The following is a 228,057-nucleotide window of genomic DNA, read 5'->3' as shown; positions in this document are numbered from 1 at the left end:
GGTCCGCTGGCTCGCCGACCCCGAGACGCAGCAGGAGTGGTACGCCGCGACGAACGACCTCCCCGCCGTCACCAGCGCGTGGGACGACGAGGCCCTGACGTCCAACCCGCGCACCCAGGTGCTCCAGCAGCAGCTCGAGAACACGATCGCCCCGCCGACCGTGCCCAGCTGGGACGAGCTCTCCGCCACGATCGAGACCGAGGCCGAGAAGGTCGCCAACGGCAAGGTCACGGCCGAGGACGCGGCGAAGACGATCCAGGCCAAGGCCGACGCTCTCGGGCTCGGCTGGTAAGTCTCCGCCATGACAACGACCACCGAGGGACGGCGCCGACGTTCGGTCGGCGCCGTCCACCGGCGACGTCAAGCCGTCGTCGCCTGGCTGTTCGCACTGCCGTTCGTCGCGGTCTTCTCGGTCTTCATGCTGGGACCGCTGCTCGCGTCGTTCGGCATGTCGTTCTCGGACCTCACGGTCCGTGACATCAAGACGCCCTTCGCGGTGAACTTCGTCGGGCTGGACAACTTCGCCCAGGTCTTCCAGGACGAGCTCTTCCGCAAGGCGCTCGTCAACACGTTCTTCTTCGTGGTCGTCGGCATCCCGCTGACGATGGCGCTGGGCCTCGCCCTGGCCGTCGCCCTCAACTCGGGCATCGAGAAGTTCCGCAGCGTCTTCCGCGTCGGCTTCTACACCCCCGTCGTGACCTCGATCGTCGCCGTGGCAGTCGTCTGGCGGTTCATCCTCCAGGACTCCGGCCTCGTCAACACCGTGCTCGGCTGGGTCGGCATCAACGGCCCCGACTGGCTGAACGACAGCACCTGGGCCATGCCCTCGATCATCGTCATGGCCGCCTGGCGCAACATGGGCACGCTCATGATCATCTTCCTCGCCGGACTCCAGGCCATCCCGCGGGACGTCTACGAGGCGGCCGAGGTCGACGGTGCCGGCGCCTGGCGCCGCTTCCGTTCCATGACGGTGCCCCTCATGCGTCCGACCCTGCTGCTCGGTGCGGTCCTCCTGTCCGTCGGCTTCCTCCAGGTCTTCGAGGAGCCGTTCGTCATGACCAAGGGCGGGCCGGTCAACTCCACGCTGACCATCAGCTACTACGTCTACAACCAGTTCGGCTACGGCAACTACGCGTTCGCGTCCGCAGCTGCGTACGTGCTCTTCGCCCTGATCGCCGCCCTCGCGGCCGTCCAGTTCCGCCTGCTGCGGTCGAAGGAGGATTGACATGGCCCTCACGTCCTCGAAGGTCGCACCGGCACCGACGGGAACCAGCCCCGCACCGCGCCGCGCCCGCCGCCCGATCCGCTGGTCGCGCGGCGCCACGTACACCGCGCTCGTCGTCGGGCTCCTGCTCACGCTGATGCCGTTCATCTGGATGCTGCTCGGCAGCTTCAAGACGCAGGGCGAGCTCCTCCAGCGGCCCATCACGTGGTGGCCGGAGAACCCGACGCTCGAGAACTACGAGAAGTGGCTGTCGCAGCTCAACTACGGCCAGTTCTTCACCAACTCGATCGTCGTCGCCGTCGCCGTCGTGCTCGGCAACATCGTCTTCTGCTCGATGGTCGGGTACGCGCTCGCGAAGATGCGGTTCCCGGGCAAGAAGGTGCTGTTCGCGCTCGTCATGCTGACCCTCATGGTCCCGGGCGTCGTCACGCTGGTGCCGATGTTCGTCCTGGTGTCGAACATGGGGCTGGTCAACACCTATCCAGCGCTCGTCCTGCCGTTCCTCGCGGGACCGCTCGGCGTGTTCCTCATGCGCCAGTTCATCCTCGGGATCCCCGACGCGCTCATCGAGGCCGCCCGGATCGACGGCGCGGGCGAGTTCCGCATCTTCTTCAAGATCGTCCTGCCCCAGTGCGGGCCGCCGCTCGCGACGCTGAGCATCCTCACGTTCCTCGGCTCGTGGAACAACTTCCTGTGGCCGCTCGTCGTCGCGCAGACCGAGAACATGTACACCCTCCCGGTGGCGCTCTCGCTCTACTCGGTCGGGTCCAACGGCACCTACTACGGCCTGCTGATGGCGGGCTCGGTGCTCGTCGTGACCCCGATCCTGATCCTCTTCCTGTTCCTGCAGCGCTACTTCGTGCAGGGCATCGCCATGACCGGCATCAAGTAGGAGATTCCCCATGCCCCTCACCTTCCCCGACCCCTTCGTCTGGGGCGCCGCGACGGCCGCCCACCAGATCGAGGGCAACAACGTCAACAGCGACTGGTGGGCACGCGAGGTCGCGGCCGACTCGACCCTCTCCGAGCCGTCGCGAGACGCCGCGGACAGCTACCACCGCTACGCCGAGGACATCCGGCTCCTGGCCGAGTCGGGCCTGACGTCCTACCGCTTCTCGCTCGAGTGGGCACGCATCGAGCCCGCCGAGGGCCTGTTCTCCCGGGCCGAGCTCGACCACTACCGCCGCATGATCCAGTGCTGCCTCGACCACGGTGTCACGCCGCTCATCACGCTGCACCACTTCACGTCCCCCCGGTGGTTCGCCGAGGACGGCGGATGGACCGACCCGCGGTCCGTCGAGCGCTTCGCCCGCTACGTGGAGCGCGTGCTCCCGCTGCTGGACGCCGCCTCGCACGTCTTCACGATCAACGAGCCCAACATCCTCGCCATGATGATCACGGCGGCCAAGGGCGCCGAGCAGCTCCAGGCGGGCACCATGCACGCGCCCGACCCGGTCGCGACCGAGAACCTCATCGCGGCGCACCGCCGAGCGGTCGAGCTCGTCCGCACCGTGGGCGTCCCCGTGGGCTGGCCCGTCGCCCCGCAGCAGTTCTTCGCGGACCCCGGTGCCGAGGAGGTCCTGCGGGAGTACGCGTACCCGCGCGAGACCGTCTTCCTCGAAGCCGCGCGGGGGGACGACTTCATCGGCGTCCAGGCCTACACCCGCACCCGCATCACGGTCGACGGACCGCTCCCCGCACCCGAGGACGCAGAGAAGACCCTCACGGGCTGGGAGTACTACCCGCCCGCCATCGCCGAGGCGGCGCGGCTCGGCCACGAGATCACGGGCCTGCCCGTGCTGGTGTCGGAGAACGGCATCGCGACGGCCGACGACTCGCGACGCATCGACTACACCCGTGACGCCCTGCGGGCCTTGCGTGCCGAGGTCGACGCAGGCCTGCCCCTGATCGGCTACCTCCACTGGTCGCTGCTCGACAACTACGAGTGGGGCTCCTTCGCGCCGACCTTCGGTCTCATCGGCTGGGACCCGGAGACGTTCGAGCGCCTCCCCAAGCCGAGCCTCGGCTGGCTCGGGTCCGTCGCCCGCGGCGAGGTCTCGCTCGACGACTGAGCCGAGCACCCGCCTGCCCGACCGGCAGGCCACCGCCCGCCGAGCACGAGGTCGAGGTCGTCCTGTTCCCCAGGACGACCTCGACCTCGTCCTCGTTCCCGGTCCCGGTCACGGTCACGGTCACGGTCCCGGCCTGGGCCTCGGCCTCAAACTCGGACTCGGCCTCGCCGGGATCCCACCGGGTGCAGCACCGCTGAACGGGTGCATCCTGGAGGAAGGGCTCCGCCCCGGAGCTCCCCCGGTCAGCGAGGAGTCGACATGTCCGGTCTCATGCTCGCCAGCAGCGTCGATGCTGCGGTCTACGTCCCCACGGGGTCCGGCCCCGCGAACTGGTTCCTGCTCTTCGGCATCGTGCTCGTCGCGTCGATCATCGTGTTCATGGTCGTCGAGCTCGTCCGTGCCGCGCACGACCGGCGCCTGCCGCCGCACCGGCGCATGTCGCACTGACCACGAGGTCGGGTCGCAGACCGGTCGGCGCCCCGCCGAGGTAGAACGTGCCGCGCGAGGTAGGACGCGACGCGCACTACCTCGCCCAGCACGTTCTACCTCGCGAGCCCGCAGGTACCCGCGGCCGTCAGCCCAGCGTCGTCGGGAGCTGTGCCGCACCCTCGCCCGGGGCCTCACCCAGCACGCGCTCGGCGAGGAACGCCTGCACCACCTGGTACCAGACGATCGCGTGCTGCGGCTGGAGCACCCAGTGGTTCTCGTCGGGGAAGTACAGGAACCGGTGGTCGGTGCTCCCGTCGGCCGCGGCAGGCAGGCCCGACGCCGACAGCAGCTCGTACCAGAGGCGAAGGCCCTCGCCGATCGGGACGCGGTAGTCCTTGTCGCCGTGGATCACGAGCATGGGCGTCACGATGTCGGCCACGAACCGGTGCGGGGAGTGCTCGGCCGACATCTCTGGCGTCATCTCGCGCTGCCAGTAGTAGGACGCGTCGGTCGTGGGGCCGAACTGGTCGAGGGCCCACAGGCTCGCGTGCGTCACGACAGCCTTGAACCGGTCGGTGTGTCCAGCGACCCAGTTCGCCATGTACCCGCCGAACGAGCCGCCCATCGCGGCCGTGCGGGTCTCGTCGACCTCGGGCAGCGCCTCGGCCGCGTCGGTGATCGCGAGCAGGTCCGTGTACGGGGCCGCGCCCCACGCCCCCCAGCCGCGCTGCACGAAGTCCTGCCCGTAGCCCGTCGACAGCGCGGGGTCCGGCAGCAGCACCGCGTAGCCCTGCGCCACGAGGATCCAGGGGTTCCAGCGCCAGCTCCACGCGTTCCACGAGCCGAGCGGCCCGCCGTGGATCCAGAGCAGCAGCGGCGCGGGGTTCTCGGCGCTCGCGCCGTGCGGCAGGGCCAGCCAGCCGCGGACGCGCACGTCGTCCGACGCCGCGGTCTCGATCTCGGTGAGCGTGCCCGGCAGGTCGGGGCTCTCGACGGGGCCGCGCAGCGCGGTCGCCGCGACGGGCGCGCGCTCGCCGGCAGGGGCCGCGAGGAAGTCCGCGAGGTCGATCCGCACGGGGTGCGAGGGCTCGAGGTAGCTCGTGCGCTGGGCGTACGCGGCCGAGGCGTCGGGGGCGACGCGGACGTCGGTGAACGTCGCGTCGTCCGAGGTCAGGCGCGACACCGCGCCGTCGGCTCCCGACCCGTCGGGCGTGAACGCGACGTGGAAGACCGGGCCGCGTCCGTCGTCGTCGGCCGTCACGAGCAGGCCCGAGCCGTCCGGCAGCCACGCGGCCGACGTGGGCCAGCGGTCCCAGCTCGCGGCGAGCGAGCGCAGGCCGTGGTTCGCGCCGCCGTCGTCGGGGTCGCCGTCCGAGCCGTCGCCCGCGCGCAGCGGGACGACCGCGAGGCCCTGCTCGGGCGCGGCCTGCGGGGTCGTGATGGTCTCGCGCACGAACACGACCCACGCACCGTCGGGCGAGATCACCGGCGACGAGGCTTCGGCGCCGGGCTCGTCGACGAGCGTGCGGCGCTCGCCGGTCGAGGTGTCGATCGCGACGAGGATCGAGCGCTGGGACGCGCCCGGCCCGGCGACGGACCAGGACGTGACGAGCGTGGTCCCGTCCGCGGAGAGGTCCGCGGAGTGCTCGCGCAGCGCCGGTCCGACGGCGGAGGTCACGTCGCGCAGCTCGACGCGCCCCGCGGGGAGGTCGAGGTCGTCCGCGTCGGAGTCGGCGGGCGCTGCCGGGAGCGGGCGAGCCGGCTCGTCGGTCAGGTGCGAGAGGTCGGCGACGAAGCGGTGGGGCTCGGACGGGCCCAGGTCGTGGTCCCAGTACCGCACGGGGTAGCCCGTGTGGAGGATCGCGGCGACCTTCTTGTCCTTGCGGGCCGTGCGCAGCTCGGCGTCGTGAGCCAGGTCGCGCGCGCTGGGCAGGACGTCGGCCGCGAGAGAGAGGACGGGCGCGCTGCGCGCGACGAGCGGGGCCGAGACCCCTGCCGGTGCCGACGCGACGATGCGCGCCTCGCCGCCGGCGGCCGGCAGGAGCCACAGGGCCGAGGTCGGGTCGCCCTCGGCCGATGCCGAGGCGTCGCTGTCGGGGCGGGCCGAGGTGAAGAGCAGGTCGCCCTCGGCCGTGAACGCGGCTCCCGCCTCTCCCTTGGTGCTCCGGGTCAGGCGGCGGGCCGGGGCCTCGCCGGTCGGGTCGACCTCCCACAGTGCCGAGACGTACGCCGTGCGCTTGGCGTCGAGCGTCGACACGCTCGTCACGAGGCGGCGCCCGTCCGGGGACATCACGAGGCCGCCCGTGCGGGGGATCGCGACGTACTGGTCGAGGTCGTGGAAGGGGGTCGGCGCGCTGGCGGCGGGGTCTACGTTGTCGGTGGTCACTGCACCGTCCTATCACGACGCCCCGCCCCCGGCGCCGTACCACGGCCCGCATCCCTCGCGGTGCCGAGCATGCGGTGGGCGTCGCTGCCGGCCCGATTCTCGACGGCAACCGCATGCTCGACTCGCGACAACCGCATGCTCGGCAGCCGGGAGCTCGGCGAGCGCATACTGGACCCGTGCCCAAGGTTCCCTTCCTCGCCCTGACCGTGAGCGCCGCCGTCGGGCTGCTCCTGACCGGGTGCGGGTCCGAGCCCGCGCAGGACCTCGACGACACCGTGCTCGCCGGGATCGTCGCCGCCGGTCGCTCGGACGGCGACCTCGACCTCATCTCGACGACCCACTTCGACTGGCAGAAGGCCGTGATCGTGTGCCCCGGCGACGACCCGACCGAGGTCGCGGAGGCCGCCGGGACCGACGGCCCCGTCCAGGGCGAGCTCCCGAGCACGGTCGACGTCGGCACGGGACACCTCGTGTTCGTCAACGACGACGAGGTCGTGCAGGTCGCGGACCTGCGCCTCGCCCAGGCCGACGTGTGCTCCGAGGACCTCTCGCTCACCAACCGGGTCCTGAGCCCGGGCGCCACGCTGACCGTCACGCACGGCACGGGTGACGGCTGGGTCGTGACGCGGGGCTGAGCCGCCGCGCTCCGGGGTGCCGAGAACGGGATCAGGGTCGTTCTGAGCCCGAGGACGACCGATACCTCGTTCTCGGCACCGGCGACACCGGGGGGTTGAGGCGTGCGACGAGCTCCGGCAGGTCGGCGACCGAGTCGAGCAGGAAGTCGTGGCGCTCGCGCCCGAGGTCCGCCGCACCGAGCTTGCCCGTGAGCACCCCGACGACCGCCCCGGCCCGCGCGTTGACCCCCGACCGCAGGTCGAGCACCGTGTCACCCGCGACGAGCACGCGCGCGACGTCGAGCACACCCGTGCGCTCCATGTCGCGGTGGACCATGTAGGGCGCCGGGCGGCCCAGCGGCACCTCGTCGGCGCACGTCACGGCGTCGAGCGTGACCTCGGGCGAGAGCCACTGCTCGGGGCCGGACGCGACGGTCCAGCCGAGCACGTCGAGGATCCCCCGGGTCACGTCGCGCGTGAAACCCGTGGTCAGTGCGACCTTGACGCCCGCGGCGCGCAGGGCTGCGAAGGCCTCGGGGGCGCCGGGGATCGCGGTCGGCGGGTTCAGCCGGTACGCCTCGTGGAGCAGCGCGGTGAAGCGCACGAACGCGGCGTCGACCGTCCCCTCGTCGGGAGCATCCCCCGACGCGCCGGAGCCGATCGCGAGCAGGGCGGTGATCGCCGCGCGCTTCTCGGCCCCCATCCAGTGCTGGACGTCCGACGACGTCGCACTGCTCCCGTGCTCGAGGACCGCCGTGTGCAGCGCGTCGTAGACCGCGCCGCCCTCCTCGACGGTCGTGCCCGCGACGTCGAGCGCGACGAGCTCGATCGCGAGGGGCGGTCGCGCGGCGGGCGGTGCGGGCGCGGTGGTCGAGGTGATGCTGCCGGTCATGCGGAGGGCTCCAGGTTCGGGTCGGTGATGGTGGCGACGTCGGTGAGGTCGGAGAAGGGGGCCGTGTCTGCCCGGCCGGCCGTCGGCGACACGAGGGACGCCGCGGCGGCCGACGCCGTCGGGAAGCGGACCATCGAGAGCGACGTGTCCTGGGTGTTGTCGATCGTGAAGGCCGCGAGCTCGGGCAGGTAGCGGTCGTCGGCGTACTCGACGGGGACGCCCGCCGCGTTGCGCGTGGTGCGGCGCTCGCGCAGCAGCGGGGCGCCCGTGGGCACCTCGAGCAGGTCGGCGTCGGTCTCGTCGGCCGCGACCGCGTCGATCACGTGGCGGGCCGCGTGCAGGTCCGCGCCGCGCGAGATGAGGTGGTCGTAGATCGAGCCGGTGTCCGGGTCGAACTCGAAGATGAGGCGCCCGACCGGCTCGATGAAGGTGTCGCGCTCCACCATCGCCGGGACCCCGTCGAGCAGGCGCAGGCGCAGGACCTCGACCACGGGCGTGCCTTCCTCGAGGCCCAGGGCGTCGGCCGCGACGCCGTGCACGCCGCGACGCGCGACCTCGACGGTCCGCTGACCGGGCACGCGCCCCACCCCTGCGGCCCACCGGCTGAACGACAGGAAGGTCTCGAACGGCTGCGGGACCGCGCGCGAGCGCACGACCGGCGGGCGCCCCTGGCCCCCGCCGATGAGTCCTTCGCTGCGCAGCGTCCCGAGCGCCTGGCGGACCGTGCCGCGCGAGATCGAGAACTCGGCGCACAGCGAGGACTCCGACGGGAGCGAGTCGCCGATCGCGTACGTGCCGGACACGATCCGACGGCGCAGCTCGCCCAGCACGTACTGGTGCAGCGGGCCATGTGAGGGCTGTGGCGGCTGGGCTGCCGACGCCGGCTGGGCCGGCTGGGCCGCCGGGGACGGCACGATGCGGGAAGACGAGGACTGAGCCATGACTTGACCATACAGGCCGCCCACCCACCGAGAACGGCGTCCCGATGACGGCCGCATGAACCCCGCGGACGGAGCGCCAACGCCAGGTGAACACTCCGGAAACTTGTCTGGACAAGTCTCGGAATCGCTTGATCCGTGCTCGTTCCGCACGGCAGTGTCCGTGTCGTGAGCAGCACAGCACCTCGACGCCCGGCCCCGTCCGGCCGCACACCCAGCCTCCCCGCCGGCCACCCTGGCACGCACCGCCCGTCCGCCGGGAACGGCCTCCCCGCCCGCGTCGACCTCGTGGTCGTCGGAGCCGGGATCGTCGGCCTCGCGCACGCCGTCGAGGCCGTCGGCCGAGGGCTGTCCGTCCTCGTGGTCGAGCGCGACGACCGCGCCGTCGGCGCCTCGGTCCGCAACTTCGGGCACGGCTGCTTCACCGCGCAGGACGGCACGGCCCTCACCTACGCCTTCGCGGCCCGCGAGCGCTGGATCCAGCTCGCCAAGGAGGCCGACTTCTGGCTGCGCGAGTCCGGCACCGTCGTCGTGGCCCGCGCCGACGACGAGCGGCAGGTCCTCGAGGACTTCGCCCACGGCCGCGACGGCCACGTCCTGCTGCTCGACCGCGACCAGGTCCTCGACCGCGTCCCGGGCGACCCCGACGAGGTCGTCGGCGGCGCGTTCCTGTCCCAGGACATCCGCGTCGACCCCCGCGAGGCGGTCCCCGCGATCGCCCGCTGGTACGCCGAGCAGCGCGGGGCGCACCTCGCCTGGTCCACGACCGTCCAGGGCTTCGAGGCTGGCAGCGGCGTGACCCTCGTGCGCACCTCCCGTGGCGACGTCGTCGCGACCAAGGTGATCCTCGCCGTCGGGCACGACGTGGACCGGTTCTTCCCCGACACCGCCACCGCCGCGGGCATCCAGCGGTGCACTCTCCAGATGCTGCGCGTCGACGCCCCTGAGGGCGCAGGCGGCGGCCCCCGCGAGATCGACCCCGCGATCTTCACCGGCACCTCGTTGCTGCGCTACGACGGCTTCCGCCACTCCCCCGCGACCGCCGCCGTCCGCGAGCGCCTGAGGGCCCAGCACCCCGCCCTGGTCGACGCAGCGGTGAACCTCATGGTCACCCAACGCCCTGACGGGACCCTCACGCTCGGCGACACGCACGCCTATGCGACCACGCCCGGGCCGTTCCACCCCGAGGCCCTCGACGCGCTCCTGCTCACCGAGGCCGCGCGGCTCCTCGGCACGGGCCCCCTCACGGTCCGCGAGCGGTGGCAGGGCGTCTACGCCTCCGCGCCCGCACCGTTCCTCGACGTCACGCCCATGCCGGGCGTGCGCGCGGTGTCGGTCACGTCCGGCATCGGCATGACCACCGCGCTCGGGCTCGCCCCGCGCGTGCTCGACAGCTTCCTCTGACGGACGACCCTCTCTCGTCCCTCCGACCCAGACCAGCCTCTCTCGCGAAACCCCCACCCCAGGAGAAGACATGCACCGCAGCCGCACCGGCCAGGCCACCTCGGTCCTCGCCACCGCACTGCTCCTCGGCGCGCTCAGCGCCTGCTCGACCGGCACGGCCGACGCGGGGACCAGCACCGACGGTGCCGAGTCCGCGACGTGCCCGAACGGCGCGATCCGCTTCGGTATCGAGCCCTACGAGGACCCCGCCAAGCTCGAGCCCGCCTACCAGCACCTCGCCGACGCCCTGTCGGAGAAGCTCGACTGCCCCGTCGAGCTGACGATCGTCGAGGACTACTCGGCCGAGGTCCTCGCCATGGAGAACGGCAAGCTCGAGCTCGCGCAGTTCGGCCCGCTCGGTTTCGTGTTCGCGAGCGAGCGTGCCGACGCCGAGCCCCTCGCCTCGTTCGGCCTCGCCGACGGCTCGCTGTCGAGCTACACGGCCGGGATCTGGGTCCCCGTCGACTCCCCGATCCAGAGCATCGAGGACCTTCCGGGTCACTCGCTCGCGCTCGGCTCGACGGGCTCGACGTCGGGCGACGCCCTGCCGCGCTTCGCGATCCTCGACGCGGGTCTCGCCGAGACCGACGTCGAGATCACCTACGCGGGCGGCCACCCCGAGGCGCTGCTCGCCCTGACCAACGGTCAGGTCGACGCCGCACAGATCAACTCCCAGACGCTCGCGACCGCCGAGCGCGAGGGCACGTTCGACTCCTCGACGTTCCGCCAGGTCTGGGAGTCCGACCCCATCCCCAACGACCCCATCACGGTCGCCGGGTCGCAGAGCCAGGAGTTCAAGGACGCCGTGCGCGAGGCCCTCCTCACGCTCGACACGGCCGACGTCGAGGCCATCGGCGCGTTCCTCGACGTCGACCCGGCGGGCCCGCTCGTCGAGGTCGACGTCGACACGTACCAGCCGCTGTTCGACCTCGCGAAGACGCTGAAGCTGACCGCCGACGACGTCTGACCCTCCTCGAGGAGCGGTCGGGGGGCGCCCCGGGGCGGGGCGCCCCGGCGGCACTCCACCGCACCTTCGTCTGGTCGGCCGCGATCCCGGTCGACCGTCCTGTTCCCCGCGGGCTCGCGTCCCGCTCCAGCAAGGAGTTGTTCGAGATGGCTTCACACCACGGCGCGCTCGCGCCGGGCTCGCCGGGGCTGCCCGGCGGGCCGGGCGGCTCGGCCGGGCCCGGCGCGGCCGAGGGCGTGCTGCACCTGCCCGACGGCGTCCGCTCGCCCGGTCTGCACGTCCGCGGCCTGCGGGTCCAGTTCAGCACACGCTCCGAGGCCGGCGACGCCGTGCTGCGCAGCGCGGTCGACGGCATGGACCTCGACGTCGCGGCGGGCGAGCTCGTCGCGATCCTCGGCGCCAACGGCTGCGGCAAGTCGACCACGCTCAAGTCCGTGATCGGGCTCGCGCCCGTGACGTCGGGCGAGGTGTGGGTCGACGGCGAGCAGGTCCTCCCCCACCACCGGACCTCGGCGGCGGAGCAGCACGAGGCCAGGCGCCGGGTCGCGATGATCTTCCAGCAGGTCAACCTCGTGCGACGACGTACCGTGCTCGACAACGTGTGCGCCGGGGCGCTCGGGCGGCTGCCGCTGCGCCGGTCCCTCGTCGCGTCGCTGTTCCCCCACGACCTGCGCGCCGAGGCCATGCTCTGCCTCGACCGCGTCGGCCTCGCCGACCGCGCGCTCGACCGCGTCGGCCAGCTCTCGGGCGGGCAGCAGCAGCGCGTCGCCGTCGCGCGCGCCCTGTGCCAGCGGGCGAGCGTCCTGCTGGCCGACGAACCCACGTCGGCGCTCGACCCCGCAGCCTCGACCCAGGTCATGGAGCTGCTCGCGACGCTCGCGCACGACGAGGGCCTCGCGGTCGTCGCCGTGCTCCACGACCCCGAGCTCGCGCGCGAGCACGCCGATCGCCTCGTCGGGATGGTCGCGGGCCGCGAGCGCCTCAACGGTGCGCCGGACGCGGTGACGCGCGACGCCGTCGAGCACCTGTACTCGGCCGAGACGGCGACCGTGACCGTGACCCGGACGACCGTCGGAACGAGGATCTCCGCATGACCGCCACCGCCCCCACCCGCTCGCCCCGCTCCCCGCGCGGCGGTTCGCCCGCCCGGGCCGAGGTGCCGTCGCCCGAGAGGCTCGCGCACGTCGTCGTGCCGACGGCGCACCGCTCGGGCCGGCAGGTCACGACCTGGGTCACCGCGGGCGCGGTCCTGCTCGGTCTGCACGTCCTCGCCTGGCAGGGCACGGGGTTCTCGATCAGCGCGCTCGTGGGCGGCTGGGAGGGCATGGCCCGGTTCGTCGGCGAGGCGTTCCCGCCCGACCTCGACTGGTCGACCGTCGTGGCCCCCGGGCTCCAGGCCACGCTCGTGACGCTGTGGATCGGGCTGCTCGGGACCACGCTGTCCATCCCGCTCTCGCTCCTGCTCGCGGTGCTCGCCGCACGCGGCAGCACGCCGGGATCGGTCTGGTACCAGGGGTCGCGCGCGATCCTGTCGTTCTTCCGCGCCGTGCCCGACGTCGTGTTCGCCCTCATCTTCGTGACCGCCGTGGGGCTCGGACCGTTCGCCGGGGTGCTCGCGCTCGTCGTCCACAACACGGGCGTCATGGGCAAGCTGTGGGCCGAGGCCATGGAGGAGATCGACCCCGGGCCTGCCGACGCGCTGCGCACCAACGGTGCAGGCCGCGCCCAGGTCGTCACGCACGCCGTGCTGCCCGCGGTCGTGCCGCAGTTCCTGGGGCTGCTGCTCTACCGGTTCGACGTCAACGTGCGCTCCTCGCTCGTGCTCGGTCTCGTGGGCGCGGGCGGGATCGGGTTCCTCATCAACAAGTCGATCAAGCTGTTCCGGTTCGACGAGATGCTGACCTACATCCTCATGGTGCTCGTGCTGGTGTGGGTAGTGGACCGCTTCTCGTCATGGGCGAGGGCGCGAATCGCGGTCTGAGCTCTCCCGCCCGTCGGTGCCGAGAACGGGGTTGAGGTCGTTATCCGACGGATGGCGGCCTCAATCCCGTTCTCGACCGCGCGGAACCTCGTGCTCCGTCCAGGAAGGTGCGGATCTCCGCTCCGACCCGTCCCACGACCGCAAGGTCCCGGGCCGTGAAACGGAGCAGCGCGACGCCTCGCGACGCGACGAGCAGGTTCTGACGCCGCCGGTCTGCGAACAAGGCATGGGGAGACCCGTGCACCTCGGCCCCGTCGATCTCGGCGATCAGCCACCTCCCGTCCGGGGTGCGCCAGCCCAGGTCACCGCGGGCCAGGAACTGACCCCTGTCGCCCGAGATCACCACCTGGAGATCGTCGGGCGGGACACCGGCGTCGAGGCAGTCGAGCCGGGCGAAGGTCTCGAGCGGCGACTCGGAGCGCCGGTCGCTGAGCTCCCACCACGAGTGTGTCCTGGCGACCCCGCGTCGCCCCCGCGCCATGTCGTGCGCACGGTCGAGGCCACGGGCGTCGAGCAGGCCCCGGTGCCGTGCGCTGTCCATCAGAGCGACCGCGTAGCGGCGGGCAACCTCCGGGACGGTCTGGGCGAGCGCCCAGTCCGGCGTGGCCACGTACCGGTCGGCGACTCGCGTGACGGTCATCCCGTCGTCGAACTGCCTCAGCAGGATGCCGTCCCGTGAACCCGTCGCGCGCCCGCCGGGCAGCGCCGCCTGCGCGGTGATCTGCAGCGGGAGTCCCTGGACGCCGAGCAGGGCCAGTGCGCACGGGCCGACCGCGATCGCCTCCGGCCCGAAGGCGAGGAGACCGACCCAGGCGGCGCGTCGACGGCGATGGTCCGAGACCGCCGGTCCTTCCCGACGGTCCGGCGGCACCGGGTCTGTGTCGTAGACGCCACGTGTCACCTGCGTCCAGCGCCGTTGCTCGACGAGCCGAGAACGTCGGTGCGAACGAAGTCCGTGCTCGTCGCACTGCGCCGCCGACACCAGTCCCTCCTGGCGGCGCGCGACGACGAGGAGCTCTTCGGGTACCGGCGACAGGTGGCGCATCGAGGCATCCCAGCAGGTGACGCCGAGCACGTGCCGCCGCCCGACGACGCCCTGTGGACGACCCCGTAGCCGGGGCCCCCGGTGGACGACGTCGACAACGGGAAACCCCGCGGTTCAGAACGAGGTTGAGGTCGTCATCCAACGAATGACGACCTCAACCCCGTTCTCGGCACCCAGGGAGCGCCGCTCAGTCCTTGTCCTGCTCCGCCATCTTCGCGAGCATCTTGTTGTACTCGTCCATCTCGACGTCGCCGACCTGGTCGACGCGGCGGTCGCGGCGCTTGGCGTCCTTCTCGTCGGACCGCGCCCACATGACCGCGACGACGATCGCGAGCGACAGCGTCGGCAGCTCCCCGATGCCCCACGCGACGCCGCCGCCGCGCTGCTGGTCGGCGATCGCGGTGATGCCCCAGTCATGCCCCATGAGCCCGAACCACTCGGGCACGAGCAGCTGGGTCCCGGTCGTGAGGGACACCCCGAAGAACGCGTGGAACGCCATCGTGACGAGCAGGAGCAGGAGCCGCTGCGGCCAGCCGGGCCGGTGAGGACCGGGGTCGATCCCGACGAGCGCGTTCGCGAACAGGTACCCGGCGAGCGTGAAGTGCAGGAGCATCACGAGGTGCCCGACGTACGTCGTCATCGCGAGCTCGAACGCCGGCGTGTAGTAGAACACGATCATCGACCCGGCGAAGTTGACCGCCGCGACGATCGGGTTGGCGAAGAACTGCCCCCACTTCGAGGTCACGAGGGCGAGCACCCACTCGCGCGGCCCGCGCGAGCCGTCCTTGCGCACGGGCACGGCCCGCAGGAGCAGGGTCACGGGCGCTGCCAGCACGAGGAAGATGGGCACGACCATCGCGAGCACCATGTGCTGGACCATGTGCGCGCTGAACAGCACGTGGCCGTACACCGCGGGCCCGCCGTTCGTCACCCAGAACAGGACGACGATCCCGGCGCACCACGAGACGGTCCGCCCCAGGGGCCACCTGTCGCCGCGCTGCGCGAGCCGCCGGACCCAGCGCAGGTAGACGACGAGGGCCGCGACGCACGCGAACGCGGGCAGCAGGTCCCAGCGCCACTCGGAGAACCAGCGTCCGAGGTCGGGCTCGGGGGGCAGCGGGTGACCGGTCACGATCTCGGCCGGGGTCGGGAGCGCGATCGGCTCGTCGGGCACGGGAGGCGCCGTCGACCCGAGCGCGACGGCCACGCCGGACACCGCGCCCATGACGAGCAGCTCGACCGCGACGAGCCGCCAGAACAGCCACGTCGCGGCCTTCTCTGCGGCGGCCTGCGGTCCGCCCTTCCCGTTCTTCTGCCCGACGGCGGAGCCTCCCGCCGCGCCCGGCTCACCCACGGCGGTGGTCGTCCCGGGGGACGTGGCGGTCGTGCGCGGGCCGCGGATGGGCCCGCCGACGCCCTGGAGCCGGCGCACGACGAGCTCGCGGTGCGCGAACCCGATCGCGCCGAGCACGACGATGAGGCCGATCTTGGTGAGGATGAGCACGCCGTAGTCGGTGCTGAGCCCGGCGACACCGCCGAGCCGGATCCAGGCGTTGGCGACGCCCGAGACGGCGACCGCGACGAAGGACCACCCGGCGATCGAGGAGTAGCGCGAGACCGAGGACGCGAAGGCCGTGCGGTCGAGGCCGCCGCGCAGCCGGACGATCGCGAGGACCCCGAGCCCGCCGATCCACAGGGCCGCACCGCCGAGGTGGAGGAACATCGAGGAGATCGCGAGCTCGTGGCTCGCGGCGCCGGCGGTGTGACCGGTGTTGGCCTGGAACGCGAGGGCCGAGAGGGCGAGCAGCGCCGTCCACAGGGCGCCGGTCGCGGTGCGGACCGCGAACGCGCACGCCGAGGTCAGCGCCGCGACGACGATGACGCCGAGGAGGCTGCGGCCGAGCGAGATCTGCGTGACGAAAGCCGCGAGCTGCTCGCCGAACCCGACGCTCGTGACGGGCATGCTCGACAGGACCGAGTAGCGCAGGATCGTCTGGACCACGGTGAGCACGGCCCACACGGCCGAGGCTGCTCCGGCGACCCCGAGGGCCTTGCGCAGCGGCGGCCCGGCGGGCAGCACGCAGGCCGCGAGCACGAGGGAACCGATGGCCAGGGCGATCGCGAGCTCGGTCAGCGTGGTCGAGATCGGCAGCCCCCAGCGGGCGACCGCACCGGGGTCGGCGAACCCTGCGAGGGGCTGGAAAGCCCCGGAGAAGGCTCCCGCGGCGACCACCGAGAGGATCGCGACGACCACGGCCGCGGGTCCGGAGAGCACGAGCCACCAGGGGTTGCGGGGTGCGTCGACGACGCCCCGGCCGGGGGCCTGCGCGGCCCGGTCGGGCGCGGTTCCTGAGGTGCTGCGGGGGGCGGTGGCGGTCACCCGACCAGGGTAGGCGGCATGCGGGTCATCGCGGTATTCCCCTCGGGTCGTGGACTCCCGACGCACGGCCGTCAGGGCGGCACCGGGCGCCTCGACGGGGACCTCTCCCCGCGCCTCGCCTGTGGACCAGGCACCGCGCCGCGAGGCACCCGCTGGCATACTGGGCCGGGTTCGCACGGCGTCCTCCTCGTGAGGGACGGCCTCGACGACTTCCCGAGCAGAACCCGAGCACACGCGAAGGACCTCACCATGGCCACAGGTCACGGCAGCATCTCCACGACGGACCTGGACCGCGCGGGCCACCTGCTCAAGCGCGTCGAGCAGGTGTTCGACCAGCGCGTCGTCGGGCAGGAGGCCCTGCGCACGGCCCTGGTCAGCTCGCTCCTCGCGGGCGGCCACATCCTGCTGGAGTCCGTCCCGGGCCTCGCCAAGACCACGGCCGCGCAGACGCTGGCCGCGGCGATCAACGGGTCGTTCCGCCGCATCCAGTGCACGCCGGACCTCATGCCGAACGACATCGTGGGCACGCAGATCTACAACTACGCGACCGGCTCCTTCACGACGCAGCTCGGGCCCGTGCACGCGAACCTCGTCCTGCTCGACGAGATCAACCGGTCGAGCGCCAAGACGCAGTCGGCGATGCTCGAGGCCATGCAGGAGAAGCAGACGTCGATCGGCGGCGAGAACTTCCCGCTGCCCTCGCCGTTCATGGTCCTGGCGACGCAGAACCCCATCGAGGAGGAGGGCACGTACGTGCTGCCCGAGGCCCAGATGGACCGCTTCCTCATGAAGGAGGTGCTGACGTACCCGGCCCCGCAGCAGGAGCTCGAGATCCTCGACCGCATCTCGACGGGCCGCATGTCGGCGCCCATCACGGCCGAGCCGATCAGCATCGACGACGTGGTCTTTCTCCAGCGCCTGGTCGACGACGTGTACGTGGACGAGTCGATCAAGCGGTACATCGTCGACCTCATCAACACGACGCGCCTGTCGGGTCCGCGGCCGGTCCCGGGCCTCGACCGGCATGTACGGGTCGGCGCGAGCCCGCGTGGCGGGATCGCGCTCATGCGCGTGGGCCAGGCCCTCGCGATCCAGGCCGGTCGCGCGTACGTCGTCCCGGACGACATCAAGGCGGTCCGCTACTCGGTCCTGCGTCACCGCCTGGTCCGCACGTTCGACGCGCTCGCGACCGACGTCGCGCCCGAGCAGCTCATCGACGCCGTGTTCGACGCGGTCCCGACCCCGTAGGGCACGGTCCCCATGACAGACGTGTCGCGACTGGCCCAGGTGCGGGCCAGGCTCGAGCTCCCGCTGGCCCGGCGGGCCTCAGGGCTGCTCGAGGGGCGGCACCGCTCGATCCTCAAGGGGCACGGGCAGGACTTCGACGACCTCCACCTGTACGCACCGGGCGAGGACGTGGGCGACATCGACTGGAAGTCGAGCGCCCGCGCGGGCATCCCCGTGGTCCGCCGGTTCGTGCGCGAGTCCAACGTCAACCTCGTCCTGGTCGTGGACACGGGCCGCAACATGGGGGCGACGGCTGCGAGCGGGGAGCCCAAGGCCGACGTCGTGAGCTTCTGCTGCGCGCTCGTCGCGTACCTCGCGCGCGATCGCGGAGACCGGGTCGCGCTCGTCGCGGCAGATGCGGAGCGCGTGGTCCAGCTTCCCCCTCGGGCCAGCACGCGGGACCTCGAGGTCCTGCTCCGCACGGTCGAGGGCCGGCTGGGCGTCGACGCGCCCGCGAGCGACCTGAACCGCGCTCTCGACCGTGCCCTGAGCGCCTTCCGACGCCGGTCGCTCATGGTCGTCGTGACCGACGAGGCGCGCCCGGGTCCGGAGCACGAACCTCTGCTGCGGCGTCTGCGCGTGCGCCACGAGGTCATGGTCGTCGCGGTCGCGGACCTGTCGCCCGTCGCGGGCGGCCTCGTACCGGCGGGTGCGGACCGTGCGATCGCAGCCGCTCCGACCGGCGGGACCTCCCGGCGGACGACGCAGGTCGTCGACGTCGACGGCACGCTCGACCTGCCGCCGTTCCTGCGTGGTCGCGCAGACGTCGCAGCGGGCGCGGCGCAGGCCGCGCGCGCCCGGCGCGAGTCGGTCGTGGCCCTGCTGCGTTCGCTCGAGACGGAGGCCGTGAGCGTGACCGGGACGCACGACGTCGTGCCGCGCTTCGTCGAGCTGCTGGGGAGGGCCAAGCGTGCCCGACGATGAGCTCTACGCCCCCGCGCTCTACAGCGGCTGGTGGGCGGCCCTCGGGGTGGTCCTCGTGCTGCTGGTCGTGGGCTGGGTCGTGTTCGCGCTGGTGTCCACGCGCGCGTCGGCCCAGGAGAAGGCCTCACGGTTCGCGCCACCTTGGGCGTCCCCGGGCCTCTACGACCCGTTCGCGGGGCTGCGCCTCGAGTTCGAGTCGCGCCTCGACGCGGTCGAGGCGACCTATCTCGCGGGCGGGCTCGACGAGCGCGGTCTGCACCTGGCGCTGTCCAAGGAGGTCCGCGGGTTCGCGTCGGGACGCCTGGGCGTCGACGCCTCGGTGCTGACCCTCTCGGAGATCGAGCACATGACGGGCACGCAGCACCTGACCCGCCTGATCGCCCGGTACTACCACCCGTCGTTCGCGGAGGACGTCGTGCAGGCCGTCGGGCCGCCGACCGGGCAGGAGCAGGGCGGCACGCCCACGGGCAAGGAGTCGATCGACCGCGCCCGTTCGGTGGTGAGGACGTGGTGACGCCGGGGCCGCAGGGCGCCTCGATCCTGTGGCCGTGGCTCCTGGCTGCGGTCGTGGTCCTCGTCCTGGCCGCGGGTGCGACGGCGTGGTGGCTCGCGCGCCGGCGTCGGGCGCGGGCGGAGAAGGCACGGCCCGACGACGTCACGTGGGTCGCGAACTCGTCGTACCTCGCACAGGTCCCGGCCTTCGCGGCATGGGTGCGCCGTTACCGGACGCTCCAGGTCGCGGGCCTCGTGGGGCTGCTCGTCGCGCTGGTGGGTGTCGGCGCGGTGGCTGCCCGGCCGGTCGAGACGGACCTGGTCGTGGACCGTCTGGGGACCCGGGACATCGTCCTGTGCCTCGACGTGTCGGGCTCCATGACGGCGTACGACGGAGAGATCCTCAAGGTCTACTCGGAGCTCGTGGACAACTTCGAGGGCGAGCGCATCGCGCTGTCGATCTTCAACTCGACGTCGCGCACCGTGTTCCCGCTGACGGACGACTACACCCTGGTCCAGGAGGAGCTCGCGGCAGGCGTCGCGGCGTTCGACAAGGACCCCAGCACGCTCGACTTCAGCAGCGAGCGCGACGAGAAGGACATCCTGGAGTTCCTCACGTACACCGCGGGGACCCTCGCGAACGAGTCCGCGGCGAGCCTCATCGGTGACGGGCTGGCGAACTGCGCGCTGCAGTTCGACGAGGAGGCCACCGACCGGTCGCGCTCGATCATCCTCGCGACCGACAACTACGTCGCGGGCGAGCCCATCTACACCCTCGAGGAGGCCGCGGCGCTCGTCGCCTCGCGCGACATCACGCTGCACGGCATCTACGGCGGTTCCGACCTCTACGCGGGCACCCCCGAGGAGACGGGGTACCGCGAGGTCGTCGAGGCCGGCGGCGGGCTGTACTTCCTCGCGGGCGACCCGCAGGCCGTCGAGGGCATGGTCGAGGACGTGGTCGCGCAGCAGGCCGTCGAGCTCGACGCGAGCCCCGAGGTCGTCGTGACGGACCTGCCCACGATCTGGTTCCTCGTCGCGACCGCCGGAGCCGCCCTGCTCGTCGTCGTCGCCTGGAGGTTGCGCGAATGACCATCCAGCCGTTGATCCCCCTGTGGGCGTGGGCCGCCGTGTTCGTCCCGCTGCTCGGCCTCGCCGGGTGGCAGCTCGTCGTCGCGCTCCGTGGTCCCTCGCGCAGCGCCACCGAGCAGAGCACGCCCGCCGGACCGCGCGGCGCGTGGGTCCGGCGCACCGCGCTCGTCGCGGTCCTCGCCGTGGTCGGGCTCGGTCCGTCGGTCCCCGTGACGGACCGCGACACGTCGGTCGCGAACGTGGACATGTTCTTCGTGGTCGACCGCACCGGCTCCATGGCGGCCGAGGACTTCGACGGCACGAACGAGCGCCTCGTGGGCGTGCGGCACGACATCGCGGGACTCACGGCCGACATCCCGGGGGCGCGCTACTCGATCATCTCGTTCGACTCCCAGGCCAGCCGCCAGGTCCCGCTCACGACCGACGCCCGGGCCATCACGTCCTGGGCCGACACGTTCAAGCGCGAGATCACGCTCTACTCCAAGGGGTCCCTCACCGACCGACCCCTCGACGCGCTCCGGTCCGCGCTCGAGGGGGCCGCGACGGACCGCCCGGCCAACCTCCGCCTGGTGTTCTTCCTGTCGGACGGCGAGCAGACCGCGGACGGCGAGCCCCGCTCGTTCGAGGACCTCGCACCCTTCGTCGACGGCGGCGCCGTCCTCGGCTACGGCACCCCGGAGGGCGGGCGCATGAAGGAGTACATGCCGGGCGAGGACCCGGCGACGGCCGAGTACCTGCGGGACCCGTCGCGCGCGACCCTCGACGACCCCGACTCGCCCGACGCGCTCTCGGTGATCGACGAGGACAACCTGCGGGCGATCGCCACCCAGCTGGGCGTGCCGTACGTGCACCGCGAGACCACCGCCCCGACGGCGGAGCTCGTCGCGGGTGTCGATCCTCAGCAGGTCGCGGCGGACGGCAGGCGCCTCGTCACGGCCTACCGTCCGGTCGTGTGGCCGTTCGCCCTCGTGGGCGCCGTGCTGCTCGGCTTCGAGGCGTGGGCAGCGGGCCGCTCGGCCTCGCGTCGGGTGGGGGTGCGCGCATGAGCGGCGACGGCCGGCCGCCGCAGGCTCCTCAGCCGCCGCCGTCGTGGGGCGGTCCCGACGCGCCCGGCGACCGGCGACCCGTGCACGGCGGCTCGCCGTTCCCGGCCCCCCGGCCCGGCACGCTCTCCCCCCAGGGTGCGGCGATGCGCACGAGGCGGCTGCGCCGTCGGGCGCTGCTGCTCCTCCTGCCTCTCCCGTTGCTGGTCGCCGCGCTCGTGCTCGGCGCCAAGCTGGTCTCCCTCCCGGTGGTCGCGTCCTACGCGTCCGGGCGCTACGACGCGGGCGACTACACCGACGCCGCGGCGAGCTTCGGCCTCCAGAAGACGATGAACCTCGTCGACCCGTGGAAGGCGTGGTTCAACACTGGTACCGCGGCCCACCGTGCGGGCGACGACACGGCCGCCATCTCCGACCTGCACCGCGCCTACGACCTCGCCGAGGACGAGGAACCCATGGTTCGCTGCCGGATCCAGGTCAACCTGTCGATCTCCTACGAGACCTCGGGCGACTACGAGACCATCATGGGCGAGGACCTCCTGGCACAGAAGGCCGCGCTCGAGCACGCGCTCGCGGCACGGGACGCGGGCGAGGACTACGACCAGTACGTCGTCGACCCCTACGGCACGGGCGAGGAGCTCGATCCCCAGGACCTCCAGGACGAGGCCGCCCAGTGGTTCTCGTTCGCCGAACGGTCCTTCGCGACGGCCGAGCAGGTCCGCGGCTGGCCGGGCTGCGAGGAGCAGACGCCCGAGGAGAAGGAGCAGAACGAGGCGTCCGTCCAACGTCTGCAGGACAAGCAGCAGCGGGCGAAGGACGCGCAGCCGCAGGAGCCCCAGGTCCCGCAGGGCGATTCGCAGGGCGAGGAGCCGCCGCCCGAGAACGACCAGAGCGAGCAGGAGCGGGCCGAGGCCGAGCGGCAGGAGAAGCTGCAGCAGCAGAACTCCGAGGCCCGCGACGACGAGGACCAGAGCCGGCAGGAGTACCAGGAGTACTTCGGTGGCGAGGACCCCGCGGACGGGTCGGGAGACGGCGGAGGGTCCTCGAAGAACTGGTGAGCCGCCGCGCTCGCGGCGTCCCCTCGGTCGACCTCAGTCGTCGAGACCCTCGACGAGCAGGGTCCGTGGTCCGGGGCCTTCCTCGGCGAGCACGTCGTGCGGGTTGGCCAGGACGCACTTGCGCAGGGAGAGGCACCCGCACCCGATGCAGTCGGTGAGGTGGTCACGCAGGCGCACGAGCTGTTCGATCCGGGCGTCGAGGTCGGCATGCCACATCCGGGACAGCCGCCGCCAGTCCTTGGCCGTCGGGGTCCGGTTCTGCGGGAGCGTCGCGAGCGCCTCGCGGACCAGCGCGAGCGGGATCCCGACGCGCTGCGAGACCCGGATGAACGAGACGCGTCGCAGGGTCTCGCGCGGGAAACGGCGCTGGTTGCCCGGGGTGCGGCGTGCCGTGAGCAGACCCTCGCGCTCGTAGAAGTGCAGGGCTGACACCGAGACGCCGCTGCGGCGAGCGAGCTCGCCGACCGTGAGCTCGTCGTCCGGGTGGGGCCCGTCGTCAGGCATGATTGCTCCAGGCATTCGTCGCTCCGTCCATCGTCGGGACGAATCCACTTGACCTCGACAATGGTTGAGGTTCGAGACTAGTCGAAGCGCTCGATCGGGCGCACACCTTCCGCGCAGCCCCACGGGCCCGCGCCCACCCCTGCGAGGAATCATGGAACCGCCACGCCCCGAGGCTCCCGACGCCGCGGTCGCCGCCGCGATCGGCGACTCCCCCGATACCTCGACCACGCGCACGACGACCACGGCCACCACGGCCGTCGAGGCTTCCGACGCGCCGCCCGCGGCTCCCGCCGGCGCGGGCCTGTCCCCCGCGACCCAGCGCACCGTGCTCGTCGGCATGGTGGCCCTGGTCCTGCTCGGTGCCTTCGAAGCCCTCGCCGTGGCGACCGCGATGCACACGGTCGCGACGGCGCTCGACGGCATGGCGCTCTACGCCGTCGCGTTCGCGGGCTCGATCGCCGCGAGCGTCGTCGGCATGGTCGCCGCAGGCCGGTGGTGCGACCGGTTCGGGCCGAGCCCGTCGCTGTGGGGCGGCGTGGGCATGTTCCTCGCGGGACTGGTCGTCTCGGGGCTCGCCCCGACCATGGGGGTCTTCGTCGCGGGACGCGTGGTGCAGGGGCTCGGCACGGGGATGTACATCGTGGCGCTGTACGTGCTCGTCGCGCGCGTCTTTCCCGAGGCACGGCGACCTGCGGTGTTCGCGGCGTTCGCCGCGGCGTGGGTCGTGCCGTCGCTCGTCGGTCCCGTGATCTCGGGACTCATGGTCCAGCACCTCGGGTGGCGCTGGGTCTTCCTCGCGGTGCCCGTGCTCGCCGTCCCGGCCGTGCTCATGATGCGCCCGGGCCTACGGGCCGTCGACCGTGACCGCCGCGAGGTCACCCCCGACGCGGCCGGGAACGCGGCCCTGTGGTGGGCCGTGGCCGCCGCGGTGGGGATCGGGCTGCTGCACTTCGCCGGGCAGCAGGAGGGAGCGCGGCTGTACCTCCCGCTCGTCGTGGCGCTCGCACTCGTCGTCGTCGCCGTCCCGCGCCTGCTCCCGCGCGGCACGGCGCGCGCCGCCCGTGGCCTGCCGTCGGTCATCGCGATCCGCGGCCTCGTCGCAGCGGCCTTCACCGGGACCGAGGTCCTGCTCCCCCTGCTCCTCCAGTCCGAGCGGGCCCTGTCCCCGACCCTGGCCGGTGGCATCCTCACCTTCGGGGCGATCGGCTGGTCGGTCGGCGCATGGCTGCGCGGCAAGGCGCACTGGGGCTGGTCGCACGCGCAGTTCGTGCTCGTCGGGTCGCTGTTCGTCGCGGGCGGGATCTCCGGCACCGTGCTGCTCGCCTGGGCCGCGGTGCCGCCGATCGTCGGCATGCTCGCCTGGACGTTCGCGGGCCTGGGCATGGGCCTGGTCCACCCGACGCTCTCGGTGCTCACGCTCGCGCTGTCCCCCGAGGACCAGCAGGGCGCGAACAGCTCGGCGCTCCAGGTGTCCGACGCCCTGTCCGCGGCCATCGCGCTCGCCGTGACGGGCTCGATGCTCGTGGTGCTGCGGGCGCCCCTGGGGCTCTGGGCGTACGTCGTGTGCTTCGGTGTGATGGTCTCGATCGCGCTGCTCGCGGCGTTCGTCTCGCCGCGGACCCGGGTCCCTGCCTGAGGGGTCGCGTCAGCTGCCCGCGAGCGCCTTGACGCCCTCGGCGTAGCGGTCGAGCACGATCGCCGTCAGGCGGGCGTCGGGCGCGAGCGGGGCGGTGACGAGGTCGGCGCCCGTCTCGAGCAGCCGGTCGTGGAAGAAGCCGGGAGCGAGCAGATAGGCGGCGACGACCACGCGCGGAGCGGGTGTGCCCGTCCGGCCCGGGACCGTCGCGGCGAGCGTCTCGCGGGCGGCCCCGACGGCGTCGCGCACCGTCGGGGTCGCCATGGCGCCGAACCCGACCGTGACGGGGCCGTCGTGGTGCGCGCGCAGGAACTCGGCGACCGCCTCGACGTCGCGCGCGGCGCCCGCCTTGCTCGACCCGGCCGCGGCCAGGACCACGGCGTCGTGCGGACGGACCCCGGCCTCGGCCAGGCGGTCGGCGAGGATCTCGGCGAGGCGCGGGTCGGGGCCGAGCGCGCGGGCCGCGGTCGCCGCTCCGTGCTGAGGGCCGCGGCCCTCGTGCTCGGGCGAGACGGCCTCGGTGATGTCGACGTTCACGTGGAATCCCGTGGACAGCAGGAGCGGCACGACGACGGCCGCGCCGCCGGGGCCCTCGCCCGCGGCGGGCGGCGCGACGGCCTGCGTGACGACGTCGGCGACCTCGGGCTGCTGGACGTCGACGAACGCCTCACGCACGTCGAGCTCGGGGCGGGTCGCGCGGACGTCGTCGAGGATCGCACGGATCGCGGCCTGGCCGTCCGGGTTGTTGGTGCCGTGCGAGCAGCCCACGAGAACGGGTCCGCCCACGCCGCTCGGGGTGCGGGCCGACGGCGCGCTCCCCTCGGTCGCGTCAGAGGGGAACCCCAGGATCTCCGTGCTCATGCCAGCTCCAGTCGATAGCCACGTTTGACGACGGTCTTGACGAGGGTGCGGTCGCCGACCGCCTCGCGCAACCGGGCGACCGCGACCTCGGCGGCGTGCGGGTCGCGCGAGTCGCCGGGCAGCGCCGCGAGGACCTGGTCCCGCGTCACGACGTCCCCCGCCCGGTTCCCGGCGCGCGCGGCCAGCAGCCGCAGGACCTCGAGGCCCGACGGCGAGAGCGGCAGGACGCGGCCGTCGAGCACCGCGACGCGCGAGCGGATCTGCAGGTTGCCCGCGACGGTCACGAGCGCGAGCGTCTCGGCGTGCTCGTAGTGCCCGACGAGCGTGCGGACCAGCGCGCCGAGGCGGCCGCGGTCCGGCTGGAGCGTCGGGATGCCGCGGTGCGCGAGCGGTCGGGCCGTGATGGGGCCGACCGCCGCGGCGATCATGGCGCCGCCGGCGAAGCGTGCGACGACGGCGTCCCCGACGCCCTCCGACTCGGCCGCCGCGAGCCAGGCCTCGGCACCCGGGGCCGACGTGAAGACGACCGCGTCGATCTCCCCGGCCGCGGCGGCGTGGACCGACGCGCGCAGCGCCCCCTCGTCGGGCGGCGGCCCCCAGCGGTACACGATGAGGCTCGCGACGTCGGCCCCCGCCTGCGCGAAGACCACGTCCAGGCCGTCCGCCCCCGCGCCGTGGTGCTGGACCGCGATCCGCAGCCCGTCGACCCCCTCGCCGAGCAGGACGTCCGCGATCTCGCCCGACGTCTCGGACTCGGCGACCCAGTCGGCCTGGAGGCCCGCGGCCTGGATCGCGCCGCGCGCCTTGGGGCCGCGCGCGACCAGGCGGGCCCGGCTCATGACGTCCAGCAGCTCGTCGGCCAGGCCGTGCGCGTCGGCGGCCTCGATCCAGCCGCGGAACCCGATGCCCGTCGTGACGACCACGACGTCGGGCGGGTGCGCGACCAGGTCCCGCGTACCCGCGAGCAGTGCCTCGTCGTCCTCGTTGGGCACCATGCTCAGGGCGGGCGCGTGCCGCACCTCTGCGCCCCGTCGGGACAGCGCCGCGGCGAGCTCGGCCGACCGGCGGTCGGCCGTGACGAGGACCGTGCAGCCGGCCATGACCTGGCCCAGCGCGGGGCGGTGTCCGCCGGTGGGCTCGCCCGTGACGTCCGCGACGTCCGTGACCTGATCCGTCACAGGGCGGGCTCCGGCACGAGGGTGGACAGGACGGGCAGCGATACCGAGGCGTCCGGGACGAGCAGGCCCTCGGCCGCGACGTCCCCCACGACGACGACCGCGGGCGCGCGGACCCCGACCTCGGCCGCACGACGGACGAGCGTCCCGAGCGTGGCGCGCGTGACCCGTTGGTGCTGCGTGGAACCGGACTCGACCACGGCGACGGGCGTGGCGGCGTCGGCCCCGGCGGTGACCGCCTGGTCCGTGATCTCGCTCAGCATCGACACTCCCATGAGGATCACCAGGGTAGCCGTGCGGTCGCGCACCGCGGCCAGCGCGACCACGCCCAAGGGCTCGTGACCGTTCACGACCAGGAACGCGCCGACCGTACCGCGGTGCGTGAGGGGGATGCCCGCGAGCGCCGGGACGGACAGGGCGCTGCTCACGCCGGGCACGACCTCGACCGGGACGCCCGCGGCCCGGCACGCGAGGACCTCCTCTCCGCCCCGCCCGTAGACGAACGGGTCGCCGCCCTTGAGCCGCACGACCCGTCGCCCGCGGCGGGCCTGCTCGACGAGGATCGCGTTGATCTCGTGCTGCGGGACGGGGTGGTGGCCCGGGGACTTGCCGACGTCGACGACCTCGACGCCCGCGGGCAGGTCGGCGAGGACCTCGGCGGGTCCCAGGCGGTCGGTCACGACGACGTCGGCGCCCGCGAGCGCACGCCAGGCGCGCAGCGTGAGGAGGTCGGCGGCACCGGGTCCGCCGCCCACGAGCACGACCGAGCCGCCGGGGACGGTGCCGCTGTTCCCGCCGGTCCCGCCGGTCCCGTCGGTGCCGCCGGTGCCGCGCATGCGGTTGCTGTCCGCCGGGCATGCGGTGGGCGTCCGGTCCGGGCCGGATCCCGACGACGACCGCATGCTCGGCACCGAGGGGGGCGTCACGGTGTGGGGCCCGTCGGGACGGCGACGTGCACGACACCGTCGCGCACCTCGACCGGCCACGTCGCCAGGTCCGGGCCCGCCGCGAGCACCGGGAGGAACCCGACGGGGTCGAGGCACTCCCCCGTCTCGAGCGCGAAGACCTGCTTGTACATCGGGGACGCGACGGTCGGCACCCCGCGGCGCGTTCCGACGATGCCGCGCGACATGACGTTCGCGCCGCTGAACGGGTCGAGCTGCTGGACCGCGAGCACGCGGTCGTCGGTCAGGCGGAAGAGCGCGACCTGGTTCCCGCCGACGAGCGCCGCGGCTCCGCGCTCGACCGCGAGGTCCGCGACCCCGCACACGGGCTGCCACACCGGCGCAGCCGTCGTCCCCGTCGTGCCCGTCGTGCCCATGGCCTGCGCGCTCATGCCCGTACCTCCAACGTCGTCCCGGCGATCAGTACCGCGCCCGCGGCACCCGCACGCTCCGCGGTCGTCGCCGGGCGAGGCTGCCCGCGCTCGGCCACGTAGGCGAGGTCCGGGTCCGCCGTCGTCGGCGCGTTGACGAACGACCCGAACCGCCTGAGCTTCTCGGGGTCCTCCAGGACCGCGCGCCACTCGTCCTCGTACGCGTCCACGTGGAGCGCCATCGCCGCGTCGAGGTCCGCCGCGATGCCCAGCGAGTCGTCGAGGATCACCGCGCGGATCCCGTCGAGGCCGCCCTCGACCTCGTCGACCCACACCGACGTGCGCTGGAGCCGGTCGGCGGTGCGGACGTAGTACAGGAGGAAGCGGTCGATCGTCCTGATCAGCGTCTCGTCGTCGAGGTCCTCCGCGAGGAGCCGCGCGTGCCGGGGCGTGAAGCCGCCGTTGCCGCCCACGTACACGTTCCAGCCCTTGTCGGTCGCGATCACCCCGACGTCCTTGCCGCGCGCCTCGGCGCACTCGCGCGCGCACCCCGAGACGCCGAGCTTGATCTTGTGCGGCGACCGCAGGCCGCGGTACCGCAGCTCGAGGCGCACGGCCATGCCCACCGAGTCCTGCACACCGAACCGGCACCACGTCGACCCGACGCACGACTTCACGGTCCGCAGCGACTTCCCGTACGCCTGCCCCGACTCCATCCCCGCGTCGACCAGGCGGCGCCAGATCAGCGGGAGCTGCTCGATCCGCGCCCCGAACATGTCGATCCGTTGGCCGCCCGTGATCTTGGTGTAGAGCCCGAAGTCCTTCGCGACCTGCCCGATCACGAGCAGCCCCTCGGGCGTGATCTCCCCGCCCGGGATACGCGGGACCACCGAGTACGTACCGTCCTTCTGCATGTTCGCCATGACGTGGTCGTTGGTGTCCTGGAGCGCGGCCTGCTCGCCCGTCAGGATGTGACCGTTGCCCAACGAGGCCAGGACCGACGCCACGACCGGCTTGCAGATGTCGCACCCACGACCAGGACCCGCGCCCGGGAGCCCGGCCGGGGCGACGCCGTCGGGCATCGCTGCGACCGGGGCCGGGACGCGACCGAACCGCGCGATGATCTCGCTGAACGTGTGCAGGTCCGCGACGCGGACCGCGTCGAAGAGCTGCGCCCGCGAGAGCTCGAAGTGCTCGCACAGCGCGTTCGAGACCTCGATGCCGGCCCTCTCGAGCTCGGTCGTCGTGAGCTTCTTGACGAGCGGGAGGCACGAGCCGCAGCTCGTGCCCGCCCGGGTGCAGGCCTTGACCGCGGCGACGTCTGTGCACGCGTGCTCGGTCACGGCCCCGCGGACCGTCCCCGCGGTGACGTTGTTGCACGAGCAGACCGTGGCGTCGTCGGGCAGCTCGAGCCCTGCCGCGCCGCCGCCCGCGGCGCCCTCGGGCAGGAGGAACGAGCCGGGGTCGCCCGGCAGCTCGCGCCCCAGCATGGGCCGCAGGGCCGCGTACGGCGACGCGTCGCCCACGAACACGCCGCCCAGGAGCGTGCGCGCGTCGTCGGACAGGACGAGCTTCTTGTAGACGCCCGCGACGGGGTCCGCCCAGACGAGCTCCATGGCGCCCTCGGTGCGCGCGAACGCGTCGCCGAAGCTCGCGACGTCCACGCCGCGCAGCTTGAGCCTGGTCGCGGTGTCCGCGCCCGGGAACGTCGCCGCGCCGCCCAGCAACCGGTCCACGACGACCTCGGCCATCGCGTAGCCCGGGGCCACGAGGCCCAGGCACCGGCCCTCGATGCACGCGACCTCGCCGACCGCCCACACGTGCGGGTCCGGCGTACGGCACGACAGGTCGACGACCGCTCCCCCGCGCTCGCCGACCGGCAGGCCCGCGCCCCGGGCCAGCTCGTCGCGCGGCCGGACGCCCGTCGCCAGGACGACGACGTCGACGTCGAGCCGCCCGCCGTCCACGAAGTCGAGGCGGCCCACGTGACCCGTGGCGCGCGCGGGCCGCATCTGCTGGGTCGCGGTGCTCACGCGCACCGCGATGCCCCTGTCGTTGATGAGGCGACCGAGCGCCTGCCCGCCGCCCAGGTCGACCTGCGCGTCCATGAGGTGCGTCCCGAACTGGATGACGGTCGCCTGGGCGCCGAGCGCCTCGAGCGCTCCCGCGGCCTCGAGCCCCAGGAGCCCGCCGCCGATGACGGCGCCGCGCACCGGGCGGTCGTACGACACCCCCGAGCGTTCCGCGCGCTTGGCCTCGACCCACCCACGCAGGGCCGCGACGTCGTCGATCGTGCGGTACACGAACACGCCCGGCAGGTCGTTGCCCGGGATCGGGGGCCGCGCCGCGTCCGAGCCCGTCGCGAGCACGAGCTCGTCGTAGTCGTGGACCCGGCCCAGGCGGTCCGTGACCTGGCGGGCCTCACGGTCGATCGAGTCGACACGGCAGTCGCGCACCAGGCACACGAGCGGGTCGTCCCACAGCGCCGGGTCGCCGAGGTTGAGCTCCTCGGGGTCGCGCGCCGAGAAGTACGAGGTCAGCGCCACCCGGTCGTACGGGTAGCGGGGTTCCTCGGCGAAGACGGTGACCCGCCACTCGCCGGCGGTGTCACGGGCGCGCAACGCCTCGACGAGACGCTGGGCGACCATGCCGCCGCCGACGACCACGAGGTGGCGGGGAGAGCTCGATGATGCGGTCACGGGGGCTCCTGGGGGGTGCGGTCCGGGTGTCCGGGAAACGGCTGCTGCTCCGGACACTAGGGATGCGCGGTTTCCGCGCCGCTCCCGCCCCTTTGCCCCTCCGTAACGTTCTTCTCACGCCCGCCGGGGCCCGCACGTGAGAACGTGCCGCGCGCCCGCGAGCGCCGCCCCGGGAGCCCTGTCAGCGGGGGGCGCCGGCGGGTTCGGGGGCCGTGGGATGCGCGGGCGCGGGGCCCTCCTGCTCCGGGTCCGCTCGCCGCAACCAGTCGGCGAGCCCGCACACGACGTCCTTGCACCCGCCGCAGCCGGTCGTCGCGCGCGTCGCACGGGCGATGTCCGTGGTGCTGCGCGCCCCCTCGCGCCAGCTCGCGACGATGTCGCCCTTGCTCACGCCGTTGCAGCTGCACACCGTGGTCCGGTCGGGCATGCGCGTGGGGTCCGACGCCGGGGCCGCGGCCTGCGCGACGGGTCGCAGCAGGAGGTGGGCCGGGTCCGCGGGCACGGGGACCCGCCGCGTGTAGGTCGCGGCGAGGTCGGCGCCGACCTGCGCGGCGCCGACGACGGTCGCCCCGACGAGGAACCCGCCCGCGACGACGACCTCGACGTGGCGTCCCGCGTCGGGGTCGGTGAGGCGGAGCGTGCGGTGGGTGGGGTCGTGGGGACGCCGCGAGCCGCAGACTCCCATCGCGACGACGTCGAGGCCCGCGGCCTTGAGCCGCACGACGTCGGTGGGTGGCGCGGGTGGCAACTCTCCAGCCGGACCCTCTCCGGCCGACGACCGCGCCCCACCGCCGCGAGGGGCGTCCCGAGCTGCGGCCACCTGGGGTTCCTGGGAGCCGTGGACCCCCGTTGGCCTCATCTCGCGAGGGCCGCGACCCGGCGGACCCCACGCGCTCCGCTCCACGCCGAGCGCGATCCGCAGCGCCATGCTGGGCCGGTCCTCGTCGACGAACCGGACACGGGGGCGCGTCCTCGGCCCCTCGGGGTCGTGCGCAGGACGCCCCGGCGCGTCCCCAGGTCCCGCCAGGGACACCCGGAGGGCGAGCCGCGCCGCGAGCCGCCGCGACTGCTCCCACCCCTGAGCGATCAGCCCCGTCCCGCCCTCGGGCGGCTGCGCGCAGTCACCGATCGCGTACACGTCGGGGTCGTCGGGGCTCGCCAGCCCCTGCCCGACGACGACGCCCCGGTCCACCGTCAGGCCGGCGGTCCGGGCGAGGGTCGCCTCGGGCACCGTCCCGCACGCGAGCACGAGCAGGTCGGCCGGGATCTCGTCGGCCGGGCCGGTCGGGTCCGCGGCAGGTGGCCCTCCCGTGCCGCCCGCCCCGGGCGCGCCGGGCGCGCGTCCGCCGTCGGCCACGAGGACGAGGCCCGAGACCACCGCACCCCCGTCGCCGACGCCCCGCACCACGACCTCGCGCGTGCGCGTCCCGGTCCGCACCGTGATCCCGAGCCCGGCGAGCGTACGCAGGGCTGCGAGGCCCGCGTCCGGGCCGAGCTGACGGTCCATGGGGCTCGCGCCACCGTGCACCACGGTCACCGCGAGGCCGCGCCGGGCCAGGCCGCACGCGACCTCGAGCCCCAGGACCCCCGCACCGATCACGACGGCGCGGCGGGCGTTGGCGGTCGCGGCGACGATCTCGCGCGCGTCGTCGAGCGTGCGCAGGGCGTGCACCCCGGCGGGCAGCGACCCACCGGGCCCCGCACGCAGGCCCGGGAGGTCCGGGATGCGCGCGGCCGAGCCGGTCGCGAGCACCACGGCGTCGTACGGGAAGGCCCCGTCGCTCGTGAGCACGGTGCGCGAGGCGCGGTCGATCGCGATCGCGGGCGCACCGCGGTGGACCTCGACGCGCTCGTCGTCGGCCGAGGGCAGGGTCAGCGCACCGATGTCGGCCCGGCCCGCGACGACCTCGCTCAGCAGCACACGGTTGTACGGCTCGTATCCCTCGTCGCCGAGCACGGTGACGTGCACGGCCCGGGCGCGGCAATCCCGACCCGGTCCGACGCTCGCGAGCAGGTCGGCCACGAACCGCGACCCGACCATGCCGTCGCCCACGACGACGACCCGGAACATGGCGTCGGTCATGCGACCACCTCCTCGGAGCGCTCAGACATCCTGTCGACGAACGGGCCCGCGTCGACGCCCGTGTCCGGCTCGACCGCGACCGCGCAGACCTTGAACTCGGGCATCCCGGAGACCGGGTCGGTCGCGTCGGTCGTGATGCGGTTGACGCTCCCGGCACCGCTCCAGTGGAAGGGCATGAACACCGTGTCGGCGCGGATGTCGTCGCTCCACCGCGCGGGGGCCCGGACGTCGCCCCGGGCCGACGTGAGCCGCACCGGGTCGCCGTCGCGGATGCCCAGACGGAACCCGAGGATCGGGTGCATCTCGACGAACGGACCGGGCACGATCCGGTCGAGGTCGGCGACGCGGCGCGTCTGCGCGCCCGACTGGTAGTGCTGCAGGACGCGGCCCGTCACGAGGTAGACCGGGGCGTCGGGCCGCAGGTCGTCGCTGGGGCCGACGTGGTCGACCGCGACCATGCGCGCGCGCCCGTCAGGGGTGTGGAAGCGGTCGAGGAACAGTCGCGGGGTGCCGGGGTGCGCCTCTCCCCCGGGCCTCGTCGACGGCACCGGCCAGTACAGCCCCGGCCCGCCCGCGGCCTCGTCGGCGTCGAGCCGGGCGTGGCTGAGCCCCGAGTAGTCCGCGACGCCGCCCGCCGAGGCCCGCGCGAGCTCGTCGAAGACCTCGGCCGGGTCGAGGGGGAAGGGCACGGTCGAGCCCAGCCTGCGCGCGAGCTCCGCGAAGACCCACAGCTCGGACCGCACGTCTGCCGGCGGCGTCACGGCCTGCCGTCGGCGGATCACGCGCCCCTCGAGCGACGTCATGGTCCCCTCCTCCTCGGCCCACTGCGTCACGGGCAGCACGACGTCGGCGCGCAGCGCGGTCTCGGACGGCACCAGGTCGCACACCACGAGCAGGTCGAGGGCGTCGAGCCGCTCCGCGACGCGCGTCGCGTCCGGGGCGCTGACCAGCACGTTCGAGCCGTGCACGAGCAGCGCCCGCGGTCCGCCCGGCGTCCCGAGCGAGCGCAGCAGCTCGACGGCCGGCCTCCCCTGCCCGGGCAGCGAGGCCGGGTCGACGCCCCACACCGCGGCGACGTGGGCGCGCGCGGCGGGGTCGTCGATCTTGCGGTAGCCGGGGAGCTGGTCGGCCTTCTGCCCGTGCTCGCGCCCGCCCTGCCCGTTGCCCTGCCCGGTGATCGCGCCGTACCCGGACCCGGTCCGGCCGGGCAGGCCCAGCGCGAGCGCGAGGTTGATCGCCGCAGTGACGGTCGCGGTCCCCTGGGTCGACTGCTCGACGCCCCGGCCCGTGAGGACGTACGCCCCGCGCCCGCCGCGCGCGGGCGAGGCCGCGGCGAGGAGCCGAGCGACCCGGCGGAGGTCGTCGGCCGGGACGCCGCACACGGTCTCGGCCCGCTCGGGCCACCAGGCCGCGACCGCTCGCCGCGCGTCCTCGACACCGGACGCCCGCGCCGCGAGGTACTCGTCGTCGGCGAGGCCCTCGGCCCACACGACGTGCAGGAGCGCGAGCAGCACCACGAGGTCGGTACCCGGTACGGGCTGCAGGTGGACGCCCTGGGGCGGACCCTCGCGCGGTCCCGTGAGCGCGGCGGTCGCCGAGCGTCGTGGGTCCACGACCACGAGGCCGCCGCGCTCGCGCACGCCCGCGAGGTGCTGGACCGAGGGCGGCATGGTCTCGGCGAGGTTCGAGCCGAGCAGCAGCACGGCGCCGGCCCCCGCGAGGTCGGCGAGCGGGAACGGCAGGCCGCGGTCCGCACCGAACGCCCGGTTCGCCCCTGCGGCCGCGCTCGCCATGCAGAAGCGCCCGTTGTAGTCGATGTTCGCGGTGCGCAGCACGGTCCGCGCGAGCTTGCCCAGCGCGTACGCCTTCTCGTTGGTGAGTCCCCCACCGCCGAAGACCGCGACCGCGTCGCGCCCCGACTCGGCCTGGATCGCCGTGATCGAGGCGGCGACCCGGCCGAGCGCCTCGTCCCACGTCGCGGGCCGCAGCTCGCCGCGCGTCACGACGCCCCCGGCGTCGACCGTGCGGTCGCGCACCAGCGGGACCGTGAGCCGGTCGCTCGCCGTGAGCAGGCTCGCGCTGGTCCAGCCCTTCTGGCACAGCCCGCCCTTGTTGGTGGGGAACTCGCGCGGTGCGACGACCACGGGGGGCGAGGCTCCGTCGTCGGGCACCCGGTCCTGCGCGGGCGTGAGCGTCATGCCGCACTGCAGCGCGCAGTAGGGGCAGTGCGTGTCCCGGCCCGACGGCGCCGCTCGCCCGGTGCGGACAGCGTCCCCCGGGGCGTGGGCCGGCCGGGCGACGGGCTCCATGCTCAGACCCCCGCCGCGGCCAGCGACGCACCTCGGCGCTGGTAGACGGCCCACGTCACGACAGCCATGACGGCGTACACGCCGATGAAGATCCACAGCGCCGGGACGAGCGACCCCGCGAGGTCGTTCGAGACCGCGAAGCCGCGCGGGATGAGGAACCCGCCGAACGCCCCCACGGCCCCTGCGATCCCGATGCACCCCGCGGCCGCCTTGCGCACCCGGAGGCGGTGGGCGGCGCGCTCGTCGTCGGGCAGTCCCTTCGCGGCCGCCTCCCCCGACGCCGCGAAGACCGCGGGGATCATGCGGTAGGTCGCGCCGTTTCCGATGCCCGTCGCGACGAACAGCAGCAGGAACGAGCCGAAGAACGGCCCGAACGAGTGCGACCCGAGCGCCTGGATCGCGCCGAACGCGCCGACGGCCATGACGGCGAACGCCGCGATCGTCACGCGCGCACCGCCGACCCTGTCGGCGACGATCCCGCCGAGCGGTCGGGACACCGAGCCGACGAGCGCACCGAGGAACGCGATCGAGAGCGTGACCTCGGGGAACTGGTTCTTGAGCAGCGTCGGGAACGCGCCCGAGTAGCCGATGAACGACCCGAACGTCCCGATGTAGAGGAACGAGATGATCCACGTGTGCCGGTTGCGGGCCGCCGCGGCGAACGACCGCACGTCCGCCCTGGCGTGCGACAGGTTGTCCATGAAGCGCCACGCGAGGAACGCCGCGAGCAGCACGAACGGGATCATCATGAGCCCCGCCCGCTCCAGGGCGATGCCCGCCCCCGTCACGATCACGAGCGGCACCGCGAGCTGGACCGCGGCCGTCCCGAGGTTGCCGCCCGCGGCGTTGAGCCCGAGCGCCTTGCCCTTCTCCTTCTCGGGGTAGAAGAACGAGATGTTGGCCATGGAGGACGCGAAGTTGCCGCCCCCGACCCCGGCGAGCGCCGCGACGAGCAGCATCACGCCGAACGGCGTCTCCGGGTCCTGCACCACGACCGCGAGCGAGACCGTGGGCACCAGGAGCAGCAGCGCGGACACGATCGTCCAGTTGCGTCCCCCGAACAACGGGACCGCGAACGTGTACGGGATGCGCAGGGTAGCGCCCACGAGGCTGGGGACGGCGATGAGCCAGAACTGCTGGTCCACGGTGAAGGTGAAGCCGGCCGCGCCGAGCTGCGGCACGACGATCGACCACAGGGCCCACACCGCGAACCCGAGGAACTCGGCGAACACCGAGATCCACAGGTTGCGGGTAGCGACCTGGTGGCCGCCGTCGCGCCAGAACGTGGGGTCCTCGGGGTCCCAGTGCTCGATCCAGCGCCCGCGGCGTCGGGACGGGGCCGCTCCGGGCTCCGGGGCCTGCGTCGACCCCGACGACGGCGCGAGGGTGGTGGTCGTGACCTGCGGGGTGGGACCTGCGGGGACGGGCATGGCGCCTCCTGGTGGGACCTGGGTGAGACCTGGGCGGGACCGGGGCCGGCGGGGTCGGCGAGTGACGCCCGACCGGTACCCGTGACCGTAGGAAGCGCGTGTTTCTGCCGGGCACGGTGCCCGTTTCCCGTCCGTAAGGGTTTGCGCACACCGCGGCCGGCCGGGCTGTGAGCCGCTCCTGCACCGTCCGCGAGGAGCGCAGTGACCAAACCGTCAGGTGATTTCCGGGCGGTGCGGCGTTTCATCCTGCCCGAGTCTCACGAAGCCGGTTTAGACTCGCGCCAGTCCCTTCGACGGCGGCCGGGCTGGGCGCGCTCCGACCGCTGCACGACGGGGCGCACCGCCGGACCCACGTCCAGGGGTTGAGATTCGAGAAAAGGATCCACGCATGCCGCGACAGAGCACCGCTGCATCCGGAGCGGTCAACCCGCTGCGCGCGCTCGCCGCGCTCGTCCGTCTGACGAACGCGCCCGCACCCCGGGACGTCGACCACAGCGCGGCCCTGTGCCGGGTGTGCGCCTGGTACCTCGACGAGGCGGGCTGGACGCTCGACGGCCCCACCCACACGATCTGCGACTGCTGCGGCGCGGAGAGCGGGATCGACGACACGACCCCCGAGCGCATCATCGCCTACCGCCGCCGCTGGACCCGCGGCGGCCACGTCTGGTTCGACCCGACGCGCAGGCCTGCGGGCTGGTCCTATGACGACGGCCTGCCGTCGGACACGCAGGACCGCTGGAGCGCCGCGCGTCACTGACCGTCGACGTCGTCGGGGCCGGGCAGGACCCGGTCGGCCGACAGGAGGAGGGGGTGGGGGGGCGGGGCCCCCCGGGGGGGGGCCGGGCGGGGGGGGGGGGGGGCCGCGGCCCCCCCCCCCCCCCCCCTCCTCGTTCGCCCTCGGCCCGCGCCTCCTCAGCGGGCCGGCGCGGCCGCACGAGCTACTTCGTGCCCGACGTCCAGCGTCGGCGGGCGCCGACCGCCGCGAGGCCGACCGCGACGAACAGCACCGACAGTCCCGCGATCATCGCGATGTCCGCGCCCGTCGTGGCGAGGTCGCCGTCGGGGGCCGTCGGGACGGACGGCGTCGGCGTCGGCGTGGGGGTCGGCACGGCGTCGGCCGCGTTGGTCACGACGACCTCGGCCGAGGAGCCACCGCCCACCACGAGCCGGTTCGTGGCCTGACCGTCGACCGTGATGGTCGGCGTCCCCCAGGTGATCCCGGGGACCCCCGGCAGCGCGATCTCCTCGAACGTGACGACCGTGCCCTCGGGCAGGTCCTGCGGCCCGGCCACGGGGGTCCCGTCCGCGGGCACCTGGACGTCCTGGCTGACGGTCGTGCCGTTGAGCGCGTAGGAGTAGCGCACGGTGAACACGGTGTCCGCAGGCACCTGGGCGGCGGCGCCGCCGTCGAGCGCCTTCGCGATCTCGAACCCGCCCACGGTGCTGCGGAACGTGTTGGTCACGGTGACCGCGACGATCCCCGTCTCACCCGTGCCGATCACGACGTCCGTGGGGTCGACGTCGGAGCCTGTCCACTCGTAGGTGTCTGCGGCGAAGTCCCCCGGCTCCTCGGCGAGCGGCGCCTCCGTGAAGGTGCACGTGGTCCCGACCGGGAACCACGCCTCGTCACCGCCGACGTCGGGGCGGACCGTCGCGCCTGCCGCAAGGCTCACGGTCCCGGACGTCACGACCGGCGCGACGGCGACGCCGCCCACGAAGGCCCCGGCCGAGCACTGCCAGTCGACGTCGAACGTCCGGTCACCGACGTACCCACCCTCGGGTCCGGACACGGCCTTCGTCAGGTCGACCGTACCGAGCAGGGTGTTGACCAGGCCGATCGTGATGTTCTGGCCGACCGTCTCGATCGTGAACGTGTCGGTCGCCTCGCCGTCGATCGTGAACACCGGGTCGGCCCACTGCCTGTCCCCCACGTCCACGGGGACGAGCACCCCGTCGACCTCCTCGTAGATGCCGTCGAGGTCCTCGAGGATCTCGCACGTCACGCCCACCGGGAGGTTGCCGAAGACCGTGACCTCGTCGGCCTTGACCGACCAGCCGGTGATGAAGACCGACCCGTCCTCGAGGGTGCAGCGCGCCGACCCCGTGAAGACGAGGTTCGTCAGCCCGGATCCCGGGGCCACGGACTTGGTCACGGTCACCGACCCGACCTCGGTCGGGAGGGGCGGGACGTCGTCGTCGCACGGGAACGCGTAGTTCCAGGGGTAGTTGTGGTGCTCGGTACCCGCGCCACCCATCGTGTAGTCGCCTCCGACGAGGATGCGGCCGTTGGTGCTGGTCGTCGCCGTGAGGTTGATACCAGGGCCCATGATCGACCCCATGAACTGGCCGTTCTGCCCGATCGACACGTCGGTGTCCCCCGTGAAGTTCCACATCAGGCTCGACGCGAAGGCACTGAAGCCGGGGAAGCCGAACGCGTCGACCCGCACGCCGTCGGCCGTGAAGTCCTGCGGCGAGAAGGTCACGGGTCCGCCGGTCACGTTGACCACGATCGAGTCGCCGTCCGGGATGCCGTTGAACTGGAGGGCGGTCGCCCCGTTCAGGCTCGCGGCGTCGATCGCGAAGACCTGGAGCCCGGAGTGCGACGGGTCGTCGGGGCCCGCGGTGAAGATCACCGTGCCGCCCGACGCCGCGGTCGCCCCGTTCACCGAGAGCGCGGCCAGCTCACCCGAGACCGTGACCATCTCCCCGGGGAAGACGTCAGGGTCGTACGGGGCCAGCGCCGGCCCCTGCCCCATGTTCTCGATGGCCCCCGCGCCGTTCGTCACGAGCCGTGACTCGTCCTCGATGTCTCCCCCGGTGTGCACGGCGCCACCGCCCGTGGCCCCCGCGCCGACGTCGACCGTCGACGAGGGACCGATCGTCAGGTTCCCGCCCACGGCCAGCATGGTCGAGCCGGGCGTGGGCGCCGCGCCCGAGCCGGCCCCTACGATCCCGACGTTGAAGATCCCGTTCCGCTCGAAGCTCGCGTCCCCGTGGACGACGAGCAGCCCCTCGCTCTCGGCCGCGTTCTCGTTCGCCGTGAAGTCCCCGCCGACGTACACCGAGACGGCGTTGTCGGTGAAGAGGGGCGGCCCCACGGTCCCGTCGTTGTCCTCGTCGGGGCACGTCGGGAGCTGGTCGGCGGCGGCCGGCGCGACGAACGGCCCGACCGCCGCGGCCCCGAGGGTCAGGGCGGCCGTCAGGGCGAGGACCGACGTCGAGGCGACCAGCCGTCGACGCGAGGTCAAGCCTTCGGGGGAGCGGGTGTTCGTCATCGGGCACGCCCTTCCTCGTCGAGTCCTGACAGTCTCTGGTCAAGCGGGAGACCGGGCAACCGGTAGGGATTCGTCCCGGTGAACCGCGAGGTGCCCGACCTGGACCGGACGTCAGGACTGCGCCGGACCCGCCACCTGGGCGGCGAGGTGCCGCTGTTCCGGGGTGCTCGTGGCGTGCGCGGCGGCCCGGCGGTAGTGCTCGAGCGCTGCCGTCCGGTGCCCGGCCTGCTCGCTCACCGGGGGCACGAGGAGAGGGAGCGCGCAGGTCGCCCTGCGCGCTCCCTCCCGGTGGTCCGCGGAGCCGTCAGCCCCAGACGAGCGCCTGGGCCGGGTCCTCGAGGATCTTCGCGACGTCGGCGAGGACGTACGCACCGAGCGCGCCGTCGACCAGGCGGTGGTCGAAGCTCAGCGCGAGCTGCGTGACCCAGCGCTTCTTGATCTTGCCCTTGTGGACCCAGGGCTGCTCGCGGATCGCGCCGAACGCGAGGATCGCGGCCTCGCCCGGGTTGAGGATCGGGGTGCCGGTGTCGATCCCGAACACGCCCACGTTGGTGATCGTGATGGTCCCGTCCGACATGTCGGCGGGCGACGTGCGGCCGGCCCGGGCCGTGGCCGTGAGGTCGGCGAGCCCCTGCGCGAGGCCCTTGAGGTCGAGGCGGTGCGCGTCCTTGATGTTGGGCACGACGAGCCCGCGCGGCGTCGCGGCCGCGATCCCCAGGTTCACGTAGTGCTTGTAGACGATCTCCTGCGCGGCCTCGTCCCAGCTCGCGTTGATGTCGGGGTGGCGGCGCACCGCGAGCAGCAGCGCGCGGGCCGTGATGAGCAGGGGCGTGACGCGGACGTCCTTGAACTCGCGGTCCTCACGGAGCTTCGCGACGAGCTTCATGGTCTTGGTGACGTCGACCGTGTGGAACTCGGTCACGTGCGGGGCCGTGAAAGCGCTCTGGACCATGGCCTCGGCCGTGCGCTTGCGGACGGACTTCACGGGTACGCGCGTCTGGCGTCCGTCGGGGGTCACGGACGAGCCCGTACCTGCGTCGTTGAGCCAGGGCGAGTCGTCGCCCGCGTAGGTGGCGAGCGTGCGCGGCTCGGAGCGTGCGTTGTAGGCGAGGACGTCCTCGCGCGTGATGATCCCGCCGGGGCCGGTCGCGGGCACGGACGCGAGCTCGACGCCCAGGTCGCGCGCGAGCTTGCGCACGGGGGGCTTGGCGAGGACGGTCCGGCCGGCGGTCGCGGCGGAGACCAGGGCACGGATGGGGCCCGACGGCGCCGGTCGCGCAGGCTCGACGGCGGGTGCCGGGGTCGCCCGAGCGGGAGGCGCGGCGACGGGAGCGGGGCGCTCCGCCGTCGGGCCGGCGGACGCAGCGGCGGCCCGGCGCGGGCGACGCGCGCTCGCCTGCTCGGCGACGCCGTAGCCGACGAGCACGGCGCCGCCACCCTCGGCAGCAGGTGCCTCGGCCGCAGGGGCGGCGGGAGCGGACGCCGACGGCTCGCCCGTCGGGTCCGTGTCGACCACGATGATCGGCACGCCGACCTCGACCGTGTCGCCCTCGGCGACGAGCAGCTCGGTGACGACGCCCGTGTAGGGGGACGGGAGCTCGACGAGCGACTTGGCCGTCTCGATCTCCACGATCGTCTGGTTGACCGTGACCTCGTCACCGACGGCGACGTGCCACTGCACGATCTCCGCCTCGGTGAGTCCTTCGCCGGCGTCAGGGAGCTTGAACTGCTCGAAGGTGGGCACTGCCTGCTCCTCGGGTGGTCGTGCTGCTGTGGTCAGGGGGTGGTGCGACGGGCCGAGCGGGCCGAGCGGGCCGAGGCTAGAACGCCATGGCGCGGTCGACCGCGTCCAGGACCCGGTCGAGGCTCGGCAGGTACTCGTGCTCGAGCTTCGCGACCGGGTACGGCGTGTGGAAGCCGCCCACGCGCAGCACGGGGGACTCGAGCTCGTAGAAGCACTCCTCGGTCACGCGTGCGGCGATCTCGGCGCCCGAGCCGAGGAACGTGGCGGCCTCGTGCACCACGACGCAGCGCCCGGTCCTGCGGACCGACGCGACGACCGTCGCGGTGTCGAGCGGCGAGATGTTGCGCAGGTCGACGACCTCGATGCTCGTGCCCTCGGCGGCGGCCGCGACCGCGGCCTTGAGCGCGGTCGGGACCGTGGGGCCGTACGCGACGAGCGTCAGGTCCGTGCCCTCGCGCACCACGACCGCGGAGTTGAGCGTCGAGTCGCCCACGGGGCCGTCGAGCACGACGTCGCCCTTGTCCCAGTAACGTCCCTTGGGCTCGAAGAACAGCACGGGGTCCGGGGACGCGATGGCCTCGCGGATCATCGTGTACGCGTCCTGCGGCGTCGACGGCGAGACGACGCGCAGCCCGGGGGTGTGCGCGAACAGCGCCTCGGGGCTCTCGCTGTGGTGCTCGACCGCGCCGATACCGCCGCCGAACGGCACGCGGATCACCACGGGAAGGTTGAGACGCCCGCGCGAGCGGTAGTGCATCTTGGCGAGCTGCGTCGTGATCTGGTCGTAGGCCGGGAAGATGAAGCCGTCGAACTGGATCTCGCACACGGGCCGGTAGCCGCGCAGCGCGAGGCCGATCGCGGTCCCGACGATGCCGGACTCGGCGAGCGGGGTGTCGACCACGCGGTCCTCGCCGAAGCTCGCCTGGAGCCCGTCGGTCACGCGGAAGACGCCGCCGAGCCTGCCGATGTCCTCGCCCATGAGCAGGACCTTGGGGTCGCCCGCGAGCGAGGCGCGCATGCCCTCGTTGATGGCCTTGCCCAGCGTGAGGCGGGCCGTGCCGGTCGCCGTGGCCGGTGCGGTGGTGGTCGGCGCGCTCATCGTGCTCCTCCGTGCTGGTCGTGCGTCCTCGAGGCTCCCTCGTCCGTGAAGGACGCCTCGTACTCCTCGAACCACCGGCGCTCGGCCGTGACGACCGCGTGCTCGGTCGCGTACACGTGCTCGAACATCGACTCGGTCGACGGGCGGCCCAGGCCGCGGACGAACGTCCGCAGGCGCTCGCCGAGCGCGTCACCCTCGGCCTCGAGGTCCGCGGCCCACTGCTCGTCCCAGGCGCCCTCGGCCTCCAGGAGGAGGCGCAGACGGTCGATGGGGTCCCGACGGCGCCACAGCTCCTCCTGCTCGGAGGTGCGGTAGCGCGTGGGGTCGTCCGAGGTCGTGTGGGCACCCATGCGGTACGTGTAGGCCTCGATGAACGTGGGGCCCCCGCCCGAGTGCGCGCGCTCGAGGGCCTCGGCCGTCGCGGCGTAGCACGCCAGGACGTCGTTGCCGTCGACCCGCAGGCTCGGGATGCCGAAGCCGTGGGCGCGCTGGTGGATCGGCACGCGCGACTGCTTGGTCGTCGGCTCGGAGATGGCCCACTGGTTGTTCTGGCAGAAGAACACGACCGGGGACTCGTTGACCGCGGCGAAGACGAGGGCCTCGCTCACGTCGCCCTGGGACGTGGCGCCGTCGCCGAAGTACGTCACGACCGCGGTGTCCTTGGTCGCGTCGCCCGTGCCGACGAGCCCGTCGCGCTGGACGCCCATCGCGTAGCCCGTCGCGTGCAGCGTGTGCGAGCCGATCACGAGCGTGTAGAGGTGGAAGTTGTGCTCGTCCGGGTCCCAGCCGCCGTGGTCGATGCCGCGGAACTGGCGCAGGATGTCCGCGACGTCGACGCCGCGCGTGTACGCGACCCCGTGCTCGCGGTAGGACGGGAAGACGTAGTCCTGCGGGGCGAGCGCCCGGCCCGAGCCGATCTGCGCGGCCTCCTGGCCGAGCGCCTGCGGGAAGAGTCCGAGCTCGCCCTGACGCTGCAGCGAGGTCGACTCGTCGTCGAAGCGGCGGGTCAGGACCATGTCGCGGTACAGGCCGCGCAGGGCGTCGGCGTCCAGGTGGGCGACGCGCTCGCGATAGGCCGCGTTCTCCGGGGTCTCGACCCGCACGCCGGTCGGGGTCAGGAGCTGGAGGAGGTCAGCGTCGACGGGGAGCGTCGCCCCGGTGTCCGTCGTGCCGGAGTCCGTCGAGGCCGCCAGGGGACCGCCGGCAGGCTCGGCTGCGAGGTCGGCCGCGGGGGCCGTGTGCTGCTGGTTCACGCGTTCTCCTTCGGTGCGGCCCGAGGCGTGAGCCCGGGTCGCTCGGGGGCGGTCCTCGGCCGTTCCCGACCGAACCTACGACACCGTAGCTTACGCAAGCGTAGGCTACGAGCCCGTAGCCTCCTCCGCCATTGGAGGACAAACCTTCCCCGCTCGTCTTTGGAGGTTCCCTCCAACCCGACGTCCACGTCACGCCGCGAACCAGGGCGTCACGGGCAGAACGGTTGGCGCTACCCCTCAGAAGCCCGGGGTGCCCCGCCTCCCCCAGGCCCCTCGCCCCGTACGTCGGTGCCTGTCCGCACGACGAGACTCGGGGGTCAGCCCTGCGGATACTGGCCGGTGTACCCCGCCCTCGCGCGGAGGGCGTCCCGCTCCCGGACGACCGGCCACGTCGAGAACGCGAACACCAGGAACATCACGACGTTCAGCAGCGGCACGATCCCCACGAGGACCCACCACCCCGAGTAGCCGGCCTTGCGGATGATCTGGATGTAGGCGATCAGGAAGATGATCGCGACGGCCGCCCAGACGATCAGCGCGGCCGTGCCGAAGAGCCAGCCGTAGTCGTCCTGGAGCTGGTCGTACGAGGGAGTGTCCATACCGGGAGTCTTCTCCCGGTGGACCCCTCCGGCAACAGGTACCGGTGCCGCTACCTCCAGCTTGCCGCGACCCTCAGGAACGCCTCGGTCGCCTCCTCCTCGCCCACGCTCACCCGGATGCCCTCGCCCGCGAACGGGCGCACCAGGAGACCCGCGGCCGACGCACCCGCGGCGAGCTCCGCCGTCGGGCCACCGAGCGGGAACCACACGAAGTTCGCCTGCGTCTCCGGCAGGTCCCAGCCCTGGTCCCGCAGCCCCTCGACCAGGCGCTCGCGCCGCGAGACCAGGTGCTCGACGCGCTCGAGCAGCTCGTCCTTGACCGACAGGGCCGCGAGCGCCGCTCGCTGGGCCACGTGCGAGACACCGAACGGCGTAGAGACCGCGCGGACGCCCGCCGCCAGCGCGGGCTCGGCGACCGCGTAGCCGACGCGCAGCCCGGCCAGGCCGTACGCCTTGGACAGCGTGCGCAGCAGGACCACGTTGGGGTGCGCCGCGAGGACCGCGAGGCCGTCGGGCGCCTGCGGGTCGCGCACGAACTCCAGGTAGGCCTCGTCGAGGACCACCAGGACGTCGGACGGGACCGCCGCGAGGAACGCGTCGAGCTCGCCCGCGTGCACCACGGGGCCCGTCGGGTTGTTGGGCGTGCAGACCAGGACGACGCGCGTGCGGTCGCTGATCGCCGCGGCCATCGCGGGCAGGTCGAGCCGACCGTCCCGGGTCACCGGGACGCGCACCGAGGTGCCGCCCGCGACCGCGACCGCGATCGGGTACGCCTCGAACGAGCGCCACGGGTAGACGACCTCGTCGCCCGCGTCCACGACGGCCGAGAGGATGTGCGCGAGCACGGCCACCGAGCCGTTGCCCACGACGACCTGCGCCGCGTCCACGCCCAGGTCGGTCGCGAGCGCCTCGGTCAGGTCCGTCGCGTACATGTCCGGGTAGCGGTTGGTGTCCGCGGCCGCGTCGACGATCGCCGCGACGACCGCGGCGGGCGGCGGGTACGGGTTCTCGTTGGACGACAGCTTGAACGCGCTCGACCCGGGGGCGAGCCGCGCGCCCGGCACGTAGGCAGGCAGCGCGGCGACGGCCGCACGGAGGGGGACGCCTGCGGCGGGGGGCGTGGGCACGGAGGGCGCTGGGCTGGTCACGCCCTCCAGGATGCCACCGTCCCCCGCTGCCCGACGGCGTCGCTCACCTCGTGAGCCGGGTGCGGGCTTCGGGCGCGAGACCGCGTGTGTGGACGCCGACTCCCGGCGGCCGGTGGCAGGATGGCACGCATGAGCTTCGTCATCCGCGTCATCGTCACCGGCATCGCGATCTGGCTCACGAGCCTGTTCATCGACGACCACTTCTCGATCGTCGGCTCCGACTCCGTCGGCGGCCAGATCGTGATCGTCCTCGCCGTGGCCCTCATCTACTCGCTGGTCAACGCAATCATCAAGCCGATCGTGCAGATCATCTCGATCCCGCTCTACATCCTCACGCTGGGCCTGTTCACGCTCGTCGTGAACGCCCTCATGCTGATGCTCACGGCGTGGATCACCGAGCAGACCAACTGGGGCATCCGGATCGAGGGCGGGTTCTGGTGGGCGCTGCTCGCCGCGCTCATCATCGGCGTCCTGAACTTCCTCATCTCCGCGGTGGTCGCACCCAAGTCGCGGGACTGAACCTGCCGGGCCCGACCTCGACCACGGGCGACCATGAGCCTCTGGAGCAGCACCACGGCCGGACTCGTCGTCCTGCCCGACGGACGCCGCGTCCGCGGCCGTGGCCTGGCCGCCGGGCCTCCCGACGACACCGAGCTCCCTGAGGTCGGGCTCTACCTCACGGCACGCCCGCACGCGGAGGCCTGGGAGTCCCGGTGGGTCTCCTGGCCAGACTTCGGCCTGCCCCGTTCGACGTCGGACGCGGTCGAGGCGCTCCGCGACGTGTACGAACGCTCGGCCCTGTCCCGCGTCGAGATCGCGTGCGACGGCGGCACCGGGCGCACGGGCACAGCGATCGCGCTCCTCGCACGGTGGGCAGGGGTGCCCGCCAACGACGCCGTGGCGTGGGTGCGCGCCGGCTACCGTCCGCGCGCCGTCGAGACCGCGGCGCAGGAGCGTCTCGTCGCCCGCCTCGACCTGGACCGGGACCCCTCCCACTCCCCCCGGGGTCATGGCGGCGCGACCGGCAGCGGGTCGAGCGCCCCACGGAAGTAGCGCGCCTCGACGCGGTCACCCGAGACGGCCTTCTCGAGCGCGTCGAGGTTGTCCATGAGACCTGGGTGGCCGATCCCCCGGGCTCGGCTCAGGACGTCGACGTGATGCGGCACGCCGTGCGGGATGCGGCTCTCTCTCCTGGGCGCCCCCGGGGCGTCGAGGTCCGCGCGGACCGTGACCTGGTGCGGACCGACCGGGTTGTCGGTGCCGTCGAACTGCGAGATCACCTCCTGCTCGTTCTCGACGTGCGTGGCGCGGACGCCTGAGGGCAAGGCCGCCAGCCCGACCGGCGCCCCGGCCGTCAAGACCTGACGGACGTCGTAGCGGGGCACGGCTCCTGCCGAGCCCGCAGCCCCCCTCGCACCGGTCGCTGCCGCCGCGACGGCCATCGCGACCATGCCGCCCTGCGAGTGGCCCACGAGGACGACCTCCTCCCCCTCGGGGATCTCCGCCTGGCGCATCGCGTCGAGGACGTGCGCGGTGCTGTCAGCGGGCTCCCCCTGCACCAGGTCGAAGTTCGACGTCATGCTGAACGGTGTCGTCAGCCTGCCGAGCTGCGTCCCGGGCACCGTCACCACCCACGTCGCCCGGTGGTCGTCGCCGACGTACTTCTCGACCGAGACGACCGAGTCCGGGAGGTCGTTGCCCTTGCCGTAGACCACGTCGATCCCGGACAGGAGATCCTCCGCGCTGCGCGCGGCGGGCTTGCTGAAACCGTCGGGCAGGGTGTCGTCCGTCAGCTCGGTCGTGACGACCTCCGGGGCGAAGTTCCGCCGGTAGGAGTCGGACACACCACGCAGCATGCCCGCGGCCTCTCCCACGTCCGAGCGCCCCTCGAGGTCCGGCACAGGACTCAGGACCGTGAGGACGGTGCCCAGGTCACGGACGGCCTCGTCGTGATACGCCCCGGATCCGCTGACGAACCGGTCCCAGCGGACGCCGCGCCCCGCGGCCGCCCACACCGCGACGTTCGCGAGCCCTGCTCCCACCGTCAGCCCGACCCCGGTCCCGGGGATGCCCGCGAGCCACGAGAGGAAGCGCTCCGCGCCCGACTCGCCCTCCTCGTAGATCCCGGCGGCCTTCCGGAGCCGGTCGAACAGCCCCAGGAGCACCTCCCGCGCCCGGATCAGCGCGTCGGTGTAGGCCACGGTCTCGTCGAGCAGCGCGGAGCGGGCGGCGACGACCTCGGGCGGGACGGGCACCCACGCCGACGAGGCCCCGGGACCGAGCGTGCTGTAGCACGCCGCGGTCCCGCCGACCCACCGCACCGACGACGACGGGCCGTCCACGGGCCCGCTGACGAGCCCGTACGCACGCCGGCTCTCGTCGACGGCCGCCTCGACGTGCAGGGCGGCCTCGAGGACGGTGGCAGCGGCCGCGACCAGGTCGGCCGTCTCGACCCTGGTCGTTCCTCCGGAGACGACGATCCCCGCGGTCGGGTCCGGTGCCCTGCTCATCGCCGGCTCGCCTCGGCGTTGGCTGCCTCGACCGTCCTGACGTAGCACGCCGCGGCCCCCACGGCCCGGTCGGCGGCGAGGTCCGTCCGGTACAGCTCGTGGACCGCGTCGACGACGAGGTCTCGGTACCCGTCCGACGCCTGCCCCTCCCACGCGACGTCCGCGGTCCGGCGGACGATCGCGATCGCCTCCGCGGCGAGGTCGGCGGCGCGGCGCAGCTCGGGGCGTGGATCGACCACGTCGAGGGCAGGGGACCAGCCGGACGTGACGCCGGGGAGGGAGAAGATGGTCGACATGCGCACGACCGTAGGGACGCTCCCCGGCGCCCGCTGGGCCGACCCTCACTCCTGTGGGCAGGAGCTCCGCATGCCGGGCCTGTGCACGGCCCGGTCTGCTCGGCAGCGACGCACGCCCGGCGCAGGACGACCGCGAGACGCCCGCTCCGCCGTCGGGCGCCCGTGGGAGAATGGCGCCATGCCTACGGACTCCGCCGACTCCGCCGCGCCCGCCGTGACCACGCCCCCGCGCGCCACGCTCGCCGACATCACCCCGCCCATCGCCCTGGGCCCGCTCGACGGCCGCTACCGCGGCGCCGTCGCGCCCCTGGTCGACCACCTGAGCGAGGCCGCGCTGAACCGCGAGCGCCTCCACGTCGAGGTCGAGTGGCTCATCGCCCTCACCGAGGGCCCCGTGGTCCCGGGCGCGCCCGCGCTGAGCGACGCCGAGAAGGCGTACCTGCGCGCGATCGTCACGGACTTCGACGCCGCGGGCATCGCCGAGCTGGGCGAGATCGAGCGCGTCACGGTGCACGACGTCAAGGCGATCGAGTACTACATCAAGCGTCGCCTCGAGGCCGCTCCTGGTGTGCTGGGCGAGGGCACGGTCCTGCCGTCGGCGGGCGAGCTGGTGCACTTCGCGTGCACGAGCGAGGACATCAACAACCTGTCGTACGCGCTCATGGTGCAGGGCGCGGTGCGCGGCGTGTGGCTGCCCGCCGCGACGGCCCTCGCGGACCAGCTCGCCGAGATGGCCCGCGAGCACGCGGCCGTCCCGCTGCTGAGCCGCACCCACGGCCAGCCCGCGACGCCGTCGACGCTCGGCAAGGAACTTGCCGTGCTCGCGCACCGCCTGCGCCGACAGCTGCGCCGCGTCGAGGGCGCCGAGTACCTCGGCAAGCTCAACGGCGCGACGGGCACCTACGGGGCGCACACGGTCGCCGTCCCCGGCGTCGACTGGCCCGCGGTCTCGAGGTCCTTCGTCGAGAGCCTGGGCCTCACGTGGAACCCGCTGACGACGCAGATCGAGTCGCACGACTGGCAGGCCGAGCTCTACAGCGACATGGCCCGCTTCAACCGCGTCCTCCACAACCTCAGCACCGACGTGTGGACGTACATCTCGCTCGGCTTCTTCAAGCAGATCCCGGTGCCGGGCGCGACGGGGTCCTCGACCATGCCGCACAAGGTCAACCCGATCCGCTTCGAGAACGCCGAGGCGAACCTCGAGATCTCCTGCGCGCTGCTCGACACGCTCGCCTCGACGCTCGTGACCTCGCGCCTGCAGCGCGACCTCACGGACTCGACGACGCAGCGCAACATCGGCCCGGCGTTCGGCCACTCGCTGCTCGCGGTGGACAACGTCTCGCGCGGTCTGCGCGCGCTCGCGGTCAACGCGGACCTGCTCGCCGCGGACCTCGACGCCAACTGGGAGGTGCTCGGCGAGCCCATCCAGTCGGCCATGCGCGCGGCCTCGGTCGCGGGCGTCCCCGGCATGGAGAACCCGTACGAGCGCCTCAAGGACCTCACGCGCGGGCACCGGCTCACGGGTGAGGAGATGCGGGAGTTCGTCCAGGGCCTCGGCCTGCCCGACGACGTCACGCGACGCCTCACCGACCTCACCCCGGGCACGTACACCGGCATCGCGGAGCAGCTGGTGGGCGACTACCTGGACTGACCCAGGTTCTCCTGAGCCCGCCGAGAACGGGGTTGAGGTCGCCATCCGCCGGATGACGACCTCAACCCCGTTCTCGTCCGCAGGGCCCCGGTCAGGTCGGCGCGCCGAGCCGCTCACGGTGCGCGGCGCGCGCCTCGGCGAGCTCGTCGAGACGGTTCACGCACCAGCGAGCGGCGATCGTCGCAGCGAGGGCACACGCGAGCAGCGCCAGGACGTTGCCGAGGTCCTCCGTCCCGACGGTCCTGTTCCCCGACCAGAAGAGGTCCGACCGCCCCAGGGCGATACCGACGACGACCCCCAGCAGGACCGGGGCACCTTGCCGGGTCCGTGCCCAGAGCAGCATGACGCCCAGGGCGGCGACGATCGGCACGGCAGCCGCCCCGACGGACACGAGGTGGCCTCCCGCGGGGGCCCACCACGATGCCCCTCCCCGGACGCCGTGCACCGCCGCGACGTACGCGCCGAGGGCCGCGAGCGCGGTGCCGAGCGCCCCGACCACACGGCGCCGTCCGGGCCCCGAGAGTCGACAACGGTCGTGCTCCAGGACGACCAGTGCGTGCGCGGCCAGCCCGATCACCCATCCGCTCTCGAAGTACGCGGTGCGCTCGTCCCCCGTCGCGACGAGCACGGCGAGCGTCACCGTCCCGACAGCGGCCGCAGCCGCGATCAGGAGGCGCCCCGTACGAGCCGGTCCGGCGAGCAGCGCGACAGCACCGGCACCCCACACCACCCATGTCCCGAGCATCGGCACGCTCGACAGGACGGGCGGGCCGAGCTCGCTGCCGGCGAGCCACGAGGCGTAGGCCACGGACCTCGCCGCGGGCACCACCAGGACCGCAGGGAGCAGCACGAACAGCAGGCCTGTCGCGGCACGCCGCTCCCGAGCGGTCGATCCCAGCGGCGCAAGCAGCCACTCGCGCACAGCGGCCAGCACCAGGTCGCGGCGCTCGGCCCCCGACGGACGCGACTGCTCAGGACGGGCACCGTCGAGGAGATGGCCGAGCATCTCGGCCTCGTGCTCACGCCGGTACGAGTACGGGAAGAGACGTACCAGCCGGCGGTAGTCGCGGACGAGCACGGGCGCGACGGGCAACGCCTCGTCGGCGTGGACTCCGCTCGCGGGACCGGCGGCGCTCACGCGGGCACCGGCCCAGCACCCCGGCCCGACGGCGCCGCACCCCTCGCGCGTCCAGGCGCGCTCGCGCGGGGCTCGCCGCGGGCGCCCAGCCGTTCCAGGGCACGGCGGGCCTGGGCCTCGGCCCGGCGCGCCTCGGCCTCCAACCGCTCCCCGCCGTCCGCGGTGAGCCGGTAGTACCGGCGCAGGCGCGAGTCGACGACCTCCTCGTGGTCGACCTCGACGAGCCCTGCGGCGGCGAGCCGGTCGATCGCACCGTAGAGCGTCCCGACGCGCAGCGTGATGCGGCCGCCCGAGCTGACCTCGACGTCCTTGGCGATGCCGTAGCCGTGCAGCGGGCCGGCCGCGAGCGCCGACAGGATGAGGAACGCCGGTTCCTGGAGCGGTTTGGATGCCATGTCGAGGAACATACTCTTGTCACGAATCCATAGAGGGCGACACTCCGGCGAGCCGGGCCTCGAGAACGAGGTTGAGGTCGCCATCCGCCGGATGACGACCTCAACCCCGTTCTCGTCCGCGGGGAATCGGCCAGAGGTGGCGGCGGCAGATTCCTTCACAATTGATCAGAACTGTGAAATTCTCTTCCATGCATCGGACCCGTACCAACGGAGGCATGGACATGACGCACCACCCGAGCGACCCCACCGCGGTCGCCCCCGTTCCCACTACCCCCTCGCCCGAGACCCCAGGCCTCGGCCGCCGCGGCTTCCTCACCCTCGCGACCGCGGGCATCGCGGCCAGCACGCTGAGCGTGACGATCGGCTCCTTCTCCCCCGCCGCGGCCGCGACCGCACCCGCCCCGGCGACGGGAGCGACGCCGTCGGGCCCCGTGCCCCGCAAGCGTGAGCTGCGCGCCATGTGGATCTCGAGCGTCGTCAACATCGACTGGCCCTCGGCCGCCGGGCTGAGCGCCGAGCAGCAGAAGGCCGAGTACCTGCACTGGCTCGACGTGGCCGAGCAGTACCGGCTCAACGCCGTGTTCGTGCAGGTCAGGCCCACGGCCGACGCGTTCTGGCCCAGCCCCTACGAGCCGTGGTCGCAGTACCTCACGGGTACCCAGGGCAAGGACCCCGGCTACGACCCGCTCGCATTCGTCGTCGAGGAGTCGCACAAGCGCAACATCGAGATCCACGCCTGGTACAACCCGTACCGCGTCTCGATGCAGGCCGACCCCGCCCAGCTCGTGCCCGAGCACCCGGCCCGCCAGCACCCCGAGTGGGTGTGGGCCTACGGCGGCAAGCTCTACTTCGATCCCGGCCTGCCCGAGGCGCAGGAGCACATCCAGCGCGCGATCCTGCACTCGGTCGAGAACTACGACCTCGACGGCGTGCACTTCGACGACTACTTCTACCCCTACGCGGTCGCGGGCCAGACCATCCCCGACGCGCACACCTACGCGACGCACGGCGCGGGCTTCGCGACGGTCGAGGAGTGGCGCCGCCACAACGTCGACACGTTCGTGCAGTCCATCTCGCAGCGCATCAAGCAGGTCAAGCCGTGGGTCAAGTTCGGGATCAGCCCGTTCGGGATCTGGCGCAACGCCTCGACCGACCCGCGTGGCTCGGCGACCAACGGCTCGCAGTCCTACGACATGCAGTTCGCCGACACGCGCAAGTGGGTCACCGAGGGGTGGCTCGACTACATCAACCCGCAGATCTACTGGCAGATCGGGCTCGCCGTCGCGGACTACTCGAAGCTCGTGCCGTGGTGGGCAGAGGTCGCGGCCCAGTCCGGCACTCAGCTCTTCGTCGGCGAGGCGCTCTACAAGGTCACGTCGGGCGTCTTCACCGACCCCGCCGAGATGTCGAACCACCTGACGTTCAGCCAGCAGGTCGACGCCGAGGTCGGGCCCGTGCTCGGCAACGTCTACTTCTCGGCCAAGCACGTCCCCGCCGACCCACAGGGGTCCATGAGCCGTGTGCTCGAGGACCACTACCGGCACCCGGCGCTCGTGCCGGCCTCCCCGAAGCTGCCCGCGCAGCCGCTGCGCACCCCGGTCCTCGCGTGGGCCGGGTGGCGCGACGACGGCGTCCGCGTCCACTGGACCGACGCCGGCGGACGCCGCTTCCCGGCGACGTCGTTCGCGATCTACCGCGTCGACGGATGGGTCAAGAAGGTCGACGTCGAGAACCCCGCACACCTCGTCGCGACGCAGCGCGCCGAGGCGCGGGTCCTGCAGGACTACCTCGACGAGACCGCGCTGCGCGGCAAGAAGTACACCTACGTCGTCACCGCGCTCGACCGCCTGTGGAACGAGTCGCGGCCGAGCGAGGTCCGCTGGTCGGTCTGACCCTGCGGAGGTAGCCGGGTCTACCTCGGTGGCGGCAGCAGTTCACACCGGCAGCGCGAACCTCCCGTCGGGGTCGATCTCGCGACGCACGGTCGCGAGGTGCGCCTGGTCGGCGGGGGACCACAGGTCGATCGGCGCCGCCTGGCTGATCGAGCCGGCGAAGTTGGCCTGGGTGCGACCGAGCGACCAGGGCTGCGTCGCCTCGAGCAGGCCGTTGATCGCCGCGGGCACGGCCGTCTCGAACAGCTCGGGGACGGGCAGACCGATCGTGAAGAGCGCGAACGCGGCGTCGCGTCCCGTCACGGAGTCGGGGCCGTGCGTGCCGTCGGCGAGCGCCCCGCCGAGGTGGCGGATCTCGGTCATCATGAGCGGGGCCTGCGACTGCGGTCCTGCGACCGCGAGCACGGCCTCGGCGGTCTGCGGCTCGAACGTGTGGAGCAGCGTCGACCCGTCGATGAACGGCATGGGCTCGGTCGGGTCGGCGTGCACTCCCCCGATCGCCGCGTAGGGGATCTCGGCGATCGTGTCCATGAGGATCGGGACCGTGGTCCGCAGGGGGGCGATGGCGCTCTCGACCTCGGCCAGCGGTCGGGTCGAGGCCACGCGGACGTTCGCGACGTACTGGCCGCGCAGCGGCTCGGGCAGGAACTCGAGCGGCGGCAGGCGCAGCAGCGCGATCGAGGTCGTGATGTCGGACGGCGCGCTCGGGACCCACTCCGCGTACGCCCGGAAGAGCGTCGCGGCGTCGTCCCCGAGGGCGAAGAAGTTCCCGCCCGTCACCTTCTCGAGGTTCAGCAGCCGGACGGTCACCGAGGTGACGATGCCGAGGCCCCACTTGCCGCCACGCAGCGCGCGCAGGATCTCCGGGTGGTGCTCGTCGTCGACGTGGAGCAGTGTGCCGTCGCCCGTGACGACGTCGGCGGCGACGAGGTAGCTCGACCCGAAGCCGACCTCGCGTGCGAGGGGGCCGATCCCGCCGCCGAGGAGGAAGCCGACGGCTCCCACGTCGGGCGAGGACCCGGTGACGGCCGCGAGCCCGAGGGGCGTGACGACGTCGAGCACGTCCCTCCACCGGGAGCCGGCCGCGATGCGGGCCGTACGGGCGGGCTGGTCGACCTCGACGCCGGTCAGACCGGCGGTGCTCAGGGCGATGCCGCCGTCGATCCCGCGCGCGAACCCGTGCCCCGTGCTGAACACGGTGACGGGCAGCCCGAAGCGCTGGGCGGTGCGGACGGTCGCCTGGACGTCGTCGGCGGACGTGGCGTGGACGACGTAGTCGGGACGGTGCTCGACGGCGACGTTCATGCCGGAGAGCCTGGCGTCGGGGTCGGTGCCGGCGAGGACCCGGCCGGTCACGCCCTGTGCGAGCGCGGCGAGCACGACGTCCTGCGTGGTCTCGTGGGCAGTCATGGAAGTCCCTCTCGGACGGTGGGGAGCGCGGAGCAGCGCTACCACAGAGAGAGGGTTGGGAGCGCTCCCGGTGACACGTCCGCCGAGGGTGACGGAATTGTCCGCCGAGGGCGACGCCCGCGACCGCCCACGGTGACCGAGATGTCCGCCGAGGGCGACGCTCCACCGCGCCCACGGTGACCGCGCGCGCCATGATGAGCAAGGGCGTCCCGCACGCCCCGACCCGAGGAGCGACGATGCCCCAGCACGCGACGGACCCGGCCCCGGCCCAGCCCCCCACCCGGCCCGACGGCCGCCCGCCCCTGCGGGGCACGCCGTCCCCCGAGCAGCGCAAGGAGGAGGGCCGCGCCGCACGCGCGCTGCTGCACCGCCGCGGGACCGCCTCCTGGGAGCCCGCCGCCGACCGCCGCGACCCCGTCGCGATCCTCCAGGCCCAGAACGCCAGCCGCGTCCCCGAGCTGGTCCCGCTGCGCATGGGCCGCATGGCCGCGACGCCGTTCTCGTTCTACCGCGGGGCCGCGGCGGTCATGGCGGCCGACCTCGGGGTCGGGCCCAGGACGGGCCTGACCGTCCAGCTCTGCGGCGACGCGCACCTCGCGAACTTCGGGGGCTTCGCGTCCCCTGAGCGCTCGCTCGTGTTCGACGTCAACGACTTCGACGAGACGCACCGCGGCCCCTTCGAGTGGGACGTGCAACGGCTCGTCGCGAGCCTCGAGATCGCGGGCCGTCACCGCGGCATGTCGCACCACGAGCGCGAGCGGATCGTGCTGGGGGCAGGGCGCGCCTACCGAGAGACCTTGCGGTCCTTCGCGGACCTGGGCCACCTCGACCTGTGGCACGTGCAGCTCCGCGGCGACGAGATCGTCGAGAGGTGGCGCGGCTCGGTCCCGCCGGCCGTCATGGAGAGCCTCCGCAAGGCCCTGCGGAAGGCGCGCACGAAGGACCGGCAGAAGGCACGCCGTCGGCTCACGGTCCTCCACGACGACGGCGAGCTGCGCTTCCAGAGCAACCCGCCCCTGCTCGTGCCCGTCCGTGAGCTCTTCGACGCCGAGGAGCAGGCCCGTCTCCTCGGCGTCGTGACCACGGCCCTCGCGACGTACGGCGAGTCGCTCACGGGAGCCCGCCGCATCCTGCTCGAGCGCTACCGCCTGGTCGACCTGGCGCGGCGCGTGGTCGGGGTCGGGAGCGTCGGGACGCGGTGCTGGGTCGCGCTGCTCGTCGGCCGGGACAACGACGACCCGCTGTTCCTGCAGGTCAAGGAGGCCGAGCCATCGGTGCTCGAGCCGTACACCTCGGCGAGCCCCTACCCCGAGAACGGGCGGCGCGTGGTCGAGGGCCAGCGGCTCCTGCAGGCGACGAGCGACGCCCTGCTCGGCTGGAACACCGTGCACGGCGCCGACGACCGCCGCCACGACTACTACTTCCGCCAGCTCTGGGACTGGAAGGTCTCGGCCGACCTCGAGACCATGCTCCCGGTCGCCATGGCCGCGTACGCGCAGATGTGCGCGTGGGTCCTCGCGCGCGGCCACGCCCGCTCGGGCGACGCGCTCGCGATCAGCGCCTACCTCGGCAAGGGCGACGTCGCCGACCGCTCGTTCGCCGAGTTCGCGAAGCGCTACGCGGACCAGAACGCACTGGACCACCGGGCGCTCGTGGACGCGATCGCCGCGGGGGACGTGGAGGCGGTCCTGGGCGTCTGACCCCCAGGCCCGACGGCGCCGCCCACCTCGCGCGGACGCGTCCCGTCCCGCCGTGGCGGGGTGCGTCGCGCGAGGTGGGAACCGGCTCAGGCGCCCGGGGTCCGACCTGCTGTCGACCGCGCGAGCCCGCGGCGAAGAAGGACCACCTGGAGCACGAGACCGACCAGGATGACGGCCCCGAGCAGGACGGTCATGACGATCCCCCCGACGTTCGCTCCCCCGGCGTCGCACGCGGTCGTGAAGTCCCCGGTCGTCGGCGCGTGGAAGCCGCCCTCGCCGCCGTCCGCAGACAGGGAGCTGACCGACGTGCAGGACGTGGACGGCAGCAGGATCATGCCCGTGACCCCGAGCCAGGCAGCTCCTGCGGCGAAGCCCGAGACGATCCCCCAGATCTTCTCGTTCCCGGTCCACAGGGGCGAGGCTCCCACCAGGACCGCGGCGACCAGCCACAGGACGCCCGGGAGGAGCAGCGGCGCACCGACGATGCCTACGATCGCGAGGGCGAACACGACCGGGGCGACCCACGCGGCGGTGAGGGACGGACGAGGGGCGGCTCCGCCGTCGGGCGGCAAGACCCGGGGGCTCCCGGACGCGACCCGCGCGACGTCCTCGGGAGCGCCCAGCGACGCCAGGACCGCCGCGACCTCCTGGTCGCTGGGCGCGTGCCCCAGCTCGGCCAGGCTCGCGTCGACGTGCTCGCGCACACCGCCCAGGACGTCGGCCCGCTCGGCCGGGTCGAGGTGCGCGAGCATCCGACCGAGGTCGTCGAGGTAGGTGGTGATCGCGTCGGTCGTGTCGTTCATCGGTGGCTCCCCAGGGTCGAGTCGACGGCATCGCGGAAGGGCGCCCAGGTGCGGGCGAAGGTCTCGAGGGCCGCGCGTCCCTCCGGGGTCAGCGCGTAGTAGCGGCGGGGCGGCCCGGCGTCGGACTCCCGCCAGTGCGTCTCCACGAGCCCGCCCTTGCGCAGCCGCGCGAGGAGCGGGTAGAGCGTGCCCTCGCCGCTCAGGAGGACGCCGTCGACGGACAGGCGGCGGGCGATGTCCAGCCCGTACCACTCGTCGTCGGCCAGGAGGGCGAGCACGCAGTACTCGATCGCCCCCCGCCGGAGGTGGGTGAGGATCATGTCCTCGGTAGGTACCATGCGACACAAGGTAGCAGCGGAGGGACGGGCTGGGAAGGGGCTCTTCGGGTGGTGTCGTGTTCCGCTGCGCGAGCCGGGCAGGGTCAGATCTGGTCGAGGCGGCGAAGGATCGCGCCCTCGCGCAGGGCCCACGGGCAGATCTCGACCTCGGCGACCTTGAGCGCCTTCATGGTCTCCTCCGCGACGACCCCTCCGGCCACGATCTGGTACGTCCGCTCGGCCGTGATGCCCGGCAGCTCCGTGCGGCCCGTCGCCGGGATCCGCGCGAGGCGCGGAACCCAGTCGGAGAGCTGCGAGCGCTCCATGCGCCACCGCTCCTCGGGCCCGACGACCGCGACCTTCATGCCCGCGAGCCGTGCGAGCGACCGGAACGTCTTGGACGTCGCAACCACGTGGTCCGCCCGCGGCAGCCGCTTGACCTCGCCGAGCGCCCCGGCCAGCACCTCCCTGACATGGGCCCGGAGCGCCGCGACCTGCTTGGCCGAGGGCGGGTCGTCCGGCAGGAACTCGATCGTCATCCGGCCGGCGCCGAGCGGCACCGAGACCGCGACGTCCGGCTCCTCGTCGAGACCCGACGCGATCTCGAGCGAGCCCCCACCGATGTCGAGCACCATGAGCCGACCCGACGCCCAGCCGTGCCAGCGCCGCGCGGCGAGGAACGTCAGACGCGCCTCCTCTGGCCCCGAGAGGACCTCGATGGGGACGCCCACGCGCTCCTCGATCGCAGCCAGCACCTCGGCGCCGTTGCTCGCCTCGCGCAGGGCCGAGGTCGCGAGCGCCAACGACTCCTCGACCTCGTACTCGCGGGCCAGGGCGGCGGCCTTGTCCGCGGCCTCCAGGAGGGCGGCCACCCCCTCGGCCGAGATCGAACCGTCGGGCTGGAGGTACCGCATGAGGCGGACCACGGACCTGCCCGACGCCGCAGGGTCCGGACGCGCGCCCCGCTCGGCGTCCACGACGAGCATGTGGACCGTGTTGGAACCGATGTCGAGCACTCCCAGTCTCATCGCCCCACGGTAGCGGGCGCAGGCAGGGTGGGCCCGGTGCTGCGCACCGGCCGTCGCCCATGGGGAGGTCTCCCCATCCTCGACGACGCACTTCTCCGATATCGTCCACCTGGAACCTGCACCGAGGAGAGACACGTGCCTGACCTGAAGCTCGACCTCGATGCGATGGCCGACGCCGCAACCGGCCTGCGCGCCCTGCGCACCGAGTTCCTCGCTGCCGAGGAGTTCAACCGCGGGCTCGCCGACGCCGCCGGCCACCGACGCCTCGGCAGCGCGATCGACGACTTCGCGAGCGCGTGGAACATCCGGCGCGAGAGGCTCAGCGAGGAGATCCAGGCCGTCGCGGATGCCACACAAGCCATCTGCGACACGTTCCGCGAGCTCGACGAAGCCACCGCGGCACAGCTCCGGACAGTGGAGTTCTGACATGGTGCACGCCTCTGCGGTCCCGTACCTCGAGCCGCTCAGCGGAGAGCCCGGACAGCTCGAGCAGGCCGGCACCCGCTATCTGTCCGTGGCCGAACAGATCAGAGAGGTCAGCCGCGGCCTCGCGGACCTCTCGAACCGCACCGAGTCCTTCGGCAGGGCGGCCGACGCCCTGCACGAACGCACGCTCGACGTGTCCGGCGCCGTCGAGGACGTGATCCCCCGCTACGAGACGACCGCTCACGCGATCAAGGTGTACGCCGTCGCGCTGGCTGACGCCCAGGCCGAGGCGCGGACCGCGCTCGCCGTGGTCGACGACGAGCGCAACCAGCTCTGGTCCCTGTACACCCGGCAGGACCAGGCCGAGCAGGACGTCTACCTGGCCGCGGCCTCCGGAGCCTCGGGCAACGCCATGGACGACGCCCACGACGAGGTGCGCCGAGCCGGTGCCCTGGTGAGGGATCGCGAGGAGGCGCTCGACGTCGCCGTGCGGAGGTTCCAGGACGCCGAGGACGCGAAGGACGAGGCCGCCCGCCGCGCGGCCGACGCGATCCGACCGGTGCTGGACCAGCTCAACGACAGCTTCGGGGACAAGGTCGGAGCGTTCTTCGCCCCCGTCGGGGACTTCCTCGCGATGGTCGACCAGTGGCTCGCGGACGTCCTGGAGCAGGTGCTCCAGTGGCTCTCCGACGTCGTGGTCATCGTCCTCGCGTTCGCGCTCGTCGTCCTCGCGTTCGTGGTGTACTCGATCCCCGCGCTCCTGGGGTGGGTCACCTGGGACCAGGTCCTCGACGCCGGGATCGGCGCCACGATGATCCTGCTCCAGGGGCTCGCGCCGATCCTCGTGCCGGCGCTGTGGGCCGAGGTCGCCAGCGAGACGCCCGAGATGCGGTTCACGGGCGTCACGGTCGAGTCCCCCACGGACGACCCGTACGCCCAGGCCCTCAAGGATGCCCAGGACGTGGACCTGCTCGGCGGAGCCGACAGCACGGTCGTCCGGATCGTCCGCGTCGGCACCGGCCCCGACGGGTTGCCCGTCTGGCGTGTGATCCCGCCGAGCACGCAGGACTGGGAGCTCGGCAGCGACACCGGTGCCGCCAACGACCTGGGTTCCAACCTGGCCCTCATGCTCACCCCCGACCAGCAGGCCGCGTACGAGCGGATGGTGCTGCAGGCCATGGAGAAGGCGGGCATCGGCCCCGAGGACCACGTGATGATGGTCGGTTTCAGCCAGGGAGGGATCCTCGCGGGCAAGTTCGCCGCCGACCCGGACCTCCCGTACAACATCGAGGCGATCGTCGTGGCCGGTGCACCGGTCGACGCGATGGACATCCCGTCGGGCGTCTCGGTCGTCTCGTACCAGCACCGGGGCGACCCGGTCCACCGACTGGACGGAGAAGCGCCGACCGCACCGCACGACCGCTGGGTCACCGTCGAGACGGACACGTGGGACGGTCCCTCCGCACCCTCGTCCAGTCCGTTCTTCGACGCAGGGCGCCACGACGCCGGGGAGTACTCCACCACGGCCCAGCACCTCTCCGACGGTTCGCTGCACGACGGCGGCTACGTCTCGGACTCGACCCAGGACGCCTTCGAGCAGATTCGCGCGGACCAGTCGATCTTCTTCGGCGACAGCGAGACCTACTACACCTACGAAGGAAGCGAATAGTGCGCCCTCACCCTCGACGTCGCACCACGATCGGCATCGTGCTCGCCCCGCTCCTGCTCCTGACCGCGTGCTCGGGCTCCTCGGAGAAGGACGCCGAGGACGTCCGCGAGGCGATCGTCGCCAACGCCCCCGGCGTCGAGGATGCCATGGTGCGCTACCGCACGGACGTCCTCGCGAACGACCTCGACATCCGGCTCTCCATGCCCACGACCAGCGAGGAGGACGACGCGGCACTCCTGGCAGCCATCGACGTGGCCCTCGACCAGGCCTGGAACACCTCCCCGTCCGCACCGTCGAACATCAACCTCGACGTGGTCGTCGCTCCGCTCGTCGACGGGGACCGCATCGGCGACTCCCGCGCCATCGCGATGACGGACAGGGGGATCGACGTCGCCCTCGGCCTGGAGAACGGCACCAACCGGTCCTCGGTGGCGGTCCCCTCGGACGTCCTGGCCGAACGCTACGGCCAGCGGTCCGACACATGAACGTCGATGCACGAGCACTTCTCACGCTCCTCGGCGGCGCGCGGCGCCGGCCCGCGGCCCACGCGGACGACGCCCTCGCCGTCTCCGTCTGCGCCGCGAACCCCCACGTCGACGAGGCCATGGCCCGGACCCGCGTCTCCCCGTTCACCACGGAGGTCGACCTGCGCATCTACGTGCCAGGGCTCAGCGCCGAACGACCCGACACGATCGTCGAGGTCGTCGAGGCATCCGTCCTGGAGGTCTGGCGAGCACGCGCAGGTGGGGTCGACGCCGTCAACATCGACGTCGTCCTCGGGCATCGGGACGCCGAGGACCGCCTCGGCGACGACCGTGCGATGCGTGTCGCGCCACTGGGGTCTGCGCTGGGCCCCGGCGTTCAAGCCTCCTGGAGAAGGCTGACCTTCCCCGAGCACGAGCTGGTGCGGCGCTTCGGTGCCACCCCGCCAGAGGCTGGTCGGTGACGTACCTCGTGGCCCGCCGCCGTCGACGACTCCCCTCCGGCGAGCGGGCCGACGCCTGAACGGCCCTGAACGAGGCCCTCTCGCCCACCGCACCCGGCCCTGAGAACAGAGGCAGACCGACGATGAACACCACCCCGGCACCCCCGGCCGCTCCGCAGGAGCCCACGCCTCCTGCTCCCCTCCCGCAGCTTCGCCTGCGACTGCCGGGGAACTGGTGGCAGGTCCCGTTGCACGACCGCGCCGAGGCACGCGCCTCGGTCCGACGGCTCGTGGCGGCGCAGGTGGGCCCGGCCGACGACCGTGCGAACGTGCGGATCGAGCTCGAACGCCGCGTCCTCGGTGCGCTCGACGACGCCATCGGTGGTGACGGCCAGGCGTTCCACGTGGCCCTGTCGATCGTCCCGGGCGTGCCGCTGCCGGTCACGGCGATGGTCTCGCTCCCCGCGCAGCAGCTCACTCCCGCGATCGGCACCAGTGCCTCCGCGACCATGGCGATCCTCGAACGCGGACTCGCGGACCTCACCGAGGGCGGCGCCGACTCCCTGCACCGCTTCACGTCGGGAGCCTCGGAGGTCGCCCGACGCACACGCAGGCACGTCGTCGCCGACCCGGACAGCGACGAGAACCTCCCGACCGTGGCGGTCGAGTACTGGATGACCGTCCCGGGGACCAAGCGGTTCATCCTCGTGGCCTTCAGTGCACCGGCGGGCGAGCTCGAGGAGCCGTTGACCGGGCTCTTCGACCAGATCGTCCGCGTCAGCTCGTGGGGCTGAGGGCCGCGCCCGACGAGCATCGGCCCGGCACGCCCGCCTAGGACATGTGGTTGGCGTCGTTCATCGAGCTGTTCGACCGCCCGGTGACGCGCCTGACGTGCGTGTCCGACCCGCTCTCGTCGAGCGTGACGGACTTGGTGTCCCGTCGGTGGTCGTGCCGCTTGCCCGTGTTGCGGTACCTCGCCCACGTGAACCAGTAGAACAGCGGCCCTGCGAGCAGCAGAACCACCACGACGACGACCTTCACGGCCTCCTCCTCCCCGGAGGAGGAGGCGACGACGGTGAGCGCGTCCAGGGCGAGCGCGTGCATCAGAACCCGATCATGACGAAGAGTGCCGCGACGGCCGCCACGGCCTCGACGACGACGGACACCGCGAGCAGGCGGCGGTGGTTGACCGGGACAGACCCCATGGTCTCGCCCGTGCGGCCGTTGACCGCGACGTAGTGCAGCAGCGACGACCCGTTCTTGCGGACCTCGTGGTACGAGTACAGCCACACGGGCAGGTACGCGGCGACCCACCGCTGCCCGACGACGTCGAGCCGTTCGCGGTCCCACCGGACGCCGCGGTCGTAGTACTCGATCATGTCGCGCGCCCGGAACCGGGCGATCTCCTTCGCCTGCGCGAACGCGGGATCACGCAGGTCGTCGACGTCGCTGTCGCGGCGCTCGGCCGTGAACCCCGACAGGTAGTTCGAGTCGTAACGCACCGCGTTCTCGACGTCGAACGGCAGGATCGTGTTGATGACGTTGTTCGTCCGGGCCTTGCCACCGTGGTCCCGCCGGTCGGCCGAGGACTCGATGGTGAGGTCGTCGACGTGCAGGTCGAAGTCGCGCACGACGTCGTACAGGTCGTAGTCGTAGCGCGTCTCCGTCGTGTCCTTGCCGTCGGAACCCCGGACGGTCACGGTGTACCTGCGCACGAGGTGCTCACCCTGCCCTTCGAGGCGCGCCTTCGCATTGAAGTCCGCGACGAGGTACGGAAGGTAGACGCCGACGACGTTCTCCGGGCTGAACTCCGCCCGGAACCGGGGGTGCGCGTAGAACTTGCGTCGGCCGACGAACTGCCGGATGCCCGCGACCGCGTCCTCCTTGGGGAGGCGGAACGGCAGCAGGACGTCGGGCACGGCCCCGTTGGGGACCTGCTGGTTCACCGACAGGACGTTGCGGCACCAGTGGCAGCGGGCCTGTGTGCCGTGCGCGGTGTCGACGACGACGTCGGCCCCGCAGCCCGCGCAGCGGAACGTCAGGATCTCCTCGGCAGACGGCACGATGTCGGCGCTGCCCGAGCCCAGGACGACGCCCTCGAGCCCGCCGATGTTCCCGTCGAGCCCGAGGTCGGCGAGCGTCACCGTGCTCACCCACTCGTAGCGGCAGAACCCGCACCGCAGCGTCGCCTTGGCGACGTCGTAGGCGATCTCGGTCGCGCCGCACCGGATGCACTTGACGAGACCGTCGGTCGCGCCGGTGTCGGTCCGCACGACGGTCGGGCCGCCCGCCGGGCTCCCCGCGGGCGGAGGTCCGGCGGTCGTCGTCGGGCCGGCTCCCGGCTGGGGCGGGCCCTCGGGGACGGGAGCCGACTCCGGCTCGTGAACGGTCATGGCCTCAGAACCCGAGGACCTTGGCCTTGGCGGCGTCGTAGTCGGCCTGGGTGATGAGGCCCTGGTCGAGCAACGACTTGAACTGGGTGAGCTTCGCGACCGGGTCCTCGGCGGCCGGGGCGGGCGCGGCCGGCGCCGCCGCCTGCTGGACCGGGACCTGCTGCACCGGCACGACGGGCTGCTGCAGCCCGGACATGGCGCCGCCCGCGGCGTTCATCCCCATGCCGAGGATCGCCATGTTCGCGGCGCCGCCCGGGTTCTCCCCCGCGGCCTGGATGCCTCGCGCGGCGGCCTGCTGGAGGAACGAGTTCCCCCGCGCCCCTGCGAGGGCGTCGGCCTTCTTGACGTCGCTGAGCAGCGCACGCGTGTCCTCGTCGTACTCGATCGCGGCGAGCGCGACCTTGACGATCGAGAGGCCGCGGTAGGAGGTCCACTGGTAGCCCTCCTCGACCGCGCCCGCCAAGGACAGCGCAAAGCCGACCGAGTCGCTCTGGATCCGGGTGATCCGGTTCCCCTTGTCGGGGTCGTTGGTGTAGCTCGAGAAGGCCGCCGCGAGCGAGCCGACGACCTCGGTGAAGAGCTGGCTCGCGGCGTCGTTGTCGAGGTCGGAGAAGTCGAAGACCTTCGCGCTCGCCCCGAGGTACGTGAGCGGCACGAACTGCTTGACGAAGAGGATCGGGTCGACGATGCGCAGGGAGTAGGTGCCGCGCGTGATCGCCCCGACCTGGGCGCCGAGGTAGGCGTCGTCCCAGTAGATCTCCGACTGCGTGCCGAACCGGTTGTTCGGCAGCTCCTTGAGGTTCACGTAGAAGCCGAGCTGCTGCGACCCGGGCTGCCCGCCGAACTTGAACCGCTCCCACGACGTCGTGATCAGGGGGCTCAGGAAGCCGTTGTCGGCGAAGATCGACTGGGAGTTCTGGTCGTCGGACGTGTACAGGTACCCGCCCGGCTCGGCCACGAAGCCCGTGAGGGCACCGTCCTGGAAGGTCAGGAGCCCGTATCCCTCGGGGACGACGAACCGGCTCCCGTTGGTGATGATGTTCGCCGAGCCCTTGGTGTTCGCCCCGCGCCCGGCGTTCTGCCCCTGGGCGACGGCCGGGAAGAGCGCGGCGGTCGGTGCGAGGTTCGTCGGCGGCGTCAGGAAGTCCTTCCACTGGTCCGCGAGCGTGCCTCCGAGGGCACCAGCAAAGGCCTTGATGAATCCCATCGAGCTCTCCGTCCGATCGGGCGGACGGCGCCGCGCGTGACCTGTGTTCGTCGCGTCGGGCCGTGGGCCCGTCCGCGATCGGCACAGTATCGACTTTCGTTCCGGAACGGAACTATCGGCGAGCTTCCGGCGCATCGGCTCTCACGGACCGGACCGCCGAGGGCGACGGCCCCGCCCGCCGACGGTGACCAACCGGCCGCCGACGGTGACGCGCCCACCCGCCGACGGTGACGCGCCGGATGACAGGATGTTCCCCGTGACCTCCCCCTCCCCCCTCACGGAACCCCTGAAGACCGTCGGCTGGATCCACGTCGTGGACGGGCGGCTGCTCGTCGTCCGCAGCCGGGACAACGACCTGTTCTTCATGCCGGGCGGCAAGCTCGATCCCGGCGAGAGCGACGAGCAGGCCCTGGTCCGGGAGATCGAGGAGGAGCTCGGCGTGCTGCTCGACCCGGCCACGGTGAGGTCCGGGTTCGTCGCCGAGGCGCCCGGTCACGGCCTGGGCGGGCGGCTCGTGCGCATGCACTGCCTCTACGCCGAGCCGCTGCTCGGGTCCCCCGAGCCTGCTCCCCGTGCCGAGGTCGGCGAGCTCACCTGGGTCGGTGCGCAGGACGCGCACCGGGTGCCGCCCGCGGGCCGGATCGTCCTGGAGCGTCTGGCTGCGTCCGGCGAGCTCGCGGCCTGACCCTGCGGGCCGAGAGGTCGGCTCAACGGCCGGCGCACACCTCGTCGCGGCCCGACACGTCGGCACCCAGGATCGCCGCCTCGGCGTCGGCCACCACGGCCGAGGCCTCCTCGCGGGCCGCGGCCAGCGCCGACGCCCGTGCCGCGACGATCGCGTCGTGCAGCTCGGCGTGCACGCGTCGCCGGACGGAGCGGGCGAGCGCCTCGGTGTCGGCATCGTCGACCTCGCCGCCCGCGGTCCGACGCTCGGCCACACGTTCGGCGACCTCGGCCGCGATGCGCCGGTCGGCGTCGTCGAGCAGCGCGACGACGGCCGTGTCGGCCGCACGCCCCAGGCGGGACTCCTCGAAGTCCTGCGTCGCACGGTCCACGATCGTCCGTGCCTGCCCGACGACGAGCGACCCCAGGGCGGGTGAGTGCGCCTTGAGGGAGGCCAGGTCGTAGAGCAGGACGCCGTCGAGGTCGGCGACCCGTGGGTCCACGTCGCGGTGAAGGGCGAGGTCGAGGACGACCATCGGCCGGTGCGGCGCCTCGTCGCCGGCGGCCTCCGCGGCGCGGGACCGGGCGCGGACGACCGCGGCGGCGTCGAGCACGTGCCCCAGCGCGTCACCACCACCCACGAAGAAGTCACCGTCGACCGGGGCGTCGTCACCCTCGGCGGTCAGGGCGTCACCGTCGGCGAGCCGCTGGTCACCCTCGGCGCCGGCACCGGCATTCACACGAGCACGAGCACCACCAGCACCAGCACCAGCACCACCAGCCAGCGCCCGCCCTCGCGCACCGCTGCACGACACGACGAGGTCGGCGTCCTCGAGGGCCTCCACGAGGTCGGTCACGGCGACGACGCCGCGGTCGGCCGCGAACTGCTCGGCACGCCCGGACCCCGAGTACACGCGCACGTCGTCGCAGCCGCGGGCCCGCAGCGCCGCGAGCGACGCCCCGGCGTACGACCCGGTGCCGATGAGCACGGCGCGGACCTGGCGCCACGGCGGCAGCTCGGCGCTCGCGAGGTCGAGCCCGAGGGACACGACGGACCGGCCGTTGCCCCCGAGCGTCGTCTCGTTGCTGATCTTCTTGGAGGTCCGCGACGCGGTCTGGAAGAGGAGCTCGAGCGTGGACGACGTCACGCCGCCCTCGCGTGCCTCCTCGAGGGCGCGCTTGACCTGCCCGGCGATCTCCCGCTCGCCCACGACCATCGAGTCGAGGCCGGCGGCGACCTCGAAGAGGTGGGCGGCGACGTCGGGCCCGGTGCGGGTCGAGAACGCCCGGACGGCGACGTCCTCCGCGACGCCCGACGCGGCGGCCACGAGGCGCGCGACCTCCCGCGACGCGTGCTGCACGCCCCAGCCGTCGACGGGCGACTCGACGTCCAGGTACACCTCGAACCGGTTGCACGTCGAGACGACGACGGCACCGGTGATCGCTTCGCAGGTCGCGACGGCTGCCCGTCCGACCGACCCGGCTCCGGTGGACAGGAGCTCGAGGGTGGACATGTCCAGCTCGTGGTGACTTGCAGTCATCGACAGGAGAACCACAGTGCTCCGATTCAATCACCGCGTCGGGCACAAGGCAGAATCGGTTCTTGTGACGTTCACCGCGCTTTCCGACAACCACCCTCTCGTCGACGGTCGGACGACGAATTCCTCGCTCGTGCGTGCATTGCGCGGCGAGCGCCCGGAGACCACCCCCGTGTGGTTCATGCGACAGGCCGGGAGGTCGCTGCCCGAGTACCGCGAGCTGCGCCAGGGCGTCGGCATGCTGGACTCGTGCCTGCGCCCGGACATGGCGAGCGAGATCACGCTCCAGCCGGTGCGCCGGCACGGCGTGGACGCGGGGATCTTCTTCTCGGACATCGTGATCCCGCTCAAGCTCGCGGGGGTCGAGGTCGACATCGTCCCCGGGGTGGGCCCGGTCATGGGCCAGGCGTACCGCACGCCCGACGACGTCGCGCGCCTCGTCGAGCACGAGCTCACCCCGGAGTCGCTCGCCCCGGTGACGGAGGCGGTCGCGCTCACGGTCGCGGCGCTCGGGTCGACTCCTCTCATCGGTTTCGCGGGGGCGCCGTTCACGCTCGCGGCGTACCTGGTCGAGGGTCGGCCGTCGCGCGACCACCTCGCGGCGCGCACCCTCATGCACGCGGACCCCGAGTCGTGGGCGCGGCTCACGGCGTGGACGGCGCAGATCACGGGTGCGTTCCTGCGCGCTCAGGTCCTGGCGGGGGCCAGCGCGGCCCAGCTGTTCGACTCGTGGGCCGGGAGCCTGTCCCTGGAGGACTACCTGGCGGGCGCCAAGCCGGGCAGCACGGTCGCGTTGTCGCAGGTCAGCGACCTGGGTGTGCCCGCGATCCACTTCGGGACGGGCACGGGGCACCTGCTGGGCGCCATGCGCGACGCGCTCACGGAGGCCGGCGTGACGCACCCGACCGTGGGTGTCGACTACCGCACGCCGCTCGACGAGGCCGCGGCGGTGCTCGGCGGGTACGTGCCGGTCCAGGGCAACATCGACCCGGCGCTGCTCGCCGCGCCGTGGCCGGTGCTCGAGGCGCACGTGCGCGACGTGCTGCGTCGTGGGGGCGCCGCCCCGGGGCACGTCGTGAACCTCGGCCACGGGGTGCCGCCCGAGACGGACCCGACGGTCCTGACCCGGGTGGTCGACCTGGTCCATTCCGTCCGGAACGTGTCAGAACCTGCGTGACCTCTGCGTCACGCACGGTCTGACACACCCTCGTGGCGGGGGCACACTTGACGTGTGCACCCCGTTGCTGATGGATCGTCCGGCCCTTCCTCGTCGTCCGACGCCACGTCCGACGCCTCCTCTCACGGCTCGTTCGACGCCGTGGTCGTCGGCGCCGGCATCGCCGGTCTGACTGCCGCGCGCACGCTGCGCCGTCGCGGTCTGCGGGTCCTCGTCCTGGAGGCGGCCGACCGCCCGGGCGGGCCCGTGCACGGTGACAAGCTGGGCTCGACGGGGCTGTCCGTCGACGTGGGTGCCGAGTCGTTCGCGGCGCGCGGTTCCGCCGTGGGCGACCTGGTCACCGAGCTGGGCCTGACGGTCGTCGAGCCCGCGCCGCTCAGCGCGTGGGGCTATGCCGCGAGCCGCGCGTTCCCGCTGCCGAAGGCCGGGATCATGGGCATCCCGTCCCATCCGTTCGCGGCCGACGTGCGGCGCGCGGTCGGCTGGCCCGGCGCGCTGCGGGCCGGGTTGGACCGGGTCAAGCCGCGCCGTTGGGTCGACGAGGAGAACCTCGAGACCTTCGCGCGCTCGCGCCTGGGGCGCCGTGTCGCGGAGCGCCTCGTGGCACCGGTCGCCGCGGGGGTGCACTCGGCGCCGCTCGAGCGGCTCGACGTCGACGCGGTCGCCCCGGGCCTGCGCGAGGCCTACGCCCGGGAGGGTTCGCTGACGCGCGCGGTCGCGGCGATGCGCGCGCAGGCGCCGGCGGGCTCCGCGGTGCGCGGCATCGAGGGCGGCATGCACCGCCTGGTCGAGGAGCTCACGCTCGCCGTGACGAGCGAGGAGCCCGACGGCGCCGCTCCGGCCGGGAGCACCGGGCCGGCAGGGGTGCTGCTCACGCGCCACGAGGTGGTGGACCTGGGCAGGTCCGCGGACGGGGGCTGGACGGTCCAGGTCGAGACCCTGGGGGGCCCGGCGACGTTCCGGGCGCCGCGCCTGCTCGTGACGACCCCCGCGGTCGTCGACCTGGTGTCGCCGCTCGCAGGCCGCACGGCCGACCCGGTCCCGGACCCCGAGCCGGGTGCCGACATCCGGCTCATGACGTTGCTGCTCGAGGCCCCTGCGCTCGACGCGGCCCCGCGCGGGAGCGGCCTGCTGGTCGCCCCGAGGCCGCGCACGTGGTCGACGCGCGACGAGAACCACCGGGCGGGAGCGCACGACCCGGTCCAGGCCAAGGCCTTGACCCACTCGACCGCGAAGTGGCCGTGGCTGGCCGCCCGGGTGACGGACGCCGTCGGGCCGGGGAACCACGTGGTGCGCCTGAGCTACGGGCGCATCGGGGAGACGGTCGAGCCGACCGTCGACCAGGTGGTCCGCGACGCCTCGGTGCTGCTGGGCGTGGACCTGGAGGGCAAGGTGCGTGAGCACCTGTCGACGCGGTGGAACGGGTCGCTCCCGCCGCCCACGCCCGTGTACCGGCGTGAGGTCGCGGCGTTCGTGGAGCGGGTGTCGCACGTCGACGGCCTGGGGGTCACGGGCGGGTGGATCGCGGGCACGGGTCTCGCGGCGATCGTGGGGCACGCACAGGAGTCCGCCGAGCAGCTCTGAGCATTTCTCGCGTCGGCGGCAATTCCCGACGTGCTGACAATTCGTCTCTTTGTCATGACTTCATGTCAGGTCGATGTCACTCGGTGGACAATTCCCCGGAAATCCGCTCCGGACGGGTCCGAGCGCATTTCGACTTCACCGCCCGGCAGAGGACACTGGAAGCGTGAGCATTCGTGTCGGAACCCGTGGCAGCGCCCTCGCGACGACCCAGACGGGTCTCGTCGCCAGGCGCATCGAGACCCTGACCGGGCAGCCGGTCGAGATCGTGCGCATCCGCACCGAGGGCGACGTCCGCACCGGCTCGCTCGCCCAGATGGGCGGTACCGGGGTGTTCGTGACCGCGCTGCGCGAGGCGCTGCTCGACGGCCGCTGCGACGTCGCCGTCCACTCCCTCAAGGACCTCCCGACCGGCGCGGCCGAGGGCCTGACCCTCGTGACGCCCGAGCGGGAGAACCCGCGCGACGTCCTGTGCGCACGCAACGGCTGGACCCTGGAGACCCTGCCGCGCGGCGCCAAGGTCGGCACGGGCTCGCCCCGCCGCGCGGCCCAGCTCCTCGCGGTGCGCCCCGACCTCGACGTGCTCGACATCCGCGGCAACGTCGACACCCGCCTCGCACGGGCGCTCGGCCCCGACGCCGACCTCGACGCGGTCGTCCTCGCCTACGCCGGGCTCTCGCGGCTCGGGCGCCTCGACGCGGTCTCCGAGGTCATCGACGTGCGCGTCATGGCGCCGGCCCCCGGGCAGGGGGCGCTGGGCGTCGAGGTCCGGACCGCGGACCTCTCGCCGCTGTCCTCGTTCGACCTCCGGCCCGACGGCGCCACGGACCGCCCGCTCGACCTCGCCGACGTCGTCGCAGGCCTCGACCACCTTCCGACCCGCCTCGCGGTCCTCGCCGAGCGCGCCCTCCTCGCACGTCTCGAAGCAGGCTGCGCGGCGCCCGTCGGCGCGCACGCCGTGGTCGAGGAGGACGAGATCCGGCTCTCGGCGGTCGTCGCCCGGCTCGACGGCGGGCAGGTCCTCACGCACTCGGCACGGGTCGCGCTGCCGTCGCCTGCGGGCGCCGCGGGCAGGGCCGGTGGCGCTGGGGGCCCGTCCGTCGAGGGGCGCGACGTCACCGACGTGCTCGCGAGGGGGCTCGGGATCCAGGTCGCCGACGCGCTGCTGGCCGCCGGTGCCGCCGAGCTCGCGCCGCTGCGTGCGACCGGGCCGGGGGCCGCGACCGACTCGTTGTGGGCCCCGGGCACCGCGCCCGCGGGCGACACCCGCTCGGACGACGAGGCCCCGGTCGGCGGCACCGACGCCCCCGTGGGCCCGGAGCAGCGCTGATGCCAGGCCGACTGCGCGACCCGCAGCGCGGTCGCGACCTGCCGCCAGCAGGCCCGGCCCCGGCCGCCGCGAACGCCACGGACTCCGGGCCGCTGACCGGGACCACCGTCCTCCTCCCGCGCTCCCCCGAGCGTGCCGCTCCCCTCGCGGCGAGGCTGCGCGCCCAGGGCGCGACCGTCCTCGTGAGCCCAGCGATCGAGCGCGTCCCCATCGAGGACACCGCGGTGATGGACGCCGCCGTGGCGGACCTCGCCGGCTTCGCGTGGGTCGTGGTCACGAGCGTCAACGCCATCGACGAGCTGACCGCGAGCGCCGCACGCCGGGGCGTCTCGCTCGCCGAGCTGTCAGAACGAGCGAGGACTGGAGCGCACGCTGGTTCTGGCACGAGGTGGGCCGCGGTCGGGCCGGCGACTCGCCGAGCGCTCGAGGCCGCGGGGGTCCACGTGGATCTCGAGGCGGCCGTGAACTCGGCGCGCGGGCTGCTCGCAGCGTTCGACGCGCTCGCCGAGGCTCCCGACCACGGGTCCGAGGCCCGGGCCGCGTCCGACGAGAGGGCCGCCGACGCGACGCGGCGCGTCCTGCTCCCGCAAGGCGACCTCGCGAAGCCCACCATGGCCGACGGTCTGCGTGACCGGAACTGGGACCCGCACGTCGTGACCGCGTACCGGACCGTCTCGCACACGCTCTCCCCGGAGGTCGTGGACGCGTGGCGCACGGGCGAGGTCGACGTGGTCGTGCTGACCTCGGGCAGCGTCGCGCGCGAGGTCGCGACCCAGCTCGGCGCGGACCCGCACGTCGCGGGCGTCGCGATCGGCGAGCCGACGGCGGAGGCCGCGCACGCCGTCGGGCTGCGGATCGACGCCGTGGCCACCCAGGCGACCGACGACGCCCTGGCGGAGGCCGTGCTGCGCGTCGCCGCCCACCCGTCAGCACCTCGTCCTGACGACTCATCCCCGACAGAAGGCAGGAACCACCCGTGATCCGTCCCCGCCGCCTGCGCTCGACCCCGCAGATGCGCCGGCTCGTCGCCGAGACCCGGCTGCACGCCGCCGACCTGGTCCTCCCGCTGTTCATCAAGGAGGGCCTGACCGAGCCCAAGCCGCTCGGGTCCATGCCCGGCATCGTGCAGCACACCGAGGAGAGCCTCGCAGGCGCCGTCGCGCAGGCGACCGCGGCCGGGCTGGGCGGCATCATGCTGTTCGGCATCCCCGCGCACCGTGACGCGGTCGGCTCGCAGGCCGACGCCCCCGACGGCATCCTCAACCGCGCGATCCGCATCGCGCGCGACTCGGCCCGGGACGCCGCTGCGGGCACGGGCCGTCCCGCCCCCGTCGTCATGGCCGACCTGTGCCTCGACGAGTTCACCGACCACGGGCACTGCGGCGTCCTCACCGCCGGCCCGGACGGCGACCTGGTCGTCGACAACGACGCGACCCTCGTCCGCTACGCCTCGATGGCACTCACCCAGGCCGAGGCGGGCGCGGAGGTCGTGGCGCCGTCGGGCATGATGGACGGCCAGGTCGCCGTGATCCGCGAGGCCCTCGACGGCGCGGGGCACACGGGCGTGAGCATCCTGGCGTACAGCGCCAAGTACGCGAGCGCGTTCTACGGGCCGTTCCGCGAGGCCGTCGACTCGACGCTCCAGGGCGACCGCCGCACCTACCAGATGGACTCCGCGAACTTCCGGGAGGGCCTGCGGGAGGCGGACGTGGACCTGGCCGAGGGCGCCGACATGGTCATGGTCAAGCCCGCGGGCTCCTACCTCGACGTGCTCGCGGCCGTGGCCGAGCGCAGCGACGTCCCCGTGGCGGCGTACCAGGTCTCGGGCGAGTACGCGATGATCGAGGCGGCGGCCGCGAACGGCTGGATCGACCGGCGCGGCGCCGTCCTGGAGTCCGTGCTCGGCATCAAGCGCGCGGGCGCCGACATCGTCCTGACCTACTGGGCCCTCGAGATCGCAGAATGGATTCGGTGACACCGATGACCATCCACCCGACCGGTTCGCCGCTGCGCGCGACCACCCTCCACGACAACCACGAGGCGTTCGTGCGCGCCCAGGGCGCGATCCCGGGCGGCGTGAACTCGCCCGTGCGGGCCTACGGCTCGGTCGGCGGCGACCCGCGGTTCATCGCGAGCGCGCGTGGCGCGTACGTCACGGACGTGACGGGCCGCGAGTACGTGGACCTCGTGTGCTCGTGGGGCCCCGCGCTCCTGGGGCACGCGCACCCCGCGGTCGTCGCCGCGGTGCAGGACGCCGCCGCACGCGGCCTGTCGTTCGGCGCCCCGACGCTGGGCGAGGTGGACCTCGCGGAGGAGGTGCGCCGCCGGGTCCCCGCGGCCGAGCGCGTGCGCCTCGTCTCGACGGGCACCGAGGCGACCATGACCGCGGTGCGCCTCGCGCGCGGCGTCACGGGCCGCAACCTGCTGGTCAAGTTCGCGGGCTGCTACCACGGGCACGTCGACGCCCTGCTCGCCGAGGCGGGCTCGGGCGTCGCGACGCTCGCCCTGCCCGGGTCGGCCGGCGTGACCGAGGCCAGCGCGGCCGAGACCCTGGTCCTGCCGTACAACGACCTCGAGGCCGTCGAGCGTGCGTTCACCGAGCGCGGCTCGGAGATCGCCGCGGTCATCACCGAGGCGGCGCCCGCGAACATGGGCATCGTGCCGCCCGGCCCGGGCTTCAACGAGGGCCTGCGCCGCATCACGGCCGAGCACGGCGCGCTGCTGATCCTCGACGAGGTCCTCACGGGCTTCCGCGTGGGGCCGAGCGGCTGGTGGGGCCTGGAGTCAGGTGCCGCGGCGGGCGTGACCGCGGGCGAGCAGCCCTCGTACACGCCCGACCTGTTCACGTTCGGCAAGGTCATCGGCGGCGGCATGCCCGTCGCGGCCCTGGGTGGCCCGGCCGTGATCATGGACCAGCTCGCGCCGCTCGGCCCGGTGTACCAGGCGGGCACCCTGTCCGGGAACCCGGTCGCGGTCGCGGCGGGCCTCGCGACGCTGCGCCTGGCCGACGACGCCGTGTACGCCCGCGTCGACCACGTCGCCCAGGTCGTGGGTGACGCCGCGAGCGCGGCCCTCGCTGCCGAGGGTGTCCCGCACGCCCTGCAGCGCTCGGGGAACCTGTTCTCGATCATGTTCGGCGACTTCGCCGCCGCGGCCGGGGTGCGCACGTACGCGCAGGCCCAGGCGCAGGACGTGTTCCGGTACAAGGCGTTCTTCCACGCGATGCTCGACGCGGGGGTCAACCTGCCGCCGTCGGTCTTCGAGGCGTGGTTCGTGTCGTCCGCGCACGACGACGCCGCGGTCGAGCGTGTCCTCTCCGCGCTCCCGGCCGGGGCGAGGGCCGCAGCGCGCGCCCAGCGCTAGACCCCTGCACGAGGTGAGGGGTGCCCGGCGGGGTGAGCGGCGCCGTCGGGCACCTTCCTCCGTGCCCGACGGCGCCGCTCACCTCACGCCCGACCGTGCCGTCGTGAACGGCTCGGCAGGCGGCTCCGGCGCGGTCAGTAGCTGATCTGACCGACCTTCTTGCCCAGGCTGCGGATCTGGAAGCCGAACGCGATGAGCGCGACGCCCCAGACGAGGGCGACGATCGCGAGGATCCACACGATCGACACGACGCCCGCGCCCACGTTGAACAGGACCAGGGCACCGAAGACGAGCGACAGCAGACCCGCGAAGACTCCCCAGCCCCAGCCGCTGCCCGGGACCTTGCGGAGCTCGACGCTGGCGATCGTCTGGAAGATGCCCAGGACCACGGCCCACAGACCGATGATCCACACGAGGACCTCGGCAGTCTTGCCGGGCCACACGAGCAGCACGATGCCGACGGCGACGCTCACGAGCCCGACCGTGACGAGGGCCGCCGTGCCGCCCGTGCCTCGGCGGCGGATGCCCTCGACGATCTCGAACAGGCCGTCGACGAGCGTGAAGATCGCGACGATCCAGATGAAGACGACGGCCGTGATCTCGGGCCACACGAGCGCGACGATGCCGAAGAGGATCGCGACGACGCCGCGGATCACTGGCCAGTACCAGACCTGCTTGGCGGTGGTGGAGAAGGCGGTGAGGATCGGGTCCTGCGTGGTCATGGTGGGCTCCTGACGTCGGATCGTGTCCCGCCAGGAACGCTGGAGCACCGTCCGTGCGGGCTGTTCGACTCTCATCGAACACCCGAAACGGCCGCATGTCGTGGCGAACCGCGCATTCGTCGCGGAGGGACCTTCGCCCCCTTGACAAGGCGATACCCCGCGGGGGTACCTTTGAGGGTTGGTACCCAGTAGGGGTATCCGAGCGAGTGATCACGGAGGCCCAGCATGAGCGACACGACCACCCAGCGCCCGGTCGAGCCGGGCGCTGCCCCCGCCCACACCGGCCCCCACGGGTACGCCTCCGACAAGGAGGCCTACCTCAAGCGCATGCGCCGCATCGAGGGCCAGGTCCGTGGCATCGCCCGCATGATCGACGAGGACGTCTACTGCATCGACATCCTCACCCAGGTCTCCGCGGTGACCAAGGCCCTCCAGGCGGTGTCCATCGGACTCGTCGAGGACCACCTCGGCCACTGCGTCGTCGACGCCGCCCGGTCCTCCGAGGCCGAGGGCGCCGCCAAGGTCCGCGAGGCGTCCGACGCCATCGCCCGTCTCGTCCGCAGCTGACACCCCACCCCTCCCAAGGAGCACCATGAGCACCGTCACCACCCTCGGCGTCACCGGCATGACCTGTGGCAACTGCGTCTCGCACGTCACCAAGGACGTGGGCGCCGTCCCCGGAGTGGAGAACATCAGCGTCGACCTGAACGTCGGCGGCACCTCCGAGGTCACCGTCTTCTCGGACGACCCGCTCGACGAGGCCGCGCTGCGCGAGGCCGTCGACGAGGCCGGCTACGAGGTCGTGAGCTACGAGGTCCAGCTCGACGCCCAGGCCGCGCAGTCGGCCGAGCAGGCCGCCGACCGCAAGGCCCACAACTGCGGCTGCGGCTGCGGCACGGACTCCGCCGCGGACGCCGCGCCCGCCCAGAAGACGTACGACCTCCAGGTCCCGCAGGCCTGACCGCTCGACCCGCCCGACGACGGAGCACCGGCCGGTCTCCCGGCCCCCGCTCCGTCGTCGGGCACCGCTCGGACTGCCCCCACCGCCCCCGCCCGCCGACCGCGGGCCGCGACGGAGCACCCCACCCGGCGGGACCCGCCGGACGCACCACACAGTCGAGGAGCACCGATGACCACCCCCACCGGCCTGACCTCCGGGCCGACCCTCGTCGAGGTCGACCTCGCGATCGAGGGCATGACGTGCGCCTCGTGCGTCGCGCGCGTCAAGAAGCGGCTCAACCGCGTCGACGGCGTCGAGGCCACCGTCAACCTGCCCCTCGAGAGCGCGCACGTCGTGCTGCCCGAGGGCGTCACCGACGCCGAGCTCGTCGAGGCCGTCGAGAAGGCGGGCTACCAGGCGCGGGTCACGGGGCGTCGCGCGGCGAGCCCCGCCGTCTCGGCGAGGGTGGCGGCCCCTGGGGCCGCCGTCGTGTCAGAACCGGCGAGCACCCCGGACCACGCTGGTTCTGACACACCGGCCGAGCCGGCACCGGCCCCTGCTCGGGCCCCGGCCCCCGCTCCGGCCCCGGCGTCGACCGACACCTCGGCCCCCACGCGCGACCGGGGTGCCGACCTCGGGCGCCGCCTCAAGGTCGCCGCGGTCCTCACGCTGCCCGTCGTGCTGCTGTCGATGGTCCCGGCCCTGCAGTTCCCGGGCTGGCAGTGGGTCGTCACGGCCCTCGCGCTGCCGGTCGTGACGTGGGGCGCGTGGCCCTTCCACACCGCCGCGTTCCGCGCGGCCCGCCACGGCGCGTCGACCATGGACACCCTCGTGTCGATCGGCGTGATCGCCGCGACCCTGTGGTCCCTGTGGGCGCTCCTGCTGGGCGGCGCGGGCGAGATCGGCATGCGGATGACGGTGTCGCTCGTACCGGAGCGCTCACACGGTGCCCTCGGTGCGATGCCCGAGCTCTACTTCGAGGTCGCGGCCGTCGTCACGACGTTCCTCCTCGCGGGCCGCTGGTCCGAGCACCGCTCGCGCCGCAAGGCCGGCGACGCGCTGCGCTCCCTGCTCGCGATGGGCGCCAAGGACGCAGAGCGCGTCACGACCGGCCCCGACGGCCACCGCACGACCGAGCGCGTCCCCGTCTCGGCCCTGCGAGAGGGCGACCTGTTCACGGTCCGCCCGGGAGAGAAGGTCGCGACCGACGGCGTCGTCGTCGAGGGCGCGTCCGCCGTCGACACCTCGCTCCTGACGGGTGAGCCCGTCCCCGTCGACGTGACGCCCGGCGACGACGTCACGGGCGCGACCGTCAACACCTCGGGCCACCTGCTCGTGCGTGCGACGCGCGTAGGCGAGGAGACGACGCTCGCGCAGATCGGTCGCCTCGTGAGCCAGGCACAGACGGGCAAGGCTCCCGTGCAGCGCCTCGCGGACCGGATCTCGGCCGTGTTCGTGCCGATCGTCCTGGTCCTGGCCGTGCTCACGCTGGGCGGCTGGCTGCTCGCAGGGGCGAGCACGCAGTTCGCGTTCACGGCCGCCGTGGCCGTGCTGATCATCGCGTGCCCGTGCGCCCTGGGTCTCGCGACGCCGACCGCCCTGCTCGTCGGCACGGGACGCGGCGCCCAGCTCGGCATCCTCATCAAGGGCCCCGAGGTCCTGGAGTCCACGCGCCGGGTCGAGGTGATCGTCCTCGACAAGACCGGCACCGTCACGCAGGGCCGCATGGCCCTCGAGCGCGTGGTCACGCGCGAGGGCACGCTCGACCTGTCCTCGGCCGCGGCGCGGTCTGCCGGCTCGTCGAGCGAGACGCCCGACGGCGCCGCCCGCCACGCCCTGCGCCTCGCCGGCGCGGTGGAGGGGCTGAGCGAGCACCCGATCGCGCAGGCGATCGCGTCGGCAGCGACGCGGGTCTCGGGCGAGGTCGACGACCGCGAGTCAGAGCCGGCGAGCGCTGGAGGTCACGCTGGTGCTGACACCTCGGCCGGGGCGGTCCTCGAGACCGGCGCCGACGGCGTCGTCGTCGGTTCCCCGCAGGTCTTCGACTTCGTGAGCTCCCCGGGCGGCGGTGTGAGCGGCCTGGTCCGCACCGCGCACTCGGGCCTGTCCCCCGCGGGCGCCCTCAACGCGCAGCGGGTCCTGGTCGGGCGCCCGGCATGGCTCGCCGAGCAGGGCGTCGCGTTCGACGTGTCAGCACCAGCGGGGGCTGCGGGTCACGCTCGTTCTGACAACGGTGGGACCGACCTGCGCCGAGCGTTCGACAAGGCCGAGTCCACGGGCGCGACCGCCGTCGTCGTTGCCTGGAACGGCGCCGCCCAGGGCGTCCTCGTCCTGCGCGACCCCGTCAAGGAGACCTCGGCCCAGGCCGTGGCCGAGCTCCGCGAGCTGGGCCTGCGCCCCCTCCTCCTCACGGGCGACAACGCGGGCGCGGCCAAGGTCGCCGCCCGGCAGGTCGGTATCGCCGAGGAGGACGTGATCGCGCAGGTCCTGCCGCAGGACAAGGTCGACGTCGTCGCGCGCCTGCGCGCGGAGGGCCGCGTCGTGGCGATGGTCGGGGACGGCGTGAACGACGCCGCCGCGCTCGCCGGGGCCGACCTCGGCCTGGCCATGGGCACGGGCACCGACGTCGCGATCGAGGCGAGCGACATCACGCTGGTCCGCGGCGACCTGCGCTCGAGCGCGACCGCGATCCGGCTCTCGCGCCAGACGCTGCGCGTCATCAAGCAGAACCTGTTCTGGGCCTTCGCCTACAACGTGGCCGCGATCCCGCTCGCCGCCGCCGGGCTGCTCAACCCGATGATCGCAGGGGCCGCGATGGCGATGAGCTCGGTCCTGGTCGTCGCCAACTCGCTCCGCCTGCGCCGAGCGGGCTGAACCTGGCTGCCCCTGGCTGCCCCTGGCTGCCGAGAACGAGGTTGAGGTCGTCATCGTGACGATGGCGACCTCAACCTCGTTCTCGGCACCGGGGTGACCAGCGAGCGCAGGTCACTGCGCGGGCGGGCGGCCCGGGCGGCGCGGCGGGCGTACGTCCCGAGGCAGCCGGCCCTCGGCGTCGAGGGCCCGGCGCAGCACCATGTCGATCTGCGCGTTGACGCTCCGCAGCTCGTCCGACGCCCAGCGCGCGAGCGCGTCGTGCACCGCCGGGTCGAGACGCAGCAGGACCTGCTTCCGTTCGGTCCGGGGCCGTCGAGGCGCACCCTCGCGCCCGACGTCCGCTCCGCCGTCGGGCCCACCTACGACGGGCGCACCCTCGCGCCCGACGTCCGCTCCGCCGTCGGGCCCCGGAGCACCCTCACCCGGCGACCCGCCGGGGGCGGGCGCCGGGACCTCGGGGGTCACGAGTAGAGCGACCCGGCGTTGACGACGGGGGTCGCGCGGCTGTCGCTGCACAGCACGACGAGGAGGTTCGACACCATGGCGGCGCGGCGCTCGTCGTCGAGCGTGACGATCGACTCGGCCTCGAGGCGCTGGAGGGCGTCCTCGACCATGGACACGGCGCCCTCGACGATCCTCGAGCGGGCCGCGATGATCGCCCCGGCCTGCTGGCGCTGCAGCATGGCCTGCGCGATCTCGGGGGCGTACGCGAGGTTGGAGATGCGGGCCTCGACGACCTCGACGCCCGCCACCACGACGCGCGCGGCGACCTCCGCGGCGATCTCCGCCGACACGACCTCCGTCGCGCCGCGCAGCGACTGCTCGCCGGCCTCGGCGTCGTCGTACGGGTGGGACATGGCCACGTGGCGCAGCGCCGACTCGGCCTGGACGCGGACGAAGTCGGTGTAGTCCTCGACGGCGAAGCTCGCCTTCGCGGTGTCGGCCACCTGCCACACGATGATCGCCGCGATGTTGATCGGGTTGCCGTCGGCGTCGTTGACCTTGAGCTCGCTCGTCTCGAAGTTGCGGACGCGGACGGACACGCGCTTGCGCGTCGAGAGCGGCACGGTGGCGACGAGCCCGGTGCGGCGGATCGTCCCGAGGTACCGGCCGAAGAACTGGACGACGAGCGTCTGGCCCGGGTTGATGACCTTGACGGCGGTGAGCGCGAGGAGGCCGAGCACGATCGCGACCACGCCGAGCAGGGTGCCGACCGGGGTGCTGGTCATGAACAGGGGGACCGACCCGCCGAGAAGGACGAGGACGAGGAGGATCGCGAGGCCACCTCCGCCGGCGCCGAGCGACCACGCGGGCTGCTCGGTGACGTCCACGCGGGTGCCGTCGTGGCCCACGGGGCGTCCGCTCGGCTCGCCGCCCACGGACTCCTGCGGGGGGACGGTGGTGTCGCTCATGGCTGTTCCTCTCGTCGTTCACGGGTGCCGGGCGCCCCGCATCTATCAAAGTGATATCACATTACGTTCCGCGCCGTCGAGAACGAGGTTGTGGTCGCCATCCACAGGGATAGCGACCGCAACCTCGTTCTCGGCACCTGGAGAGGGGCAGGGGCTATCTGAAGCGGCGGCCCTCGTCGCGGCGGTACGCCCACACCGCGAGGACCGCGAACACCACGGTCCACCCCAGCAGCACGACCCACGCGAGCGCGTACGCCGGCTCGCCCGTGAGCGCCTGGACCAGCAGGTCGCGACCGGCGCGCGTCGGGGTGGTCATCGAGATCGCGTCGAGCCACGGCGGGAACAGGAACGGCGGCAGGAACAGCCCGCCCGCGAACGCGAGGGGGAACAGGATGACCTGCACCACGGGCAGCGCCGCCTTGGCGGACAACGAGTACCCGATCGCGATGCCCAGCAGCACGAACGGCACCGACACGAGCAGCACGGTCCCCACCCCCGCGAGGAGCTGCGGCCACGTCACGGAGGCCGCCGTCAGGAGCCACCCGATGAGGATGAGCGGCACGAGCCCGAACAGCGAGAAGATCCCGCCGTTGAGGATGCGCGCGATCATGCGGGGCGCGGGCCCCGCGGGCAGCGAGCGCAGGAACGGGTCGAACGGCAGCGCCCGGTCCTCCGCGACACCGAGCCCGTAGGTGAACAGGCTCGCGGAGCAGATCGCGAACAGCCCGAGCGACGCGACGGCCGTGGTCGCCGCGACGGGGTCGCCCGCGACCTCCTTCTGCGGCACGACGAAGAAGAACATCGCGAGCGCGGGGAACAGCAGGTTCCCGAGGACCGCGATGGGCACGCGCACGGTCTCCAGGAACTGGTACTTGAGGTGGATCCAGGTGAGGGTCGCGGCGCTGGGCGGGCGCCCGCTCACGCCGGAGGTCGTGGTGGCTGCGTGGGTGCTCATCGCGCGCTCTCCTCCTCGGAGGTCTGGCGGTCCGGGGCGCCCGACGGCGTCGCGCCCGTCGGGCTCCCGGCCTCGTCGTGGTCGGTGGTCGCGGCGTGCGAGACCATCTGCTCGAACGCCTCCTCGAGGCTCGCGCCCCGGATCTCGAGCCCGTGGAACGGCAGGCCCGACGTCACGAGCGTGCGGACCAGCTCGTCGGCGTCGGCCGTGAACAGCTCGTACCGCCAGGCGCCGGACTCCCCCGCGGCCTTGTCGGCCGCGCGCTCGGACCGCACCACGCCCGGCAGGTCGGCCCCCAGGTCGGCGGTGCTGCGCACGACCACGCGGCGCAGCCCGACGCGGCGCAGGATCGCGTCGAGCGTGTCGTCGGCCTTGACCACGCCCTGGTCGATCACGACGACGCGCTGCGCGAGCGCCTGCACCTCCTCGAGGTAGTGGCTCGTGAGGAGCACGGTCCCGCCGGCCGCGTGGTACTCGCGGATCGCGGTCCACAGCGCCTGGCGCGCGCTCACGTCGAGGCCCGTGGTGGGCTCGTCGAGCAGCACGACCCGTGGGCGCCCGACGAGCGAGAGCGCGACCGCGAGGCGTCGCTTCTGCCCGCCGGACATGGCCCCGGTCTGGCGCCCGGCGAGGTCGGACAGCCCGAACTGCTCGAGCAGCTCGCCCGTGGGCACGGGGTTCGCGTAGTGCTTGCCGACGAAGTCGACGACCTCGCGCACCTTGAGGGTCGCGGGCAGGCCCGTCTCCTGAGGCGTGAGGCCCAGGCCCTGGCGGGACGAGGCGTCGCGCGGGTCGCCGCCGAAGAGGCGTACGACGCCCGTGTCGGGCTTGCGCTGCCCGCTCACGAGCGAGAGCAGCGTCGACTTCCCGGCGCCGTTGGGGCCCAGGAGCCCGACGAGCTCGCCGGCCCCGACCTCGAGGGTCACGTCGTCGAGCGCGACGACCTCGCCGAAGCGGCGGGTCACGTGCTGCGCCGACACGAGGGACCCGTGCGGCACGGCCGGGCCTCCTCGCGTCGCGGCGGCAGCCCGCCACGGACTGACGGCTGAGTGCTGGCTGGTCACGATCCGGCTCCTCTCAGGAGCATGCTCAGGGACTCGGTGTAGACCTCGAAGGCGCGGCGCCCGCGAGGGGTGAGGCTGATGTAGGTGGCCGGGGTGCGGCCCTCGTGGGTCTTGGTGACGGTCACGTACTCGGCGTCCTCGAGCTTGCGCAGGTGCGTCGAGAGGTTGCCCGCGGTCATCTCGAGGAGCTTCTGGAGCCTGGGGAACGCGATCTGGTCGCCCGCGCCCAGCGCCGAGAGCGTCGCCACGACGCGCAGCCGCGCCTGAGCGTGGATGACCGGGTCGAGCTCGACGTCAGGCACGGGCACCTCCCGCGAGCCGGCGACGGGTCCGCACGCGCAGGACCTGCTCGACGAACGCCATGAGCAGGAACCCGCCCCCGCCCGCGACGGCCATGACGAGGTAGAGGTCGGGCAGGCCCACGATCGTCGCGGCCCCGGCGACGAGCAGGATCCACACGCCCAGGACGTACAGGCGGGTCTCCTGCCACATGGCGCCGCCCGCGAGGTACATGATCCCGACGACCAGGCACGACAGGGAGTTGCTCGCGAGGGACATGACCTCGGGGTTCGCCCCGGCACGGGCGAGCCCGCCCAGGACCATGCTCATTGCTGCGAACGAGATGAACCAGGCCCAGCCGTAGAGCGCGCCCGAGCGGGCGCTCGCGCCGCGCACCCCGCTCACGCGCGTCATGATGTGCACGATCGTGATGGCCACGGCGCCCACGACGAGGAAGGTGAAGGCGAGGAAGGCCCAGGGCTCGGGCTGCCCGACGACGTCGCTCGCCCCGATCTCCAGGGTCGCCGTGGCGGGAGGGGCGCCCGAGCGCAGCGAGCTGACGTAGAGCGTCGTGTAGCCCAGGAGCCAGGCCAGCCCCCAGACGCCGTAGAGGACCCGGCCGTCGGGTTCGACGTCCTTGACCTTCTCCTGCTGGGCCGCGATGAGGCGCAGGCTCTCGGCGGGGTCGAGCGGCTGGTCGTCGTCGGGCCCCTGTGCGGGTCCGGCGGGCCGGTCGGGCGTGTGGTCGGGCACGAGCGCTCCATCTCCACCACGACGCATCGTGGTTTGTGCTGCAAACTACTTTGTAGCCTGCCAGGAGGAGCGGTCGAACGCAAGAGCCTCCGATGCCGAGAAGTGAGCAGATGCCCCTGATCCGCGTGGATCAGGGGCATCTAGGCACTTCTCGGCGTCCGAAGATCCGGGCCTGCTGCGCGTCAGGACGTCGCGGAGCCCGAATTCCCGGTCCCCGGAACGTTCTCGGCACCGCTCCCGGACCCGCTACCGGTTCCCGTTCCGGGCTGCTGTTCGAGGTCGGTACCTCCCGAGCCCGAGCCGCCGGTCCCGCCCGTGTCCCCGCCGGTCCCGGGCGTCGGGTCCGGTGCCGGGGTGACCGGCGTGGTCGGCTCGGGCTCGGGGACCGTGGTCGGCGGGTCGGTCGGCGCCGGGGTCGGGACCTCGCTCGGGGCCGGGCTGGGCGTGGTGCCCGTCGCCGGGGAGTCGGTCGTCGTGTCGCCGGTCGTGCCGGTCGTGTCGCCCGGGTCCCCGGTCGACGCGGGCTCACGAGAGACGACGTGGCTGATCGACGTGCCCGAGCCTTCCTCGCCGCGCAGGATCTCGCTCAGCGGGCGACCGGCGACGACCTCGACGAGCGTCACGCCCACGATCAGCACCAGGAACACCCCGACGGCCGAGAGGATCAGCGTCTTGCGGCTCGGGCGGCGGGACGTCGTGCCGTCGCCGTCCGGGGTGTCGCCCGAGGTGCCGTCGTCCTGCGGACCGTCCGTGCCGTCGTCGGGCCCGTCCATGGCCGAGGTGCGCAGGTCGTCGAGGCGCGTGCCGCCCAGGTCGTCGGCCGAGAGGACCGCGGTGTCCGCAGCCTGCCCGTCCGCGCCGGCCGCGGGCAGCACCGCTGTGCTCGCCGTGGTGTCGCCGGAGCTCTCGCCGCTCGCCGAGTGCGACCCCGCGAGCGTCGGCAGCAGGACCTTGCGGCCGTTCTTGCCCACGGGCAGCACCACGCCGGCCTTCATCGCGGCCTTCATCTGGCGGCGCGTCTTGAGGATCGAGCGCGTGTAGAGGTTGTTACCGACGACCGTCAGGATCGACGCCACGCCCGCACCGATGATCGTCCCGGCCACACCCAGGTACGACAGCAGGACCGTCGAGCTCACGGCAGCGAGCGCGCTCGCGACGACCTGCGTGACGGAGAGACCTGGCGGCTTCTCGTCGAGGTCGTCGTCGGCGGCGCCCGGTGCGGGGGCGTCTCGGGCGGTCGGGCTGATGGAGGGGGGTCTGTTCGAAGTCACGGTCCTTCCAGGGTAGGAAGCCCGTCTGCACGCCCCCCGGACACCTGTTGACCAACCGACGAGGATTGTGTGAAGACCGCGCAGCGCTCCCTCTCGGTGGGTGCTATAACGGCCAGGTGACCACTCCTCCCGGCACTCACTCCGAGACCGGCAAGCGCTCCCGCTGGGCGCCGACGACGGCCGACCACCCCGAGACCCGCCGCCGCATCGGGGCCGAGATCTGGATCCTGCTGGGCCTGAGCCTCGGCCGGTCGGGGGTGTACGCGATCGTCAACATCGTCGCGCGCCTGACCGAGGGCACCCCGCTCGCGGAGCAGAGCACGAGCCTCAACAACAGTCAGTCGCCCCGCCCGTACCTCGACCTGACCTATCAGATCCTCAGCATCGGGTTCGCTCTCATCCCGGTCGCGCTCGCGCTGTACCTGCTCTCGGCGCGCGGGCGGTCGGTCACGAAGGCGATCGGGCTCGACGGCAGCCGCCCGTGGCGCGACACCGGGTGGGGGTTCGCGCTCGCCGCGGTCATCGGCATCCCTGGCCTGGGACTGTACGTCGCCGGGCGTGCCCTGGGGATCACGGTCGAGGTCAACCCCGCCAACCTCGCGGACTACTGGTGGACCGTGCCGATCCTGATCCTCGCGGCCCTCCAGAACGGCCTGCTCGAGGAGGTCGTCGCGGTCTCCTACCTGTTCGAGCGCACCAAGGACCTGGGCTGGGGACGCGTGAAGTTCGTCGTGTGGAGCTCGCTGCTCCGCGGCTCGTACCACCTGTACCAGGGCATCGGCCCGTTCGTCGGGAACGTGGTCATGGGCGTCGTCTTCTCGTGGTTCTACACGAGCAGATGGGGGCGGCACCGGGTCGTGCCGCTCGTGATCGCCCACACGATCCTCGACGTGGTCGCGTTCGTGGGCTACGCGCTGCTGCCGCGCGAGTGGCTCGAGGCGCTCGGCGTCGGCTAGCCGAAACTCAGTCCCCGCCGCACGTCGCTGAGAGCGGAGCAGCTGTCGTCAGAACCGCCGTTCGGCAGCAGCTGCTCCGCACTCAGCGGCCCGGCACGGGCAGGCCGGACCCTCAGACCCGCAACGCCCGGAGCTCCTCCCGGCGCGCGGCCTGGAGCACCGGGTCCGGCACGGGCAGCGACGCCAGGAGCTGCTTGGTGTACGTGTGCTGCGGCGCGCCCAGCACCTGGGCCGACGTGCCCTCCTCGACGAGCCTGCCCCGGTAGAGCACCGCGATCCGGTCGGCGAGCAGGTCCACGACCGCGAGGTCGTGGCTGATGAACAGGCACGCGAACCCGAGGTCTCGCTGGAGCTCGGCGAACAGGTCGAGCACGCGCGCCTGGACGGACACGTCGAGCGCCGACGTGGGCTCGTCCGCGACCAGGAGCTCGGGGTCGAGGGCGAGCGCCCGTGCGAGGCTCGCACGCTGACGCTGCCCGCCGCTCAGCTCGTGCGGGTACCGGTCACCGTACGAGCGCGGGAGCTGGACCGACTCGAGCAGCTCGTCGACCCGATCGCGCGCGTCGCCCGCGTCCGCCGCCCGCCCGTGCACCACGAGGGGCTCGGCCACGCACTCGGCGATCGTGAGCAGCGGGTTGAAGCTCGACGCGGGGTCCTGGAACACGAACCCGATGCGCGGCCGCACGGGCCGCACGTCGCGCTCGCGTGCGCCCAGCATCTCGACGCCCAGCACCGACAGCGACCCTCCTGTCACGGGCGTGAGCCCGCCGATCGCGCGGCCGATGGTCGTCTTGCCCGAGCCCGACTCCCCCACGAGCCCCAGCACCTCGCCGGGTCGGATCGACAAGTCCACCCCGTCGACGGCCACGAAGGCGGGCTTGCGGAAGCGGCCCGGGTACTCGATCCGCAGCCCTTCGGCCACGACCACGGGCGCACCCTCGGCCCAGCCGTCGGCGCGGGCCTCGACCCGCGCGGCCGCGTTGACCACCCCGCCGCCGACGCGCGGCACGGCCTCGAGCAGCGTCCGCGTGTACTCGGCCTGCGGGTCCTCGAACAGCGACCGGACGTCCGCCTGCTCGACGACCTTGCCCTGGTACATCACGGCCACGCGGTCCGCGAGGTCCGCGACCACACCCATGTTGTGCGTGATGAGCACGATCGCGGTCCCGAACTCGTCGCGGCAGCGCCGCAGCAGGTCCAGGATCTCGGCCTGCACGGTCACGTCGAGCGCGGTCGTCGGCTCGTCGGCGACGATCAGCCCGGGGTCGAGGGCGAGCGCCATCGCGATGACGACGCGCTGCTTCTGCCCGCCCGAGAACTGGTGCGGGTACTTGTCCACAGCCGTCTCGGGGTCGGGGATGCCGACCCGACGCAGCACGTCGATCGCCTGCCTGCGCCCTTCCGCGCGTCCTACGCGCCGGTGCGCGCGCAGCCCCTCGACGATCTGCCACCCCACGGTGAAGACCGGGTTGAGCGCGGCCGACGGCTCCTGGAAGACCATCGCGACGTCCGTGCCGCGCACGGCCCGCAGCTGGGACCGGCTCAGCGCGACGACGTCGGACTCGCTCGTCCCCGCCTTGTTCGCCAGCACGACGGCGCCCCTCGCCGTCGCGGTCTCCGGCAGCAGGCCGAGGATCGTCTTGGCGGTCACGGTCTTCCCGCTGCCGCTCTCGCCCACGACCGCGAGCACCTCGCCCGGGGCGACCTCGAGGTCCACCCCGTCGACCGCGAGGATCGGCCCGGCGTCGGTCGCGAACGAGACCGTGAGATCCCGGACGGTGACGACCGCACCCGAGGCGCGCGACGCCGTCGGGCCGGTGGTTGTTGCCTGCGCGCTCACGGGCGCACCTCGATTCCCTCGTCGCCCAGCGTCCCCGAACCTTCCAACCCGCCCAGCCCCGCGGGGCCGGCGCCGAGCGTGCCGCCCGGCACGACCGACGTCTCCGCGACCTCGCCCGCCCCGACCGCGGCCGCCCGACGGCTGCGCAGGCGGGGGTCGGCCAGGTCGTTGAGGCTCTCGCCCACGAGCGTGATGCCCAGGACCGCGAGCACGATCGCGAGACCCGGGAACAGCGCGGTCCACCAGATGCCGCTCGTGACGTCGGACAGCGACTTGTTGAGGTCGTAGCCCCACTCGGCCGCGGCCGTCGGCTCGATGCCGAAGCCCAGGAACCCGAGCCCCGCGAGCGTGAGGATCGCCTCGGACGCGTTGAGCGTCACGATGAGCGGGAGCGTGCGCGTCGCGTTGCGCAGCACGTGCCGCCCCATGATGCGGCGGTGCGACGTGCCGATGACGCGTGCCGAGTCGATGAACGCCTCGGCCTTGATCCGCACGGTCTCCGCGCGGATCACGCGGAAGTACTGCGGGATGAAGACCACGGTGATCGAGAACGCGGCCGCGAGGATGCCGCCCCACAGGTCGGACTGCCCGCCGCTGATGACGATCGCGAGGAGGATCGCGAGGAGCAGCGACGGGAATGCGTAGACGGCGTCGCACAGGACCACGAGCACGCGGTCGAGCCAGCCCCCGAAGTACCCCGAGACCAGGCCCAGCAGGACGCCGATCACGATCGACGCCGCGATCGCGACCACGATCACGAGGGCCGCGGTGCGCGCTCCCCAGATCACGCGGGACAGGACGTCGTACCCGCCGACGGTCGTGCCGAGCAGGTGCTCGGCCGACGGCGGCTGCTGCGCCCCGAACAGCACGTCGCCGCTGCGCAGCTGGCTGAACCCGTACGGTGCGAGCCAGGGCGCGGCCAGCGCCGTGAGCAGGAAGAGCGCCGTGATGACGAGGCCCGCGACGAGCATGCCGCGCTGGAGGCCCACGCTCTGACGGAGCTGGTGGACCACGGGCAGACGGCCCCAGGAGAGTCGGCGTGCCATGTCAGTACCTCACCCTCGGGTCGATGAGCGCCGCGAGGACGTCCACGAGGAAGTTCGTGACCGCGACGATCACGGCCAGCAGGACGACGATCCCCTGGACCGCGACGAAGTCCCGGGCCTGCAGGTACTGCGCGAGCATGAACCCGAGGCCCTTCCACTCGAACGTCGTCTCGGTCAGGACCGCCCCGGCCAGGAGCAGCGCGATCTGCATGCCCATGACCGTGATGATCGGGATCAGCGCGGGCCGCCACGCGTGCGTGCGCACCAGCCGGTGCTCGGACACTCCGCGTGAGCGGGCCGCGTCGACGTAGTCGGTCGCGAGGGTCCCGATGACGTTGGTGCGCACGAGCCGCAGGAACACCCCCGCGGTCAGCAGGCCCAGGGCCACCCCCGGCAGGACCGCGTGCATCAGCACGTCGCCCAGGACCGCGGGGTCGCCCGTGCGGATCGCGTCGACGACGTAGAAGCCCGACGGGTCGGGCAGGGCCATCATCTGCAGCTCGGCCCCCGTGGACGCGCGCCCCGCGACGGGGAACCATCCGAGGCCGACCGAGAAGACCAGCTTGAGCAGGAGGCCCGCGAAGAACACGGGCGTCGCGTAGCAGAGGATCGCGAAGACCCGCAGGAACGCGTCGGGGATCCGGTCGCGGTGGTGCGCGGCGAGGAGCCCGAGGGGCACGCCGACCAGGAACGCGATGATCAGGGCGTAGACCGCGAGCTCGAGCGTCGCGGCGCCGTAGGTCGTCAGGACCTCGGACACCGGGCGGTTGTCGCTGATCGTGGTGCCGAAGTCGCCGCGCACGATCCCGCCCAGGTACTCGAGGTACTGGACGATGATCGGGCGGTCGTAGCCGGCCTCGTGGATGCGCTCGGCGAGCTGGTCCGCTCGCAGGCGCCCGCCGAGCGCCGCCGTGATGGGGTCGCCGGTCGAGCGCATGACGACGAACACGGTCGTCACGAGGATGAAGACGGTCGGGATGATGAGGAGGAACCGGACCAGGACGTACCGTCCCAGCCCACCTCCTCCGGACGTCTTCTTCCGCGGGGGTGTGGAGCGGGAGGTCCCGGTGCCCGGCGGGTCGGCCGTGGTCACCTGGTCGGTCGTCGTGGTCATGTCGTCCGTTCGTCGTGGTCCGAGCCGCGCTGCTCGGTGGCCTGCGGTGCTGCTGCGCGGGCTCGGGCGACCCGAGCCGGCGGGGCTCGGGGTGGTCAGGACGTCATCGGCCGGACCACCCCGAGCGCCTGTGGGGTCAGCCCTTCGAGAGCGCTCCGTAGCGGAACTTGAAGGACGCGTCGAGCGTCTTCTCGGTCCCCTCGACGCCGGTGCCCACGACCGCGACCTGCGCGCCCTGGAGGTACGGGACGGTCGAGAGGTCCTCGGCGACCTTGGCCTGGATCTCCTCGATGAGGGACGTGCGGGCCGCCGGGTCGGGCGTGGCGGCCTGCTGGAGGATCAGGTCGTTGACCTCCTGGTCGTCGTAGTGGTTCGCGAGGAAGTTCTCCTGGAGGAAGAACGGCGTGAGGTAGTTGTCGGCGTCGGAGTAGTCCGGGAACCAGCCGAGCTGGTACGCGGGGTAGACGTCGGCGGTGCGGTCCTTGGCGTACTGGACCCACTCGGTCGTCTGCAGGTTGACCGTGAACAGGCCGCTCTCCTCGAGCTGGTCCTTGATGAGCGCGTACTCCTCACCCGAGGACGGGCCGTAGTGGTCGTTGCTGTACTGCAGGTCGAGCACGACGGGGACCGTGACCCCGGCGGCCTCGAGGGCTGCCTTGGCCTTGTCGGCGTCGGGTCCGCCCTGGCCGTCGCCGTAGAGCTCCTTGAGCGGCTCGACCGCTCCGGTCAGGCCCGCGGGGACGTACGAGTACAGCGGCGTGTAGGTGCCCTTGTAGACCTGGCTCGCGATGGCCTCGCGGTCGATCAGGTCGGCGACGGCCTGGCGCACGGCGAGGGCCTTGGCCGGGTCGGCGCCCTCGGCCTTGGCGCCGTAGGGCTGGGAGTCGAAGTTGAACGTGATGTAGCGGATCTCGCCGCCCGGGCCGTCGACGACCTTGACCTTGTCGTTGCCCCGCAGGTCGTCGATGTCGGTCGCGGACAGGCTGCGGAAGGCGACGTCGATGTTGCCCTCCTGGATGTCCAGCTTCAGGTTCGACGCGTCGGCGTAGTACTTGGTGTTCACCTTGGCGGTCGCGGCCTTGCCGAGCACGCCCTGGTAGTCGGGGTTGGCCTCGTAGGAGATGAGGTTGTTGAAGTCGTACTTCGCGATCGAGTACTGACCGGCGAACGCCTTGCCCGCGACGATGTCGGCGTCCGGCGTCAACGCGTCGGCCGCGAACACCTCCTCGTCGACGATGGGGCCGGCCGGGCTCGACAGGATCTGCGGGAAGACCTGGTCGTCGGGCGACGTGAGCGTGAAGACGACGGTCGTGTCGTCGGGCGCGGCGACGCCGGCCAGGTTGTAGAGCAGCGAGGCGGGGCCGTTCTCGTCGTTGATCGCGACCTGCCGGTCGAACGTGAACTTCACGTCGGAGGACGTGAGGTCGTTGCCGTTGGCGAACTTGAGTCCCGGCTTGAGCTTCACGGTGTACTCGGTGGGACCGGTGAACTCGGCGGACTCCGCGATGTCGGGCTCGACGTCGGGGCTGCCGTAGGGGGTGTTCAGGAGGAACGGGAACACCTGGTTCATGACCGCGAAGGACCCGTTGTCGTAGGAGCCCGCCGGGTCGAGGGTCGTGACCTTGTCGGTCGTGCCGATGGTCAGCGCGCCACCGGCGCTCGCGCCGCCGCCGCCGTCGTCGTTCCCGCCGCTGCCGCACGCCGTGAGCGTGAGCGTCACGACGGCGATGCCCGCCGTTGCGGCGAGGAGCCGCTTCCTGGAAACGGTCGTCATCCGTCACACCTCTTCTTCGGGGTCGTCAGGTGGGTGCGCGGTGGCGCTCCCACGACCTGGCGCTGTGACCAAGGTGCGTGATGTCTAACACACAGTTGTTTCGGTCAAGCACCCCGAAAGGGCGAGACGGCGCGGTTCCGGTCATGTTGTTACCCGGTCGTAACCCCGCCCTCCACATGGTGAGACAGATCACACGGGTGAAGTTACCCAGGAGTACGTTCCGGTGCGTCACGGCCGTTTCGCAGCGCGGCGCGTCGTGGTGGCAGCGCTGTCATCCCCATCCGCTCAGCGGTCGGCCGTCCCCCGCCCGACGCCGGAGCCCGGCTCGCGCGGCCAGGTCCCCTCGTCCGGGTCGCCCGCCGGGAGCGGGTCGCCGGTCGGCGCGTCGCCCGCCCCGGCCACCTCGCCCGCGACGTCCCCGCCCGGGGCGAGCTCCGCCGTCGGGCCGGAGGGCGCACCCGGGACCGGGGCAGGCGCTGCTGCCGCCTCCGCGACCACCGGGGCCGACGGCCCGGCCCCCAGGACCGACCCGCCCGTGACCACCACCCCGGCCGCGACCGCCCGCGCACGCAGCTCCGCGAGCTCGCGCGCGACCGAACGGACCCCGAAGCCCGAGACCACGTGGATCGCCCCCGCGACGAACGCGTACAACCCGAACACGACGACCGTGAGGCTCAGGACGTCGCCCGAGTCCACCGGACGCGTGACGAGGAGCAGGCCGAACAGTGCCGACACGATGCCCACCGTGAGCATCCACGGCCACCCCAGGTCGCGGTTGCGCACCAGCCCCGCCGCCCCCACGACCGCCGTGATCCCCAGGACCAGGACCCATACGACCAGGACGTAGTAGAGCGCGGTCGAGCTGAGGTCGGGCCAGAACATGATCGCGACCCCGAAGAGCACGTCGACGACCGCCTGCGCGAGCCACCACCGCCAGCCCACCTGCTTGCGGTGGGCCAGCCCCTGGGCCGCGACGAGGGCCGCGTCCGCGACGAGGAAGATCCCGAACACCCAGCGCAGCGTCTCGAGCGCCTCGAGCGGCTGGATCATGAGCAGCAGCCCCAGGACCACCAGGAGCACGCCGCGCACCACCGGGAGCCACCAGACGTTCTTGAACGCGTTGGGCGGCTCGTGCACGTCGCTGCCGCTCACCCTGCCCCTGCTGCGGACCACGAGCCCACCACCGTTCGCGTCGTGCGCCGTCCACCTGAGCGCGGACGTCCGCGAGCGTCGTCGTCGCAGGTCACGTGGGAGCGCTGCCTTCCTTCATCGTGCTGGACGTTGGTCACACTCGCGCGTCGAAGCCGCCTGGACACCGGGAGCAAGCGGGCAAATCACCCGACCGAAAGTGGCGTAATGCCGCGCCTCCCGGGACCCTCAGCCCTAGACTCGCAAGCATGTCTGCGCGCGCTCACGACCCGGCCGGTCCTCCGGCGACGGCCGAGCCGCGCCCGCGGGTGCACGAGGTCGGGTCACGCTCCGGCGAGCCCCCCGCCCCGGACCCCCGCTCGTTCCGCTCGTTCCTCGCGACCCCTCGCCCGGTGGGCGACGGCACCGACCCGACCGTCATGGTCGTCGACACCCCCGAGGCTCGCGTCCGCCATCCCAGCGACCTCGTGGGGATCGTGCTGTGCGCGCTGGGCGTCGCGCTCGTCCTGTTCATGTCCGTGTACGCGCACGGCACCACCGCGGGCGTCGCCGAGGACGTCCAGGGATTCTCCGACCTCCTCGCGAGGATCCTCTTCATCCCCGTCGCGGTCCTCGAAGGTCTCGTGACGCTCGCGATCCCCACGGCGGTCCTGATCGAGCTGGGGATCCGCAAGCTCGGGCGGCAGGTCGTCGAGTCGATCGCCGCGGCCGCGCTGGGCATGATCCTGGGCATCGCCGTCACGTTCTCGGTCATGACGTTCGGCTCCGACGACCTCATCCAAGGCCTCTCGGTCCGGATCCGGGGCGAGTGGCACCTCAGCATCCCCGGCTACGTCGCCGCGATCAGCGGGCTGCTCACCGCAGCAGGCCCGCGCACCCGGCGCCGGACGGTCGCCTGGTCCTGGAACCTGCTGTTCATCGCGCTCGGCGTCGTCCTCATCACGGCCCAGGTCTCGCTCCCCGGGGCGATCATCACGCTCCTGCTCGGCCGCATCGCCGGCAACACGGTCCGCTGGGTCTCGGGCGTCCGCAGCGAGCGCGCCTACGGGCCGCACCTCGTCGACGGCGTCCGCCGGGCCGGCTACTCGCCCACCGCCCTCGTCCGCGTCCGCGACGTGTCCCAGCCCGCCGAGCTCGCCGAGGCGGCCGACGACCCCATCACCGAGGTCAACGCCGACGGCGAGATCACGGCCGAGGTGCACGTCGGCGTGGTCCGCGTCGCCGGGTCCGACGAGGACTCCGCGCTGACCGCCGACGCACGGATCACGGGCGACCACCTCTCGGGCGCCCTCGGCGAAGGAGTCCGGGAGCCGGCCGAGGCTCCCTCCGACCCCGCCGCGATCGCCCTCACCCGCTCGGGGGACAACCGCGTCTACGCGATGTTCACCGAGGACGGGGTGCGCCGCGACGTCGTCGTGCTCGACGGCGACCGGCAGGTCGTCGGCTTCCTCACCCGGCTCTGGCGCTCCCTCCGGCTGCGCGGCATCGAGGGCCGCGCCGCGATCTCGCTCAAGGCCGTCGCGGAGCGCACCGCGCTCCTCGCCTACGCGGCCCGCGCCGCGGGCGTCCGCACGCCGCGCCTGCTCGGCGTGGCCGAGTCCGACGACTCGATGATCCTGGTCCAGGAGCACGCGGTGGGTGCGGTCTCGCTGCGCGACCTGCCCGACGACGAGGTCACCGACGCCGTCCTCACCGAGGCCTGGCACCAGATCCAGCTCGCGCACGACGCCGGGCTCTCGCACCGCGCCCTGACCTCGGACGTCATGCTCGTGAGCCGTGGCGAACCGGGCGGGGCCGCGACGCACCCTGCCGGGACGGGCCCGGGCACCGGGTCCGCGACCGTCGACCTGAGCCCCCGGAGCGGCCCGGACGACTCCGAGGTCAAGGTCTGGCTGACCGGCTGGGAGCAGGGAGACATCGCGTCGTCCGAGCTGTCGCGCCGCATGGACCTCACGCAGATGGTCGCCCTCCTCGCGCTGCGCGTAGGTGCCGAACGGGCCGTGGCCTCCGCCGTGAGCGTGCTGCCCAACGAGGACATCGCGGCGATCGGGCCGCTGCTCCAGTCGATCGCGCTGCCCGTGAGCACGCGCGAGGAGATGCGCGCCAACAAGGCGCTCTTCAAGGACCTGCGCGCGGCGCTCGTCGAGCGCCTGCCCGAGACCGACGTCGAGCCCCAGCGCATCACGCGCTTCGGGGCCCGGACGATCATCACGCTGACCCTGACGATCGTCGCGGTGACCGTGGTCGTCACGACCATGAACTTCCAGCAGATCACCGAGGCCGTCTCCCAGGCGAACCCGTGGTGGGCGGTCATCTCGTTCGCGCTGGGCATCCTCACCTGGTTCGGCGCGGCCCTGACGTTCGTGGCGTTCTCGCCCGTGAAGCTGCCCATGATCCGGGCGACCCTGACCCAGATGGCCGGGTCGTTCGTGGCCCTCGCGGCCCCCGCCGGGATCGGGCCCGCGGCGCTCAACCTGCGCATGCTGACCAAGCGCGGTGTCTCGGCCCCCATGGCCGTCGCGACGGTCGCCCTCGTGCAGGTCTCCCAGTTCGTCATCACGATCCTGCTGCTCGTCGTCCTGTCGATGACGACCCGCTCGGGCGGGCTCATCAGCCTGCCGTCGACGACCGTCCTGCTCGCCATCACCGGGGTGGCCCTCGCGGTGATCGCGACGCTGCTCGTCCCCGCCGTGCGGCGCTGGGTGCTCGCGAAGATCCGGCCGACCGTGCAGCAGGTGTGGCCGCGCCTGTCCGAGATGCTGAGCCAGCCGGGCCGGCTGGCCCTCGGCTTCGGCGGGAACATCGTCATGACGCTCGGCTACGTGCTCGCGTTCGACGCGGCCCTCGCGGCGTTCGGCCAGGAGCTCGCGCTCGTCGACGTGGCCGTGATCTACCTCGTCGGCAACGCGGCAGGCGCGGCGGTCCCGACTCCCGGCGGCCTGGGCACGATCGAGATCGCCCTGACCGCCGGCCTGACCGCCGCGGGGATCCCGCCCGCGATCGCCACCTCGGCCACGATCCTGTTCCGTGTCGCGACCTACTGGGCCCGCATCCCGATCGGCTGGGGTGCCATGCGCTACCTGCAGCGCAAGGGCGACCTGTAGCGCTCGTTCCCGCAGCGGGCGCGCGTTCGTCGAGCGTGCACTTCGGGTCGCTCGGGACGGCTGCTGAGGACCCGAGCTGCACGCTCGACGCGGTAGGCACCCGCTCCGGGGTCGCCCACCGCCGCAGTCGTCGGCCCTACCCCTGCAGCACCACCGCCGACCCCTGCCCTCCACCGCCGCACAACGCCGCCGCGCCCACGGCGTCGCCGCCCAGCGCCGCGAGCCGCCGCGCCAGGTGCCCGACGATCCGCGCGCCGGACGCCCCGATCGGGTGCCCGAGCGCGATGGCGCCGCCGTTGGCGTCGACGATCGCAGGGTCGACGCCCAGCAGGTCCGTCGACGCGAGGGCCACCGCGGCGAAGGCCTCGTTGATCTCGATCGCGGACAGCTCGTCGACCGCGAGCCCGGCGCGCCCGCACGCGGCGAGGATCGCGTTCGCGGGCTGCGCGTGCAGCGAGACGTCGGGCCCGGCGACGAGCGCGTGCCCGAGGAGGCGTGCGCCGGTCAGCCCGCGTCGCGCGGCCTCCTCGTCGCTCACGAGGACGAGGGCAGCGGCGCCGTCGGAGATCTGCGACGCGTTCCCCGCCGTGATGGTGCCGTCCTCGCGGAAGGCAGGGCGGAGCCGCGCGAGGACCTCGACCGTGGTGTCGGCGCGCACGCCGTCGTCCGCGTCGACGAGCCGGCCGCCGCGCCCCGGCGTCTGGAAGGGCGCGATCTCTCCGCGCAGGAAGTCGGCGGCCGCGGCGGCCCGCGCGTGCGACGACGCCGCGAACGCGTCCTGCGCCTCCCGGCTGATCGCGAGCCCCTCGCCGTGCCGCTCGGTGCTGAGCCCCATCGAGTCCCGCTCGAACGCGTCGCGCAGCCCGTCGTGCGCGAGCGTGTCCACGAGGGTCACGTCGCCGAACCTCTGGCCCGCGCGCGACCCGACCCACGCGTGCGGCGCGAGGCTCATCGACTCCTGCCCCACGGCCACGACGACCTGCGCCTCGCCCGCGGCGATCAGCCGGTGCGCCTGCACCACGGCCTCCATGCCCGACAGGCACACCGCGTTGAGCGTCATCGCGGGCACCGAGAAGGGCACGCCCGCACCGACGGCGGCCTGCCGCGCGGGGTTCTGCCCGGCCCCGCCCTGGAGCACCTGGCCGGCGAGGACGAGCTCGACGTCGTCGGGCGTGATGCCGGCGTCCGCGAGCGCCGCGCCCAGCGCGTGGGCCCCGAGGACGGCGGCAGGCACGGTCGCGAAGGCGCCGTTGAAACGCACGAACGGGGTGCGCGCGTACCCCACGACGACGGTCATGACTCCTCCTGGTGTCCGGTACGGGACTGCGGGGGAACGGGCACCCCGGCAGGGGCGCCCGGTTCTTCCAGCCCGACGTCGTAGCTCGCCTCGGTCGCGGCCCGCACCTCGTCGAGGGTCACGCCGGGCGCGACGGCGCGCAGCACGAGACGCCGCCGCGGGTAGCCGGGACCAGCGTGACCTCGGGTCCCCGCTGGTGCTGGCGCGACGCCGGGCAGGACGTCGAACACCGCGCGGTCCGTGATGATCCGGTCCACCACGCCCTCTCCCGTGAGCGGCAGCGCGCACTCGTGCCGGAGCTTGGGCGACCCGTCGCGCGCCACGTGGTCCATGAGCACGACGATCCGGGGCGTGCCTGCGACGAGGTCCATGGCACCGCCCATGCCCTTGACGAGCCTGCCGGGCACGGTCCAGTTCGCCAGGTCCCCGGTCTCGGAGACCTCCAGGGCCCCGAGGATGGCGATGTCGACGTGACCGCCGCGGATCATGGCGAACGACGTCGCGGAGTCGAAGTAGCTCGCGCCCGGCAGGGCAGTGACGGTCTGCTTGCCCGCGTTGACGAGGTCGGCGTCCTCGTCACCCTCGACCGGGAACGGCCCGATGCCCAGCATCCCGTTCTCGCTCTGCAGCGTGATCGACACGCCGCGGGGCAGGTGGTTCGCGACGAGCGTGGGGATGCCGATCCCGAGGTTCACGTAGTCGCCGTCGTGCAGCTCGGCCGCGGCGATCGCGGCCATCTCGTCCCGGTCCCAGGGCATGTCAGGCGTCCTTTCCTGCGGGGGTCGGCGCGCCCACCCCGACCGCGCGCGGCCGCACCGTGCGCTGCTCGATGTCCTTGACCCGTGGCCGCGCGGGCACGAGCCGGTCGACGAAGATCCCGGGAGTGACGACGACGTCGGGGTCGAGGGGGTCGTCCTGAAGGCTCTCGGCCTCGACCACCGTGACGCGCCCGGCGGTCGCGACGAGCGGGTTGAAGTTGCGCGCCGTGAACCGGTAGGTGAGGTTGCCGTAGGGGTCGGCGCGGTGCGCGTGCACCAGGGCGAGGTCCGCGACGATGCCGCGTTCGAGGACGTAGCGGCGCCCGTCGAACTCCTCGACGGGCTTGCCCTCGGCGACCGGCGTCCCGACGCCCGTGGCGGTGTAGAACGCGGGGATGCCGGCACCGCCTGCGCGCAGCCGCTCGGCGAGCGTGCCCTGCGGCACGAACTCGACCTCGAGGTCGCCGTCGAGGTACCGCTGCGCGAACAGCTTGTTCTCGCCCACGTAGGACGACAGGACCTTGTCGACCTGGTCGCTCTCGAGCAGCAGCCCGAGCCCCTTGCCGTCGACGCCCATGTTGTTGGACACCACGGTGAGCCCGCGCACGCCCGAGTCGCGCACGGCCTCGATGAGGTCGGCCGGGATGCCGCACAGGCCGAACCCGCCGACCGCGATCGTCATGCCGTCGCGCAGCAGGCCGTCGAGGGCGGTGGCCGCGTCGGGGTGGTGCCTGACACCGGGCGCGCGCGGGGTCGTCCCGGGGGCCGGGGCGCGGTCGCTCGCCGGCCGGGTTCCGTCGGTCGTCATGTCGGTCTGCTTCCTGTGCGGAGGGCTTCGGGGGCGGTGCGGTCGGCTGCTGCGTCGGCCACGGTGGCCGCGGTGGCCGCGGTGGTGGCGCCGTCGGCGGCGCCTGCCGCCCGTGCCCGTCGCAGCACGGCCTCGGCGTGCCGCAGCGAGGGGCCGTCGATCATCACGCCGTCGTGCACGAACACGCCGTCGTGTCCGGTGGCCGCGGCGAGCAGCGAACGGGCGGCCGCGACGGCACCCGGCGGTGGCGCGTACGCGGCCCGGACGACGGGGACGTGCGAGGGGTGGATGCACGCGGTCGCGGCGAAGCCGACGGCCGCGGCGTCGAGCGCCTCGTCGCGCAGGCCGTCGAGGTCCTCGATCGCGAGGTGCACCGCGTCGATCGCGGCGACGCCCGCGGCCCCCGCAGAGAGCAGCACCGCGGAGCGGGCGGCGCGGGCGACGTCCCGGTAGGTCCCGTCGGGGAACCGGCTCGACGTCCCGCCGAGCGACGCGACCAGGTCGTCGGCACCCCACATGAGGGCGACGACGCCGGGCCGACGGGCGAGCTCGGGGGCGGCCAGCACGCCCGCGGCCGTCTCGCACAGCGCGACGACGCGCAGCCCGCCGAGGTCGAGCGGCAGCCGCTCGTCGGCCTTGGGGACCATGACGGTCCGGTAGGGGGTGCGGGCCAGCGCGGCCAGGTCGGCCACGTGGTCCGGGGTCCCGACCGCGTTGACCCGCACGATGGTCCGCGCCGGGTCGAGGGGTTCGGCGAGGAGCGCGTCGCGCGCCGCGGCCTTGCGGTCCGGCGCGACGGCGTCCTCGAGGTCGAGGATCACGGCGTCGGCACGGTCCGCGGCCTTGCGGTAGCGGTCGGGGCGGTCGGCGGGGCAGAAGAGGAGCGCGGGCCCCAGGTCGAAGGTCGTCACGGTGCGCCGCCCTCCTGCCCGACGGCGTCGCGCACCACCGTGTCCGGATCCCCTTGTGCGGTGGTCGCGGCCCGGGCCGCCTCGTGCGCCGCGCGGGTCCACACGAGCGTCGACCGCACGGCCCGCGCGACGAGCACGCCGTCCTGGTTGTGCCCGCGGTGCTCGAACGTCACGACGCCCTGACCGGGCCGCGAGGCCGAGGGCCGCTTCTCCACCACGACGGTCGAGGAGTACAGGGTGTCGCCGTGGAACACCGGGTGCGGGAACGCGACCTCGGCGAACCCGAGGTTGGCGACGATCGTGCCCTGCGTGAGCTGCGCGACCGACGCCCCGACGAGCGTCGAGAGCGTGAGCATCGAGTTCACGAGCCGCTGCCCGAAGGGCTGGTCGGCGGCCCACGCCGCGTCGAGGTGGAGCGACTGCGTGTTCATGGTCAGCGTCGTGAACAGCACGTTGTCGGCCTCGGTCAGCGTGCGGCCCGGGCTGTGGACGTAGCGGACCTCGGTCTCGAGCTCGTCGTAGTAGAGCCCGCGCTGCGCGATCTCCCGCATCCTGCGTTCCTTCCTGCTGGTAATCGTCGTCGGGCGTCCGGTCGAGAACGGGGTTGCGGTCGTTCTGGCCGGCATATCGACCTCGACCTCGTTCTCGACCGCGGGGAACCTCGTTCTCGACCTCCGGCCTAGGCCGTGAGGCCCAGCCCGCGCGCGATGATCATGAGCTGCACCTCGGACGTCCCCTCCCCGATCTCGAGCACCTTGGAGTCCCGGTAGTGGCGGGCCACGGGGTTCTCGTTGAGGAACCCGTAGCCGCCGAAGATCTGCGACGCGTCGCGCGCGTTGGCCATGGCCGCCTCGCTGCCCACGAGCTTCGCGATCGAGGCCTCGACCTTGAACGGGACGTCGTTCGCGAGCTTCGACGCCGCGTCGTAGTAGCAGAGCCGTGCCTGGTGGACGCGGGCCGCCATGCGCGAGAGCGTGAACGCGATGTGCTGGTTCGAGCCGATGTCGCGACCGAAGACGTTGCGGGTCCGCGCGTACCGCAGCGCCTCCTCCAAGCACCCTTGGGCGGCGCCCGTGGCGAGCGCCGCGAACGCGATGCGCCCCTCGTCGAGGGCGTGCAGGAAGTTCGCGTACCCGCGGCCCTGCTCGCCCAGGAGGTTCGCCGTGGGGACCCGGACGTCCTCGAACGTCAGGGGGTGCGTGTCGGACGTGTGCCACCCGACCTTGTCGTAGGCCGGCCCGACCGTGACCCCCTTCGTCCCCGAGGGCACGAGGATGCTCGACAGCTCCTTCTTCACGGTCCCGTCGGCCCGGGGCTCCTCGCCCGTGACCGCGGTGACCGTGACGACGCTCGTGATGGGCGTCCCGGAGTTGGTGATGAACTGCTTGCTGCCGTCGATGACCCACACCCCGCCGCCGCCGTCCGGGCCGGGCTCGTGCCGCGCCGTCGTGCGCGTGGCGCCCGCGTCGGAACCCGCCTCGGCCTCGGTCAGCCCGAACGCCGCCAGGGCCCGCCCCGTGACGAGGTCCGGCAGCCACCGCTCGCGCTGCTCCGCGGTCCCGTGCCGCACGATCGGCATGATCCCGAGCCCCACACCGGCCTCCAGGGTCACCGCGATGCTCTGGTCGACGCGCGCGAGGGCCTCGACCGCGAGGCACAGCGACAGGTAGTCCTTGCCCTGGCCGCCGTGCTCGACGGGGAACGGCAGACCGAAGAGCCCCAGGTCGCCCATCTCGCGGATGATGTCGAGCGGCAGGCGGCGCTCGGTGTCGTACGTGTACGCGGCGGGCGCGACGACGGTGTCCGCGAACTCTCGTACGGTGTCGCTGAGCTTGCGCTGCTCGTCGGTGAGCTCGGTGTTCATGGCGCTCCTGGGGTGTGGGAGGGGACGGGGACGGCCGGGATGTCGGCCTGGGGCTGCTGCAGGATCGCGCGCTCGTCCGCCGGGGCGGGAGCGGCGTCGTCGGGCGATGGTTCGACGCGGGCGACCACCTCGTCGCGCCGCACCAGGTCGCCCGGGCGGGCCGTGAGCCGCACGACGCCCGCGTGCGGCGCCGTGAGCGGGTGCTCCATCTTCATGGCCTCGACCACGACGAGGACCGCGCCCGCGGCGACGGTCTCGCCGTCGGTGACGGCGACCGCGACGACCGTGCCGGGCATGCCCGCGCGGACGTCGGGGCTGGTCAGGCCGTCGGTGCGCTCGGAGCCATCGCGGCGGGCGGCCGCGCGCCGCGCGAGGCGCTCGGCGCGCGTCGGGACGGCGACCTGTACGACCCGGCCGTCGCGAGCGAGCCAGACGCTCCCGTCGGCGCCGGTCGCGAGGTGCACGGTCTCTCCCACGCCGTCCACGACCAGCCGCCACGCGTGCCCCCCGACCGGTGTCAGCGAGGCACGCCGGGACTCGCCGTCGTCCACGTGCACGACGGCGTCGCTCACGTCTCCGGTCACGGTCACCTCGTGCGGCTCGTCGGCCGGGGCGAGCAGCACGACCCGGCGCGGGCGGGGCGCGGCGTTGAGCCGCCAGCCGTCGCCCGCGCCCCACGGCCCGGTCGCGTGCGGCGCGGCGCGGTGAGCGTCCGACCCCGCGAGCGAGCACAGCGCGACCGCCACGAGGTCGTCCTCGGTCGCGGTCCCGGGGGGCACTCCCCCGGTCGCCACGAACCGCTCGATCAACCCCGTGTCGAGGTCCCCGGACCGGACGTCCGGGGCCGCGAGCAGGGCTCGCAGGAAGCCGACGTTGGTGTCGACGCCGAGCACGACCGTCTCCGCGAGCAGGCGATCGAGCCGGTCGAGCGCCTGGGCGCGGTCGGCGCCGTGCGCGACGGCCTTCGCGAGCAGCGGGTCGTAGTCGCCCCCGACACGCAGGCCCTCGGTGAGGCTGCTGTCCAGACGCCACCCGGCGCCGTCGGGCTCGACGAGCGCGATCACCTCGCCCGTCGCGGGCAGGAACCCGCGCGCCGGCGACTCGGCGTAGAGGCGGGCCTCGATCGCGTGGCCCCGCAGCACGACGTCCCGCTGCGCGAACCCCAGCGCCTCTCCCGCCGCGACGCGCAGCTGGGCCTCGACCAGGTCCAGGCCCGTGACCATCTCCGTCACGGGGTGCTCGACCTGCAGCCGCGTGTTCATCTCGATGAAGAAGAACGTCGCCGGGTCGTCCGCGGGCACGAGGAACTCGACCGTCCCGGCCCCCTCGTAGTCGACGCCGCGCGCGACCTCGCACGCGGCCTCCCCGATGCGGGCGCGGGTCGCGGCGTCCAGCAACGGCGACGGCGCCTCCTCGACGACCTTCTGGTGACGGCGCTGGAGCGAGCACTCGCGCTCCCCCAGGTGCACGACGGCGCCGTGCGAGTCCGCGAGGACCTGTACCTCGATGTGGCGCGGCCGGGCGACGAGGCGCTCGACGAGCAGCGTGCCGTCGCCGAACGACCGGGTCGCGACGCGGCGGGCGCTCGCGAGGGCGGCCGGCAGGTCGTCGGCCGAGGTCACGACCTGCATGCCCTTGCCGCCGCCGCCCGCCGAGGGCTTGACGAGCAGCGGGAAGCCGACGGCGCGCGCGGCCCGGGCGAGGGCCTCGTCGTCGAGCGCCCGGCCGGACACGGGGTCGCGCCCCGTGCTGCCCGGCACGACCGGGACGCCCCGCGCCGCGACGATCTCCTTGGCGGTGATCTTGTCGGCCATGGCCTCGAGCGCCGCGACGCCCGGCCCGACGAACACGATGCCCGCGTCCGCGCAGGCCCGCGCGAGCTCGGGGTTCTCGGACAGGAAGCCGTAGCCGGGGTGGATCGCGTCGGCGCCCGTCGCGCGGGCCGCGTCGATGATCGCGGGCACGCTCAGGTACGACGCGGTCGCGGCGGCCGGGCCGATGCGTACCGCGACGTCGGCGAGGGACACGTGGCGCGCGCCGACGTCGGCGTCGCTGTGGACCGCGACCGAGCGGATGCCGAGGCGGCGCAGCGTGGCGATGATGCGGCACGCGATCTCGCCACGGTTGGCGACGAGCACCGTACCGAAGGGACGCGTGCTCGTGCTGTCAGAACCAGCGTGACCTGGGGTGCTCGCTGGTTCTGACAACCCGGGGACGCCGGGCGGGGCGGGGGTGCGCAGCGGGAGCACGGCCCTCACATCCTGAAGAGCCCGAAGCGCGGGCCCTCGGTCGGGGCCAACGGCGTGCGGGCGCACACGTCGAGCGCGAGTCCCAGCACGCGGCGCGTGTCGGCCGGGTCGATGACGCCGTCGTCCCAGAGCCGGGCCGTGGCGTAGTACGGGTCGCCCTGCTCCTCGTAGCGTGAGCGGATGTCCTCGCGGAAGGCGGCCTCGTCGTCGGGCGCCCACTGCTCGCCGCGCGCCGCGAGCTGGTCGGCCTTGACCGTCGCGAGCACCGACGCGGCCTGCGGGCCGCCCATGACCGAGATCCGGCTCGCGGGCCACGACCACAGGAAGCGCGGCGAGTACGCGCGCCCGCACATCGAGTAGTTTCCCGCCCCGAACGACCCGCCGACCACGACCGTCAGCTTGGGCACGCGCGTCGTCGCGACCGCCGTGACCATCTTGGCGCCGTCCTTGGCGATGCCGCCGGCCTCGGCGTCGGTGCCGACCATGAACCCCGAGATGTTCTGCAGGAACACGAGCGGGATGCCGCGCTGGTCGCACAGCTCGACGAAGTGCGCCCCCTTGAGCGCCGACGGGCTGAACAGGACCCCGTTGTTCGCCACGATCCCCACGGGGTGCCCGTGCAGGTGCGCGAACCCCGTGACCAGGGTGTCGCCGTACTCGCGCTTGAACTCGTGGAACACGCTGCCGTCGACCAGCCGCGCGACGATCTCGCGCGCGTCGTAGGGCGCCTGGACGTCGACCGGCACCGCGCCGTACAGGCTCTCGCCCGGTCCGCCGGGCTCGTCCTTCCCGACGACGGGCGGGGCGCTCGGTTCCACGGCCCATGCAGGCGCCGGGTCCGGCGGGAGCGTCGAGACGATGCGGCGCACGATCGCGAGCGCGTGCTCGTCGTCCTCCGCCAGGTGGTCCGTGACGCCCGAGCGGCGCGCGTGCAGGTCGCCGCCGCCCAGCTCCTCGGCCGTGACGACCTCGCCGATCGCGGCCTTCACGAGCGGCGGGCCACCCAGGAAGATCGTGCCCTGGTTCCGCACGATCACGGTCTCGTCGCTCATCGCGGGCACGTACGCACCACCCGCGGTGCAGGAGCCCAGGACCGCCGCGATCTGCGGGACGCCCGCGGCCGAGAGCCGGGCCTGGTGGTAGAAGATCCGGCCGAAGTGGTCCCGGTCGGGGAACACCTCGGCCTGGAGCGGCAGGAACGCGCCGCCCGAGTCGACCAGGTAGATGCACGGCAGCCGGTTCTCGAGCGCGATCTCCTGGGCCCGCAGGTGCTTCTTGACCGTGAGCGGGTGGTACGTGCCGCCCTTGACGGTCGCGTCGTTGCACACGACCAGGACCCGGCGGCCCTCCACGATCCCGATCCCCGCGACCACACCCGCACCGGGCCACTCCCCGCCCAGCATCCCCTCGGCCGCGAGCGGCGCGATCTCCAGGAACGGGCTGCCCTCGTCGAGCAGGTGCTCGACGCGCTCGCGCGGCAGCAGCTTGCCGCGCGCGACGTGCCGGGCGCGGGACGGCTCGGGACCGCCGAGCGCGGCACGGGCCGTGCGCTCGCGCAGCCCGGCGACGAGCGAGCGCTGCGCCGCACCGTTGGCGCGGGCGCCTGCCGAGGACGGGTCGAGCGTCGTCCCCAGGACGTCGCCGACGCCCGGCGGACGCGTGGTCGGCAGGGTCGCGGTCACGAGGCCGCCCCCGTCCGGGACGCGCCCTGGTCACCGGGGTCGCCGGGGCCGCCCGGGTCACCCGGGTCACCCGCGAGGAGCAGCGCGAGCGCCGGGTCGGCGAGCAGCGCCCCGAGCTCGGCGAGGAACCGGGCGCCCTGCTCGCCGTCGACCACGCGGTGGTCGAACGACAGGCTCAGCGTCAGGACGTCACGCAGCGCGACCTGTCCCTCGTGCTCCCAGGGACGCTTGCGCACGGCCCCGACGCCCAGGATCGCGGCCTCGCCCGGCACCAGGATCGGCGTCCCGGCGTCGACGCCGAACACCCCGACGTTGGTGATCGTGACGGTCCCGCCGGTGAGCCGCTCGGGCGCGGTACGACCGCTGCGGGCCGTCACGGTGAGGTCCGTGAGCGCCTGCGCCAGACCCGTGAGCCCGAGCGTGTGCGCGTCGGGCACGTGCGGCACGACGAGCCCGCGCTCGGTCGCGACCGCTATCCCCAGGTGGACGCGCGGGCTGTGGACGATCTCCGCGCTCCCGTCCGGCAGGTCCTCCCAGCGGCTGTTGAGCGAGGGGTGCCGTGGCAGGACGACGCACAGCGCCCGCGCGACGAGCGCCAGGACCGTGACCTTGGTCCCCCGGGCGAGCGGGTGGGTCCGGAGGCGGTCGAGAAGGTCGGTCGAGCGCGTGACGTCGAGCGTGAGGAACACGGTCGCGTGGGGTGCGGTGAACGCGCTCGCGACCATCGCGGCGGCGGTGTGCTTGCGCACGCCGCGCACGGGCGTGCGGGTCTCACCGCTGCTCACCCTGCCCGACGACGCCGCTCCCCTCCCACGGTCGGCCTCTGCCGGTGCGGTGGGAGCCTCCGGCAGCGGGAACCCTCCGGCGCGCCGGGAGGCCGCGCGGGCCAGTCCGGACTGACCGAGGATGTCGCGCAGCGAGGTCGGCGCGTTGCGCCCCGTCGTGCGGGGAGCGGGCTCGTCGGCGTCGGCCGCGTCTTCGTCGTCCCAGTCGTCGGCCAGGTTCGCGGTGCCGAAGCCCCGGGACGCCGGTCCCCTCGACGCGTCGCTGGGAAGGCCATGGACGCCGTTGCGCTCCCGACCCGTGCCCGCGCGTCGACCGGGCGCCGCGTCCTGGGCCGCGCCGGTCACCGTCCCCTCCCGGGACCCGGCCTGTGCACAGCTCACCGCCGCGAGGACGTCCTCGCGGGTCACGAGCCCGCGAGCGCCGGTCCCGACGATCCGTTCGAGGTGGACCCCGAGCTGCTTGGCCAGCCGGCGCACGGGCGGGGTCGAGCGGGGTCGCTCGGTCGGGGCCGCGTGGGTGGTCCCGTCCGTCGAGATGCGGCCATCTGGGGTGGCTCCCCTGTCCTCGACCCCACGTGGCCGCATCTCGCCCGTGGAGCTCGCCGGCGATCGGCGTGCTCGCCGCGTGGGGCGGCCCGATCGCTCGGGCCGCGCGCCGTACCCGACGAGGTTCGGCTGGGGCACGTCCTCGGCCGCGTCCTGCCCGCCGCCGGCCGATCGAGCGTCCGACGCGGCGCCGTCGGGCACCCCGGCTGGTGCGTCCCCGTCCGCCGGACGCCCGGCTGACGTGGTGCCGCCGGGCGTGACGCCCCCCGACGCTCCCGCCTCGTCCGGGACCTCGAACGTGACGAGCGGCTCGCCGACGTTGACCGTCTGCCCCGGCTCGGCGTGCAGGACCGTGACGACGCCCGCGTAGGGCGACGGGAGGTCGACCAGGGCCTTGGCCGTCTCGACCTCCGCGATGACCTGGTTGAGCTCGACCCGGTCGCCCGCAGCGACGTGCCAGCTCACGAGGTCGGACTCGGTGAGGCCCTCGCCGAGGTCGGGCAGGAGGAACTCTCGCGTGGCCATCACCGTGCCACCCCCTCGAACGGGGCGTACTCCGACGCCCCGTACGCCCCGCGCCCCAGGACACGGTCCACGCCGTCGAGGATCCGGTCCAGGTCCGGGACCTGGTGCTGCTCGGCCTTGGCGGGCGGGTACGGGACGTCGTGCCCCGTGACGCGCACCGGTGCGGCCTCGAGGTGGTCGAAGCAGCGCTCGGTCGCGGCGGCAGCGACCTCCGCCCCCAGACCCGCCTGGTGCGGGGCCTCGTGCGCGACGACCAGCCGACCCGTCTTGCGGACCGACGCCGCGACCGTCGCGTGGTCGATCGGCGAGAGCGAGCGCAGGTCCACGACCTCGATCGAGACGCCCTCGTCGGCGGCCGCGACCGCGGCGTCCCGGGCCGTCGTGACGAGCGACCCGAACGTCACCAGCGTGACGTCCGTGCCCGGCACGACGACGCGCGCCGCGTCCATGGGGTCGGCCGAGCGCAGGTCAGCCGCCTCGTTGACCTCGCCCTTGAGGTGGTAGCGGCGCTTGGGCTCGAAGAACACGACCGGGTCGTCGCACGCGATGGCCTGCTGGAGCACGGTGTACGCGTCCTGCGGGTCGGAGACCGTCACGACGCGCAGGCCCGCGGTGTGCGCGAAGTACGCCTCGGGCGACTCCGAGTGGTGCTCGGCCGCCCCCAGGCCACCACCCACGGGGATGCGGATCGTGATCGGCAGGCGCACCGCGCCGCCCGTGCGGGCGTGCATCTTGGCGAGCTGGGACACGATCTGGTCGAACGCGACGTACACGAACCCGTCGAACTGGATCTCGCACACGGGACGGTAGCCGCGGTACGCGAGCCCCACGGCCGTGCCGAGGATGCCCGACTCCGCGAGCGGCGTGTCGAGCACGCGACGCGGGCCGAACTCGGTCTGGAGGCCGTCCGTCACGCGGTACACACCGCCGAGGCGGCCGACGTCCTCGCCCATGACGACGACCTTGTCGTCGTTCGCGAGCGAGCGGCGCAGGCCCGCGTTGAGGGCCTTGGCGAGCGTCAGGGTGGTCATCGGGCACCGTCCTTCGCGTCGGAGGGGCTGGGGGCGCCGGTGCCTGGGGTGCTCGTGCCGGCGTCGGGCCCCGAGGAGTCGGCGAACCCCTCCAGGTACTGCGCGTATGCGGCACGCTCGGCCGCGAGCGCCGCGTGCGGCTCGGCGTACACGTGGTCGAAGATCGAGAGCGCGGACGGGTCCTCGAGCCCGATGCACCCGGCACGCAGCTCGGCCGCTGCCTGGTCGGCGACACCCTGGACCCGCGTCTCCTCGGCCTCGGTCAGCAGGCCGCGGTCGGTCAGGTAGGCCCGGTACCGGGAGATCGGGTCGCGTCCGGCCCACGTCTCGAGCTCGGCGGGGTCGCGGTAGCGCGTGGGGTCGTCGGCCGTGGTGTGCGGGCCCATGCGGTAGGTCACGGCCTCGATGAACGTGGAGCCGCCACCCGTGCGGGCCCGGTCGAGGGCCTCGTGCGTCACGGCGTGCACCGCGAGGACGTCGTTGCCGTCGACGCGCACGCCCGGCAGGCCGAAGCCCGCGGCACGGTCCACGAGCGGCACGGGCGACTGGAGCGTCACGGGCTCGGAGATCGCCCACTGGTTGTTCTGGCACAGGAACACCACGGGCGCCCGGTAGGTCGCAGCGAACACGAACGCCTCGTTGACGTCGCCCTGGCTCATGGCGCCGTCGCCCAGGTAGGCGACCGCGACGGCGTCGGCCCCGTCGTTCTGGATGCCCATCGCGTAGCCCGTCGCGTGCAGCGTCTGCGCGCCGATGATGACCTGCGGCGTCGCCATGTTCACGGCGTACGGGTCCCAGCCCGACGCCGTCACACCTCGCCACACCCGCACGAGATCGACGAGCGCGACCCCCCGCGTGTACGCCACGGCGTGCTCGCGATAGCTGGAGAACACGAAGTCGTCGGCGCGCAGCGCCCGGCCCGAGCCGATCTGCGCGGCCTCCTGCCCCAGGAGCGGGGGCCACAGCGCGAGCTCGCCCTGTCGCTGGAGAGCCGTGGCCTCGGCGTCGATCCGACGCACCACGACCATGTCCTCGTACAGTCGAAGGGCCGCCGCGGGGTCTGCGTCGAGTCCTTCCAGCCACCGGTCCTGCTCCGCCGATCCGTGGCGTGCACCGGCCTCGTCGAGCACCTGGACGACGTCCTGTGTCGTCCGCGGCTCGACACGGCTGTCCACCTTGCTGGGCGTCATCGCGTCACCTCGCGTCTGCTCCCGTGCTCGTCGTCGAGCACCCCGCCGCTCACCGTCGAGCACCGGATACCGCGAACGTAGCCCCGCCCCGCACATAGCTCCAGTCATCGCGAAAAGGCTGCGCGTTCTGCTCCCGGATGTCGGGCTAGGCTGAACACTGTGCGCAGCTACGATGCCGTCGACCTCGATCTCCTCGTCGCGCTCGCGAAGGACCCGCGCGGCACGATCGTCGCGCTGGCCGAGCGCCTGCGGCTCTCACGGAACACGGTGCACGCGCGCATGGCCCACCTCGAGGAGGCCGGGGCGTTCCTCGACTTCGACCGGCGCATCAGCCCGGAGTTCCTGGGCCACCCCCTGACCGCGTTCATCGAGGTCGAGGTCAAGCAGAAGGAGCTCAGCCGCATCGTGGCGACGCTCGCGGAGATCCCCGAGGTGCTCCAGGCGCACGGGCGCAGCGGTACCTCCGACCTGCGGGTCCTGGTCGCGTGCCGCACCACGGACCACCTGTTCCGCATCGACGCGGCGATCCTCGCGATCGACGGGGTCGAGCGCACCGAGACGTCGCTCTCGATGGGTGAGCTCATCCCGTACCGGGTGCGCCCGCTGATCGAGCGGGCGCGCAAGACCCTCTAGGACGGGCGCCCGCCGGCCGGGCGGTCCGGCCGCCGGGCAGTGCCGCCGGGCGGTGCCACCGGGCCGCCCCTACCGCAGGTCGCGCAGGTACGCCGCGGCGCCGTCGAACGCGGCCATGCGCCGCTCGTAGTACACCGCGATGATGAGCAGCAGCCCGCCCGCGGCCGTCAGCGTGAGCATCCACGGCCCGGCCGAGATGGCCGTGCCGAGCTGGCTCACGAACACCACGAGGATCTCGATCGGCAGCACCACGACGCCCAGCACGAACGGCGCGGCGAGGTGGAACCTGGTCCCGATCAGCACGGCCGCGAGCGCGAGCCCGACGACGAGCACGGCCCGCCACGTGCGGGCGTCGGTGTAGGTCGCGAGGACCGACGGGCCGAGCGTCGCCGCGATCCCCAGCGCGAGGGTGCGCCACGACCCGGCGTACCCGACGGGCCAGTCGGCGAGCCGGGGCCGCGCCACGACCGGCACGCCGACCGGCCCGCCGCCCGTCGTCGCGCCGCCCGACCCGCCAACCCCGGTCCCCGTCGACCCACCAGCGCCGGAGCCCCCGTCCCCCGCCCGGGCGACCGCCCGCGTCGTCGCCGCGAACGCCAGGTACCCCGCGACGAGCAGGCCCGCACCGAGCGGCAGCGAGAAGACCTCGACGCGCAGCTCGCGCGGGCTCCACGCCCCGATCGCGGCGGTGAGCGCGAGCGCCCACACGAACCACGTGGGCGGCCACCGCAGGTCCTCGCGGCGCGTGGTCGCCACGGCCCGGCGCACGGTGTGCACGACGAGCACGAGCAGCGCGACCTCGACGAGCCACGCGAGGGCGATCACGGTCCAGCTCTCCCCCACGGCCCCGACCGGCCCGACGACGGCGAGCACCAGCGCGGGTGCGGCCCACCACCGGCGAAGGGTCGGGTCGAGCGGGTAGGGAGCGGCGCCGTCGGGCACCTCGGTCCCCCGGCCGGCGCCACCCCAGGGCGCGACCGCGGCGACGAGGCGGTCGCCCGCGAGCGCCGCGAGCGCGGCCCCCGCCGCGGACCAGGCGAGCGCGACGAGGTAGACGCGGGTCGGGTCTGCGGCCCCGGCCTCCTGGGTCGACTGGAGCGCCGCGACGAGCCCCGCGACCGACGCGAGGATCGCGGCGAGCGCGAGACGCGACGCGGCGTCGGCCGCCCAGGTCGCGTTCACGCGGGTGCCCCGCGTCGCGAGGCGGCGGGCCGTCTCACCGGCCGCGACGAGGACCAGGCCGAGGGCGAGGACCGTGGGGTTGCGCCACGTGTCCCCCTCGGGCACGAGGATCGACACGAGCAGCGAGGGCAGGACCAGCAGCCCGAGCCCGCACGCCGCCAGGTGCCGGCCCGTGGGCGAGCGCCGGGCCAGGAGCCCGCCGACGACCACGGCCGCGAGCGCGGGCGGCGCCGTGTACGCCTCGACGAGCCCCACGTCGAGCAGGGCGAGCAACGACCACAGGGCGCCGACCCACAGCCCGCCCGCGACCCACCACGCCCAGCGGCGGTCCGGGCGGCCGGCGACGACCGCGGCCCCCGCACCGAGGACGAGGAGCACGACGGCAGTGGTCTCGGGGCCCGCCGCGACGCGCACCAGGGCGAGCACGACCGTGAGGAACGCGGTCACGAGCACGCTGACCTCGACCGCACGTCCCGCGTCGAGCACGTGCCGGCCCGGGAGCCCGCGCGCGGTCAGGTACGCCTGGGCGGACGGTACCCCGACCACGGCCGCGGCGGTCAGGATCGCGACGAGCGGCAGCACCACGGGCGACGCGCTGCCGGGCACGAGCTCGGCGCCGAGGCAGACCAGGACGACCGACGCCGTCGGGAGCAGGAGGCCTGCCGCGGCCACGCGGACCGCGCGCGCCATCTCGGCCCGTCGGGTCAGGACGAGCACGCCCTCGAGCGCGAGCATGGTCGCCGCCGCGGCGGCGGACCACCAGCTGCGCTCGTCGAGCACGGTCGCGACGCCCAGCAGGAAGGGCACCGACGTCGTGACGAGCACGGCCCACCACGACGGCTGCCCCACCGCACGGACCCGCGTGACGACGATCGCGACGACCGACGCCGTGACCGACACGACCGCGACGGCCTCGGTCGTGCCGAGGCCCGCCCAGCCGAGCGTCGTCCCGAGGACCAGCAGCGCGTACGCGTAGCCGACCCCCACGAGGAACGGGTGCACCAGGGCGGGCACCGTGCGGCGGGCGAACAGCAGCAGCGCGAGCACGACGGCGCCGCTCAGCACCACGGTCGGGCGCGCCGCCCAGGCCACGAGGGCAGTGAGCCCCGTCGCGACGAAGCCGCCCGTGAGCGCAGCGACGGCCCAGGCACCCAGGTGCCACGGGGCGCTGGGCGCCGGGGCGGGGGCCCCCGGGGTCGTCGACGTCGCGGCGGCCGCGGCGGCCGACGCCCGGCGTGCCTGCGCGAACCGGCCCGCGACCACGAACAGTGCGAACGCCACGACCGCGAGGGCCGCGAAGCTCGTGACCGCGGCCCAGGCCGGGTGCAGCGCGACCCCGAGGGCGAGCACGAGCGCGGCCCACGGCGCGGAGTCGCCCGCGGCGCGCGCGAGCCCGGTCCGAGCGGGGACCGCCTGTGCGGTCGCCGCCGACGCGGCCTCGCGCGCCGCCTGGTGGGCGGTCTCCGGCCCGGACGCCTTCGGTGCCGCCGGTCCCAGGTCCAGGCGGCCGACCGCGAGCATCGCGAGCAGGAGGGCCGTGATGCCGACGAGCGCGGCCGTGGTCGCGGCGTCGTCGAGCGTCCCGACCTCGGCGAGGCGGTCCGTGGTGAACGACCACGAGGTGCCGGTCGGCCGGATCGTCGAGGCCGACACGAGCAGGCCGGTCAGCCCGTGCGCCGCCGCGGGCAGCGCGGCGAGGCCGAGCACGGCCGACCCGCCGGCCACGAGCGCGGCGCGGGTCCGACGGTCGGCCCGGGCCCACGTCGCGACGCCGACCAGGACGGCTCCTGCGAGCAGCCCCGCGACGGGCACGCTCGCCAGCCACGTGGGGTGGGAGCCGACGCCGAGGAGCGCCCCCGCGAGGACCGTCGCCCCGCCCGTCGCGCTCCACCACGCACGCTGCCCCGTGAACCTTGCCAGCAGGAAGGCCGTGCCCGCGGCGAGCAGCACGAGCAGGGCGGCACCGCTCCAGCCCGGGACCCCGGGAAGCGGGGGCACGAGCAGCGCCAGCACGACAGCGGTGGGGAACGTGAGGAACCGCACGACGTCGAGCACGGTCTGCTCGAGGGTCAGGGGCGACCCGAGCCGCTCGCGCGAGCGGCGCAGGAGAGGCAGGTCGAGCACGGTCACGAGCGAGGAGGCCAGGAGGGCGACCGAGAAGGCGGCGAAGGTCGACGCGGTCAGTCCGTCGAACGCTCCGGCGAGGACCACGGGCACGACCGGGCTGAGGATCAGGCCGGCCGCGACCCAGCTCCGCATGCGGACCGTGTTCCCGGCAGCCAGGAGCCCGACGACCACCAGGAGCAGCAGGGAGCCGCGTACGAGCGCCGGGTCGGCCCCGCCGAGCATGCGCGCGCTCACGACGAGCTCGACGTCGACGAGCAGCAGCACGACGGCGAGCGCACCGATCGACTCGGCCGACGCGCCCATCCCACGCGTCCGCAGGAACGCGGCCGTCGCGAGCGCGAGGAGCGTCACGACGTCGGTGACGAGGGTGCGGACCGCAAGGTCGTCGGCGAGCGTGAAGAAGACGAACACGATCGTGGCGACCGCGAGCAGGCCCGCCCCGGCGCTCGCGAGGATGGGCTGGAGCCCGAGGCTCGACCGGGCGGGGGACGCCGGGGCCGGGGAACCAGTGGCTGCCGTGCCCGAGACGGCGACGGTCGTCGTCGGGCCGCCGGTGCGCACGGGCGACAGGGGACGCGAGGCGGCGGGGCGCGGGCGACCGTCGGCCCTCGGTGCAGGAACGGCCGCCGGAGCGAGCCCGACGCTGTTCGCGACCGGACGGGTGCCTCGTTCCGGCGCGAGCCCGCGCTCGTCGGCCGTGCGGAGCGCACGCAGCGCCGAGGCCCGCCGTTCGAGCGCGAAGGCCGCCTCGCGCGACGCCCGCAGGACCTCGACGGCCCAGGGGCCGGTCAGGACCAGGCCGCAGTCACCGCAGCGGGTCGACGTCAGGACGGCTCCGCAGCCCGGGCAGGCGTGCTGGTCGCGAAGCCGCGACGTCGCGACCTCGACCCACTGTTCACTCATGCGCACATCATGGCGAACTCCCAGGGTCGCTCACCGGACCGTCCCGTGGGGTGTCGGTGCGGATCAGGTGAAGGGCGTGCTCCGGGCGAGGTCGTCGGCCGGTCCGACCGGTCCGACGGCCCCGTCCGGCGCGGTACGTCCGGCAGGTTCCGTCCGCCCGGCAGGCTCCGTCGGTCCGGTCGGCTCGACGGGCACCCTGGACGCGGCCGGCTCGCTCGGTACCGTCACGGCCGCGATGGCCGTGGTGAGCGGGATCGCGAGCACGAGCCCGATCGACCCGACGAGCGTCCGCACCACCTCCTCGGCGATCTCCCCCGACGTGAGGCTCGTGCCGAGCGCCTGGTCGGACAGCCAGACCGCCATGAGCAGGGGCAGGGCCGCACCGACGTAGGCGAACGCGATGGTGTAGACGGTCGAGGCGATGTGGTCCCGGCCGATGCGCATGGCCCGCGTGAAGAGCTCGCGCCGCGACGCCCAGGGCGCGAGGGCGCGCAGCTCCCACACGGTCGAGGCCTGGGTGATGGTCACGTCGTTGAGCACGCCCATGCCCGCGAGGACGATGCCGCAGACCGCGATGCCCTGCAGGTCGATCCCGGGGGCGTAGGACGGGAGCCACAGCGCCTCCTCGGACGTGAGCCCGGTGATGTGCGAGGTCGAGGCGCCCCACCATGCGAGGACAGCGGTGAGGACGAGGCCCACGAGGGTCCCGACCATCGCGGTCGAGGTGCGGACCGTGAACCCGTGCGCGACGTAGAGCACCACGAACATGACGGCCGACGACGTCACGAGCGCCACGTAGAGGACGTTCTGCCCGGCGAGGAGCGCGGGCAGCGTGAACTGCCCGATCGTCACGAGCGCGACCACGAGTCCTGCGAGCGCGGCCAGGCCGCGCAGCCTGGCGACCGCGAGCACGAGCGCCGCGTACGCGATCGCGAGCACGGCGATCGGTATCCCGCGCTCGAAGTCGAGGAACGCGTAGGGGGTGCTGCCGTCGCCCTCGGCCTGGGAGATGTAGAGCATCCGGAGGCGGTCGCCGACGTCGAAGCCGTGGTGAACGTACTCGGGCGGGGCCACGACCTCGGTCTCGGTGCCGTCGTCGAGACGGACGGGCACGAGCCCGGTCTCGACCTCGGCCTCGCCCGTGACGACACCGTGCACCACGTGGGTTCCCTGGGCTGTGAACGGGATCTGGTCGGGCAGGTCGGCGGCGCGGGGCCAGAGCGCGACGAGCCCGACGATCGTCAGGAGCAGCGCCGGCACGAGGATCGCCGCGAGGACGATCCTGACCCGCCGCGTCGCGGGCAGCGCCGGGCCGCTTCCGTGGGAGTGCCCGTGGGAGTGGTGGCTCATGACGCCCTTCGGATCAGCCGGTCGGGCGCACGCCCAGGAACTCACCCACCCTAGAGAATGAGAACGGTTATCGCTGCAAGCGACGCGCCGGGCCCCACCCCTTCGGCACGGGCCTCTGCACGGGATGCGGGGCGTGGCCCCGCGGTGCGGCACGCCTCAGCGCGCCGCGAAGATCACTTGGTGACGGCCTTCTTCAGGAGGCTGCCGGCGCTGATCTTGACACCGAAGCCAGCGGGGATCTGGATCTCCTCGCCGGTGCGGGGGTTGCGGCCCGTGCGAGCGGCACGCTCGACACGCTCGACGGAGAGGAGGCCGGTGACCTTGACGGCCTCGCCCTTGCCGAGCGACTCGACGAGGACTTCCTGGAACGCGTTGAGGGCGTTCTCGGCCTGAGCCTTGGTGAGGTCGGACTTTGCGGCGATGGCCGAGACGAGCTCAGACTTGTTGAGCGACATGCGGATCCCTTCATCGGTTCACGCCCCGCGGTGGGCACCGCGAGACGTTGAGGTCTCAGTTTGCCAGCCCTGAGGCGGGACTTCGTGGACAACACTAAGGAATCTACGGGGTTCTGCGCGCGTTTCCGCGCCGAAACGGTTCCTCTGAGCGCAGAATCTTGTCCGATCCGCGCCGAATGTGACCTACTGGGCGCCTCCGGACCCCCTACCGGGCGTGCGACGAGCCGCCCACCCCGCAGGGTGGACGGCTCGTCGAGGGCGCCGGCTCGTCGGCCGAGCGAGGGCCGTTCAGCGACCGTCGCTCTTCGCCGCGCCTCCCGTGGCGCCCTTGCCGTAGCGCTGACGGAACTTCTCGACGCGTCCGGCGGTGTCCACGACGCGCGCGGTGCCCGTGTAGAACGGGTGGCTCGCGCTCGAGATGTCGACGTCGACCACCGGGTAGGTGTTGCCGTCCGTCCACACGATCGTCTTGTCCGGGCGCCCGGGACCGGACGCCGAGCTCCCGGCGAGCGTGGACCTGGTCAGGAAGGCGAAGTCGGCCGAGATGTCGCGGAACACGACCGGCCCGTACTCGGGGTGGATGTCCTTCTTCATGGGTGCTCCTCTACGTGTCTCGACTACCAGCTGGACTTGGTGACGCCCGGGAGCTCGCCGCGGTGCGCCATGTCGCGCAGCCTGATGCGGGAGAGCCCGAAGCGCCGGTTGTACGCGCGCGGACGACCGTCGACGACGTCGCGGTTGCGCAGGCGGGTCGCGCTCGCGTCGCGGGGCTGCTTGCGCAGCTCGGTCGAGGCGGCCTCCTTCTCGGCGTCCGAGGCGCTCGGCGACGCGATGATCTTCTTGAGCTCGGCGCGCCGCTCGGCGTACCGGGCGACGATCACCTCGCGCTGCTCGTTGCGCGCGATCTTGGACTTCTTGGCCATGCGGCTCCCCTTACCGTTCCTCGCGGAACGCGACGTGCCGTCGCGCCACCGGGTCGTACTTGAGCAGGGTCAGCCGGTCCGGGTCGTTGCGGCGGTTCTTGCGGGTCACGTAGGTGTACCCGGTCCCTGCGGTCGAACGCATCCTGACCACGGGGCGCAGCTCGGTGCGTGCTGCCATCAGACCTTCTCCCCTCGAGCGATGATTCCGGCGACGACCACGTCGATCCCTCGACGGTCGATCGTCCTGATCCCCTGGGCGCTCACTCTCAGCCTGACATGCCGGCCCAGGGACGGCACCCAGTAGCGCTTGTGCTGGATGTTGGGGTCGAAGCGACGCTTGGTCCGCACGTGCGAGTGCGAGATCGAACGGCCGAACCCCGGCGAGGTGCCGAGCACCTGGCAGACGGCGGACATGACGGACTTCCCTTCGGTGGGTCGTGGAGACCCGACACTAGTTATTGAGAACCGTTCTCGTCAAGAGGTATGCTCCCGACTGATGAGAACCGTTCTCTGTAGAGGTGGAGCGTCCGCATGCCCGCAGATATTCCCGGGAACCCCCGCACGTCCGGGACCGGCGTCCCGCTCAGCGTGCTCGCCACGATCGATCCCGTGCTGCGCGACACCGCGATCTTCGGCCTCGTGACCGACACGCCGCGGTCGGTCGCGCTGCGCCACGACATCCACGCCGAGGACGGCACGCTGCGGCGCCTGGTCGTGGACGCGACGGGCGTCGTCGAGGACACGCTCGTCGACCTCGAGCACGCGTGCCTGTCGTGCGCGGTCCGCGAGGACGCGATCCCCACCCTCCACGCGCTCGCGCACGACGGCCGCTGGGACGAGGTCCTCCTCGCGCTGCCCGTGTCCGCCGAGCCCCTGCCCGTCGTGCGCGCCCTCGAGGCCGCCGCCCGCCCCGACGGCGCGCTCGACGGGCTGCGGCTCGCCACGGTCCTCACGGTCGTCGACCTCGCCGCGGTCGAGACCGACCTCCTCGACGACGACCTCCTCGAGGAGCGCGGGCTCGCGCTCACCCCCACGGACCACCGCTCGGTCGGCGAGGTGCTCGCCGCACAGGTCGAGCACGCCGACCTCGTCGTCACGACCGGCGCGCCGCCCGCACCCGAACTCGGCGCGTCCACGCTCGGCTCCCACGGCTCCCACGGGTCGCCGGCCCCGCCCAGCCCGCCCGACGACGCCACCCGCCCGGGCGGGCACGCGGCGGTCCACGCCGCACGGGACCGGCGCCGCGCGAGCGCACGCACCGGATCGGGACTCGTGGACCGCCTGCGCGCGGACACCTCGACGCGGGTCGACGGCCTCGAGCGGCTCCGCTTCGCCGACCTGTCCGCGGCCTCGCACGACGCGACCGTCGCCGAACGACGCGCGCACCCGCTCGGGGTGCGTGCCGTCGTCGGGCAGGACGACGCGACCGGGACCTGGACCCTCGAGCTCGCGTCCGACCTGCCCTTCGACCCCGAGCGTCTCCTCCACCAGGTCCGCCGCCTGGGCACCGGGCGCCTGCGCAGCCGCGGCGTGTTCTGGGTGCCCAACCGGCCCGACTCGATGTGCGCGTGGGACGGCGCGGGCGGCCAGCTCAGCATCGGGGCGGTCGGGACGTGGGACGACGTCGCACCCCGCACGCGGCTCGTCGTCACGGGCGCGGCCGACTCGGCCGACGACCGCGCGGCCCTGGTCGCCGCGTTCGACGAGATCCTCGCGACGCGCGAGGAGGTCGCCGACGGCGGCCTGCGGTGGCTCGGCCGCGAGGACGTGCTCGCGCCGTGGCTCGGTGAGCGCAGCGACGCCGTGTGACGCGTGACGCGTGACGCGGGAACGCCCCGGGACTCGTGACGAGTCCCGGGGCGTCCGGGTCGACGTGCGGCCGACGAGTTCGCCGACCCGAGCGGCTAGCGGCAGCTCGCGGCCTCGAACGACCTCTCGGTCGTGGTCGTGACCTCCTTGCCGTCGACCGTGGCGGTCGCCGTGAACGTCACCGTCCCCGCCTCGATCGCCTCGCTGCGGGAGTTGAACTTCTGGCTCGCGCTCTTGCCGGGCTGGACGTTGTTGAAGGTCTTGGTGCCGTACGGCGTCGTGACCACCACGTCGACCGGGAAGTCCTCCTCGTTGACCGCGCGCGCCGTGACCTGGGCGCGCGCGCCCGTGCACTGCGAGGTGGCCGTCGTGGTGACCTCGAGCTCGGGCTCGGGCTCGGGCTCGACCGGGTCGGCGCAGGACACCTTGGCGGAGCCCCAGTCGGCGTGGTCGTTGCCGTTGCCGTCGCCGCCGTCCCCGACGACCAGGTCGAGGTAGCGGACCCCCGTGACGGGCACGTTCAGGTCGACGGTCTTGCCGCCGCCCTTGAGCACCTCGGTCTGGGCGAGCTGCGTGCCGTCGCCGAGGACCGTGAACTGCACGGTGCCCTTGGTCGCCTGGACGTCGTCGACGCCCACGGTCGCCGTGAAGGCCTCGCACTGCCCGGCGAGGAAGACCCGGACGGTCGACTTCGCGTGCGTACCCAGGCCCTTCTCGTGGACGACGCCGCGCAGCGTGAGCGGCTTGCCGTCCTTCTCGCCCTGCTCGCCGTTGGACAGGTCACGCTCGACCGGTCCCCACCCGTTGGTCGTCGAGACGAAGGGCAGGTCGCTGACCCAGTTCTCGCCGCCGTTCGGCGGGACGACGACCCACACCGACTGGCCGGCCTCGACCGACCGCTTCCCGACGGGCGCTGCCGTGGTCGTGTACGAGCCGCCCGACGTGAGCGTGTAGGCGTCGGCCGTGATCTTGCCGTGCGGGGTGACCTGCCACGTCGTGGTCAGCACGCCGCCCGCGGGGAGCGTGGCCGCGGTCGAGGCGTTGGTCGCCTCGACCTCCCAGCCCTCGGGCACGTCGAGCGTCACGGCGACGTCCGCGACGGCCACGGGCTCGTGGACCGTGAGGCGCGTCGTGACGGTGCTCGCGACGTCGGGCTCGAACGCGACCGGCCCCGGGGAGACGGTGAGCGACGCGCAGGCCGGTGTGGCCTCGGCCGGGCCCAGGTCCACGACGCGGAAGTCGTCGAGGATCAGGTCGGACTGGTTGCCGCCCGCGGTGAGCTTGCGCAGCCCCACCCAGGTGTCACCGCAGCCGCTCGCGACGACGTCCTCGGAGAACGTCGCGGTCGTGCGCTGCTGACCCAGCGGGGTCGCGTGCGTCTCGACCGACGCCGGGGCGCCGCTCGCGACCGAGTCGTAGCCCGTGACCCACTGGTACTCGCCGCCGTTGCCCGACTGGTAGTCGAAGCTCACGCGGTACTGGCGGCCGGCCTCGAGCCTCACCGTGCTGGGCACGGTGCGGTAGACGAGACCCTTGTTCTCCTCGTGCGCCTTGAGCGACCAGTCGCCGGACAGCGCGTCGTCGACGAGCTTCCCGTTCCAGCCGGCCTGCGTGTACGGGGCGTTGCGCTTGGCGATGTGCGTGCGCGGGTCGGTCACGCCGCCCGCGTCGCCCTTGACGAACGGTCCCCAGCCCTGGGTCACGTTCTCGAAGTCGTCGAACGCGACGACCGCTTCGCCCTCGACGGCCGGGGCCACCGAGCGCGTGGCGCTCACGACCCGCAGGTCGTCCACCCGCACGACGGCGTCGCCCGCCGAGGCGGAGACCGTCAGCGTCGGGCGGGCCGGGCCCGCGACGTCGACGAGCACCTGGACGCGCTGGTAGTAGCGGTTGTTCTTCTCGTCGGCCGCGACGAGGTTCTTCGCGGTCGAGCGCTCGACGACGGTGCTCGCGGTCTGCGCGACGCCCTCGCCCGAGACGGACAGGGTCGTCGTGCGGGACGTCCCGGGCTGGACCTCGACCCAAGCGCTCACGGCGTAGGTGCCCGTCGAGAGCTCGCCGAGCTGCTGGCTCAGCGACGACGCGCCCGCACCGAGCGTCGCGACGCGCTGCCCGTTGGACAGCGTCTCGATGCCCGTGGTGCCGGTCGTCTCGTACGCGTCGAGCGTCGCGGCGTTGAAGCCGGGGTCGACGATGCCGCTCGCGCTGCCCCACGCGACGTCGTCGGCCGAGGGCGTCGTGACGCCCTGCGGGTACAGGACGTACGGCTGGCCCGCGGTCGCCTCGACCGTGACCTTGCCGCCCGTGACCGGGACGTCCGCGACCTTCTCGCGGCCCGTCGTCGTGAGCTTGTACATCGTCAGGCTCGTGGCGCCGGAGAGCTCGTCCGTGAGGGTCCACGTGGTCGAGCCGCCGGCCGGGTTGTAGTGGTAGAGCTTGCCACCCTCGGCGGCCTCCCCCTCGATCCCGGGGGCGTCGGACGCGTTCCACGGCAGGAGGTAGGTGCCGCCCGTGGCGACCACTGCGTCCCCGACGAGGATCTGCCGGTCGGCTGAGGTCGTCCCGCGCGCCGAGACGTCACCCGTGAAGTCGATCCGGTCGGTGCCCCAGCGCACGATCTCCTCGTGCTGGAGGAACTTGGTCGGGACGTTGGTCGTCCAGATGTTCTTGTAGAACGCGTTCCAGTCGGTCTGCCCGGTCCAGCCCTCGAACTCGACGAGCCGCGCGTTGCCGAGCAGCGGGTGCGGGTTCCAGGTGTCCTTCTCGGCGTTGTCGATGAAGCGCACGATCTGGGAGTTCAGGCCCTTGTTCGCGGCGCCTCCGTAGTTCTCGTCCGCGGACCAGTGGCTCCACAGCGAGCTCGCCTCGAACTTGTCGGACCACTCGGTCGCGATCTGGAGGTCGTTGGCGCGGGCCGCGTCCGCGAGGGCGCGGGCCTGCCAGCCGAAGTTGTAGTAGACGTCGACGTAGAGCAGGTCCAGGTTGCCCCGGGTCTCGTCGGCGAGCTGGCCGATGCGCGCGGCCAGGTCCCCGCTGTTCACGTCGCGGCGCTGGTCGATGTAGTACGACTGGCCGAGCCAGTTCCAGCCCTTGGCCGACGGGTCGACGAGCTCGTCGGAGAAGGCGTTCGCCTCGGCGTAGGCCTCGGTCGCGTTGATGTGGACGCCGAAGTCCGCGTTCCAGTCGCCGCCCTGCTCGAGGAGCGTGTTCATGTCCTCGAGGCCGCCTGCGCGCTCGTTGTAGTTGCCGCCGTAGTCGGGGTGCGCGGAGTCGTGACCCTCGGAGCCGTAGCCCTTGAGCAGCGCCATCTGGCCCAGGCCGTCGGTCGCGAGCGAGATGCGCTTGACGTCGTCGAGCGTGCGCAGGAACGGGTGCGTGGCCTGCGAGGCGAAGTTGAACGGGATGTGGGTCACGACGCGGTCGGCGACCTGGTCGGCGCCGAGCGCCTTGGGCGCGGTCGCGCGGAACGCGATCGCGCCGTCCTGCCAGTCGACCTTGTCGTCGGCGTTGGCGTCGGCCGTCACGACGACGGTCGCGTACGGCAGCTCCTCGGTGACGGGCGAGCCCTGGGCCCGGTAGGTCCAGGCGCCGCTCCAGACGCCCACGCGCACGCCGCCGTCGGCCGCGCGCGCCTGGCGCTGCAGGCGGTTGCCGTCCGCGGCGGCCTTGCCGCCCGCCTCGTCGTAGACGCTGTTGGTCACGATCGTCGCCGACAGCGCGCTCGTGCTCACGATCGCGTACGCGGACCCGACCGGGTTCGCGTTGACGGGGGTCTGCCCCGTGACGGTCGTGAACGTGTCGCCGACCTTGCCGCGGTCCGGGCTGATCACGGCCGAGGCGACGACGGCCGAGGGGTCGGCCGACGAGACGGAGAGCAGGTCGTGGCCGGGGACCTCGATGGTCCCGACGCGGAAGGCCTCGGTGTCGGTCACGCCCGTGACGCGGAACGTCACGGCGCTGCCGTCGACCTCGAGGCGCGTGTCGATGCTGACGCCCGCGAGGTCGGGGAACGTCAGGCGGTAGTCGCGGCTCGTCTCACCGGGCTCGCCGGCCTCGACCGCGACGGTGCGGTCGGTGCCGTTGAGGCGCACCTTCGCCACGGTCGCGGTGCTGCCCGCGAGCGAGGCTCCCGATGCGCGGTCGGTGTAGCTGAGGACACGCGGGAAGTCGGCGGCGACCTGGACGTCGAGCTGAGGAGAGCGCAGCGTCGCCGCGCCCTCGACGCTCGCCGCGGCGACCTGCTCGGCCGTCAGGCCCAGGGCCGAGAGCTGGGCCGTGCTGCTGGTCGCCGCCGCGGGGAGGGCGGCGACCGGCAGCGCCGCGAACGGCACCACGACCGCGGTGGCGAGCGCCACGAGCCGGCGGGCGCGGCGCGAGCCGCCGCCCGGGAGGGAACCGGCCCGGGGGCCAGGGGAATGTCGAACCATGTGCTGTCTCCTTCGATAGCAGTTCATCGGCCGTCCCCCGACCGACGGGCGTCACAGCTCTTCGACGTACTCCTCGGGCTCGCCGAGGACGGCCTCGTCCTTCAGCTCGAGGTCGGAACCGACCTCGTGCAGCTCGAGGACCGTGACGGTGTTGCTCCCCGCGCGCAGCAGCGGCGCGGGGACGTAGAGGGTGTGCTGCGGGCCGCGCTCCCAGTAGCGGCCGAGCAGCACGTCGTTGACCCAGACGAACCCCTTGGTCCAGCCCGGCAGGGCGAGGAAGGCGTCGGCAGGGTCCTCGACGTCGAGCGTCGTCCGGGCGATCACGCCCTGCGGCCCGACGGCGTCGGCTCTGTCGGAGTCGTCGGCGTCGGGCCCGCCTGCGGCCCCGCTCCCCCACAGCCCGTCCACGGGCAGCAGGTCGAGCGGCAGGGACCGCGAGGTCCAGCCGTGCACGATGCGCCGCTCGACCAGGACGTCGCCGAGGATGCCTTTGTGCTCGCCGAGCCGGGGCCCGTAGTTGATGCGGCCGAGGTTCTCGACGAGGATGTCGAGCCGCACGGGCACCCCGCGACCGACGACCGTGAGCCCCCGGTGCGAGGTCTCGCGCTCCAGGACGCCGACCTCGTGGCCGTCGACGTAGACCGTCGCCCGGTCGTGCAGGCCGAGGATCGAGAGCGTGCTGCTGCCGGGCGGGAGCGTCGGCGTGGCCGTGTGGAGCACGAGCCCGGCGTTCTGCCCGAGCTGCTCGAACGTCAGCGGCGACGAAGCGGCGGTCGCGGCACCGAGCGCCCGCAGGGCGGGCAGGAGCGGGCGGGTGCTCACCGGAGGCAGGGCGCGCGCCGGGAGCCGGACCGGGGGCTGGATCCACCGGTCGTCCTGGGTGTCCCCGACGTCGCCCCGGTACTCGGTGAGCACCTTGCGCAGCGCGAAGAACTTGGACGTCACGGTGCCGTCCTCGGCCACCGCGGCGTCGGAGTCGTAGCTCGTGACGGTCGGCTGGAGGCGCGTCCCGTCGTGGTTGGCCCCCGCGGTCAGCCCGAAGTTCGTGCCGCCGTGCGCCATGTACAGGCTCACGGACCCGCCGAGGTCGAGGAGGTCGCGCACGTCGGACGCCGCACTGTCGGCGCCGCGCACGTGGTGCGGGTCGCCCCAGTGGTCGAACCAGCCGTTCCAGAACTCGGCGCACACGAACGGCTGCTCGCCGCGGCGGGCCGTGAGCTTGTCGAGCGCCTGCCCTGGACGGCTGCCGAACGTGGCCGCGGCCAGGACGCCCGGGAGCGTGCCGCCGTCGAGCATGAGGTCGGTGGGGCCGTCGGCCGTGAAGAGGAGCTCGTCGATCCCGCGGGCCACGAGCGCGTCGTGGACCCAGGCCATGTAGGCGTGGTCGTCGCCGTAGCTGCCGTACTCGTTCTCGACCTGGACGGCCACGACGGGTCCGCCCCGGTTCGCCTGGAGCGCCGCGAGGCGCGGCACCAGCTCGTCGAACCAGGCCGCGACCGCCGCGAGGTACGTCTCGTCGCTGCACCGCAGCCGCACGCCGGGCAGCGCCGTGAGCCAGGCCGGCAGGCCGCCGTTGTCCCACTCGGCGCAGATGTACGGGCCGGGGCGCACCACGACGTCGAGCCCCAGGTCGCCCGCGAGGCGCACGAACCGCTCGACGTCGCGCCACCCGGTGAAGTCGAACGTGCCGCGCTCGGCCTCGTGCCAGTTCCACGGGACGTACGTGTCGACAGTGTTGAGGCCCATGGCGCGCAGGCGCAGGAGGCGGTCCTCCCACTGGTCGGGGTGCACGCGGAAGTAGTGGATCGAGCCCGAGAGCATGCGGTGCGGAGCCCCGTCCCGCAGGAGGTTCGCGCCGTCGGCGCGCAGGGTCGGTCCGCCGACCGGGCTCGAGGCCTGGCCGGCTGGGTGCTGCTGGTTCACTTGATGGCCCCCGCTGCGAGTCCGGAGCGCCAGAAGCGCTGGAGGGAGAGGAACGCGACGATGAGCGGGACGACCGCCACGAACGCACCGATGATGACCATGTGCCGCTCGATCTGGCCGGCCTGGACCAGGGCGTTCCAGCTCACCAGCCCGACCGTGACGGGCCGCAGGTTCTCGGAGATGAGGACCTGCGAGGGGAGCAGGAAGTTGTTCCAGATCTCGACGAACTGGAAGAGGAAGATCGTGACGAGCGCGGGGGCCATCATCTTGAGGCTGACCCCGAAGAAGATGCGGCCCTCGCTCGCGCCGTCGAGGCGGGCGGCCTCGATGACCTCGTCGGGCACCGAGCTCGCGGCGAAGATGCGTCCCAGGTAGACGCCGAACGGGCTCACGATGCTGGGCAGGAGCACCGCGAGGTACGTGTTGACGATGCCGGTCGCGGAGAACATGAGGAACAGCGGCAGCGTGAACAGGACCTTGGGGATGAGGACCGCACCGAGGACCACGCCGAACAGCACGCCCTTGCCGCGGAACTCGTACTTCGCCAGGGCGTAGCCCGTCGAGACCGCGATCAGCGTCCCGAGGCCCGCGCCGACGATCGAGTAGAGCGCCGAGTTCGCCATCCAGACGGCGAAGATGCCGTCCTTGTAGGCGAACAGGTCGCCGATGTTGCCGAACAGGTCGAAGTTCGAGAACCACAGGGGGCTGCCGGCGAACGTGTACCCGGCGTCCTTGGTGGCCGCGACGAACAGCCACCACAGGGGGAACAGGAAGTACACGGCCGTGAGCGCGAGGACCGCGGTGACCGCGATGCGGCTCGTGGCCGTGGTCTCGATCGAGTCGCCGCGCAGGCCGCCCGTGCTCCCCTGGCTCCCCTTCGCGTCGGTGCGCTTGCGGCGCTGGCGGTTGCCCGCGGTCTTCTCGGCCCGGACGGGTGCGGTGCTCGTGGTCACGAGGACCTCCTGGACGTCAGACGGAAGAAGAGGACGGACAGCACGGCCACGCCGACCGCGAGCAGCACCGACTGGGCCGCGGCGTACGGGTAGTTGGCCGACTGGAGCGAGGCCTGCGCGGCCATGATCGGCGTGTAGCTCGCGTCGATCGCCCCGGTGCTCTGCTTGAGCACGAACGGCTCGTTGTAGAGCTGCGCGGAGCCGATGATCGAGAAGATCGTGGTGAGGAGGATCGCTGGCCGCACGAGCGGGATCTTGATGCTCCACGCGGTGCGCCACGGCGAGGCGCCGTCGAGCTTGGCGGCCTCGAGCACCTCGCCCGGGACCCCCTGGAGCGCGGCGTAGATGATGATCATGTTGTAGCCGGTCCAGCCCCACGTCACGACGTTCGCGACGGCCCACAGGGCGAAGTCCTGGCTGAGGAAGTTGATGTCGAGCCCGAACAGTCCGAGGAGCTGGTTGAACGGGTTGTTCGTCGGCGAGTAGAGGAACGACCACATGAGCGCCGAGACCACGGTCGGCACCGCGTAGGGCGCGAAGCTCGAGAGGCGGAAGAAGCCCTTGGCCCGCGCCGAGGCCGAGTCGATGAGGAGCGCGATCCCGAGCGCGAGGCCCAGCATGACGGGCACCTGCACGACGCCGAACAGGAGCACGCGGCCGATCGACTCGATGAACGTCGAGTCGCCCAGCGCGTACGCGTAGTTGAACAGGGGGTCGAAGATCTCCTGCGTCCCGCCCAGCCCGAGCGCGTCCCGCTGGATGCGGAACATGCTCTTGTAGATCGCGAACAGGATGGGCGCGACGTACATCCCGACGAACAGCACCACGAACGGACCGACGAACCAGATCGCGTACCGGCTGGTCCGGCTGCGCGGTCGCTTGGGCGGCGTGGTCGCCGCTCGCTTCGTCTCGACCGGCGGCGGTGCCGCCGACGTCAGGCTCGTGGTCATGGTGGGTTCCTCAGGGGGATGCGTCGTGGTGCCCGACGACGTCACGCGCCCAGGTGCACCGGTGCTCGCAGGTGCGTGGCGTCGTCGGGCCTTGTGCTGCTCGTGCGCGGCGGGACCGCGCGGGTGGTGCGGGGACCGTCAGGTCACTCGTTGACGGCGATGCCCTGCTGCTTGAGCTCGGAGACCGTGGCCTCGCGGGCGCCGGTGAGCGCGGTCGCGACGGTCGCGCCGCCCTCCTTGGCGTAGGCCTGCTTCATGCCCGTACCGAGCGTGCCCACGAGGGTCGAGACGCCGGGGCCCCAGGCCCAGTCCTCGTTGACCTGGCCGGACGCGGTCTTGAACACGTCGCTGATGACCTGGCCGCCGAAGTAGTCGTCGCCCGTGGCGAGGAGCTCGGACTCGAGGCCCGCGACCGAGGCCGGGTAGACGCCGCCGCCCTTGACGAGCTCGTCGACCGACGCGGGGTCGGTGCTGATCCAGTTGGCGACCGTCCAGGCCGCCTCGGGGTCGTCGCAGCCCTTGAGGACCGCGGAGAGGCTGCCGCCCACGTTGCCGGTCCTGGCGTCGCCCGCCTTCCACTGCGGGAGCTCGGCCACGGCCCAGTCGCCGGACGAGGCCGCGGCGGAGTCCTTGAGGATGCCCGCGAACCAGGCGGCGCCCACGATCGTGGCGATCGAGCCGTCGCCGAGGCCTGCTGCCCAGTCGTCGCTCCAGATGCCCGCGCCGATCACGTCGGCGTCGATGAGGCCCTGCCAGTAGTCGGCGACCTCGAGGTTGGCCGGGGAGTCGGGCGTGATGGACCAGGCGCCGTCCTTGATCTCGTACCAGGGTGCACCGGCCTGCCAGGCGAAGCCCGAGTAGTCGTAGTCCTCGTACGTGCCGGTCAGCTTGATGCCCGCGGCCTTGAGCTTCTCGCCCGCGGCCTGGTACTCGGCCCACGTGGTGGGGACGGCGACGCCGTTCGCCTCGAACACGGTCTTGTTGTAGAAGAGCACCATGGGGCCCTGGTCCTGCGGGGCGCCGTAGGTCTTGCCGCCCACGTTGACGCCGGCCCAGCCCGCGGGGGCGTAGAGGTCCTTGTCCTTCCCGGCGAACTCGGTGACGTCCACGACGTTGCCCTCGGCGACGAAGCTGGGGAGCGTCTCGAAGCCGACCTGGGCGATGCACGGGGCGTTGCCCGCGGTGATCGAGTTGCGGATCTTGTCGTAGCCGCCCTTGTTGCCGGGCTCGATCTGCGTGTACTTGATCTTGATGTCGTCGTGCGTGTCGTTGAAGATCTTCGCCGACTCGTCGTAGCCCGCGGCCCACGTCCAGACCTCGATCTCCTTGACCTTGCCGTCGCCGCCTGCCGAGCCACCGGACGTCGTGTCCGACGAGCAGGCGGTCAGGCCGCCCGCAGCGAGGGTGAGGATCGACGCGACCCCGACTGCCTTGACGATCGATGACTTCATGACTCTCCTTCTGACCACACTGTGCTGAGGATGGAGCGGCGACGGCGCCGCGGTCTGCGTGGAGCACACTCTGGCACACGTTGATATGGATCACAACCCACTCACCAAGGCGTGCCGCGACTTGCGCAAACCCGTCACTTTCGGCTGCATGTTCTGGCTGTTATGGTCAACACTGATAACAGAAGGGTGACGACGACGTGGGCCTGGCAGGCTCCCGCTGTTGGCGTCCACTACGCTGCGGTGCACACCCGCGGCCCCGCACACCGAGGTGCCCGACGCTCCACGCCGGGCCCTCACCGCCCGAAGGAGAGCACGTGGAACGACCGTCACCGCCCGCACGGACGGAGCCGGCGCAGGGGAAGACCACGGCCGTTCCCGCCCGGGGCCGCGGCCCCGCGATGGCCGACGTCGCCCGCGTCGCCGGCGTCTCCGCCCAGACCGTCTCCCGCGTCCTGTCGGGGCACCCCAACGTCAACGAGACCACCCGCAACCGGGTGCGTGCCGCCGTCGAGCAGACCGGGTACCGCCGCAACAGCCTCGCCCGCGCGCTCGTGACCGGGCGCAGCAAGACCATCGGCGTCATCACGCACGAGACCGACTTCTACTCGGGCAGCGCCATGATGCTCGGCATGCAGCGCGCGGCCCGCGACGGCGGCTACTTCGTGAGCACCGCGAGCACCGCCTCGCTCTCCCCCGCCTCGATCGCCCAGGCCGTCGACCGCCTCCTCGACCAGGGCGTCGACGGGCTCGTCATCGCGGTCCCCGTGCGCGACGACGAGTCGCTCGGCGACCTCATCCACGGCACCCCGACCGTCGTCGTGGACGGCATGCAGTCGTCGGCGACCGAGGTCGTCGCGGTCGACCAGGTCGCCGCGGGACGCGTCGCGACCGAGCACCTCCTGGAGCTGGGCCACGAGACCGTGTGGCACCTCGCCGGCCCCGCCTCGTGGAACGACGCCAACGGCCGTACCGCCGGGTGGCAGGCCGCCCTGCACGACGCAGGACGCACCGAGCCGCCCGTGCTCTACGGCGACTGGAGCCCCGAGTCCGGCTACCGCAACGGCCTGGTCCTGGGTCGCCTGCCCGAGGTCACCGCGGTGTTCGTCGCGAGCGACGAGATGGCGTTCGGGCTGATCCGGGGACTCACCGAGAGGGGGCGGCGCGTCCCCGAGGACGTCTCGGTCGTGGGCATGGACGACATCGCGCTCGCGGAGTACTGCTCACCACCGCTCACCACGGTCCGCCAGCCGTTCCACCTGACCGGCCGCCTCGCGGTCGAGCACGTGATCGCGCTCATCGCGGACCCGACGACCGTGCACGAGCCCGAGGTCGTGCTGCCAGAGCTCGCGGTGCGCCTCAGCACGGCGCCGCCGCGCTGAGCGCGGCATGCCACGACCCCGGACGCGCCGGAGGCGGCCCGTCGCGTGAGCGCCCCCCTGCAGGGCTCACGCCACGGGCCGCCTCCGACCCTCACGCCCGTCACGACCCCCATCGACGACCGAGCGTTCACCTGAGCAGAGGAGGGTGGCGCTCGTTTGATACAGACCGTCGACGTGACCCCCGTCACATTCTGACATCGGGTGCCACCCACCGCAGCGGGACGGCCCGCCCGGAGCGCCGCAGCACCCCGTACGGGCCGTCCCCGGTCGGTCCTCAGCCCAGGAGCGCCTGCCCCAGGAACTCGCCCTCGGCACAGCCAGGCGGCACCGCGAACACCGCCGACCCGATCGGCGTCGTCCACTCGTTGAGCAGGTCCACCTCGTCGAGCCGTCGCTGGACCGGTACGAACTGCCGGTCGACGTCGGCCTGGAACGTCACGAACACCAGGCCCGAGCTGCTGAGCACGGACGGGTCGGCAGCGACGTCGGGAGCGACGTCGTAGCTGTACGCGCGGCGGAGGAACCGCTCGGCCTGGTCGTCGGTCCGGGCCCGCCGGACGTGCGCAGCCGGCCCGATCACGGTCAGCCCGTGCGGCCCGACCGCGTCGAGGTCCGGCTCGTCGTGCTCCGTGTCGCCCGTGAGCGGCGCACCGTCCACGAGGCGGCGCCCCATGACGGCCTCGCGCGTGGAACGGTCGACCTCGTCCCACGTGTCGAGCTCCATGCGGATGCGCCGCACGACCATCGACGTGCCGCCCGCGAGCCACCCGTCCGTGCCGTCCGACCACACGAGCGGGGCGTCCGCGACGGGGTCCACGTTCCGCGTCCCGTCGACCTGCCCCATGAGGTTGCGCATGGTCCGCCCCGCAGGCTCGCTCCCGACCGACCGCCGGAAGCCCTTCTGCAGCCACCGCACGGACGCGAAGTCGCGCGCCTCGCGGAGCAGCATCCGGACCGCGTGCGAGACCGTCACCTCGTCGTCGGCGCAGACCTGGAGCACCAGGTCGCCGTCGTTCCAGCGGTCCTCGAGCCGGTCCACGCCGAACGGTGGCAGGGGCCGGAGCCACGACGGACGCCGGTCGTCGAGCCCCGCAGCGGTGAAGACCGCGGGCCCGTAGCCGACCGTGACGGTGAGGCGCGCGGGCACCTCGGCGAGCTCGGGCTCGGTGTCGGTCAGACCGGGACGTCCCTGCGTGAGGCGGGCGACGTCGTCGGTCCAGATCCGCATGAGCCGCACCAGCGCGTCCCGGTCCGCACCGGGCGCGAGGGTCAGCGCGACGAGCGTCAGGTACGCCTGGGGAGGCGTCTCGACGCCCGCCTGCCGCGGGCCGTGGAAGGGCACGCGCAGGTCGCCGTGGAGCGAGGTCTCCCCCGTGCCCGACGGCGCCGCTCCCGTCCCGGGGGACGTGGCCCTCCCGGCCCACGCACCTCCCGCACCGGCGACCGCGACCGCCCCGGCGGCGGCCCCGCCGACCAGGAACGCGCGGCGCGAGACCCTGGCCTGGGCGGTCGGGCCGACGTCAGCCATCGTGGCTCATGTCGTGGCCCTCGCCGTGACCGTCGTCGTAGCTCTCCTTGGCGCCCGCGAACGTGCGCGCGGGAGCCGTGACGACGAGCGTGGAGCCGTCGCTCAGCTCGAGCGTGACGTCGTACTCGGCCCCGGCCTGGACCGGCGCGGACAGCTCCATGAGCATGAGGTGGTCGCCGCCGGGCTCGAGCGCGTGCTCGCCGCCCGCAGGGATGGTCAGCCCGCCCTCCTTCTGGCGCATGACCATGGCGCCCGAGTCGTCGGTCGCCATCTCGTGAAGCTCGACGGGAGACAGGTCGGACGTGGCGCCGACGACCGTGACGTCCTGGTCGCCGTCGTTGTGCAGGACGGCGAACGTCGCGGTCATGCCGGACTCGGCCGCCTTGATCCAGGGGTCGGTCGCGGTCAGGTGGTCGGCCGCGGCGCTCGACGAGGCGCCGGAGGACGAGCCCGACGAGGCCGTGCCGGACGGGGTGCCGGAGCAGCCCGCGACCGCGAGGAGGGCGAGCGTGACGGTCACGCCGAGCAGGGGCGCGCGGCGGGTGGTGCGTGCAGACATGGTGGGTCCTTCGGTTCGTGACCCGGCGTCGGGGCGCGCGAGGGCAGCCCGCGCCGCGGTGCCCCTGGTCCAGGGCAGGACCAGGGGCACCGCGAGGTCGCGGGAACGCCCGGGCGACGACGTCGCCGGGAAGGAGGTGGGGAGGGGTCAGTCCTGCTGCTGCTGGCGGCGACGGACGATCAGCACGGCGACGACCACGGCAGCGGCCGCGAGCACCGCGAGCCCGACGAGCAGCGGCACGATCGAGCGCGCCTCGTCGTCGGTCGCGTCGGACGCGTCGGACGCTGCCGCCGTGGTCGCCTCGGTCGTGTCCTCGGTGGCCGACGGCGTCACGACGGCGGGCTCGTCGGTCGCCACGGGCGCGGCCGGCTCGGGAGCCGCCGCGACCGCGAACGAGAACGTGCCCTCGATGGGGTGGCCGTCCGAGGAGACGACGCGCCACGCGATCGTGTACGTGTCACCGGTCAGCTCGGCAGGCCACGGGAAGGTCGCGGACGTCCCCTCGATCGTGGGGCTGCCCTGCGCCACCACGGTCCCGGCCGCGTCGGTCACGACGACCTGCGGCTCGACCGCGAGCGGCTCGGTGCTGAACGTCATGGTCAGTGCGGCGGGCGCGGTGTCGAGCTGCGCGCCGTCCGCCGGGTCGGTGCTGACGATGCGGTCGTGCGCCTGGGCCGGGGCGGCGCCGCCGATGCCGAGCAGCAGGGTCGCTGCCAGCGTCGCGAGGGCCGCGAGGACCGCGACCAGGAGCCGGGCCGGGCCGGTGCGGGGCGCGGCGTGCGCGAGGGCGACCGCTCGCCCGCGACGGTCGGCGACCGTGGAAAGGGTCGACGGGTGGGAGTGGTGGGACTGGTCGGTCTGGAAAGACATGGAAGACGCTCTCGATGAGGCGCGGCACGAGCTCGCGCAGGGGGTACCCGGGGGACGGCCGGCCTCGTCGATGGTCCGCGCGCGAGCGCGGACGGGGTCAGGAAGGAAGGGCGACGGGCCGGGCGAGCAGCGGTGGTCCGCGCGTCGTCGGGGTCCGCAGGTGGACCGTCGCCGTGCGGGACGGCGCTGCGGCCGGAGCGAGGGGCCGGTGCACGACCGGCAGCGCGGGCAGGAGGTCCGCGAGCGCCCGCCGGGGTGCGAGCCACGTCAGCAGGAGGCCGAGCGCACGCTCGCCGTGCGCGACGACCAGGGCCACGACCAGGGTCGCGACCACGTGGGCCAGGACCATCCACGCTCCCGCGGGGGTCTCGTGCGGAAGGTGCGCGACGCCGTCGGGCACGGGGGTGCTCGCCGCGCAGGTCGCGAGCGTGCCCGCCACCGCGTGGCCCGCGTGGCCCGCGTGACCCCCGCCGACCGGTGCGCACGACGCGGGTGCGGAGAAGCCCAGGCCGTAGTGCAGCGCGACCTGGCCCGTGCCGAGGATCGCGACCAGCCGACCGAACGTGAGGCGGAAGCGGGCCGCGAACGTCGCGCCGGCCATCGTGAACGAGGCCAGGGCGAGCAGGATCAGCGGGTGCGGGAGCGTGCCACCGCCGACGCGGTGCGCGAGCGCCGCGAGGGCCAGCACCAGGGTCGCGACGAGACCGGCGCGCGCGACGCGCAACGGACCGGCGACCTGGGTGAGCACGGGACCACCCTAGCGGGACATGACGCGGCGTCGGATCCGGCTTCCGGAGTGCCCACGGCGCGTCCCCGAGCACGAGGCTCGCCCGGTCGGGGAGAGGATAGAGCGCATGACCACACGCAACAGCATCGCCATCACGAACGGCTACGTCGTCCCCGTCGCCTCCGCACCCCTGGAGAACGCGACCGTCCTCGTCGAGGACGGCGTCATCACGGCCGTCGGCCAGGACGTCGTCGTGCCCGACGGCGTTCGCACGCTCGACGCCGGGGGCCGCTGGGTCCTGCCCGGCTTCGTCGAGTCGCACGGCCACATGGGCGTCATGGAGGAGGCCGAGGGCTGGGCCGGCAACGACACCAACGAGATGACCGACCCCAACGGCGCCGCCCTGCGCGCGCTCGACGCCATCAACATCGAGGACGAGGGCTTCCGCGACGCACTCGTGGGCGGCGTGACCTCGGCCGTCATCAAGCCCGGCTCGGGCAACCCGATCGGCGGGCAGACCGTCGCGATCAAGACCTGGGGCGGCCGGACCGTCGACGAGCAGGTCATCCGCGAGGCCGTGTCGGTGAAGTCGGCGCTGGGCGAGAACCCCAAGCGCGTCTACGGCGACCAGAAGAAGCTCCCGTCCACGCGCCTGGGCGTCGCCAACGTGATCCGCAAGGCGTTCGTCGACGCGCAGAGCTACGTCGCCAAGCGCGACGCGGCCGAGGCCAAGGGCGAGCCGTTCGACCGCGACCTCGCCAAGGAGACCCTGGGGCGCGTGCTCGCGGGCGAGCTCTACTGGGACCAGCACACGCACCGCGCCGACGACATCGCGACCGCGCTGCGCCTCGCGGACGAGTTCGGCTACAAGCTCGTCATCAACCACGGGACCGACGGCGCCGCGGTCGCCGACGTCCTGGCCGAGCGCGACGTGCCGGTCATCTTCGGCCCCCTGATCACCTCGCGGTCCAAGATCGAGCTCCGCAACCGCGACATCGCCAACCTCGGGGCGCTCGCCCGCGCCGGGGTGCGCGTCGCCATCACGACCGACCACCCCGTGGTGCCCATCAACTTCCTGGTCCACCAGGCGTCGCTCGCCGTGAAGGAGGGTCTGGACCGCGACGTCGCGATCCAGGCGCTCACGACGAACCCGGCCGCGTTCCTGGGGCTCGACGACCGCATCGGCTCGTTGCGCCCGGGGCTCGACGGCGACGTCGTGATCTGGTCGGGCGACCCGCTCGACGTGACCTCGCGCGCCGAGAACGTGTTCGTGACCGGCACCGAGGTCTACACGTGGGACCGTGCGGCGGCCGGCGGGCGCGGCGCGGGCACCGTCGTGGAGCGCGGGGAGCGCTTCACGGACTGAGCCGACCACCGGACCGGACCCCGGGCCAGCCGGGCCAGCCGGACCGGACGTCGAGTGTGCAGTTCGGGTCGTCTCCCGCCAGCAGGGACGACCCGAACTGCACACTCGGCGCACGCCGCGCCGCGCGAGCCGCGCCGAGCCACGCCGCGTCAGACCGCCGCCCGCCCGACGACGACGCGCGCCGCCGTCGGGCACGGGCTCCTCAGCGCGGTGCGCCCTGAGGCGGACCACCCGGGGCTGGGCCCGCGGCCCCGCTCCCCTGCGTGCCGACCCCGGCCGGCGGGTTCACCAGGACCCCCTCGGCCGTCTCCTGCTCGGCCGCGGTCCGCTGGTCCCACGTCGGCTTGCGCATGGCGTAGAAGATGAGCGGCGGTCCCCCGAGGACGATCACGACCGCGGCCACCACGAACGGGTAGGCGGCGGGCGGCACGCCCGTGAACCCCTCGGGCGGGACGAACGCGAGCGCGAAGGCCGCGGCGCACGCGACGAAACCGACCCCAGCGACGAGCCTCATCGCGGGGGTGCGGTAGGTCCGCACCACGTCGGGCTGGGAGCGCCGGAGCCTGATCGCCGCGGCGAACATCATCATGTACATGACCAGGTAGAGCGCGGCGGCCATGTCGATGAGCGCGATGAACGCCGTGTTGATGTTCGGGATGACGAGGAACAGCAGCGCCAGGACCGACACCACGATCCCCTGGACCCCGAGGATCCCCACCTGCACCCCCGCCGCGTTGCGCTTCTGGAGGGCCGGTGGCAGGAGGCCCGTCCGGGCCGCGGCCAGCAGGCCTCGCGACGGGCCGGCGATCCACGTGACGACGGACGCGAACGCTCCCAGCGCGATGAGCGCCGAGATCGCGGTGACCGCCCACGGCATGTCCCACTTGTCGAAGAACACCTGGAACGCGAGGTTGATGCCGTTGGTCAGCCCCAGGTCCTTCTTGGGCACCGCGACCGCCATCGCGATCGTGGGCAGGATGAAGACCACGAGGATGAGGAGCGTCGCGACGGCGATCGACTTGGGGAACCCCTTCCCCGGGTTCTTCATGTCGTTCGCGTGGACCGCGTTGACCTCCATCCCGGCGTACGCGAGGACGTTGGACACCACGAGGACGATCGACGCGATGCCCGTCCACGGCGGGACGACGGCGGACACCTCCAGGGGGGTCTGCGACTTCTCACCGGTCGCGAGCCAGACCGCACCGAGCACGATCAGCAGCACGGCGGGGAACAGCGTCCCCAGGATGCCGCTCCACGACCCCACCTTGGCGAAGAGGTTGCCGCCCTTGAGCGTGATGAGCGTCGAGCCCCAGTAGAGGACGAGGATCACGACCGCGGTGTACAGGCCGTTGCTCGCGAGCCCCTGGTTCCCGATCACGAACGACAGGCTCGCCGCGATGAAGGCGATCTGCGTCGGGTACCAGACGACGTTCTGGATCCACTGGAGCCAGATGGCCGTGAAGCCCATCCGGTTGCCGAACGCCTCGCGCACCCAGGTGAACACACCGCCCTTCCAGCCGGTCGCCAGCTCCGCGGCGACGAGGGCCGTCGGCACGAGGAACAGGATCGCCGGGACGACGAACAGGGTGATCGAGCCCAGGCCGTAGGCGCCCATGGCGGGCAGCGAGCGCAACGACGCCACGGTGACGACCGTGAGCATCGCGAGCTGGAAGACCGAGAGGAACGCGGTCGGCGTCGCTGCGGGGGCGCCGATGGCCGGCCCGGTGTGCTGCGGGTCCTTCCCGTACGGGTGGGGCGCGACGTGCTCGGCCGTCGGTGCGTGGGTTCCGTCGGCCCGGACGAAGGGGCCGCCGGCCGGTTCCGTCGCTCGGGCGCTGCCGCCCGGCTGGTTCGTGTCCATGGTGTCCCCCTCAGTGGTGGAAGCCCGGGTGCTGTCCCTCGACGGGCATGGGTCCCGAGAGCGCCTCGAGGTAGTCGACCTCGGTGCGCAGGTCGTCGATCAGGCTGTGCGCGAGGTCCATGCTGAGCCCGTTGCGCACCACGATGCGCTGGACCGTCAGGGTCTCGAGGTCCGCAGGCATCGGGTACGCGGGGACCAGCCAGCCCTTGAGCCGCAGGCGGTCGGACAGGTGGTAGAGGTTCCAGTACCTGCCGTGCCCCTGCGCGATGCTCCACGCGAAGACGGGGATGTCGCTCCCGTCGTTCCACAGGTCGAACTGCGGCATCTTCGCGATCTCGCCCGAGAGGTAGAGCGCGACGTCCTGCGAGGCCTGCTGCACCTTGCGGTAGCCGTCGAACCCGAGTCGCAGGAACAGGTAGTACTGGAGCAGCACCTGTGCTCCCGGCCGCGAGAAGTTGAGGGCGAACGTGGGCATGTCGCCACCCAGGTAGCTGACGCGGAAGACCAGGTCCTCGGGCAGCGAGGCGACGTCCCGCCACACGACCCACCCGAGCCCGGGGTAGACGAGCCCGTACTTGTGCCCCGACGTGTTGATCGACACGACCCGCGGGACCCGGAAGTCCCACTCGAGCTCGGGCTGGATGAACGGAGCGATCATGGCCCCCGACGCCCCGTCCACGTGGATGGGGACGTCGAGCCCCGTCGAGGCCTGGATGCGGTCCAGGGCGGCGGCGATCTCCGTGACGGGCTCGTACATCCCGGTGTACGTGACCCCGAGGATCGCCACGACGCCGATCGTGTTCTCGTCCACGTACTTCTCGAGCTCGAACCCGTCGAGCACCTTGTGCTCGAGCGAGATGGGGACGTAGCGCGCCTCGACGTCCCAGTAGTTGCAGAACTTCTCCCAGCACACCTGCACCGCGCTCGACAGGACCAGGTTGGGCCGGTCCGTGGGCTTCCCGGCCGCGCGGCGCGCGTGCTGCCAGCGCCGCTTGAGCGCGAGCCCGCCGAGCATCGCGGCCTCCGAGGAGCCGATGGTCGACGTCCCGATCGTGTTCTCCGGGTCCGGGGCGTTCCACAGGGCGCCCAGCATCTTCCAGCAGCGCGTCTCGATCGCGGCCGTCGCCGGGTACTCGTCCTTGTCGATCATGTTCTTGTCGGCCGTCTCCTCGTACAGCCGCTGCGCGTACGGGTCCATCCACGTCCCGACGAACGTCGCAAGGTTCAGGCGGGCGTTGCCGTCGAGCATCGCCTCGTCGTGGACGATCTGGTACGCGGTCTCCGGGAGGGACTCCCCCGCAGGGAGCACGTTGCGGGGCAGCTCGGTCGCTTCTCCCGGACGGGCGAAGAGCGGGTTGAGCGCGACGACGTCGCGCTCCTCGGACTCGGCGCCTCGGTTGGATCCAGACATGGTCTCTCCTCTTCTCGAACGTCCCTCGGGCCGGCCCACGTGGGCAGCACGCTGTCGAGCGGTCGCGTCGTGGCGAGGTGCGCGGCGGCGCCTCAGGCGGTCAGGTTCGTTCCCGTCGTCGGGCGACGGCTCGTCGGACCGCTGCTCCGGTCCGAGCGTGGTTGCGCGCGCCGGGCCCTGTCCGTAGCCGCCATCGAGCGACCTCCGAGCTGCTTGACCGGGTGCGCCACGGTGCGCAGATGGCTCCGCCAGGCTGTGGCGGGCGAGGCCTGCCGAGTGCACAGGCTGTCGTCGAGCGGTTCACATCGAGCATGGCAGAGACGGCACGGCCCGTCGCGGGGAGGCCTTGTCGCACCTAGGCGACACGTGTTGCCAAACTTTATGGCACGGGCGTACCGTCAAAGTGTCAGCACGTTCCGTCGCCCGACGAACGGCCGCACACCCGCCGGCACCACCGCCCGGCACCAGCCACCAGGCCCGAAGGAGGCGACATGGACCCCCGCACCGAACGCACCACCGCAGCCCTGCGCACCGCAGTCCTCGAGCTCGCCGCCGAGCAGGACATCGACGAGCTCACGGTCTCGCAGGTCTCCGCCCACGCCGGGATCAACCGCGCCACGTTCTACGACTACGCGAGCAACCCCGCCGACCTCCTCACGACGATCCTGCGCACAGAGCTCGACGCGATCCGCAGCGACTTCCTCGCGGCCGCCCACGGCCTGTCCGCCGACCCCGCGACCGGCCCCGACGCGCGCCCGCGCACCGACCCCCGGCAGCTCGTCGACACCATCACGCAGGCGATCGTCGGCCACGTCGACGCGCACACCTCGATCTACGAGCGCGCCCTCGAAGGAGGCCTGAGCGCCCCGCTGTTCCGCCTGCTCGCGGAGCACTTCTCCGAGACGCTGCGCACGTTCCTCCTGGACCAGCCGCACCTCATGCCCGTGCCGTGCGACGCCGAGCAGACCGAGGTCGAGCAGGCCGCGCGCGCGTACGCCTGCTACGTCGCGCTCGGCTCCGTCGGGGCCCTCGAGGCGTGGCTCGCGACCCCGTCCCCCCGTGACCCGGACTTCTTCCCCCGGATCACCCGCACCTCGCTCGCCCCCTGGTGGACCGCGCCGAACTGACCCGACGCGACCACCCGCCCCGGCGAGCCGCACCACACACCGCACGCTCCGCCGTCGGGCACCCCACGAGGGTGTCCCGACCCCGGGCACACCGAAAGGAGGCCCCACCATGGGCCGTGTCTACAACAAGGTCGCCATCGTCACCGGAGGAACCGGAGGCATGGGCGTGACCCACGCCAAGGCGCTCGTCGACGAGGGCGCGAAGGTCGTCGTCGCGGACCTCGACGACGCCAAGGGCGAGGCGCTCGTCGCCGAGCTCGGCGCGAACGCCGCCTACGTCCACCTCGACGTCACCAAGGAGGAGGACTGGGCTGCGGCCGTCGCGTTCACGCTCGAGAAGTTCGGCCGCATCGACGTCCTGGTGAACAACGCGGGCATCGCGAACGCCGCCGGCATCACCGAGTTCACGCCCGACATGTGGCGCACGATCATCGACGTCAACCTCACGGGCACGTTCCTGGGGATCCACGCCGTCTCGCCCGTCATGGCCAGGGCCGGGCGCGGGTCGATCATCAACATCTCGTCGGTCGAGGGCATGCGCGGCAGCGCGGGCCTGCACGGCTACGTCGCGTCGAAGTTCGGCGTGCGCGGCCTCACGAAGTCGGTGGCCCTGGACCTCGGCCCGTCGGGCGTGCGCGTCAACTCGGTCCACCCGGGCTTCATCAAGACGCCCATGACGGAGAAGATCAGCTCGGACGACCTCCACATCCCCCTGGGCCGCGCGGCCGAGCCCGAGGAGGTCTCGCAGCTCGTGCTGTTCCTCGCGAGCGACGAGTCGAGCTACTCGACCGGGTCGGAGTTCATCGTCGACGGCGGCCTCATCGCGGGCGTGCCGCACAAGTAGGCCATCACGGCTCGGCCGGTCGCGGCGAGGCAGACCTGCGGGTCTATCTCGCCGCACGGCCCGTCGACGCGCAGGCGATGCACTGACGGGCCGTCGGGCGCGCGGCCAGACGCGCCTCCCCGACCGGGGCGCCGCACGTCTCGCACGTCCCGTACGTCCCGGCGTCGAGCCGGGCGAGCGCCGCCTCGGCCTCGGCGGACTGCTGCTCGGCGAGACGCTGCAGCGCCCCGACCTGCGCGCGCTCGAACGCGATCGTCGCGCCGTCAGGATCGTGCTCGTCGTCGGCGTTCGAGTCCCTGGACGCCTCGACGATCCCGGCCACCTCGCCGCGCAGCGCCTCGCGCCGCGCCCGGGCCTCGTCGCGCAGGGCGAGCAACCGCGCCCGCACGACGGCGTCGCGCGCCCCGCGCTCGCGAGGTGCGGCGGGCGCGCTGCTCGTCTCCCCGGGGGCGGGGGCGCCGGTGTCGGTCATCGTCAGGTCCAACGCGGGAGCCGTTCCCACGCTTCCCGTGACGGTCCTCGTGGCGGCCGACCGGGCGGCCGTCCACCGCGCGGCCTGTCGGTCCCCCGTGCGACGATCGGCGCGTGCCCGTCGTCGAGTCGTCCGTGATCGTCCTCGTGGACCCCGCGACCGCGAAGATGGTCGAGGGGCCGTGGTTCTTCGCGAGCATGGCGGGTGGCTGGCGGTTCGCGCCCGCACCCGGCCGTGACGTCGGACACCCCCACCAGGCCGCGACCAGGGCGGTGTGGCGCTACGGCTTCACGTGTCGCCCCGGGTGGCTCGCACCCGTGGCCGAGCGTGTCGGCTCGTGGCTCCTGGGCCACGACGTCCGCCGTCGGATCGACGGTTTCGCGCGTGGTTGTGCGGACGCCGTGGTCCTCGCGGCGGCCCGCGGGCAGTCGTCCTCGCCGTCCCCGGACCTCGGCCGCAGGCCTTCCGGACGGGCTGGACCCGCCGCCGGCGGCCCCCTGCCCGGCACCTGAATCCGCAGGTCACGGCCGAGGTCACGGTCCGGCAACGCGCATGACAGGACTCGGTCCGGGATGGAAGAGTGAAAGGCGGCTTCGCGCGAACCGCACAGTTTCCCCCCAGCGCCCCCGCATCTCGAAGAGGTAGACCCATGAGCACCGCGATCTTCTACGACCGCCACGGCGGGGTCGACGTCCTGCGCGTCGGCGACGAGCCCGTGCCGGCCCCCGGTGAGGGCGAGCTCGTCGTCGCGAACCGCGTGGTCGGGGTCAACCCGGCGGACGTCAAGAAGCTCGCCGGGGAGTTCGGCGGCAGCGACGAGCTCCCGCAGGTGCTCGGGTTCGAGGCGGCGGGCGTCGTCGAGTCGGTCGGCGAGGGCGTCGAAGGCTTCGCGGCGGGCGACGAGGTCGTGTGGAGCGGCACGGGCGCGCAGCGCGAGAGGTCGGTCGTCAAGGCGGCGAAGGCGCGGGTCAAGCCAGCGAACGTGCCGTTCGAGCAGGCCGCGGTGCTGCCGGTCGCGGCGTCCGCCGCGTTCTCGGCGCTGATCCAGGCGGGCGTCGGGGACAAGGACGTCGTCCTGGTCCACGGCGCGTCAGGCGGGGTGGGCTCGGCCGCGGTGCAGATCGCGAAGGCGCTCGGCGCGCGCGTCGTCGGCACGGCGTCCGAGCGCAACCACGACTACGTGCAGGGCCTCGGCGCGACGCCCGTCGCGTACGGCACGGGCCTCGTGGACGCGGTCCGCGCGCTACCCGGTCTCGCGGACGTGACCGCGGTCGTCGACACGGTCGGCTCCCCGGAGACCGTCGCCCAGACGGTCGAGCTGCTGGGCGCCGACGGCCTGGAGCGTGACGGGAAGCCGCGCGCCGTGACCCTGGTCGAGTCGCAGGAGTCGCTCGCCGCGGGCATCACGTCCAAGGTGTCGCAGAAGGGTGCGCTCGCGGAGGTCCTCGCCCTCGCGGAGGCCGGGCTGCTCTCGTCGGAGATCTCGGCGCGCTTCCCGCTGGCCGAGGCGGCGCGGGCCGTCGAGCAGGTCGCGGGTGGCCACGTGCGCGGCAAGGTCGTCCTCGAGGTCTGACGGCGTCTCCCGGGGGCGCCCGGGACGGGCGTGGGCGGGGCGTGGTTCGCTGGGTGTCATGCCGCCCCGCCCCGCAGTGCCCGACGACGCCGCTCACCTCGTCGAGGTGCGTCGCCTCGCGCTCGCGTTCCCCGGCGCCGAGGAGCGCGTGTCGCACGGGCGCGTGACGTTCCGCGCCCGGTTGATCTTCGCGGTCTTCAGCGGCATGACGAAGGCCACTCCCTCGGCGCCGGTCCGGCAGTACCCGCGCTCGGTGCTCGTGAAGGTCGACCCCGCGGAGCACGCGGCCCTGTCGCAGGACCCTCGGTTCTACGTACCCGCGTACTACGGCCCGGCGGGCTGGCTCGGCCTCGACCTCGACGCCGCCCCGGTCGACTGGCAGGAGGTCGCGGAGCTGCTCGACATGTCGTACCGCGAGGTCGCGGGTCCTCGGCTCGTGGCCAGGCTCGACGCCGAGGGGTCACCAGCCGGGCGGTAGCCCCACGAGCCGGGACGCCCCCGGCGGCCGCGGCGGCTGCGGGGGCTGCGGCGGTGCCGGTGACCGGCACCCCCGTACCGTCCCCGCCGGCACCACGGCAGGACGCGGGCGTGCGCCCTCCGGCGTAGCGTGGCCGCATGGTCGGCGACGCGAGGTCCGCGGGGACCCCGGAGGCTCCGTGGGGTCCGCCGTGGCACCGCGCACGGCCGCACGGCCCCTGGTCGTGGTCCGGCGGCGAGGGTGACCGTGACGGCGCCAGCCAGACCGACGACCCGTCCGACCTCTCCGGCCCGTTCGACCACCGCCGACCACGCCTGTTCCTCGCGATCGTCACGGCCCTGGTCGCGGTGGTGGGCACGCTGGGCGCGGCGCACGGCCAGCCCGACGCACGGCCCCTGGACCCTCTCGCCCTCGCGCTGCTCCTGGTCCCGCCCGCGGTCCTCGCGACGATCCCGCGCCGCCACCTCCTGGCGGTCTCGCTGAGCCTCGCGGCGACGGGGGTCTACCTGCTGCTCGGCTACCCCTGGGGGCCGGTCTTCGTCCCGACGGTCGCCGTCCTCGCGGGCGTGATGCTCGCCGGTCCTGCGGCGCACGGCCGGGCCGTCGCCTGGTCCGGTGTCGTGGCGCTCGCGGGGATCACGACGGCCGCGGCGACGCTCCGGGGCGGGCCGCCCTCGGTCGCTCTGCTCGGGGGGCTGGCCTGGACGGTCGTCGCTCTCGTCGCGGCGGGCGGCGTGCGGGGCCGGGTCGCACGCATGGCGGCCCTGCGCGCGGCCCGCCACGAGCACGAGGTGAATGCCGTGACGGCCGAACGCCTGCGCATCGCCCGCGAGCTGCACGACGTCCTCGCGCACTCGCTGTCCGCGATCACCGTGCAGGCGGGCGTCGGGCTGCACCTGCTGGACCGCGACCCCGAGCAGGCGCGCGCGGCCCTCACGGCGATCCGGGCCACGAGCCGCGAGTCGCTCGACGAGGTCCGCGCGGTGCTCGGCATCGTCCGTGCCGAGGGCGGCGAGGCGCCCCGCTCGCCCTCGTGGGACCTCGGGTCGCTCCCCCGGCTGGTCGGGCAGGTGCCGGGCGTCACGGTCGACCTCACGGTCGAGGACTGCGCGCACGACGCCTCGCCACACCTCGCAGGGATCGTCTTCCGCGTGGTCCAGGAGTCGCTCACGAACGTGCAGCGGCACGCGACCGGCGCGACGCGCGCGGTCGTCGAGGTCCGGGTCACCGGCACTGCCCTGCCCCGCACCCTGGTCGTCACGGTGTCCGACGACGGAGCACCCGTCCCGGGCCGGGCCGTGGACGCCACGTGGCCGCGTACGGACCAGGACAGGGTTCCCGAGGGGTACGGCCTGCGGGGCATGCGCGAGCGCGTGACCGACGCGGGCGGGACGCTCACGGCCGGCCCCCTGCCCCAGGGCGGGTTCGTCGTGGAGGCGAGGATCCCGTGGGAGGCGCGCGGCGCCGTCGGGCAGGAGGCCTCCGACGCACCCACGCCGGCGGACGGACCGCCCGACGACGCGACGACCCGCCCACCTTCGACGACCGACGCCCCACCGACCCCGCACCAGGAGCGCCCATGATCCGCGTCGTGCTGGCCGACGACCAGAGCCTCGTGCGCGGCGGCTTCCGCGCCCTGATCGACTCCGAGGCGGACCTCGAGGTCGTCGGCGAGGCCGCGACGGGCGACGACGCCGTGCGGCTCGCGCTCGACCTGCTGCCCGACGTCGTGCTCATGGACGTCCGCATGCCCGGCCTCGACGGGCTCGAGGCGACCCGGCTCATCGTGGCGGACCCGGCGGCGTCGGGCGTGCACGTCGTGGTGGTGACGACGTTCGAGCTCGACGAGTACGTGACCGAGGCGATCCGCGGCGGCGCGAGCGGGTTCCTCGTCAAGGACACCGAGCCCGAGGACCTGGTGCGCGCGGTGCGCGTCGCGGCGGGCGGCGACGCCCTGCTCTCCCCGACCGTGACGCGGCGGCTGCTCGCGCGCGTGGCCGACGCGACGCGCGACGTCGACCCCGTGCCCGGGCTCGCCGACCTCACGCCGCGCGAGCACGAGGTGCTCGTCGAGGTCGCGGGCGGGCTGTCCAACGAGGAGATCGCGCGGGCGCTGTACCTGTCGGAGTCGACGGTCAAGACGCACGTCTCGCGTGTCATGACCAAGCTGCGGGCACGCGACCGGGCCCAGCTCGTGGTCACGGCCTACGAGGCGGGCGTCGTGCGCCCCGGCTGGGGACGAGGGCACTGAGCAGCACGTCCCCGCCGCCCGGGCGGTACCAGCGGGGTAGTCGGTAGACATCCCCGGGCCGACGACGCGGAACGGCCCGCGCGGAAGCCTGGGGACGAGGCCGCACCCGCGGCCGGACGCGGCGACCGCCCGTCACCAGCCCGCCCAGGAGGCCCCCATGCTCACCACCCTCACGACCGCCACGACCGACGTCCTCGCCCACGGCGGCGCGGGCTGGGGCCCCGGACCGTGGTGGTTCGTCTTCCCGCTGCTGTGGTTCGCGCTGTTCGCCACGGTGGTCTTCCTGTTCGCACGCCGCGCGCGACGCGGCGGACCGTGGGGCCACCCCGGCGGACCGGGTGCGTGGCGCGGCGGCACCGACCCCGTCTCGATCCTCGGCGAGCGCTACGCGCGCGGTGAGATCGACGAGACCGAGTACCGCCAGCGCCTCGAGGTCCTCACGCCCCGGGACCGCTGACCTCTCCCGGGAAACGCTGAGTGCGGAGTAGTTGGGGGGGGGGGGGGGGGGGGGGCGCCCCCCCCCCCCCCCCCCCCCCCCCCCCCCCCCCCCCCCCCCCCGGGAGGGGGGACGTGGCGTCAGCGCGTCCCGACCAGCTCCTCGTCGGCGGCCGAGGCCGCAGGCTTGTCGGACGCGTTCGCGGTCGACGGGTCGACGTCGGACGCGACCACGGACTCGTTCGAGTCGTTCGACTCGTCCTCGTCCGTGAACAGGTCCTCGACGTTCACGCCGTCGTACTGCGCGACGTCGAGGATGCCCTCACGCTTGGCCACGACCGTCGGCACGAGCACCTGGCCCGCGACGTTGACCGCGGTGCGGCCCATGTCGAGGATCGGGTCGATCGCGAGCAGCAGACCCACGCCCGCGAGCGGCAGGCCCAGCGTCGAGAGCGTCAGCGTGAGCATGACGATCGCGCCGGTCAGTCCGGCGGTCGCCGCCGAACCCACGACGGACACGAACGCGATGAGCAGGTAGTCCGTGAAGGACAGGTCGACCCCGAAGAGCTGGGCGATGAAGATCGCGGAGATCGCCGGGTAGATCGAGGCGCAACCGTCCATCTTGGTCGTCGCGGCGAGCGGCACCGCGAACGACGCGTACTCGCGCGGGACGCCCAGGTTCCGCTCCGTCACACGCTGCGTGACGGGCAGCGTGCCGATCGAGGAGCGCGAGACGAACGCGAGCTGGATCGCGGGCCACGCGCCCTTGAAGTAGCTCGTGATCTTCAGACCGTTGGTCCGCAGGATCACGGGGTAGACGACGAACAGCACGAGCGCGAGGCCGATGTAGATCGCGGCGGCGAACGTCGCGAGCGGGGACAGGAGGTCCCAGCCGTACTCCGCGACCGCGTAGCCGATGAGGCCCAGCGTGCCGAGCGGCGCGAGGCGGATGATCCACCACAGGACGGTCTGGATGATCGAGAGCGCCGAGCGGTTGAACGCGAGGAACGGGTCGGCCTTCTTGCCCGACTTCAGCGCCGCGATACCGATGATCAGCGAGATCACGACGATCTGGAGGACGTTGAAGGAGATCGAGGTGCTCGCGCCCTCACCCTGCAGCTGCGTGCGCGCCTGGATGCCCAGGAAGTTGCTCGGGATGAAGCCGTTGAGGAAGTCGAGCCACGAGCCGGAGCCCGAGGGCTCGCTGCCGTCGGCCGTCGACAGCGTCGTGTTGGCGCCCGGCTGGAGCACGAGGCCCAGGCCGATGCCGATCACGACGGAGATCAGCGCCGTGATGGCGAACCACAGGATCGTCTGCCCCGCGAGGCGCGCGGCGTTGGTGACGTTCCGCAGGTTCGCGATCGACGCGACGATCGCGGTGAACACCAGCGGCGGCACGATCGCCTTGAGCAGCGTCACGAACGACGAGCCGATCGTGTCGAGCGTCGTCGTCAGCCAGTTCGGGACCTCGTCGGGCGTGCCCGCGCCGGACGCGGGGCCCATCGACAGGGCGACCCATCCCAGCACGACGCCCAGGACGAGGGCGACGAGGATCTGGACGGTGAAGGAGGGGAGCTTGACGCGGCGCTTGGGTGCGGGGGCACCGTTCGCGGACTTCTCCGGCGCGGTGGTGGCCGCGGCCTGCGAAGAGGAGGAGGAGGGCACGGTTCTGCTTTCTTCGTCACGGGCACGTGGGGTGCCCAGGGATCGCGAGGATCGCGAGAGGGAGGGAGTGCAGTCGTCCCGGCCCGGGAGGTGAGGGGTGCCTCGACGCGACGGTCGTGCCGACGGGCGCACGCGCTCCACGGCGCGGACGATCGTGCCCTGCGCGGCAGGGTGAGCGACGGCGTGCCGACGTCAGGGTGGGGAGGACTGCTGTGCGGGCCTGGGGCCCAGCGGTTCAGTGGGTCAACAACAGAGCGCGCTGGCGACTCGTCGCAGATCGACGTCACGGCGCGCGGTGAAGTTCCACCGGTTCAGCAAGGATTCGACTCCCGTTCGGGCCGGCCCGGGGGCCGGCGGTGCAGGCGATCGTCGCCCACGGCTACCGATGGTAGCCGAGGAGGGAACGTCGTCGGGCCACGTCTCTATTCCCTGGGACGGGAGCGTCTCACCGTGGGTCGACCACGGGGCGGCCAGTCAGGGCGCGGCGATGCTCAGCGGCGCGAGGTCCTCCGGGAGCGGGGACCGCCCCGGCCCTCCCGCCCGGACCCACCGGTGCAGGGACTCGCTCGCCGCGTCGCCCGCCAGGCGCTCGAACCAGACGGGCGCGTGCTCGGTGCGCACCGCCGGGGCGGGACGCACGACGACCACGTCGCCGCGCTCGCACGCGTCGAGGCAGTCGACGAGCGTGAGCCCGGCGTCACCGGTCGCGGCGATGGCCTCGACGCGCGCGAGCTGGCCACCGGACAACGGGTCCGAGGAGCCGAGCGTCTCCCCCACGCACAGCCGGCAGACCGTGAGGCCGGGGACGGTCCTGCGCCGCCCCGTGGTCGCTCGTCCGCCGCTACTCACCGGTGTTCGGGGCGTCGAGGAAGGCCTTCAGGAGCGGTCCCGCGGTCACCGACCCGCCGTCACCCGTCTCGACGAACACGGCCACGGCGAGGTCGCCCTGGATCGCGATCATCCATGCGTGAGCCTGGTTGCCGTCGCCGTACTGAGCCGTCCCGGTCTTCGCCCCCACCTCACCGGGCAGGTCCGCGAGCAGCTTCGCGCTGCCGTCCGTGACGACCGAGCGCATGAGGCTGCGCAGCGTCGCGGCCTCGTCGGCCGTGAGAGCCGACGGCGTCGGGGTCTCGGCCGCCGCGGGCGTGACCTCGGGCCGGACCAGGACGGGCGAGACCCGCTCGCCCTTCGCGACGCTCGCCGCGAGGGTCGCCATGCCCAGCGGCGAGGCCTCGACCTTGCCCTGGCCGATCAACGACGCGGCGTGCTCGGTGCCCTCGGCGGTGGCCGGCACCGACCCGAAGTACCCGGGGGCGCCGAGGTCCGCCTCGACGCCCAGACCGAGGTCGGCCGCGGCGTCGTGCAGGGCCTGCTGCGAGACAGCGTCCCGCTGGGCGATCATCGCGGTGTTGCACGAGTTGGCGAACGCCGTCCGGAACGGCACCTCACCGATCGCCGTTGCGGGGAAGCCCGGGACGTTCTGGAAGGTCCGGCCGTCGACCGTGATGTCCGGCGTGCACGACACGACGGTGTCGGCCGTGATCCCCGAGCGGAGCATCGCGAGCGCCGACGCCACCTTGAAGGTGGAACCGGGGGCGAACTTCCCGGTCGTGGCGGTCGACGTCCCGTCGCCGCCCGGACCGCTCGCGGCAGCGAGCACGTTGCCCGTCGAGGGCTCGATCGCGACGATCGCGCTCGCCGACGGGACACCCGACAGCACGCTCTCGGCCACGACCTGCATGTCGGTGCGCAGCGTCGTCGCGAGCGGCACGCCCGCGACCGGGTCGACCGCGAAGACGTCCTTGACGTCCTCGACCGGGTCAGGCTGCCCGTCGCCGTCCAGGTCCTCCCCGGTGTCCTCTCCGGCACTGCCGTCGGCCACGACGCTCACCGTGATCCCGGGCGTCCCCCGGAGCTGGACGTCGTACTGCCGCTGGAGCCCCGAGAGGCCGATCGTGTCGCCCGCGACGACCTGCCCCTCGGACTCCTCGACGGCCTCGGCCGTCGCGTCGCCCACGCGGCCCAGGATGGCCCGCGCGAAGGTTCGGGTCGGAGCGAGGTCGAGCTCGCCGTCGACGACCGACGCGCCGTCGATCGCGCGGACCGCGTCGACGTCGATGCCCGCGGTGTCGTCCGTGCGGACCACGATGGCCTCGACGAACGCCTTCGCCCCGGCGCCGGCGACCTTCTGCGCGTAGGCCTCGACGTCGATCCCGACGGCGGCGCCCACCTGGCGCGCGACCGCGTCCTGGCGCGCGGGGTCGAGGTTCATCTTGTCGACGCCGATCCGGTAGACGGGACGCGGCTCGACGATGGGTCCGCCGTCGGCGCCCAGGATCTGCGCACGCTCGGCGCGCACCCGCGTGACTGCCAGGCGGTCGCCGTCCTTGAGGTCCGGGACCAGCACGTCGGGCTCCCACGCCACGGCCCACTGCTCCGCTCCGCCGTCCGGCGAGTCCTGGAGCACGAGGTCGACCGTGGTCTCGTAGGTCCACGGCGTGGTGTCCGTGACGTTCCAGGTGTACGCGAGCGTGGCCGTCGCCTGCTTGCCCTTGTTCTCGCCCTCGGTGGCGACGTCGACCTTCGCGACCGTGACCGTGTGGTCGGTCTCGGCCAGCGGCTCGAGCACCGCGTCGCGGTGCGCTGCGGCGTCGAGGTTCGCCTGGGTGAACGCGATCCCCTCGAAGTCGCCGTCGGAGATCGCGGTCGCGAGGTCGGCGGCGGCCCCGTCGGGGCTGGGGGCGTCGTCGCTGCACGCCGTGAGCGTCAGGGCGAGCACCGCCAGCGCGGTCGGGCCGAGCGCCCGTCGCCAGGTGAGGCGTCGCGCCTCGGTGCGCCTGTCGACCAGCTGCGTGCGAACCACGTGCTCCCCCTCGATGCCCCACGGCAGACGGTCCGCCGACGGGTCGGCGGAAAGAGTTGACCCGGGCGTCCTCGCCCGCCTGCGAGGCTAGCCCACGCCCGCGCGGGAGCGCAGCCACGGCGCGCACGTCCCCCGGAGCGTCACAGGTTCTCCGCGAACCCGGTTCACCGCGCCGGGACACCGGGCCCTTCCTACAGTGGAGACGACCGGAGGAGGCAGGGATGCCGCACAGCCGCACGGACCGGGGGCTCGACCGTCTCGTCAACTTCACCGACGCATCGGTCGCGATCGCGATCACGCTGCTCGTGCTGCCCCTGATCGACCTCGTGACGGACGGGGAGGAGCACTCGGTCACGTCCCTGCTCTCCGACGAGCGCGGCACCTTCCTCGCGTTCGCGATCAGCTTCGTGGTCATCGCGAACTTCTGGGTGGGGCACCACCGGGTGTTCGAGCACCTGCGGGACTACTCGACCGCGATGCTGTGGGCCAACTTCCTGTGGCTCGCGAGCATCGTCTTCATCCCCTTCACGACCCAGCTCCTGGCCGACCAGGGCACCGACGACCCGGCGGTCAACGCCCTGTACATCTCGGTGATGATCGTGACGACGGGCAGCCTGGCGCTCGTCGAGTGGCTGGCGGTCCGCGACCCCGACCTCCAGCGTCCCGAGGTCCGGGGCGAGCTCGAGGTCAGGGGAGCGGTCGTCGCGGTGCTCCTGCTGCTCGTGATCCTGGTGCTCGCGGTGGTCGCGCCGGGGGTCGGGATGTTCTGGCTCTTCCTGCTGTTCCTGTCCGGGCCGCTGACCCGGCTGGCCGGGCGGCGCAGGGCCACCCGGCCGCACGAGCGAGACGACGACGGCCGGGCCCCGTAGGGCCCGTCACGCGGACGCCGGACGCACCGCCTCGCCCATCCGACGGACGGCCTCGGTCAGCACCTCCTGGCTCGTCGCGAGGTTGAGCCGCACGTGCCCGGCGCCGCCCGGCCCGAAGTGCCGACCGTCGTTCAGGGCGACCTTGGCCCGGTCGAGGAAGAACCGGTACGGGTCGTCCGACACCGAGGACGTGTCGAGCCAGGCGAGGTAGGTGCCCTGCGTCGGCTGGTAGCGCACCTGCGGCAGGTGCTCCTCGAGGAGATCGGCGAGGAGCAGCTTGTTGCGGCGGACCCCGCGCAGGACCGCGTCGAGCCACGGGGTGCCGTCCGTGAGGGCGGCGACGTGCGCGATCACGGAGACGTGGCCGACGCCGTGCACCACCTCCTCGGGGATGCGCCGCAGGTCGTCGGCCGCCTCGGGGCCGCCGACGGCGACGGCCGCCTTGAGGCCCGCGAGGTTCCACGCCTTGGAGGCCGAGAGGACCGCGATCGCGTTCTCGGCCCCTGCCACAGTCACGATCGGTGTGTACGCGACACCGGGCGCCGTGATCGGCGCGTGGATCTCGTCGGACACGATGCGCACGCCGTGGCGGCGCGCGAGGGCTGCGAGCCCCTCGAGCTCCTCGCGCGTGTGGACGGTGCCCGTGGGGTTGTGCGGGTTGCACAGCAGGTAGACCGCGCGGCGCCCGCTGCCCGGTCCGGTCCCGTTGAGGGCGGCCCCGGTCGCGTCGGCGAAGGCCTGGTCGAGCGCGTCGAGGTCGAGGCGGAAGTCGGCCGTGAGCGGTGCGGTGACGATCCGGCGGCCCTCGTTCTGCGTGAAGCCGAAGAAGGGCGGGTAGACGGGCGGGCTGACCACGACCGCGTCCCCCGGGCCGGTGAGGACCTTGAGGATCTCCATGAGCCCGAGCATCACGTCGGGCACCATCCGCGTGCTCGACGGGTCGATCGACCAGTCCCAGCGGAGCTTCGCGAAGCCGGCGAGGGCCTCGGCGTACGAGTCGCCGTAGTCGTACCCGGTGTCCCCCGAGCGCATCGCCTCGGTCACCGCCTCGACGACGGGCGGCGCGAGCTCGACGTCCATCTCGGCGACCCACAGGGGAAGCACGTCAGGGGCGTAGGCCCGCCACTTGAGGCTGGTCCGACGGCGGAGCGCGTCCGGGGTGAGGGCGTCGAGCGGGTTGTCGGTCGCGAAGGGTGAGGTGGTCACGGGATCGAGCCTACGACGCGGGCGTCCGGCGGGCGGGCACCCCTCCCGGGCGCCCTCACCCGCGAGGAGCCGGACCCACCAGGTTGTCCGGATGGCCGGTAGGGACCGGTCGGGGCCGCTCAGTCGGTCGAGGGCCGCCCGGCCCGCACCCCGGACCGCTCGAACACGCCCTTGGGCAGCGCGAGCGTCGTCGTGGGGGTCTTGGTCCGCTGCGCGGCGCCCTCCCCGGGAGCCGGCTCGCCGTCGTCGGGCAGGGCGGCGCGTGCACGACGCCCGTGCGCCGGGGGCGCGCCCGCGAGGACCGACCGGGCGACCCGCATCACCACGAAGGCGACCACCGCGAGCGCCACGGCCCCGATGACGACCTTCTGCAGGACACCGGCGTACTCCTCCACCAGGTGCCAGCTCTCGCCCAGGGCGAAGCCCGCCCCGACGAAGATGCTGTTCCAGATGAGGCTGCCCGCGGTCGTCAGGAGGACGAACTTCGGCAACGGCATGCGGTCCACCCCCGCCGGGAGGGAGATGAGGCTCCGGAAGATCGGGATCATGCGCCCGAAGAAGACGGCCATGCTGCCGTGCTTGTGGAACCAGGCCTCGGTGCGGTCGACGTCCTCGAGCTTGACGAGCGGCAGCCAGCCGATGATCCGTCGCGTGCGCTCACGCCCGACCAGGGCGCCCACGTAGTACAGGGCGATCGCCCCCACGAGCGAGCCGACGGTCGTCGCGAGGACCGCGGCGAACACGTTGAAGCTCCCGCGGCTCGCGGTGAAGCCCGCGAGCGGCAGGATGACCTCGCTCGGCAGCGGCGGGAACAGGTTCTCGAGCGCGATCGCCAGCCCCGCCCCGAACACGCCCAGCGTCTCCATGAGCGACACGGCCCAGCCCGCGACACCACCCAGGTCGGGCTCGCTCGCGGCGGCCACGTGCACGAGGTCGACAGGGAGGTTCGCAAAGGGCATGCGCAGACACTATGTGCCGAGCACCGGACATTTCGAACTCGGGCGTGTCTCCCCTGAGCACCTTCACGGGCTGTTCACGGTCTCGTGCCGGACGCGCCCCACGATCGACGCCGCGGCGGCGAGCCGGTCCTCGATCGACCCGCTGAGGAGGTGCACCGGGACGCCCGTCTCCGCGGTCACCTCTCGTGTGAGCGCCTCGGCGTCCCCCCGGAACGGCTCGCTCACCGGCCGGTCGTCCGGCGGGAGCGGGAACTCGACAGGCAGGAGCAGGAAGAGGTCGTAGGTGCGCGCCGCGCGGGCACCGGCCTCGCGCAGGAGACCGGCCACGACGTCGGTCAGGACGCCGTCCTGCCGCGCACCGGAGAGCACCTGGCGGCGCAGCCTCACCGCGGCGTACACCCACTCGTGCAGGACCGAACCGTCGGAGATCATGTCGGGCGTCGCGCTCTCCTGCTCGACGCGCTGGGCGTACCGCCGCAGGCTCAGCTGGACCACCTCGGCCTCGGTGCACTCGAGGAGCGACCGGGGCAGGGAGCCGACCGGGTCCCTCATGGCGTCCAGCGCGGGGACCTCGAGGCCCGACCGACGACCCAGCTCCCGCGACAGGGTCGACTTCCCTACCCCGTGGGCCCCTACCACCGCGACACGCACACCCGTCTCCTTCGCTCGTCCCGTCGTCCGTCACCACTCCGCGCCGCGCGGCCCTCAGACGGCCACGAGGTCCCAACCACGCCTGCCCCCCACGACCGCGAGGGGTGCGCCGGGGACCGCGACGACCGTCGGGCGACCGGTCAGCCCCATGTAGCCGGCGTCGGACAGGTCGTCGCCGTACGCGGCCGAGCGCGGCAGCGAGATCCCCTCCCGCCGCGCGTGCTCGGCGACGGCCCTGGCCTTCGCCTCACCGATCATCGGGACGGCCACGCGCCCCGTGAACCGCCCCTCCCGCACCTCCGGGTCGGTGACCAGCAGGTGAGCTCCGCCGAGCACCTCCGCGAGCGGGACGAGCGCGGGCGCGAAGGACCCGCTGACCAGGACCACGACGTGTCCTGCGCGGCGGTGCCGCTCGACGATCGAGACGACCTGCGGGCGCAGTACGCCGCCTCGACCGGCCGCGCCGCCTCCGCCGCCGGGCCCGCCGTCGCCCGGCGGACCCACCGCGTGCCCGGCACCCCCTGTCCGCACCGAGGCGAACCACCGGCGGCCGACCTGCACGACGTCCCCGACCGGCCTCCCCGCCCACCACGTGAAGTAGTGCCGGTTGCGCTCGGTCCGGGTCGCGCCCGCCTCCCGCATCGTCGCGATGCCCCTCAGGAACGTGGCGGCCTCCTGCTCCGCGCCCCGCTCGGCGGCGTCGAAGCGGAGCAGCTCGAAGAGCGTGACCCTCGTCGTCAGCGTCCCGTCGACGTCGAGGTAGGCCGCGGCCCGGGGCGGCTCGCTCACCCGTCGCCGCCCGCCGCGATCCGCTCCCGGACGAGCCTGCTCAGGCCGTCGAGGTCACCCAGGCTCGCGACGTCGTAGTCGCTCACCTCGATCCCGTAGGCCTGGCTCACGACGGCCGCGATCTCCGCGGTCGTGAGCGAGTCGATCGCCAGGTCGTCGAAGGTCGCGCCGGTGGGACGCAGGTCCGGCAGCCCCGGGATCGCCCGGCCGACGAGGTCGGCGATGGACTCGGGGGACGGGTCGAAGACGGTCTCGGTCATGGTGCGCTCCTTCTCAGAGGTCCTGGACGACGAGGCGTGGCCACGTCGCCGTCGCGGCGCCCCAGGTGGTTCCTCCACCGAAGGCGGTCAGCAGGATGCGTTCGTGCGGTGCGAACGTGCGGGCGTGCGCGGCCAGCGCCAACGGGATCGACGCGGCCGAGGTGTTGCCCGCGCGGTCGAGGTGGATCACGACCTTCTCCGACGCGATGCCCAGCGAGTGGGCCACGAGCCGGAGGATGCGTTCGTTCGCCTGGTGCGCGACGAACCAGTCGACGTCCTCGACCGACCACCCCGAGAGGGCGAGCGCACGGCGCGACGACGACGACATCGCCCCGACGGCCGCACCGAAGACGGCCCGCCCGTCCATGCGGAAGTACGCGTCGGACGCGTCGACGACCTCACGGTGCGGGACCCTCGAGCCGCCGGCCGGGACGGTGATGAGGTCGTGGGCGCTCCCGTCGGAGCCCAGGTGGAACGCCCCGAGGCTCCCCGCCTCGTCGGGGTCGCCCCCGTCGACGACGACGGCCCCCGCACCGTCGCCGAAGAGGATCGACGTCGCACGGTCGCGCGGGTCGACGATCGAGGTGAACTGGTCGGCGCCGATCACGAGCGCCCGGCGGTGCAGCCCCGCGAGCACCGCCGCGCTGGCCTGGGCCAGCGCGTAGACGAAACCCGAGCACACGGCCGCCAGGTCGAAGGCCGCCGCGGTCCCGAGCCCGAGCCGGCTCGCCACCAGAGGAGCGGTGGCCGGGCACGACCGGTCGGGCGTGCTCGTCGCGACCACGACCAGGTCCACGTCCGGTTCCCCTGCGGACGCGAGCGCCCGGCGTCCGGCCTCGACCGCGAGGTCGGAGGTCGCGCTCCCCTGGTCGGCGAAACGTCGCTCCCTGATCCCGGTCCGTGTCCTGATCCACTCGTCCGAGGTGTCGACGAGCGCCGCGAGGTCGTCGTTGGTCACGACCCGTGGCGGCAGGTACCCGCCCACACCGCGCAGGACCGCTGCGCCCGGTCGGTCACGTGAGGACATGCGCGAGCTCCCGCTCCTTCTCGTCCCGCACGTCGAGCAGGTCGTAGTCGACCTGTGCCCGGGCCACGGCCTCCTCGATGGTGATGGCGCGTGGCAGGTCGTAGTGGTCGGTGATCGCCTGGAGGCGCTCCGGGATCGATCCGCCGATGCTCACGTTGGGGATGCCCAGCCCGGCGATCTCCCGCTGGAGCTTCTCGTCGGCGAGCCGCCGGAACCTCTCGTTGACCGGGCGGTGCCCGTCGGCGACGAGCGGGAACTCGATGGGCAGGTGCACGAACGCGTCGTAGCTCGCCGCGGCGTGCTGCTTGGCGGGGACGCCGAGCGCGTCGATGACCTCCTCGAAGAACCGGATCGCGTCGGTGCGCTCGACCGAGTCGAGGTCGATCGAGTCGTTCGGGTTGATGCCCGCCAGGACGCGCACCGTGCCGTAGACCCACTCGTGCAGCGAGGAGCCGTCCGAGATGAACGTGTCGCCCAGGTGCGACTCGTTGACCGCCCGCTCGGTGTTGCGCCGGGTGATCAGCATGAGGATCTCCGCCGCGCTGCACTCCTCCAGGGTCTTGCCGGGGACGGAGATCGGGAGGAGCTCCCGCATGGTCTTGGCCGCGCTCCGGGGGATCCCGGTGAGGTGCGCGAGCGCGATCGTGGTGAAGGTCTTGCCTGACGAGTAGGTCCCGGAGATCGCGAGCCTCATGACAGTTCTCTTTCCTCGGTGGGTGGAGCGGTGGTCGGTGGGTTGCTCACCGTGGTGGGCGACGGGATGCGGTGGGCGACGTCGCAGTGCACGGTCGTGCCGTGCCCGACGACGGCGCGGGCCTCCGCGCAGCGCCAGGTCTCCCCGCGGAGCACGACGAGCCGTGGCCGGACGAGGGCGATGTCGATCGGGTGGGGCGTGTCGAGCCAGAGCGCCGCGCCGTCGGACTCGACGACGGTCCGTCGCATCCACAGCGTGCTGCTGTCGGCGCGCGGGACCTGGTCCAGCTCGTAGAGCAGCACCTGGGCGAGCTGGAGCGTCGCGACGAACGCCTCGACGAAGGACAGGCTCGCGCGGGCGGTCGCCCCGATGCCGAGGTCCTGGTCCGCGGTCCCGGGAAGCGTGGTGGCGACGAGCTGCGCGCGCGCCTCGTCGTGGCCGACCGTCGCGACCTCCCGCACGTCGACCGAGCGGCCGGCGTACCCGGCGCCGTGGACGCGGCGCGCCGCGGCGCCCAGGAGCTCGTCGGGCGAGGCGACGGTCAGGTCCACGCGCCCGGCGACCGCCAGGGGGCGGTGCACGGTGACCTCGACCGTCATGGTCCCGACGAACGCGTGGACGGTCACGTCCCGGTCCCGGCACGCGTCGTCGAGCCGGGCGGACACCGCGAAGTCCTGGTGGGCCCCCTCGACCGGTTCCTTCCCGGCGACGACCACGACGCGACGCAGCACGACGTCGACCAGGAAGGCGGGCGAGAACGTGGCGGCCAGCAGGATCTCGGCGGCCTGCACCGCCAGGACCAGGACGTCGGTGGTGCTCAGGTGCGGCAGCTGGTCGACGTCGCCCTTGGTGGACCAGCGCTCCGCGACGCTGATCGACCCGCGGGCGTCCAGCCGTGAGGCCGTGCCGTCGTGCCGGACGGCGACGGACCGCAGCCGGGGGTCGGTCCCCCGGTAGCCGCTGCCGAAGAACCGCGACGCCGAGGGGCCGAGGAGGTCGTCGATCGCCGGGAGCGTGGGGAGCGCCGTCGAGGTGTCGGTCTCCGGGGCCATGGTGTCCTCCTGGTTCCTCGTGAGCGTGCCGGTCGGTCGTGACTGCTCGGTGCCGCGGGGCCGGTGATCGACGACCGGTCCCTCTCGCTGCGGGGTCACGCCCGGCCGTGCGGGACCGGTCGGTCTGCACGTCCCGCGCCGGCGTCCGCGAGGGCGGTCGCGGACCGGTTCCCGCCGGGCCGCCGCTCGGCGGGCAGGAAGACGAGGATGAGGACCGCGGTGGCGAGGATCAGCACGGCGTTCACGAGCAGCCCCGCGTGGACGCCGCCGAGCACCGCCTCGCTCGAGGTCGGGTCGTCGAACTGCCCGGTGGCGAAGGCGATCGCGACCGCGCTGATGAGCGGCGTCCCCACGGTGAACGCGATCTGCTGCGTCTGGCCCGCGAGCCCGGTCGCGAGCCCCTGCTCGGAGTCGGGGAGCCCCGACGTGACCGTCACCGTGTAGGCCACGATGACCAGGACGTGCCCGAACCCGCCCACAGCCGTCGCGAGGAGGATGTGGGCGAAGCCCAGCGTCTCGCCGACACCGAGGAGGAGGAAGGTGAGGGTCGTGACGCCTTGCAGCGTCAGGCCGAGCAGCAGCGTTGCCTTGGCACCGAGGCGGTCGATGATCCGCGCGGCGACGAGCCCTCCGGTGAAGGCCCCCGCGCCCAGCACCCCGAACGCGAGCCCCGTCGCGAGCGCCGACGCCTCGAGCACGCGCTGGAGGTACAGGGTCAGGAGGAAGACCTTGCTGCTCTCCATCGCGAACGTGGTGAACCCGGCGAGGTTCCCCCAGGACACCGTGGGCCTGCGCAGGATGCTCACGGCCGCCAGCGGGTGCGACGACCGGCTCTCGACGAACCAGAAGCTCACGAAGGCCCCGACCGAGAGGGCGACGAGCCCGAGGAACGCGGGCGACCCCCACCCGGAGCGCTCGCCCGTCGAGATGCCGAGGACCAGGGCGAGGAGACCCGTCGACAGGAGCGCCGCACCCGGGACGTCGAGCTTCTGCTGCTTGCGCTCGCCGTCGTCGGTGAGCAGGAAGGGTGCCGCCACGAGGATCAGGAGCCCCGCCGGCACGTTGATCAGGAACGTCGAACGCCACCCGAGCACGTCGGTGACGACGCCGCCCAGGACGGCGCCCACGGCGAACCCGAGCGACAGCAGGGCGCCGTTGAGCCCCAGGGCACGGTTCCGCAGCGGCCCCTCCTCGAACGACGTGGTCAGGAGCGAGAGTGCGGCCGGCATCGTGATCGCGGTCGCGAGCCCCTGACCTGCCCGAGCCGCGAACAGCACCCAGGGCTCCGTGGCGAACCCGCCCACGGCCGACGCCACGGTCAGCACGACCATCCCGATCAGGAACATCCGCTTGCGCCCGTGCAGGTCCGCGACCCGCCCCATCACGAGGACGAGGCTCGCCGCGGTCAGCGCGAACGCGGTCACGATCCACTGCAGGTCCGCATCGGGTATCCCGAGGTCCTCGCCGATCACGGGCAGCGCCACGGTCACGATCGAGAAGTCGAGCGCGAACATGAACTGTGCGCCGAGGAGCACGATCAGGACGAGTCGTTGGCGACCGGTGAGCGCGAGGTCCTCGCTGGTTCGTGTCATGCCTCGAGGATGGTCGCGGCCCGGCACGTCATCCAGAGCGGCCTTATAGGGGTGCTGGGACCACCAGGCTGCTCGCTTCCTCGGCGGGCGACCACGTGCGCCCGCCGTCCCCGGTGCGGTGCACGCGACCGAGGACGACGTCGGCGAAGTGGCTGCCCGCCCCGACCGTCCCGGGCTCGCCGAGCAGGTCGAGCGTCTCGGCGCGCGTCGCCCGGGACCGGACCGGGTCCTCCTCGAAGCACGAGCCGAGCGCGGGCAGCTCCACCTGGACGCTGCTGTGCATGACGTCGCCGAAGCACAGCAGACGTTCTCCCCGCGACTCCAGGAGGTAGGAGGTGTGCCCGGCGGTGTGCCCCGGGCTGGCGAGCGCGGTGAGGCCGGGAAGGATCGACCGACCGTGCTCGGCGACCTCCCACGCACCCCGCGCGAGAGCCGGGTGCGCGTCGAGCTCGGTCGACGACGCGACGTGCGGGACCGACCGCAGCGCGGCACCGACCGGATGCTCACCGTGCGCGAGCCAGCCCGCGTGGTCCTCGTGCAGGTGCGTGAACAGGACCCGGTCGAGCCCTTCGACGACCCCGGGGGACAACCTGTCGAGGCCGCCCCCGCGCAGCGTGCCGAGCGCAGGGTGCGTGGCCGAGGCGGCGAGCGTCCGGGGACCGAAGCCGGTGTCGACCAGGACCGACCAGCCGGGCGCCTCGACGAGCAGCGCGCCGACCGAGCCGACGAGGTACCCGTCCTGGTCGAGCAGCCCGGACGGGACGGACCGGTCGTCCTCGGGGAGCGAGAACCACCGCTGCGGGTGGAGCTGGACCGTCCCGTCGGGGACGTAGCGGACCCGGAGGTCCCCCACGCGCAGGGCGCGGGGGCGAGCCGGTCGGTTCCAACGGGTCACCGCGCTCACCGGATCCTCTGGAGCGCCTCGGCGGTCCCCGTCCCGGGTCGGGGCAGGTAGAGGAACAGCCGCAGGTCCTCGCCCCCGAGCGGGTTCAGGACGGTGCACTGCCAGGTCAGGCGGCCGATCTGCGGGTGGTCGTAGGTGATGTCGACGTGCGGCTCGACGCCGACCGAGTAGGAGGTCCAGTACGCGGCGAACTCCGGGGACGCGGCCGAGACGCGGTCGGCGAGCAGGTCGAACGTCCGGTCGGACGGGTAGGCCGCGGCCTGCCGGCGGAGCTGTCCCACGATCATGCGTCCGACGAGGGCCCGCTGGGGGTAGCGCTCCGCGACCCGCTCCTCGGTGAAGAAGTCGGCGAGGCAGTTGGCCCCGACCTCGCTGCCGAAGACGTGCTCGGCGAGCTCGTTGGTCGCCACGACGTTCCAGTACCGGTCGACGACGTACGCGGGGAGCTCGGAGAACCCGTCCAGCACGCGCACGAGGTTGTCGCGCAGCTCGGTCGGGGCGCTCGACCTCGACGGGAGCCGCGTACCGGTCAGCTCGTACAGGTAGGCGAGGTCGCCGTCCGCGAGGCGCAGGGCGCGCGCGATCGACTCGACGACGACCGCGGACACCCCGATCTCGCGCCCCTGCTCGAGCCAGGTGTACCAGGTGACCCCGACGTTGGCGAGGACCGCGACCTCCTCGCGCCGCAGGCCCGGGGTCCGGCGCCGCCGGCTAAGGGGCAGCCCGACGTCCTCGGGCTGCAGGCTCTCGCGCCGGGCCCGCAGGAAGAGCGCGAGCGACCGACGCCGCGAGTCGCCGTCGGACGGCGGGACCTGGGGCGCGACGACCTGCGACGGGGCGCTCACGCGCTCAGCCCCACGCCCGCGACGGGCCTGCGGCCGCTGCGTCGCGCGCGGGTGCAGACCGGTGCGGGGACGCCGGGCACGAGGAGCGAACGGACGAGCCCGGCGAGCGCGGGCGCACGGTGGAAGAGGTGCCCGTCGTCGACCGCGTGCTCGCGCAGCCGTCCGACGGTGTACTCGCCCCAGCCGCGCATGAGCCGTGCGGTCACGACCTCGTCGCGTGTCCCGTGGACGAGCTCGAACGGGACGGGCACGGGACGGACCGGCGGCGCGTAGGCGAGCGAGCGGCGCACCCCGGCCACGGTCCGCTCGGCGAGGCCCGGCGCGGGCACGAGCGTCGCACCGGTGCGGAGCAGCGCCGCGGCGCGCCCGCCCTCCGGGTCGAGCACCCCGGGCGGCGCGACGGCCGCGAGGACGAGCGAGCGAGGGAGCGAATCGCCCCGCTCGGCCCTCGTGCGGCACAGCTCGTAGGCGACCAGGCCGCCCATGCTGTGGCCGTAGAGGTACGCGTCGCCGAGGTCGACGCGGGCGAGCATCCGGCCGACGTCCTCGGCGATGCTCTCGATCGTCGCGACCTCGCCAGGACGTTCGAGGGCGAGCGGGACGACGTCCACCTCGGGGGCGAGCGCGGCGCGCAGGGGACGGAACCCTGCGGGGTTCCCTCCGGCGTGGTGGAAGCAGTAGAGCGTGACGGGGCGCATGGGCGGTCTCCTGGGGCGTCGGGTGAGGGGCGGGACGCTGGACCACCCCCGCGAGCGCGGGCTCGCCGGGTGGTCGTCGGCAGGTCGACATCGCCTCCCGCACGCCGGACGGTCCGTCGCGGCGGCGCGCACGAGCCCGGCCGCACCTCGTGCGATGACGTCGTCCACCGCGCTCCCCCCCCCGCTCTCCGCCCCCTCCACCTGCGGGCGGACGCGTATGCCTCACCCGCCCCGGTCCGGGACAGCAGACCAACCGTCCAGCCTCGCGGGGGCCGCCGCAACCCCTCCCCCGGGTCCGTCTCACCTGGCGGGCATGCGCTCACCGGTCGTCAGTACCGCCAGCGCGACATGTCCTGCTGGTAGGTCCGGTAGACCACGGGCGACAGCAGCGTCGAGGCCTCCATCTCGACCTCGGGTCCCGGGTGGTCGCCCGCGAGCGTCGCGGTGGCCCGCAGCGAGTCGAGCGTGTGGAAGCTCAGGCCCTCGGGAAGGGGCGTCGCGGCGAAGAGGCGCGCTCCGCCGTCGGGCCCGATGGTCCCGGGCACCGCCGCCCCACCCTGCCCGGCGACGGCAGGCAGCGACAGCACGAAGCCCCACTCTCCGAACGAGGGCACGTTGACCGAGAGCGGGACCACGGTCCGCCCCGGTGAGCCCGCGCGCACGGTCGCAGCGACCTGCCAGAACGCGTGCGGCGTGAAGTACGACGACGTCGCCTGGGTCGCGTACACGCCCCCGGGCCGCAGGTGGTTCGCGACCATGGCGTAGAACTCGGTCGAGTACAGCTTGGCGATGCGCTCGTTGGACGGGTCGACGAGGTCGATCAGGACCGCGTCGAACGTCTGGGCGGTGGTGTCCATGAACCGGAACGCGTCGCCGTTGACGACGCGCACGCGCGGGTCGTCGAACGAGTGCTCGTTGAGGTCGCTCACGAGACGGTCGGTCCGCGCGAGCTCGGTCACGGCCGGGTCGAGGTCCACGACGGTGACCTCCCGGACGCTCGGGTACCGCAGCACCTCGCGCGCGAGCAGCCCGTCCCCTCCGCCGAGGATCGCCACCGACGCGGGCGCCGCAACCGACGTGAGCGTCGCGTGCGCGAGCGTCTCGTGGTACCTCGCCTCGTCGACCGACGAGAACTGGAGCTGGTCGCTCAGGTAGAGCCGGACGTCGTCGCCGAAGCTCGTCAGGACGAGCTTCTGGTAGGCCGTCGACTCGTAGTGGACCACGGGGTCCTGGTAGAGCCGGGTGTTGATCGCGCCCTCGATCGCGCTCGACGCCGCGAAGCACGCCACGAGGAGGACGACCGTGAGCCGGGCGAGCCACGTCCAGCGCGTGCGCCGCCCCATGCGCCGCAGCATGAACACCGCGACCAGCACGTTGAGCAGCGCGACCGCGTACGCCGTCCGCATGAGCCCCAGGTACGGGAGCATGACGAACGGGAAGAGCAGCGACGCGGCGAGGGCCCCGAAGTAGTCGACCGCGAGGACCTTCGACAGCAGCCCCACGGACTCGTCGCGCCCGTGCTCCTTGAGCAGCGCGACGAGCAGCGGGATCTCGACGCCGATCCCCACGCCGAGCGCGAGGGACAGCAGCACGAAGACCAGCCAGTAGACCTCGGTCAGGCTGAACGCCGCGTAGAGGATCAGGACCGAGCTGCCGCCCAGCAGGGCGAGCGCGACCTCGTTGCGCACGAAGTTCAGGCCCGGGTTCGTCGCCAGCCGCGTCGCGAGGAGGGATCCGATCCCCATGCCGAACAGCGTCAGGCCCGTCGCGACGGAGAACGCGACGACCGAGTCGCCGAACAGGTAGGAGGCGGCCGTGCCGAGGATCAGCTCGTAGATGATCCCGCCGACCGCGACGAGCAGCGCGGCCGCGAACACGGTCGGCTTGTCCATGCCCCGGCCCGACGGCGGCGCGTCCCCCACGAGCGGCTCCTCCCCTGCGGGCGGCTCGCCCCCCGCGGGCCCGGCGCCTCCCACGGGCGGGGCGGTCTCCGTGTGCGTGTCGCCGGCCACGGTCAGGAGAGGATCGTCCCCGCGATGATGATGCCGATGGCGACGGCCAGCCCGGCGATCATGATCCCGAAGGCCGTGTTGTGCTCGTCGACGAGCTCGCGGTGCAGGTTGAGCTTGAAGAGGTAGTTCACGACCACGATCGTCAGGACGAGCAGGACGATGCCCAGCACCGAGTAGACGATCGTGGACAGGAAGGCGTCGAGGCGCAGCTCGTCGATGATGCTCATGGTTGCTCCGGGTGTGTCGTGAGGGTGGATGGTCGTGAGGTCGTGCAGGGGGCGCTACTTGCCGAGGCCGCCGCCACCGCCGCCGTAGACCGATCGGCGGTAGCAGGTCTGGTCGGTCGTGACCGGGTCGCCGCTCGCGTCGAGCTGCTGCTCGACCGTGCGGGGCGTGCAGTCGTCGTCGACGACGTCGCGGTCCCCGCACGCGGAGAACAGGCCGATGCCCGCCGCGAGGACCAGGACGAACGCGACCACGGGGTTGACCTTCACGTCGCGCGGCGCGACGCGCTTGCCGAAGTGGGCCTTCTGCCCCGCGGCGTCCAGGACGGTGCCGTGGTAGAGGTCGATGACGCGGTCGTCGAACTTCTCGAGCGACAGGACCATGTCCTGGGTGCGGAGCTCGGCGTACGCGACGGGCTGGCCCACCGTGAGGTCGTACGTGAAGGACCCGTCGAGCGACGCGATGGTCCCGACCCCGACCTCCGTGACCTTCGTGCGGTACTTCTTCCCGCTGAGCGTCACGGTGACGACCTGGCCCTTGCGCATCCGCGTCGGGTCGAGGGCCTCCTCGGACTCCGCGGGACGGTAGAGCGTGACGGCCTTCGTGTCGTGGTCGTACTCGACCCAGAAGTCGAGGTTCTCGTACCCGAGGACCTCCCACTCCTCCCAGTAGTACGTGACGCCGTCGCTCGGGTCCTTCTCGCCGTAGACGACGACTCCCTGCGGCAGCGAGCGCCACGGCGGCGCACCGATCAGGTGCTTGCCGAGCGACATGCGCGCCCTGGGCCGGCGCGCCCTCACAGGAGGGTCCGGACGGCGACGTCGGCGGCGGAGAAGGTCTCGCGCAGCAGGCTGCGCGTGTCCTCCTCGAAGCTGTCCGACGACGGCGCGCGGCAGGTCGTGAGGGTCACGTAGGCGGTGCCGTCCTCGGGCCACGTGTGGACCGCGAGGTGGGACTCGGCCAGGAGGGTCGCCATGCTGAACCCCTGCGGGGCGAACCGGTGCGAGGTCTCGCCGAGCGGGGTCAGCCCGGCGCGGTCGACGACCTGGGAGAGGCAGGCGCGGACGGTGGTCTCGTCGTCGAGGAGGGCGGGGTCCCCTCCGGAGATGTCGAAGACGTAGACGAGGTTGCGGTTGACCGGATCGGTCGGCACATGTTCTCCCTGGGCAGCGGCTGGCGGCGTCACGGTAGCCGATGCCTGACGTTCCGGAAAAATGCCGACGCCTCCTGGGACCGGTTGTCGCGAGGCCTGCTCGCCGAGCGCGCACGGGCGACCCGGCCTAGCGTGAGTGACCGGGGCACCGGCGACGACGCCGGAGCTCTCTGCTCGTCCGCAACTGACGTACCTCGACGTTCCGCACGACTCGACATGACGGTCCGGCGCCCGGTCCCACGCGTACCGCCCTCCGGACCACAGCGACAGCGACCACGGAGGCGACATGACGAAGAAGCCGTTCAGCGGTGAGATCAAGCTCGACGTCCGGGACTCGACCCCGGACTGGGACGCGTTCCTCCCGCCCAAGGCACCGGCGGGCTCTCCCAACGTGCTCGTCGTCCTCTACGACGACACGGGAATGGCCTCGTGGTCGCCCTACGGCGGCCGGATCGACATGCCGACCATGGACCGCCTCGCGCGGGACGGCCTGATCTACTCGCAGTGGCACACCACGGCGCTGTGCTCGCCGACGCGGTCGACGTTCCTGACCGGCCGCAACCACCACCTCAACGGCTTCGCGACGATCTCGGAGTCCTCGACAGGGTTCCCCGGGTACAACTCCCACATCCCGCCGTCGAACGCGACCATGGCGCACATCCTGCGGGACGCGGGATGGTCCACCTTCTGGGTCGGCAAGAACCACAACGTGCCGATCGACGAGTGGACGGCTGGGGCCTCGAAGAAGAACTGGCCGCTCGCCCAGGGGTACGACCGCTTCTACGGCTTCATCGGCGGGGAGACCAACAACTGGTACCCGTCCCTCGCCGAGGACAACCACTACATCGACCAGCCGTACCTCCCCGAGGACGGCTACCACCTGTCGAAGGACCTGGCCGACCAGGCGCTCAAGATGATCCGGGACGTCAGGCAGACCGAGCCCGACAAGCCCTGGTACATGTGGTTCTGCCCCGGTGCGAACCACGCCCCGCACCACGCGCCGCAGGAGTACATCGACAGGTACAAGGGCCGGTTCGACGACGGCTACGAGGCCTACCGCGAGTGGGTCCTGCCGCGCATGGTCGAGCGGGGCATCCTGCCCGAGGGCACGGTGCTCACCGAGCTCAACCCCATGCCCGACGGGACCTTCTCCCCGACGGACGAGGTGCGCCCCTGGGACTCGCTGGACGACGAGGAGAAGCACATGTTCTCCCGGATGGCCGAGGTGTTCGCCGGGTTCAGCGAGTACACCGACGCCCAGGTCGGCCGCATCGTCGACTACCTCGAGGAGTCCGGGCAGCTCGAGAACACGATCATCGTGTACTGCGCCGACAACGGCGCCTCCGGGGAGGGCAGCCCGAACGGCTCGGTCAACGAGGGCAAGATCTTCGGCGGCTATCCCGACGACGAGGCGCAGAACCTCACCATGGTCGACAAGCTGGGCACGCCGGACACCTACAACCACTACCCGACCGGGTGGGCCGCGGCCTTCACCACCCCGTACAAGATGTTCAAGCGGTACACCTACCAGGGCGGGGTCGCCGACCCGCTGGTCATCCACTGGCCCGCGGGCATCGCCGCCAGGGGCGAGGTCCGCCACCAGTACCACCACTCCACCGACATCGTGCCGACGATCCTCGAGGCGTGCGGCGTCGAGTTCCCCGACACGTACAACGGAGTCGCGCAGACACCGCTCTCGGGAGTGTCGATGGTCCCGTCGTTCGACGCGGCGCCCGACGCCCCGACGAACAAGACGACGCAGTACTACGAGATGTTCGGGCAGCGCGGCATCTGGCACGAAGGGTGGAAGGCCGTCACGGTGCACGGTCCGGTGAGCGGCAAGGGGCACTTCGACGACGACGTGTGGGAGCTCTATCACACCGAGGTCGACCGCTCAGAATCACAGGACCTCGCCGCCGAGCACCCCGAGAAGCTCGAGGAGCTCAAGGCGCTGTGGCTGACGGAGGCGAAGGAGAACAAGGTCCTGCCGCTCAACGACCTGCAGATCATCGGCAACCCCAAGGACTTCGAGACGTTCGTGGCCATGGAGTTCCACCAGCCCGCGCCGCCGAGCGGACAGTTCGTCTACTACCCGGGCACGTCCGAGGTGCCCGAGCGCTCCGCGGCCAACACGCACGGCGTCTCGTACAAGATCGCGGCCGAGGTCGAGCTCACGCCCGACTCGCAGGGCGTGATCTTCGCCCACGGTTCTCGCTTCGGCGGGCACGCGCTCGTGATCAAGGACGGCCAGGTGCACTACGTGTACAACTTCCTGGGCATCCCTCCCGAGGACCGCGTCTCGGCCCCCGTGCCGACGTCGGGCAAGCACATCATCGGCGTGGAGTTCACCAAGGAGGGCATGGGCGAGAACCGCGAGGGCGTGGGGCCGCTCAAGCTGTTCATCGACGACCAGCAGGTCGGCGAGCAGCGCATCCGCACGGTGCTCGGGCACTTCTCGCTCTGCGGCGAGGGCCTGACGATCGGACGCGACAGCGCCGACCCTGTCTCCTCGCTGTACGGCTACGGCTTCGACTTCGTGGGCGGCGAGATCGCGCGGGTCGTCTTCGACATCGCCGACGACGCCTACCTCGACCTGGAGGCCCACCTGGCCGCAGCCATGTCCCGCGACTGACGTCTCGACCGCCCGGGGTGGTCGGCCTCGTGCCGGCCGCCCCGGGCGGCCCGTACCCGAACCGGTGAGAGGACCTCCGATGACAGACCTCCCGTCCTGGCGTGACACCTCGACCCGCACAGCGGTCCTCGACCTCGTCGCCGCGGTCACGACCGGCCCCGACGCCCTCCCGGTCGAGGAGCGTGTCGCGGTCTTCGACAACGACGGCACCCTGTGGGCCGAGAAGCCCATGCCGGTCCAGCTCCACTTCCTCGTCGAGCAGTGGGCCCGGGCGGCCGCGGCCGACCCGGCCCTGGCGCAGACCGAGCCGTACCGGGCGGCGTCGACCGGGGACCTCGCCTGGCTCGGCGCCGCGATCGACAAGCACTACGCGGGCGACGACTCCGACCTCCGTCCCCTGATCGCAGCCGTCGTCGCGGTGCAGGCGGGCCGGTCCGTGGGCGACTACGCCGACGAGGTCCGCGCCTTCCTCGACACGGCCGTCCACCCGGCCCTCGGCCTCCCGTACCGGTACGCGACCTACCAGCCGATGCGCGAGCTGCTCGACCTCCTGCGGGCGCACGGCTTCACGACGTACATCACCTCGGGCGGCGACCGCGACTTCATGCGGCCGTTCACCGAGGACTACTACGGGGTGGCCCCCGAGCAGGTCGTGGGGTCGAGCCTGGGGCTCACCTTCGACGAGGCGAAGGCCGACGTCGTCTACGGGTCGACCTTCTCCTTCCTGGACGACGGCCCCGAGAAGCCCGTGCGCATCTGGAGCCGGACCGGCCGACGGCCCGTGCTCGCGGTGGGCAACTCCAATGGGGACGTGCCGATGCTCGCCTACGCGGCTGCGCACCCCCGGGGCCTGGCGCTGCTGATCCACCACGACGACCCGGACCGCGGGGACCCGCCGTACGACACGGGTGCCGAGCAGGCGCTGGCGACCGCGGCCGAGGAGGGCTGGACCGTGGTGAGCGTGCGGGACGACTGGGCGCAGGTCTTCCCCGTCCCGTCGAGCGACTCCCCGAGCCGCTCGACGGTTGGTGCGGCGGGTGGTGCGGCGGGAACCGGGCCTCGGGACGGGACGCAGGCTCCGTGACGTCCTCGCCGACGGCACCACGGCGCCGGCCCACGCGCCCGGTGCCCCGCGTCGACCTCTTCCCGACGCTGCGCGGGTATCGCGCGAGCTGGCTGCGCGCCGACGTCGTGGGCGGGCTGTCGGCGGGCGCCGTCGTCGTGCCGCAGGCCATGGCGTACGCGACGATCGCGAACCTGCCCGTGGGCTTCGGCCTGTACACCTGCATGGTGCCCCTCGTCGTGTACGCGCTGCTCGGCGGTTCGCGCACGCTGAGCATGAGCACGACGTCGACCATCGCGACGCTGTCGGCCTCGACGCTGCTCGCGGCCGGGGTCGCGGCCGGCGCCGAGGACCCCGCGCGAGCCGTCTCGACGCTCACCCTGCTCGTCGGTGCGCTGCTGCTGCTCACCCGTGTGCTGCGGCTGGGCTCGCTCGTCGAGAACATCTCGCAGGCCACGCTCGTGGGGATCAAGGCGGGCGTCGGCGTGACGGTCGCCGCAGCCCAGCTCCCCCCTCTGCTCGGGGTGCCCGCCGATCCCGACGCGACAGGCTTCTTCCACGTGCTCGGCTCCGCGCTCGGCAGCCTGGACCAGGCGGTCCCTGCGACGGTCGCGCTCTCGGTCGGGAGCATCGCGGTCCTGCTGCTGCTCGGCCGCGTCGCGCCCCGGATGCCCGCTCCGCTCGTCGTCGTGGCCGCGGGCATCCTGCTCGTGGCGTTCGGGGGCCTCGCCGACCGCGGCGTCGAGGTCATCGAACCGGTCCCGCCCGGGCTGCCGCTGCCCGTCCTGCCGGACCTGTCCCTCGTCGGGTCGATGCTCGCCGGGGCGAGCGCGATCGCGATCATGGCATTCCTCGAGACGGTCGCCGTGGGTCGTGGGGTCCGCCGACCCGACGAGCCCCAGATCGGCCCGGACCAGGAGCTCCTGGCGAACGGGGTCGCGGCCGTTGTCGGAGCGTTCTTCCGCGCCATGCCGCCCGCGGGCGGCTTCTCCCAGACCGCGGTCAGCCTCCGGGCCGGGGCGCGGACGCAGGTCGCCGGGCTCGTGACCGCGGCCCTCGCGATCCTGGTCGCGCTCTTCCTCGCCCCCGTGCTCGACGACCTGCCGCAGGCCACGCTCGGCGCCATGGTCGTCGTCGCGACCCTGAGCCTCGTCAAGGTCGGCGACTTCGTGGTCCTGTGGCGCATCAACCGCGTCGAGTTCGCGGTCGCAGCAGTGACCACGGGGATCGGCCTCGTGGCCGGGCTGCTGCCCGCCGTCGGGGTCGGGGTCGGGCTCACGCTCGTCCTCGTGCTGCGCGAGCTGGACCGGCCCCGCGTCGTCCCGCTCGTGCGCGCCCCGCAGGGCGGCTGGGCACCCGTCGACCGCGGCACGGCCGAGGGCGACGACTCCGAGGAGGACGCCGACGTGACGCGCGAGGTCGCGCGCGAGGCGGCCCTGGAGTCGGGCATCGCCCCCGGGGTCCTGGTCCTGCACCTCGACGCCGGCCTCTACACCGCGAACACCCGGCCCACGGTCGAACGCATCCTCGCACTGGCCAGGGCGAGCGCCCCCGCACCGCACGCCGTGGTCCTGGAGTCCGGCGCCCAGCGCGGCGTCACCTCGACCGTGCTCGACGGGCTCGCGGACCTCGACCGACAGCTCGTCGGGATCGGCTGCACGCTCCTGCTCGCGCGCGTCCCGGCCGAGACCGCGGCCAGGGCCGCGGCCTCGCCGTGGTTCGCCGCGCTCGCGACGGACGGGCGCCTGCTGCCGAGCGTCGACGCGGCGGTCGAGGCGGCCCAGGCCCTGTCGGCTACGCCCCGGTGACCAGGTCGTCGAGCCGCCTGATCGGGTCCCAGGCACCGTCCTCGCTGTTGGACACGACCGCGATCGTCACGCCGGGCTCGCCGCCCTGCCCGGGGTAGTGCTTCACGATCGCGCTCGACCCCGTGTTGATCCCGTCCTTGGACAGCGACCGGACGCTCCCGTCCTCGGTGACCTCGATCTCGAGGCCGAACGCGAAGTGCACCGCCGCCGCCCTGCCCGGCGCGGCGTCCGGGATCTCGTGGTGCAGCGCCTGCGGGCTCAGGAACGCGTCCGTGAGATCGGGCGGCAGGAGCTCGCCCGCCCGGACGGCGTCGAGGAAGCGGACCAGGTCGGCCGCCGTGACGTGCGCGCCGCCGTCGGGCGAGCCGATGGGCGGGTAGCTGTAGATGTTCTGCCGCCACCCCACGACCGGTGCGGCGCCGTCGTCGACGGGAGCTGCGCCGTCGGGCGCGTCGCCGTCGGGCGCGGCCGCGCGGACGGGCTCCCAGCCCTCCGCGACGTCCGGGACCGCCTCACGCATGTCGAAGAAGCCCGACGACGCCATGCCCGCTCGCGCGAACACGTGCTCGCGGACGTAGTCGCGGTAGGTGAGGCCCGTGGCACGCTCCAGCGCCAGGCCGGCCAGGACGTATCCCACGTTGCAGTACCGGCAGCCCTCGCCCACGGGGAACGTCGGGGTCTTGTGGACGAACTGGGGCAGGAAGTCCGCGGTCTGCACGACCGAGTAGCTCGGCTTGTCGACCCACAGCGCCTCGTAGGACTCCCCGGCCTCCTCGTCGGCGTCGTCCGCGATGCCCGAGGTGTGCGACAGCAGGTGGCGCAGCGTCGCCTGCCGAGGGATCTGCGTCCCGTCGAGGTCGACGTAGTCGTGGATCGAGGCGTCCAGGTCGAGGGCCCCGGCCGCGACCTGCTGGAGGACCGCGACCGACGTGAAGAGCTTGGTCACGGACGCGACGTCGAAGCGCGTCGAGACCTTGACGGGCACGCCCCAGCGCCGCGAGGCCAGGCCGTAGGCGTGCTCGAACAGCGTCTCGCCGTCCCGCGAGACGAGCACGACCCCCGAGAACTCGTCCCCTGCGGCAGCCTGCCGGAGGTGGTCGTCGAACGCGGCGAAGGATCCCGTCATGAGGCTCATGCCTTCGACCGTAGGCCTGGTGGGACGTGCCGGGCCAGGACTTTGTGGGAGTGGCAGGATCGAAGGATGGACCTCGAGGACTTTCTGGACCACGTGCACCGCGGCGACCTCATCGAGGGCGGGTCCGCACTGCACGAGTTCATGCACGGCGCGGCCCAGGAGGCGCTGCGGTGCGTCGCCGATCTCAACTCCGGCTACCGCACGCCGGACGAGGTGCGCGGTCTGCTGTCCCGGTTGACGGGGGTCGTCGTGGACGAGTCGGTCACGGTCTTCCCGCCGTTCTACTGCGAGTTCGGCAAGAACCTGACCCTGGGCAAGGACGTCTTCATCAACAGCGGCTGCCGCTTCCAGGACACCGGTGGCATCACGATCGGGGACGGGACCCTCATCGGGCACGGGAGCACCCTGACGACCCTGAACCACGCCGTCGACCCCTCCCGCCGAGCGGACATGATCCCGGCACCGATCAGGATCGGACGCAAGGTCTGGCTGGGGGCATCGGTCACGGTGGTCCCGGGCGTGACCATCGGCGACGGTGCGATCGTGGGTGCCGGAGCGGTCGTGACCAAGGATGTCCCGGCCGACACGATCGTCGCCGGGGTGCCTGCGAAGGTCCTGCGCGCCACCGGTTTCGACGCGTCGCTCGGCTGACGTCCCGGCGCCGCCCTAGGGTGGGCTGTGCACCCACGACCCGTCGCTGCCTGGGCTTCGCTGCCGTCGGACCGGTCCCGTAGACCGGGCCTCGCCGCACCGGCGGGCGTCCCGACGCCCACCGAATCGCTGGGCCTCGCTGTCCGAAGGAGAACCACCGTGCCCCGTCCTCGTCTCGGCGTGATCGTGCCGCGCGACCTGCCCATCACCGATCTGCTGCCGTTCGTGTCGCGCGCCGAGGAGATCGGCCTCGACGAGGTCTGGGTCGTCGAGGACTGCTTCTTCCGGGGCGGGATCGCGCAGGCCGCGACGATCCTCGCGCGCACGGAGTCGATCCGCGTGGGCATCGGGATCCTGCCGGCAGCGGTGCGCAGCCCCGCCATGACGGCTCTCGAGGCCGGGACGCTCGCCGAGCTCCACCCGGGGCGGCTGCTGCTGGGGATCGGGCACGGGATGCCCGCGTGGATGCGGCAGATCGGGGTGTGGCCGGCCAGCCCCCTGACGCTGCTGGAAGAGACGACGAGCGCGGTCCGCTCGCTGCTGCGCGGCGAGCGGCTCAGCACCGACGGGCGCTACGTACAACTCGATGACGTTGCGTTGTACAGTCCGCCGGCTGTCGCACCGCCCGTCCTGAACGGGGTGCGCGGGCCCAGGTCCCTGGAGGTCTCGGGCCGCGTCGCCGACGGCACGATCCTCGACATGCCCGTGACCCCCGAGTACCTGGGCGTCGTCCGCGCGGCCGTCGAGCGCGGCCGCGCCGCGGCCGGACCGAGCGCCCCGCCCGAGCACACGCTCGTCGCGTTCACCCTCGCCGTGGTGCACGACGACGTCGCGACGGCCCGCGAGATCGTCCGGCCCGCACTGGCCACGTTCGGCGCCGCGGACTGGACCGCGCAGATCGACCCGCTGCCGTTCGCGGCCGAGTTCCGGGCGCTGCTGGACTCGACGCCGACGCCGCAGGAGCTCTCCCGGGCCCTGCCCGACGAGTGGGTCGACCAGCTCGCGATCGTCGGGCCGCCCGACGTCGTCCGCGCCCGGCTCGCCGCGCTCGAGGCGAACGGGGTCACCAGCGTCGTCGTCGTGCCGACGAGCCCAGACCCCGAGCGGCCGGACGACCCGTTCGCGGCGCTCGACGCGCTCGCACGGGTCGTCGCGCCCGCCGCGAAGTGAGCCGACGCCCCGATCCGCGCGAACGAGGGCTGCAGACTTCTCGGCGGAAGCGGTCAGTGGACGAGCTCTCGCCAGTTCTCGGGGACCCGCTGGGCGGGACCGGGCGTCGTCTGGTCCTCGGGGTGCGCGATCGGCGGGGCGAGGTCCGGCCCCTCGAACGACTGCTCCGAGACGTAGTCCCAGTACCAGTCCTCGCCGGGCTCGTACGTGCGCATGAGCCGGTGCCCGGTCTCCCGGTAGTGCGCCGTGGCGTGCTGCGAGGGCGACGTGTCGCAGCAGCCCACGTGCCCGCACCGCGCGCACCGTCGCAGGTGCACCCACCAGCCGTCGGAGGACTCGCACTCGGCGCAGCCGGGACCGCTCGGCGGCACCGTCAGGTCGAGGGACTCCTCGAGGCCGGGGGTGCCGCCGTCGTCGGCCGCCGTCAAACCTGTGCCCCGACGCTCCGGACGACCGGCTCCCAGTCGCTGGGCTCGAGCGGCTCGGCGGGCTCGGCCGCTGCCCAGCCCCGTGCCGCCTCGATCGTCGACGAGAGCAGCTCGTAGAGCGCGTCGTCGGCGTCGCGGGAGCCCGCCTCCGAGATGCCCTGCACCGCGGCCGCGACGATGCTCGGCGCGGCGTCGCGCGCGAACCGTGCGGGACGCAGCCTGGAGCCCTTGCAGAACGACTCGGCCCAGGCCGCCGTGCGGGGCACCATGTTCAGGGCGTCCTGCGACGCCTGCGTCCGGGTGCCGGGCTCACGGCCCTCGAGCTGGTCGAGCATGCGCTCGCCCGCGATGATCGCGACCGCGAGGACGTCCTGCCGGTCGCTCGGCGAGACGGGCAGCGCCGTCTGCGCCGCGCGCAGCGAGATCCACACGCTCCACCGCGGGTCGTCGGACCGCAGCCCGATCACGGACGGGATGAGGATCGCCAGGCGTGGCCTGGCCGCATCGCTCGTGAGGTCGTTGACCGCTCGCGCGAGCATCGCGACCAGCGGGTGCGTGCACTGGGGGTGGTCGCTCCAGCGCTCGCCGGCCAGGTACGACGCGAGCTCCATGAAGCACGCGCCCTTCTTCGGGTTGCGGTGCTTGCCGCGTCCTAGCATGGGTAGCACGTCGTACGTCGATGTCACGAGGGCACCTCCATCAAGGGGTCCGGTCCATTCCAGTCTGCGACCGGCGCCCGTTGTTGGCAACGGGTGGGAAGCTACCCGCCCGCCAGGCCGGGCCGGCGTGGTGGCGGCACGTCGCGGAAGCGCTGGTCGAGCCACGCGAGGAACGGCCCGACGACGATCCCCGCCAGCACCTCGTAGCCCGCCGCGCCGGGGTGGTACCCGTCGCCGTCCCGCACCTCGCGTCGCCAGACCTCGCTCTGCACGGTGCCCGAGAACGTGTCGACGAACGGGGCGCCCCGTCGCCCCGCAGCCTCCCGCAGCGCCTCGCTCGTGCTGAGCAGGCGCTGGTTCTGCGCGTCGTCGTCGACCGCCGGCGGACCGACGAGCAGGACCTCCGCCGCGCCGGCCGCCTGGTACGACCGGTCGAGAGCCTCCACGGTCGCGGCGGACGTCACCCGCACCCGCCCGTTCACCAGGACGGTGTCGTTGACCCCGAACGACAGGACCACGCCGGAGCAGGCCCCGGACGGCAGCCGAGGCGCCACCTCGCGCGCGAGCCGGTCTCCGACGTCCTGCGACGTGTCGCCCCGGACACCCAGGTTGTAGGCCGTGAGGCGATGCCCGCGGGCGATCGCGACCGCCGTGACGCGACCGACCCACCCCAGGGCTGTCGGGTCACCGGTCCCCGCGACGAACGAGTCCCCCACGAAGCACGTCCGGACGTCCGGTCCTGGCATCGACATGACGCCGATCGTAGGGCGGCCCGGGCCGCGCGGAGGGCCCCGTCCATCGCGTCTCCCGGGTCGCCGTCGCGCGGCGACCTCACCCCTAAGGCACCTCAGACCACCTCAGGCGAGATACGCCGTCGAGCCTGAGGTGGTAGCGGCCCAGAACCTACCCGCTCGACCGATGCACGACGCGCCCACTCAGCACGAGAGTGAGGATCACAGCGGGCACCAGGTCCGCTGCCGACGAGCAGGACGGGAACGACCATGAACGAGATGTACGTGATGGGCTTCGAGACCGAGGTGGCGTACCGCCAGCAGCAGGTCCGCGCGGACTACGACCACCAGGAGAACGTGCTGATGCACTGGCTCCGCAGCCACCGCCCGGGGCACCGGACGCACAGAACCCACGTGAGCGCCACCGGTCAGAGCGGATGACGGAGCCCTCTTCCGGTCGGGTGGGCCGAGGTCGACCATCGCCCTCGGCACCGCCAGGAACCCGGCTGCCGGCCGGACCGGAAGAGGGGTTCGTCACACCGGGCGGCGAGTATCAGGAAACATCGTGGCAGGCGTCACAGGCCGCTGCGAGGATGGGCAGTATGCCGCGCCCCTCCCAGGCCCACTTCGTCGCACGACAGCACCAGCTCGACGTGATCGCCGCAGCGGTGGGCCGCGCTGCCGCCGGGGACCCCGGTGCGATCCTCCTCGGCGCCGACGCCGGGGTCGGCAAGTCGCGCCTCCTGGTCCGTGCCGCGGAGCTCGCCCGGGGCACCGGGGCCACCGTCGTCGTGAGCCACTGCGTCGACCTCGGCGACGTCGGCCTGCCCTACCTGCCGTTCACCGAGGCGCTGTCCGAGCTCCGGTCGAGCCACGAGGTCGTCGACAAGACCATCGACGCCCGGCCCGCGCTGGGTCGCCTCCTCGACGCGGGCCCCTCGTCCCTCGACGGCAACGGCGAGGACCAGGCAGGTCGCCTCCAGCTCTTCGAGAGCATCACCGCCGCGCTCACGGCCCCCGGGCGCCCCGGGGCCCCGCTCGTCCTCGTCATCGAGGACCTGCACTGGGCCGACCCGTCCACTCGCGACGTCCTGCGCTTCCTCCTCGCGCGCCTGCGCGCCGATCACCTGCTCGTCATCGCGAGCTACCGCACGGACGACCTCCACCGCCGCCACCCGCTGCGTCCCGTGCTCGCCGAGCTGCGTCGCCACCCGCGCGTCGACCACCTGGCCCTCGACCCGTTCACGCCGGGCGAGCTCAAGCAGTTCACGACCGCCGTCGCGGGCCGGTCCCTGCCCAAGAACGACTTCGAGCGCGTCATGAAGCGCTCGGAGGGCAACGCGTACTTCGCCGAGGAGCTCGTCGAGGCCGGCCCCCAGGCCGACGCCCTCCCCTGGTCCCTCGCGGACGTCCTGCACGCACGCCTCGAACAGCTCGAGCCCGACGTGCAGCAGCTCGCGCGCATCGCCTCGCTCGCGGGACGCGTCGTCGCCGAGCCGCTGCTGCGTGCCGTCGTCGGCCAGGACCTGGGCGTGTTCTCGCTCGGCGGGCTGCGCTCCCCCGGCTCGCCCCCGACCCGGGGCGCGCTCGACCAGGCGTTCGACGCGACGCTGCGCGAGGCCGTGGCCCACCACGTGCTGACGGTCGACGGCGGCAGGATCGCGTTCCGGCACGCCCTGCTCGCCGAGGCCATCTCGGCCGACCTCCTGCCCGGCGAGCAGGTCGCGCTGCACCGCGCGTACCTGGCCGCCCTCACCGAGGACCCGTCGCTCGGCTCGCCCGCGCAGCGGGCCCACCACGCGCTGTCGGCGCACGAGACGACGACGGCGCTCGTCGCGTCCCGCGAGGCCGCGCGCCGTGCGGGGCGGGTCCTCGCGCCCGCCGAGGAGCTGCGGCACCTGGAGCAGGTCCTGCGCCTGTGGGACGTGGTGCCCGACGCCGCGGACCTGCTCGGCGAGGACCGGGTCGACGTGGCCGTCGCGGCGGCGTCCGCGGCGAGCCGCGCGGGCGAGCCGGACCGGGCGGTCGCGATCGCGCGCAAGGTCGTCGAGATGACCGCGGAGAACCCGCTGCGGCAGGCGTCGCTGCGGCACGTGCTGTCCCTGCACCTGCTCGGGATCGAGCACGTCGAGGAGGTCATCGAGCACACGGCTGCGGCCCTCGCGGTGCTGCCCACCGAGCCCCCGTCGAAGGATCGCGCCTGGACCCTCGCGACGCGGGCCCGCGCCGCGATGAACCTCGACCGTGCCGACATGGACGTCGTCGCGCAGGAGACCGCGGAGGAGGCGATCGCGGTGGCCCGCGCGATCGACGCCCCCGACGTCGAGGCCGACGCCCTCACGACGCTCGCGGTGCTCGAGGTCGACGACGCGGACCGCGCCGCCCAGCTCCTCGCGAACGCGCGCGAGCGCGCCCAGGCCGCGGGCGACCTCCTCACCGAGATGCGCTGCTGGTACAACATCGCGGCCAACCGCTACTACTCGGGGGACCTCGGGCAGGCCCTCGTCGAGGCGCACACGGGGCTCGAGCACGCCGTCGCGGCCGGGCTCGGCTGGAACGGGTACGGCGTCGAGCTCCGACTCTTCGGCGAGCTCGTCCGGTACGCCACGGGCGACCTCCGCCCGCCGCCCACGTCCCCCGACCCCATGCCGCCGAGCGCGGTCGCCGCTCTCTCGGCCGCCCAGCTCTACGCGGCCGTCGCGCGCGGCGACGAGGGCGTGATCGAGCGTGCTCGCGCGCTGCGTCCCGAGTGGCGGCGCGACGGGCAGATCGCGCTCATCGCGGGCGGATGCATGATCGACGCGCTCGTCTGGACGGGCCAGCGCGAGGAGGCCCTGTCGCTCGCGCAGGAGCTGATCGTCTACCTGGGCCGCACGTGGAGCGACTACTTCCTGGGCCGGATCTGGATCTCGGCGCTCGCCCTGACGGCGCTCGCCGACGCGACCGAGGAGCGCCGCCTCGTGGGTGCCCCCGTGGACGACCTGGTCGCGCAGGGAGGCGCCCTCCTCACCGAGGCGGAGACCACGGCCCAGCGGGGGCGGCCGCGCGGCGGCCGGCTCGGGCCCGAGGGCATCGCGTGGCTCGTGCGGGCCCGCGCCGAGCACAGCCGCCTCACGGGGACGAACGACCCGGTCCTCTGGCAGGAGGCCACAGCCGCGTTCGACTACGGCTACCGCTACGAGGTCGCCCGGTCCCGCTGGCGCTGGGCCCAGTCGCTGCTGGGCGTCGGGGACCGCGAGGGCGCCGCCGCCCAGGCGGGCGAGGCCCTCGAGGAGGCCGACGACATGGGCGCAGCGCCGCTCGCGAGCGCGTTGCGGGACCTCGCACGACGCGGGCGCCTGGACCTGCCGGGCCTGCGCCGCGGCACCACGACCGTGCTGACGGACCGTGAGGCGGAGGTCCTGCTGCTCGTCGCGCAGGGCCTGACCAACCGGCAGATCGGCGAGCGCCTGTTCATCAGCGGGAAGACCGTGAGCGTCCACGTCTCGAACGTCCTGGCCAAGCTGGGCGCCTCGGGCCGCACGGAGGCCGTGTCGATCGCGCACCACCGAGGGCTGATCGAGGTCTGACGGCCGCGCGTGTGGTTCGCTGGTCGCCATGAGCGCCCCGGCCCCTGGAACCCTCGTCCTGCTGCGCCACGGGCAGAGCGTCTACAACGCCGAGAACCGGTTCACCGGGCTGCTCGACGTCGACCTCTCCGACCACGGTGTCCGCGAGGCCGAGCAGGCGGGCTCGGAGCTGGCCGCGGCCGCCGCGCAGGACCCGACGCTGGTCCCCGACCGTGTACTGACCTCGCCGCTCGTCCGGGCCTCGGCGACCGCGGCGATCGTCGCGGCACGACTCCCGGGTCCCCCTCCCCTCGTCCCCGAGTGGCGTCTGGTCGAGCGGCACTACGGCGCGTTCACCGACGACCTGCGCGAGTCCGTCCGGGCCGAGTTCGGCGAGACCGCGTACTGGGAGTACCGGCGCTCGTTCGACCACCGGCCGCCGCCCGTCGAGGAGGGCAGCGAGGCGGCGGCGCGGGTGGCGGACACCTTCTCCCGCCTGCCCGACGCCGCCCGCGTCGGCATGCGCCGCGACACCGAGTCGCTCGCGGACGTCGTCGACCGCCTCGCTCCGCTGTGGACGACGGTTCGCCAGGCCCTCGACCGCGGCGAGAACCTCCTCGTCGTGGCGCACGGCAACTCCCTGCGGGCGTTCGTCATGCTCGTCGACCGGCTCACGGCCCCCGAGGTCCAGGTCCTCAACGTCCCCACGGGCCTCCCGCTCGTCTACCGCTTCGAGCGCCAGGTGCCCGACGACGCAGCGCACCCGGGCGGGGACGCCCACCCGGGTGCGCGGCCAGGCGCTCAGGCGGTCGGAGCCCACCTCGTTCCCGTGAGCCGCGGCGGGCTCTACCTCGACGCGGACCGTGCGGCGGCCGAGCTGGCCGACCTGGAGCGGCGTGGTGGGACGTGAGTCACGAACCCACGCGCAGGCCCCCGTCGCTCGTGGGGCTCCTCTCCACCATGCAGTACGTCAGGCCGGCCGTGGCCGCGACGATCCGGTCTTCGTCCTCGGCCGAGAGGCGCTCGCTGAAGGACCATTCGGTGGCGGCCCTGCTCGCCTGGCACTCGAACAGGACGATGTCTCCGCTCGTGTCCAGGACGGAGACGTCCTCGTTCGGGAGGGACTCGAGGAACGCCGCCCATCGGGGGTCCTCCGCCTGGCTCTGGATCGCGACCCGGCTCCGCGTGTCGTAGGACACCGCGCACCCGTCGACCCGCTCCGTGCAGGGCCCTGTCGCGGAGTGGTCATCCGTGAAGGAGGCCGCCATCACGGGCGCGAACGACGTCTCCTTCGTCAGCGCGAGAGCGAAGGGCACCCGCGTGCGCTGGGGGATCGTCAGCGTGGGGACGAGCAGGGACGTGCCGGCCGTCCCGTCGACCTGCGTGAAGGGGTCCCAGGACCGGACGGACGTGGTCCGCGCGTCGTCGACGTGCTCGCTGATCGTGGTGCCGAAGACGAACCGACCTTCCTCGGTGTCGACGACCGCGGCGGAACCGAGGGTGGAGACGACGACCGTCGTCGGTCCTGCCCCACCTCGGAGCCGTCTGAGCTCGGCATCGTCCCCGGCGATCACCTGGATGCGCTGATCCTCGACCGGCCCGTAGCCGAGTTCGGCCATCCACCTGATCGTCTCCGGGTCGTCCCGGTCGACGGACTCGACCGAACCGCCGGCCGAGAGCTCGACCGTCGAGACGATCAGGAACCGGTCGCCGTGCGCCCCGGTCTCGATGCCCGTGTCGAGCACGACGGACTCGTCCGGGAGCTCATAGGTCGCCGCCTCGGCCACGGCCGTGATCCCGGGAGCCACCTCTCGATGCACGATCTCGGTGCGCAGGGTCTCGTACGTCGCCGCAGGGACGAGGTCGTGAGCCACTCGGCCGGGGAGGCCGCTCGCGACCCCGACCCCCAGGACGGCGCACGCGGCGAGCACCGCGGTCCCGGTGACGGCCCGCCGGGTCGTGGCCTTGCGTCGGCTCGTGATGAGCACGACGGGGAGGTCGAGCGTCGAGGGGGGGACGGAGTCGGCCGCAGCGTGCAGACGGTCGAAGAGGTCGTCGTGCGATCCGGTCATGAGGAGCTGCCCTTTCGGGAGGAGTCGTCGAGGATCGTGCGGAGCCGGACCAGAGCCCGAGAAGCGGTCGACTTCACGGTGCCGACGGGGATGCCGAGCTCTGCCGAGACCTCGGCCTCCGAGAGGTCGAGCATGTGCCGCATCACCACGACACGACGTTGCTTGAGGGGGAGCTGCAGGAGGGCGCGGACGACGAGGTCGCGGTCGTCGACGGCGGTGGGAGCAGCACCCACCGAGGCGCCGGCACCTGGCGCGCCCGTGATCCCCTCGGAGTGGTCGCGGAGGTCGTCCGGGCCGGACAGCACCTCGCGGCGGGTGCGCCGCCACGTGTCGATGCGCAGGTTTGCGAGGATCCGACGGGCATAGACGAGCGGGTCGCCGTCGCGCGCCCTGGACCATGCCCGGAAGGTGCGTTCGAACGTCTGCTGCGTGAGCTCCTCCGCGCGGTGCTGGTCACCGCACAACAGGTACGCCATGCGGTGCAGCGGGCCGACGGCCTGCTCCATGAAGATCGTGAACTCGGCGTTCCGGGTCGCGTGCAGCACCATGTCCTGCGGCGCGTGGTCGCCGTCGAAGTCCGGGTCGGCCCGGTCGGGACCGTCCTCGGCGGGCACGCCTCGCGGGCCGTCCGTCGCACTGCCACCCACGAGCGGCAGGACCACGGTCACGGCGGCACTCCGGTCGCCGTGGGGCGCAGGATCCGGTCCGCGAGCCCCGGCCGCCGGGACTCCAGCAGCTCGACGTCGCGTTGCACCGCGTCGAGGACGTGCCTGCTCAGGACCGAGCGCAGCTCAGGCGTGAAGCCGTCACGGCTGCGCACGCCAGCAACCTCCGCGCCCTGCTCGAGCCGGTCCAGGGCCACGATGCGGTCGAGCAGCCTCAGGATCTCGACCCGTTCGGCCCGCCCCGTCGTGTACGCGGCGACCACCCGGTCCGCGAGCGCCCGCTGGGCGCCCGGGACGCCCTGGGCGCCCGGAGGGCAGAGGCGTGCCCCGTCCAGCAGGACAAGGCCCAGCGGTCTGCGCACCACCAGCCACCCCCTGTCGTCGTCGGTCGGCTCGACCCGGGCGCCACGCACCGTGACGTACGGCGACGCGAGCGACCACAGGACGATGATCGCGCACGCGGGCAGTGCGAGAGCGAGGAGGACCACGCTGAGGACGGGTTGTGGTGAGGGCAGGGTCAGGCCGACCGCCAGGAGCGAACCCCCGACGGCCACGACCACGACCCCGACCGACCCCGCCGGCCCCCTGTCCAGCCTGTCCCGGAGCCGCCCCCTGACGGCTCGAGACCTCGCTGGAGCTGGTCCTGACGACGCGCTGCCGCCCCCTGCGGCCCGTGCGCCGGACGTGCTCGGCGGAGGTCGGTACGTTGTCCTCACGACCAGAACACGCAGCCGACGGCACGAAGGTTCCACCCGGGCGGGTACCAGTTTTCCTCCCGGGTTCTCACAGGCACCACCGAGGTTCCTCGCACGTGCCGCACACATAACCTACGCATCCGTAGGTTACGGTGTAGTAGTGAACACCTTGGCAAAGCAGCCCTGGCTGAGTCGGTACTCCCCAGGGGTTCCCGCAACCGTCGACGTCCCCGACGAGCCCGTGACCGCGGCGCTCGCCCGAGCCGCCGCCCGCTGGCCCGACCGGGTCGCGGTCGACTTCTTCGGTGCCACCGTCACGTACGCACACCTGGTCGAGAAGGTGGACCGCGCCGCGAGCGCCCTGTCGTCGCTCGGCGTGCGCCGCGGCGACCGTGTCGCACTCGTGATGCCCAACAGCTCCTCCCACCTCGTCGCGTTCTACGCCGCGCTCCGTCTCGGCGCGACGGTCGTCGAGCACAACCCCACGTACTCGTCCGACGAGCTGGCCCACCAGCTCGCGGACTCGGGGGCGACCGTCGCGCTCGTCTGGCAGAAGGCCGTCCCCACGGTCCTCGCCGCGAAGCCCGGCACCGAGCTGCGTACGGTCGTCTCGGTCGACATCGCCCGCGACCTGCCGCTCGTCAAGCGCGTCGCGCTGCACCTGCCCGTCAAGGCGGCGCGCACCCAGAAGGCCGCGCTGCGCGGCCCGGCGTCCGCCGGCGTCCCCGACTGGCACCGGCTCGTCGCGAGCGCAGGACCGCTCGACCCGTCCACGCCCCAGCCCGTGGCCGACGACGTCGCCCTCCTCCAGTACACGGGCGGCACGACGGGCACGCCCAAGGGCGCGGTCCTGACGCACCGCAACCTCGTCGCCAACACCGTGCAGGGTCAGGCGTGGGCGTCGTTCCGCGAGGGCGAGGAGACCGTCTACGGGGTCCTGCCGTTCTTCCACGCTTTCGGCCTCATGTTCTGCCTGACCCTCCCCGCGCGCATCGGCGCGACGCTCGTCGCGTTCCCCAAGTTCGACGCCGAGTCGTTCCTGGCCGCGCAGAAGCGTCGCCCTGCGACCTTCCTCCCGGGCGTCGCCCCCATGTTCGACCGCATCGCGGCCGCGGCGGCCAAGGCCCGCACGGCGGGCAGGCCCGTGGACCTGCACTCGATCCGGCTCGCCTTCGCGGGGGCGATGCCCATCAGCCCGACGACGGCGCGCACCTGGGAGGAGGCGACCGGCGGCCTGCTCATCGAGGGCTACGGCATGACCGAGACCTCCCCCGTCGCGCTCGGCAACCCCGTCTCGGTCGACCGCCGTCCCGGCACGCTGGGCCTGCCGTTCCCGAGCACCGACATCCGGGTCGTCGACCAGGACGACCCGACGAGGGACGTCGCCCCGGACGAGGACGGCACGGTCCGCGGCGAGCTGCTCATCCACGGGCCGCAGGTCTTCCAGGGCTATTGGAACCGCCCCGAGGAGACGGCTCACCAGCTCCTCGACGGCGGGTGGCTGCGCACGGGCGACGTCGTGACCGTGGACGCAGACGGTGTGGTCACGCTCGTCGACCGCATCAAGGAGATGATCATCACCGGCGGGTTCAAGATCTACCCGTCGCAGGTCGAGGACCACCTGCGCCTCATGCCGGGGATCCGGGACGTCGCCGTCGTGGGCCTGCCCGGCGAGGGCTCGGACGAGCGCGTGGCCGCGGCCGTCGTGCTCGACGAGGACCAGGGCACCGCGAGCGGTCTCCCGATCGACCTCGCGGCCGTGCGCGAGTGGGGCGAGCAGAAGCTCGCGCGCTACGCGCTGCCCAAGCACCTGTTCGTCGTACCCGACCTGCCGCGCTCGCAGATCGGCAAGGTGCTGCGCCGCGTCGTGCGGGAGAACGTGCTGGGCAAGCCGACCGACGGCGACGGTCCGGGGCACCCGACGGGCGGCGCGACACCGACCACCTGACGGTCCTCAGGGAGCCAGCAGGACGCGGACGTGCGCCGCGATGTCGTCGCGCACGAGCCGCATGCGCTCCATGCCCTCGATCCCGCGCAGCGAGGGCTCGTCGGTGTCCCAGACCACGACGGGCGTCCCGTCGTCGGTGGTCACCTGCGCCTCGCGGCCGAGGACGACCACGACGTCCGCGGCCGCGACCAGCTCCGGGGTCAGGGGCTTGGGGTGCTCGCCCGACAGGTCGACGCCGACCTCCTCGAGCGACGCGACCGAGAGCGCGTTGAGGCTCGACCCGGGCGAGGTCCCGGCCGAGTCGACCTGGACGTCGGGCGCGATCTTCCGGGCCAGCCCGGCGGCCATCTGCGACTTGCCGCCGTTCTTGACGCACACGAACAGGACGGATCGGGGGGTGCTCATCAGGGGCCTCCTGGTCGTCGGCCGACCGGTCGTCGGCCGACGTCCGGCCGTGCTGGTCGCGGGTCCCAGGCTACCGGTGGAGCACCGAAGGACCCGAGGGTCAGAGGGTCGAGCCGGGCGAGACGACCTCCCACGTCCCGAGCTGCGTGAACCCGGCGCGGGCGGCGAGGGCGCGGGACGCGGCGTTGTCGACCTGGCAGCGGTACTGCGGCTCGTAGCCCTGCGACAGCGCGTAGCGGCTGATCGCCCGGACGACCCGACGGGCGTGACCCTTCCCCCGTGCGTCGGGGAGCGTCAGGACACCCGTGTCCGCCAGGCGGGAGTCCCCCCAGGGGTACATGCTCGCGGCGGCCACGAGCCGCTCGCCCTCGAACGCACCGAGCACGGCCCAGTGGTCCAGCTCGACGTACGCGTCGTCGAGGTCCTGCTCGGGGGCGCTCGCCTCGAACACGGAGAAGGCCGCGGCGTCCTGGGCGCTCAGCCGCCGCACGGTGGGCACGTCGTCCTCGGCGAGCAGGGCGGCCGTGGTGTGCTCCGTGAGGTGGAAGACGCAGTCGGCCTCGTGGAGCGCGACGCCAGCCTCCTGCAGCGCCCGACGCACCGACGCCTCGGTGACGGCCCGCGGCCCGGCCAGCTCCAGGAGACCCGCGACCTGCGGGGTCACCGCGACGAGGACGGCTCCGGGCCCGTCGGTGGGGGCGGCCGGGTCGGCAGGGCCGCCCGAGGCGACCGCGCCACGGGTCGTCAGCACCGTGACGCGACGGTCCTCGGGCAGACCCGGGTTGCTCACGACCGTGAGCGACGCGTCCCGGTGCAGGACATCACCGCCCACGAGCGGCGCGCGCCAGAAGTCGGTGATCGTCTGGGAGAACATGGGCGGGCTCCTCGGAGGTCGCGGGCAGCGACCTGCTGCGCGTTCCGCACGGTACAGGTGCCCCGGAGCGCGCTCACTCCCTTTTCACCGGCCCCCCGAGCACCCTTCGTCCCACGGCGGGCGAGCCGGTCGATCTGCGAGCCGCGCAACGAGACCAGGGCGTGCTCGGTCCCGGAGAGGCCCGCCCTCAGCCCCCGATCCCGTCCAGGAACCGGATGACCCGCTCGGTGAGCAGGCGCGCCGCGTGCTCGTCGTACGAGGGCAGGCTCGCGTCGGCGAACAGGTGCGCGTCCCCGGGGTAGAGGAACAGCTCGGCCTCACCGGGGGCGGCCTCGACCAGGGCCCGGGCGGCGTCGAGGTCGCCCTCGTCGACGAAGATCGGGTCCGCGTCCATGCCGTGGATCTGCACGGGGACCCCGAGCGGCCAGCCGTCGCCGAACTCCGACGTCGGGATGCACGAGTAGAAGAGCAGCGCGCCCCGCGCACCCTCGCGGGTCTGCGCGAGCATCTGCGCGGGCACCACCCCGAGCGAGAACCCCGCGAAGACCAGCTCCTCGGGCAGCCCGTCCGCGACCGTGGCGCCGCGGGACAGGATCGTGTCGAACCCGATCTGCTCGACGTACCCCATGCCGCTCTCGATGTCGGGGAACGTCCTGCCCTCGTACAGGTCCGGCAGGTGCACGACGTGCCCGGCCTCGCGCAAGGTCTCCGCGAACGCGCGGACCCCGGGCGTCAGCCCGAGCGAGTGGTGGAAGAGCAGTACCTCGGCCATGGGGGCTCCTTCGCGTCACGGGCGCCGGGGGGCGGCGCCGCCCTCCCGATCATCGCGCAGACCACCCGCGCGCGCCGGGCGCGGGGGCACCGCGGGGCCCCCGCGCCGGGCGGCGCTGCCTCAGCGCACGACCGGCACCGGCCCCAGCCGTCGCAGCAGCGCGAGGCGGCTCGCCGTGCGCTCGACGTCGAGCGCGACGCCCTCCTCGCCGTGCCGGCGCAGCGTCTCGTCAGGGTCCTGGTGGGCCAGGACGTGCAGCGGCACGTCGCGGTCGCACAGGACGTCGACGAGGTTCGCGAACCGCTGCCCCGTGTCGGGGGCCCGCGCGCCCAGGGCCGGGACGCCGTCGAGCACCACGGACCCGAAGCGGTCGGCGAGGTGCAGGACGTCCGCGACCGCGGTGCGCCCCGCGCACCAGTGCTCGAACCCGAGCCACACCACGGCGTCCCGGACGGCGAGGACCGGGTGCTCGCGCGACCCGATGCGCACGGTCGTCGCCTCGGCGGGCTCGGGGCGTGCGAGGCCGGCGGCCGCGAGCCGCGCGTCCGTCGCGGGCCACACGAACGCACCGCCACGGAACCCGCACACGTCCTCGCTGGGCGAGCGCCGGTGGTCGCGGTCGCCGCCGATCTCGACGAGGTCGAGGCGCGCGGTCAGCAGGTCGATCGTCGGGACGAACAGGTGGTGGTAGGCCGGGCTCGGCATGAGGCCCGACGGCGGGTAGTTCGACGTCAGGACCACGTGCACCCCACGCTCGTCGAGGGCCCGGACGGCACGGGCCACGAGCATCGCGTCGCCCGCGTCGTGCACGTGGAACTCGTCGAAGCACACGAGCCGGGCCTCGCCGAGGATCGCGTCGAGCGCCGCGTCGATCGACCCGCGGTGGAAACGCTCGCCGTGCAGGCGGCGCAGGAAGTCGTGGAAGTGGACACGAACCGTCGTGTTGGTGGGGCCCACGAGCGGGGCGACCGCAGCGAGGAACACGTCCATGAGCCAGGTCTTGCCGCGCCCCACGGGGCCCCAGAGGTACAGGCCGCTCAGGTCGGGCGCCGGGCCGGCGAGCCGTCCCGCCAGGACGTCGAGGGCCAGGGCCGCGGGCTCCTGGCCGGGATCGACCGAGAATCCGCGCCGGGCGGCGTCCAGCCCGACGGCGTCGCGCACCACGGTCGGCGGGTCCGCCGGGGCGTCGATCAGGCCCCTCGGGCGTGCCTCGTCCACGCGTCCGAGGGTACGCGACGCCCGAGCCGCGAGGGCCGAGCCCGCTCGACCTCAGCAGGGGCCCAGGTGTGTGCCCGGGCCCCTGCTGACGACCGATCCGTGCGCGCCGCCCGCCGGCTCACGGGGTGAGCCGACGGGAGCGGCGAGCTCCGCCGTCGGGCCGTGGAGAAGGACCAGGCTCAGGCGAGCGCCTTGGCCTTGAGCGACGCGAACTCGTCGGGCGTGATGGTGCCCGCGTCGAGGAGAGCCTTGGCCGAGGCGATCTGGTCGGTCGCGGACTGCCCGCCCGTCGCGACCTCCCGGATGTAGGAGTCGGCCTGCGCCTTGGCCGCGCTGGCCGCCGCGAGGTGCCGCTCCGTCATGCCCCTGCCGCGGGCGATGATGTAGATCAGCGCCGTGAGGAACGGGATGAAGACCAGACCCACGATCCACAGCGCCTTCCACCAACCGCTGAGCGTGTGGTCGCGGAACAGGTCGGTCAGGATCTGGAAGAGCACCATCAGGTACGCGATGAAGACGAACCACCAGATCAGAAGCCAGAAGAAGTCCCAGAATTCCATGGTGAAGCCCCGTTCGACGATCTCCGGCGCTCGCGAGCGCGAGGCGCTGAGGTCAGGTTAGTGACGGGCGTCACGATGCGCGCGGCGAAACGGGCGGGTTCCGGGGGAAGCGCCCCTGATGCGCGATCCTCACACGCGCGGCGGGGCGGTGCTGCTGCGGACCGTCAAGGTCGTGGGGACGAGCGTCGTGCCGGGCTCGGGGGCGCCGTCGTCGGAGCGGACCTGCCGCAGGACCCCGTCGACGCACCGGCGCCCGACCTGCGTGAAGTCCTGGTGGACCGTGGTCAGGGGCGGGCTGTAGGAGCCCGCGTCGGGCACGTCGTCGAACCCGACGACACTCACGTCCCCCGGCACGTCGCGGCCCCTCTCGCGCAGCGCCCGCAGGATGCCGAGCGCCATCTGGTCGTTCGCGGCGAAGACGGCCGTGCACCCCGGCTCGTCCGCGAGCAGGAGCCCGGCCCGGTAGCCGGACTCGGCGCTCCAGTCGCCCCGGATGAGCGGGGGCGTGTCCCGTCCGGCGTCCGCGAGCGCCCCCTGCCAGGCGTCCACGCGTCGCTGCGACGCGAACGAGTCCTCGGGGCCGGCGACGTGCCACACGGTGCGGTGCCCCAGGCCCAGGAGGTGGTCGACGGCGCTGCGCGCCCCGGCCGCCTGGTCGGTGTCGACCACGACGTACTCGGAGCCCGCGTCGGAGTCGACGACCACGACCGGGATGCCCGGCGGGAGGGCGATGTGCGAGCGGCCCAGGAGGTGCACCTCCATGACGATGATGACGGCGTCGACCGCCAGCTCCCCGAGCCGCGAGAACGCCCCCTCGACACCGCCGGGGGTGGGGACCGCGACCGGGATGAGGGTGATCGCGTACCCCTCCTCGGCAGCCGCGACCGAGATCGCGTCGAGCGTGCGCATGTTGCCGGTCGTCGAGAGGGTGAACATGATGACGCCGATGGTCCGGAACTCGCCCCACTTGAGGGCGCGGGCGGCGCCGTTGGGCCGGTAGCCGAGCTGCTTCATGGCGTCGAGGACCTGCTGACGTGTCTCCTCCACGACGCCCGCGTGACCGTTCGAGACGCGCGAGACGGTCTGCGCGGAGACTCCCGCGAGCTTCGCGACGTCGGCCATCGAGGCGCGGCGTACCCGCTTCGGGGTGTTCGTCGTCATCGGGCTGCTTCCTCCAGAGATCCGCACCCTCCGGCCCGACGCTCGCCCGAAGCTTCTCCGCCTGCGGACTTGACGCGCCCGCCGAACGGGTGTGACGATCAGGCTAGTCGATGTTTACGCAAACATCCATCGAGGTTCGTTCGGATGTTTGCGTAAACCTCCTCGGAACAGAGTTGATCCGCACCAGGACGTCGAACAACAACGTTCGACCCGCCGAGACCAGCAAGGACTCGTCATGACAGTGATGTCACCACCGACGGCCACACCCACCGGTGCGCCCGCCGGCGCCCGACCACCCCGCCCCCGCCGCACCGGGCGGTCGTGGAAGGGCTGGGGCTTCATCGGCCCCTTCATGCTCGTCTTCGCGCTGGTGTTCCTCGCGCCGATCGCCTACTCGATCTACCTGAGCCTGTTCCGCAAGCAGATGATCGGCGGGAACTCGTTCGTCGGGCTCGAGAACTACCAGCAGGCGTTCTCCGACCCGCAGTTCTGGTCGGCCGTGGGACGCGTCGCCCTGTTCCTCGTCGTCCAGGTCCCGATCATGCTCGTCATCGCACTGATCGTGGCCCTCGCGGTCGACTCCGGACGGCTCTACGGGAGCAACTTCTTCCGTATCTCGATCTTCCTGCCCTACGCCGTGCCCGCCGTCGTCGCGACGCTCATGTGGGGGTTCATGTACGGCACGCGGTTCGGGCTGGTCGGCAACATCAACGACGCGTTCGGCATCGACCTGCCCAACCCGCTGTCGCCCGACCTCGTCCTCGCGTCGATCGGCAACATCGTCACGTGGGAGTTCGTGGGCTACAACATGCTCATCTTCTACGCCGCGCTGCGCGTCATCCCTCGCGACCTGTACGAGGCCGCCGAGCTCGACGGCGCGAGCCAGCTCCGCGTCATCACCGCGATCAAGATCCCCGCGATCCGCGGCTCGCTCGTCGTCGCGACGATCTTCTCGATCATCGGCAGCTTCCAGCTCTTCAACGAGCCGAGCATCCTCAAGAGCCTCGCGCCCAACGCGATCACGACCTACTTCACCCCGAACCTCTACGCCTACAACCTGTCGTTCTCCGGGCAGCAGTTCAACTACTCCGCGACCGTCGCGATCATCATGGGCGTCCTCACCATGATCGTGGCGTACGTCGTCCAGCTGCGTGGCATGAAGAAGGAGAGCTGAACGATGTCCGCCTCCCCCGTGACCCTTCGCCCCGCGAGCCGTCGCTCGCCCTCCGCGCTCCGGCCCGACCGGCGCGGCAGCGTCGAGAAGCCGCGCCGCAACGTCCTGCTGACCGTCCTCGTCGGGATCGTGCTGGTCTACAGCCTCGTCCCGCTCGTCTGGCTCGTCATCAACGCGACCAAGACCCAGTCGAGCCTCCTGAGCTCGTTCGGCCTCTGGTTCAGCGGCGACTTCAGCCTGTTCAGCAACATCGCCGACACCCTCACCTACGACGACGGCATCTTCGTCCGCTGGCTCGGGAACACCCTGCTGTACGTGGTGCTCGGCGCGGGCGGGGCGACCTTCCTCGCCGTGCTCGGCGGCTACGCGCTCGCCAAGTTCGACTTCCCCGGCAAGCGCGCGATCTTCGCCGTCGTGATCGGCGCCGTGGCCGTCCCGGGCACCGCCCTCGCGGTCCCGACGTTCCTGCTGTTCAGCCAGATGGGGCTGACCAACACCCCGTGGTCGGTCATCATCCCCTCGCTCATCTCGCCCTTCGGGCTCTACCTGATGTGGACCTTCGCGGCCGACGCGATCCCCACCGAGATGCTCGAGGCCGCCCGCATGGACGGAGCCGGGGAGTACCGGACGTTCTTCAGCGTCTCCCTGCCCCTGCTCGGCCCCGGCATCGTCACCGTGCTGCTCTTCACCATGGTCGCGACCTGGAACAACTACTTCCTGCCCCTGATCATGCTCAAGGACCCGAGCTGGTACCCCCTGACGCTCGGCCTGAACGCCTGGAACGCGCAGGCCGCCACCGCAGGTGGTGAGGCGATCTTCCACCTGGTCATCACTGGCGCGCTCCTGACGATCCTGCCGCTCATCGTGGCCTTCCTCTTCCTCCAGCGCTTCTGGCAGACCGGCCTGGCCGCCGGCAGCGTCAAGGCCTGACGAGCCCGGCACGAACACCCCGCACCACCCGGACCCGGGTCCCCGGGACGGCCCCTTCGTCTCACGACGACGTGAAAGGAACACCTCATGAAGACCCCCTCCGGGCGCGCGGCGCTGCGCGCCACCGCCCTCACCGCGACCCTGGCGCTCGCCCTCACCGCCTGCAGCTCGGGCGACTCGGGCGGCGGCTCGACCGACGCCTCGCCCGACGCGGTCAAGGCAGCCCTCGAGGAGGGCGGCAAGATCACGGTGTGGGCCTGGGAGCCCACGCTCGAGGCGGTCGTCGACGGCTTCGAGGACAAGTACCCCAACGTCGACGTCGAGCTCGTCAACGCGGGGACGGGCAACGACCAGTACACCGCCCTCCAGAACGCCGTCTCGGCCGGCTCGGGCGTGCCCGACGTCGCCCAGATCGAGTACTACGCCCTGCCGCAGTTCGCCCTGTCGGAGGCCGTGGCCGACCTGAGCGCGTACGGCGCCTCCGACCTCGACGGGACGTTCACGCCCGGCCCGTGGTCCGCCGTGCACTCCGGCGACGGGATCTACGGCCTCCCCATGGACTCGGGCCCCATGGCCCTGTTCTACAACAAGGAGATCTTCGACAAGCACGGCGTCGCGGTCCCCACGACGTGGGACGAGTACCTCGCTGCAGCCCGCACCCTGCACGCCGCGGACCCGAACCTCTACATCGCCAACGACACGGGTGACGCCGGCTTCACGACCAGCCTGATCTGGCAGGCCGGCGGCCAGCCGTACCAGGTCGACGGCTCGGACGTCACGATCGACTTCACGGACGAGGGCTCGACGGCGTTCGCCACCACGTGGGACCAGCTGGTCTCCGAGGACCTCGTCGCGCCCATCAGCTCGTGGAGCGACGAGTGGTACCAGGGCCTCGGCAACGGGACCATCGCGACCCTCGCGATCGGCGCCTGGATGCCCGCCAACCTCGAGTCGGGCGTGCCCGACGGCGCGGGCAAGTGGGCGGTCGCCCCCCTGCCGCAGTGGAAGGCCGGCGAGGACGCGAGCTCCGAGAACGGTGGCAGCTCGCTCGCCGTCCCGGCCGCGAGCAAGCAGCAGGCTCTCGCCTACGCGTTCCTCGACTACGCGAACGTCGGTGAGGGCGTGCAGACGCGCGTCGACGGCGGCGCGTTCCCCGCGACGTCGGCCGAGCTGGCCTCGGACGAGTTCCTCGGCACCGAGTTCCCGTACTTCGGCGGCCAGAAGGTCAACGAGGTCTTCGCGGAGTCCGCGGAGAACGTGCGCGAGGGCTGGTCGTACCTGCCGTTCCAGGTCTACGCGAACAGCATCTTCAACGACACGGTCGGCAAGGCGTACGTCTCGGACGAGACCATCGCGGGCGGCCTCGCGGCCTGGCAGGACGCGTCGGTCAAGTACGGCAACGAGCAGGGCTTCTCGGTCAACAAGTAGTCCCGCACGGGTGCCGGCCGACCATCCGGCCGGCACCCGCCCCCGGGGCGGCGCTGCCCGCCCCCACGCACCAGAACGAAGGAAGTCACCATGTCATCGACCCCCACGCCGCACCGTTGGTTGCGGTGGCCCGAGGACCGCGCGACGCCGCGCCTCGGCTTCGGAGCGGACTACAACCCGGAGCAGTGGCCCCGCGAGGTGTGGGCCGAGGACGTGCGGCTCATGCGGGCCGCAGGGGTCAACATCGTCTCGGTCGCGATCTTCTCGTGGGCCCGGCTCCAGCCGACGGCCGACTCCTGGGACTTCGCCTGGCTCGACGAGATCATGGACCTGCTGCACGCGAACGGCATCGCGGTGGACCTCGCGACCGCGACCGCCTCCCCTCCCCCGTGGCTCACGACCGCCCACCCCGAGATCCTGCCCGTGACCGCGACGGGCGAGACCCTGTGGCCGGGCGCACGCCAGCACTGGCGCCCCACCTCCCCCGTGTTCCGCGAGCACGCGCTGCGGCTCGTGCGCACCATGGCCGAGCGCTACGGCGACCACCCGGCACTGGCCGCGTGGCACGTGTCGAACGAGCTGGGCTGCCACAACGTCTACGACTACAGCGACGACGCGGCCGACGCCTTCCGCCGGTGGCTGCGCGACCGCTACAGCACGCTCGACGAGCTGAACCACGCGTGGGGCACGGCGTTCTGGTCGCAGCGATACAGCGCGTGGGACCAGGTCCTGCCGCCGCGCCTCGCGGCCTCGCACCCCAACCCCACGCAGCAGCTCGACTTCAAGCGCTTCTCGTCCGACGCGCTCAGGTCGTACCTGCGCGCCGAGCGCGACGTCCTGCGCGACCTGACCCCGGACGTCCCCGTGACCACGAACTTCATGGTCATGGGCGAGACCAAGGGCATGGACTACGTCGGCTGGGCCGACGAGATCGACTTCGTGTCCAACGACCACTACGTCCTGCCGGGTGTCCAGGCGCACGACGAGCTGTCGTTCTCCGCGAACCTGACGGGCCACATCGCGGGCGGTCTGCCCTGGTTCCTCATGGAGCACTCGACGAGCGCCGTGAACTGGCAGCCGATCAACGTCGCCAAGAAGCCGGGCGAGCTGGTCCGGGACTCCCTGACCCACGTCGCGCACGGCGCCGACGCGGTCTGCTTCTTCCAGTGGCGCCAGTCCCGCGCGGGCGCCGAGAAGTACCACTCGGGCATGGTCCCGCACGCCGGTGAGGACAGCCAGGTGCACCGCACGGTGCGCGAGCTCGGGGCGACGCTGGGCGCGCTCGCGGAGATCGCGGGCTCGGAGCAGGTCCCCGCGCGTGCCGCGATCCTGTTCGACTGGGAGTCCTGGTGGACGAGCGAGCTCGACTCGCACCCCAACAACTCCCTGCGGTACCGCCAGGAGGCCCTCGACTGGTACTCGGCGTTCCTCGCCGCGGGAGTGCGCGCCGACGTCGTCCCGGCCCGTGCGGACCTCTCCGGGTACGACGTCGTCGTCGCCCCCGTGCTGCACGTCGTCCCCGGCGCGCTCGCCGAGCGGCTCCAGGCGTTCGTCGAGGGTGGCGGTCACCTGGTCACGACGTACTTCTCGGGGATCGTCGACGAGCACGACCACATCCACCTGGGCGGCTACCCCGGCGCGTTCACGGACCTCCTGGGCATCCGGGTCGAGGAGTTCGCGCCGCTGCTCGAGGGCGAGACGGTCCTGCTCGACGACGGCAACGAGGGTTCGCTGTGGTCGGAGCCGATCACGGTCACCGACCCGTCGGTCGAGGTCCTCGCCTGGTACAAGACCGGCGAGCACGGTGGGCACCCCGCCATCACGCGCCGGCCCGTCGGGTCGGGCTCGGCGACCTACGTCTCGACGCGCCTCGGCACGGGCCTCGAACCGCTCGTGCGCTCGCTCCTCGACGACGCGCACGTCCCGGGCGACCTGCCCGCCACGGTCCGCGGCAAGGTCGAGCTCGCGGTCCGCGGGACCGACGAGCACGAGTTCTGGTTCCTCATCAACCGCACGGCCGAGCAGGTGGACGTCGACGGCGTCACGGGGGACGTTCTCGTCGGCCGACGCTCGGGCGGAGCACCGGACGCGACGGTCGTCCTGCCGCCCCGCGGCGTCGCGGTCCTGCGCCGGCCGAAGGGCTGACGACAGGTACCCCGTCCGGTCCGGGACCGCCCACCCGACGAGAACCGCACCCCGCACCACAGAACCAGCACCACCGTCACTCCCGCGTCCACGGACCGGCACCTGCCCGCGCGGCACGTGCCGGCCCGTGGCGTGCACGTCGCCAGATCCGCAGAGTAGCGAGAGAGAGGCAGTTCAAGGATGAACGCAGGAGCATCGAGAAGATGGGTCGCCGCACTGAGCGTCGCCGCCGTGACCCTGAGCTGTGGTGCGCTGAGCGCCGTGGCTCAGGCCGCGCCGTCGGGCGGTGCGCTCGCCGCGAGCGCGGCCACTGCCACTGCCGGTGGACCCGACGTGACCGTGCGGCCCGACCCGAGCTACGCCGGCAAGGCGTTCGAGGGCTGGGGGACGAGCCTGGTCTGGTTCGCGAACGCCACGGGCGACTACCCCGACGAGGTGCGCGACAGGCTCGCGGACATGGTGTTCGGCGACGAGGGCCTCAACCTCAACATCGCGCGCTACAACGTGGGCGGCGGGCACGCGCCCGACGTCACGGACTACCTGCGCGCGGGCGGCGCGGTCGAAGGCTGGTGGAACGCGCCCGAGGGCACCACCCGGACCGACGTCGACTGGTGGGACCCCGAGGACCCGGCCGACTGGAACGAGGACGCCGACGCGACCCAGCGCTGGTGGGTCGACCGCATCAAGGACGACGTCGACACGTGGGAGACGTTCAGCAACTCCCCGCCCTACTTCATGACGCCCAACGGCTACGTCTCGGGCAGCTTCAACGCGACCGACGACCAGCTCAAGACCGAGAGCATCGACGACTTCGCGGCGTACATGGTCGGCGTGACGGAGCGGCTCGAGAAGGCGCACGGGATCGAGGTCGGCACGATCGACCCGTTCAACGAGCCCAACACCAACTACTGGCGGACCACGCTCGACTCCTCGGGCAAGCCGACGGGCGGGCGCCAGGAGGGCGCCCACATGGGTCCGGCGCTCCAGCAGAAGGTCATCAGGGCGCTCGACGCCGCGCTCGAGGGGGCCGACACCTCGGCCGGGATCGCCGCCATGGACGAGACGAACCCCGGGACGTTCACGAACAACTGGAACACGTACCCGGCTGACGTCAAGGCCAAGGTCGACCAGCTCAACGTCCACACCTACGGCACGGGCCAGCGCACCGCGGTGCGCGACATCGCCAAGGGCGAGGGCAAGCGCCTGTGGATGAGCGAGGTCGGCGGGTCCTGGAGCAGCACCGGGCAGGACTTCGAGAGCATGGAGTCAGGACTCGGCAGCGCGCAGCACATCGCCGACGACCTGCGCGAGCTCGAGCCTTCGGCGTGGGTGTTCTGGCAGCCCGTCGAGGACTACACCAACATGGCACCGGGCGGCGAGAGCGCCGAGGGCATGAACTGGGGCGAGATCCAGATCCCCTTCGACTGCACCGCCGACGACACGCTCGAGTCGTGCCCCATCTACACCAACACCAAATACCTGACGACGCAGAACTTCACGCACTTCATCGCGCCCGGTGACCGCCTGGTCGGCGTCGACGACACGAACAGCACAGCCGCCGTGACGGCCTCGGGCGACGCCGCGACCGTGGTCCACGTCAACAGCACGACGTCGGAGCGCGCCGTCACGCTCGACCTGTCGGGCTTCGGCAGCATCGAGGCGGGCGCGACCGTGACACCGTTCGTCACGAGCACCGCAGGCGCTCTCGTCGAGGGTTCCCCGGTCGCTGTCGAGTCGGGAGCCGCCACGCTCACGGTCCCGGCCGAGTCCGTCACGACCTTCGTGGTCGACGGCGTCTCGGGGGTCGCGGACGATGCCGCCCTGGTCCAGGAGGGGCACGTGTACCGCCTCCAGGGCGTCCAGTCCGGCAAGTCCCTCGCCCCCGCGGCGAGCGGCCCGGGCGTCGTGATCCGCACGGACGACGCGGCCGCCCCGACCCAGGTGTGGGACCTCACGCCGCTCGGCGCCCCCGAGGGATCCGGGACGCACACGACCCGCTACGCGGTCGCGTCCGCGGCGAACGGAAAGCAGCTCGGCGTGGTCGCCGACGGGACGGCCGTCCTGGTCGAGCCGACGGAGCAGCCCGCCACGACCGCACAGTGGATCCTGTCCACGACCGGTGACCGGACGTACACGCTCGTCAACGCCGAGAGCGGGCGCGTGCTCGAGGTCGGCGGCCAGTCCTCGACCGACGGCGCCCCGGTCTCCACCTACACCGCCAACTCGGGCCAGAACCAGCGCTGGCGCCTGACCGACGAGACCGTGCTCGGCACTACCCCTGTCGAGGCGTTCACCGTGCCAGGGACCGTCCCGACCCTGCCGACCACCGTGGTGCCCGTCTACCGCGACGGTGCCCGCGGCACGCTGCCCGTGACGTGGGACCTCCCGGCCGGGTCGGCCTGGGCCACAGCCGGCACCGTGGAGGTCCAGGGGACGGTCTCGACCCCCGGGGGGACCGTGGCCGCCACGGCCGAGGTCGTCGTCGACACCCTGACCACGACGCTGCCTGCACGTGCCAAGGCCTACGCGGGCGGAACGCCCGTCCTGCCCGCTACGGTCACCGCGGCCACCGCGGGCGGCCGGCAGGTCGAGCGCCCCGTGACCTGGGAGACCGCCCCTGCGGGTGCGTTCGCCGAGGTCGGCGTCGTCGAGCTCGGCGGGACCGCCGACGCGGGGCTGGGTGAGGTCCTGCCCGCGACGGTCCGCGTCCAGGTCACGGCGGCCGTCGACGACGGGGCGACGTCCGCTCCGGGGACGACCGCCTCGGCGACCTTCACCGAGCCGGGCTACTCGGCCACCGGGATCGTCAACGGCATCACGACCGACAAGGCGTGGTCCAACTGGAAGTCCTCGGGGAAGAACACCACCGACACCCTCACGGTCACGCTGCCCGCGGACCGCGACGTCACGCACGTCGTCACGACCTTCTACCGTGACGGCTCGACCGCGAGCTGGTCTCAGAGCCTGCGGGTCCAGGCCCTGGTCGACGGCACCTGGAAGGCCGTGAGCGCATCGGTCGCGGTCACCGACGACGCGAGCCGCGCCCCCGTGGTCGACGTCCCCGTGGACGTGCGCACCTCGTCCGTGCGGGTCGTCATGACCGCGCGCCCCGACACCCACATGGTCGTGAGCGAGGTGCAGGTGCTCGCCAAGGCCCCGGGCACGTCCGCCGACGCGACGCTGTCGGGCCTGACGGTCGACGGCGAGGCCGTCGCCGGGTTCGACCCCGCGACGACCTCCTACCAGGTACCGGCCGAGGCCGGCGTGACGCCCGTCGTGACCGGGGTGGCGACCGACCCCTATGCGACGGTCGCCGTGACGCAGCCGGGTACGGTCCCGGGGACCGCCTCGGTCGACGTGACCGCCGAGGACGGGACCGTGTCGACGACGACGATCGAGTTCGTGACCGAGGCCGACCTGGGGGTCGAGTCGACCGTGCGCACGCAGTGCACGGGGCGCACCGCGACCCTCGTCGTGCGGGCCGTCAACACTGGCGGCACCGTGCTGGACGTCGCGGTCACGACACCGCTGGGCACGAAGACCTTCCGGGACGTCGCGCCCGGGAAGTCGGCGAGCCAGACGTTCTCGGCCCGCGCCCAGACCCTGGCCGCCGGCACCGTCACCGTCACCGCTACCCGCGAGGGCGGCGCGACCTCCACCCAGCAGATCGCCTACCAGCCCGCCACCTGCTGACCCGTCCGCCCACCGTCACCCACAGCAGACGGCGCGCCCTCCTGCCGGGGAGGGCGCGCCGTCGTCGGACCTGCCGCCCGCCGACGGTGACGCCCCCACCTGCCGAGGGCGACCGCCCCGACCGCGGACGGTGACATACCTGCGTGCCGACGGTGACGCGGTGGTCGCCCTCGGCAGGCCGTCGCGTCGTCCCTCGCGGCGGTCCTTGCCGTCACCCTCGGCGGGCCTTCCGTACTCACGAGGAGTGATTCACCCCACGCTTCCCGATGACGGACGCGAGCCCGCAGGCCATACTGATGCGGTGACCGAGGCCCAGGCGATCTTCGAGCTGGTCGAGGCAGGTCTCGGGACCCCGACCGCCGACGAGTCCTTCGACCGCTTCGCCCGCCTGGCCATGCGCCAGCTCGGCGTCCCGACCGCGGCGGTGTCCCTCGTCCTGTCCGACGAGCAGGTCTATCCCGGGGCCCACGGCATGCCCGAGGACATCCAGCTGAGCCGTCGCATGCCGCTCACCCACTCGTTCTGCCAGCACGTGACGAACGACCGCGAGCCGCTCGTCGTACCGGACACCCGCAAGGACGCCCGGGTCTGGGACAACCCGTCCATCCCGGAGTTCGGGGTCCTCGCGTACGCCGGGTTCCCGATCTTCGACCAGCGTGGCCGCGTCGTCGGGACGCTGTGCGCGATGGACGACGAGCCCCACGACTGGACCGACACCGACCTCGCGACCCTCGCCGACCTGACGGCGGCGTGCACGTCCGAGCTCCAGCTGCGCATCGCGCACGAGCGGGCCACGAGGATGCAGAACCTCGCCATCCAGGCGACCCGGCGCAACCGCCTGCTGCTCATGCTCAGCGAGGCCTTCGCCGACGCGACCTCGGTCCAGGACGTGGGCGAGACCCTCGCCTACGTGGCGTCCTCGGCGATCGGGGCGCGGTACGCCGGGCTCGCGGTCGTCGACCCGTCGCGCAAGAGCCTCACGTACACGAGCATGGACCACCTGGAGCCCGCGCTCTCGCCGTCGTACCGGTACGCGCGGGTCGACGACCCGGACCGTGTCCTGTCGTTCGTCGCCCGCACCCAGGAGGCCCTGTTCTTCCGGGACGAGACCGAGATCCTCTCGGCGTTCCCGAACATCTCCGAGTCGCTCGACGAGAGCGTCGGCGCCCGCGCGCTGCTGCCCGTGCTCTCCGGCACGAACCTGCTCGCCGTCATCTTCCTCGGGTGGGAGCAGGGCAAGACCGCCGACGACGAGTCCCTGTCCCGCGCGGGCCTCGCGGGGTTCGTCGCGCACGCCCTCGAACGCGTCAAGCTGCTCGAGGAGCGACGCGACGCGGCCACGACGCTGCAGGCCGCGATGCTCACGGCCCTGCCCGACATCCCGCACCTCGAGCTGGCCTCGACGTACTCGCCCGCGACCCTCACGGACCAGGTCGGCGGCGACTGGTACGACGCGGTCGTGTACGACGAGGACGCGTCGGTCCTCATGATCGGCGACGTGACGGGTCACGACATGCGGGCCGCGGCCGAGATGGGGCAGCTCCGGTCGATGCTCCGCACGTTCGCCTGGAGCCACGACGAGTCGCCCTCGGCACTGCTCCGCCTCCTCGACCGCGCGAACACCGGTCTCTCGCTCCATGCGAGCGGGACCGCGGTCGTCGTCCGGCTCGACCGGCGCGGCGACTTCTACGACCTGTCGTGGTCGAACGCGGGCCACCCGCCACCCCTGATCCTGCGGTCCGACGGGAAGGTCGAGCTCCTCGACACCCGGCCCGACATGATGCTCGGGTTCGTCCCCAACGCCGCGCGCAGCGACCACGTGACCCACCTCGGCCCGGGGGACACCCTCCTGCTCTACACGGACGGGCTCATCGAACGACGCGGGGTCCCCCAGAGCGCGCGCCTGTCCGGGCTCGCCCAGGCCCTCGCGACGCTGCGGCACGGCTCGACGCTCGCGCTCCCGAACGCCCTGGTCCAGCGCCTGGTCGGCAGCGACCAGCGCGACGACATCGCCGTCCTCGCGGTCCGTGTCCGGGCCGCTGTCGACTCCCACCCGACGCCCGCGTGCCCCACCCGGATGACCCGCGACGTCGAGCACACGACCGCGGCGATCTCGCCGGCCCGACGCTGGGTCGACGACATCCTGGAGAGCTGCGGGATCAACCGCGACCAGCGGCGGACCATCATGCTGCTCGCGAGCGAGACCCTGACCAACGCGGTCCAGCACGCGCAGGGACCACTCGAGGCGGTCGTCGAGGTGTGGCCCGCGACCGTCCGGATCGGTGTCCGGGACGCCTCCCCCGACGAGCCGACGCTCCACGACCCCGAGCCGCACGAGACCGGGGGGCGGGGCATCCAGTTCCTCGACCGGTTCGCGGACCGGTGGTTCGTCGAGCAGAAGACGTCGGACGGTCCGGGCAAGACCGTGTGGTTCGAGCTCGCCCGGGAAGAGGCCCTCTCCCGCTGACGGTGTGGGCGGCGCGCGCTACGGTGTGAAGTGGCGCACATCGCCGCGCGCCCACGAGAGGACACCATGACCGAACGCACAGCGACCGTCGCGGACGAGGACCTCGGGGAGCTGCTCGACCAGTACCGGTCACAGCTCACGGGCTACTGCTACCGCCTGCTCGGCTCCTCCTTCGAGGCCGACGACGCGGTCCAGGACACCATGGTGCGCGCCTGGCGCTCCTACGACCGCTTCGAAGGGCGCTCCGCGCTGCGCTCCTGGCTCTACCGCATCGCGACGAACGTCTGCTTCGACCACATCGCCCAGCGCAAGCGCCGCGAGCGCCCCATGGGTCTCGGGGCAGCGCAGACGGCCGAGGAGAGGAACCTCGGCGAGCAGCTCTCGGAGGAGACGTGGGTCGAGCCCGTGCCCGACGACCGCGTGCTGCCACGGGACGGCGACCCGGCCGACGTCGCGATCGGGCGCGAGTCCATCCGCCTCGCGTTCGTCGCGGCCCTGCAGTACCTGCCGCCCAAGCAGCGCGCCGTCCTCATCCTGCGCGAGGTCCTGCGCTGGCAGGCCAGCGAGGTCGCCGAGCTCCTGGAGACGTCGGTGCCGTCGGTCAACAGCGCGCTCCAGCGGGCGCGGGCCACCTTGTCGGCCCAGGCGCACTACGGGTCGGCTCCCGGGGCGGACGGCGCCAACCTGCCGACCGCGCCCGTGGACGAGGACAAGAACGAGCTCCTGGAGAAGTACCTCGACGCGTTCGAGCGCTACGACATGCCCGCGCTGGTCGCGCTGCTCCACGACGAGGCCACGCTCTCGATGCCGCCGTACGCGTTGTGGATGCGGGGCCCGGTCCAGATCGAGCGGTGGATGGTCGGGCCGGGCGCGGAGTGCCGGGGCTCGCGCATGGTGCCGGTACGGGCCAACGGGACGTTCGGCTTCGGCCAGTACCGGATCTCGCCCACCGGCGGGTACGACGCCTGGGCGCTCCAGGTGATCGACACCGCGGACGGCAAGGTGACCGGCATCAACGCGTTCCTCGACGTCGAGGCCTGGTACCCGCTCTTCGGGCTGCCGCTCCACCTCGACGCGTAGGACGCAGGTGAGGGTGGAGCCGGGAGTCCGGCCCCACCCTCGCCTACTGCGGATCTGCGGGTCTGCGGGTCTGCTGGTCGCGATCAGTCGAAGGTCTCGAGGAGCACGCGGCGCTCCTCCTGGGTGAGGTTCGTGGCGATGAGGTCGCCGTGCAGACCGTGGAACCGCTCGCCCACGCGGTCCAGGTTGCCGTCCTCGGTCACGGCGAACAGCGCCGAGGTGCCCTCGGTGACCTGAGCCCTGATGCGGTCGAGCTGGCCCTTGTTCAGTCCCACGGCCTCCATGGACTTGTGGATCGCGCCCAGGGCTGCGCCGGCGGCGACACCGATCACGGGCACGAAGAAGAGAGCGCCGAACAGCAGCCCCCAGAACGCGCCCCAGCCGGTCCCACGCCACTCGTCCTCGTGCGTGTGGTGCGTCGTGGGCTTCTTCGCCCCCTCGGGCCAGGTCACGATCGCGCGGTCGACGATCTTGATCAGGCCTTCGGACGCAGCGTCCTTCAGGACGTCGGACGCGGTCTCGGCGCCTCCGGGTGTGTCGAACGACCAGACGGTGAAGGTAGCCATCGTTGTCCTCTCGAGTGGATCAGGTGGTGCGGGGTGAGCCGCGCGGCAGGGGCGGCGGGTGCCGCGGGCGCGGCGTCAGCCGAGCAGCTTGGCCTTGGCGGCGGCGAACTCGGCGTCGCTGAGGACCCCGCTCGCGTGGAGCTGGCCGAGCTGTTCGATCTGCGCCAGGAGGTCGTTCCCGCCCGCGGCGGCAGGTGCGGCGGGCGCAGCCTGGGCCGCCTGGGCCGCCGCGGCCTGCTGGGCGTAGAGCTGCTGCTGCTGGGCCTGTTGCTGCGCCTCGTACTGCTGCTGCTCCGCCTGCTGCTCGGCCTTGCCCTGCTGGTGCCGGTTCACGGCTCCGGCCGTGGCGGACGCCGTCCCGGCGATGACGGCCGTGCGGGCCATCGTCCCCAGCAGACCTGGGCGTCCTACGCGTCGTAGTGGCATGGTGTGCTCCGTTCCTCGTGCGGTGATGTCCGAGTGCGATCGTCCTCGTGCGGTGAGGGGCTCGCCCCGTCAGCGGTGGTCCTCAGCCGACCTCGATCTCGGCGAGCTCGACGATCTCGTTGACGACGTCGGCGGGGATGCGTTCCTGCGCGATCACCGCTGCCCCGGCGTCGTGCACGGCGCCGACGAACTGCCGCGCCCAGGAGTGCTCGACGATCAGGACGAGCGCGGACGTCCCCGGTTCGAGGTTCGACGCGACGTCGTCGATGTCCTCCTGCCCGGCGAGGCCCGAGCTGCCGAGCTGGGTCTCGGTGATGTCGAGCTCGTCGCCGAGGTCCTCGACCTCGATCACGTCGATCTCTCCACCGTCCCCCTTACGGATCACCGTGAGGTCGAGGAGCCTGACGACGTCGGACCCGAGGAGGTCCGCGATCGCGATCTTCACCGCGTCGGGGACCCGCTCGGAGGGGAAGGCGATCGCGACGAACTCGACCGGACCGAACTGTGTCGTGGCCATGGGTGGTGCTCCGTTCGTGGTTGCGGGTGCGGGAAACGTGGGGGCCGGCTCGGGAGAGGGACGAGCGACGGTCAGGCGGTCGTCACGGCAGCGACGACGCCGACGCCCGCTGCGCCTCGTCACCGTGGACCACGAGCGCCCACAGCACGAAGATCCCCAGGACGATCGTGACGACCGACCACCACGGGCTCGCGGGGAGCGCGACGAACTGGGTCAGCACGTTGAGCACGACGAGCACGATCGCGACGAGCCGTGCCCATCCGCGCCCGGCGAGGAGGGCGAAGCCCACGATCACGAGGAGCGCCCCGACGACCAGGTGGACCCACCCCCAGGTCGACACGTCGAGCACCACGATCCCCTGTTCCCCCAGCCCGACGAGCTTCTCGGGCGAGAACGCGGCGACCATGCCGCTGATCGCGTTGAACAGCCCGAGCGTGACCAGGACGATGCCCGCGAACCACACCCAGCCGACCCATCCCGTGACCTGTGACGACCGTGCCATGGTGCCTCCTCGCACACGTAGAACGGGTGACGTCGTCCTGGCCGTGACCGGCCCGGCGTCACCCCGGAAGTCTCGCTCCCCTGATCGTGGCACCGGACTCCCGCGTCGGCATCCGCTGCGTGAGCGGCCGTCCACCACCACTATGGGTCCATGGAGCTGGGGTTCACGGGCGGGATCGCGCTGGTCGTCGTGCTCGGGGTCGTGGGGCAGGTCGCCGCGAAGGCGCTCAAGGTGCCCTCGATCCTGCTGCTGCTCGTGCTGGGGCTGCTGGCCGGTCCCGTGTCCGGGCTCGTCGACCCGGACGTCCTGCTGGGCGACGACCTGTTCCCGCTCGTGTCCATGGCGGTCGGCCTCCTGCTGTTCGAGGAGTCGCTCAAGCTCGACATGAAACGGCTCCAGGGCGGGGCTCGGCGTCCGGTCGCGCTGCTCGTGACCCTGGGTGCGGTCCTGACGGGGGTCGGGGCGACGCTCATCTGCTGGTGGGTGCTCGACCTGCCGCTGTCCCGGGCCGCGGTCATCGGGGCCATCCTCATCGTGTCGGGTCCGACCGTCGTCGGGCCGCTGCTCGCCGTGATCCGGCCCAAGCAGCCGCTCGAGTCGGTGCTCGCGTTCGAGGGGATCTTCATCGACCCGATCGGCGCGACGGTCGCGCTCGCGATGGCCAACGTCGCGCTCCACGCGGCCCCCGAGCACCTGGGCGCGACCGCGCTCTCCGGGGTGCTCACGGGGGCCGTCGCCGCGGCGGTCTACGTCGCGGCGGTCAAGTGGGGCAGGGTGCCGGCCGCGACCGAGGTGTCGCTCGCGTTCGCCACGGCGCTCGCGACGTACGCCGTGGCCGAGGCGTTCCACGAGGAGGCGGGCCTGTTCGCGACGACGACGCTGGGCATCGTGCTCGCGAACCAGCGCTGGGCGCGCATCGAACCGTTGCACGAGTTCGGCAGCCACGTCGGCCTGCTGCTCATCGGGACGCTCTTCATCCTGCTCTCGGCGCGGGTCGACCTCGACGCCCTCGTGGCGTACGCCCTGCCGACGCTCGCGATCGTCGCGCTCCTCGTCCTGGTCCTGCGCCCGTTCGTCGCGTCGGTCGCGACGACGGGCAGCGTGCTGTCGAGCCGAGAACGGGTCATGGTCGGCTGGATGGCGCCGCGCGGGATCGTCGCGGCGTCGACCGCGTCGGTCTTCGCGCTGCGTTTCGAGGACGACGGTCAGCCGTTCGAGCAGCTCGTCCCGGTGGTCTTCGGCGTGATCCTCCTGACCGCGGTCGTGTACGGGCTCACGGGTCCGTGGGTCGCGGCGCGCCTGGGCGTGCGGTCGCCCGGACCGGAGGACCTGGACGACGACGGCGTCCCGGTCGCGGAGGAGCGCGCGTCCGGGTGACGCGGGAGGACCGCGCACGTCGCGCCGTGCACGGGCCGGACCTTCCCGCCCGACGGCGTGGGCGCACCACGCGTGCGCGTGCGTTCGCTACGTTCGCCCCATGACGAGCGACGCGAGCACCACTCCGGAGCCGGCCCCCGGGGCGTCGGCCGCCCCGGTCACCGACCCCGACCGGCCCCGAGACTTCCTGGCGCTCTCCGCCGACGACCCGCGCAAGCCTCCCCGGTGGTTGCCGCGCGCGCTCTTCATGACCGTCGTCGCGGTCTTCGTCGGGATCTTTGCCTGGTACGCGATCGGCACCCTCGAGAGCCTCGGCGTCAACATCCTCATCGCGTTCTTCATCGCCCTCGCGCTCGAGCCGATCGTGGTGTGGCTGGTCCGGCGCGGGTGGCGGCGCGGTGCGGCCGCGGCGACGGCGCTGCTGGGTGGGCTGGTGGTGGTCGTGGGCATCTTCGCGCTCTTCGGCAACCTGTTCGTGCAGCAGCTCGTCCAGCTCGTCCAGTCGATCCCCGCCCTCTACACCGACATCCAGGAGTTCGTCTCGACGAGGTTCGACGTCGACATCCCGAGCTCCGACGAGCTCCTCAAGCAGGGCTTCAACGAGTTCGGCGAGGACGTCGCGTCGGGCGCGCTGGTCGTCGGGACGACGATCGTCGGCGTGATCTTCGCGTTCCTGACGATCATGCTCGTGACGTACTACCTGCTCGCGGCGGGGCCCAAGTTCCGGGTCGCGATCTGCCGCTGGCTCACGCCGAACCGTCAGCAGGAGGTCCTGCGCCTGTGGGAGATCACGCAGGTCAAGGTCTCCGACTTCATCAACTCGCGCATCGTCCTCGCTGCGCTGTCGAGCGTGTTCACGTTCGTCTTCCTGCTGATCCTCGGTACCGACTACGCCCTGCCGTTGTCGGTGTTCGTGGGCGTCGTGTCGCAGTTCGTGCCGACGATCGGTACGTACATCGGTGGCGCGCTGCCCGTGATCGTGGCGCTCACGTCGCAGGGGCTGCCGCAGGCCCTCGCGGTCCTCATCTTCATCGTCGCGTACCAGCAGCTCGAGAACCTGTACTTCTCGCCCAAGGTCTCGGCGCGGGCCCTGGAGATGAACCCTGCGGTGTCGTTCGTGGTCGTGCTCGCGTTCGGGGCGGTGTTCGGCGCGCTCGGGGCGTTCCTGTCGCTCCCGATCGCCGCGACCATCCAGGCCGTCGCGAACACGTACATCCAGCGGCACGAGCTCGTCGACTCCCACATGCTGCACGACCCCGGCCACGGCAAGGGCGACGACCCGGACGAGGACCCGGACGAGAAGGACGGCGGACTGACGCGACGCCGTCGGGCGAACCGCAAGGCCGGGCGCGACGCCGCGCGCACCGTCGACGAGCGGCACGCCGAGGGCATCGAGTAGCGCGCACCACCGCCGGCGGGAGCCCGACGGCGGACGCGCACCAGGGATGTCCCGAGCCCCCCCCGGAACCGGGCCCCGGCGACGAGGCACCGGAACTCGTGCCCGCGCGCCCGGGCCTCCACCGTGCCATCGTGGCCGGAGGTCCCGCCCGGCGTCGTCCGCCGGCTCCGTGCACGAGGTCGAGGAGAGCAGATGTCGCACCATGAGCTTCCAGGTCGTCTCGGGGCCGTCCGCAGGGACGGCGACCTCCCCCGCCGCGAGGACGTGCCGCTGATCTTCGACGAGCTGGACCGCCAGCTCGCGACCCAGGCGTACCTGTGGGCGCTGCCCATCGTGTCGTACGCGCAGTGGAAGAAGGTCCACTACGAGGTTTTCGGGGCGACGGGCTCGGACCTGGTCCACTACGTGACGTACCGGGACCGGCTGGGCCTCATCACCGCGAACGCGACCACGCCGTACACCCTTAACTTCTTCGACCTGTCGCAGACGGGCCCGCTCGTCATCGAGCTCCCGGCGGGCCCCACGGCGGGCGGTGTCTCCGACTTCTGGCAGCGGGAGTTCGGTGTCATGGGAGAGATGGGCCCCACGGGCAACGCGGGCGGCAAGCACCTGGTCCTCCCGCCCGGGCACGAGGTGCCGGCCGAGGCCGAGGACCACATCGTGCTCCGCTCGACGGGAGTCAACGTCATGTTCGGCTTCCGCACGCTCGACCCCGACCACGGACGCGCACGGTCCCTGGTCGAGGCCGTGCGGATCTACCCCTTCGCGCTGCGCGAGGACCCGCCCGCAACCCGTGTCGTCTCCCCGGACGGTCGCCCCTGGTCGGGCGACCAGCCCCGAGGGCTCGACTTCTGGGAGCGCCTGCACGACGTCTACCAGAGCGAGATCGTCGACGAGCGCGATCGCTTCTACCTCGCGATGCTCAAGCAGCTCGGGATCGAGAAAGAGCGGCCGTTCGAGCCCGACGCCCGCCTGCGCGCGATCCTCGAGGACGGAGCCGCCGCAGGCGAGCTCATCGCGCAGGCCAACTCGTTCGACAAGCGGTTCGCCGGCTCGCGCTACTGGGAGGACCGCCGGTGGGACCTGACGATCGCGCTCTCGACCTCTGACCAGCGCGCGCCGTTCTATGACGAGCTCCTGGAGCGCGCGTCGTGGTTCTACGAGGCCGTGAGCTTCTCGGCCGCCATGAAGAGCCACACCCCGGGGCTCGGGCAGGCGTACCTCAGCGCGTACACGGGCGCGGACGGCGCGTGGCTCGACGGCGCGCGCCACTACACCCTGCACGTCCCCGCGAAGGTTCCCGCCAAGCTGTTCTGGTCGGCGACGGTCTACGACGTCGCGACCCGCTGCCTGATCGACAACGAGCAGCAGCGCGGAGACCGCGGCTCGCGGGACGCGGACCTCGTCCCGGACGACGACGGCTCGGTCACCCTGCACTTCGGCCCCACGCCGCCCCCGAGCGGCGAGTCGAACTGGGTGCAGACCGTCCCGGGCAAGCACTGGTTCTCCTACTTCCGGTTCTACGGCCCGCTCGAGTCCTACTTCGACCGCAGCTGGAAGCTGGGCGACATCACCCCCGCGTGACCGGCAGCGCTAGTGTGCCCGGATGACCGACGCACCTACCGCGACCGTCCGTCCCGCGACCCGCGACGACCTGCCCGCGGTCGCGGAGATCGCGGCGCACCACGTCCTGCACACGGTCTCGACGTTCCAGACCGAGCCGCTGCCGCTCGCGGGCTGGGAGGAGCGGTGGGAGTCGCTGCGGGCGGCGGGTCGCCCGTTCCTGGTCGTCACCGTGCCGGGCGCCCCGGGCCGGCCCGACGACGTCGCCGGGTTCGCGTACGTGGGTGCATGGCGCGAGCGGCCCGCCTACGCGGCGACGGGCGAGGACACCATCTACCTCGCCCCCGGCAGCGAGGGCCGCGGCCTCGGCCGGTCGCTTCTGACCGCCCTCCTGACCGCGGCCGCGGAGGCAGGGGTGCGCGAGCTCGTCGCGGTCGTGAGCGACGCCGACTCCCCCGCGTCCGTGGTGCTCCACGAGAAGCTGGGCTTCCGACAGGTCGGGCGCCTCGAACGCGTGGGGTTCAAGCACGGCCGGTGGCTCGACACCGTGCTGCTCCAGCGCTCGCTGGGCTGACTCCCCGGGCAAGGTTCCCCGCCCGGGCTCGCGACGCCGTCGGGCCTCGTTCAGAACGCCGAGACGTCTCCCGGTGCACGCTGGGGCCTGCTCAGGGCGCGCAGCACGGCCGCCTGCCCGTGGCGGCGCACCGACACCGCGGTCAGGACACCGAGGACGTCCGCCACGACGTCGTCCCCGAACAGCGGGGTCGGCAGGGCCACGCTCGCCGCGAGGTCGTCGCTGTGGACCGTGAGCTCCACGAGCCGCGTGAGCAGGTAGTCGTCGGTCGTCAAGGACCAGGACAACCACGAGGGTGAGACGACGGCAGGGGCATCGGGGTCAGCGAGCAGCTCGACGACCCGGTCGAGCGCGTCGCGCCCACGGTCCAGGACCGCCTCCGGACCGTCGCCAGCCAGTGCGTCGCTGCGTTCCCGCACGCCGACGTTGGCCGGGGCGTCGAGGTCGGCCCCGACCCACCCGGCGCGCGCGTAGTGGTCGTGCACGCCGACGACCTCACGTCGCGCCGCAGGCGACTCGAGCACGAGACGGGTGTGGACGACCTGCTGGAGCAGGTGGTGGGTCAGCCCGCCGACGCTCATCCCTGCGCACGCGCTCTCGGCGGACCACGCGGCGGCGACCTCGGGCCGGGACGCGAGGTCGAGGGCGCTGCGGGCGGTCGCGAGGAAGGAGGTGCGGTCCATGCCGCACAGGGTAGGCCCGCGGCAGGCCCTCCTTCCGCACCCGTGGCACGATGGACAGATGATCCGACCCCTGCTCGTCGGAGTGCACCCGGGCCAGCACCCGGACATCGTGCAGCGCGCCGCCGGTTTCGCGCACGCCCTGGGGACGACGGTCGTGTGCGTGTGGGTGGACGTCGGGCCGGTACCCGACGACGGCCGCGCGGAGCAGCAGCTCAAGGCCGAGCTCGACGGAGCACTGCACGGGACGGGTGTCGGCTGGACCCTCGTCGTCGCGGGCGACGGCGACGTGGCACGCCAGCTCGACGAGGCCGCGGTGAGCCACGACGCCGCGATCGTCGTGGTCGGGGCGCACCGTGCCGGGGCCGACGGGTGGCGCAACGAGGCCCTGGGTGGCTCGGTCGCCGGCCGGCTGTCGCACCTGCAGCACCGGCCCGTCGTCGTGCTGCCCGTGCTGCCCGCGCCCACCGAGGGCGAGCCGGACGAGGACTGACGACCCCCGCCGGTGGCCGCGCGACACCCTCCACGGCGACGCACCCTCGCCCCGCCGGCGTCGCTAGGCTCCGGGCATGGGTTCTCCGAGCGCGACCTCGACAGCCTCCCGTACCGCGCACCGTCGCTGGCCGCGCGCCCTCGGCTGGGTCGGCGCGTCGCTCGGGGTCGTCGCGCTCGGGACGTTCGTCGCGTCTCAGGTCAGCCCGTGGCCCTCGGCGCTGCTCATCCGGTACGCGTTCGACAAGGGCGGTACCGAGACCAACGAGAAGCTCGCGGCGCTCGTGCCGTCCGACGTCGTGAGCACGACCGACGTCCCCTACCGCGCCGATGATCCCGACGCCCGGCTCGACGTCCACAGGCCCGCGAGCGCCGTCGGCCCGCTTCCCACCGTCGTGTGGACGCACGGCGGTGGGTGGGTCTCCGGGAGCAAGGAGCAGGTCGCGAACTACGCGAAGATCGTGGCGAGCCACGGGTACACGGTCGTCGCGATCGACTACTCGGTCGCGCCCGGCGCGACCTACCCGACACCGCTGGTCGAGCTCAACGACGCGCTCGCCCACGTGACCGCGCACGCCGAGGAGCTGGGTGTGGACCCCGGGCGGATCGTGCTGGCGGGCGACTCGGCGGGGTCGCAGATCAGCGCACAGGTCGCCGCCGCGGTCACGAGCCCGGACTACGCCGAGGCGCTGGGCATCGCCCCCTCGATCGGCCCCGACCAGCTCGCGGCCGTGGTCCTGCACTGCGGCGCCTACGACATGGCGCTCGTGGACACCTCGGCCGGCGGCGCGAAGTCGTGGTTCCTCGAGACCGTCCTGTGGTCGTACTCGGGGACCAAGGCCTTCGCGGACGACCCGAGGTTCGCCCCGGCCTCGGTCACGCACCACGTGACCGAGGGCTTCCCGCCCGCTTTCCTCACGGGCGGGAACGCCGACCCGCTCACTCCCCAGGGCAAGGCCTTGTCCGCGCGGCTAGGGGCGGTCGGTGTCGAGGTCGAGGCGCTCTTCCAGCCCGACGGCGAGGAGCCGGGGCTGGGCCACGAGTACCAGTTCGACCTCTCGACCGCCGCCGGTCAGGTCGCCCTGGACCGAAGCCTGGAGTTCCTCGCGAAGCACACGACGGGCTGATCTGCCCGGGAGAACCGCCCAGCCTCCCGGGACATCCGCCCCTGCCGCCCGGGACGCGTCCCGCCCCACGCTCGTCGTGTCAACTACCCACGGCCGCCGCCCGCCCGGGCCCGGCCCCACGACACGCAGGGGTCCACCATGACCGCACGACCGACAACCTCCGTCACGCCCGGCACCGACCTCGCCCATGGGCATCCGGCCCGCGCCTCCCGCGCCTGGGCGTGGACCGGCGTCGCGGCCGGCGTCCTGGGCATCGTCTCGATCCAGGCCTCGATGGCGCTCGGCGCGAACTGGGAGCAGACCGCGGGTGACGCCGACGCGGTCGTCGCCGACCTCGCGGGCAAGACGTCCACGCTCCTCGTCTTCCACACCGCGACCGTCCTGGTCGCGATCCTCGTCCTGATCTTCGCGGCAGGGCTCAAGCGTCGCCTCGACGTCCAGGCCCCGGCGGGCAGCCTCCTGCCGACGGTCGCGGGCTCGGGCCTCGTCCTGACGTCGGTCGCGGCGCTCATGGGCTCGGGGCTCGACACCCAGTTCATGTTCGGGTTCGCCGAGCTCGACAAGATCGTCCCCGAGTCGGGCGCGTTCTACGCCGACTGGATCGCGACCATCCCGTGGCTGTGGGTGGGTGCGGGACTGACCGCGGTCGCGGTGGCCGTGGCCTCGCTGCGGCACGGTGCCGCACCGCGCTGGATCGGGGTCGTGAGCCTGCTCCTGGGCGGCCTCACGCTGCTCGTGGGCATCTCGCCACTGCAGTACATGGCGGGGTTCGTGGGCCCGCTGTGGCTCACGGTCGCGGCGCTCGGCTTCGCGCTGGGCGACCGGCGCTGACCCGCCCGACGGCGCAGCCCACCACCGTGGACCTGTCACCGCCCCCACGGCCCGCCCCGGGCCACGCGACCGGTCCCGCCCCGCTCTCCGGGGGCGGGGCCGGTCGTGGCCGTGCCGTCCGAGGTGGGGGTGGAATCGCTCCCGACCCCTGTCGCCCGGGTGGTCGCGCCCCCTACCGTGGCGCTGTGGGCGCTGTCGCAGGGGACGAGCCACCGGACCCGTCCGGCGGACGGGGCGTGCCCGCGGGCGCTCGCGCGGGAGCTGCGGCGGCCGCTCCGGCGCCTCCGGCCGGCCGGTCCTGGCGGCGGTCGGCGTTCGGCCGAGCCGCCCTCGGGACCGGCGGCCTGCCCCGGACGGCTCTCGCCGTCGCCGTCGCCTCGTGGTTCCTCGGCGTCTCGGCGCTGGTCCTGCAGCTCACGTCGGGCGTGGACGTGCTGCTCGGCGACCTGCTGTTCGTCGTCGTGGACGCCATGGTGGCGCTCGTCTACGGCTCGGTGGGCGCGATCATCCTGTCGCGGCGGCGGCACGTCGTCGGGTGGCTGGTCTCGCTCGCGGGCATCGGCGGCGGTCTCGCCGCGCTGGGCGGGGGCTGGCGCAGCTTCGCGAGCACGCACCCCGGCCTGCCACCGCTCGAACCGCTCGCCGCGGCGTACGGTCTCGCGTGGGTGCCGGGGACCATCGGGCTGTTCGTGCTCGTGCCGTGGTTCGTGCGCGACCACCCGTTGTCCGTGGGCGCGTGGCTCGGGGTCGCGGGCGGTGCCGCCTCGATCCTGTTCTTCCTGCTCGCCCCCGTCGACGACCCGCGTCCGGCCATCCTCGGCGTCGTCGTCATGGGGCTCGTGACCGCGTCCGCGACGTGGTGGCGCCACCGGCACGGTCCGCCCGAGGAACGCCGCGGCCTCGGGCTGCTGGCCCTCGGCACGGCGATCATGGCGCTGTCGTTCCTCCCGCTGCTCGGGACGTGGAACTCTCCCGACGTGATCCTCGCGCTGCCCCTGACGCACCTCGCGTGCCAGGCGCTGTTCCCCGCGGCGCTGCTCGTCTCGGTCCTGCGCAACCGGCTGTGGGGGCTCGACCTCGCGCTGAGCCGCGCGACGATCGGCGCCCTCCTGACGCTCGCCCTGGTCGCGGTCTACGTCACGCTCGTGGTCATGGTGACGGCGCTCGTCGGCAGCCGGCCGCTCGCCCAGGTGCTCGCGGCCGTCGGGGTCGTCCTCGCGGTCCAGCCCGCGCGCACGTGGCTGCAGCGGCGCGTGCGCTCCCTGGTCTACGGCGAGACCGCAGACCCCGGTCGGGCCGTGCTGCGCATGGGCCGCCAGCTCGGCGTCGCGGCGACGGCCGATGAGCTGCTGCACGGCCTCGTCGCCTCGACCGGCGAGTCGCTCAAGCTCGAGTCGGTCACGCTCACGAGCGGCGGACCTCCCCCGCCCGCTCCGGCCGACGGCGCACCGACCGCGGCCGGCGGGTCTCCCCCGACCGTCGAGGCGACCTGGGGTCGCCCGACGAGCACGCACGTCACGCACGTGCCCGTCGAGCACGGCGGCAGGGTCCTCGGGGACCTCGCCGTCACTCCCCGCGCGGGCGAGCGGCTCGACGGCCGGACCCGGGACGCGCTCGCCCAGCTCGTGCCCGTGGTCGCCGCGGGCCTCGCGCTCGCGAGCGGCGCGCGCGACCTCGAACAGGCCAAGGACGCCGTGACCCGGGCGCGCCTCGCCGAACGGCGACTCGTCCGCCGCGAGCTGCACGACGGCGTCGGGCCGTGGTTGAGCGGGCTGCGGCTCGGGCTGCAAGGTGCACGCAACACCCTCGCGACCGACCCGACCGCAGCGGCCGCCGTGCTCGAGGCGCTCCAGCGGGAGGTCGAGCAGCGGGTCGGGGACGTGCGCACCCTCTCGCGCAGCCTGCTCCCGCCCGCCCTCGACGAGGCCGGGCTCGAGGCCGCGCTGCACGACCTCGCCGACCACCACGACGCGGGCGGCTTCGCGGTCGAGCTGCTGTGCGGGCCGTGGGACGACCTCGACACGCGCGTCGCCGCCGCGGCCTACGCGATCGCGAGCGAGGCCGTCATCAACGCGTCCCGGCACAGCGGGGCCGCGGGCTGCCGCGTCGAGGTCTCCGCCCACCCTCCGAGCCTGCCCGGGACTCTCGACGGGTGGACGCACCTGGTCGTGACGTGCGACGACGAGGGCTCCGGCGTCGGGCAGGACGCGCGCGCCGGCGTCGGGACGCGGGCCATGCGGGAGCGCGCGGAGGAGCTCGGTGGGACGCTGGACATCACCTCGCTCGCACCGCGCGGCACGCGCGTGCGGGCCGTCCTCCCCCGGAAGGTCGTGCTGTGAGCCTCATCCGCGTGGCCCTCGTCGATGACCACCCCGTGTTCCGCATCGGGATGGCGGCGCTCCTCGACTCGCTCGACGGCGTCAGCGTCGTGGCCCAGGCGGCGAGCGCCGCCGAGGCCCGCGACGTCCTGGACGCGCCCGGCGACCTGGACCTCGTCGTCATGGACCTCGACCTGGGCGACGGGTCGGGCGTCGAGCTCACACGGGACCTGGTGCGCACCCGCCCGGACGTGCCCGTGCTCGTCATGACGATGCACGAGGACGACGACTCCGTCGCGGCCTGCCTGCGCGCCGGCGCGCGCGGGTACCTCGTGAAGTCGGCGTCGCCGCACGAGGTCGAGCGGGCCGTGCGGGCCGTCGCGAACGGCGAGCTGATCCTCGCGCCGGGCGTCGCGGCGCGGGCCGTGGCGAACGTGCTGGGCGGCGCGCGGGCGGCCGTGCCGTTCCCGCAGCTCACCGACCGGGAGCGCGAGGTGCTGGCGCTCGTCGCCGCGGGGCTCGACAACACCGCGATCTCGCGGCGGCTGACCCTGAGCACCAAGACGGTGCGCAACTACGTCGCGGGCGTGCTCGCCAAGCTGTCGCTGCGCGACCGTGCGGCGGCGATCGTGGCGGCCCGGGAGGCGGGCCTGGTCCCGGACCGGGCTGCCTCGCCCCGCTGAGCGGGCGGTGGCCTCGCCCCGCTGAGTGCATGATCCGGCTGCGACTCGCCGGGCGTGTCGCAGCGCAATCATGCACTCAGCGCCCAACACGCCGGCCCGACGGCGGAGCGCACCTTCCGCGTCGAGGGTGCGCTCCGGCGTCGGGCAGGGAGCCCGTCACGGGTGGACGAGGATCTTCACCGCGGTCTCGTTGCGGCGGACCAGCGTGTCGAAGCCCTTGCTCACGAGGTCCTCGAGCGGGATCTTCGCCGTGATGAACGGCGCCAGGTCGATCTTGCCCTCCTGGACCAGCCGGATCGTCTCGGCGTGGTCGCGCACGTAGGCGATCGTGCCCCGCAGGTCGATCTCCTTGAGGACGAGCTTCTGCATGTCCACCGCGGCGGTCTTGCCCCAGATCGACACGACCACGATCACGCCCGCGGGGCGGACCGCGTCGAAGAGCTGGTCGAGGACCGCGTTGACGCTCGTGCACTCGAACGCGACGTCGACGCCCTTGCCGCCCGTGATCTCGCGGACGCGGGAGATCAGGTTGTCCTGCGTGGGGTCGACGACGTGGTCGGCGACGTGCGTCTCGCGTGCCGTGGTCTTCCGCGCCTCGGAGACCTCGGACATGATGACCGTGACGCCACGTGCCTTGAGGACCGCGGCCGTGAGCAGACCGATCGGGCCCGCGCCACCGACGAGCGCGACGTCACCAGCCTGGGCGCCCGAGCGCACGACCGCATGGTGCGCGACCGACAGGGGCTCGATGAGCGCCGCCTGGTCGAGCGGGATGTCGCCCACGGGGTGGACCCAGCGACGGTCGACGACGACCTTCTCCGAGAGTCCACCGCCACCGCCGGCCAGGCCGATGAAGCCCATCTTGACGCACAGGTGGTAGTTGCCGGCCTCGCACTGCGCACACTCGCCGCACACGACGTACGGCTCGACGACGACGGACTCGCCGACCGTCAGGTCGTCGACGCCCTCGCCCAGCGCGGTCACGGTGCCGGAGAACTCGTGCCCCATCGTCACGGGCATCTCTTCGCGGGTCAGCGGGTGCGGGCGCCCAGGTGCGGGGACGAAGATCGGCCCCTCGAGGTACTCGTGCAGGTCAGAGCCGCAGATCCCGCACCATGCGATGTCGATCGCGACCGCGCCGGGCCGCAGCTCGGGGGCCGGGACGTCCTCGATGCGGATGTCTCGTCGTCCGTGGAATCGTGCAGCCTTCATGTCCTCGCCACGCCTTCTCTCGTTGGTCGCTGGGTTCCTGACAGGCGGCGCGGAAGGTGCCGTCCGGGAGCCCTGGGCTCTTGTCACCATAGGTGCGTGACCTGCGGGAAAAGCCCGCCAAAGGTCCCGAACCGGATGTGACATGGCCCTCGTCCTGGCGTCAGATCACCGTCGCCGAGAGGTTCGCGCTGCGGCGCTCCGGCCGACGGCGGGAAGACCCGGTCACGTCGGAGCGGCCCCCGTGGGCGGCCGCCGGTACGTTGGGGACCATGACGGACCCGGCGACGCCCGCTCCCCTGCGCGACACCCAGCTCCCCGGCAGCGGCGGCCTGCTGCTCCTCGACTCCGCGTCGCAGTACTTCCGCGCCTTCTTCGGCGTCCCGGACTCGGTCAAGGCCCCGGACGGCACGCCCGTGAACGCCGTGCGGGGCTTCCTCGACACCATCGCGGTGCTCGTGGCCGAGCACCGGCCCGCGCGCCTCGTGGCCTGCTGGGACGACGACTGGCGCCCCGCGTTCCGCGTCGACGCCATCCCGTCCTACAAGGCCCACCGCGTCGCGACCGAGGTCCCCGGCACCACGGGCATCGAGGAGGTCCCCGAGGCCCTGACCGCACAGGTCCCGATCATCGTCGACGTCCTCGCCGCCCTCGGTGTCGCGCGGGTCGGCTGCCCCGGCTACGAGGCGGACGACGTGATCGGCACGCTCGTCGAGCGCGAGTCGGTCCGTCGGCGCGCCCTGCGCGAGGCGGGCGGAGAACCCGGGGCGAGCGGCGCCGTCGGGCCTGCGTCGCCCGACACCGGGCCGGTCGAGGTCGTCACGGGCGACCGCGACCTGTTCCAGCTCGTCGACGACGACGTGCCCGTGCGCGTCCTGTACACCGCGCGCGGCCTCAAGAAGCTCGACGTCGTGGACGTCGAGCGCCTGGCCGAGCGCTACGGCGTGACGTCCGGCCAGGCGTACGCCGACATGGCCGCGCTGCGCGGCGACCCGAGCGACGGCCTGCCGGGCGTCGCGGGCATCGGCGAGAAGACCGCGGCGGGCATGCTGGCCAGGTACGGCGACCTCGCGGGCATCCTGCGCGCCCGTGACGAGGGCGACCCGGGCCTGAGCCCGACGCAGCGCCGCCGGCTCACCGAGGCCGCGGACTACCTGGCCGTCGCGCCGCTCGTGGTCCAGGTCGCGCGCGACGCACCCATCCCCCTGGTGCCCGACGACGTCCCGTCCGCGCCCGCGGACGCTGCGGCCCTCGACGAGCTCGCCTCGCGGTGGGGGCTGCGGTCGAGCGTGGACCGGGTCCTGGAGGCGTTCGCGTCGGTGCGGTGAGCGTGCGCGGCTGTGCGGCTGTGCGGCGAGGGTCGTCAGCGGCGGGGCGCTCGGTGGCGACGATGCTCGTCGCCGCGCAGGCCGCCGAGGAACGCCCGGACGACGATCACCACGAAGACCACGATCGCCACGACGACGACGAGGTTCACGACCTGCCAGGGCTTGATGTCCACTGCACTTCCCTTGGTCGGCGCCGTCCGCAGCGGGGGCTCCCGTCACGCGTCGATGCGCTGCAAGGAGGGTCCCACAAGCCGGCGGTGCCGTGCAGATCTCTGGCCTCACGGTGGTTGACACCGCTGTCATCGGTGCAGGATCGTACGGTGACGTCGCCCCCGACCGGCCTGGAGCCCTGATGCCCTCTCACGCCCCGCACGTCCTCGTCGTCGGCGAGGCGCTCGTCGACGAGGTCCGCCGTGCCGACGGCACGACCGCCGAGCACCCCGGCGGCAGCCCCGCCAACGTCGCACTGACCCTCGGCCGACTCGGGCGCGACGTCCGGCTGGCGGCCCACCTCGGCCGCGACGAGCACGGCGACACGATCCGCGCCTGGCTCGCCGGCTCGGGCGTGGCCCTCACCCCCGGGTCCGACGGCGCCGCCGCCACGAGCGTCGCGCGCGCGGTCCTCGACGGGTCGGGGGCCGCGACGTACGACTTCGCGATCACGTGGGACCTGGCCCCCGGCACCGCGGCGACCGACTCGACGCTCGCCGTCCACACCGGATCGATCGCCGCGGTCCTCGAACCCGGTGCGACCGCGGTCCACGACCTCGTCCTCTCGGCCCGCGACCACGCGACCATCACCTACGACCCGAACGCCCGCCCCAGCCTCATGGGCACCCCCGAGGCCGCGCTCGCCCGGATCGAACCGCTCGTCGCTGCTGCGGACGTCGTCAAGGTCAGCGACGAGGACGTCGAGTGGTTGCACCCAGGCGCCGACCCCGTGGAGGTCGCCCGGACCTGGGCTGCCCGAGGGCCGGCGGTGGTCGTCGTGACGTTCGGCGGCGAGGGAGCCGTCGCGGTGTGCGCGGCGGGCGAGGTCCGGGTCGCGGCACCGCGGGTCGACGTCGTGGACACCGTGGGCGCGGGCGACACCTTCATGGGGGCGCTCGTCGACGGGCTCTGGGAGCGGAACCTCCTGGGCGGCGACCGGCGCGAGGCGCTCCGGGGGATCGAGCTGGAGGGGCTGACCGCGGTGCTCGAACGATGCGTGGCGGCCGCCGCGATCACGGTCTCGCGCGCGGGCGCGAACCCGCCGCGACGGGACGAGCTACAGGCCTGACCGCCGACGGTGACGTACCTGCCCGCCGAAGGTGACGCACCCTCGGCGGGCGTTGCCGTCACCCTCGGCGACCCAGCACGTCACCCTCACGCCGCCCCGATCGCCTCCTCGACCCCCAGCTCGAGCAGCAGCCGTCGCCGGAAGTCTCCGAACCCCGGCACCCCTCGGCGCCGCGGCCGGTCGAACGGCACCTCGAGCTCGACCCCGACCTTCCCGTCCTGGAGCACGGCCACGCGGTCGGCGAGCAGGATCGCCTCGTCGACGTCGTGCGTCACGAGCAGCACGGCGGGCTGGTGCTCGTGGCACAGCTCGGCGACGAGCGCCTGCATCTTGATGCGCGTCAGGGCGTCGAGCGCGGCGAACGGCTCGTCGAGCAGCAGCAGCCGGGGGTTGCGCACGAGCGCTCGAGCGAGCGCGACGCGCTGCGCCTCGCCCCCGGACAGCGTCGTGGGCCAGGCGGCCTCGCGCCCGCCGAGACCCACCTCCACGAGTGCCGCCGAGGCGGCAGCGCGCCGGTCGCGTGTGGCCCGCTGGCCGAGGATCACGTTGGACCCGACGCGCTTGGACGCCACGAGGCGCGGTTCCTGGAACACCACGGTCCGTTCGGCCGGAGCCTCGACGGTCCCGGTGTCGTGGGCCTCGAGCCCGGCGAGGATGCGCAGCAACGTGGTCTTGCCGCTGCCGCTGGCGCCGAGCAGCGCGACGAACTCGCCGGGCCGCAGCGTCAGCGAGAAGTCGGAGAGGATCGTCCGGTCGCCGTACGACTTCCCGACGTTCTCGACCCGCACGGTCGGCGCGGCGAGGTCCTGGACGGTCGGCGTGCTCATGGCTTTCTCCCGAGTCGCTTGTAGGGCAGCAGGAGGCGTTCGAGGAGCCTCACGACCAGGTCGACGGACAGCCCCCACACCGCGTAGATGAGGACGCACACGACGAGCACGTCCATCTGGAAGTACTGCTGCGCGGAGACCATGAGGAACCCGATGCCGCGCGGCGCGTTGGACATCTCTGCGACGATCAGCGCGAGCAGCGACACCGACAGCGACACCCGCAGCCCGACGAGGACCGACGGGATGGCCTCGGGCAGGATGACGTGCCGTACGAGCCCGAGCCCCCGCAGCCCGAACACCTTGCCGGCCTCGAGGATCTTGCGGTCGACGTTGCGCACGCCGCTGTGGGTGTTGAGGTAGAGCGGGAACAGCGCGGCGGCCGCGATGATGATGATCTTGGGTCGTTCGTCGATCCCGAACCACAGGATCAGCAGGGGCGCGATCGCGAGGAACGGGATGGTGCGCAGCATCTGGAGCGTGGGGTCCAGGAGCTGGTCGCCCAGGCGGAACAGCCCGGCGACGACGCCGAGCGTGAGCCCCAGCAGCCCTCCGATCGCGAAGCCCACGGCCACGCGCCCGAGCGACACCGACAGGTTCTCCCACAGCACACCCGTGGAGACGAGCTCGACGAACGCGTCGCCGACCTGCCAGGGCGCGGGGAACTGCTTCTCGTCGATCCACCCCTGGGCAGAACCCAGGAACCAGAGCGCGAGGATCGCGGTGGGCACCGAGGCGCGCAGCAGCACGTCGCGTGGTGAGCGCTTCCGCCTGCCCGACGACGTCGCGCCCCTGCGCGCCCCGGCCGCACCCGTGGCGGTGGCCGGCACCGTACCGGCGGCTGTCGCTGCAGCGACCGGGGGCGTCTCCGCGCGGGCGCGCGACGTCGTCGTGCCGGTGGTCACTCGACGCCCCACGTGCTGACGTCGAACGCCTTCGGGGCGGCCCCGGAGCTGACGAGGAAGTCGAGCGTCGACTGCACGGTCTTGAGCCCGTCGGGGTCGATCGCCTGGGTGCCGTACTGCCAGAGCTCGGCCTCCTTGACGACCTCGACGGGTGAGCCGGTGGCATCGAAGACCCACTGGGCGTAGGCGTCGTGGTCTGCCTCGATCTTGGCGACGCCGGCCTCGGTGACGTCCCAGACGGCGGCTGCGAGCTCGGGGTTCGCGTCGTAGGTCTCGCGCGAGGTGAGCGAGACGTTGGTCGCGAGCAGGTCGGGGTCGTCGACGCTCGCCTTGGACAGGACCGGGAAGTCGTTGGCCAGGCGCCAGATCCCGGCCGTGGTCGCGGGGACCGGGACGGCGTCGATGTCGCCGCGCTGCAGCGCGGGCAGGGCGTCGGCGAACAGGAGGTTGACGAGCTCGACGTCTTCGAGGACACCGGCCCGTTCCAGGACCGCGCGGCCGTACTTGTCAAAGTTCGAGCCGAACTGGAGCCCGACCTTCTTGCCCGCGAGCTGGTCGATCGTGGTCACGCCGCCGGTCCTGGTGAGGAACCAGATGTCGGAGGACGGCTTGGCGATGACGAGCGCCGGGACGTCGAGGCCGCTCGCCTTGGCCTGCGTGGCCGGGGTGTCACCGATGAAGCCGACCTGGATGTCGCCCGTCTGGAGGGCCTGGACCACGGGCGGCCCGTTGTTGAACCCGACGAAGCCCTCGTACTCGAAGCCGTGCTCGGCGAGGATCGCGTCGGCGATCCCGGTCTCGACGGCGTACCCGAACGGTCCGGTCGCGACGGGCGTCTTGCCCGCGACGCCGTTCCAGGGACCGCCCGTGGTCAGGGGCGTGAGCTCGGCGGCGGCTCCCGACCCGTCGCCCGACGGCGTCGCGGCCTCCGACGTGGAGCAGGCCGCGAGCGCGGCGACGAGGGCGAACGACGCCAGGGCGGCGAGGGTGCGGTTCCGGCTCATGAGGGGGCTCCTTGGAGGGGGTTCGTGGTGCTGTCCGGTGGGGTGCGGTCGAGGGACGCGCGGTCGTCGGAAGTGCGGTCGAGGGGGGCTGTGGCCGGGGCGAGCGCGGCTGCACGGTGGTAGTCGACATCGGAGGCAAGGACCTCGCCAGGCGCCCCGTCACGGGTGGCGGCGCCTGTGGTCCGGGCGTCCCCGGTGTCGTCCTGCCGTCGCGACGTGCGCCGCCACCCGACCCGGTCCCGGTACAGGCCCAGGAGGTCGCGGTCGAGCAGGTCGGCCTCGTCGAGGAAGGGCGAGCCTGCGGGTTCGGGCGTGCGCGACGGGGACACGAAGATCGCGTCCTCGGGGCAGTACGCCTCGCACTGGAAGCAGGTCTGGCAGTCGGAGTGCCGCGCGATGGTCGGCACGCCACCGTCGGCAGCAGGCTCGAAGACGTTGGTGGGGCAGATCCGCACGCAGATGTCGCACGACGTGCAGCGCGCGGCGTTGAGGATCTCGATCACGACGCCTCCTCGGTCCAGGTCGGTGGGGTGGGAGCGGCGTACGGCGCCGCAGCGTCCCCGGTCACGGGCGGCTCCGGGTCCGGCAGCACCCACAGGTCGCGCAGCCCGCCCGTGAGCAGGCGCCGGGCCTGTCGCGGGTCGGTGTCGGGGAAGTCGGTGCGGGTGTGCATGCCGCGGGTCTCGGTGCGGTGCAGCGCCGTCCGGTCGGCCCAGCGCGCCATCGCGAGCATGCCCGCGGTCTCGCGCGTGCGGATCGCGTCGGCACTGCGCACGTCCGACGGCACGAGCTCGGTCCCCGCGCGGTCCCACAGCTCGTCGAGCGTGTCGAGCGAGCGCACGAGGCCGTGGTGGTGGCGGAAGGCCGACTTGTCGATGGGCAGCATCTCGTCACGGACCGCGGCGGTGATCTCGCGCCACGCCCCCTCCCTGGCCGGGGCCGACCGCGGGCGGTGCGCGCCGCCGTCGGGCCGGAGACCGAGCGTGCCCGTGGGTTCGAGGCGCTGCCCGCGGGACGACGGGCCGCGGTCCGTCGCCAGGGCGGCCGCGGCCCGGCCGGACCACGTGCCCGACGCCACGGCCCACGCCAGGTTGGGGCCGCCCGCGCCGGTCGCCGCACCGACCACCCGGTCACGGGCCGCGACGTCGCCCGCCGCGTACAGGCCGGGGACGCCGGTCCACGCGTCACGGTCGAGCACGTGGATGCCGCCCGTGCCGCGGACCGTGCCCTCCTGGACCCAGTCCATGGGGAAGCGCTCGGTGAACGGGTCGACGCCCAGCTTGTCGGTGACCATGAAGAAGTTCGGCATGGCGGCGCGCAGGGTCGGGCGGACCTCGGGCCCGAACTGCGTGAACTGGGCCGTGATCGTGCCGCGCAGCGACGCGCCGAGCAGCTCGGCGCGACTCTTGTGCAGGTTCTCGTACGCGATGGGTGCGCCCTCGTGGTCCCAGTAGGACGCCGTGACGAAGAAGCCGTTCTTGTCCATCGAGGTGCCGAACGGGACCATGCCGTAGAAGTTGGAGAACTCCATGCTCGACAGGTGCGCGCCCACCTCGGCGGCCATCAGATGGCCCTCGCCCGTGTTCACGTCGCCGCCCAGGGAGTGCGACTTCCAGGTGGTCCCGCCCGTCGCGAGCACGACGGCGCCGCTCGCCACGCGCCACGCGCGCCCGGTCTGGCGCTGGTAGCCCTGGGCGCCCGACACGACACCCTCACCGTCGACGAGGAGCTCGAGCGCCGGGCTGTGGTCGAGGACCGTGACCCCGTTCTTCTTGACCTTGCCGCGCAGGAAGCGCAGGTAGTCCGGGGACGAGCCCGAGAACGACCGCTCACCGGGCCGGCGCGCGAAGGGGTTCGGGGCGGGTGCGGGACCGGTGGTTCCGCCGCGGGCGCCGTTGCCTGCTGGGCGCGAGCGGCGCGTGCGCTCGTACCCCCAGCCCTCGATGAGCGCGGTGCGGTACCAGGCCTCGTCGAGGACGTCGTTGGTCCAGTCGCGGTCGGTGAGGTACCCGCCCTGCTCCTCGCGCGGCGTGATCTCCTCGTCGCGGCGCTCGGCGTCGGGCGGGACGAGCCAGTGCCCGACGCCGGCGGTCGCCGCGACGCCGCTCGTGCCGCAGTAGCCCTTGTCGACCAGGACGACGCTCGCGCCCTGCTCGGAGGCGGCGATCGCGGACCAGGTCGCTGCGGGGCCGCCGCCGATCACGAGGACGTCGGCGTGCAGGTGCAGGTGCTCGGCGGAGTCCTCGACCAGGCTCGGTCGAGGGGCGCGGCGCGGCGGGCGTCGCTGCGCTCCGGGACCCGAGGAGGCTCGGGCGACCGAAGGAGAGCGGGGGGAGGTAGAAGGCACAACCATGAGGGGTCGCTTTCAGGGGGAGCCGCGAGCTGGTCGCGGGTGCACAGGGGCGCCGGTGGGGGTCGGCGCGGGGGGCTGTCTCGTCGGGTCAGACGGGTCGACAGCAACAGCCCGGCGCGGTGGCGCGGGGCGCGCGGTGCGTCGGCTCGGTGTGCATGAGAGGGACGCTAGTTGAACTGGACCGAAACGGTCCAGATTGAGCTGACGGATGAGACAAGGTTTCGCAGTGTTAACCGCGCAGGGTCGAACCGGTTGAACATCCGACGCCGAGGGTGACGTTGCGGCTCGTCGAGGGTGACGGTCGGTCACCCTCGGCGGGCACGAGCGTCACCCTCGGCGGGCGTCCTCTCCCCCGCCCCGCAGCTCCACCTCGTCGCCGAACGGGCGCGTCACCCAGGCCTCCGAGTCCCCGACGAGGTGAGCGACGTCGTCGGGCAGCGTGCCCGACGCGAGGTGAGCGATCGTCACGTTCTCCAGGACCGACCGCATCGCGACCCGCAGCGCGACCCACGTCTGCTGGAGGGCCGCCGCGGACTCCGCGTACGACGTGTCCTCGGGCTGGACGCCCGCGATGTTCGCGAGCGGGCCGTCGATCGCGCGGATGACGTCCGCGACCGCGATCCGCGCGGGGGCCGCCGCCAGACGGAAACCCCCCTCGGCGCCCCGGCGGCTCTCGACCAGGCCCGACCTGCGCAGCTGGTTGAGGATGCCCAGGAGGAACGAACCCGGGATGTGCTGCGCCTTGCCGACGCGCTCCGCGGTCACGAACCCCTCGTCGTAGGCGACGGCGAGCTCCACGCACGCGCGGACGGCGTAGTCGATCTTGGCGGTGATGCGCATGGGCCCAGTATGCCGACGGCATGTTTCCGATCGTGCAGGAATATCGGGTGAAGCGCCCCGACGGCCAGGGCCGTGCGAGTTCGGCTCGGGCGCCCGACGTGTGCGAAGGTGCAGCGGTGACTTCGTACCGGGTGAGCCTCGTCGTCGGGATGCTGCGCCCTGGGGCGTCGCCGGAAGCCGTGCTGCCCGCGGCCGCCGCCGCGGCCCGCGAGCGGACCGAGGTCGAGTCCTACGACCTGGGGATCGTGAGCGGCGAGGCCCGCGTCACCGTGCGCTTCCTCGCCGAGGACGACGACCAGGCGGCCGAGATCGCCCGCGCGGTCCGAGCCGCGGCGGGCGCCCTGGTCGAGGTTGGCGGCGCGGTCTTCACGCGCCGCTACGGACCGAAGTGGCACCCCGTCGCCGGCGGCATCCACCGCTGACCTGCGCCTCCGTCGCTGTCCGAGGCCGTACCGGTACGGGCGTTCTCACGGGCCGGACGAGGATCGTGTCCCGCCCGGGCTCGGACGCGCACCGCGCCCGGAGACCGTAGGTTGGACACATGCTTGCCGCCTACGTGACGCACTTCGACCAGCAGGACCCGCTCGCAGGGCTGACCGTGGGAGACCTGCCCGCTCCGGAGCCCCGGGAGAACTGGTCGGTGGTGGACGTCCGGGCCGCGAGCCTCAACCACCACGACCTGTGGTCGCTGCGCGGGGTCGGTCTGCGCGCCGAGCAGCTCCCGATGATCCTCGGCACCGACGCCGCGGGCATCGCGCCCGACGGGACCGAGGTCGTCGTCCACGGCGTGATCGGCGCCGACGGGCACGGGGTGGGGCCCGCGGAGTCGCGCACGCTCCTGTCCGAGAAGTACGCGGGGACGCTCGCCGAGCAGGTCGCCGTGCCCACGAAGAACCTGATCCCCAAGCCGCCGGAGCTCACGTTCGTCGAGGCGGCGTGCCTCCCGACGGCGTGGCTCACCGCGTACCGCATGCTCTTCAGCGTCGCGGGGCTCGCCCCGGGCGACCGCGTGCTCGTCCAGGGCGCGGGGGGCGGCGTCGCGAGCGCCGCGACGCGCCTCGCGAGCGCGGCCGGCATCGAGGTGTTCGTGACGTCGCGTTCCTCGGCCAAGCGGGCACGGGCCCTGCAGCACGGCGCGTCCGCGGTCTTCGAACCCGGGGCCCGGCTCCCTGCGCGGGTCGACGCCGTGATCGAGACCGTCGGCCAGGCCACGTGGTCGCACTCGATGCGTTCGGTCCGACCGGGCGGGACGGTCGTCGTCGCGGGGGCGACCTCGGGCGACGCGAGCCCAGCAGAGCTCTCGCGCATCTTCTTCCAGGAGATCACGGTGCGCGGTGTCACGATGGGCTCGCGCGAGGATCTCGCCGCCCTGCTGCGGTTCCTCGCCCGCACCGACGTGCGCCCCACGGTCGACGAGGTCCTCCCGCTCGCCCAGGCCGCGGCCGGCCTCGCACGGCTCGACGCCGGGGAGCACTACGGGAAGATCGTGCTCACGACATGACCGAGGACGCGGAGCGGGGGCGTCCGGCGCGCGCCGGGGCCCGGGGGCGACCGCCGGCCGGGCGCGAGACCGGCCGTGCCGCCGACGTCGGACCTGACGTCGACGCGGCTGCGGCAGGCTCCGCGCTGCGTGACGGCGAGTCGCGGGCGACCGGCTCGGCGGGTTCGCACGAGTGGACGGGCTCGCCGCGCATCGCGGGGTCCCGACGTCGCCCCCGGGCCACCGCACCCCGGACCCTCACCCTCGCGTCGCTGCGGGCACCGCTCGCCGAGGCCGCGGCGCTCGTCCCGACGGGGCCTCGCGGCCCGGCACCGCGACCGCGCGTCCGACCGCAGCGCGGGCGGTGGGAGGAGGACGTCCTCGGGCCGGACTATCGGCGTCTGACCCTCCAGCTCACGCCCGACGACGAGGGCGAGGTCGTGGCGACGCTCGTCCGGTACGACCCACCGACCGAGGAGGCCCTCCGCCCTGCCCGCGCGGTGCTGTACGTCCACGGGTGGAGCGACTACTTCTTCCAGACCGAGCTCGCCGAGTACTGGCACGCGCAGGGCGCAGCGTTCTACGCGGTGGACCTGCGCAAGTACGGGCGCAGCCTCCGGCCGCACCAGACCCCCGGGTACATGGAGCACCTGCACGAGTACGACGAGGACCTCGAGACGGCGCTCGCGACGATCCACACCGAGCTCGGTGCGCATGCCTCGATCATGCTGGTCGGCCACTCGACCGGCGGCCTCACCGGGGTCCTGTGGGCGAACCGCAACCCGGGACGCCTGCACGGACTGGTACTGAACAGCCCGTGGCTGGAGCTGCAGGGTTCGTCGACGGTCAGGACGGTGTCCTCCCCGGCGATCCGCCAGCTCGCGCGCTTCCAGCCCAAGGCCCCGCTGCCCAACATCGACGCGGGGTACTACGCGCGCACGCTGCGCGACCTCGAGAGCGGCGGTTGGGAGTTCAACCCCGAGTGGCGGCCCGTGCCGTCGTTCCCCGTCCGGGCCGGCTGGCTGCGCGGGATCATCGAGGGGCACGCAACCGTGGCGGCCGGGCTGTCGGTGACCTGCCCGATCATCGTCCTGACGTCCGACCGCACCCTCATCAGCCCGCGGTGGAGCGAGGACATGCGGGCGGCGGACATCGTGCTCGACGTCGAGCTCCTGGCCCGGCGCGCACCGAACCTTGGGCCCGTCGTGACGATCGCCCGCATTCCCGGGGGGATACACGACCTCACGTTGTCCGGTCCTGGCCCGCGCCGACGGTTCTATCGAGAGATCACCCGGTGGTTGGCGGGGTACGGCTGGAGCTGACGGCCTGCGGGGCGCGCCGCGTCGCCTCGCAAGCGAGGCGAGGAATGACGGTGGACCGCCGCCTTGATGGAACGACGGGCCGTGGGTGGAAATGGGGGTATGCCAAAGGCCCACCCCTGTTGGGGTGGGCCTTTGGTGAATGGTTGTCCGGCGGCGACCTACTCTCCCACCCCGTCTCCAGGGCAGTACCATCGGCGCTGAGAGGC

At 73.1% G+C, this 228,057-nt stretch carries 204 protein-coding genes (1 of these 204 only partly in view); 83 read left to right on the top strand and 121 right to left on the bottom strand.

Annotated features, from left to right (window positions below):
- From WFH32_RS08960 to WFH32_RS08940, 5 genes are all read left to right on the top strand, one after another.
- Positions 1–292 carry the 3' portion of an extracellular solute-binding protein gene (locus WFH32_RS08960; protein WP_336707002.1) on the top strand. Its footprint begins 995 nt before the window's first position, so only the last 292 of its 1,287 coding nucleotides appear in the window; the start codon falls outside the window, past its left edge; it ends in the stop codon at positions 290–292.
- Between the two features lie 9 nt (positions 293–301).
- Positions 302–1,225 carry a carbohydrate ABC transporter permease gene (locus WFH32_RS08955; RefSeq protein ID WP_336707000.1) on the top strand — a complete coding sequence of 308 codons (924 nt, stop codon included), beginning with the start codon at positions 302–304 and terminating at the stop codon, positions 1,223–1,225.
- Position 1,226: 1 nt separating this feature from the next.
- A complete protein-coding gene (locus WFH32_RS08950) occupies positions 1,227–2,117 on the top strand; it encodes a carbohydrate ABC transporter permease (protein WP_191796738.1) in 891 nt (296 codons plus the stop codon).
- Between the two features lie 10 nt (positions 2,118–2,127).
- On the top strand, positions 2,128–3,297 hold the full coding sequence (locus WFH32_RS08945; RefSeq protein ID WP_191796737.1) for a glycoside hydrolase family 1 protein: 1,170 nt from the start codon (positions 2,128–2,130) through the stop codon (positions 3,295–3,297).
- A 258-nt stretch (positions 3,298–3,555) separates the two neighbouring features.
- Positions 3,556–3,744 carry a hypothetical protein gene (locus tag WFH32_RS08940; RefSeq protein ID WP_030150276.1) on the top strand — a complete coding sequence of 63 codons (189 nt, stop codon included), beginning with the start codon at positions 3,556–3,558 and terminating at the stop codon, positions 3,742–3,744.
- A gap of 127 nt (positions 3,745–3,871) precedes the next feature.
- On the opposite strand, the gene WFH32_RS08935 is transcribed toward WFH32_RS08940, so the two are convergent.
- Positions 3,872–6,112 (bottom strand): prolyl oligopeptidase family serine peptidase, encoded by a 2,241-nt coding sequence (locus tag WFH32_RS08935; protein WP_442946321.1) that lies wholly within the window; start codon positions 6,110–6,112, stop codon positions 3,872–3,874.
- Between the two features lie 176 nt (positions 6,113–6,288).
- Here WFH32_RS08935 and WFH32_RS08930 point away from each other — a divergent pair, with 176 nt between their 5' ends.
- The gene (locus WFH32_RS08930) at positions 6,289–6,747 is read left to right on the top strand and encodes a hypothetical protein (protein WP_191796736.1); all 459 of its coding nucleotides are present in this window, start codon (positions 6,289–6,291) and stop codon (positions 6,745–6,747) included.
- A 31-nt stretch (positions 6,748–6,778) separates the two neighbouring features.
- Here WFH32_RS08930 and WFH32_RS08925 read toward each other — a convergent pair whose 3' ends face one another.
- Together WFH32_RS08925 and WFH32_RS08920 are read right to left on the bottom strand one after the other, a co-directional pair.
- Positions 6,779–7,618, bottom strand: a complete 840-nt coding sequence (locus WFH32_RS08925; RefSeq protein WP_336706999.1) for a phosphonatase-like hydrolase — start codon at positions 7,616–7,618, stop codon at positions 6,779–6,781.
- The gene (locus WFH32_RS08920; protein ID WP_336706997.1) at positions 7,615–8,559 is read right to left on the bottom strand and encodes a GntR family transcriptional regulator; all 945 of its coding nucleotides are present in this window, start codon (positions 8,557–8,559) and stop codon (positions 7,615–7,617) included. Before WFH32_RS08920 ends, WFH32_RS08925 begins: the two co-directional genes overlap by 4 nt.
- Positions 8,560–8,724: 165 nt before the next feature.
- Between WFH32_RS08920 and WFH32_RS08915 the strand changes: the two genes are divergently transcribed.
- The 4 genes from WFH32_RS08915 (at position 8,725) to phnE (ending at position 12,947) form a co-directional block, all read left to right on the top strand.
- Positions 8,725–9,960, top strand: a complete 1,236-nt coding sequence (locus WFH32_RS08915) for a TIGR03364 family FAD-dependent oxidoreductase (RefSeq protein ID WP_336706996.1) — start codon at positions 8,725–8,727, stop codon at positions 9,958–9,960.
- A 70-nt stretch (positions 9,961–10,030) separates the two neighbouring features.
- Positions 10,031–10,966, top strand: coding sequence for a phosphate/phosphite/phosphonate ABC transporter substrate-binding protein (locus WFH32_RS08910; protein WP_336706994.1), 936 nt, complete (start codon positions 10,031–10,033; stop codon positions 10,964–10,966).
- 146 nt (positions 10,967–11,112) lie between these two features.
- Positions 11,113–12,060, top strand: a complete 948-nt coding sequence (locus WFH32_RS08905) for an ATP-binding cassette domain-containing protein (protein ID WP_191796732.1) — start codon at positions 11,113–11,115, stop codon at positions 12,058–12,060.
- Positions 12,057–12,947 carry a phosphonate ABC transporter, permease protein PhnE gene (gene phnE, locus WFH32_RS08900; protein WP_336706992.1) on the top strand — a complete coding sequence of 297 codons (891 nt, stop codon included), beginning with the start codon at positions 12,057–12,059 and terminating at the stop codon, positions 12,945–12,947. The genes WFH32_RS08905 and phnE overlap by 4 nt, the downstream gene beginning before the upstream one ends.
- Before the next feature lie 40 nt (positions 12,948–12,987).
- Here phnE and WFH32_RS08895 read toward each other — a convergent pair whose 3' ends face one another.
- Positions 12,988–13,992 (bottom strand): hypothetical protein, encoded by a 1,005-nt coding sequence (locus WFH32_RS08895; RefSeq protein ID WP_336706991.1) that lies wholly within the window; start codon positions 13,990–13,992, stop codon positions 12,988–12,990.
- A gap of 187 nt (positions 13,993–14,179) precedes the next feature.
- Positions 14,180–16,372, bottom strand: a complete 2,193-nt coding sequence (locus WFH32_RS08890) for a cytochrome c oxidase assembly protein (RefSeq protein WP_336706989.1) — start codon at positions 16,370–16,372, stop codon at positions 14,180–14,182.
- 249 nt (positions 16,373–16,621) lie between these two features.
- Between WFH32_RS08890 and WFH32_RS08885 the strand changes: the two genes are divergently transcribed.
- From WFH32_RS08885 to WFH32_RS08860, 6 genes are read left to right on the top strand one after another with little or no spacing between them, the layout of a single operon-like run.
- Positions 16,622–17,620 carry an AAA family ATPase gene (locus tag WFH32_RS08885; RefSeq protein ID WP_138822335.1) on the top strand — a complete coding sequence of 333 codons (999 nt, stop codon included), beginning with the start codon at positions 16,622–16,624 and terminating at the stop codon, positions 17,618–17,620.
- Positions 17,621–17,632: 12 nt separating this feature from the next.
- Positions 17,633–18,583, top strand: coding sequence for a DUF58 domain-containing protein (locus tag WFH32_RS08880; protein ID WP_336706987.1), 951 nt, complete (start codon positions 17,633–17,635; stop codon positions 18,581–18,583).
- Positions 18,570–19,097 carry a hypothetical protein gene (locus WFH32_RS08875; protein ID WP_191796728.1) on the top strand — a complete coding sequence of 176 codons (528 nt, stop codon included), beginning with the start codon at positions 18,570–18,572 and terminating at the stop codon, positions 19,095–19,097. The genes WFH32_RS08880 and WFH32_RS08875 overlap by 14 nt, the downstream gene beginning before the upstream one ends.
- Positions 19,091–20,164, top strand: a complete 1,074-nt coding sequence (locus WFH32_RS08870) for a vWA domain-containing protein (RefSeq protein ID WP_336706986.1) — start codon at positions 19,091–19,093, stop codon at positions 20,162–20,164. Before WFH32_RS08875 ends, WFH32_RS08870 begins: the two co-directional genes overlap by 7 nt.
- Positions 20,161–21,210: a vWA domain-containing protein gene (locus WFH32_RS08865; protein WP_336706985.1), complete on the top strand. Its 1,050-nt coding sequence runs from the start codon at positions 20,161–20,163 to the stop codon at positions 21,208–21,210. The genes WFH32_RS08870 and WFH32_RS08865 overlap by 4 nt, the downstream gene beginning before the upstream one ends.
- Positions 21,207–22,265, top strand: a complete 1,059-nt coding sequence (locus WFH32_RS08860; RefSeq protein ID WP_191796725.1) for a hypothetical protein — start codon at positions 21,207–21,209, stop codon at positions 22,263–22,265. The genes WFH32_RS08865 and WFH32_RS08860 overlap by 4 nt, the downstream gene beginning before the upstream one ends.
- A gap of 33 nt (positions 22,266–22,298) precedes the next feature.
- Here the strand turns inward: WFH32_RS08860 and soxR are convergent, their stop codons facing one another.
- Positions 22,299–22,769 (bottom strand): redox-sensitive transcriptional activator SoxR, encoded by a 471-nt coding sequence (gene soxR, locus WFH32_RS08855; protein ID WP_191796724.1) that lies wholly within the window; start codon positions 22,767–22,769, stop codon positions 22,299–22,301.
- Positions 22,770–22,920: 151 nt separating this feature from the next.
- On the opposite strand from soxR, the gene WFH32_RS08850 reads away from it, so the two are divergent.
- Positions 22,921–24,405 carry an MFS transporter gene (locus WFH32_RS08850; RefSeq protein ID WP_336706982.1) on the top strand — a complete coding sequence of 495 codons (1,485 nt, stop codon included), beginning with the start codon at positions 22,921–22,923 and terminating at the stop codon, positions 24,403–24,405.
- Positions 24,406–24,414: 9 nt separating this feature from the next.
- Here the strand turns inward: WFH32_RS08850 and WFH32_RS08845 are convergent, their stop codons facing one another.
- The 8 genes from WFH32_RS08845 to WFH32_RS08810 all read right to left on the bottom strand — a co-directional run bounded on the left by WFH32_RS08845 (position 24,415) and on the right by WFH32_RS08810 (position 36,277).
- Positions 24,415–25,266, bottom strand: coding sequence for a sirohydrochlorin chelatase (locus WFH32_RS08845; RefSeq protein ID WP_336706981.1), 852 nt, complete (start codon positions 25,264–25,266; stop codon positions 24,415–24,417).
- Positions 25,263–26,366 carry a uroporphyrinogen-III synthase gene (locus tag WFH32_RS08840; protein WP_191796757.1) on the bottom strand — a complete coding sequence of 368 codons (1,104 nt, stop codon included), beginning with the start codon at positions 26,364–26,366 and terminating at the stop codon, positions 25,263–25,265. Before WFH32_RS08840 ends, WFH32_RS08845 begins: the two co-directional genes overlap by 4 nt.
- Before the next feature lie 74 nt (positions 26,367–26,440).
- The gene (gene cobA, locus WFH32_RS08835; protein ID WP_336706980.1) at positions 26,441–27,277 is read right to left on the bottom strand and encodes a uroporphyrinogen-III C-methyltransferase; all 837 of its coding nucleotides are present in this window, start codon (positions 27,275–27,277) and stop codon (positions 26,441–26,443) included.
- An 86-nt stretch (positions 27,278–27,363) separates the two neighbouring features.
- Positions 27,364–27,777, bottom strand: a complete 414-nt coding sequence (nirD, locus tag WFH32_RS08830; RefSeq protein ID WP_442946320.1) for a nitrite reductase small subunit NirD — start codon at positions 27,775–27,777, stop codon at positions 27,364–27,366.
- The gene (gene nirB / locus WFH32_RS08825; RefSeq protein ID WP_442946325.1) at positions 27,774–30,404 is read right to left on the bottom strand and encodes a nitrite reductase large subunit NirB; all 2,631 of its coding nucleotides are present in this window, start codon (positions 30,402–30,404) and stop codon (positions 27,774–27,776) included. The genes nirD and nirB overlap by 4 nt, the downstream gene beginning before the upstream one ends.
- Positions 30,405–30,636: 232 nt before the next feature.
- Positions 30,637–32,538: an FAD-dependent oxidoreductase gene (locus WFH32_RS08820; protein WP_336706978.1), complete on the bottom strand. Its 1,902-nt coding sequence runs from the start codon at positions 32,536–32,538 to the stop codon at positions 30,637–30,639.
- Positions 32,535–34,847 (bottom strand): molybdopterin oxidoreductase family protein, encoded by a 2,313-nt coding sequence (locus WFH32_RS08815; protein ID WP_336706977.1) that lies wholly within the window; start codon positions 34,845–34,847, stop codon positions 32,535–32,537. The genes WFH32_RS08820 and WFH32_RS08815 overlap by 4 nt, the downstream gene beginning before the upstream one ends.
- A 2-nt stretch (positions 34,848–34,849) precedes the next feature.
- Positions 34,850–36,277: an MFS transporter gene (locus tag WFH32_RS08810; RefSeq protein ID WP_336706975.1), complete on the bottom strand. Its 1,428-nt coding sequence runs from the start codon at positions 36,275–36,277 to the stop codon at positions 34,850–34,852.
- 388 nt (positions 36,278–36,665) lie between these two features.
- Between WFH32_RS08810 and WFH32_RS08805 the strand changes: the two genes are divergently transcribed.
- Positions 36,666–37,034 (top strand): hypothetical protein, encoded by a 369-nt coding sequence (locus WFH32_RS08805; protein ID WP_138822313.1) that lies wholly within the window; start codon positions 36,666–36,668, stop codon positions 37,032–37,034.
- Between the two features lie 181 nt (positions 37,035–37,215).
- On the opposite strand, the gene WFH32_RS08800 is transcribed toward WFH32_RS08805, so the two are convergent.
- The 7 genes from WFH32_RS08800 to hisC all read right to left on the bottom strand — a co-directional run bounded on the left by WFH32_RS08800 (position 37,216) and on the right by hisC (position 45,395).
- Entirely contained in the window at positions 37,216–39,552 is a 2,337-nt protein-coding gene (locus tag WFH32_RS08800; RefSeq protein ID WP_336706974.1) for a choice-of-anchor A family protein, read from the bottom strand.
- 111 nt (positions 39,553–39,663) lie between these two features.
- A complete protein-coding gene (locus WFH32_RS08795; RefSeq protein ID WP_336706972.1) occupies positions 39,664–39,789 on the bottom strand; it encodes a hypothetical protein in 126 nt (41 codons plus the stop codon).
- A 67-nt stretch (positions 39,790–39,856) separates the two neighbouring features.
- A complete protein-coding gene (locus WFH32_RS08790; protein WP_336706971.1) occupies positions 39,857–41,296 on the bottom strand; it encodes a dihydrolipoamide acetyltransferase family protein in 1,440 nt (479 codons plus the stop codon).
- 76 nt (positions 41,297–41,372) lie between these two features.
- Positions 41,373–42,395, bottom strand: a complete 1,023-nt coding sequence (locus tag WFH32_RS08785; RefSeq protein ID WP_336706970.1) for an alpha-ketoacid dehydrogenase subunit beta — start codon at positions 42,393–42,395, stop codon at positions 41,373–41,375.
- A complete protein-coding gene (pdhA, locus tag WFH32_RS08780; protein WP_404822030.1) occupies positions 42,392–43,588 on the bottom strand; it encodes a pyruvate dehydrogenase (acetyl-transferring) E1 component subunit alpha in 1,197 nt (398 codons plus the stop codon). Before pdhA (WFH32_RS08780) ends, WFH32_RS08785 begins: the two co-directional genes overlap by 4 nt.
- 377 nt (positions 43,589–43,965) lie before the next feature.
- Positions 43,966–44,247 (bottom strand): hypothetical protein, encoded by a 282-nt coding sequence (locus tag WFH32_RS08775; RefSeq protein WP_225228235.1) that lies wholly within the window; start codon positions 44,245–44,247, stop codon positions 43,966–43,968.
- A 50-nt stretch (positions 44,248–44,297) separates the two neighbouring features.
- Positions 44,298–45,395: a histidinol-phosphate transaminase gene (hisC, locus tag WFH32_RS08770; protein WP_336706969.1), complete on the bottom strand. Its 1,098-nt coding sequence runs from the start codon at positions 45,393–45,395 to the stop codon at positions 44,298–44,300.
- Between the two features lie 129 nt (positions 45,396–45,524).
- On the opposite strand from hisC, the gene WFH32_RS08765 reads away from it, so the two are divergent.
- Both WFH32_RS08765 and WFH32_RS08760 read left to right on the top strand, forming a co-directional pair.
- The gene (locus WFH32_RS08765) at positions 45,525–45,914 is read left to right on the top strand and encodes a phage holin family protein (RefSeq protein WP_336706968.1); all 390 of its coding nucleotides are present in this window, start codon (positions 45,525–45,527) and stop codon (positions 45,912–45,914) included.
- Between the two features lie 33 nt (positions 45,915–45,947).
- The gene (locus WFH32_RS08760) at positions 45,948–46,448 is read left to right on the top strand and encodes a protein-tyrosine phosphatase family protein (protein ID WP_336706967.1); all 501 of its coding nucleotides are present in this window, start codon (positions 45,948–45,950) and stop codon (positions 46,446–46,448) included.
- Here WFH32_RS08760 and WFH32_RS08755 read toward each other — a convergent pair.
- Together WFH32_RS08755 and WFH32_RS08750 are read right to left on the bottom strand one after the other, a co-directional pair.
- Entirely contained in the window at positions 46,403–47,905 is a 1,503-nt protein-coding gene (locus WFH32_RS08755; protein ID WP_336706966.1) for a hypothetical protein, read from the bottom strand. The genes WFH32_RS08760 and WFH32_RS08755 overlap by 46 nt on opposite strands.
- Positions 47,902–48,201, bottom strand: a complete 300-nt coding sequence (locus WFH32_RS08750) for a hypothetical protein (RefSeq protein WP_336706965.1) — start codon at positions 48,199–48,201, stop codon at positions 47,902–47,904. The genes WFH32_RS08755 and WFH32_RS08750 overlap by 4 nt, the downstream gene beginning before the upstream one ends.
- A 178-nt stretch (positions 48,202–48,379) precedes the next feature.
- Between WFH32_RS08750 and purB the strand changes: the two genes are divergently transcribed.
- A complete protein-coding gene (purB, locus tag WFH32_RS08745; RefSeq protein ID WP_191797587.1) occupies positions 48,380–49,855 on the top strand; it encodes an adenylosuccinate lyase in 1,476 nt (491 codons plus the stop codon).
- 91 nt (positions 49,856–49,946) lie between these two features.
- On the opposite strand, the gene WFH32_RS08740 is transcribed toward purB, so the two are convergent.
- Positions 49,947–50,993, bottom strand: a complete 1,047-nt coding sequence (locus tag WFH32_RS08740) for a hypothetical protein (RefSeq protein WP_336706964.1) — start codon at positions 50,991–50,993, stop codon at positions 49,947–49,949.
- Positions 50,990–51,388, bottom strand: a complete 399-nt coding sequence (locus WFH32_RS08735; RefSeq protein ID WP_191797583.1) for a PadR family transcriptional regulator — start codon at positions 51,386–51,388, stop codon at positions 50,990–50,992. The genes WFH32_RS08740 and WFH32_RS08735 overlap by 4 nt, the downstream gene beginning before the upstream one ends.
- 215 nt (positions 51,389–51,603) lie before the next feature.
- Between WFH32_RS08735 and WFH32_RS08730 the strand changes: the two genes are divergently transcribed.
- On the top strand, positions 51,604–53,280 hold the full coding sequence (locus WFH32_RS08730; protein ID WP_336706963.1) for a glycoside hydrolase family 10 protein: 1,677 nt from the start codon (positions 51,604–51,606) through the stop codon (positions 53,278–53,280).
- Between the two features lie 42 nt (positions 53,281–53,322).
- Here the strand turns inward: WFH32_RS08730 and WFH32_RS08725 are convergent, their stop codons facing one another.
- On the bottom strand, positions 53,323–54,690 hold the full coding sequence (locus WFH32_RS08725; RefSeq protein WP_336706961.1) for an FAD-binding oxidoreductase: 1,368 nt from the start codon (positions 54,688–54,690) through the stop codon (positions 53,323–53,325).
- 236 nt (positions 54,691–54,926) lie between these two features.
- Here WFH32_RS08725 and WFH32_RS08720 point away from each other — a divergent pair, with 236 nt between their 5' ends.
- The gene (locus tag WFH32_RS08720; protein WP_336706959.1) at positions 54,927–56,390 is read left to right on the top strand and encodes a DUF2252 domain-containing protein; all 1,464 of its coding nucleotides are present in this window, start codon (positions 54,927–54,929) and stop codon (positions 56,388–56,390) included.
- Between the two features lie 86 nt (positions 56,391–56,476).
- On the opposite strand, the gene WFH32_RS08715 is transcribed toward WFH32_RS08720, so the two are convergent.
- From WFH32_RS08715 to WFH32_RS08705, 3 genes are all read right to left on the bottom strand, one after another.
- Positions 56,477–57,193, bottom strand: a complete 717-nt coding sequence (locus WFH32_RS08715) for an HAAS signaling domain-containing protein (RefSeq protein ID WP_336706958.1) — start codon at positions 57,191–57,193, stop codon at positions 56,477–56,479.
- Complete coding sequence (locus WFH32_RS08710) at positions 57,190–57,531, bottom strand: PadR family transcriptional regulator (RefSeq protein WP_138822278.1); 342 nt, start codon at positions 57,529–57,531, stop codon at positions 57,190–57,192. Before WFH32_RS08710 ends, WFH32_RS08715 begins: the two co-directional genes overlap by 4 nt.
- An 83-nt stretch (positions 57,532–57,614) precedes the next feature.
- Positions 57,615–58,538 (bottom strand): Ppx/GppA phosphatase family protein, encoded by a 924-nt coding sequence (locus WFH32_RS08705; RefSeq protein ID WP_336706956.1) that lies wholly within the window; start codon positions 58,536–58,538, stop codon positions 57,615–57,617.
- A gap of 135 nt (positions 58,539–58,673) precedes the next feature.
- Between WFH32_RS08705 and WFH32_RS08700 the strand changes: the two genes are divergently transcribed.
- The 5 genes from WFH32_RS08700 to WFH32_RS08680 all read left to right on the top strand — a co-directional run bounded on the left by WFH32_RS08700 (position 58,674) and on the right by WFH32_RS08680 (position 62,352).
- Positions 58,674–58,964 carry a hypothetical protein gene (locus WFH32_RS08700; protein ID WP_191797573.1) on the top strand — a complete coding sequence of 97 codons (291 nt, stop codon included), beginning with the start codon at positions 58,674–58,676 and terminating at the stop codon, positions 58,962–58,964.
- A 1-nt stretch (position 58,965) separates the two neighbouring features.
- Positions 58,966–60,633 carry a hypothetical protein gene (locus WFH32_RS08695; RefSeq protein ID WP_336706954.1) on the top strand — a complete coding sequence of 556 codons (1,668 nt, stop codon included), beginning with the start codon at positions 58,966–58,968 and terminating at the stop codon, positions 60,631–60,633.
- The gene (locus WFH32_RS08690; RefSeq protein ID WP_191797569.1) at positions 60,633–61,118 is read left to right on the top strand and encodes a hypothetical protein; all 486 of its coding nucleotides are present in this window, start codon (positions 60,633–60,635) and stop codon (positions 61,116–61,118) included. Before WFH32_RS08695 ends, WFH32_RS08690 begins: the two co-directional genes overlap by 1 nt.
- Entirely contained in the window at positions 61,115–61,579 is a 465-nt protein-coding gene (locus WFH32_RS08685; RefSeq protein WP_191797567.1) for a hypothetical protein, read from the top strand. The genes WFH32_RS08690 and WFH32_RS08685 overlap by 4 nt, the downstream gene beginning before the upstream one ends.
- Positions 61,580–61,701: 122 nt before the next feature.
- Entirely contained in the window at positions 61,702–62,352 is a 651-nt protein-coding gene (locus tag WFH32_RS08680) for a hypothetical protein (RefSeq protein ID WP_336706953.1), read from the top strand.
- A gap of 37 nt (positions 62,353–62,389) precedes the next feature.
- On the opposite strand, the gene WFH32_RS08675 is transcribed toward WFH32_RS08680, so the two are convergent.
- From WFH32_RS08675 to WFH32_RS08665, 3 genes are read right to left on the bottom strand one after another with little or no spacing between them, the layout of a single operon-like run.
- The gene (locus WFH32_RS08675; RefSeq protein WP_191797563.1) at positions 62,390–62,662 is read right to left on the bottom strand and encodes a growth/differentiation factor; all 273 of its coding nucleotides are present in this window, start codon (positions 62,660–62,662) and stop codon (positions 62,390–62,392) included.
- Positions 62,662–63,951, bottom strand: a complete 1,290-nt coding sequence (locus WFH32_RS08670; RefSeq protein WP_336706951.1) for a proline-rich domain-containing protein — start codon at positions 63,949–63,951, stop codon at positions 62,662–62,664. Before WFH32_RS08670 ends, WFH32_RS08675 begins: the two co-directional genes overlap by 1 nt.
- 4 nt (positions 63,952–63,955) lie before the next feature.
- The gene (locus WFH32_RS08665) at positions 63,956–65,158 is read right to left on the bottom strand and encodes an SHOCT domain-containing protein (protein ID WP_191797561.1); all 1,203 of its coding nucleotides are present in this window, start codon (positions 65,156–65,158) and stop codon (positions 63,956–63,958) included.
- 256 nt (positions 65,159–65,414) lie between these two features.
- On the opposite strand from WFH32_RS08665, the gene WFH32_RS08660 reads away from it, so the two are divergent.
- Entirely contained in the window at positions 65,415–65,843 is a 429-nt protein-coding gene (locus WFH32_RS08660) for an NUDIX hydrolase (protein WP_191797559.1), read from the top strand.
- Positions 65,844–65,865: 22 nt separating this feature from the next.
- Here WFH32_RS08660 and WFH32_RS08655 read toward each other — a convergent pair whose 3' ends face one another.
- Complete coding sequence (locus tag WFH32_RS08655) at positions 65,866–67,377, bottom strand: glutamyl-tRNA reductase (RefSeq protein WP_336706949.1); 1,512 nt, start codon at positions 67,375–67,377, stop codon at positions 65,866–65,868.
- A gap of 49 nt (positions 67,378–67,426) precedes the next feature.
- On the opposite strand from WFH32_RS08655, the gene hemE reads away from it, so the two are divergent.
- The 6 genes from hemE to hemL all read left to right on the top strand — a co-directional run bounded on the left by hemE (position 67,427) and on the right by hemL (position 74,810).
- Positions 67,427–68,536, top strand: coding sequence for a uroporphyrinogen decarboxylase (gene hemE, locus WFH32_RS08650; protein WP_336706948.1), 1,110 nt, complete (start codon positions 67,427–67,429; stop codon positions 68,534–68,536).
- 54 nt (positions 68,537–68,590) lie between these two features.
- The gene (locus WFH32_RS08645; protein WP_336706947.1) at positions 68,591–70,120 is read left to right on the top strand and encodes a protoporphyrinogen/coproporphyrinogen oxidase; all 1,530 of its coding nucleotides are present in this window, start codon (positions 68,591–68,593) and stop codon (positions 70,118–70,120) included.
- Between the two features lie 163 nt (positions 70,121–70,283).
- A complete protein-coding gene (gene hemC / locus WFH32_RS08640) occupies positions 70,284–71,447 on the top strand; it encodes a hydroxymethylbilane synthase (RefSeq protein WP_318244235.1) in 1,164 nt (387 codons plus the stop codon).
- Entirely contained in the window at positions 71,447–72,427 is a 981-nt protein-coding gene (locus WFH32_RS08635) for a uroporphyrinogen-III synthase (RefSeq protein ID WP_336706945.1), read from the top strand. The genes hemC and WFH32_RS08635 overlap by 1 nt, the downstream gene beginning before the upstream one ends.
- 32 nt (positions 72,428–72,459) lie before the next feature.
- The gene (hemB, locus tag WFH32_RS08630; RefSeq protein WP_442946324.1) at positions 72,460–73,422 is read left to right on the top strand and encodes a porphobilinogen synthase; all 963 of its coding nucleotides are present in this window, start codon (positions 72,460–72,462) and stop codon (positions 73,420–73,422) included.
- A 5-nt stretch (positions 73,423–73,427) separates the two neighbouring features.
- Complete coding sequence (gene hemL / locus WFH32_RS08625) at positions 73,428–74,810, top strand: glutamate-1-semialdehyde 2,1-aminomutase (RefSeq protein ID WP_336707151.1); 1,383 nt, start codon at positions 73,428–73,430, stop codon at positions 74,808–74,810.
- A 134-nt stretch (positions 74,811–74,944) separates the two neighbouring features.
- Here the strand turns inward: hemL and WFH32_RS08620 are convergent, their stop codons facing one another.
- Positions 74,945–75,532, bottom strand: coding sequence for an HdeD family acid-resistance protein (locus WFH32_RS08620; RefSeq protein ID WP_168210003.1), 588 nt, complete (start codon positions 75,530–75,532; stop codon positions 74,945–74,947).
- Between the two features lie 225 nt (positions 75,533–75,757).
- Here WFH32_RS08620 and WFH32_RS08615 point away from each other — a divergent pair, with 225 nt between their 5' ends.
- The 3 genes from WFH32_RS08615 (at position 75,758) to WFH32_RS08605 (ending at position 79,346) form a co-directional block, all read left to right on the top strand.
- Positions 75,758–76,099, top strand: a complete 342-nt coding sequence (locus WFH32_RS08615) for a metal-sensitive transcriptional regulator (RefSeq protein WP_030150338.1) — start codon at positions 75,758–75,760, stop codon at positions 76,097–76,099.
- A 25-nt stretch (positions 76,100–76,124) separates the two neighbouring features.
- Complete coding sequence (locus WFH32_RS08610) at positions 76,125–76,493, top strand: heavy-metal-associated domain-containing protein (protein WP_336706942.1); 369 nt, start codon at positions 76,125–76,127, stop codon at positions 76,491–76,493.
- A 168-nt stretch (positions 76,494–76,661) separates the two neighbouring features.
- Positions 76,662–79,346, top strand: coding sequence for a heavy metal translocating P-type ATPase (locus WFH32_RS08605; protein ID WP_336706941.1), 2,685 nt, complete (start codon positions 76,662–76,664; stop codon positions 79,344–79,346).
- 111 nt (positions 79,347–79,457) lie between these two features.
- Here WFH32_RS08605 and WFH32_RS08600 read toward each other — a convergent pair whose 3' ends face one another.
- From WFH32_RS08600 to WFH32_RS08570, 7 genes are all read right to left on the bottom strand, one after another.
- Positions 79,458–79,811 carry a hypothetical protein gene (locus tag WFH32_RS08600; protein WP_336706939.1) on the bottom strand — a complete coding sequence of 118 codons (354 nt, stop codon included), beginning with the start codon at positions 79,809–79,811 and terminating at the stop codon, positions 79,458–79,460.
- Entirely contained in the window at positions 79,808–80,758 is a 951-nt protein-coding gene (locus WFH32_RS08595; protein WP_336706937.1) for an SPFH domain-containing protein, read from the bottom strand. Before WFH32_RS08595 ends, WFH32_RS08600 begins: the two co-directional genes overlap by 4 nt.
- A gap of 154 nt (positions 80,759–80,912) precedes the next feature.
- Positions 80,913–81,713, bottom strand: coding sequence for an ABC transporter permease (locus tag WFH32_RS08590; protein ID WP_191797601.1), 801 nt, complete (start codon positions 81,711–81,713; stop codon positions 80,913–80,915).
- Positions 81,710–82,711: an ABC transporter ATP-binding protein gene (locus WFH32_RS08585; RefSeq protein WP_336706935.1), complete on the bottom strand. Its 1,002-nt coding sequence runs from the start codon at positions 82,709–82,711 to the stop codon at positions 81,710–81,712. Before WFH32_RS08585 ends, WFH32_RS08590 begins: the two co-directional genes overlap by 4 nt.
- A gap of 62 nt (positions 82,712–82,773) precedes the next feature.
- Entirely contained in the window at positions 82,774–83,079 is a 306-nt protein-coding gene (locus WFH32_RS08580; protein ID WP_191797603.1) for a transcriptional regulator, read from the bottom strand.
- Complete coding sequence (locus WFH32_RS08575) at positions 83,072–83,809, bottom strand: hypothetical protein (RefSeq protein ID WP_336706933.1); 738 nt, start codon at positions 83,807–83,809, stop codon at positions 83,072–83,074. Before WFH32_RS08575 ends, WFH32_RS08580 begins: the two co-directional genes overlap by 8 nt.
- Positions 83,810–83,991: 182 nt before the next feature.
- On the bottom strand, positions 83,992–85,080 hold the full coding sequence (locus WFH32_RS08570; protein WP_336706932.1) for a hypothetical protein: 1,089 nt from the start codon (positions 85,078–85,080) through the stop codon (positions 83,992–83,994).
- A 116-nt stretch (positions 85,081–85,196) separates the two neighbouring features.
- On the opposite strand from WFH32_RS08570, the gene WFH32_RS08565 reads away from it, so the two are divergent.
- Positions 85,197–86,036, top strand: a complete 840-nt coding sequence (locus WFH32_RS08565) for a CPBP family intramembrane glutamic endopeptidase (protein ID WP_404822057.1) — start codon at positions 85,197–85,199, stop codon at positions 86,034–86,036.
- A gap of 112 nt (positions 86,037–86,148) precedes the next feature.
- Here the strand turns inward: WFH32_RS08565 and WFH32_RS08560 are convergent, their stop codons facing one another.
- The 5 genes from WFH32_RS08560 to WFH32_RS08540 form a co-directional block, all read right to left on the bottom strand.
- Positions 86,149–87,876 (bottom strand): dipeptide ABC transporter ATP-binding protein, encoded by a 1,728-nt coding sequence (locus tag WFH32_RS08560; protein ID WP_191797633.1) that lies wholly within the window; start codon positions 87,874–87,876, stop codon positions 86,149–86,151.
- Positions 87,873–88,922 (bottom strand): ABC transporter permease, encoded by a 1,050-nt coding sequence (locus tag WFH32_RS08555; protein ID WP_336706929.1) that lies wholly within the window; start codon positions 88,920–88,922, stop codon positions 87,873–87,875. Before WFH32_RS08555 ends, WFH32_RS08560 begins: the two co-directional genes overlap by 4 nt.
- A gap of 1 nt (position 88,923) precedes the next feature.
- A complete protein-coding gene (locus WFH32_RS08550) occupies positions 88,924–90,036 on the bottom strand; it encodes an ABC transporter permease (protein ID WP_191797637.1) in 1,113 nt (370 codons plus the stop codon).
- A gap of 136 nt (positions 90,037–90,172) precedes the next feature.
- Complete coding sequence (locus tag WFH32_RS08545) at positions 90,173–91,810, bottom strand: ABC transporter substrate-binding protein (protein WP_191797639.1); 1,638 nt, start codon at positions 91,808–91,810, stop codon at positions 90,173–90,175.
- Positions 91,811–92,095: 285 nt separating this feature from the next.
- Positions 92,096–92,962, bottom strand: a complete 867-nt coding sequence (locus WFH32_RS08540; RefSeq protein WP_336706927.1) for an HdeD family acid-resistance protein — start codon at positions 92,960–92,962, stop codon at positions 92,096–92,098.
- A gap of 245 nt (positions 92,963–93,207) precedes the next feature.
- Here WFH32_RS08540 and WFH32_RS08535 point away from each other — a divergent pair, with 245 nt between their 5' ends.
- Positions 93,208–96,063, top strand: coding sequence for a lysylphosphatidylglycerol synthase transmembrane domain-containing protein (locus tag WFH32_RS08535; RefSeq protein WP_191797643.1), 2,856 nt, complete (start codon positions 93,208–93,210; stop codon positions 96,061–96,063).
- A 136-nt stretch (positions 96,064–96,199) separates the two neighbouring features.
- Here WFH32_RS08535 and WFH32_RS08530 read toward each other — a convergent pair whose 3' ends face one another.
- The 11 genes from WFH32_RS08530 to pdhA (WFH32_RS08480) all read right to left on the bottom strand — a co-directional run bounded on the left by WFH32_RS08530 (position 96,200) and on the right by pdhA (WFH32_RS08480) (position 109,709).
- Positions 96,200–97,360, bottom strand: coding sequence for an acetyl-CoA C-acyltransferase (locus WFH32_RS08530; RefSeq protein ID WP_336706925.1), 1,161 nt, complete (start codon positions 97,358–97,360; stop codon positions 96,200–96,202).
- Positions 97,357–98,118: a 3-oxoacid CoA-transferase subunit B gene (locus WFH32_RS08525; RefSeq protein ID WP_336706924.1), complete on the bottom strand. Its 762-nt coding sequence runs from the start codon at positions 98,116–98,118 to the stop codon at positions 97,357–97,359. The genes WFH32_RS08530 and WFH32_RS08525 overlap by 4 nt, the downstream gene beginning before the upstream one ends.
- Position 98,119: 1 nt before the next feature.
- Entirely contained in the window at positions 98,120–98,926 is an 807-nt protein-coding gene (locus WFH32_RS08520; RefSeq protein WP_336706922.1) for a CoA transferase subunit A, read from the bottom strand.
- A complete protein-coding gene (locus tag WFH32_RS08515; RefSeq protein WP_336706921.1) occupies positions 98,923–99,837 on the bottom strand; it encodes an HpcH/HpaI aldolase/citrate lyase family protein in 915 nt (304 codons plus the stop codon). Before WFH32_RS08515 ends, WFH32_RS08520 begins: the two co-directional genes overlap by 4 nt.
- Complete coding sequence (locus tag WFH32_RS08510; RefSeq protein WP_191798369.1) at positions 99,834–100,388, bottom strand: MaoC family dehydratase; 555 nt, start codon at positions 100,386–100,388, stop codon at positions 99,834–99,836. The genes WFH32_RS08515 and WFH32_RS08510 overlap by 4 nt, the downstream gene beginning before the upstream one ends.
- Positions 100,389–100,516: 128 nt before the next feature.
- Positions 100,517–101,701, bottom strand: coding sequence for an acyl-CoA dehydrogenase family protein (locus WFH32_RS08505; protein ID WP_191798371.1), 1,185 nt, complete (start codon positions 101,699–101,701; stop codon positions 100,517–100,519).
- The gene (locus WFH32_RS08500; RefSeq protein WP_336706919.1) at positions 101,698–103,839 is read right to left on the bottom strand and encodes an ATP-binding protein; all 2,142 of its coding nucleotides are present in this window, start codon (positions 103,837–103,839) and stop codon (positions 101,698–101,700) included. Before WFH32_RS08500 ends, WFH32_RS08505 begins: the two co-directional genes overlap by 4 nt.
- A gap of 116 nt (positions 103,840–103,955) precedes the next feature.
- On the bottom strand, positions 103,956–105,584 hold the full coding sequence (locus tag WFH32_RS08495; RefSeq protein WP_336707150.1) for a carboxyl transferase domain-containing protein: 1,629 nt from the start codon (positions 105,582–105,584) through the stop codon (positions 103,956–103,958).
- Positions 105,585–105,628: 44 nt separating this feature from the next.
- Positions 105,629–107,488 (bottom strand): 2-oxo acid dehydrogenase subunit E2, encoded by a 1,860-nt coding sequence (locus WFH32_RS08490; RefSeq protein ID WP_336706918.1) that lies wholly within the window; start codon positions 107,486–107,488, stop codon positions 105,629–105,631.
- Positions 107,488–108,519 (bottom strand): alpha-ketoacid dehydrogenase subunit beta, encoded by a 1,032-nt coding sequence (locus WFH32_RS08485; RefSeq protein WP_191796063.1) that lies wholly within the window; start codon positions 108,517–108,519, stop codon positions 107,488–107,490. Before WFH32_RS08485 ends, WFH32_RS08490 begins: the two co-directional genes overlap by 1 nt.
- Positions 108,516–109,709 carry a pyruvate dehydrogenase (acetyl-transferring) E1 component subunit alpha gene (gene pdhA / locus WFH32_RS08480; RefSeq protein ID WP_191796064.1) on the bottom strand — a complete coding sequence of 398 codons (1,194 nt, stop codon included), beginning with the start codon at positions 109,707–109,709 and terminating at the stop codon, positions 108,516–108,518. The genes WFH32_RS08485 and pdhA (WFH32_RS08480) overlap by 4 nt, the downstream gene beginning before the upstream one ends.
- A gap of 159 nt (positions 109,710–109,868) precedes the next feature.
- Here pdhA (WFH32_RS08480) and WFH32_RS08475 point away from each other — a divergent pair, with 159 nt between their 5' ends.
- Positions 109,869–110,342: an Lrp/AsnC family transcriptional regulator gene (locus WFH32_RS08475; protein WP_191790132.1), complete on the top strand. Its 474-nt coding sequence runs from the start codon at positions 109,869–109,871 to the stop codon at positions 110,340–110,342.
- Positions 110,343–110,411: 69 nt separating this feature from the next.
- Here the strand turns inward: WFH32_RS08475 and WFH32_RS08470 are convergent, their stop codons facing one another.
- The 7 genes from WFH32_RS08470 to rpmB all read right to left on the bottom strand — a co-directional run bounded on the left by WFH32_RS08470 (position 110,412) and on the right by rpmB (position 117,696).
- Entirely contained in the window at positions 110,412–114,554 is a 4,143-nt protein-coding gene (locus WFH32_RS08470) for an SCO7613 C-terminal domain-containing membrane protein (RefSeq protein WP_336706917.1), read from the bottom strand.
- A 63-nt stretch (positions 114,555–114,617) separates the two neighbouring features.
- Entirely contained in the window at positions 114,618–115,904 is a 1,287-nt protein-coding gene (locus WFH32_RS08465; RefSeq protein WP_336706915.1) for a YibE/F family protein, read from the bottom strand.
- Positions 115,905–116,077: 173 nt separating this feature from the next.
- Entirely contained in the window at positions 116,078–116,359 is a 282-nt protein-coding gene (locus tag WFH32_RS08460; RefSeq protein WP_030150363.1) for an HU family DNA-binding protein, read from the bottom strand.
- A gap of 288 nt (positions 116,360–116,647) precedes the next feature.
- Positions 116,648–116,953: a type B 50S ribosomal protein L31 gene (locus WFH32_RS08455; RefSeq protein WP_138822198.1), complete on the bottom strand. Its 306-nt coding sequence runs from the start codon at positions 116,951–116,953 to the stop codon at positions 116,648–116,650.
- A 23-nt stretch (positions 116,954–116,976) separates the two neighbouring features.
- Entirely contained in the window at positions 116,977–117,282 is a 306-nt protein-coding gene (gene rpsN / locus WFH32_RS08450) for a 30S ribosomal protein S14 (RefSeq protein ID WP_138822196.1), read from the bottom strand.
- A 10-nt stretch (positions 117,283–117,292) separates the two neighbouring features.
- Entirely contained in the window at positions 117,293–117,460 is a 168-nt protein-coding gene (gene rpmG, locus WFH32_RS08445; protein ID WP_030150366.1) for a 50S ribosomal protein L33, read from the bottom strand.
- Positions 117,460–117,696 carry a 50S ribosomal protein L28 gene (rpmB, locus tag WFH32_RS08440; protein ID WP_191796067.1) on the bottom strand — a complete coding sequence of 79 codons (237 nt, stop codon included), beginning with the start codon at positions 117,694–117,696 and terminating at the stop codon, positions 117,460–117,462. Before rpmB ends, rpmG begins: the two co-directional genes overlap by 1 nt.
- A gap of 117 nt (positions 117,697–117,813) precedes the next feature.
- Here rpmB and WFH32_RS08435 point away from each other — a divergent pair, with 117 nt between their 5' ends.
- Positions 117,814–119,091: a GTP-binding protein gene (locus WFH32_RS08435; protein ID WP_191796068.1), complete on the top strand. Its 1,278-nt coding sequence runs from the start codon at positions 117,814–117,816 to the stop codon at positions 119,089–119,091.
- A 95-nt stretch (positions 119,092–119,186) separates the two neighbouring features.
- Here WFH32_RS08435 and WFH32_RS08430 read toward each other — a convergent pair whose 3' ends face one another.
- From WFH32_RS08430 to WFH32_RS08410, 5 genes are all read right to left on the bottom strand, one after another.
- On the bottom strand, positions 119,187–123,518 hold the full coding sequence (locus WFH32_RS08430) for an endo-alpha-N-acetylgalactosaminidase family protein (protein ID WP_336706913.1): 4,332 nt from the start codon (positions 123,516–123,518) through the stop codon (positions 119,187–119,189).
- A gap of 51 nt (positions 123,519–123,569) precedes the next feature.
- Positions 123,570–125,441 (bottom strand): glycoside hydrolase family 35 protein, encoded by a 1,872-nt coding sequence (locus WFH32_RS08425; RefSeq protein ID WP_318244079.1) that lies wholly within the window; start codon positions 125,439–125,441, stop codon positions 123,570–123,572.
- The gene (locus WFH32_RS08420) at positions 125,438–126,394 is read right to left on the bottom strand and encodes a carbohydrate ABC transporter permease (protein ID WP_318244080.1); all 957 of its coding nucleotides are present in this window, start codon (positions 126,392–126,394) and stop codon (positions 125,438–125,440) included. The genes WFH32_RS08425 and WFH32_RS08420 overlap by 4 nt, the downstream gene beginning before the upstream one ends.
- Positions 126,391–127,344, bottom strand: coding sequence for a carbohydrate ABC transporter permease (locus WFH32_RS08415; protein WP_191796070.1), 954 nt, complete (start codon positions 127,342–127,344; stop codon positions 126,391–126,393). The genes WFH32_RS08420 and WFH32_RS08415 overlap by 4 nt, the downstream gene beginning before the upstream one ends.
- A gap of 143 nt (positions 127,345–127,487) precedes the next feature.
- A complete protein-coding gene (locus WFH32_RS08410) occupies positions 127,488–128,795 on the bottom strand; it encodes an ABC transporter substrate-binding protein (protein ID WP_336706912.1) in 1,308 nt (435 codons plus the stop codon).
- A 314-nt stretch (positions 128,796–129,109) separates the two neighbouring features.
- Here WFH32_RS08410 and WFH32_RS08405 point away from each other — a divergent pair, with 314 nt between their 5' ends.
- Positions 129,110–130,174: a LacI family DNA-binding transcriptional regulator gene (locus WFH32_RS08405; RefSeq protein WP_318244081.1), complete on the top strand. Its 1,065-nt coding sequence runs from the start codon at positions 129,110–129,112 to the stop codon at positions 130,172–130,174.
- A gap of 274 nt (positions 130,175–130,448) precedes the next feature.
- Here the strand turns inward: WFH32_RS08405 and WFH32_RS08400 are convergent, their stop codons facing one another.
- From WFH32_RS08400 to WFH32_RS08385, 4 genes are all read right to left on the bottom strand, one after another.
- Positions 130,449–131,702, bottom strand: coding sequence for a Dyp-type peroxidase (locus WFH32_RS08400; RefSeq protein ID WP_191796072.1), 1,254 nt, complete (start codon positions 131,700–131,702; stop codon positions 130,449–130,451).
- On the bottom strand, positions 131,695–132,261 hold the full coding sequence (locus tag WFH32_RS08395; protein WP_336706910.1) for a copper chaperone PCu(A)C: 567 nt from the start codon (positions 132,259–132,261) through the stop codon (positions 131,695–131,697). Before WFH32_RS08395 ends, WFH32_RS08400 begins: the two co-directional genes overlap by 8 nt.
- Before the next feature lie 147 nt (positions 132,262–132,408).
- Positions 132,409–133,131 carry a copper resistance CopC family protein gene (locus tag WFH32_RS08390; protein WP_336706908.1) on the bottom strand — a complete coding sequence of 241 codons (723 nt, stop codon included), beginning with the start codon at positions 133,129–133,131 and terminating at the stop codon, positions 132,409–132,411.
- A gap of 97 nt (positions 133,132–133,228) precedes the next feature.
- A complete protein-coding gene (locus WFH32_RS08385) occupies positions 133,229–133,879 on the bottom strand; it encodes a hypothetical protein (RefSeq protein WP_336706906.1) in 651 nt (216 codons plus the stop codon).
- 106 nt (positions 133,880–133,985) lie between these two features.
- Here WFH32_RS08385 and WFH32_RS08380 point away from each other — a divergent pair, with 106 nt between their 5' ends.
- Positions 133,986–135,224, top strand: a complete 1,239-nt coding sequence (locus WFH32_RS08380) for an amidohydrolase (RefSeq protein WP_191796076.1) — start codon at positions 133,986–133,988, stop codon at positions 135,222–135,224.
- A gap of 202 nt (positions 135,225–135,426) precedes the next feature.
- Here the strand turns inward: WFH32_RS08380 and WFH32_RS08375 are convergent, their stop codons facing one another.
- Positions 135,427–137,085 (bottom strand): APC family permease, encoded by a 1,659-nt coding sequence (locus WFH32_RS08375; protein ID WP_336706903.1) that lies wholly within the window; start codon positions 137,083–137,085, stop codon positions 135,427–135,429.
- A 10-nt stretch (positions 137,086–137,095) separates the two neighbouring features.
- Positions 137,096–138,496: a glutamate decarboxylase gene (locus WFH32_RS08370; RefSeq protein WP_191796078.1), complete on the bottom strand. Its 1,401-nt coding sequence runs from the start codon at positions 138,494–138,496 to the stop codon at positions 137,096–137,098.
- A 491-nt stretch (positions 138,497–138,987) separates the two neighbouring features.
- On the opposite strand from WFH32_RS08370, the gene WFH32_RS08365 reads away from it, so the two are divergent.
- Both WFH32_RS08365 and WFH32_RS08360 read left to right on the top strand, forming a co-directional pair.
- The gene (locus WFH32_RS08365) at positions 138,988–139,623 is read left to right on the top strand and encodes a TetR/AcrR family transcriptional regulator (RefSeq protein ID WP_336706902.1); all 636 of its coding nucleotides are present in this window, start codon (positions 138,988–138,990) and stop codon (positions 139,621–139,623) included.
- 109 nt (positions 139,624–139,732) lie between these two features.
- Positions 139,733–140,467: a glucose 1-dehydrogenase gene (locus tag WFH32_RS08360; RefSeq protein ID WP_336706901.1), complete on the top strand. Its 735-nt coding sequence runs from the start codon at positions 139,733–139,735 to the stop codon at positions 140,465–140,467.
- 43 nt (positions 140,468–140,510) lie between these two features.
- Here the strand turns inward: WFH32_RS08360 and WFH32_RS08355 are convergent, their stop codons facing one another.
- Positions 140,511–140,939 (bottom strand): TraR/DksA family transcriptional regulator, encoded by a 429-nt coding sequence (locus WFH32_RS08355; RefSeq protein ID WP_191796081.1) that lies wholly within the window; start codon positions 140,937–140,939, stop codon positions 140,511–140,513.
- A 113-nt stretch (positions 140,940–141,052) separates the two neighbouring features.
- Here WFH32_RS08355 and WFH32_RS08350 point away from each other — a divergent pair, with 113 nt between their 5' ends.
- The 6 genes from WFH32_RS08350 (at position 141,053) to WFH32_RS08325 (ending at position 145,698) form a co-directional block, all read left to right on the top strand.
- The gene (locus WFH32_RS08350) at positions 141,053–141,451 is read left to right on the top strand and encodes a hypothetical protein (protein ID WP_336706900.1); all 399 of its coding nucleotides are present in this window, start codon (positions 141,053–141,055) and stop codon (positions 141,449–141,451) included.
- A gap of 137 nt (positions 141,452–141,588) precedes the next feature.
- Positions 141,589–142,512, top strand: a complete 924-nt coding sequence (locus WFH32_RS08345; protein WP_336706899.1) for a quinone oxidoreductase family protein — start codon at positions 141,589–141,591, stop codon at positions 142,510–142,512.
- Positions 142,513–142,570: 58 nt separating this feature from the next.
- Positions 142,571–142,990, top strand: a complete 420-nt coding sequence (locus tag WFH32_RS08340; RefSeq protein ID WP_191796083.1) for an MmcQ/YjbR family DNA-binding protein — start codon at positions 142,571–142,573, stop codon at positions 142,988–142,990.
- 137 nt (positions 142,991–143,127) lie between these two features.
- On the top strand, positions 143,128–144,573 hold the full coding sequence (locus tag WFH32_RS08335; protein WP_336706896.1) for a sensor histidine kinase: 1,446 nt from the start codon (positions 143,128–143,130) through the stop codon (positions 144,571–144,573).
- Positions 144,570–145,241, top strand: coding sequence for a response regulator transcription factor (locus tag WFH32_RS08330; RefSeq protein WP_336706894.1), 672 nt, complete (start codon positions 144,570–144,572; stop codon positions 145,239–145,241). The genes WFH32_RS08335 and WFH32_RS08330 overlap by 4 nt, the downstream gene beginning before the upstream one ends.
- A gap of 157 nt (positions 145,242–145,398) precedes the next feature.
- Positions 145,399–145,698 carry an SHOCT domain-containing protein gene (locus tag WFH32_RS08325; protein ID WP_191796086.1) on the top strand — a complete coding sequence of 100 codons (300 nt, stop codon included), beginning with the start codon at positions 145,399–145,401 and terminating at the stop codon, positions 145,696–145,698.
- Between the two features lie 119 nt (positions 145,699–145,817).
- Here WFH32_RS08325 and WFH32_RS08320 read toward each other — a convergent pair whose 3' ends face one another.
- The 3 genes from WFH32_RS08320 to WFH32_RS08310 form a co-directional block, all read right to left on the bottom strand.
- Positions 145,818–147,341 (bottom strand): dicarboxylate/amino acid:cation symporter, encoded by a 1,524-nt coding sequence (locus WFH32_RS08320; RefSeq protein WP_336706893.1) that lies wholly within the window; start codon positions 147,339–147,341, stop codon positions 145,818–145,820.
- Between the two features lie 474 nt (positions 147,342–147,815).
- Positions 147,816–148,118 (bottom strand): hypothetical protein, encoded by a 303-nt coding sequence (locus tag WFH32_RS08315; RefSeq protein ID WP_318244083.1) that lies wholly within the window; start codon positions 148,116–148,118, stop codon positions 147,816–147,818.
- Between the two features lie 64 nt (positions 148,119–148,182).
- Complete coding sequence (locus WFH32_RS08310) at positions 148,183–150,204, bottom strand: penicillin-binding transpeptidase domain-containing protein (RefSeq protein WP_336706892.1); 2,022 nt, start codon at positions 150,202–150,204, stop codon at positions 148,183–148,185.
- 221 nt (positions 150,205–150,425) lie between these two features.
- Between WFH32_RS08310 and WFH32_RS08305 the strand changes: the two genes are divergently transcribed.
- Positions 150,426–151,073, top strand: coding sequence for a TMEM175 family protein (locus WFH32_RS08305; protein WP_336706891.1), 648 nt, complete (start codon positions 150,426–150,428; stop codon positions 151,071–151,073).
- A 6-nt stretch (positions 151,074–151,079) separates the two neighbouring features.
- Here the strand turns inward: WFH32_RS08305 and WFH32_RS08300 are convergent, their stop codons facing one another.
- From WFH32_RS08300 to WFH32_RS08225, 16 genes are all read right to left on the bottom strand, one after another.
- Positions 151,080–152,279: a MalY/PatB family protein gene (locus tag WFH32_RS08300; protein WP_191796090.1), complete on the bottom strand. Its 1,200-nt coding sequence runs from the start codon at positions 152,277–152,279 to the stop codon at positions 151,080–151,082.
- Positions 152,280–152,398: 119 nt separating this feature from the next.
- The gene (locus tag WFH32_RS08295) at positions 152,399–153,238 is read right to left on the bottom strand and encodes a DedA family protein (protein WP_336706889.1); all 840 of its coding nucleotides are present in this window, start codon (positions 153,236–153,238) and stop codon (positions 152,399–152,401) included.
- Positions 153,239–153,301: 63 nt separating this feature from the next.
- On the bottom strand, positions 153,302–153,877 hold the full coding sequence (locus WFH32_RS08290) for an AAA family ATPase (protein WP_336707149.1): 576 nt from the start codon (positions 153,875–153,877) through the stop codon (positions 153,302–153,304).
- A gap of 66 nt (positions 153,878–153,943) precedes the next feature.
- Positions 153,944–154,678 (bottom strand): HAD family hydrolase, encoded by a 735-nt coding sequence (locus WFH32_RS08285; protein WP_336706888.1) that lies wholly within the window; start codon positions 154,676–154,678, stop codon positions 153,944–153,946.
- A complete protein-coding gene (locus tag WFH32_RS08280; RefSeq protein ID WP_191796094.1) occupies positions 154,675–154,938 on the bottom strand; it encodes an acyl carrier protein in 264 nt (87 codons plus the stop codon). The genes WFH32_RS08285 and WFH32_RS08280 overlap by 4 nt, the downstream gene beginning before the upstream one ends.
- 13 nt (positions 154,939–154,951) lie before the next feature.
- Positions 154,952–155,965 carry a beta-ketoacyl-ACP synthase III gene (locus WFH32_RS08275; protein ID WP_191796095.1) on the bottom strand — a complete coding sequence of 338 codons (1,014 nt, stop codon included), beginning with the start codon at positions 155,963–155,965 and terminating at the stop codon, positions 154,952–154,954.
- Positions 155,952–156,659 (bottom strand): AAA family ATPase, encoded by a 708-nt coding sequence (locus WFH32_RS08270; RefSeq protein ID WP_336706887.1) that lies wholly within the window; start codon positions 156,657–156,659, stop codon positions 155,952–155,954. Before WFH32_RS08270 ends, WFH32_RS08275 begins: the two co-directional genes overlap by 14 nt.
- A complete protein-coding gene (locus WFH32_RS08265; RefSeq protein ID WP_336706886.1) occupies positions 156,656–157,711 on the bottom strand; it encodes an AvrD family protein in 1,056 nt (351 codons plus the stop codon). Before WFH32_RS08265 ends, WFH32_RS08270 begins: the two co-directional genes overlap by 4 nt.
- A 95-nt stretch (positions 157,712–157,806) precedes the next feature.
- Positions 157,807–159,303, bottom strand: a complete 1,497-nt coding sequence (locus WFH32_RS08260) for an MFS transporter (protein ID WP_191796098.1) — start codon at positions 159,301–159,303, stop codon at positions 157,807–157,809.
- Positions 159,304–159,346: 43 nt separating this feature from the next.
- Positions 159,347–160,198 carry an MBL fold metallo-hydrolase gene (locus WFH32_RS08255; RefSeq protein ID WP_336706884.1) on the bottom strand — a complete coding sequence of 284 codons (852 nt, stop codon included), beginning with the start codon at positions 160,196–160,198 and terminating at the stop codon, positions 159,347–159,349.
- A 5-nt stretch (positions 160,199–160,203) separates the two neighbouring features.
- Positions 160,204–161,052 carry a helix-turn-helix transcriptional regulator gene (locus WFH32_RS08250; protein ID WP_191796100.1) on the bottom strand — a complete coding sequence of 283 codons (849 nt, stop codon included), beginning with the start codon at positions 161,050–161,052 and terminating at the stop codon, positions 160,204–160,206.
- Positions 161,049–161,750, bottom strand: a complete 702-nt coding sequence (locus tag WFH32_RS08245) for a thioesterase II family protein (RefSeq protein WP_336706883.1) — start codon at positions 161,748–161,750, stop codon at positions 161,049–161,051. Before WFH32_RS08245 ends, WFH32_RS08250 begins: the two co-directional genes overlap by 4 nt.
- Before the next feature lie 329 nt (positions 161,751–162,079).
- Positions 162,080–163,762, bottom strand: a complete 1,683-nt coding sequence (locus tag WFH32_RS08240) for a polyamine aminopropyltransferase (RefSeq protein WP_318244085.1) — start codon at positions 163,760–163,762, stop codon at positions 162,080–162,082.
- Positions 163,763–163,764: 2 nt separating this feature from the next.
- Positions 163,765–163,989, bottom strand: coding sequence for a DUF350 domain-containing protein (locus tag WFH32_RS08235; protein WP_138822118.1), 225 nt, complete (start codon positions 163,987–163,989; stop codon positions 163,765–163,767).
- A gap of 54 nt (positions 163,990–164,043) precedes the next feature.
- Positions 164,044–164,760: a hypothetical protein gene (locus tag WFH32_RS08230; protein ID WP_336706882.1), complete on the bottom strand. Its 717-nt coding sequence runs from the start codon at positions 164,758–164,760 to the stop codon at positions 164,044–164,046.
- 23 nt (positions 164,761–164,783) lie between these two features.
- Positions 164,784–165,140 (bottom strand): S-adenosylmethionine decarboxylase family protein, encoded by a 357-nt coding sequence (locus WFH32_RS08225; protein ID WP_318244086.1) that lies wholly within the window; start codon positions 165,138–165,140, stop codon positions 164,784–164,786.
- Between the two features lie 286 nt (positions 165,141–165,426).
- Here WFH32_RS08225 and WFH32_RS08220 point away from each other — a divergent pair, with 286 nt between their 5' ends.
- The 3 genes from WFH32_RS08220 to WFH32_RS08210 all read left to right on the top strand — a co-directional run bounded on the left by WFH32_RS08220 (position 165,427) and on the right by WFH32_RS08210 (position 170,643).
- Positions 165,427–167,772, top strand: coding sequence for an arylsulfatase (locus WFH32_RS08220; RefSeq protein ID WP_191796103.1), 2,346 nt, complete (start codon positions 165,427–165,429; stop codon positions 167,770–167,772).
- Positions 167,773–167,851: 79 nt separating this feature from the next.
- Positions 167,852–168,856 (top strand): HAD family hydrolase, encoded by a 1,005-nt coding sequence (locus WFH32_RS08215; RefSeq protein WP_336706880.1) that lies wholly within the window; start codon positions 167,852–167,854, stop codon positions 168,854–168,856.
- Complete coding sequence (locus tag WFH32_RS08210; protein ID WP_336706879.1) at positions 168,853–170,643, top strand: SulP family inorganic anion transporter; 1,791 nt, start codon at positions 168,853–168,855, stop codon at positions 170,641–170,643. Before WFH32_RS08215 ends, WFH32_RS08210 begins: the two co-directional genes overlap by 4 nt.
- On the opposite strand, the gene WFH32_RS08205 is transcribed toward WFH32_RS08210, so the two are convergent.
- Positions 170,630–171,778, bottom strand: coding sequence for a serine hydrolase domain-containing protein (locus WFH32_RS08205; RefSeq protein ID WP_336706877.1), 1,149 nt, complete (start codon positions 171,776–171,778; stop codon positions 170,630–170,632). The two genes, WFH32_RS08210 and WFH32_RS08205, sit on opposite strands and share 14 nt — an antisense overlap.
- Positions 171,779–171,844: 66 nt before the next feature.
- On the opposite strand from WFH32_RS08205, the gene WFH32_RS08200 reads away from it, so the two are divergent.
- Together WFH32_RS08200 and WFH32_RS08195 are read left to right on the top strand one after the other, a co-directional pair.
- Complete coding sequence (locus tag WFH32_RS08200) at positions 171,845–172,429, top strand: sugar O-acetyltransferase (protein WP_191796105.1); 585 nt, start codon at positions 171,845–171,847, stop codon at positions 172,427–172,429.
- 159 nt (positions 172,430–172,588) lie between these two features.
- On the top strand, positions 172,589–173,599 hold the full coding sequence (locus WFH32_RS08195; RefSeq protein WP_318244088.1) for an LLM class flavin-dependent oxidoreductase: 1,011 nt from the start codon (positions 172,589–172,591) through the stop codon (positions 173,597–173,599).
- 53 nt (positions 173,600–173,652) lie between these two features.
- Here WFH32_RS08195 and WFH32_RS08190 read toward each other — a convergent pair whose 3' ends face one another.
- The 3 genes from WFH32_RS08190 to WFH32_RS08180 all read right to left on the bottom strand — a co-directional run bounded on the left by WFH32_RS08190 (position 173,653) and on the right by WFH32_RS08180 (position 175,438).
- Complete coding sequence (locus WFH32_RS08190; protein ID WP_191796106.1) at positions 173,653–174,027, bottom strand: UBP-type zinc finger domain-containing protein; 375 nt, start codon at positions 174,025–174,027, stop codon at positions 173,653–173,655.
- Positions 174,024–174,713 carry a hypothetical protein gene (locus WFH32_RS08185; RefSeq protein WP_246857741.1) on the bottom strand — a complete coding sequence of 230 codons (690 nt, stop codon included), beginning with the start codon at positions 174,711–174,713 and terminating at the stop codon, positions 174,024–174,026. Before WFH32_RS08185 ends, WFH32_RS08190 begins: the two co-directional genes overlap by 4 nt.
- Positions 174,714–174,787: 74 nt before the next feature.
- Positions 174,788–175,438 (bottom strand): GDSL-type esterase/lipase family protein, encoded by a 651-nt coding sequence (locus WFH32_RS08180; RefSeq protein ID WP_336706875.1) that lies wholly within the window; start codon positions 175,436–175,438, stop codon positions 174,788–174,790.
- 249 nt (positions 175,439–175,687) lie between these two features.
- Between WFH32_RS08180 and WFH32_RS08175 the strand changes: the two genes are divergently transcribed.
- The 3 genes from WFH32_RS08175 (at position 175,688) to WFH32_RS08165 (ending at position 179,875) form a co-directional block, all read left to right on the top strand.
- Positions 175,688–175,858 (top strand): hypothetical protein, encoded by a 171-nt coding sequence (locus WFH32_RS08175; protein WP_191796107.1) that lies wholly within the window; start codon positions 175,688–175,690, stop codon positions 175,856–175,858.
- 161 nt (positions 175,859–176,019) lie between these two features.
- Positions 176,020–178,986 carry a helix-turn-helix transcriptional regulator gene (locus tag WFH32_RS08170; protein WP_336706874.1) on the top strand — a complete coding sequence of 989 codons (2,967 nt, stop codon included), beginning with the start codon at positions 176,020–176,022 and terminating at the stop codon, positions 178,984–178,986.
- 28 nt (positions 178,987–179,014) lie between these two features.
- Positions 179,015–179,875 (top strand): 2,3-bisphosphoglycerate-dependent phosphoglycerate mutase, encoded by an 861-nt coding sequence (locus WFH32_RS08165; RefSeq protein WP_336706873.1) that lies wholly within the window; start codon positions 179,015–179,017, stop codon positions 179,873–179,875.
- A 1-nt stretch (position 179,876) separates the two neighbouring features.
- Here the strand turns inward: WFH32_RS08165 and WFH32_RS08160 are convergent, their stop codons facing one another.
- The 3 genes from WFH32_RS08160 to WFH32_RS08150 are packed head-to-tail and all read right to left on the bottom strand — an operon-like array spanning position 179,877 to position 182,256.
- A complete protein-coding gene (locus tag WFH32_RS08160) occupies positions 179,877–181,037 on the bottom strand; it encodes a hypothetical protein (RefSeq protein ID WP_336706871.1) in 1,161 nt (386 codons plus the stop codon).
- Entirely contained in the window at positions 181,034–181,705 is a 672-nt protein-coding gene (locus WFH32_RS08155; RefSeq protein WP_318244089.1) for a SigE family RNA polymerase sigma factor, read from the bottom strand. The genes WFH32_RS08160 and WFH32_RS08155 overlap by 4 nt, the downstream gene beginning before the upstream one ends.
- A complete protein-coding gene (locus WFH32_RS08150; RefSeq protein ID WP_191796111.1) occupies positions 181,702–182,256 on the bottom strand; it encodes a hypothetical protein in 555 nt (184 codons plus the stop codon). The genes WFH32_RS08155 and WFH32_RS08150 overlap by 4 nt, the downstream gene beginning before the upstream one ends.
- Positions 182,257–182,557: 301 nt before the next feature.
- On the opposite strand from WFH32_RS08150, the gene WFH32_RS08145 reads away from it, so the two are divergent.
- Positions 182,558–184,345, top strand: a complete 1,788-nt coding sequence (locus WFH32_RS08145; RefSeq protein WP_191796112.1) for an AMP-binding protein — start codon at positions 182,558–182,560, stop codon at positions 184,343–184,345.
- A 6-nt stretch (positions 184,346–184,351) separates the two neighbouring features.
- Here WFH32_RS08145 and WFH32_RS08140 read toward each other — a convergent pair whose 3' ends face one another.
- The 6 genes from WFH32_RS08140 to WFH32_RS08115 all read right to left on the bottom strand — a co-directional run bounded on the left by WFH32_RS08140 (position 184,352) and on the right by WFH32_RS08115 (position 189,335).
- On the bottom strand, positions 184,352–184,750 hold the full coding sequence (locus WFH32_RS08140; protein WP_191796113.1) for an arsenate-mycothiol transferase ArsC: 399 nt from the start codon (positions 184,748–184,750) through the stop codon (positions 184,352–184,354).
- A 100-nt stretch (positions 184,751–184,850) separates the two neighbouring features.
- A complete protein-coding gene (locus WFH32_RS08135; protein WP_191796114.1) occupies positions 184,851–185,624 on the bottom strand; it encodes a GNAT family N-acetyltransferase in 774 nt (257 codons plus the stop codon).
- Positions 185,625–185,811: 187 nt separating this feature from the next.
- The gene (locus WFH32_RS08130) at positions 185,812–186,396 is read right to left on the bottom strand and encodes a dienelactone hydrolase family protein (protein WP_191796115.1); all 585 of its coding nucleotides are present in this window, start codon (positions 186,394–186,396) and stop codon (positions 185,812–185,814) included.
- 120 nt (positions 186,397–186,516) lie between these two features.
- Positions 186,517–187,614: a cell division protein ZapE gene (zapE, locus tag WFH32_RS08125; protein ID WP_336706865.1), complete on the bottom strand. Its 1,098-nt coding sequence runs from the start codon at positions 187,612–187,614 to the stop codon at positions 186,517–186,519.
- Positions 187,615–187,793: 179 nt separating this feature from the next.
- Positions 187,794–188,174 (bottom strand): SHOCT domain-containing protein, encoded by a 381-nt coding sequence (locus WFH32_RS08120; protein WP_138822082.1) that lies wholly within the window; start codon positions 188,172–188,174, stop codon positions 187,794–187,796.
- 129 nt (positions 188,175–188,303) lie between these two features.
- Positions 188,304–189,335, bottom strand: a complete 1,032-nt coding sequence (locus WFH32_RS08115; protein ID WP_225228027.1) for a LacI family DNA-binding transcriptional regulator — start codon at positions 189,333–189,335, stop codon at positions 188,304–188,306.
- 235 nt (positions 189,336–189,570) lie between these two features.
- Here WFH32_RS08115 and WFH32_RS08110 point away from each other — a divergent pair, with 235 nt between their 5' ends.
- The 7 genes from WFH32_RS08110 (at position 189,571) to WFH32_RS08080 (ending at position 202,252) form a co-directional block, all read left to right on the top strand.
- Positions 189,571–190,509, top strand: a complete 939-nt coding sequence (locus tag WFH32_RS08110; RefSeq protein WP_191796116.1) for a carbohydrate ABC transporter permease — start codon at positions 189,571–189,573, stop codon at positions 190,507–190,509.
- Between the two features lie 3 nt (positions 190,510–190,512).
- Positions 190,513–191,439: a carbohydrate ABC transporter permease gene (locus tag WFH32_RS08105; RefSeq protein ID WP_191796117.1), complete on the top strand. Its 927-nt coding sequence runs from the start codon at positions 190,513–190,515 to the stop codon at positions 191,437–191,439.
- A gap of 87 nt (positions 191,440–191,526) precedes the next feature.
- Positions 191,527–192,867, top strand: a complete 1,341-nt coding sequence (locus tag WFH32_RS08100) for an ABC transporter substrate-binding protein (protein WP_191796118.1) — start codon at positions 191,527–191,529, stop codon at positions 192,865–192,867.
- 90 nt (positions 192,868–192,957) lie between these two features.
- Positions 192,958–195,012 carry a beta-galactosidase gene (locus tag WFH32_RS08095; protein ID WP_191796119.1) on the top strand — a complete coding sequence of 685 codons (2,055 nt, stop codon included), beginning with the start codon at positions 192,958–192,960 and terminating at the stop codon, positions 195,010–195,012.
- A gap of 180 nt (positions 195,013–195,192) precedes the next feature.
- The gene (locus WFH32_RS08090) at positions 195,193–198,705 is read left to right on the top strand and encodes an Ig-like domain-containing protein (protein WP_336706859.1); all 3,513 of its coding nucleotides are present in this window, start codon (positions 195,193–195,195) and stop codon (positions 198,703–198,705) included.
- A gap of 301 nt (positions 198,706–199,006) precedes the next feature.
- Positions 199,007–201,172 carry a SpoIIE family protein phosphatase gene (locus WFH32_RS08085; RefSeq protein ID WP_191796121.1) on the top strand — a complete coding sequence of 722 codons (2,166 nt, stop codon included), beginning with the start codon at positions 199,007–199,009 and terminating at the stop codon, positions 201,170–201,172.
- A gap of 66 nt (positions 201,173–201,238) precedes the next feature.
- Positions 201,239–202,252 (top strand): sigma-70 family RNA polymerase sigma factor, encoded by a 1,014-nt coding sequence (locus WFH32_RS08080; RefSeq protein WP_336706857.1) that lies wholly within the window; start codon positions 201,239–201,241, stop codon positions 202,250–202,252.
- An 83-nt stretch (positions 202,253–202,335) separates the two neighbouring features.
- Here the strand turns inward: WFH32_RS08080 and WFH32_RS08075 are convergent, their stop codons facing one another.
- The 4 genes from WFH32_RS08075 to WFH32_RS08060 all read right to left on the bottom strand — a co-directional run bounded on the left by WFH32_RS08075 (position 202,336) and on the right by WFH32_RS08060 (position 204,263).
- The gene (locus tag WFH32_RS08075; RefSeq protein WP_336706856.1) at positions 202,336–202,818 is read right to left on the bottom strand and encodes a DUF1269 domain-containing protein; all 483 of its coding nucleotides are present in this window, start codon (positions 202,816–202,818) and stop codon (positions 202,336–202,338) included.
- Positions 202,819–202,893: 75 nt separating this feature from the next.
- The gene (locus tag WFH32_RS08070; protein WP_191796124.1) at positions 202,894–203,244 is read right to left on the bottom strand and encodes an SHOCT domain-containing protein; all 351 of its coding nucleotides are present in this window, start codon (positions 203,242–203,244) and stop codon (positions 202,894–202,896) included.
- 82 nt (positions 203,245–203,326) lie between these two features.
- Positions 203,327–203,761, bottom strand: a complete 435-nt coding sequence (locus tag WFH32_RS08065; RefSeq protein ID WP_191796125.1) for a DUF6325 family protein — start codon at positions 203,759–203,761, stop codon at positions 203,327–203,329.
- An 82-nt stretch (positions 203,762–203,843) separates the two neighbouring features.
- Positions 203,844–204,263 (bottom strand): DUF7144 family membrane protein, encoded by a 420-nt coding sequence (locus WFH32_RS08060; RefSeq protein WP_191796126.1) that lies wholly within the window; start codon positions 204,261–204,263, stop codon positions 203,844–203,846.
- A gap of 150 nt (positions 204,264–204,413) precedes the next feature.
- On the opposite strand from WFH32_RS08060, the gene WFH32_RS08055 reads away from it, so the two are divergent.
- The 4 genes from WFH32_RS08055 to WFH32_RS08040 all read left to right on the top strand — a co-directional run bounded on the left by WFH32_RS08055 (position 204,414) and on the right by WFH32_RS08040 (position 209,176).
- Entirely contained in the window at positions 204,414–205,640 is a 1,227-nt protein-coding gene (locus WFH32_RS08055; protein WP_191796127.1) for a cation:proton antiporter, read from the top strand.
- 100 nt (positions 205,641–205,740) lie between these two features.
- Complete coding sequence (locus tag WFH32_RS08050; protein WP_336706855.1) at positions 205,741–207,039, top strand: AI-2E family transporter; 1,299 nt, start codon at positions 205,741–205,743, stop codon at positions 207,037–207,039.
- Positions 207,040–207,231: 192 nt separating this feature from the next.
- Complete coding sequence (locus tag WFH32_RS08045; protein WP_336706853.1) at positions 207,232–208,623, top strand: DUF1254 domain-containing protein; 1,392 nt, start codon at positions 207,232–207,234, stop codon at positions 208,621–208,623.
- Between the two features lie 22 nt (positions 208,624–208,645).
- Positions 208,646–209,176 carry a GNAT family N-acetyltransferase gene (locus WFH32_RS08040; RefSeq protein WP_336706852.1) on the top strand — a complete coding sequence of 177 codons (531 nt, stop codon included), beginning with the start codon at positions 208,646–208,648 and terminating at the stop codon, positions 209,174–209,176.
- Between the two features lie 50 nt (positions 209,177–209,226).
- On the opposite strand, the gene WFH32_RS08035 is transcribed toward WFH32_RS08040, so the two are convergent.
- Positions 209,227–209,859, bottom strand: coding sequence for a maleylpyruvate isomerase N-terminal domain-containing protein (locus WFH32_RS08035; protein WP_336706851.1), 633 nt, complete (start codon positions 209,857–209,859; stop codon positions 209,227–209,229).
- 58 nt (positions 209,860–209,917) lie between these two features.
- On the opposite strand from WFH32_RS08035, the gene WFH32_RS08030 reads away from it, so the two are divergent.
- From WFH32_RS08030 to WFH32_RS08010, 5 genes are all read left to right on the top strand, one after another.
- Positions 209,918–210,349 carry a universal stress protein gene (locus WFH32_RS08030; RefSeq protein WP_191796129.1) on the top strand — a complete coding sequence of 144 codons (432 nt, stop codon included), beginning with the start codon at positions 209,918–209,920 and terminating at the stop codon, positions 210,347–210,349.
- 76 nt (positions 210,350–210,425) lie between these two features.
- Entirely contained in the window at positions 210,426–211,475 is a 1,050-nt protein-coding gene (locus WFH32_RS08025; RefSeq protein WP_336706849.1) for an alpha/beta hydrolase, read from the top strand.
- Positions 211,476–211,613: 138 nt separating this feature from the next.
- Entirely contained in the window at positions 211,614–212,306 is a 693-nt protein-coding gene (locus WFH32_RS08020; protein WP_191796131.1) for a hypothetical protein, read from the top strand.
- 185 nt (positions 212,307–212,491) lie between these two features.
- Positions 212,492–214,645 (top strand): sensor histidine kinase, encoded by a 2,154-nt coding sequence (locus tag WFH32_RS08015; RefSeq protein ID WP_336706847.1) that lies wholly within the window; start codon positions 212,492–212,494, stop codon positions 214,643–214,645.
- Positions 214,646–214,656: 11 nt separating this feature from the next.
- A complete protein-coding gene (locus WFH32_RS08010; protein ID WP_336706845.1) occupies positions 214,657–215,307 on the top strand; it encodes a response regulator transcription factor in 651 nt (216 codons plus the stop codon).
- A gap of 156 nt (positions 215,308–215,463) precedes the next feature.
- Here the strand turns inward: WFH32_RS08010 and WFH32_RS08005 are convergent, their stop codons facing one another.
- Positions 215,464–216,519 carry a 2,3-butanediol dehydrogenase gene (locus WFH32_RS08005; protein ID WP_191796133.1) on the bottom strand — a complete coding sequence of 352 codons (1,056 nt, stop codon included), beginning with the start codon at positions 216,517–216,519 and terminating at the stop codon, positions 215,464–215,466.
- Between the two features lie 269 nt (positions 216,520–216,788).
- Between WFH32_RS08005 and WFH32_RS08000 the strand changes: the two genes are divergently transcribed.
- Positions 216,789–217,844 carry a 5'-3' exonuclease gene (locus WFH32_RS08000; protein ID WP_191796134.1) on the top strand — a complete coding sequence of 352 codons (1,056 nt, stop codon included), beginning with the start codon at positions 216,789–216,791 and terminating at the stop codon, positions 217,842–217,844.
- 35 nt (positions 217,845–217,879) lie between these two features.
- On the opposite strand, the gene WFH32_RS07995 is transcribed toward WFH32_RS08000, so the two are convergent.
- Positions 217,880–218,017: a hypothetical protein gene (locus WFH32_RS07995; protein WP_191796135.1), complete on the bottom strand. Its 138-nt coding sequence runs from the start codon at positions 218,015–218,017 to the stop codon at positions 217,880–217,882.
- 179 nt (positions 218,018–218,196) lie between these two features.
- On the opposite strand from WFH32_RS07995, the gene WFH32_RS07990 reads away from it, so the two are divergent.
- The gene (locus WFH32_RS07990; RefSeq protein WP_336706843.1) at positions 218,197–219,123 is read left to right on the top strand and encodes a carbohydrate kinase family protein; all 927 of its coding nucleotides are present in this window, start codon (positions 218,197–218,199) and stop codon (positions 219,121–219,123) included.
- Between the two features lie 86 nt (positions 219,124–219,209).
- On the opposite strand, the gene WFH32_RS07985 is transcribed toward WFH32_RS07990, so the two are convergent.
- From WFH32_RS07985 to WFH32_RS07960, 6 genes are all read right to left on the bottom strand, one after another.
- Entirely contained in the window at positions 219,210–219,950 is a 741-nt protein-coding gene (locus WFH32_RS07985) for an ABC transporter ATP-binding protein (protein WP_191796137.1), read from the bottom strand.
- Entirely contained in the window at positions 219,947–220,852 is a 906-nt protein-coding gene (locus WFH32_RS07980) for an ABC transporter permease (protein ID WP_318244092.1), read from the bottom strand. Before WFH32_RS07980 ends, WFH32_RS07985 begins: the two co-directional genes overlap by 4 nt.
- Positions 220,849–221,856, bottom strand: coding sequence for an ABC transporter substrate-binding protein (locus WFH32_RS07975; protein ID WP_336706840.1), 1,008 nt, complete (start codon positions 221,854–221,856; stop codon positions 220,849–220,851). Before WFH32_RS07975 ends, WFH32_RS07980 begins: the two co-directional genes overlap by 4 nt.
- The gene (locus WFH32_RS07970) at positions 221,853–222,359 is read right to left on the bottom strand and encodes a 4Fe-4S dicluster domain-containing protein (RefSeq protein ID WP_191796139.1); all 507 of its coding nucleotides are present in this window, start codon (positions 222,357–222,359) and stop codon (positions 221,853–221,855) included. Before WFH32_RS07970 ends, WFH32_RS07975 begins: the two co-directional genes overlap by 4 nt.
- Positions 222,356–224,209, bottom strand: a complete 1,854-nt coding sequence (locus WFH32_RS07965) for an FAD-binding protein (protein ID WP_336706838.1) — start codon at positions 224,207–224,209, stop codon at positions 222,356–222,358. Before WFH32_RS07965 ends, WFH32_RS07970 begins: the two co-directional genes overlap by 4 nt.
- Before the next feature lie 327 nt (positions 224,210–224,536).
- Positions 224,537–225,049, bottom strand: coding sequence for an RrF2 family transcriptional regulator (locus WFH32_RS07960; protein ID WP_191796141.1), 513 nt, complete (start codon positions 225,047–225,049; stop codon positions 224,537–224,539).
- A 116-nt stretch (positions 225,050–225,165) separates the two neighbouring features.
- Between WFH32_RS07960 and WFH32_RS07955 the strand changes: the two genes are divergently transcribed.
- From WFH32_RS07955 to WFH32_RS07945, 3 genes are all read left to right on the top strand, one after another.
- Positions 225,166–225,471, top strand: a complete 306-nt coding sequence (locus tag WFH32_RS07955; RefSeq protein WP_191796142.1) for a hypothetical protein — start codon at positions 225,166–225,168, stop codon at positions 225,469–225,471.
- Between the two features lie 119 nt (positions 225,472–225,590).
- Positions 225,591–226,550, top strand: coding sequence for a zinc-binding dehydrogenase (locus tag WFH32_RS07950; protein WP_336706836.1), 960 nt, complete (start codon positions 225,591–225,593; stop codon positions 226,548–226,550).
- On the top strand, positions 226,547–227,851 hold the full coding sequence (locus WFH32_RS07945) for an alpha/beta fold hydrolase (protein ID WP_336706834.1): 1,305 nt from the start codon (positions 226,547–226,549) through the stop codon (positions 227,849–227,851). The genes WFH32_RS07950 and WFH32_RS07945 overlap by 4 nt, the downstream gene beginning before the upstream one ends.
- Positions 227,852–228,057: the final 206 nt, after the last annotated feature.

The organism is Oerskovia sp. USHLN155 (genome assembly GCF_037145535.1).
In the GTDB taxonomy this organism is placed as follows: domain Bacteria; phylum Actinomycetota; class Actinomycetes; order Actinomycetales; family Cellulomonadaceae; genus Oerskovia; species Oerskovia rustica.
This window is presented reverse-complemented; position numbering and strand designations above follow the sequence as displayed.

Excerpts from the sequence above, each read along its gene's own strand:
- WFH32_RS08805 (WP_138822313.1), top strand. The coding sequence starts at position 36,666 with ATGCCGCGACAGAGCACCGCTGCATCCGGAGCGGTCAACCCGCTGCGC.
- WFH32_RS08550 (WP_191797637.1), bottom strand. The coding sequence starts at position 90,036 with ATGACCACGACGACCGACCAGGTGACCACGGCCGACCCGCCGGGCACC.
- WFH32_RS08030 (WP_191796129.1), top strand. The coding sequence starts at position 209,918 with ATGATCCGACCCCTGCTCGTCGGAGTGCACCCGGGCCAGCACCCGGAC.
- WFH32_RS08755 (WP_336706966.1), bottom strand. The coding sequence starts at position 47,905 with ATGAGCAGGGCACCGGACCCGACCGCGGGGATCGTCGTCTCCGGAGGA.
- WFH32_RS07960 (WP_191796141.1), bottom strand. The coding sequence starts at position 225,049 with ATGCGCATCACCGCCAAGATCGACTACGCCGTCCGCGCGTGCGTGGAG.
- WFH32_RS08910 (WP_336706994.1), top strand. The coding sequence starts at position 10,031 with ATGCACCGCAGCCGCACCGGCCAGGCCACCTCGGTCCTCGCCACCGCA.
- nirD (WP_442946320.1), bottom strand. The coding sequence starts at position 27,777 with ATGAGCGCGCAGGCCATGGGCACGACGGGCACGACGGGGACGACGGCT.
- WFH32_RS08070 (WP_191796124.1), bottom strand. The coding sequence starts at position 203,244 with ATGCCACTACGACGCGTAGGACGCCCAGGTCTGCTGGGGACGATGGCC.
- WFH32_RS08035 (WP_336706851.1), bottom strand. The coding sequence starts at position 209,859 with ATGGACCGCACCTCCTTCCTCGCGACCGCCCGCAGCGCCCTCGACCTC.
- WFH32_RS08345 (WP_336706899.1), top strand. The coding sequence starts at position 141,589 with ATGAGCACCGCGATCTTCTACGACCGCCACGGCGGGGTCGACGTCCTG.
- WFH32_RS08235 (WP_138822118.1), bottom strand. The coding sequence starts at position 163,989 with ATGAGCATCATCGACGAGCTGCGCCTCGACGCCTTCCTGTCCACGATC.
- WFH32_RS08025 (WP_336706849.1), top strand. The coding sequence starts at position 210,426 with ATGGGTTCTCCGAGCGCGACCTCGACAGCCTCCCGTACCGCGCACCGT.
- WFH32_RS08925 (WP_336706999.1), bottom strand. The coding sequence starts at position 7,618 with ATGACCGGCAGCATCACCTCGACCACCGCGCCCGCACCGCCCGCCGCG.
- WFH32_RS08945 (WP_191796737.1), top strand. The coding sequence starts at position 2,128 with ATGCCCCTCACCTTCCCCGACCCCTTCGTCTGGGGCGCCGCGACGGCC.
- WFH32_RS08160 (WP_336706871.1), bottom strand. The coding sequence starts at position 181,037 with ATGACCGGATCGCACGACGACCTCTTCGACCGTCTGCACGCTGCGGCC.
- rpmG (WP_030150366.1), bottom strand. The coding sequence starts at position 117,460 with ATGGCAGCACGCACCGAGCTGCGCCCCGTGGTCAGGATGCGTTCGACC.
- WFH32_RS08295 (WP_336706889.1), bottom strand. The coding sequence starts at position 153,238 with ATGCCCTTTGCGAACCTCCCTGTCGACCTCGTGCACGTGGCCGCCGCG.
- WFH32_RS08885 (WP_138822335.1), top strand. The coding sequence starts at position 16,622 with ATGGCCACAGGTCACGGCAGCATCTCCACGACGGACCTGGACCGCGCG.
- WFH32_RS08815 (WP_336706977.1), bottom strand. The coding sequence starts at position 34,847 with ATGGAGCCCGTCGCCCGGCCGGCCCACGCCCCGGGGGACGCTGTCCGC.
- WFH32_RS08020 (WP_191796131.1), top strand. The coding sequence starts at position 211,614 with ATGACCGCACGACCGACAACCTCCGTCACGCCCGGCACCGACCTCGCC.
- WFH32_RS08175 (WP_191796107.1), top strand. The coding sequence starts at position 175,688 with ATGAACGAGATGTACGTGATGGGCTTCGAGACCGAGGTGGCGTACCGC.
- WFH32_RS08670 (WP_336706951.1), bottom strand. The coding sequence starts at position 63,951 with ATGACCGTTCACGAGCCGGAGTCGGCTCCCGTCCCCGAGGGCCCGCCC.
- WFH32_RS08905 (WP_191796732.1), top strand. The coding sequence starts at position 11,113 with ATGGCTTCACACCACGGCGCGCTCGCGCCGGGCTCGCCGGGGCTGCCC.
- purB (WP_191797587.1), top strand. The coding sequence starts at position 48,380 with ATGCCTACGGACTCCGCCGACTCCGCCGCGCCCGCCGTGACCACGCCC.
- WFH32_RS08120 (WP_138822082.1), bottom strand. The coding sequence starts at position 188,174 with ATGGAATTCTGGGACTTCTTCTGGCTTCTGATCTGGTGGTTCGTCTTC.
- WFH32_RS08355 (WP_191796081.1), bottom strand. The coding sequence starts at position 140,939 with ATGACCGACACCGGCGCCCCCGCCCCCGGGGAGACGAGCAGCGCGCCC.
- WFH32_RS08620 (WP_168210003.1), bottom strand. The coding sequence starts at position 75,532 with ATGACCACGCAGGACCCGATCCTCACCGCCTTCTCCACCACCGCCAAG.
- WFH32_RS08955 (WP_336707000.1), top strand. The coding sequence starts at position 302 with ATGACAACGACCACCGAGGGACGGCGCCGACGTTCGGTCGGCGCCGTC.
- WFH32_RS08275 (WP_191796095.1), bottom strand. The coding sequence starts at position 155,965 with ATGTCCTCACGTGACCGACCGGGCGCAGCGGTCCTGCGCGGTGTGGGC.
- WFH32_RS08180 (WP_336706875.1), bottom strand. The coding sequence starts at position 175,438 with ATGTCGATGCCAGGACCGGACGTCCGGACGTGCTTCGTGGGGGACTCG.
- WFH32_RS08005 (WP_191796133.1), bottom strand. The coding sequence starts at position 216,519 with ATGAAGGCTGCACGATTCCACGGACGACGAGACATCCGCATCGAGGAC.
- WFH32_RS08605 (WP_336706941.1), top strand. The coding sequence starts at position 76,662 with ATGACCACCCCCACCGGCCTGACCTCCGGGCCGACCCTCGTCGAGGTC.
- WFH32_RS08430 (WP_336706913.1), bottom strand. The coding sequence starts at position 123,518 with ATGGTTCGACATTCCCCTGGCCCCCGGGCCGGTTCCCTCCCGGGCGGC.
- cobA (WP_336706980.1), bottom strand. The coding sequence starts at position 27,277 with ATGCGCGGCACCGGCGGCACCGACGGGACCGGCGGGACCGGCGGGAAC.
- WFH32_RS08230 (WP_336706882.1), bottom strand. The coding sequence starts at position 164,760 with ATGTCGCTCGGCAAGCACCTGATCGGTGCGCCGCCGTGGCGCTCGCTG.
- WFH32_RS08220 (WP_191796103.1), top strand. The coding sequence starts at position 165,427 with ATGACGAAGAAGCCGTTCAGCGGTGAGATCAAGCTCGACGTCCGGGAC.
- WFH32_RS08095 (WP_191796119.1), top strand. The coding sequence starts at position 192,958 with ATGTCATCGACCCCCACGCCGCACCGTTGGTTGCGGTGGCCCGAGGAC.
- WFH32_RS08460 (WP_030150363.1), bottom strand. The coding sequence starts at position 116,359 with ATGTCGCTCAACAAGTCTGAGCTCGTCTCGGCCATCGCCGCAAAGTCC.
- WFH32_RS08360 (WP_336706901.1), top strand. The coding sequence starts at position 139,733 with ATGGGCCGTGTCTACAACAAGGTCGCCATCGTCACCGGAGGAACCGGA.
- WFH32_RS07985 (WP_191796137.1), bottom strand. The coding sequence starts at position 219,950 with ATGAGCACGCCGACCGTCCAGGACCTCGCCGCGCCGACCGTGCGGGTC.
- WFH32_RS08785 (WP_336706970.1), bottom strand. The coding sequence starts at position 42,395 with ATGAGCGCGCCGACCACCACCGCACCGGCCACGGCGACCGGCACGGCC.
- WFH32_RS08510 (WP_191798369.1), bottom strand. The coding sequence starts at position 100,388 with ATGCGGGAGATCGCGCAGCGCGGGCTCTACTACGACGAGCTCGAGACC.
- WFH32_RS08245 (WP_336706883.1), bottom strand. The coding sequence starts at position 161,750 with ATGCGCCCCGTCACGCTCTACTGCTTCCACCACGCCGGAGGGAACCCC.
- WFH32_RS08530 (WP_336706925.1), bottom strand. The coding sequence starts at position 97,360 with ATGACCGTCGTCGTGGGGTACGCGCGCACCCCGTTCGTGCGTTTCAAC.
- WFH32_RS08090 (WP_336706859.1), top strand. The coding sequence starts at position 195,193 with ATGAACGCAGGAGCATCGAGAAGATGGGTCGCCGCACTGAGCGTCGCC.
- WFH32_RS08880 (WP_336706987.1), top strand. The coding sequence starts at position 17,633 with ATGACAGACGTGTCGCGACTGGCCCAGGTGCGGGCCAGGCTCGAGCTC.
- WFH32_RS08400 (WP_191796072.1), bottom strand. The coding sequence starts at position 131,702 with ATGGCTGACGTCGGCCCGACCGCCCAGGCCAGGGTCTCGCGCCGCGCG.
- pdhA (WP_191796064.1), bottom strand. The coding sequence starts at position 109,709 with ATGACGCCCAGCAAGGTGGACAGCCGTGTCGAGCCGCGGACGACACAG.
- WFH32_RS08395 (WP_336706910.1), bottom strand. The coding sequence starts at position 132,261 with ATGTCTGCACGCACCACCCGCCGCGCGCCCCTGCTCGGCGTGACCGTC.
- WFH32_RS08465 (WP_336706915.1), bottom strand. The coding sequence starts at position 115,904 with ATGAGCCACCACTCCCACGGGCACTCCCACGGAAGCGGCCCGGCGCTG.
- WFH32_RS08105 (WP_191796117.1), top strand. The coding sequence starts at position 190,513 with ATGTCCGCCTCCCCCGTGACCCTTCGCCCCGCGAGCCGTCGCTCGCCC.
- WFH32_RS08765 (WP_336706968.1), top strand. The coding sequence starts at position 45,525 with ATGAGCTTCGTCATCCGCGTCATCGTCACCGGCATCGCGATCTGGCTC.
- WFH32_RS08110 (WP_191796116.1), top strand. The coding sequence starts at position 189,571 with ATGACAGTGATGTCACCACCGACGGCCACACCCACCGGTGCGCCCGCC.
- WFH32_RS08800 (WP_336706974.1), bottom strand. The coding sequence starts at position 39,552 with ATGACGAACACCCGCTCCCCCGAAGGCTTGACCTCGCGTCGACGGCTG.
- WFH32_RS08635 (WP_336706945.1), top strand. The coding sequence starts at position 71,447 with ATGCCAGGCCGACTGCGCGACCCGCAGCGCGGTCGCGACCTGCCGCCA.
- WFH32_RS08000 (WP_191796134.1), top strand. The coding sequence starts at position 216,789 with ATGACGGACCCGGCGACGCCCGCTCCCCTGCGCGACACCCAGCTCCCC.
- WFH32_RS08720 (WP_336706959.1), top strand. The coding sequence starts at position 54,927 with ATGCCCCAGCACGCGACGGACCCGGCCCCGGCCCAGCCCCCCACCCGG.
- WFH32_RS08325 (WP_191796086.1), top strand. The coding sequence starts at position 145,399 with ATGCTCACCACCCTCACGACCGCCACGACCGACGTCCTCGCCCACGGC.
- WFH32_RS08200 (WP_191796105.1), top strand. The coding sequence starts at position 171,845 with ATGGACCTCGAGGACTTTCTGGACCACGTGCACCGCGGCGACCTCATC.
- WFH32_RS08330 (WP_336706894.1), top strand. The coding sequence starts at position 144,570 with ATGATCCGCGTCGTGCTGGCCGACGACCAGAGCCTCGTGCGCGGCGGC.
- WFH32_RS08140 (WP_191796113.1), bottom strand. The coding sequence starts at position 184,750 with ATGAGCACCCCCCGATCCGTCCTGTTCGTGTGCGTCAAGAACGGCGGC.
- rpsN (WP_138822196.1), bottom strand. The coding sequence starts at position 117,282 with ATGGCCAAGAAGTCCAAGATCGCGCGCAACGAGCAGCGCGAGGTGATC.
- WFH32_RS08730 (WP_336706963.1), top strand. The coding sequence starts at position 51,604 with ATGGACATGACGCACCACCCGAGCGACCCCACCGCGGTCGCCCCCGTT.
- WFH32_RS08470 (WP_336706917.1), bottom strand. The coding sequence starts at position 114,554 with ATGAGTGAACAGTGGGTCGAGGTCGCGACGTCGCGGCTTCGCGACCAG.
- WFH32_RS07990 (WP_336706843.1), top strand. The coding sequence starts at position 218,197 with ATGCCCTCTCACGCCCCGCACGTCCTCGTCGTCGGCGAGGCGCTCGTC.
- WFH32_RS07975 (WP_336706840.1), bottom strand. The coding sequence starts at position 221,856 with ATGAGCCGGAACCGCACCCTCGCCGCCCTGGCGTCGTTCGCCCTCGTC.
- WFH32_RS08115 (WP_225228027.1), bottom strand. The coding sequence starts at position 189,335 with ATGACGACGAACACCCCGAAGCGGGTACGCCGCGCCTCGATGGCCGAC.
- WFH32_RS08715 (WP_336706958.1), bottom strand. The coding sequence starts at position 57,193 with ATGAACGACACGACCGACGCGATCACCACCTACCTCGACGACCTCGGT.
- WFH32_RS08040 (WP_336706852.1), top strand. The coding sequence starts at position 208,646 with ATGACCGACGCACCTACCGCGACCGTCCGTCCCGCGACCCGCGACGAC.
- WFH32_RS08750 (WP_336706965.1), bottom strand. The coding sequence starts at position 48,201 with ATGTCGACCATCTTCTCCCTCCCCGGCGTCACGTCCGGCTGGTCCCCT.
- WFH32_RS08675 (WP_191797563.1), bottom strand. The coding sequence starts at position 62,662 with ATGCACGCGCTCGCCCTGGACGCGCTCACCGTCGTCGCCTCCTCCTCC.
- WFH32_RS08705 (WP_336706956.1), bottom strand. The coding sequence starts at position 58,538 with ATGAGACTGGGAGTGCTCGACATCGGTTCCAACACGGTCCACATGCTC.
- WFH32_RS08520 (WP_336706922.1), bottom strand. The coding sequence starts at position 98,926 with ATGACGACCGACGGAACCCGGCCGGCGAGCGACCGCGCCCCGGCCCCC.
- WFH32_RS08215 (WP_336706880.1), top strand. The coding sequence starts at position 167,852 with ATGACAGACCTCCCGTCCTGGCGTGACACCTCGACCCGCACAGCGGTC.
- WFH32_RS08410 (WP_336706912.1), bottom strand. The coding sequence starts at position 128,795 with ATGAAGTCATCGATCGTCAAGGCAGTCGGGGTCGCGTCGATCCTCACC.
- WFH32_RS08820 (WP_336706978.1), bottom strand. The coding sequence starts at position 32,538 with ATGACCGACGCCATGTTCCGGGTCGTCGTCGTGGGCGACGGCATGGTC.
- WFH32_RS08075 (WP_336706856.1), bottom strand. The coding sequence starts at position 202,818 with ATGGCTACCTTCACCGTCTGGTCGTTCGACACACCCGGAGGCGCCGAG.
- WFH32_RS08045 (WP_336706853.1), top strand. The coding sequence starts at position 207,232 with ATGTCGCACCATGAGCTTCCAGGTCGTCTCGGGGCCGTCCGCAGGGAC.
- WFH32_RS08050 (WP_336706855.1), top strand. The coding sequence starts at position 205,741 with ATGACGAGCGACGCGAGCACCACTCCGGAGCCGGCCCCCGGGGCGTCG.
- WFH32_RS08170 (WP_336706874.1), top strand. The coding sequence starts at position 176,020 with ATGCCGCGCCCCTCCCAGGCCCACTTCGTCGCACGACAGCACCAGCTC.
- WFH32_RS08415 (WP_191796070.1), bottom strand. The coding sequence starts at position 127,344 with ATGACCACGAGCCTGACGTCGGCGGCACCGCCGCCGGTCGAGACGAAG.
- WFH32_RS08895 (WP_336706991.1), bottom strand. The coding sequence starts at position 13,992 with ATGCGCCACCTGTCGCCGGTACCCGAAGAGCTCCTCGTCGTCGCGCGC.
- WFH32_RS08590 (WP_191797601.1), bottom strand. The coding sequence starts at position 81,713 with ATGAGCACCCACGCAGCCACCACGACCTCCGGCGTGAGCGGGCGCCCG.
- WFH32_RS08840 (WP_191796757.1), bottom strand. The coding sequence starts at position 26,366 with ATGGCCGGCTGCACGGTCCTCGTCACGGCCGACCGCCGGTCGGCCGAG.
- WFH32_RS08060 (WP_191796126.1), bottom strand. The coding sequence starts at position 204,263 with ATGGCACGGTCGTCACAGGTCACGGGATGGGTCGGCTGGGTGTGGTTC.
- WFH32_RS08100 (WP_191796118.1), top strand. The coding sequence starts at position 191,527 with ATGAAGACCCCCTCCGGGCGCGCGGCGCTGCGCGCCACCGCCCTCACC.
- WFH32_RS08680 (WP_336706953.1), top strand. The coding sequence starts at position 61,702 with ATGAACACCACCCCGGCACCCCCGGCCGCTCCGCAGGAGCCCACGCCT.
- WFH32_RS08525 (WP_336706924.1), bottom strand. The coding sequence starts at position 98,118 with ATGCCCTGGGACCGGGACGAGATGGCCGCGATCGCCGCGGCCGAGCTG.
- WFH32_RS08435 (WP_191796068.1), top strand. The coding sequence starts at position 117,814 with ATGCCCGCAGATATTCCCGGGAACCCCCGCACGTCCGGGACCGGCGTC.
- WFH32_RS08305 (WP_336706891.1), top strand. The coding sequence starts at position 150,426 with ATGCCGCACAGCCGCACGGACCGGGGGCTCGACCGTCTCGTCAACTTC.
- WFH32_RS08615 (WP_030150338.1), top strand. The coding sequence starts at position 75,758 with ATGAGCGACACGACCACCCAGCGCCCGGTCGAGCCGGGCGCTGCCCCC.
- WFH32_RS08725 (WP_336706961.1), bottom strand. The coding sequence starts at position 54,690 with ATGACTGCCCACGAGACCACGCAGGACGTCGTGCTCGCCGCGCTCGCA.
- WFH32_RS08775 (WP_225228235.1), bottom strand. The coding sequence starts at position 44,247 with ATGGACACTCCCTCGTACGACCAGCTCCAGGACGACTACGGCTGGCTC.
- soxR (WP_191796724.1), bottom strand. The coding sequence starts at position 22,769 with ATGCCTGACGACGGGCCCCACCCGGACGACGAGCTCACGGTCGGCGAG.
- WFH32_RS08555 (WP_336706929.1), bottom strand. The coding sequence starts at position 88,922 with ATGGCACGCCGACTCTCCTGGGGCCGTCTGCCCGTGGTCCACCAGCTC.
- phnE (WP_336706992.1), top strand. The coding sequence starts at position 12,057 with ATGACCGCCACCGCCCCCACCCGCTCGCCCCGCTCCCCGCGCGGCGGT.
- WFH32_RS08055 (WP_191796127.1), top strand. The coding sequence starts at position 204,414 with ATGGAGCTGGGGTTCACGGGCGGGATCGCGCTGGTCGTCGTGCTCGGG.
- WFH32_RS07965 (WP_336706838.1), bottom strand. The coding sequence starts at position 224,209 with ATGGTTGTGCCTTCTACCTCCCCCCGCTCTCCTTCGGTCGCCCGAGCC.
- WFH32_RS08545 (WP_191797639.1), bottom strand. The coding sequence starts at position 91,810 with ATGACGACCGTTTCCAGGAAGCGGCTCCTCGCCGCAACGGCGGGCATC.
- WFH32_RS08130 (WP_191796115.1), bottom strand. The coding sequence starts at position 186,396 with ATGGCCGAGGTACTGCTCTTCCACCACTCGCTCGGGCTGACGCCCGGG.
- hemB (WP_442946324.1), top strand. The coding sequence starts at position 72,460 with ATGCGCCGGCTCGTCGCCGAGACCCGGCTGCACGCCGCCGACCTGGTC.
- WFH32_RS08205 (WP_336706877.1), bottom strand. The coding sequence starts at position 171,778 with ATGAGCCTCATGACGGGATCCTTCGCCGCGTTCGACGACCACCTCCGG.
- WFH32_RS08280 (WP_191796094.1), bottom strand. The coding sequence starts at position 154,938 with ATGACCGAGACCGTCTTCGACCCGTCCCCCGAGTCCATCGCCGACCTC.
- WFH32_RS08380 (WP_191796076.1), top strand. The coding sequence starts at position 133,986 with ATGACCACACGCAACAGCATCGCCATCACGAACGGCTACGTCGTCCCC.
- hemL (WP_336707151.1), top strand. The coding sequence starts at position 73,428 with ATGACCATCCACCCGACCGGTTCGCCGCTGCGCGCGACCACCCTCCAC.
- nirB (WP_442946325.1), bottom strand. The coding sequence starts at position 30,404 with ATGGTCGCCCAGCGTCTCGTCGAGGCGTTGCGCGCCCGTGACACCGCC.
- WFH32_RS08485 (WP_191796063.1), bottom strand. The coding sequence starts at position 108,519 with ATGACCACCCTGACGCTCGCCAAGGCCCTCAACGCGGGCCTGCGCCGC.
- WFH32_RS08270 (WP_336706887.1), bottom strand. The coding sequence starts at position 156,659 with ATGAGGCTCGCGATCTCCGGGACCTACTCGTCAGGCAAGACCTTCACC.
- WFH32_RS08265 (WP_336706886.1), bottom strand. The coding sequence starts at position 157,711 with ATGGCCCCGGAGACCGACACCTCGACGGCGCTCCCCACGCTCCCGGCG.
- WFH32_RS08370 (WP_191796078.1), bottom strand. The coding sequence starts at position 138,496 with ATGTCTGGATCCAACCGAGGCGCCGAGTCCGAGGAGCGCGACGTCGTC.
- WFH32_RS08760 (WP_336706967.1), top strand. The coding sequence starts at position 45,948 with ATGAGCCTCTGGAGCAGCACCACGGCCGGACTCGTCGTCCTGCCCGAC.
- WFH32_RS08810 (WP_336706975.1), bottom strand. The coding sequence starts at position 36,277 with ATGCCCGTCCCCGCAGGTCCCACCCCGCAGGTCACGACCACCACCCTC.
- WFH32_RS08260 (WP_191796098.1), bottom strand. The coding sequence starts at position 159,303 with ATGACACGAACCAGCGAGGACCTCGCGCTCACCGGTCGCCAACGACTC.
- WFH32_RS08940 (WP_030150276.1), top strand. The coding sequence starts at position 3,556 with ATGTCCGGTCTCATGCTCGCCAGCAGCGTCGATGCTGCGGTCTACGTC.
- WFH32_RS08490 (WP_336706918.1), bottom strand. The coding sequence starts at position 107,488 with ATGGCCACGCGAGAGTTCCTCCTGCCCGACCTCGGCGAGGGCCTCACC.
- WFH32_RS08850 (WP_336706982.1), top strand. The coding sequence starts at position 22,921 with ATGGAACCGCCACGCCCCGAGGCTCCCGACGCCGCGGTCGCCGCCGCG.
- WFH32_RS07945 (WP_336706834.1), top strand. The coding sequence starts at position 226,547 with ATGACCGAGGACGCGGAGCGGGGGCGTCCGGCGCGCGCCGGGGCCCGG.
- WFH32_RS08390 (WP_336706908.1), bottom strand. The coding sequence starts at position 133,131 with ATGTCTTTCCAGACCGACCAGTCCCACCACTCCCACCCGTCGACCCTT.
- WFH32_RS08535 (WP_191797643.1), top strand. The coding sequence starts at position 93,208 with ATGTCTGCGCGCGCTCACGACCCGGCCGGTCCTCCGGCGACGGCCGAG.
- WFH32_RS08595 (WP_336706937.1), bottom strand. The coding sequence starts at position 80,758 with ATGAGCGACACCACCGTCCCCCCGCAGGAGTCCGTGGGCGGCGAGCCG.
- rpmB (WP_191796067.1), bottom strand. The coding sequence starts at position 117,696 with ATGTCCGCCGTCTGCCAGGTGCTCGGCACCTCGCCGGGGTTCGGCCGT.
- WFH32_RS08340 (WP_191796083.1), top strand. The coding sequence starts at position 142,571 with ATGCCGCCCCGCCCCGCAGTGCCCGACGACGCCGCTCACCTCGTCGAG.
- WFH32_RS08365 (WP_336706902.1), top strand. The coding sequence starts at position 138,988 with ATGGACCCCCGCACCGAACGCACCACCGCAGCCCTGCGCACCGCAGTC.
- WFH32_RS08165 (WP_336706873.1), top strand. The coding sequence starts at position 179,015 with ATGAGCGCCCCGGCCCCTGGAACCCTCGTCCTGCTGCGCCACGGGCAG.
- WFH32_RS08735 (WP_191797583.1), bottom strand. The coding sequence starts at position 51,388 with ATGGCATCCAAACCGCTCCAGGAACCGGCGTTCCTCATCCTGTCGGCG.
- WFH32_RS08455 (WP_138822198.1), bottom strand. The coding sequence starts at position 116,953 with ATGAAGAAGGACATCCACCCCGAGTACGGGCCGGTCGTGTTCCGCGAC.
- WFH32_RS08710 (WP_138822278.1), bottom strand. The coding sequence starts at position 57,531 with ATGGTACCTACCGAGGACATGATCCTCACCCACCTCCGGCGGGGGGCG.
- WFH32_RS08920 (WP_336706997.1), bottom strand. The coding sequence starts at position 8,559 with ATGGCTCAGTCCTCGTCTTCCCGCATCGTGCCGTCCCCGGCGGCCCAG.
- WFH32_RS08845 (WP_336706981.1), bottom strand. The coding sequence starts at position 25,266 with ATGAGCACGGAGATCCTGGGGTTCCCCTCTGACGCGACCGAGGGGAGC.
- WFH32_RS08505 (WP_191798371.1), bottom strand. The coding sequence starts at position 101,701 with ATGAACACCGAGCTCACCGACGAGCAGCGCAAGCTCAGCGACACCGTA.
- WFH32_RS08665 (WP_191797561.1), bottom strand. The coding sequence starts at position 65,158 with ATGGGATTCATCAAGGCCTTTGCTGGTGCCCTCGGAGGCACGCTCGCG.
- WFH32_RS08950 (WP_191796738.1), top strand. The coding sequence starts at position 1,227 with ATGGCCCTCACGTCCTCGAAGGTCGCACCGGCACCGACGGGAACCAGC.
- WFH32_RS08135 (WP_191796114.1), bottom strand. The coding sequence starts at position 185,624 with ATGTTCTCCCAGACGATCACCGACTTCTGGCGCGCGCCGCTCGTGGGC.
- WFH32_RS08080 (WP_336706857.1), top strand. The coding sequence starts at position 201,239 with ATGACCGAACGCACAGCGACCGTCGCGGACGAGGACCTCGGGGAGCTG.
- WFH32_RS08335 (WP_336706896.1), top strand. The coding sequence starts at position 143,128 with ATGGTCGGCGACGCGAGGTCCGCGGGGACCCCGGAGGCTCCGTGGGGT.
- WFH32_RS08065 (WP_191796125.1), bottom strand. The coding sequence starts at position 203,761 with ATGGCCACGACACAGTTCGGTCCGGTCGAGTTCGTCGCGATCGCCTTC.
- WFH32_RS08860 (WP_191796725.1), top strand. The coding sequence starts at position 21,207 with ATGAGCGGCGACGGCCGGCCGCCGCAGGCTCCTCAGCCGCCGCCGTCG.
- WFH32_RS08610 (WP_336706942.1), top strand. The coding sequence starts at position 76,125 with ATGAGCACCGTCACCACCCTCGGCGTCACCGGCATGACCTGTGGCAAC.
- WFH32_RS08865 (WP_336706985.1), top strand. The coding sequence starts at position 20,161 with ATGACCATCCAGCCGTTGATCCCCCTGTGGGCGTGGGCCGCCGTGTTC.
- WFH32_RS08685 (WP_191797567.1), top strand. The coding sequence starts at position 61,115 with ATGAACGTCGATGCACGAGCACTTCTCACGCTCCTCGGCGGCGCGCGG.
- WFH32_RS07950 (WP_336706836.1), top strand. The coding sequence starts at position 225,591 with ATGCTTGCCGCCTACGTGACGCACTTCGACCAGCAGGACCCGCTCGCA.
- WFH32_RS08375 (WP_336706903.1), bottom strand. The coding sequence starts at position 137,085 with ATGGACACGAACCAGCCGGGCGGCAGCGCCCGAGCGACGGAACCGGCC.
- WFH32_RS08695 (WP_336706954.1), top strand. The coding sequence starts at position 58,966 with ATGGTGCACGCCTCTGCGGTCCCGTACCTCGAGCCGCTCAGCGGAGAG.